Below are 220,540 nucleotides of genomic sequence, written 5' to 3'. Positions count from 1 at the left end.
CATGCCGCGATTCTCGGCGCGCAGCCGCTGGACGACTGGCGCAAGGTCGCCAGCGCCGCCGAAAGCAACCCGGCGGTGATGGCCGCGGCGCCGATCACCGAGATGGAGGGCATGCTCTCGTACAAGGGGGCGATGCAGCCGATCCAGGTCGCCGGCATCGACCCGGCCGAGGAGGGCAAGGTCTCCATCGTCACCCAGCATATTGTCCAGGGCAGCCTGCAGGACCTGGTGCCGGGCGAGTACGGCGTGGTCATCGGTGAATTGACCGCCCGGCGCTTTCGCCTGAATACCGGCGACAAGCTGACCCTGATCGTTCCGGAAATCAGCAAGGAGCCGGGCGGCATCACCCCGCGCATGCAGCGCCTGACCGTGGTCGGCATCTTCAAGGTCGGCGCCGAACTGGATGGCTCCCAGGCCTACATCCATATCGCCGATGCCGGCGAGATGCAGCGCTGGGCGCCGGGCCAGGTGCAGGGCGTGCGGCTGAAGCTGCATGACCTGTACGCTGCGCCGCAGGTGTCCAAGGCCATCGCTGCGGGGCTGGGCGACGGCTACCGTGCCGATGACTGGTCGCACACCCAGGGCAGCCTGTTCAGCGCCATGAAAATGGAAAAGACCATGATCGGCCTGCTGCTGATGATGATCATCGCCGTGGCTGCCTTCAATATCATCGCCACCCTGGTGATGGTGGTGAACGACAAGGGCGCGGATATCGCCATCCTGCGCACCATCGGCGCGACGCCGGCGCAGATCATGGGCACGTTCATGGTCCAGGGCAGCCTGATCGGCATCGTCGGCACCCTGATCGGTGGCGTGCTCGGGGTGATCCTGGCACTGAACGTCAGCGCCGTGGTCGGCTGGATCGAGCGGGTCAGTGGGCAGCACATCTTCACCTCCGACATCTACTTCATCAGCAGCCTGCCCTCGGAGCTGCAGTGGGGCGATGTGGCGATCATCTGCGTGGCTGGGCTGGTGATGAGCTTCCTGGCGACCCTCTATCCTGCGTACCGCGCTTCGCAGATCGAACCGGCGATGGCGTTGCGTTACGAGTAAGGCAGGGGCGCTTTGCGCCCCTTTCGCCGGCTTGCCGGCGATGGGCTGCGCAGCAGCCCTCTAGGCAGGCAACTCGATCACGAAGCGCGTCCACCCACCTTCGCACTGGGCCCGAATATTCCCACCGTGCGCCTGCACGATCGAGCGGGTGATGGCCAGCCCCAGGCCCGCATGCTCGCTGCTGCCCTCCTGGCGCGCCGGGTCTGCCCGATAGAAACGGTCGAACAGCCGCTCCAGCAGTTGCGGGGCGATTGCCGGGCCACTGTTGGCCACCTCGATGCGCAACCCCGGCGCAAGGCTCACACGAATCTCGCCCCCCGCCGGGGTGAAGCGCAGGGCATTGTCCAGCAGGTTCGACAAGGCCCGGCGCAGCATGTGTCGGTCGCCCTCGGCATGCGCCTGGCCCTCGCGAGACAGCCTGACCTCGGCTTCCTCAGCCAGCGGCGCGTAATACTCCAGCAGCGCATCGACCTCGATCGCCAGGTCCAGCGCCTGACTATTGGGCATCAGCAGACCGTGGTCGGCCTTGGCCAGATAGAGCATGTCGTTGACCAGCTGGGCCATCCACTGCAGTTCCTCGAGATTGCCATGCAGGGCCTCGCGGTACTCCTCGAGGCTGCGTGGGCGGGTGAGGGTGACCTGGGTGTGGGTCAGCAGGTTGGACAGCGGTGTGCGCAACTCGTGGGCGATGTCGGCGGAGAACGCCGACAGGCGTTGGAAAGCATCGTCCAGGCGCTGCAGCATGGCATTGACCGCGCCGGCCAGCTCGGCCAGTTCCTCGGGCATCTCGGCGGCCGGCAGGCGAGTGGTTAGCGAGCGGGCGTTGACGCTGGCGGCGACCTTGCCCATCCGCCGCAGCGGCTTCAGGCCACGGCGCACGGCCCAGGCACCCAGCAGCGCGGTGGCCAGCGCGCTGAGGCCGACCGTGAGCCAGATCAGGCGCTGCATGCCTTGCAGGAAGTGCTGGTGATGGGTGATGTCGAGGAACAAGGTCAACTGCGGCGAGTCGGGCCGGGTTTCGTCCAGCGGCAGGCTCAGTCCGCGGTAGTCGTTGCCCTGGGTATGCAGCGTGGCCAGGCCGGGCTGGGCCGGGGCGTCCGGCAGGTCGCCGCGGCTGGCGAACCAGGTGGTGCCGTCGACCGCGCGCACGCGCAAGGCCAGGTCGGACTGGTGGCTGAGCTCGTTGAGCAGCCCCGGCAGGCGCGTGGCCAGTTGCTCGGGGGTGGTGACGCCGTCGAGCAGGCTGCGCATCAGCGACAGGCGGCCGCTGAGCAGTTGCTGGTCGAGCTCGACGAAGTGCTGCTCGCTGGCGCGGCTGAACAGCAGGCCGGCGCCCAGCGAAACACTGGCGGTGCAGGCGGCGAACAGCAGCGCCAGGCGACGGCCGAGGGACAGGCGGCGCATCAGTCCTGGCGCTCCTCGAGCACGTAGCCCATGCCGCGCACGGTATGGATCAGCTTGGTGGCGTGATGGTCGTCGATCTTCAGGCGCAGGCGGCGGATGGCCACCTCGATGACGTTGGTGTCGCTGTCGAAGTTCATGTCCCACACCTGCGAGGCGATCAGCGACTTGGGCAGCACCTCGCCCTGGCGGCGCAGCAGCAGTTCGAGCAGGGCGAATTCCTTGGCGGTCAGGTCGACGCGCTGGCCGGCGCGTTCGGCGCGGCGGCGGATCAGGTCCAGGCGCAGGTCGGCCAGGTTCAGGCAGGTGTCCTGGCTGGCGCTGGCGCCTCGGCGCAGCAGGCTGCGCACCCGGGCCAGCAGTTCGGAGAAGGCGAATGGCTTGACCAGGTAGTCGTCAGCGCCCAGCTCCAGGCCGTGGACGCGGTCCTCGACGGCATCTCGGGCGGTGAGGAACAGCACCGGCGTTTCCAGCCCGGCCTGGCGCACGGCCTGGAGAATCTGCCAACCGTTGCGCCCCGGCAGCATCACATCGAGGATCAGCAGGTCGTGGTCACCGGTCAGGGCCAGGTGCTGGCCGGTGTCGCCATCGTTGGCAAGCTCAGTGACGAAGCCGGCTTCGCTCAGGCCCTGGCTCAGGTACTGGCCGGTCTTGGCCTGGTCTTCGACGATCAGCAGTTTCATGTGTTTACCAATGTTCGGATCAGCGTGATGCCGAAATCATACGTGACGATCTGGCGGCCTGCCCAAGCTGACAACGTTGTAATCTTCCCGTCAGCCAGCTGCCAGCCAGCCTTTTCGAGAATGGTCTCATTCTCCCAGAACGACCCGGAGTCACCCATGAAACACCTGTTCATCGCTGCCGCCCTCGCACTGGTCAGCCTGCCGAGCTTTGCCGACAACGGCAAACCCTTCGCCTTCGGCGAGCCGGCCGAGGCGGCCAAGGCCACCCGCACCATCGAGGTGGTACTCAAGGACATCGCCTTCGAACCGAAGAGCATCAAGGTCAAGGCTGGCGAGACCGTGCGCTTCGTGCTGGTCAACGAAGGCAAGCTGCCCCACGAGTTCAACCTGGGCGACAAGGCCATGCACGCCGAGCACCAGAAGGAAATGATCGCCATGCAGGGCAAGATGTTCACCGCCGGCATGAACCACGAAGGCATGGACCATGGCCAGATGGATCACGGCCAGATGGGCGCTGGCCACGGTCATGCGGGTGGCAACACCGTGCTGGTACAGCCCGGCCAGCGCGCCGAGCTGACCTGGACCTTCCGCAAGTCGGCGCCCATCGAGTTCGCCTGCAACGTGCCTGGCCACTACCAGGCGGGCATGGTCGGGCCGCTGACCATCGAGTGACATCGGCTCCAAGGCGGGGTGCAAAACCGGTAGACTAGGGCAATTTCGAACCTTCAGGTCAGTTTCCATGCATCCCGCCGCCGAACACTCCCCGCTGGGCAAGTCCAGCGAATACATCGCCACCTACACCCCTTCGCTGCTGTTCCCGATTCCCCGCTTGGCCAAATGGGCCGAGCTGGGCGTGAGTGGCGACGCGCTGCCGTGGCAGGGCGTGGACTTCTGGAACTGCTTCGAACTGTCCTGGCTGCTGCCCTCGGGCAAGCCGGTGGTGGCCATCGGTGAGTTCGCCATCCCGTGCGATTCGCCGAACATCATCGAGTCCAAGTCCTTCAAGCTGTACCTCAACTCGTTGAACCAGACGGTGTTCGAGTCGGTAGCGGCGTTGCAGGCGTGCCTGGTGCAGGACCTGTCCGCCGCAGCCGGCAAGCCGGTCGGGGTCAAGGTCAGCACCCTGGCCGAGGTAGAGGGGCAGGGCGTGACCACGCTACCGGGCCAGTGCATCGACGCGCTGGATGTGAACATCAGCAACTACGAGCAGCCGCAACCGGAGCTGCTGCGTTGCGCGTCGGAGCGCGTGGTGGAAGAGACCGTGCACAGCCACCTGCTCAAATCCAACTGCCCGGTCACCGGCCAACCGGACTGGGGTAGCGTGGTGGTGGAGTACAAGGGGCAGGCGCTGGATCATGCCAGCCTGCTGACCTACCTGATCAGCTTCCGCCAGCATGCCGACTTTCACGAACAATGCGTGGAGCGGATCTACCTGGACCTGAAGAACCTGCTCAAGCCTGAGCACCTGACGGTGTATGCACGCTACGTGCGCCGCGGTGGGCTGGATATCAACCCGTACCGCAGCACTGGGGCGATCAGCCCGCAGAACCTGCGATTGGTGCGTCAGTAATGTAATGGGGCCGCGTTTGCGGCCCCATTCGGTTCAGATCCCCATGCTGTGCAGGTGATTGGCGATATTGCGCAGGATGGCGGTAAGGTCTGGGTGATCGGCCTCGAAACGTTCAACGGCGGTATTGACCCCATCGACCAGGTTGTTGTCGTTGGTCGCTTCCTCGAGCTTGATCTGGGCTTCGATCTGCTGCATCAGTTCATGCAGGTGTTCGCGCTCTTCCAGCGAGAGCGGTGGATTGCGGTCCAGTTGCTCGCGCAGGCTATCGAGTTGCTCTTGCAGTTCGCGGGCAGGCATTGTTCGTTCTCCATCAATGACTTGGCAAGCCATGGACCTCGGCGACACGGTAAAGGTTCTGGCCTGCCTTGTAGCGTAATCCACCTGCCACTGCTTTGCATGACTAGCATCAACGGGGATGTATCAGGGTTTCTCGCCCCTGTGCCGGCGCTGGGCAATGTCCGCAAGGCAGGTGTCGAGGGATTCCAGGTGATCGATCACCGAGTGCACGCCCAGGCCGAATAGCGCCAGGGTCGCCTTGCCACGGGTGCGCTCCTGTTCCTGCCGGGTCATGGCCTGCCATTGACTGGGGCCGAGGTCGCAGGCCGCCAGGCCCACCGTCCACAGGCCGGCGTTGAGCCCGGCCTGCAGCAACCGTGGCTCACCGCTGACCAGTACGCAGCCTTCCAGGCGCTGGCTGTCGAGGCTCATCAGCGCCTGCCAGCAGGCGTTGGGCGCCGGCCATTTGCAGCCGTTGACCAGATGGCCCGGTAGCCAGCCGGGCAGCACGCTGCTCAGGCGCTTGCCCTGGGCGGCGCTGAGCTCGTCGAGCCAGATGCACGGCACCGCCTGCGCGCGCAGGCGGTGAAGGGAGTCGAGGGCGCCGGGGGCGGGCAGGGGGCTGCCGTCGTTTGCCTGGACCAGGCAGCCGCGCAGTCCGAACAGCACGGCGGTGAAGGCGGGTGCGTCTTGCATGGCAACGTCCCTAAATACACCGCAAGCTACCCGGCGATTGTGACCAAGGGATGACGACTACAGTTGTTCACGAAATCTTGACAGAGATATGTAAAACTACCGTTCAGCCAGCAAGCCAGTATACTTGCGCCCTATCGAGCAGCGCGCCATAGGCCGTTGCCGCCGTGAAATCCGATGGAGAAACATCTATGCGTAGGATCGGTGCCGGAGTGATCGAGCGAGTCACCCAGGCCTGTGTCTGCGCCAGCTTGCTGCTGGCGCCCGTGGCAGCCACCCAGGCGGCAACCGAGGAGGATCCGTGGGAGTCGGTCAACCGACCGATCTTCAGGTTCAACGATGTCCTCGACACCTATGCCCTCAAGCCGCTGGCCCAGGGTTACCAGTACGTCACCCCGCAGTTCCTCGAGGATGGCATCCACAACATCTTCCGCAACCTGGGCGACGTCACCAACCTGGCCAACAACGTGCTGCAGCTCAAGCCTCGAGCGGCGGGCATCGACACGGCGCGGCTGATCGTCAACACCACCTTCGGCCTGGGCGGTTTCTTCGACGTCGGCACCAAGATGGGCCTGCAGCGCAGCGACGAGGACTTCGGCCAGACCCTCGGCTACTGGGGCGTGCCCAGCGGGCCGTACGTGGTCATTCCGTTCCTTGGCCCGAGCACCGTGCGTGACGGCCTGGCCAAGTACCCGGACACCTACACCGAACCCTACCGCTACATCGACCATGTGCCGACCCGCAACTCGATCTTCGCGATGGACGTGATCGACACCCGCGCCAGCCTGCTGTCGGCGGAGAAGCTGATCCAGGGCGACAAGTACATCTTCCTGCGCAATGCCTACCTGCAGAACCGCGAGTTCAAGGTCAAGGACGGCCAGGTCGAAGACGACTTCTGATCGACCGGCTTACGAAAAAGGCGACCTTCGGGTCGCCTTTTTCGTAACAGTTCAATGCATGGCCAGGATGCGCAGGCCGAACTTCTGCGCGCCGCCGGGCTGGTCGGCGATCCACACCACTTCGGTGCTGGCATGCAGGCCGGCGAGGGCGGCGTGGTCGGAGTCGATGCGCACCTCGAGCTGGTCGCCCACTTTGAATCGCTGCGGTGCCTGGACCTGCATGCCGCTGCTGGAGAGGTCGATGCACACGGCACTGATCACCTGGCCGGCGTGCAGCAGGCTGACCTCGGCTTCAATGCGCATGCGTATGAAATCGCGTTTTTCGCTGTAATCCACGGGGGGCTGGGACATGCTTGCATCCTTTCGTCAGGTTGCGCCGATGTGCTTTCTTATAACGCCGGGTGATTTGCCCTGTAAAGTGCGGGGGAGTCTTCCTTGCCATGCTTGAAACGCCAGGCGGATGGGAGTACCGTCAGCGCCTTACAGGGCACCTCGCTATTTGCCGGACCAGTCTTCTTGTCCTACAACTCAAATAGAGAGTGGCTAAAGAGCATTCCAGTAGCCGTCTGTCGGTCTTCCACAGTCGCTACGCCAACCCAAATCTGGCGCCGTTCGCCCACATGCAGAAACCCAGTGCAACGCTGCTGATCATCGATGACGACGAGGTGGTCCGTGCCAGTCTCGCCGCCTATCTGGAAGACAGCGGCTTCAGCGTCCTTCAGGCCGGCAACGGCCAGCAGGGCCTCCAGGTCTTCGAAGCACACCAGCCCGACCTCGTGATCTGCGATCTGCGCATGCCGCAGATGGGCGGCCTTGAACTGATCCGCCGGATCAGCGAGCGCGCGCCGCAGTTGCCGGTGATCGTGGTGTCCGGTGCCGGCGTCATGAGCGACGCGGTCGAAGCCTTGCGCCTGGGCGCGGCGGACTACCTGATCAAGCCCTTGGAAGACCTGGCCGTACTCGAGCACTCGGTGCGCCGCGCCCTCGATCGCTCGCGCCTGGTGCTGGAAAACCAGCGCTACCGGGAGAAGCTCGAAGCGGCCAACCGCGAGCTGGAGGCCAGTCTGCACCTGCTGCAGGAGGACCAGACCGCCGGTCGCCAGGTGCAGATGAACATGCTCCCGGAAAACCCCTGGGTGGCTGGCGAGTTCGCCTTCGAGCACCAGATCATTCCGTCGCTGTACCTGTCGGGCGATTTCGCCGACTACTTCCGTGTGGATGACCGGCGCATCGCCTTCTACCTGGCGGACGTCTCCGGTCACGGCGCCTCGTCGGCGTTCGTCACGGTGCTGCTCAAGTTCATGACCACGCGCCTGCTGTTCGAATTCAAGCGTGGCGGTAAAATGCGCGAGTTCAAGCCTTCGCAGGTGCTCAGCCACATCAACCGTGGGCTGATCAACTGCAAGCTGGGCAAGCATGTGACCATGGTCGGTGGCGTCATCGACGAGGACACCGGCCTGCTCACCTACAGCGTCGGCGGCCACTTGCCGCTGCCGGTGCTGTACACCCCGGGCCAGGCCCGCTACCTCGAAGGCCGCGGCCTGCCGGTGGGGTTGTTCGACGAGGCCAGCTACCAGGACCAGGTGCTGGAACTGCCGCCGCAGTTCAGCCTCACCCTGATGTCCGATGGCATTCTGGACCTTTTGCCCGGGGACACACTCAAAGATAAGGAAGCGGCCTTGCCGGAAATCGTCAAGGCGGCAGGTGGTAGCCTGGAGGGGCTGCGCCAACGATTCGAATTGGCTACGCTTGGGGAGATGCCGGATGATATCGCCCTATTGGTGTTGAGCAGGAACCTTGAATGAGTACTGGTAGAATCCAGTTCGCCGAGCAGAGCGGGACCTTCGTTCTGAAATTTGTCGGTGAAGTGCGCCTGACCCTGTGTTCGGCGCTGGATGCGACGATCGAGAAGATCTTCACCGCGCTGAACTTCTCGGCCATCGTCATCGACCTGACCGAAACCGAGAGCATCGACAGTACCACCCTCGGCCTGTTGGCCAAGCTGTCGATCCTGTCCCGGCAGAAGGTTGGCCTGCTGCCCACCCTGGTCACCACCAACCCGGACATTTCCCGCCTGCTGCAGTCCATGGGCTTCGACCAGGTGTTCAACATCGTCGACCGGCCGGTGCCGTGCCCGGAATGCCTGACCGACCTGCCATCGCAGGACCAGGACGAGAGCGTGGTGCGTTCCAAGGTGCTGGAGGCGCACAAGATCCTCATGGGCTTGAATGACTCCAACCGAGAAGCGTTCCACGACCTGGTGAGCGCGCTCGAGCGGTCCTGAACCTGCGCTGAACCTGCCGACACCATCGCGGGAGCTTTCGATGGTGTCAGTCCTGGATGAACGCCGTAGCCGGCGAGCCATCCGCATTCAGCTGAAACACCCGCTCCGGCCGCCCCTGGCCATCGAAGAACACCTGCCCCAGCCCCGCGCTGTTCCACAACCGCTCCCCGGCCTTGCTGCGGCTAGGCGTGCGCGGCACCACTTGCATTTCCCGGCGCTTGGTGAACCAGTTGAGCGGCGAGCGCGGTGAGTACAGCCAGCGGTTGAGCCGGTCGAGCACATCCAGCAGGCGCCGGGGAAACTCGTTCTTGATCCCGCTGCTGGTCACCTGCCACAGGTGCGGGCTGCGCTGGCGGTGGCGGATCAGCACTTCGTAGACGAACGAGTAATGCACGTCGCCCGACAGCACCACGTAGTGCCCCGGCGTGCGCGAATGGCGGAAGATGTTGAGGATCACCTGCGCCGCGCCGCGATGGGCCATCCAGTTCTCCGCATCCACCAGCAACGGGTAGCCCAGGGCGCTGAACACCCGCTGCACGGTCTCGATCAGCTTGACCCCGAAGATCGGCGCCGGCGACACGATGATCGCCGAAGGGTGGTCGAGCAGCGCCTGCTGCAGTTCGCTCAGCGCCTCCCAGTCCAGCAGGCCGGAGGGCTTGCCCAGGCTGCTTTCGCTGCGCCAGCGGCGGGTGCGGGTGTCCAGCACCAGCAGCGGCGGGTCGCTGGGCAGCGCGTACTGCCAGCCCTGGAAGCGCAGCAGCTCGCCGATCAGCTCATCCCTTGCCTCGTTCAGTTGCCGGCATTGCCCGACCAGCACCGCGCAACCGTCCGGATCGTTGCCCCAGCCCTGGCACAGCAGATAGCCGAGCAAAGCGTTGCCGATGATGCGCCGCGAGAACGGATGGCCGTAGGCGGTTTGTTCCCATTGCGCCGACAGGTTCCAGTCGTCGGTGATGTCGTGGTCGTCGAAGATCATCAGGCAGGGCAGGTGGGCCATCACCCGCGCCACCTGGCCGAGGCCGTCACGGAACGCCTCGATCAGTGGCAGTTCGCGCTGATAACGAGCCTGGCGCTGCGCGGTCAGGCCCTCCGGCATCTCCAACCCCGCCAGCGTCCACGGTAGCGGCGACCAGACCAGCAGGTACATGGCCATGACCTCGGCGAAGGTCACCAGGTGGTTGTCGGCGTTGCTGGACGAGAAGATCGGCTTGCGCTTGCCGCCGAAGAAGCGTTCGCGCAGGGTTTCGTTGCCTTCCTGGGCCGGCAGCAGGTCGGCGCGGTGGTAGTAGCAGGCCGGATGGCGATAGAGCGCGGCGCCGCTGTCGACCAGGGCGCCATCGAGGGCTTCGTCGAACAGGCCCAGACGCTCGATCAGCGTGTGGATGGCACGCAGCATGGGGCCGGCGACATCGTCGGCATAGACTTGGTCACCGCTCATCAGCAGCACGGCGGGGCGTTTTTCAGGGCGCGGATCGGCGGCAAGTAGGCGGTCGGCACACAGCAGGCCGTCGGCGGCCGGATGGTGGGGCTTGCGGCAGGAGCCGTGGAGCAACTGGTCGAGACGATCGCGCAGTACGAAGCTGGGGCGGCTGGCTCCGGAGTAGAGCAGGTGCGGGGCCCAGTCGGCGATGCCCTGGCCGTTGGCCAGGCGCAGGTCGTATTCGAGCGCCACATTGCAGGGCAGCGGGTGGTCGAAGCGGATGTCCAGCAGGTGGATGAAGGCGTGCTGTCCGACCGGGATCACCTCAGCGTGCATCGTGGCGTTGATGCCGGTTTGCTCGAGCAGGAATTCGGGTTGTAGTGGTTGCGAGCCGACCAGCCAGATGGCCAGGCGTTGCGGTTCCAGGCGGCGCAGGATGGGGCCGGCGAGGACGAGGGGGAGCGAAGCGGTGGCGGGCATGGATGGCTCAGGTTCGTGTGATGCTGATGGCCCTATCGCGGGGAATGGCCACCCCAACGAAAAACGGGCGGGAAATGCTCTGCATTAACCGCCCGTCGATCAAGCCGAAGATGTATCAGGCTTTGTCAGCCAGCCATCAGTGCTTCCAGCTTTTCCTGGTCGCGGGCGAACTGGCGGATGCCTTCGGCCAGCTTTTCGGTGGCCATGGCGTCTTCGTTCATCGCCCAGCGGAACTGGCTTTCGTTCAACTGTTGCTTGGCCTCGCCGGCATTGCCCGGCTTGAGCAGGCGTGGCAGTTCGCCCTGGTCGTCCGACAGTTGCTGCAGCAGCTCGGGGCTGATGGTCAGGCGGTCGCAGCCGGCCAGTTGCTCGATCTGGCCGATGTTGCGGAAGCTCGCGCCCATGACCACGGTGTTGTAGCCGTTGGTCTTGTAGTAGTCGTAGATGCGGGTGACCGACTGCACGCCCGGATCCTCGGCGCCGACGTATTCCTTGCCGGTGCTTTTCTTGTACCAGTCGTAGATGCGCCCCACGAACGGCGAGATCAGGAACACCCCGGCATCGGCACAGGCCTGGGCCTGGGCGAAGGAGAACAGCAGGGTGAGGTTGGTCTGGATGCCTTCCTTCTCCAGCTTCTCGGCGGCGCGGATGCCTTCCCAGGTGGAGGCCAGCTTGATCAGCACGCGGTCTTTCGGCACGCCGGCCGCTTCATACAGCTCGATCAGCTGACGGGCCTTTTTCAGCAGCGCCGGCTCGTCGAACGACAGTCGCGCGTCCACCTCGGTGGAAATGCGCCCCGGAATGACCTTGAGAATGCCCGAGCCCACCGACACGGCGAACTTGTCGCAGGCCAGGTCGACATTGCCCTTGGCATCGGCCTTGACCTGCTTGAGCAGGTCGGCGTAACCCGGGATGGCCGCGGCCTTGAGCAGCAGCGATGGGTTGGTGGTGGCGTCGACCGGCTTGAGGCGGGTGATGGCGTCCAGGTCGCCGGTGTCGGCGACGACGGTGGTGAACTGCTTGAGTTGTTCCAGCTTGGAGGTCATGGGCGTGCTCTGTCCTGTGCAATGACTCGACATTACCCGAGCCCCGACAGCCACTCAAGGCCCGTCGCAGGCGTATCGGGAAACCCTTGGAAGCAGCGCGCTCCCCTGTGTAGGAGCGGGCTTGCCCCGCGAAGGGCTGCAAAGCGGCCCCGGCCAACGCCAGGGCCGCAGTATAAGGCTAACCCTTCGAGTGCCAACCCCGCCCCAGGTTCCCTCAACGCCCCTGCAACAGCTCGGCAGCCTGGTCCAGCACCTTCAGCGGCTCGCTGGTCTTGTGAATGTCCGCCGACAGCAACTGCCGGAAGCGCCGCGCCCCCGGGAAGCCTTGGCCCAGCCCGAGGATATGCCGGGTGATGTGATGCATCGCGCCGCCGCTTTGCATGTGCGCGACGATGTACGGACGCAGCTTTTCCATCGCCTCGGCCCGGCTGACCACCGGCGCCGCGCTGCCGAACAGCTGCTGGTCGACCTCGGCCAGCAGGTACGGGTTGTGGTACGCCTCGCGCCCGAGCATCACGCCGTCGAAGGTCTGCAGGTGGGTGCGGCACTCGTCGAGGGTCTTGATGCCGCCGTTGAGCACCAGTTCCAGGTCCGGGAAGTCGGCCTTCAGCTGCGCCGCCACGTCATAGCGCAGTGGCGGGATCTCGCGGTTCTCCTTGGGCGACAGGCCTTCGAGGATGGCGATGCGCGCATGCACGGTGAAGCTGCGGCACCCGGCGTCGCGCACCTGGCCGACGAAATCGCACAGCTCGGCGTAGCTGTCGCGGCCGTTGATGCCGATGCGGTGCTTGACCGTGACCGGGATGCCGACCGCGTCCTGCATGGCCTTGACGCAATCGGCCACCAGACCCGGATGGCCCATCAGGCAGGCGCCGATCATGTTGTTCTGCACCCGGTCGCTGGGGCAGCCGACGTTGAGGTTGACCTCGTCGTAACCGGTATCCTCAGCCAGGCGCGCGCAGGCAGCCAGGTCCGCCGGCACGCTGCCGCCCAGTTGCAGGGCCAGCGGGTGCTCGGATTGGTCATGGCGCAGGAAACGCTGGGCGTCGTTGTGCAGCAGGGCGCCGGTGGTGACCATTTCGGTGTAGAGCAGGGCGTGCTGGGAGAGCAGGCGCAGGAAGAACCTACAGTGTCTGTCTGTCCAGTCCATCATCGGCGCCACAGAGAAGCGGCGGGATAGCTCGAGGCGCGTGGTTTGTGGCTTTGAAGCTGTTTCTAGGGGCATTCTGGTCTACACGGTTTTGTACCATTTTCCAGGGTTTTCAGACGTTTTTGGTGTGACGGTGGTACGATGTACCACCGCCAGTCACGCTTGTACCACCGGAAAATATGGCAACGATTAGAGCAAGGAAAAAGGCCGATGGAACGGTCAGCTATACCGTCCAGATCCGCCTCAAGAAAAAAGGTGTCCTAGTCTACCAAGAGTGTCAGACCTTCGCCCGCAAGCAGGCAGCTCAAGCCTGGGCGAAGCGACGAGAGACCGAGTTGGCGGAACCTGGAGCGATCGAGCGGGCTAATCGTGGCGGGCACGCCGTCAAGGACATGATCGACCGATACCTGGTGGAGGCAGAGAAAGCCCGGCCGCTTGGCAAGACGAAGCGGCAGACCCTCCTGGCCATCAAGAGTAGCTACCTGGGCGACGTGGTCGATTCCGACATCTCTCAGCAGGTGCTGGTGGAATATGCTTTATGGCGCATGAGCCCCGAGGGTGGCGACATCAAACCGCAGACAGCTGGCAATGATCTTGCTCACTTGGGCTCAGTGCTGTCGCTGGCCAGGGCGGCGTGGGGGTATGAGATCAACCCTCAAGCCATGCCGGATGCGCGCCTCGTGCTTAAACGGCTCGGTTACAACATGAGGAGCCGTGAGCGGGATCGAAGGCCCAATCTCGACGAACTCGATAAGCTGCTCGAGCATTTCTTCGAGATGCTTTCACGGCGCCCGACTGTCATTCACATGCCCAAGGTGGCAGCGTTTGCTATCTTCTCTACTCGTCGCATGGACGAGATCGCTCGCATCTTGTGGGAGGATCTGGATGAGCACCGTCAGGCGGTGAAGGTGCGGGACATGAAAAATCCAGGGCAGAAGATTGGTAACGATGTTTGGTGCCACCTGCCTGATGAGGCATGGAAGATTGTGCAAAGTATGCCGCGGCAGTGTGCTGAGATCTTTCCTTACAACAGTGACTCAATCGGCAAGGCTTGGTCCCAGGCATGCAAGATGGTTGGAGTGGCGGATCTGCACTTCCACGATCTGCGCCACGAGGGTGTGAGCAGGCTGTTCGAAATGGATTGGGATATACCCAGAGTGTCGAGTGTTTCCGGTCATCGTGATTGGAACTCGCTGCGGCGTTATACCCATCTGAGGGGGCGCGGCGACCGCTATAAGGAGTGGAGTTGGTTGAAGCGTATTATCCTAGCGCCAGTTACTCTGGGCGCCCGGGTCGAATAGTCGGTTGAGGTTCCTAATTTTTGTTCGCTTTGTCGGGACGTTTGCGTTAGCCGTGGCCAGCAAATTATACGGCTTAACTCGCAAAATACCGCCATGATTGTCACGGAACACCGACTGGGTTTGTAAGCGGAAGAAATGAATGTGAGAAAACGAATAAAAAACGTAATAAAACAAAAGTTAAAGATTGTTCGGTTCGCGTGTAGGAAAAGTATTCGATCTAGTTCTGATAAACTTCGTATGTGAAGGAGGTGCTTTGTGGCCCCGCTGTTCCTAACTGGCAACAGAACTCCGCTGTATCCGCAAACAGCAAGAAAGATAGAGCTTCTGGATAACTCTATCTTCGAAAAGATTCAGAAATGGCGAATGTTTTCTGCGTTATGGGAGTTGGAAGTAGAAGATTTTTACGGTAAAAAAATATCCTATAGGGGTATAAAATATTCCGGCTCTCCTGAGAGAGTATTTTGGTGCTACTTTCAACCATTCTTCAATCATGAGATCCCGGAGGTTCTTTCTGAGGTTGAGAGCGTATGTGCTAACAAAGGACTTCCTCCGGAGGAATATTTGACGGAAGCCGCCGATCTTCTAAAAGTCATGGTTAGCCGTTTGTGGGCCGAAATTGCAATAACGCATCAGATGTTAAAGGGGAATGGTTTCCCCAAGGCTGAAGATTTGCCCGATGTGTCAGGAATAATTAGTGCGGCTAAAGAAAAAATTGACTCTGAGGTCGATGCTCTGCTCTTCAGAGGTGTCCCGGTGCTTCAAGAAATTCAATCGTCTCCAGACGATATTCTGGAAGTGAAGCCAAACTTCATGGGTATCGGCATCAATTTTAATGCATTTGCTCGCTGGGTAAAGCGCAAGTGGAAGCGCGTCTAACAATTGTTTCGAGTCGCTCGGTTGGGATTAATGGAGTCGGAGTCTCAGCCAAATGTTAGAGCGTATCATGAGTGCACCGAGATAATCGATCGGTTTGACCGATGCTGGTCTTTAAGCCAGCTAGGCCCTGTGTGAAAAGTCTGGACACGAAAGTCAGGCAAGGTGAAAGTAGCCGAGGGGGCGGAGCTCACGGGTTGTAAATGAACATTCCGAAGCTCTTTTCGATGCAGCATAGCCAAGTATCAAGGCTTTTCAGGCAGAGCTTAGGTTTCACAAGGTTTAACTTCCTACAAAGCAGTGCCCGTAATGAGGGCTTGCTGACTTATTCGACGGTATTGGCACTTCTCCAAACGGCCGGCGAAGACGTCCAGTACTCAGTTGTTAGCCGGTTAGCTGTCAGCGTCCGGTAACACTCTCAATCTGCCGAATACGTTCTTTGAAACATAGTGAAAGTTCAGAGGCCTCAATCAGCGGCCTAATCGAACCGCCTGCGTATCTATCAGCGCTGAAATTACACCAATCACCAACCCAGCGTTTCCAGTTAAAGTGAAGCTTTCTGAATGTTGGCATCTCTTCTGCGTCTCTCTGTTGCCGCTTGGTGCGGATCGCTGCGGCAAGTTCGTTTCGAGTGAGTCTATATTCCTCCCAAGCGGCGACATTTATTTCAGACTGGGTTAGCGGTTCATCTTTAAAAACGGTAGACCACAGAACGGAGTCGGTTGTTTCAATTATCAAGCTAACGCTGTCTACCGCAACTTTAGCTCTCGAATAATCGTAGGTAAACTGAGATGCCGACTCATGTGCAAGTATGTGTCTATCTCGAAAGGTCTGGTGCAGTTCAGCCCATAACGAGGATATGTCGCTAACTAGAGGGCTGCGTCCAGGCACATTGTCCCTACTAAAATACGGATCCTCAGCGGTCTTTGAGAGCTGCTTGAATTTTTGACCCAAAAGAGCATCATATACATCTTCAAGATGACTGAGTGAGCTGAATGGCAGGCTGTATGCTACGACCTCGCCAATACTAACTGTTTTTTTATGAATGCTAAGTATCACCTCTGACGCCTTAACTCTGTCCCCCAAAAGTGCAAGCCCATTGGCTGTGTACTGTCCGCCCGTATCAATAATCATTGCCACTACTGTTCTAAAATGCGCCTCTAATGTAGCTATAGCAGCAACAGGAAAATACCTAAAGAGTTCTGTATTTGCAGTTTCTCTCAGTTCTTCTAATGAACTCTTGAGATCAGTCAATCTTGATGTTGCCTCAAATACGGCGCTCTCAGCTGTTCCTAATAGTAGTCTTGATCTGATTTCTTCGACTCGATCAGCGATTAATGGTTTCGACTGCCTTGCCATGTGTCCTTCCTTAATGATTGAGTTGAACTGATGTGATTTGTGCTATCCGGATTTCTAATCCTGTAGGAGGTGCTTCAAATACTCTATCTTCCGCTCGAGGAGTTTCCTTTGAACCATGGCGTCCAGATTTCGGTATTGATTTCCAGTGCCAATCACCACGCGTGCATAATGCACGGCAGTTTCTTTCTCTAGATAATTTTGAAATGCATCTTCAGAAGCTTTAATAGCTAAGCGAAGTCTCTCCGCATCGCTCTCCTCGTACGTTCTCTCTTTAGTCCATTTTGCCATCAACTCTTTCATAAGATTATCGATGACAGAGTACAGCTTACCTGAGTCTATTAAGGCTTGGATTGAGCTGCCGAATGCACAGCGCGGAGCTCCAGGTCGTAGCTTTTGCTCGATGATTTCATAAGTAGCGTTAGCAAAAAGCATTGAGCTTTCGAACCAGCGGTTCAGCTGGTCTAGCGTGACAAGTCGAAAATTTGCCTCGTGAGCGGCAATGTGGCGTGCAGTAAATAAATCTTGGATATCTTTTACCAGTTGATCGGCATCATCAATTATTAATTCACCATATTGGATTCTATATTCACCCGGTGGCCCGAGGATCTCGTCCTCCGTCGGGTCTATGAATTCTTTCACCGAGCCCAAACTTATTTTAAAATTCTTGTAGCCAGCGTCTCCTGTAAATAAAGTGTCAAAGTGCTTTATGATGTGCTCTGCACTACTAACGCTTATGCTATGGCTAACCAAGTCGCCGAATGTTATCTCTTTTCGACTTAGTGCTTTCGTTAGATCAAAGTCAAATGTTAAATCTCTGAATAGTTTCGCTCGCTCTAAGTACGGAGTCTCATCTTCATCGATCAAAATCTTGATGCATGACCTAGAGAAAGCCTCTATGCATGAGACGATGCCGACAACATGGAGTGATATTTGATAGGGATCGGGATCACTTAGCGACATGAACCCGCTGTGCAGGGTCGCAATTTCTCCCAGAGCCGCGTATTGCCAGCGATCTGTCCGAGATTTCTTCTCGGCGATGATGCTTAATGCGTTTTTTTTTGACATTGGCTTATGCCCCCAGTGACAGACAGGCCTATATTCCCACAGCGTTGACCGTAATGACTAGAAGCGCGAACGAAAGGCGGGTCTTCGGTGAAGATGTAGGCATATTCCTAGTATCCTAAACTTTGTGTGAAAAACCTTCGTACTCCGTGATGCTGCGTTGAAAACGGCCTCGGAACGCTCATTTCCAGCCCGTAACCTTCCTCGGCTACTTTCGCCTTGTCTGACTTTCGTCTAAGACTTTTTACACAGAGCCTAATGATAGCTTTGGTAATTATATGTCTTCCACGAGGGACGCGATGCGTCGATTGCCGCCGTTTGTTGGCGGTGATTGACGAGCGATCAGGGAAAATTCAGTAGGCTGGACGGGCAGATAGGGGCAGTTGATCAGTGACGGATACTGACCAGCTCAGGTCAGATTTTCGAGTCAACCTGCCATTAACCGCTTGTTTAATTGTGCGCACTCTTTGCGCGCAGCATCCCGTTGCTGATCCAGGTAGAGAGCAAGGTCGGTAATGTGGATGCCTCGGGCGCTCTTCTGGCTCGGTTCAAGTCGGGTGATGGGCAGCTTGATCTCTCCAGCCAGCACCTTGCGTTGGAACACCAGCGGCGTTAGGTGAGTGAAGTAGTCGGCGCACACCTGCTCAAGCGAGATGATCGCCATGCCGTTGTATTGCGCCATCAATACGAAAGCCGTGTTCATGCGCTTTTCTCCGTGGCTCGTTGAGCCTGGGCGGGCTTAAAGTTGAGGTCGGGCTTACAGCCCTTCGCTTTATCTGGAACGTGTCCGACCGCTGCACCTGTGTTGCCAATAAAACTCGCCGCTTGGCGAATGTTGGCGCAGCGCTGGTTGTTGCCGCATATGCAGGGAATGCCGCAGACATCGCAGGTGACCGCCATGGCGGGGCGCATGAAAGTATGAACGCCCTTGGCTTCTCGGGCGTTAGGCGTATAGGTGGTGATCACAGCCAGTACCTTTCTATATCGTGACGGGTTGTTGAGGTCAGCGGCAGGACGGCACTGCTCGCCTGTGATGATGTAACCGGGGCGATGCAGGTTGCGGGTTGGGCCAAATTGGTCAGCCTCTGGGCAAAGCTCACGCCGGCAGCGATGACTGCTGCCAGCGCGACGGTGAGCCCCAGGCTGATCCCGCGCCAGATGTTCAGTTCGGCGTTCGTTGACATGGTTGAGTCCACCTGAGATCGGCTGCAGAGGTGATGTTGATGTGATGAGCTACTTGGAGGCCGAGCTGCTGGGCGATGTGAAGCTCGAGGCGGGCGCCCTTGGAGTTGAGCCAGCCGGGCAGCAGAAGCAGGCCCTCGCAGCGGGAGATCTGTACCAAGGCGAGGCGCATGTAACCGGTCCACGATCCGCATTCGGGTTCCGGGTTCTCGGCGGGGTTCTCGACTTCGAAGCCTTCAGCGCGCAACAGCTCGGCCGCCGCGTTGAAAGCTGGATAGTTAAGACCTGGAAGGCCAGTCATGGGGCCGGAGATGTAGATGCGTTTCATGCTAGGGCATCCGTAAGGGCGCGCCCGGATGGTGTGGCGCGTAGATGAGCATGAGCACGCTTGGCGAGTTCATCGACGGCTGTAGCGAGCTCGGCAGTTCGATCCGCCTGATCCCGCGCCTTCAGAGCGATTTGGACTTGCTGCGCCAGGCGCAGGGCTTCAACAGTGCTGAGCAGCCGTTCGTAATCGCTCCTGGTTACCGCCAACCCGGTGTAAGACATGATTCGCGTTTCCAGCTCGGAGACGGTGCGTTTGAGATCTGCGATTGTTGTGAGGTGTTTGCGTTGCTCGGATTCGCGTTGGACGGCGATTTCATTCAGTTCGTAGGCGAGATCCCGGACTTTTGTTAGGTGGGCGGCGTCGCGCTCTGCCAAGCCGATTTCCTTGCCCAGGTCGAAAGCGCGTCGGCGGGCTTTGCCGAAAAAGTAGGGCAGGGTGGCCAGAAGAATCAGGAGGGCGATACTGGCGCTAAGTGCGTACTGATACGGTTGCATATGCTGTGCTCCATGTGCACCCGCCGCCGTGATTTTAAGAGACGGTGGCGGGCTATGAGCCCCTGTTAGCCGGGGCGGCCTAGTTCACGCGATTTGCTAGGATTGTTCCGCCTGGCGGTCGAGATACTGAGCGAGGTCGTGCAGATAGATCACGTGGGGCGCCTTCGCTGAGTTGTGCAACTTCGTCAGCTTCATTGGGATCGCTCCCTTGTTGATCAAATCCCTGAAGCGCCGGTCAGAGCCGATGTGCGGGAAGTAACGCTCTCGCACGGCGCTCAACGTAGGGCAGGGCGTCGTCCACTCGCTTCGCAGCTGTTCCAGGGTGCTCATAAGAGCTCCCCAAGACCCTCATGGCCCGGCTGGAGCTTGGCGCGCAGGGAGGCGGCGAGTTGCTGTTTGTTTGGGGCGGTAACCGCTGCGCACACCTCACCCAGATCGTTGGTTACAACGGCCCCAAAGGGCAGCGCATGGTTAACGGTGCTGATCACATACGCTATCTGGCCGGTGAGCAGGACCTCATCCACGCTGTCTTGCGCCTCCACCAGGGCGAGGGCCTCTTCTGACATCGCGCCAGAGTCAGCCCGGCCATTGGCCAGGTCTTGCAGGAAATCGCGCAATGACTGGCACTTGGTGGCCAGCCTGCGCGGGAGAGACAGAGAACTAACAAGCGGTCCCATCGTCACTTTGATGTGGTGAGTGGTGCTGTCGTTTTCGACATAGACGAGGGCATCCAACGACGTCTCGGGGCGTTGCAGTTTGCAGGTTGCGGTACCGCCATGCTCCAAGGTGTGCTCGAGCACCATGATCCGACGCAGAGGGATAGTGAACTCGCTCATTCAGCACCCCCCGGTTGCGGGAACGGCTTGAGCGTTGCCACGGGGAGTGGTAATGATTTGAAGCCCTGTGCGGAGCTGGAATGCCGCCACTTGGGAGGGGCGGTTGCAGGTCATTGGGTGCAAGTAAACCTTGCACGACGGCGTGTGCTGTACGTATGGCATGTCTGAACCTCAGTGAGAGAGAGGGTGTGGCTCAGACAATACTCAAACGAATTTTGATGGTCAATACATAAGCGTATTGATTTGATAGGTGGCGTTTAGAAAATCTCGACTTTTGAGACCACGACGCCACAGATCATCGCGTCGTCAGGTAGCTCGATAATTGGGTCCGGCCAAGCGGGGTTGAGAGGTTTGAGGAATTGTCGCTGCCCTTCGATCACGAGCTGTTTGAAGGTGGCTTCCTTGCTATCCGGAAGCTTGGCAATGACTAAGGAGCCGTTGTCGTACTCCTTTGCGGGGTCTACGAAAATGATATCTCCGTCCCTAAAAGATCGGCGCTCATGGGGGTTGAACATAGACAACCCGCGTACGCGGAGTGCGAAAGTGGAGCTGCTGTGGGAGACAGCGCAAGGAAGCCAGATCTCTACGCTCTGCAGTTCCAGATCGTCCTGCATTTCGCACCAGGCACCAGCCTGTACCCAGGAAATCAATGGAACGAAGCCGCGAACCCTTGGGCCCAGCTCTACATTTGAATTTCGGCCAGGTGCCAGCGTTGGGTCATCCCCTCCTTTCCAGAGCCATTCGGTCGTGACTCCGAGGGCTTTTGCTAACTTTTCCACGTTAGCTTGACGCGGGCTGGCGGAAACGCCCGTCAGGATCCGGTGGATCGTGGGTTGGGGCACCCCCGATCTCCTGCCTAGCTCCCCTTCAGACCATCTCAGTTCCTGCATGCGCTGTGCGACGCGGTTTCCTATCACGGCTTAAAGCTCTGATTCGTTAACGTATTGGAATTGTATTGCCTGTATCAATTCGCTTGGGTATTATCATTTCAATTCGTTAACGCATCGGCGGGTGCCATGACTATTCAACAGATGCTTCAACAGCTGATCGACCTGGGGTTCTCCCAGCGCGCGATTGCTGAGCGGGTGGGGACAACCCAGCCAACCATTTACAGAGCGACAAGAGGGGCGGCGGTCCGCTACGAGGTAGGTAAGGCAATTGAACTGTTCTGTGAGGAACAGATGCAGATGGACAGAGATAAGCAGAAGTAAGAACGCTGAGCCAGGACTCTCACCTCCCGGCCCAGCTATGACAGCGCAACGCACTATCACTCTCGTCGTCCGGCACCCTCTCTCACAAGTGCAGCCGGACGACTATTACCGCATGCCATGCCCGCACAGCACGCAAGGCACAGCACACAGGTCGTGGTCGTAGGATAGGTCTTACCTAACCCTGTGACTAGGCCGTAAACCGAGGATTTACGGTTATGAGTCGAGTTGATCTATTGCCGGGCGCAGGTCCGGTCCTCACATTGCGGCAGGCGCTCTACCGCGCAGGTCGTGACTATCACGGTGGTATCACCAAGTTGGCCTTCGACATGGGCCTTGAGGTGGACACGCTGCAGAAGAAGCTCCACCACAACGAGGAGCGCCGCTGGCCGACCCCTGATGAGCTGGAAGAAATCGTCCAGTGGACCTCAGACCCGCGGCTGCTCGATGCCCTGGTTCGTCCGGCGGGGGCGGTCTGGTACCGGCCAGAGCCGGTGCCAGCCACCAACGAAGCGCTGCAAGCTGTAGCCAAACTCTTGGATGAGTCCAGTCAGTTCGTGGGCAGTCTGCATGACGGTGCAGCCGATAACGTATGGACGCTTGCCGAGGTGGTGGATCTCGAGAAGCGTGGGATGGATGTGATCCGCCAAGTGCTCGCGATCATGGCGGGCGCTCGCCAGGCCATGGAGGACGAAGCTCATGGCTGACGCCGTTGATTTCGCCAACGATCATGCGGAGTACTTCCTGCAGCTGTCGTTGCAGCGCCTTGCGCGCCTTCCTGAAAAGCCGAGCGCGCAGTTCTGTGAGGATTGCGACGAGCCGATTCCGTTGGCCCGTCAGCAGTCGGTCGCGGGTTGCGAAACCTGCGTCGACTGCCAGGGGTTGCGGGAGCGCCGGAGATGATCAGGCGCCCAACTCCTACCACAGCTGATTGGGCGCGGCGTTACATTGAAACCTTCAACCTGGCCCTGGTTCCGATCGAGCCAGGCGAGAAGGGGCCGAAGGGTAAAGCTTGGAACCAGCCCGGTCGCTACTTCACTGTTGCCGCTGATGCCGAGGCGTTTTGGACGAAGCGCCCGAGTCACAATCTAGGGGTGGTGCTCGGGCCTAGTCGTGTCTGCTCATTGGACGTTGATGACGTCGAACTGACGCGGCAGGTCATGCAGCAGACGCTTGGGCTCGACGTTGACGCCCTTGCAGACGCATACCCGACCTCCGTGGGTAACCCTGAACGCTTCCGTGTGATGTTCCGTGTCCCCGAGGGTGTGGAGTTGAGTCGCCACGCCCTGGTTTGGCCCAACAAGAACGACCCCGATGGCACCATCTACAAAGGGCTAATGGCGCAGGTCCAAGCAGCGGTAGACGCGGAAGATGCCGACCGCGAAGCGGCTTTCCGACTGGCTGCTGAGCCCTTCAAGAAAGTGACCGTCTTCGAGTTGCGGGGCGGCCTGGTACAAGACGTGCTTCCGCCCTCCATCCACCCTGGCACGGGTAAGCCCTACACATGGCGCACTGCGCCAGACGCTGGCGGCTTGCCGGAGCTCCCGCCCGAGCTGCTGGCGATCTGGCAGGGCTGGGACGAGTTCAAGCCCAAAGGGGAGGCCGTTTGCCCGTGGAGGCCGAAGCCGGCTATGCCCGCGGCTCGCCCAACGCCAAGGCCCTCACCAGCTGTTGCTCGCTCTGGTGACAAGCTCCCCGAGGTCATCCCGGAATTCAACCGCATCCATGACATCGCCACGATGATCGAGGCGCATGGCTACAAGCGCATCGACGGGAAGTGGTTGAGCCCGCACAGCAGCTCGGGGATGCCCGGGGTGACAATCAACGAGGACAAGCTCTACTCGCACCACACCTCCGACCCGCTGGCGAACGGTCACAAGAACGATGCTTTCGACGTGTACTGCATCCTCGAACATGGGGGTGACGTTCGTGCTGCTACCAAGGAAGCGGCACGGCAGCTCGGCCTGGGTGGTCAGTCCCGGGCACCTTTGCCGCCACCGTTGGGAGAGGTGAGGATGGTGCCCAGCGGCCCTCCCCGCGCCCCTTCCGGTGAGCAGGTGGCACCTGAAAGTGGATCCGTGCCTGTGTCTGTCGCTGCAGATTCTGAATCTCTTCCCCACGCCCCTTCTCGAGAGTGGCCGGATGATGATTTTCAGGCTGGCTCAAACACACCTGGGGGCTCGGGGGGCTTTCGAATCAGCGAGCAGGAGTTGCTGCGCGACTTCGTGGTGATCTATGGCTCAGACGTCGCCTGGGATTGCGCCCGGGGGCGGATGATCAAGCTGTCTGCCATTCGAGAAGCGGTAGGGCGGACCACGTACAAGTGGTGGCAAGAGAGTGAGCATCGCCGGATGGCGCAGGACGTGGTCTTTGACCCGACTGAGACCTGCAACTCGATGATGTTGAACCTGTTCGATGGGTTTCATGCAGAGCGGGATGAGCGCGGCCAAGAGGGATGCCAACGCATTCTCAAGCACTTGGGGCTGCTGTGTAACAACCGCGCGGATGAGTACCGTTTTTTGTTGAAGTGGATTGCCTATCCGCTTCAGAACCCTGGCGCGAAGATGGCGACAGCCGTGGTGATGTTCGGGGCCGAGGGGCCTGGTAAAAGCCTGCTGTGGGAAAAGGTGGTGCGGGAGATCTATGGCGCGTACGGCACCACCATCGGGCAGGCGCAGTTGGAAAGCCAGTTCACGGGCTGGCAGAGCCGCAAGCTGTTCGCGCTGGCTGAAGAGGTGGTAAGCCGTGAAGAAATGCGGCACTACAAGGGGGTGCTGAAGCACCTGGTCACCGGGGAGACACTACAGATCAACGAGAAGAACATGCCGGTGAGGGAAGAGAAGAATCACCTCAATTTCGTGTTCCTTTCAAACTCCACGGTACCATTGGCATTGGATGATGGGGATCGTCGGTACCTGGTGCTGTATGTGGACCGGGTGCCACCTAAGGAGTACTTCGAGGCATTGGTGAGCGAGATCGAGACAGGCGGTATCTCGGCGTTCTATGAATACCTGATGAGCATAGATTTGACGGACTTCAACCCTCATACCAAGCCTCCACTCAATGAGGAAAAGCAGGGACTGATTGATGGCAGCCTTCCCGCGCCACGGTATTTCGTGCGCCGATGGCTGGCCGGGGAGACAGAGTTCCCAGTGACGAATGCTGTTACTCAAGATGACTTGTGGCGCGCATTCTGTAAGTGGTGTGATGGCGCGAACGAGTTCAAGCGCCGACAGCGCGACTTCACGCAGGAGGCTGTGAGGGATTTGAAACAGGCACGCACCGACATTCGCTACCCCACGAAGGGGGATCAGTTCATAACCAAGCGGATTTATGTCACGCCATCATTCTTGGCGGAGAAGGGCGAGCTAGGGCGCGATTGGGCTGGCAAGGCCGGGCTGGAATGCCGTAAATTTACGACGGCTTTCGACCGCCCCGTATTGCCCCCGCCGGGACCTTTTTGATTCCGACAATCCGACACTATTCCGACAACGTTCCGACAGTGCTTCGCCCAATGAAATCGGGCATTCCGACAATCAGACAGACTTTTTGAAAATCCTCATGTGCGCGTGCGCGCGCTCCCATACGTAAGGCTTTCTCAAAATACCTGTCTGATTGTCTGAATTATGTATTAACGCATTGAATTTAAAGGGATTAATAGTTCCGACAGAATTCAGACAATTATTCCGACATTAACCCAAAGCGTAGGAAGGCGAAAAAATGGCTGTTTACACCGTAGAAAATGGACAACTGAAACGTGCTGGTGAGCAGATGGAGGATTACTCGGGGCAGCAGTGGGAAGATGGCTGGGATGGCGACGTTTACTTGAAGTCCATGGGGTTCCATCTTTGGGACGACGCGAAAGATGTGTACCGCCATTATCAGCGTTCGACCGAGACCTCGTTCACGCAACTGCCAGGAGTGCTCCACGTCTTCGACGTTCAAGCGCATGACGGCGTGATGGATTACATCCTGGTTAGCGATCACCTGCCTGACTACTTGGCCGTCATAGCGATGCTGGAGCCGATGTGTAATCGCAACGCCGCGCTGAAAAACGAAGTTGAGGCGGAGAGGCGTTCCGGTCGTCGGAGCTGAGGGGCACTTATGCTTGCTGACGTCGAAATCTTGATGCGCCACTGGGCGGAGCAGCGTGCCCGTGTTGGACTTGGGGCAGGCTTGGGCAGTCAGATGGGCAGCATCATGGAGTGGAAGGGGGCCGCGCCTCGCGGTGGAGCTTCAGGCTCCTGCATCCTGGTAGCGGGAGCTGGGCTTGATCATGCGGCAGCTGAGGTCGATGCCGCATTGGCTGAACTGGAGCGGCGCGATGAGCGCGGTAAGGTATTGGCACGACTGGCCGTGTTTCGCTACTTGCATGAGGTGCCTGTGCGTGAGCAGATGCGCCAGGTTGGGCTAGCAGAGGACGCTGACCGCACCTATCGGAACTGGGTCAAGGCAATGCACCTGCAGGTGCAAGGGATCCTGATAGCACGTTCTGGGCCCAATCGAAGCCATACCGTTCGTCGGGTGCCAATGCAACATGCGTGCAACATTGCTGCCACATAGCGCCCACATTGCGACGTACCGAAAACTGCCCCTTTTCGGTTTTTCCGGTGGGGGGTAAAAAGGCGCCACGATATGAAAAGTGCGCATAGGCACTGAGCAACGATAGCCAATCGCTCCAGCTTCCGACCCCACTCATAAGTGGGGTTTTTAATTTGGCTTTACGGGGCGCTGATTTCGTCGAGCTTCTTCCAGTATCTCCATATCCATATTCCCAACGCGATGTAGAAGAGCGCACCCATCAAGTATCCATTGACTTTGAGAATGTTGATGAGTGTGTCCGGTTGTCCGGTTGAGATCATGAGGTAGAGATCTCTCCCGAAGCCGATAGACAAGACCCCGATCATCGATAGGACCCAGACCCGAAAGCTGGTTTTACGCAGCCACTGAACGCGGGTGGGGCCAAGAATTGGTAGCACTGTGATCATGGTAAGCAAAGTCTGTACCGCGCTGAGTGCAAGACTTGCAATCGCACTCTGATCAACTGTCATATTTTGAGATCCCTTTGAGAAAGACGGTTCAGGTTACGGCCAGGCGTGGCTGTTCTCAACTCAACTACCCTCGAAACCCACCCATCAGGACTGATAGCTAATGACTAATGAGCAGCAAACGTTAATCGAGATGCCCATATGGATGGTCATCGTTCTCTCTTTGGTCGGCGGCGTGTCGGGGGAAATGTGGCGAGCCGATAAGGCGGGAGCCCGCGGCTGGGGGTTAGTCCGTCGTCTGGCCCTACGATCTGGTGCCTGCGTTACCTGTGGGTTGTCGACCAACATGCTGCTGTACGCCCTTGGGGTTTCGGTGTGGGCGTCGGCGGCGGTCGGTTGCTTGACCGCGATGGCCGGCGCCGATGTGGCGATCAATCTCTACGAGCGCTGGGCCGCCAAGCGGCTGGGGCTGGCGCAGGTGCCGCCAGCTGGCACCGAGGCGGGCCAGTGACCCGCCCGGAATCCTGGGTGGGGCCGGGGACCCTGGCGATATGGACGGGGTACGGGACCGGGAACCCGCGATTCTTTGTTAGCGGTCGGTTCACCCGCTTAGTGAACTGCGGTGAACTGGTTAACCCCCTGAATTCATTGGGTGAACTGGACTTTTCGACATGACCCATCTGACGAAATCGGAGTTCGCCGCCCGCAATGGATGGTCGAAATCCTACGTTTCCAAACTGGCCAAGCAGGAGCGCCTGGTGCTGACTGCCGACGGCAAGGTCGACGTCGAAGCCACCGAGGTGCTGCTGGCCGAATCGGCGGATCCGGCCAAGGCGCCGGTCGCGGCCCGGCATGAAGAAGCCCGGATAGAGCGCGACGTGCGCAGCCAGCTCCAGCCAGGCCGCGACACACCTGCGGTGCAGCAGCCGGATCTGGCGCCGGGCAGTGGCCACAACTTCCAGCGGTCGAAAGCCCATCGTGAGTTCTACCTGGCCCAGCTGGCCGAGGCCGAGTTCCACAAGGTCCAGGGCGACTTGGTCGAGCGCAAAGCGGTGGAAGACGCGGCCTACGCCGCAGGCCGGATGCTTCGCGACCAGTTCTTCGGCCTTGCCCCCCAGCTCGCTGCCGAGCTGGTTGGGATGGACGATCCATGGGACATCGAGAAGCACCTTGCCACCGCGTTCCGCCGCGTATTCACCGAGGTCGACAAGATGAGCAGTGCCGACCTCGACCGAGCCATCACACAGAGCTGAGCCTATGCCCACCGGATACGCAGACGGTGCCAAGGTGTACCGCGAAGCGTATTGCCGAGGGCTGACGCCCGACCCCGAGCTGTGGGTAGACGAGTGGTCGGACGAGTACATGCGGATCCCGCGTGATACCGGCGCCGCCGAGCCCGGCAAGTACCGCACCGCGCGTACCCCGTATGCCCGCGAACCCATGCGCTGCCTGTCGCCTGCCCACCCCTGCAAACGTGTGGTGACCAAGGTTGCATCGCAGCTGATGAAAACCCAGATCGCCCTGAACTGGATCGGCGCACTGATCCACATGGCGCCTTCCAACATCCTGACCCTGCTGCCCAGCCTGGCCCTGGCCAAGCGGGTGTCCTCGCGGATTGGCAAGACGATCGACGCAACGCCAGAGCTCAAGGCGCGCGTGGCGGCTAACCGTTCCAGGGATGCCCGCAACACGATGGACACCAAAGAGTTCGAGGGCGGCACGCTGTACGCCACCACCGCTGGCTCGGCTGCCAACCTGTCGGAGCTGTCCGCTCGCTATGTGTATGGCGATGAGGTCGACCGCTGGGACGTCGATGTCGATCAAGAGGGCGACCCGATCAAGCTGGCCGAGGCGCGGGGTAGTACCTTCGGCCGCAACGCCAAGTTCTATTTCTCCAGCTCGCCGCTCATCAAAGGCGCTTCGCGGATTGACGACCTGTTCCTGATGGGGGATCAGCGGCACTACTACGTGCCTTGCCCAACGTGCGGGACGATGCAGGTCTTGAAGTGGGATCGCCTGCTGTACTCGCCTGACTTCAGCCGCGTGCACTACCAGTGCGAAAGCGCCGACTGCGACGTGCTGATCGAAGAGCATCACAAGGCCGATATGCTGGCGAAGGGCGAGTGGCGTGCCCACGCCCAGGGCGACGGCGAAACGGTGAGCTTCCACCTCAATGCACTGTACGCCCCGCTCGGCTGGCACTCTTGGGCCATGCTGGCCCGCGAGTTCGAGGAGGCCAAGCGCGCCCAGGACCGCGGCGACCTTGAACCCATGCAGGTGTTCTACAACACCCGTCTGGCCGAGGTCTGGGATAGCGCGATCGAGCAGACCAAGGCCGAGGTGCTACAGGCCCGTGCGCTTCAGGAAGACTACGTGTTGGGCACCTTGCCCGTGGGGGCGCTTGCGCTGACGGCCTCCGTCGACGTCCAGGCCAACCGCCTTGAGCTGATGGTCATGGCTTGGGGCACCGGCATGGAGCGCTGGGTGGTCGATCACCAGGTGATCCCTGGCGACCCGGCCGACGAGCGTACCTGGGCTCTACTGGATGACCGCCTCAAGATCCGCTACCGGCACCCTTGCGGCGTCAGCCTGGGGATCCTGGCTACCGGCATCGACTCCGGCGGCCACCACACGCATGAGGTCTACCAGTTCACCCGCGTGCGCCGCTGGCGCAACGTCTTTGCCCTCAAGGGAGCAAGCAAGCCGGGCCGGCCAGTGATCGCCCAGCGCCCGTCGCAGGTGGACGTCACTTGGAAGGGCCAGACCGAGCGCAACGGCGCTGAGCTTTGGATCGTTGGTACCGACACGGCCAAGGACTGGATCTACAACCGCTACAGCTTCGAGACGGGGCCGGGCGCGCTGCACTTCGCTAAGGATCTGCCGGACGAGTTCTTCCAGCAGTGCGTGGCCGAACGCAAGATCGCCCGCTACGTGAAGGGCTACAAGCGGATCGAGTGGGTCAAGAGCAAAGCCGAGCGTAACGAGGCGCTGGACCTCATGGTGTACAACCTAGCCATGGCCAACTTCCTCGGCCTGCACCGTTATGGCGAACAGGACTGGGACAAGCTGCGGCAGGCGCTTGCGCAGGCCAGCCTGTTCGACCAGGGCGAGCAGCAGCCAGCCCGGCCCCAGGCCGGCGAGCCAGACGGCGACGCCCAGGACGAAGAGGTCGAGCAGCCGGCATCGGCACCGATCAGGCGCCCCAATCCGCCAACACCGCCGGCTCCTCGAGCCGCGCCTCAACCTATGCAACGCCGCAGCTCCAGCAGCGGCTACCTGAAGAGACGCTGACATGGCCTACACAAAAGCACACCTCGACGCTGTCGAGCGGGCGATTGCGCGCGGAGAAAAAGTCGTTCGCTACTCGGACCGCACCGTCGAGTATCGAACGGTCGATGAGCTGATCAAGGCACGCGACCTGATACGCGCCGAGCTGGTGAGCGCCGCAGGGCCGCGCTCGCGCGTGACCCGTGTTTACCATGGGGGCAAGGGACTGTGAGTGGACGTTATCTGTCCCTCGGTCGTTCGGGCATCCTGGTGCCCGAGCGGATCAAGGCCAGCTACGAAGGCGCCGCCGAGGGACGGCGCTCATCAGGGTGGGATGCGCCGGACACCGGCGTGAACAGCCTGATCATGCCGGCCTTGCGCAACCTGCGGTCCCGTTCACGCAGTGCGGTCCGCAATGACCCTTATGCTGCCAACGTCATCGACAAGCGCGTCAGCAATTTGATCGGCACCGGTATCACGCCGCATCCGCGGTTGCTCGACAAGTCAGTCCGCAAGGCGATGCAGGAGCTGTGGGAGGACTGGGTCGACGAGGCAGACGCCGATCAGCTCACCGACTTCTACGGTCAGCAAGCCCTGGTCGCGCGCACCGTCGAGCAGTCGGGCGAATGCTTTATCCGCCTGCGTCCGCGCCGTCCGGAGGATGGCTACGCGGTGCCGCTGCAGTTGCAATGCCTGTCACCGGAGTTCGTCCCCCATGACAAGTTCGAGGTGACCCGCTTCGGCAATGTCATCCGGGCCGGGATCGAGTTCAACGGCATGGGCCGGCGCGTGGCGTACTGGTGCTATCGCAATCACCCCAGCGACAAGTCCACGCTGAATGCTGGCTACAACCAGTTGGTGCGGATCCCGGCCGAGCAGATGTTGCACGTGTTCGAGCCGCTGGAGCCTGGCCAGTTGCGTGGGGTACCGCGTTTGGCGCCGGTGCTGAAGCGCCTGCGCAGCCTGGACAACTTCGACGACGCGGTGCTGTTCCGCCAGGAAGTGGCGAACCTGTTCGCAGGCTTTGTTCGCAAGCCTTCTCCAGACGGCCCCCCACAGATCGACCCGCTGACCGGTGCGCCGGTCAAGTTCGACCGCGATGGCTTCACGCCGATGGTGGGGCTTGAGCCCGGCACGATGCAGGAGCTGCTCCCTGGTGAGCAGGTCGAGTTCTCGGACCCGCCAGACGCGGGCAACAACTACCCCGACTTCATGCGGCAGCAGCTGATGGCAGCAGCAGCAGGATCGGGGCTGCCCTACGAGCTGATGACCGGCGACATGCAGGGCGTGAACGATCGGGCGATCCGTGTGGTGCTGACGGAGTTTCGGCGTCGGCTGGAGCAGCTCCAGTTCCAGGTGTACGTCCACCAGCTGTGCCGGCCAGTGCGCAAAGCCTGGTTGGACATGGCGGTCCTCGCCGGGGCGCTCGATTTGCCGGATTACTCACTGCGGCGTCGGGAGTACCAGCGTACCCGTTGGGTGCCGCAGGGCTGGGCCTACATTCATCCGGTTCAAGACGTTCAATCGCGCACGATGGAAATCGCAGCGGGCTTCGCGTCACGCAGCGAGGTTTGCCTGCGAGGCGGTACCGATGCAGAGGTGGTGGACGAAGAGAACGCCGCCGATCTCGCCCGGGCGAAGACCTTGGGCCTCACCTACAGCACGTTGTCGGCGATCGATGACGATCCCGACGAGAAGGAGAAACCATGAAACCGTTGAAGCCGTTGATGCCGTTCCGCATCTTCAACAAGGTGCCCTCGGCGCCGAAGGTCGAAGACCAGCACTGGTACAAGATCAGCGCAGCGGCCGAAGGCGAGGGCGCAGCCAACACCGAGCCTGTCCCCATCGAGATCTACATCTACGGTGAGATCGGTGGCTGGGGCATCACTGCGAACGAGTTCATCAAGGATTTGAAGGCGATCGACGACGGCGTGTCGCCGGTCGTGGTGGCGTTCAACACCATTGGTGGTGACCTGTTCGACGGCCTGGCCATTCACAACGCGCTGAATCGCCTTGGCGAGCGCTGCACCGCGCGTATCGATGCGCTGGCCGCCAGTGCCGGCAGTGTCGCGGCCTGTGGCGCCCACCGCCTGGTCATGGCTTCCAACGCCATGCTGATGGTGCACAACCCGTGGACCTGGACCAGCGGCGATGCCGAGGACCTGCGCCGCGTCGCTGACGTCCTCGACCAGACCTTCGAAGCAATCATTGCGGCGTACCGGGCCAAGGCCCCGGACATCGACGACGCCGAGCTGCGACGTATGGTCAACGATGAGACCTGGCTGACGGCTCAGGAAGCCTTGGCGCTCGGCCTTGCTGACGAGGTGGGCAACGGGGTCGAGGTCAAAGCCTGCCTGGCGCAGGGCGCAGCGATGAAGCGGTACCGCCAGACGCCGCAGGCGCTGCTGGATCAGCTGGCCGATCAGATGCCGGACGATGACCCAGCAACTCCATCTGAAGCAACCCCGCCAGATCCAGCAGCCTCCACGGCGCTGGCGCTGATGATCACCCAGGGCTGCGCCAAGGCCGGTATCAGCAACCTGGCCGAGACCCTAATCGCCTCCACCAAACTTACCGACCAGGCCACCGTGCAGGCCGCGCTGACACGGGCCAAGGGTGTTCACGACCTCTGCGTCGCGGCGCGCTTGCCCGAGCTTACGGCGGAATACGTCAACGCCGGCCTGGAGCCTGACGCGGTGCGGGCGCGCCTGTTCGAGAAACTGGTCAGCTCCGGCAAAGGCTTTGAGATCGACAACAGCCTGCCACCTGCCGACGACGAGCCGGAGAAGGTCAAGGCGCAACTCCCCAACCCATCCAATATCTGGGCTGCCCGCCGGCAGGCCGCCAACAAAGGAGCACGACCATGAGCAACATCCAGCTGGAGCCGGTTCACGCCGGTGAGTTCCTGCTTTCCGAGGGGGCGGGCAAGATCTCCCGCGAAGCCATCGACATCGCAGCTGGCCCGGCCCTGGTCGCTGGGCAGGTGCTGGGGCGACTCACCGCGAGCGGCGAGTTCACCGCCTACAGCCCCGCGGCGGAGGATGGTAGCGAAAACGCCGTCTGCATCCTGTTCGCCCCACTCGGCGAGTCGGACACTACCCGCCGCGGTCGCGCCGTGGTGCGGCTGGCCGAGGTCACCGAGGCGCTGCTGACAGGCGTCGATGTCGATGCTGAAAAAGCCCTGGCTGCGCACTACATCATTCTGCGCTGACCTGACCCTCCGTTTTCCCCCAACCCCGCCCCGAGCGGGGTTCTTACTTTCTGGAGTACCCCATGGCCGAGATCGCCATTTTTCAAGACGATGCCTTCAGCGTTGCGGCCCTGACCGCAGCCATCAACGAACAGGAATACGTTCCCGGCCGCTTGGCCGCGCTCGGTCTGTTCCGGGAGGAGGGCGTCACTACCCTCACTGTGCAGATCGAGAAGGACGGCGATACGCTCGCCCTGGTGCCGGCCGGTGAGCGCGGTACCTCTGGCCTGGTCGTGATCGGCGGCAAGCGCAACTTGATCCCGTTCAACACTGTGCACCTGCCGCAACGCTTCGCGATCAAGGCGGACGAGATCCAAGGGATCCGCGCTTTCGGCACCCTGACCGAGCTGCAAGCTGTGCAGGCGGTGGTGAACAAGCGCCTGGCCAAGGCCCGTAGCCAGCTGGATGCGACCCACGAGTTCCATCGTATGGGGGCAATCAACGGCAAGGTATTCGACGCCGACGGGACCTCGGTGTTGCTGGACATTTACAAGGTCTTCGGTGTGCAGCAGCAGAAGCTGTCGATGGGGCTCAATGACCCGGAGGCGAATGTCCAGGTGCAGTGTGTAGATGCCCTCGACATGCAGGAGGACGCGCTCGGCAATGTCACCACCACTGGTGCTCGCGCCTTCTGCGGTAAGACGTTCTGGAAGAAGCTGATCGCGCACAAGTCGGTAGTCGATACCTACAAGGGCAGCCAACAGGCCGCAGCCTTGCGTGGTGACGGGCGTGAGTCGTTCGAGTTTGGTGGCATCAGCTGGGAGCGTTATCGCGGCAAGGTAGGCGGTGTCGCGTTCGTTGCCGACGACGAAGCCCGCCTGGTGCCCGAGGGTGTATCGGAATTATTCCTCTCGGTTTACGCGCCTGCTGATTACATCGAAACCGTCAACACCGAGGGGCTGCCGTATTACAGCAAGCTCGAGGAGATGCCGTTCGGGAAGGGGGTCGCTGGTGAGGCCCAGTCCAACCCGCTGCATCTCTGCACCCGGCCCCGTGCCGTCATCCGCCTGACGCTCTGATCATGGCCTTCCGGGACCTGATCGACGAAGTGGACGACACGGTGTTCGAAGTCCTGGGCGACACCGCGCTCATCGAGGGCCGCGAGGTGCTGGGGATGTTCTCGGCGCCCTGGTTGCAGCCCAAGATGGGCCGCATCACCACGGCCCTGCGCGAGCCGCACCTGGTCATTCGTGTCGCGGACAATGCGGGCGTTCAGATTCGGCAGAAGGTCGAGATCGATCTGCCGGAGGAGGATGGCGGTGGTAGCTACACCATCACTAGCATCGAGCCTGGCGGTGATGGTCTGGTCAGCTTGGTGCTGAGGAAGTCGGCATGAGTGTTGGTAGCTATCACAAGGTGTCTTCCAGCACCGGCATGATCACCCTGCAGGCAGTGCCTCAGCAGGTCGCCCAGTTCGATGAGTTCGCGGCGCTGGCCCCCAAGGTCATCGCCAATGCTCAGCGGCGGGCGATCAACAAGGCACTGCGCTGGTTGCGTACCCACGTGGGCAGGGCGGTCGCCGTGCAGGAGCGAATCGCCGTGGCCTCGGTGCTGCAGCGTCTGCGTGCCTACCCAGTCGGTGGCGACGGTCGCGGCAAGCTGTGGTTCGGCCTTGATCCGATCGCGGCGAGTCGCGCCGGCCGGCCACGGCAAACCCGCAACGGGGTCTCGGTGGCAGGGCGGCGCTACCAGGGGGCGTTCTTCAAGGCCGTCTATGGGAGCAACCCCGACATCTGGATTCGTACGGCCAGCAAGCACTTCAAGGCGAGCGACTACCCGGCCAGCGAGGTGTCGGGGAAAGGCGGTGCCAGCTCGGGCTGGATCGCTGAGCACGGCAGCCGCTTCCCGCTGGCCAAGGCCATGATCTCGTTAGAGGACGTCAAGCCGCACTTCGAGTCGTGGACCGCAAGGGCTCACCAGCGCCTGCTGGAGGTGATGAGGCAGGAGCTCAACTACGAGCTGCAGAAACTATTGGGGAGGGTTGGCAATGGCTGAGGATCCGGTTCCTCTCGATCGCTTGTACGCGGCGGTCGAGGAGCACATCGCGCGGACGCTGCCAGCGCTGGAGTACGTGGGCACCATGCCTGACCGGCTCGAGCGTATCGCAATGCCCGCCGTGGTGATTGAAGTGGTGGAGTGGGAGCCCGGCCCGGACCCAGGCACTGGGGAGGTGGGAGTGGAGGCCCGCTTCGAGGCCCGTGTGATTATCGCAGGTGAGGGCGAGTCTGCGTTGAAGGTCGCCGCCTTTGCGGCCGCTCAATTGACCGTGCTGCTGCGTATGCAGACCTGGGGCATTGAAGTCGAGCCGGCCAAGTTTGTCCGGGCGGCCCAGGACTGGACACGACCAGAGCTGGATGGTTACGCCGTCTGGGTGGTCGAGTGGACCCAAATCATCTACCTCGGCGAGGAAGAATGGCCCTGGCCAAATCAGCCGCCTGGGTCAGTCGTCTGGGGCTTCGTCCCCGACACCGGGCCAGGCAGCGAAGGCAACTACCAGCCGCCGGAGGCCATGGAATGAGCTACGCCGCTGCAATGCATGATCGCATGCTCGCCAGCCTGGTGATCCCGTGCCGGGTGGTCGCCGTCGATCTTGCCGCCGCCATGGTGCGGGTTTCGGACGGTAACGGTTGGACCAGCGCCTGGGTGCGCTGGCACAGCCAGGCAGCGGGCAAGGCACGGCACTGGCGCGCGCCGAGCCTGGACGAGCAGGGCGCGCTGATAAGTCCCAGCGGGGAGCCCGCCCAGGGCACGTTCGTGCCGGGCCTTTACGGCAATGCCGGTGCTCAGCCGGACAACCGCGACCATGTCGAGGTCTGGCGTTTTGACGACGGTGGTTCCCTGGTCTACGACTGGCAAGCCAACACCTACACCATCCAGTTGCCGAGCGGCACGGTGACAGTGCAGGTCGGAGCGACCCAGGCGGTGCTGACAGACGATGCCATCACAGCCCAGTCCGGCAGCATTACAGCCGAGGCCAGCACGATCACGCTGACCGGCGTAGTCAAGATCAACGGGACTCTGACGGTCACCGGAGACATCAACGGCGGTGGCCGGATCATCGACACCGCCGGCAACACGGCAAACCACAAACATTGACCAGAGCCCGCCAAGCGCGGGCTTTTTCATGCCTGGAGGAAACCATGGCCAGAACACAGCAAGCGCCTGATGAGGGCAATGAAGCAGCGCCGGTACCGCGCGGGCCGGTGACCTTCATCGATCAGGAGTACACCCGCCGCAAGTTGATCCTGCCCGATTGGGTGGAGCTTGAGGTGGTGCAGGGCAAGGTGACGATCAGCGGCGATGACGCGGTGGGCTTGGCTTACATGCGCAACCGGTCCGACTTCAAAGAGGCCTGACCATGATCGGCATGGATCGTCGAACGGGCCAGCCGGTTGCCGGCGTTGCGCACCTGCGGCAGTCCATCGAGGACATCCTCGGCACCACGGTCGGCAGCCGCCGCATGCGGCCCGAGTATGGCTGCCAGCTGCGGCGCTACGTCGACCTGCCGGTCAACGATGGCTGGAAGAGCGCCGTGCAGGCCGAGGTGGCACGCGCCCTGGGTCGTTGGGAGCCGCGGCTGCGGCTTGAGCGCGTGAGGGTGCTGGCAGTGGTTGGCGGCAAGATCGATCTGCAGTTGACCGGTGAGTACCTGGGCGACATCGCGGTGTTGGAGGTGAGTGTATGAGCGCAGTGGATTTGTCGCAGTTGCCGGCGCCCCAGGTGCTGGAGAGCCTCGATTATGAGGGGATCTAAGGTGAAGAACTGCAGCGCTTCCGGGCTTACATGGGCGACAAGTGGGATGCGTTGCTCGAGAGTGACCCGATCACGAAGTTGCTGGAGCTGGGCGCGTACCGCCGTATGCAGAACAGGGCGCGGGTCAATGACGCAGCCAAGGCGCTGATGCTGGCCTATGCCACGGGGGCCGACCTGGATCAGCTGGCGACGAACGTGAACTTGAAGCGTCTGGTTGTGCAGCCCCAAGACCTGAATGCGGTCCCTCCGGTGGAGCAGGTCATGGAGGCAGACGATGCGTTACGTGAACGGGTGCAGCTGGTCTATGAAGGGCTGACCACAGCAGGGCCGCGAAACAGCTACATCCTGCATGCCCGCAACGCCTCCGGGCGCGTCGCTGACGCCACGGCGGAAAGCCCGGCCCCGGCCGAGGTCGTTGTCACGGTGCTGGACCTGGAAGGGAATGGGCAGCCAACTGCCGAGCTGCTGGAAACGGTGCGGCTACACCTGAACGACGATGATGTGCGGCCGGTCGCGGATCGGCTCACAGTCCAAGGCGCGGAGATCCTCCGGTACCAGGTCACCGCGATCGTCTACATGTCAGGCACAGGGCCTGAGAACGAAGCCGTCTTGGCCGAGTGCAGGGCTCGCTTGGCTGCCTGGGTGAACCCCCGGCGTCGGCTGGGCCTGGAGGTGGCGCGTTCAGGGGTAGACGCCCAGTTGCACATTGCCGGCGTCAGCCGGGTGGAGCTGGTGGGCTGGTCTGATGTTCGGCCCACCAAAGCCCAGGCGGCCTGGTGTGAAGATTTCAGCGTTACCCGTGGAGAGTCGCCATGAAAAGCCTGCTTCCGTTGAACAGTACCCAGCTGGAGCGTGCCGTCGAGATGGCCACGGACGAGGTGATCGAGGTACCACTGCGCACGCTCTACAACCCCGACACTTGTCCGGCCCACTTGCTGTACCAACTGGCCTGGGCCTGGTCTGTGGATCGCTGGGACGACAGCTGGTCCGAGGCGGTCAAGCGCTCGGTTATCCGCTCATCGTTCTTCGTGCATGCCCACAAGGGCACGCTGGGGGCATTGCGGCGGGTAGTTGAGCCGTTTGGCTATCTCATCGAGATCGTAGAGTGGTTTCGCATGGCGCCGCCGGGCGTGCGCGGGACGTTCTCGCTAAAGGTTGGGGTCTCGAACGGAGGCATCAGCGATGAGACGTACCGCGAATTGTCTGCGTTGCTCGATGACGCTAGGCCGGTTAGCCGGCACATGATCGGGCTTGAGATCAGCATGGAGACGCGGGGGGCCATCTACATCGGTTATGGCCTGAACGAAGGGGACCAGCTCGACGTGTACCCGCCAGCGCTACTGGATATCGATGTTACCGGCGCGGTCGGGCGCGGAGGCCGCGACCACACTATTGACTCCCTGGACATTTCTTATGGTTGATCAGAACTCACAGTTTTACGCCATCCTAACTAACGTGGGGGCGGCCAAGCAGGCCAACGCGGATGCCCTCGGGATCCCGTGGAAGATCACGCAGATGGGCGTGGGGGATGCGAACAACACCGACCCTACGCCCAATGCCTCCCAGACCCGCCTGATCAACGAGTGGCGTCGCGCGCCACTGAACCAGTTGAAGGTGGACGACAACAACGCGGCAATCATCGTGGCCGAGCAGATCATCCCGGCCGATGTCGGTGGTCGCTGGATTCGGGAAATCGCGCTGTATGACGCTGACGGCGACATGATCGCGGTGGCCAACTGCCCACCAACTTACAAACCACTGCTGAATCAGGGCTCCGGGCGCACGCAGGTGGTGCGCATGAATCTGATCGTGAGCAGTGCCAGCAACGTGCAGCTGAAGATCGATCCGGCGGTTGTTCTGGCCACGCGTGAGTACGTCGACAGCCGGATTAGTGAGGAGATCAGCAAGCTGGACAACAAGCAGTCAGTGCGCGTCGCAGCCACAGGCAACGTCGCTTTGGCTGGCCTTCAAGTCGTTGACGGCGTGCAGCTGGTTGCGGGTGATCGGTTGCTTCTGCCAAAGCAGGCGGCGGCAAAAGACAACGGACTGTGGGTTGCGGCGGCGGGGGCATGGTCCCGCGCAGCTGATGCCGACACAAGTTCAGAGGTCACCCCCGGCCTGGTAGTCGCGGTCGAGCAGGGGGCGACATTCGCCGACACAATCTGGCAGTTGATCACCGACGCCCCAATTATTCTTGGCTCAACTGCGCTGACGTTCCGCGATATTACCGATGGCTTTGCCCGTCTGCTGTCGCCAGCCTTCGCGGGCACGCCTTCCACGACAAACCCAGCTCAGTTCGATAACAGCGGTCGAATTCAAACGACTGCTTTTGCAAAGCGTATGGGCGTGGAGTATTCGGGCTTTTCCCCGCTCACTGCCAGCACCGCGCTTGGGGTTTCAAGCGTGGGCGGGATTGTGGCCGCAGCGTCCGCTGCACCGATCAACATTACGTTGCCGCCTACATCTGCGGTGCCTGAAGGTGCTGTGGTGGAACTGGTGAACTCCGGGAGTGGTGCATTAACAGTCCTGGCTGCCGGGGCGGATGTGTTGGCATCTCAAATCGCCGCTGTAATACCTGTCGTCCTGGGGATGGGGGATAGTGCTGAGTTCGTGAAGGTATCGACTACTTGGCGCTTGCGGGGCGGGTCCGCGTTTCTCAAGTATGCAGCTGTCATGTCCAGTCCAGGCTGGCCAACGCGGCCGCAGTTCGACAATGCCCAGTACCTTGCGACGACGGAGTTTGTGCAGCGCTCGCTCGGGAATCAAGCTGGGGTAGTGAGTTTCACAGCCTCGGCAAACTTGATCTTGGCCAATGCTGGAGCGCTGGTCATGGCAAACATGGCGTCGAATGGTTTTATCACGCTGCCAGCGGGAGCCGTACCGGGGGTTGCATTCCATATCGTGAATTGGGGAATTTATGACGTCACGTTGGTTGCAAACTCAGGATCGTCCATCAATGCAGGTGGTGGCATAAGAGCAAACATCACCATTAAGCCTGGCTGCAGTGCACGAGTGATTTCCGAAAACATCAACTCATGGGTGCTGGCTGGAGGCTCTGCCGAGGATATGTATTCTCCGTTGTTCCACTCGAGCCTGGGTCAATCCGGTTGGGCGAAGCGCCCGGATGGGCTCATTGAACAATGGGGGCAGGGTCAGACGGATGCAAACGGTCTGATTTACATCACGTTCCCAATAGCGTTCCCGAACGCGGTGTTCAACATCACACCGATGCACTTGGGTTCACTGTCGCTTATGCACAACGTCATGGGGGCCTCGCTCACCAAGACAAGTTGTCAGGTTCGAATTCAGAACTCGGCAAATGCCGCACAGGCGGGCTGGACCGCTATGTGGCGAGCCATTGGCAATTGAGGTCGGAACTATGAACGAAGCAGTGTATTTCAGCCCGTCCACATGCGGTGCTTATTACCTCAGCGTGCACGGTGTAGATATGCCGTCGGATGTGGTGAAGATCAGTGAGACTGAATGGCAGGCTGTGCTGTCGGGCCTATCCTCCGGTGCCAAGGTCGTTAGTTCGGATGAGGCTGGGTATCCGGTGCTGATCGATCCGCCGCCGCTAGCCATGGAACAACTGAAGGCCTTCGAGCGATCCTGGCGTGATGCTCAGCTTGCGGCAACTGATCCCCTGGTCTCGAGGCACCGCGATGAGCTGGAGGATGGCGGGACCACCACGTTGGCCGAAGAGCAGTATGCCGAGCTGCAAGCGTACCGCCGCGCGCTCCGCACATGGCCCGAGGGCGGAGACTTCCCACTGATCGAGCATCGGCCGCCGGTTCCGACCTGGTTGCCCGACCTCAACCCCTGACGCCCCGCACTGACGGGGCGTTTTCTTTCCTGCTGAACCAACGGCCTCGCTCTGCGGGGCCTTTTCGCATCTGGAGACTTGCATGAGTGGATTCTTTCACGGCGTCACCGTGACCAACGTCGACACCGGCGCCCGCAGCATCGCGCTGCCGTCGTCCTCGATCATCGGCCTGGTCGACACCTTCACCGAAGGCCCGGGCGCCACGGCCAAGGCGAATGACCTGGTGCTGATCACCAGCGAGCGCGAGGCGGTCGCCGCGTTCGGCGAAGGTGCGGCAATCACCAAGGCCTGCCGCGCAATCTATACCCGCGCCAAGGCCGTCATCGTCGCATGCGGCGTGGCCAAGCTCGAGGACGCTGCTGAACAGACCTCGGCGATCATCGGGGGGACCAAGGCAGGCGGCCAGCGCACCGGCCTGCAGGCGCTGCTCGACGGCAAGAGCCGGTTCAACGCTCAACCGAGGCTGCTGGTCGCGCCCAAGCACAGCGCCACCCAGGCCGTCGGTACCGCGCTGGTGGCCCTGGCCGACAAACTGCGTGGGATCGCCATCATCGACGGGCCGAACACCACCGACGAAGCGGCCACTGCTTATGCCGGCGAGTTCGGTGCCAAGCGCGCGTTCCTGGTCGACCCCGGTGTGCGGTTCTGGGATACCGATGCGAGCACCACGGTGGATGCCCCCAGCTCGGCCTGGGTCGCCGGTCTGTTCGCGTGGACGGACAGCGAGTACGGCTTCTGGGCCTCGCCGTCGAACAAGGAGTTCGTCGGCATCACCGGCACCTCACGGCCGATCGAGTTCCTCGACGGCGACGAGACCTGCCGGGCCAACCTGCTGAACAACGCCAACATCGCCACCATCATCCGCGACGACGGTTACCGCCTGTGGGGTAACCGCACCCTGTCGAGCGATCCGAAGTGGGCCTTCGTCACCCGCGTGCGGACCATGGACATCGTCATGGACGCGATCCTCTACGGCCACAAGTGGGCCGTTGACCGTTCGATCACCGCGACCTACGTCAAGGACGTCACCGAAGGCCTGCAGGCCTTCATGCGCGACCTGAAGAACCAGGGCGCGATCATCAACTTCGAGGTGTTCGCCGACCCCGAGCTGAACACCGCCAGCCAGCTGGAGCAGGGCAAGGTGTACTGGAACATCCGCTTCACCGATGTCCCGCCGGCTGAAAACCCCAACTTCCGCGTCGAGGTCACCAACCAGTGGCTGACCGAAGTCCTCGATTCCGCCGCTTAAGGAGCGCATCCACATGGCAATGATTCCCGAAACACTGGCCAACCTGAACCTGTTCGTCGATGGCGTCAGCTTCCAGGGCGACGTGCCCAGCCTGACCCTGCCCAAGCTCACCCTGAAGATGGAAGAGCACCGTCCCGGCGGCATGGACATGCCGGTCGAGATGGACCAGGGCATGGAGAAGCAGGAAGCCGCCTTCACCACCACCGGCGTGCGCCGCGAGTCGCTGAAGTTCTTTGGCCTGGCCGACGGTACCGCCTTCAACGGCACCTTCCGCGGCGCCTTCAAGGGCCTCAAGGGCAAGGTCACCCCGGTGATCGTTACCCTGCGCGGCGCGCTGAAGGAGGTCGACATGGGCGACTGGAAGGCGGGCGACAAGGCCGAGATCAAGCACAACGTCGCGGTGACCTATTACAAGCTCGAGGTAGACGGGCGCCTGATCTACGAGATCGATGCCCTGGGCATGAAGCGCGTGATCGACGGCGTCGACCAGCTCGCCCAGCAACGCCAGGCCCTGGGCCTTTAACGTACTCACAGACAAGGACAACACCTCATGAGCAAGAAGATCCCCACTTACCTGCAGCTTGAAACCGACCGCGTCATCGTCACCTTGAGCAAGCCAGCCGAGTGCAATGGCGTGCAGGTCGACAGGTTGAACCTGCGTGCGCCGACGGTGCGCGACATCCGTGCCGCTCAGCAGCTCACCAACGGTGACGATGAACAACGCGAACTGAACCTGTTCGCCTCGCTGGCCGAGGTCGGCCTGAAGGACCTCGAAGGCTTGACCCTGAAGGACTACAGCCGCTTGCAGGCCGGCTATTTTCGCCTGGTGCAAGACGACGAGCTTTGACCCGCGAGCTCAGAAGCAGCTGGCCAAGCGGCTGGCAAAAGAGTTGGGTTTCTCGGCGGCGGAGATCTCTGCGATGCCCTGGATGGACATCGTCTGGTGGCTCACGGATTGAGCCTGCAGGAGGGTAGCGCATGGCAAAGCTGGCGATCGCGCTGGAAATTGGCGGGGCCGTTGCCGCATCGCTTGGTTCGGCATTCGGTACCGCCAAGGGGCATATCAAGAAGCTCGAGGAGAGCGGCAGCCGCGCGAAGGTGTTGAAGAACACCATCGGCGAAACGATCAAGCTCCGGGAGGAATGGAAGAAGGCGCACGACAGCGGCGCGGCTGCGGCCTCCGGGTTGCTGCGGCGCCTGGAGGGCAATCTCGATGCGCTGAAGAAACAGGGCGTCGAGGTTGGCCGGCTGTCCAAGGAGTACCAGCGACTCGGGCGTGAAGCGAAGGCTGCAGATCTGCAGCAGAAAGGCCGGCAGCAGATCGATGCGGGCAAGTCGTCGCTCAAGTCCAACATCGGTGCCACCGTGGTCGGCGCAGGTCTGGCGGCGATCCCGACGAAGATCAGTGCGGACTATCAAGCGATCATCCGTGATATCGCGATCAAGTCGGACATCGTCAACAAGCCGCAAGAGGCCCAGCTCAGCAGGGCGGTAATCGATACCGCGCGTGATACCGGAATGTCGCGGAACGACGTGGCGGACCTGATCAACCAGCTGGTCGGCGCCGGTATGGAGGTGGACAAGGCTATGGCCTATGCACCGACGGCGGCGAAATTCGCTGTCGGCCAAGGCTCCTCGGGCGTCGACACAGCGGCGATGATCCAGGCGCTGCAGCAGAACGCCAAGATCACCGATCCCAAGGTCATGCAGCAGGCGTTGGAGGCCATCGCGTATCAGGGGCAGGCGGGCAGCTTCGAGGCGTCCGACATGGCCAAGTGGTTCCCGCAACTGTTGGCCGGGATGGAGAAGAACGGCGTCACCGGGCTGGATGCGGTCACTTCGCTGGGCTCGATGCTGCAGGTGCAGATGAAGACCGCTGGCAGCGCCGATGAGGCGGCGAACAACTTCAAGAACTGGATTGAGAAGATCGGTGCCGGTGATATCCAGAAGAACTATGCAAAGGCCGGGATTGACTACCAGAAGTCGCTGAACACCGGGCTGCAAAAGGGCATGAACGTCATTGAGGCGTCCATGGGCCTGGCCATGCAGTACGTCGAGAAGACCGACCCGAAGAAGGCCCAGGCGATGAAGGACGCCCAGGCCAACATCGACAAGGAGGCTAACCCGGAGAAGGTCAAGGCGTCGCTCGAGGCGCTGGAAAGAAGCCTGCGTACCGGTGATGTGTTCGCCGACATGCAGGTCAAGGCAGCGCTCACGGCCTACGCGCAGAACCGGGGGCTGTACAACACCCTCAAGGCCGATTCGGCTGATGCGAAAAAGGTAGGGGGCATCCTCGACAAGAACCTGGCCGAGCGTCGAGAAACGTCCAAGCAGCAGTGGAGCGAGTTGGGCCAGGCCGTGGATGACTCGATGCGCAGCATTGGCGATGCGATCCGCCCGGCCACTGATCTTCTCGCCACAGGGCTGACCAAGGTCGCTCATGGCATCACCTATCTGTCGGACAAGCTGCCTGGGCTGGTGTTGGGCGTCTCGGGCATCGCTGCGGCGGTGATGGCGTTCCTCACGGCACGCAGTGCGATCAAGGTTGGGCGTGGGGTGATCAACCTCGCACGGGGCCGCAGGATGGGGCGTGGCGCCGGTGGTGAGGGAGAGCTGTCGGAGACGGGCAACCCGATGGTCGATGCAGGCCTCGGCGCCTTAGGCAAGGTGTTCGGTGCGGGTGCTGCGAACGATGATCGTGGTGGCCTCGGGAGCGAGCTGCAGCGTGTATTTGTCGTCAACGCCAAGGACCTTGGCGGGTTTGGCTCATCGGTCGACGCGGGTGAACCAGGTGGTCGACGGCGTCGCCGGCAGCGCAGGGGCCGGGGCGGGGCTGCACCGCGTCGGTCTGCTCCCACGGGGGCTGTCGGCCGAGTCGCTCAAGCCGGGGCTGCGACAGGTGCGGCGGCCGCAGGCGCTGCGACGGCTGCAGCCGAGGTCGGTCGGATAGGCCGGGTGATGGGCGCAGTCGGCAAGGTGTCGAAGGTGGTCGGCAAACTCCCAGGCGGGAAGGTGCTCGATGCGGGCATGACCGTGGTCGAGACGGCCATGAACGCGAAAACCCAGGACGAGAAAGCCGAGGGCTACGGCAGCGCGGCGGGCGGGTTGGCCGGCGCGCTGGCGGGCGGTGCTGCAGGTGCGGCGCTCGGTTCTGTTGTGCCCGTGTTGGGCACGGCGATTGGTGGTGCTATCGGGGCCGCGATCGGCGGCCTTGGCGGTGAGGGCCTGGGCGGCTGGCTGGGCAAGAAACTGTTCGGCGAGGACGAGCAGGTGGCGAAGGCGGACAAGGATAAGTCGGTCCCTGGTGATGTGGCTCGGTCGATCGCCGCCGCAGCACCCGCTCCCACGGCGCCCGTCGTGGCCCAGGCGCTCGAGCAGGCCAAGCCGAAAGCGGACCCGCCCAAGGTCGACCAGCAGTTCTCCTACATGCCCAACATGCCGATCACCGTTCAAGGCGACGTCAAGGATCCGCAGCAGGTGTTTCGCTCGCTCGAGGGGATGATCCGCAACAGCTGGGAGACCTGGTCACGGGAAAGCCTTGCGCGACAGGCTTCTGGTCAGCTCTTCGATCAACCACATGTCTAAGGAGGTGCCATGGCCTATATGGCGTCCATGCAGTCGACGCTGTCGTCGTTGATTGCGGCGGGGGAGGCTGGCCGCACCAGCCTCGACGGTATGCTGGGACCGCTGACCGGTGCCGTCGGCGATATGACCGGAGCCGCCTCGGAGCTGGAGAGCCTGCCAGTCCTTGGCCCGGCCCTCGGCCAGAAGCTGCAGCGCACGATGCGAGCCATCAGTGCGGCCCAGTCCACGGTGGGGCAGGTGGCATCAACCTACAGCCAGGTGGTCAGCGGAGCGGCAGCGGTGCAAGACCGCATCGGCTCGCTGAAGGAACAGGCCGGCAGGGCATCAGCGGCGATCAGCCGCATTGCTGGGCAGGCAAGCCCTACGCTGGCCAACATTCTGCCGACCAGTGCGCTTGCGCCGCTGGCCACGCCGGCAGCCGAGGCAATCAAACCATTCCCACACCTGCTGATCCTGCAGCCGCTCGACGCCAAGCTGCAGCCGTATTACTTCAACCTGGATACCGCAGCCTTTGACGAGCTCCGCCGGCAGACGTCGGCGCGTTGGGCCGGCCAAGAGCGCCTCACGCGGGATATTGCGCAGCAGGCGGTCGGGCAGGGCGAGGACAAGATCACGCTCAAGGGAGTGATCTTCACCAGCAGGGGCGGGATCAAGCAGCTGGATGCGCTGCGCACAATCGTCCGCCGGCTACAGCCGGTCAGCCTGGTGACCGGTTACGGCGACGTGCTGGGCACCTGGTGCTTGACCAACTTGGACGAAGAGCAGGGCGCGCTGCTGGCCGGCGGCATCCCGCGCAAGCAGGGTTTCTCACTGGAGTTTGTGAAGTATGGCAACGACATGCAGAACGTCTGACGGGGATCTGCTGGACACGCTGTGCTACCAGCATTACGGGCACCTCAACGGCACGGTCGAGCTGGTGCTGCAGGAGAACCCTGGGTTGGCGGATGAGCCACAGCCCTACCGCGCCGGGGTGATCATCGTGCTGCCCGAACTGGCAGCACCGTCGATCGAGACAATCGAGCTGTGGAGATGACCCACCGCCACACACCGAGCCCCGCCCAGTGCGGGGCTCTTTCATTCTGGAGGGCCTATGCAACCCACTTTCCGCATCGTCGCTGATGGCAGGGACATCACGATGCTGATCAACGACCGGCTGATCCTGCTGAGAACTACCGACAAGCCCGGCATGGACTCCGACGAGTTCGAGCTGCGGATCGATGACCGCGACGCTGCGGTGGCTTTGCCTGCCAGGGGCGCCCGGATCGAAGTCCACCTGGGCTACGTTGGCCAGGCGCTGGCTCGCCTGGGGCGATACACCGTCGACGAGATCGAGGTCTCGGCGCCACCCCGCACCATGGTGATCAGGGGCAAGGCCAGCGACATGCGCGGCACCGGCAAGACCACGCGCAGTGGCAGTTGGGAAGGCGTGCCCCTGTCGCAGATTGTCCGCGACATCGCCGCCCGCAACGGCTGGACACCGGTCTGTCCGGTGCAAACCAAGGTCGATCGCGTCGACCAGCGCAACGAGTCCGACTTCAACTTCATCACCCGCCTGGCCAAGCAGTACGACTGCACGGCGAAGGTGGCCGACGGCAAGCTGCTGGTCATGCCTCGCGAAGCCAGACTGAGTGCCAGCGGCAAGGCCTTTGGCACGGTCACCATCGCCCCGGCAGATGTGAGCCGGTGGCAGTTCCGACTCGGCGATCGCAACGCGCAGGCGGCCGTGAAAACCACGCACCAGGACAAGAAGACTGGAGAACTGGCCGTCATCGAGCTGAGCAACGACGACGCCCCCTCCGGCCTGCCGGGCGTGCATACCGATCGCCACATCTACCCGAACAAGTCGGCAGCCCAGCAGGCGGCTAAAGCCAAGCTCGCGGCGTTCAACCGCAGTACGGCGAGCGTGCGCCTGCAGATGGCCGGTCGAACCGATCTGTTCGCTGAGCGGGTAATCAACGCCCAGGGCTTCAAGGATGGGCTGGACGGACAGTACCTGGTCGACAGCGTCGAGCAGACGTTCGATGCCTCTGGCTGGTCGACCGCGGTGGAGTGCAACGGCGGGAAGAAGGGTAAGGCCAAGGCCAAAGGCAAGGGCAAGAAAAAGAAATCCGACCAGTCACTGAGGGTGGTCGCGGTGAACCCGGCCTGAGCGGCCACAACAGGAGATTCAAGATGACCGTCACACTCAAGCAGTTGCAGCAGATCCTCCCCAACGCCGGCACCCAAGCCGGCGTTTTTCTTCCTGTCTTGAACGCGTCGATGGTGAAGTGGGGGATAGTCACCCCCTTCCGCAAGCGTGCTTGGCTTGCCCAGGTTGGCCATGAATCTGGCCAGCTGCGCTACGTCCGCGAGCTGGGCAGCGATCAGTACCTGTCGAGGTATGACACCGGCAAGCTCGCCGGGCGCCTGGGCAATACGCCCGAGGCAGACGGCGACGGCCAGAAGTACCGCGGCCGGGGCCTGATTCAGGTCACCGGGCACGACAACTACAAGCGCTGTGGCGAAGCGCTGGGCCTGGACCTGCTGGCCCACCCCGAACTCCTCGAGCGCCCTGAGCATGCCGCTGACTCGGCCGGGTGGTTCTGGCATCAGGCGGGCCTTAACTCGCTGGCTGACAAGGGGCCGGCGGCGTTCGAAGCCATCACGCGCCGCATTAACGGCGGCCTGAATGGTTTGGAGGATCGCTTGGCGATCTACAGGCGTGCCGAGCAGGTGCTGATCTGATGGGCCTCGAATCGCGGCTCGCCCTGCTGGCCCTGGTGTTCGGGGCGGTGGTCGGTGCGCGGCTTGCCTGGTTGTGGCAGGCCAATGAGCTGGCCACGCAGGCGGCGGGCTATGAGCAGCAGCTTGCGACAAAGGATCTGGAGCATGGCCGGGAGCGGGAGGCTGCTGCAGTGGCGGCGCTCGACCAGCTCGAACAGCAGCAGGCAGCAAGGCGCGCTTTGGAAGATCGCCTGCAGGCCCAAGGCAAAACCCACTGGAAGGAGATGAACGATGCTCAACAAGCTCAGGCTCGCCTGCGCGACCGGCTTGCTACTGCTGATCTGCGGTTGTCAGTCCTGGTCGACGCCGGATCCCTTGCCGCCCAGGGTTGTGACGGTAGGGAGCGAGCGTCCGCCGGCACCGGAGGCGTGGTGGATGGAACCCTACGCGCCCAACTTGACCCAGCGCATGCTCGACGAATTGTCGCCATCACCAACGAAGGGGACCGAGCAATCATTGCCTTGAGGGCCTGTCAGCAATATGTTCGAGAGCTGTCAAAATAGGCGAGCGTTAGATTTGGAAATTAGCGTAGTTCTTTGCCAAGTCTTATAGGGTTTGGCTCTGCAGGTCTATTTATTCCCTTATTTGCCCAGTCCTTAATTAGCGCCCCAAGGCAGTTGACTGTCGTCAGAAATGCCACGTTGACATATGTGTTTGCAATCTGCTTTGGAGTGCCAGATATGATGTCGGAGAAGTGCAGTAGAATAAGTAGTCCAATAATTGCGCCTAATGCTGTTCTCGTAATGGTTAGGAAACCGAGGCCGACTTCGTCAAAAACTAAATGGACGTAGTTTAATTTTTCTCTGGTGGAGTCGAAGCTTAGCCGGATGGTGTGCTTGATAATCAGTACTAGAGCGTAAGGGGCTAGTAAAAAGGCTGAGTAATATACCAGCGGGCCTATTGCCAATAGTCCTCCTAGTATCTCGTCTACGTCCCGCTCGATGTAGGAAAATAATAGCAGGGGAAAAGTTCCCAGCAGTAAAGCCACTGGAATTTCTATTTTTAATTTTCCGAAAAGTTCTGCTGTTTCTTGCTTTAGCTTCCTTAGATTTATTCTTACCTGATCGTCCATGGGAGGCTCCTTGATTTAGTCGAAAAGAGGCGAGCCGGGAGGATGCGTCAACATCCAGCCCGGCCCGCCGAACCCGCAGACCATTCCTGCAAGTCCAGCCGCAGCCTCTGCCTTGTGCACAAAGCGCGGCGAGCCTAACACCTGTTTATCTATACAGTAAAGACTTGCATGCTTATGACCTCTCCAATCATCCCCTGGATGGGTGGCAAACGCCGCCTGGCCGACCGCTTGATCCCCCTCTTTCCCCCTCATGAATGCTATGTCGAAGTCTTCGCTGGCGGTGCCGCGTTGTACTTCATGCGTCCCCAGGCCGCTCCCGTGGAGGTGCTCAACGACCTCAACGGCGACCTGGTGACGCTGTACCGGGTGGTGCAGAACCACCTCGAGGAGTTCGTCCGCCAGTTCAAGTGGGCACTCAGTTCGCGCCAGATCTTCGAGTGGCAGAAGATGACCCGCCCCGAGACGTTGACCGATATCCAGCGCGCCGCCCGGTTCTTCTACCTGCAGCAGCATGCCTTCGGTGGCAAGGTCACCGGGCAGACGTTCGGTACCGCTACCACGGGGCCGGCCATCAACCTGCTGCGCATCGAGGAGAATCTCTCTGCCGCATGGCAGCGCCTGGCCGGCACCTACGTCGAGAACCTCTCCTGGCTCGACTGCGCCGAGCGCTACGATCGAGCGCACACGTTCTTCTACATGGACCCGCCTTATTGGCAGACCGCCGGCTACGGCGTCGACTTCCCGTTCGAGGAGTACGAGCGTATGGCCGACTTCATGCGGCGCTGCAAGGGTAGGGTGATGGTCAGCATCAACGATCACCCGGACATCCGGCGCGCCTTCGACGGCTTCCACTTCGAGTGTCTGGATATCCGCTACAGCAACACCAACCAGCGGCAAGGCAAGGCTGATGTGACCGGCGAGCTGGTGATCATGAACTGGGTTCCCGAAGCCCTGGGAGGCCTGTTCTAGATGGTTGTCGCTAAGGATCTGATCTGCTTGTTATTCGATTTGCGTGGAGCGTTACTGTGTCCACGATCACAAAGGAAGCCCCTTCATGGAAACCGCCGAGATGTACCTTCAAACCTTCCCCAGCCATATCCTGCTGGCGGCTCTGCGCGGTGAGATTGACCTAAACGAGCTGGCTAAACAGCAACTGGTGAACCGCGGCCTGGACGCCACCGGCAAGTGGGTTGGCTTTGCCGAGTCAGCCCGGATCATGGCGGAGTCGGCGGGTAAGTAATCTCGACGCCTTAGCGCTTTCCCGGGCGAAGCTAGTCCGGGAGGGGCTATGAGGCTGGCAAGAGCACAGGCTCGATCAAGCTCGGCCCCTGGTTGCGCACGTTGCCTACAGCGGTGCCGACCCGGTGCCACTCAAAGATGTCGGCCGGCTCGCCAAGGTTGAGCACGATCTGTTCGGCATGCTCGCTTGGCATGCCGGCCGCAATCCATTCAACTGCCAGATCGGGCGACAGTACGACTGGCCGCCTATCGTGCACGTCGACCATCCCGCCCTGGGCGTCGGCGGTGATGATCACGAACCCGTCATGCTCGCTACCGGTGAACTGACCGATCGCGGCGCAAAGCGCGGGGCGCCCATCTCGCCGGCGGATGTAGTAGGGCTGCTTCCTTGTCCCACCTTCATCAACCCATTCGTACCAACCGTCCACCGGTGTGATCGCACGGTGCGGCCATATCGCGCGGAAGAACGGGCCGTGCGCCACCTTTTCGACCCTGGCGTTGATCGGCGCCGCCCGGTCGGCCGCCCAGTGCGGCCGCCACCCCCACCTCAACAGGTCCGCACGCGGGCCTGCGTCATCTACTCGAAGCACCGCCACGTTCGTCGTTGGCGCGACGTTGTACCGGCCAAGGGGCTGGGTCGCTGACGTTGTTTCGCCAGACCTCCGGCATGCTCAGGGTGTCAACGAAGTCATGTATGCCGCTGTACTGACTTAGCCTCCCGCACATAAACCACCTCGCTCGTTTGTCGGCTGCCTCGCGTCCGCGCATTGACGTATGAGCGGTCTGACAGTTTACTGTACGAATATACAGCTATTCATTTGAGTTGATCTGCCATGACCATCACCTTCCTCGGCGCGCCGACGGGCGGCCCTGCGCTGCTGCCGGTGTATTCGTTCCGTGTGCCGGCCGGATTCCCTTCGCCGGCAGCGGATCATCTGGAGCGTCATATCTCCCTCGACGAGCTGTTCGACCTGCGTGCTCCTCACGTGTACCTGGTGCAGGTGGAGGGCGACAGCATGCAGGGCGCCGGCATCTTCTCGGGCGATCTTCTCATCGTAGACCGCAGCAAGGAGGCTGAGCACGGCGACATCGTGATCGCCGCGATCAACACCGAGCCCGTCTGCAAGCGCCTGTATCGGCGCGACGGCGTGCTGATCCTGCAATCGGAGAATCCCGCCTACCCAGCGCGGCACGTCATGGAAGGCGACGACCTGGTCATCTGGGGCGTGGTTCGCTACAGCGTGCGCGATCATGCCCAGTGACCAGGTGTTCGCGCTGATCGACTGCAACTCGTTCTACGCGAGCTGCGAGCGCGTGTTCCGGCCCGATCTGGCCAAGACGCCCATAGTGGTGCTGAGCAACAATGACGGCTGTGTGATCGCCAGGTCATATGACGCCAAGCCCTACGTGAAGATGGGCGAGCCCTATTTCCAGGCCAAGGAGAAGCTGCGGCGGCATGGCATCGTGGCGTTCTCGTCCAACTATGCGCTGTATGGCGACATGAGCGAGCGGGTCATGTCGCTGATTGAGTCGATGGTGCCTGCGGCCGAAGTCTATTCGATCGATGAATGCTTCGCTGACCTGACTGGCGTGCAGGTGAGCCTTACCCAGTTCGGCCGGGATGTGCGCGCCAAGGTGCTGCGCTGTACCGGCATTCCAGTGGGGGTGGGGATCGCCCGCACCAAGACCTTGGCAAAGCTCGCCAACCACACGGCCAAGCGCCTGCAGGCGCATACGGGTGGGGTGGTTGATATCACTGATGACTTCAAGCGCGATTGGGTACTGCGCAACACCGAGGTGAAAGAGGTTTGGGGCATCGGCCGGCGAATGACGGCGCACCTGGAGGCGATGGGCATCCGCATGGCCATGGACTTGGCGAAGGCAGATCCGCGGATGTTGCGCGACAAATTCAGCGTGGTGGTGGAGAAGACCGCGCGCGAGCTCGCCGGCACACCGTGCCTCGAGTTGGATGAAGCTGACCCGCCGAAGCAGGAGATCTGCTGTAGCCGGATGTTCGGCAAACGGCTGACGGAGCTGGCACCGATCAAGCAGGCGGTGGCGACCTACACGGCGCGAGCGGCAGAGAAGCTGCGCGCCCAGGGATCGGTATGCAAGCGCATGCGGGTCAGCATCCGTACTGGGATGTTCAACCCGGACGAAGCCAAGTATGCCAAGGGCGCCTTGGTCGAGCTGCCATATCCAACCAACGACACGCTGCTGCTTACCAGGGCTGCCACCGAAGCGGCGGGGCAGGTCTACCGCTCGGGCTTCCGCTACAGCAAGGCTGAGGTTCTGCTGATGGATCTGCGGCAGCCGGGGGAGTTCAGCGATGATCTGTTCGCAGTGACTCAGCCGACGGCTTGCGATCGACTGATGTCGGTGCTGGACGAAATCAATGGTAAGTACGGCCGAGGCACGATGCGTTCTGCAAGCGTTCCTGACACCCCTGACTGGGGGATGCGGCGGGAGATGATGAGTCGTTCGTATACGACGCGAATCGATCAGCTATGGCAAGTCCGGTAGAAAGGCATAGGCAAACCGAGCGCCCTCCTATTTCCCCCCCATGCCCTTTTGACTCTTCGCCGCCAGGTACTAAAAGCGCCCAAGCCCTTAGTGTGTGGGGCTTGGGCGCCTTTTCCCGTCAATACTCCAGCACAATTTTGATATTACTACGGGGTTATGTGGGAGGGTCTATTTTTAAAGATGTGACTTATAAGGCTCATGAGCAGGGGAGTGGCCTTTTTTGTGATTAGCTCTGAGTCGTGAATCGTTAATATGTATTCACCAATCGACGCGTGAGCGATAGCGCAGCGGAAGCGGTAAATTATGTACGCTATCATGCGCTGGCAATAATCTAGAGAGTATCCAAGTTTGGCGTTGGTAAGGCACTCTTTACTAAAGGAGTTCTTTACGTGGGAGATGAACTGGGCTCGTTTGTCAGGTTTGTCTTTAAATGTCCAAGGGAAACCGTCTTTTTCATATTCGAAAAGCAGGTCGTCAATGCTTGAGTCAAATTTCGAATGGCTGAAAAAAGTTTTTAGGTGGTTTATGATTGAGGCTTCGTCTGTCCAGTATTTTTTTATCAGTCTTAACAGCTTGTTGTATTCAGAGTTGTTGTAGGTGGCGATGATTTTGCCAAAGCCTTTTAGATTGTTGCCCAGGGATTGAAGGTCTTGTAGTAAGTCATGATCGAAGCTTAGTTCGATTAAGTGATACAGGGATAGGTAGTGCCCCAAAGGGGTGGAGTCGTTGATCACTCTCATTGTTGTTGTTTTGTGGTCGAGAGTGGGGATGGATAAGTCACATAGTGCGTTGATTGTATGCGGGTGAGAGAGTTTGTCGTGTGGAGAAAAATTCTCTTGGTGAGTGAAACCGCCCCAAATCGCACTGGTTTCCCTGTAGTGGCTAAAGTAAATAGCGTAAGCTAAATCACGTACTACAACATAATCGTGCTTGAATGTGTAATCGCTGTATTTGTTTGCTGGGATGTCAGCAGCGCTTGCGTCACGTAAAAAAGCTGCGGTTGAGACTGCTGATGCTTCACCATAAGTGAAAGGTTCTCCCTTGCACGAAAGGAGCCAACATCCTAAGTTTGGATGTTGGTCCAGTTTGATAGTAAATGTCTCATTGGTTTGATATTGAGGTGATAGGTGGAAGACGGGTATCGCAATATACCCGTCGATCGCACATTGGCCATACGCCTCCGATAGCGAGAGACTAGAGTCGATCCGTAAGTCGTCTATGTCAAATAGTTCGGAAACTTCCCTGTAATTCATTTATTCGGCCTCGCGCTCCCATATCTCTCGAAGAGGAGTCTCTCCCTCGTCTCGGAAAAATTCTTTGAGGGTGACGAAGATAAGCTTTCGGGTTGCGTAGCCAATGTTTGTCTTTCTGCTTGGGAATCCAGCAATGATGGCTTGGAATAAATCCAGTCCCATAGACTCTTCAGATGCGGAGCTGCTGATTGTGGTGGTAAGGTTCCGCAGCGCAGCTTTGATTCGATCTTTACGTGCTGGAGTTGAACCGAAGTCCGCTACTGCGGCAAAGAAGGCATTAAGAGTGTTTTCATTGCCAAGCCAATTGGTGGCGGAGGGGCCTTCGCCAGAAGCTTGAGTGGATTCAACTGCGTCATCAAGCTCGCAGTAGAGTCTGAAGAACTCGACAAACTCCCCAAATTGAACGCCGAACTGCTCTACATCTTGCTGAAGTACAGCTTGCTCGCTCAAACGTTGCGCAACCACATTCTGTTTGTCAACTTCAGGTGACTTTAATAAGTACGCATGGTATCCGCTCGATACTTTGTCGAGGGAGTAACGGCGCGCTCGAGTTCTTCGGCCACCATCTGCTTCAGGTACGAGTTCGAGTCTTTCGATCTCATTTATCAGGGTCTTGCGTAGACTGAGTGATAGAATCTCAATCTGGTGTCGCATGGACATTGGCTTCTGTCCTGCGTTGAGAACAATAATTCTGTAAATTAAATGATCGAGGTCAGGTTCTGCTCGAATCTCAAGATGTATTAGCTGGTCTTGGGGGAACGAGTGCCCGCTTTCAAGGATTTCTTTTAATATGAAAGTGCGTTGAAGACCGTCTAAAATGTTGAGAGGGGCAGATTTTTGAACAATTTCCTTTACCTCCTCCAGGTCGCCGGAGTCAACTACCTCTCTAACCAGATTAGAGGATTCGATAGGTAGGGCAAGAGTGATTGTCGGAAGAAGCGTTCCGTTTACAATGTCGGCTTTGAGCCTGGTGTAAGCTGTAAACTTCTCTCGCTTGCGTTGAATCGAGAACGAGGCAAATTCTTCGCCTACAAGGGAGAGATAGCTTGGGATGTCGCACTGAGCGTAAATGACCGGCGTTTGAGTCCGAAGGTCTTTAGCTGTGCCGAGGATCTTGACTTCCATTTCTAATGGCCTGAGTGGTCAACGAAAGTCGACACTCTACTCGGGCTTGCCTGTCTTGAAAACATGGGGAGTGGTCTTGGGGTCTGCACCTGGCGCGCTGCTGCGGTGCGGATGCGCCGCTGTTTAGCGGTTCGAGAGGAAAGAGGGAAAGAAGCCTTGAACTTAAGATGGTACGAAATTGGTACGCGTAGATATTTGTATCGTGCGGAGCCCTTTAAATTCGGTGGTTTTGATGAGAGTGCGCCCAATCCATCATCGGCGCTACCGAGAAGTGGCGGGATGGCTCGGGGCACAGGGTTGCGGGTGTGGTGGCTTGAGAATGCATAAGTCTGGGACACAAATTCAGCGAAACTAGACGGCGGGGGCGCTGGCAGGCGCTGAAAAGAGTGAATGGCTGCCAGTTTTCCACGCGTGGCGGGATTCGTCCGGTTTGATCGGCAATCAGGTGCTGGCCGGTTCGAAGGTGAACAGCGTTGCAAGCATCACCCTCCTGGACGGAACTGGCCCGCGAATGCGCCAGACCAGACACCCCATGGCAGAAGCATTGGCGCATCGTGCCGATCGGATTACCCCATGCGCGCGATTGGTGTTCCCGGGATCTCGTACGGTAGCAATGGCTGGACGGTAGTTCGAATAAAGCGATCAACTGCTATCGCATAAATTTCTATCGTGAAAGCCAAATGGTCGAATATTTCAACGATCGCTGAAACCTAATGGATTTCAGCCTGTTGTAGAAAGTGCTATTTCAGTGCTTACTTTGGTATGAGTAGTACTTAGGTTTTAATTGAAGAGTAAATGGCGTTTAGCCACTACTCACTAATTGCCAATGATTCTAAGCACTCCATAGCATATTTTTATGTGATGGCTAAGCTCGTAGTCGCGCAACGGATGTTAGGGACGTACGCGCGTCTATCATGCTGCATCTACTAAAGGACTATCCCATGGAAAGCTTCGCTATCGCAGCCTCACAAATAAACTGGAACGGTGGCCAACGGATTACTTTGACTCCGGGTGATACGGCTACCTGCACGACGTTGCGCCCTGGCCAGATTTACGGGATTTTCATCTATAACTCTGCAGGTAGTGATAACAACGCCACTGTCAATGTGGTATGGAGCAATAGCCAACCCCCTGCACGCATCACTGTTCCAGGCACCACTGCCAATGCCGGCTTGGCCTCGATGGGCTTTGTTTCGGGTACCGATACCCAGACCATCTCGGTTTCGCTGCCCAGCAACAGCGGCATCGCACAGGTCGAGCTGTGGCTGGGCAGTACCAGCATGCCGACCAATACAAGCGGGCTGAACAATAACCAGCTGCAGGCTAATGGTGAGCAGTATCCGTTCAATAAATATAACCGCTATTATGCAGTGCCTCCGTCAAAGTGGATGAATCTGACCATCGTTAGCAAAATTACTCAGTTTATTTCGTGCCAGTTCCGGGAGGCGGCTGCTACTGTGTTTGTTGTTAATGAAACCTCCAATGGCCTGCTGTCTGGTCAAGTTACCAATATTGGGCCTACGGCTTCGGAGCAAGGAGCCGTCACCATCGTTGCTACTCAGATTCAAAGTGTCAGCAATAACTTGCAAGGCGACGGCACGCAGTGGGTCTGGATGGACGCTGATAGTCAGCAGGACTCTACGAGCGCCAGTATTTCTCTGCAATCACTTTAAGAGGGTGGCAAGCTGAAATAAAAGAGCCACGCAGTGCGTGGCTCTTTTATTTTGAGAGGGCTTACCTGTTGCAAGATAAGCCCAAGTCTTCTCCCGCTTCAGTGGCTCATGCCCAGTTCCGCATCATCCATCAGCGCCTTGGCCAGTGCGCTCAGGTAGTACGCCGCCCAGAGCATCTGCGGTTTCTCCTCCATGATCCCGGTGATGGTCAGGTCGCGTACGCAGCCCATCAGTTCCGAGGCCTGGTCGCGGGCGTGCTGGCAAGGGATACCGGGTTCGATGCAGAACAGCGGGTCGGTCTGGCCTTCGCCCTGGTAGAACTTTGTCTTGCCGACGGTGGTGGGGGGGCGTCTGTAATCATGATTCTCTCCCTGAGATGGTCGGTGCCTGTGCGGGCCTCTTCGCGGGTAAACCCGCTCCCACAGGTACAGCGCTGGCTCCAAGGCACAGGTGATCCTGTGGGAGCGGGTTTACCCGCGAAAGGGCCCGACCAGGCAACACATGCCTTGCTGTCTAGTGCAATGTCGGCGCCTGTGCTGGCATCTGCACCTGGATCAATGCCGCTTCGAGCAACACACGCAGCGACTCCATCTCATGCATTGACGCCATCATCAGGATCGCGGCGGGCGATCTGGGTTTTAGCTGTACGGCATGATGGGCCACGGTCAATGCACACAGAGCGTACTCGGTGGCCTGGATGAGGGTGTCTTCGAGGGAGTGGTGGTTGTGGGGTGGATCGGGGACGATCTTGAGCATGTACTTATTCCTTTCGAAGGGCTGCCACCTGCCTGCTGTCAAACATTAGGGTGGCAGCTGTACGTGGGTTGACAGACCGGCGGAATAAGCAAAGTTCCGGCGCACGCAAGCGTGCCCGCACGTACAGCCACCATCGAAGGCTAGCCGTATGCTTAATACCGTTGCGGCCTGTCAAAGCCGGTCGCTGAACACCAGCGACTCGCCCGAGACTAGAGCCCGATCAGAGCAGTCGCAACGGAAAAAAGGCGGCAGCAGTATGTTTGGGAAATGGACTACAAGGAAGGGGCTTAATCTGATTCTCGCTCCATTTCTGAGCGTCCTGTAGGTAGTGACTGGAAAAGGGCTTGGGCAATGGGTGTACATCGCATGCAAGGTGGTGTTCCATGCCGAACACCCGTGTTCCTGCTGATTCACCTCAACCTCAAAGGCCAGCGAGATGCCTAATTTTGTCGACCTGATTTGCCAGTGGTATGGCGCAGACGAACTTAAGTCTGTCGACGCGATAGCGCGTTTGATTCCGGCGCTGGAGTTCGTTGCCATGCCCGCAACACAGCAGGAGCAAGCGCTGCCGGGTTGCTTGGCCTGCGAGGTGTGGAACGCCAGGATGCGTCATGTACAGGACGCGCTTCAGGTCGTCGGTAATGCCTTGCCTGATTCGATTGCGGCGCCATTGAACCGCGTATGGGCGCTCTATGCGTCGATGGGCGACGGCGACCTGCCTTGCCATGATCGGTCGATCTTTCAGCGTGGCCACTGGCAACCGATGCGCGAGGCAGCCACGCAGGTTTTGAGTGCCATGGGGCCTGGGACGGTCAAGACGTTACTGGCAGACTTCTCCCGTTGAGGCAGTTGCAGGGCTGGCGTCATTCAGCAGCTTCGCCATGGTGAAGTGGCTTCCTGCGCAGCGCATTGAATACCGCCTCGGTGTGCCAGGCTTCCGGCCCGATCAGGATGGCGTCCAGAGGCTCGGCATGTAGCTCGATCTGTGTGGTGATACCTTCGGTGGCGAGCAGCTGCCGGGTATCTTCAAGTTGCCGGCGGATACCCTTGAACCACAGCCGGCCTGCCCCCTTCAGAAGGAACAGGGTGTCGGGATAGGAGTAGGCGAGCTTCTGTCGCAGGTTGATCACCGCTGTTCTGCTCTCACGGGTAAACGAAGGCGCCAGCACATAGGTTTTGCCCGCTGCGGCATGGAGATCGTCCTTGTCCTGTAGGTACTCCTCGATAGTGAAGCAGTTGGCGACCGTTTCGAGCGCGCCGCTTTCCACATCGACAAGATGGGCGTTGACGCCGACATAGCAATACTCGGTCTTGCCATGCACCACGCAGTCCTCGCTGTTGCAACGAACTACCCAGTAGTCACCCTTCGTAGTGAGTTCACAGGACTGAATGACGAACCGTTCCGGGCGGCCGTCTCGGATGACGTCTTTAAGAAAGTCGAGGACGATGGCGCTGGCTTGCTGTGCGGATAGCATCTGCTGGTACTTGAGTAATCGTCGCGTCAGGATAGTCATTTCCGAATGAACGGCATCGATGGATGTTCACCGGCTCATAGAGCCCCGTTCACAAGTGAATCGCGAGTAATGAAACCATGTTTCACCACTACCTGAAACGATGGGCGCTTACCCTCGACGGGGACGCGTTCGTTTCGTTGAACGGCCATCTTCTCCCGGTTCGCCAGCGCGATACACCCGCCATGCTGAAAATCGCGCATTCACCCGAAGAGCAGGCCGGCAACCAGCTCATGGCCTGGTGGGGCGGTGATGGTGCGGCCTCGGTACTGGCTCACGATGGCGAGGCATTGTTGATGAAGCGGGCGCAAGGCTCGGCATCCCTGGCGCAGATGGTTGCCGATGGCCGGGATGATGAAGCCACGCGCATCCTCTGCGCGGTGGTAGCCCGCCTACACGCCCCACGCGCTGAGCCAATGCCTGCGCTGGTTCCGCTGGCGCAATGGTTCGAAGCATTGTGGAGTGCGGCGGCAACTCACGGTGGGGTGCTGGAACACAGTGCCAGGGCGGCGAGGGCGCTTTTGGCCGAACCGCAGGATGTGGTAGTGCTGCACGGCGATATCCATCACGGCAACGTGCTGGATTTCGGGCCGGCGGGATGGCTCGCCATCGATCCCAAGGGGCTGTACGGCGAGCGAGGCTTCGATTACGCCAACATCCTCTGCAACCCCGACGATGCAAGCGCGTTGGCACCGGGGGCCTTTGCGCGTCGGATAGCGATTATCTCGACGGCTGCCGGTATTGATCGGCGCAGGATTTTGCAATGGGTGTTGGCATGGGCAGGGTTGTCGGCGACCTGGATGATCGAGGACGGTGTCGAGCCGGACAGTAGACTTGAGATGGCGAAGCTGGCAGCTTCGGCGCTCGACTGCGACGTTCAGGTTTCTGACTGAACCGGGTGCCTCACAGATTCGACAGGGTTGACACTACCCCAGAGGTTCGTTGCAATGGCCCGGCATGTCACGGACGATGCAAGGGACTTGTCATGGCCAGGACGCTATCGCTCACCCAGAGCAATCTGCTCTGTTTCTCCGCTGGCTGGTCAAAGACCGGCTGCGCTTTCCTGTCCGGACTTTCCAGCATTGCCCCCATAGAAGCGTGTGGCGCAAGCCTGCTGGTGCCTCAGCCAGTCATCGCGCCCATCCCAGGGAGCGGCCATCAGCGGGTCGCATGGACTTGCCGCCGCCACCCGGCGCGGCCCCATACAAGGAGATTCTGATGCGACTGCAATTCCCATTGACCCTCAGTACCAGCGACTGGGAGTACGAGACTGCCAGCAGTGGCGGATTGACGGTGATGTTCGCAGCGGCCAGTGGTGGCATGCTGACCTTGAAAGATCCCACCGGTGCACTGCATCAGTATCGCTACGGCTCGGCCGGCGTCGGCGCTGGTGCCGGTGCCCGCCTGCCACGGTACGGCAAGGTCAACTTGCAGGTGCGGGGCAAGAGCGTCGGGGCGGCAGGCGCGACTGAAGACTTCTATGCCAGGGGCAAAGTGCTGGTAGCAGACTCGATCGCGGCGCGCGGCCTGAACCGCGAGGACTTCAAGGGTGCTTGCGTGTTCATCGAAGGGGGGCTGGGGCTGATAGGCGGCGCCAGCTTCTCGGGCATGCTGTTCGGTCTGGACACCAAGCTGCTGGCCATGACTGCGGCCACGGTGATTCCGGTGGGCCAACTGCTCCTTCCGCAAGACACCACCGAGCGCCTGCTGCGCTCGGCCAAGGGTGTGATCCTCACAGGCGGCGTGAACGCGGGGTTGCAGGCTGGGGTAGGTGGGACATTTACCTTGGGCGGGCTGTTCTGAGCGGCGATCCTGCGTGAGCCGATTGAAAGCAACTGGCTTATGGGAATGGCGTCATATGCCGGGATGGCAATAACGCTCGACCACGGGCGTTGATCCAGCAGCAGATTGCGTTGCAGATCACCGAGTTTCTGGCGCAGTCATTTCACAACTGACGACGATCCATCATGGGCGGATCAATTGTTGCGCAGCTGATGCAGGCAATCGATCCGTTCATGAACGGCTTTCCAGCAATGTGAGCGTACCTGCCACCATTCCCAATCCTGCCCTCACTGAGTACACTTGCGACAAATTCTTATTTGCACCTGGTAATCTTTTTGGGGGAGGGCGTGATGTCCACCGTTGTTCCCGCCGGCACTGTCCACTGCGGCCTGGAAACGCTCTACCGCGAGCACAGCACCTGGCTGCACGGCTGGCTGCGCCAACGCCTGAACAGCTCCGCCGATGCCGCCGACCTGGCCCAGGACACCTTCATCCGCGTGCTGCTGGCGCGCACCGCCGGCACCCTCAACCAGCCACGTCATTACCTGGCCACCATCGCCCGTGGCCTGGTCATCGACCTCTATCGCCGCCGCAGCCTGGAAACCGCCTATCTCGAAGCGCTGGCGCTGCAGCCGGAGAGCTACGCACCTTCCGCCGAGACCCACGCCGCCATCCTCGATACCCTGATGGCCATCGACCGGATGCTCGACGGCCTCGGCCAGCGCACCCGGGCGATCTTCCTCTCCGTGCAACTGGACGGTTTGAGCTACGAAAAGACTGCCGAACGCCTCGGTGTTTCGGTGAGCACCGTGCGCAAGCACCTGGCGCGCGGGCTGATGCACTGCCTGCTGGTCGAGGGTGCATGAAGGCCATTCTTGCCGAGGCCGTGGACTGGTACGTGCGCTTGCACGACAGCAACGTCGACGCCGCCACCCACGCCTCCTGGCAAGCCTGGCGCGCCGCCGACCCTCGCCATGCCGCCGCCTGGGCGCGGCTGGAGGCGCTGCAAGGCCGCCTGGGCAACGCCCCCAGCGGCGCCGCGCAGACCCTGGAAATCGCCCGTCGGGATCGGCGCCATGCCATGAAGGTACTGGCGCTGTTGCTAGGTGCCGGCGTGGTGGGATGGCAGGGCTACCGGATCTCGCCATGGAGCGCCGACTACTCGACCCGGACCGGCGAGCGGCGCCGAGTGACCCTGGCCGATGGCACGCGCCTGGACCTCAATACCAACAGCCGCGTCGATATCCGTTTCGACGCTGGCCAGCGGCTGATCCACCTGCGCCAGGGCGAGATCCTGGTGGAAACCGCCAAGGACCCGCGTCCGCTCAGCGTACGCACCGCTGAAGGTGTGATCCTTGCCCTCGGCACCCGATTCAGCGTGCGCCAGGACGCCGGGATGAGCCATGTGGCGGTGGCCGCCCATGCCGTGGAGGTGCGGCCAGGGCAAACGTCGCGAGTGGTGCGTATCGATGCCGGGTATGGGCTGAGCTTCGCCGCTGACAGCCTCGGGCCGCTGCGTCCCCTGGCTACCGGCGCCCAAGCCTGGGCACAGGGCATGCTGGTCAGCGTCGATTGGTGTTTGAGCGACGTGGTGCGTGAGCTGGCGCGCTATCGGCCTGGTTATCTGGGGTGTGCGCAGGAGGTTGCCGGGTTGCGGCTGTCGGGGGCGTTCAATCTTGATGATACCGATGTCGCATTGGCCAGTCTGGAAGACGCGTTGCCGGTTCGAGCGCGGCGCGTGACGCGCTATTGGGTGCGCCTGGAGCCACTTGGGATGGGGTAGGTAGAACATACCCTTCTGAAATTTTTTCGTGGGTGATTGCTCATCCTTTCTCAACATTCGAGAATTTTTCGCATTTGGGGTAGCAGATTTTTCGCGCTGCTTCGGCTCTTCAGGGCGCGCGCTTCAAGCGTGCCCAAGCCAACCAGCACAGGAACCCCTTTTCATGTCCGCACGCCGTACCTCGCTAGCCTGCAGCATTCGCCAGGCGACCCTTGCGCTTGGCCTTTGCGGTGCCGCATTGGCCACCTCGACCGCCTGGGCGGCCGCGCAGCGCTACGATATCCCGGCCGGCAGCCTGGCTGCTGCGATCAGCCAGTTCGCCGCCGCCAGCGGCGTGACCATCAGCTTCAGCAACGACGAAACAACCGGGCTGCATTCATCGGGGCTGCAGGGCAGCTTCGAACTGGAGCAAGGTTTTGCCACATTGCTGCAGGGCTCCGGATTGCGGGTACAGCAGGTGGGCGAAAAGCGCTATGTGCTGAGCAAGGTACAGAACGACGGCGCCGTCGAGCTGGGCGCCACCAGCATCGATGCGTTGGGCCTGGGCAGCACCACCGAAGGTACCGGCAGCTACACCACGGGCTCCGCTAACACCGCGACCGGCCTGCGCCTGTCGGCGCGGGAGACGCCGCAGTCCGTCAGCGTGGTAACCCGCCAGCAGATCGAGGACCAGAACCTCACGGATGTGACCCAGGTGCTCGAGCAGACGCCGGGCGTGGTCGTCGACAGCATGGGGCCAGCCGGTAGCGACGCCAACCATATCTACGTGCGGGGCTTCCAGGTCGGCAGCATCCAGGTCGACGGCGTCAACCGCCCCGATACCTTCGGCTTTCGCGACGACCTGGCCGACATGGTGTCCTACGACCGCGTGGAGGTGGTGCGCGGGGCCACCGGGCTGATGTCGGGCACCGGCGATCCCGGCGCCACCGTCAATCTGGTTCGCAAGAAGCCGACCGTCGAGATCCAGCGCAAGCTGACCCTCAAGGCTGGCTCGTGGGACAGCTACCGTACCGAGCTGGACCTGTCTGGCAAGCTGTCTGAAAGCGGCCATGTGCGTGGCCGTTTCGTGGCCTCGACCACCGACAGCCAGAGCAACGTCGACCGCCAGTCGCTGGAGCGGCAGGTGGCCTACGGCGTGGTGGAATGGGACGTCACCGACAGCACGATGCTGACCGTGGGCGCGGAATACCAGGAGATGGACAACGATGGCGCGGGCAACCACGGTTTCCCGATGTACAACGCCGATGGCAGCCATTTCAACCCGTCGCGTTCGTTCAACTCGGCCTCGGACTGGAGCTACCACAAGCGCCGCACGAAAACCCTGTTCACCACCCTGGAGCATCAGCTGGACAACGGCTGGCAACTGAAGCTGAACGCCGAGCACAGCCGTCGCCGCTACGACGACACCTTCGCCACCGCCGCCAGCGGCACCGTCAATCCCGATGGCAGCGGCATCAGCACCTGGACCGGCCGTTGGGCGGGCGAGCCGCGGCAGACGTCGTTCGACCTCTCGGCCACCGGCCCGTTCGAGCTGCTGTCCCGTGAGCACCAGGCGTACCTTGGTGCCAGCCACTACCGGGCCTACTACCGTAACCCCGGCTACCAGCTGTGGACGATCCAGCCGATCGACAACATCCATACCTGGGACGGTTCGCTGGCGATCCCGGATGCCATCCACACCAAGTATTCGCAAGACGCGCTGGACGAAACCCAGGACGGCCTGGTGGCGTCGGTGCGCTGGAGCCTGAACGATGACCTGTCGCTGATTACCGGTGCGCGGGTGATCGACTGGAAGCGCAATGAAACCGGGACGACCCTATCGACCGGCGCGACCACACGCACCTCGCGCAGCGAGACCGGAGTGGTCACGCCCTACGTGGGGCTGGTCTACGACTTCGCCGAGAACTGGTCGGCCTACGCCAGCTACACCGCCATCTTCAAGCCGCAGAGCAGGCAGGATGCCAGTGGTGGCTATATCGAACCGTTGGAGGGGGTGAACTACGAACTGGGTATCAAGAGCGAGTTCTGGGACAAGCGCCTGACCACTGCCTTCAGTGTCTTCGAAGTGCAGCAGGACAACCTGGCCGTGGCCGACGGCGACAAGCTGGCGCCGAACGGCGACCAGGCCTACCGCGCCGAGTCCGGCACCAAGACCCGTGGTTTCGAGATGGAGGCGGCCGGGCAGATCCTGCCCGACTGGCAAGTCTCTGCCAGCTACACCTATGCCCAGGCCGAGGACGCCGATGGCAAGCGCCTGCTCACCGAAGTACCCCGCGACACCTTCAAGCTGTTCACCAGCTATCAACTGCAGTCCCTGCCGCAGCTGAAAGTCGGCGGCGGCGTGCGCTGGCAGGGCATGGAGTACAAGAAGAAAGCGGGGCCCCATGGCGAGACGTTCACCCAGGACGCCTACAGCGTGGTCGACCTGATGGCGCAGTACGCGATCACGCCGCAGACCAGCGTTTCGCTGAACCTCAACAACGTGCTGGACGAGAAGTACTACTCGGCGATCGGCGCACGTGGCTGGTATGGCACACCGCGCAGTGCCACGGCGACGTTGGTCTACGCGTTCTAGCGTTGTGGCGTCCGATGGTTCCCATGCGTGGGAACCATCTCCTTCCTGAAAGTACCTGTTACACCCTCAACCGACACGCCTTTCCCTGGCAAGCCATAGTGCTTACCCAGGCGTTTTCCGCATCCCGGAGCAACAGCAGCGCCGCCGGTCGGCTGAATCAACTGCAAGAGTGGATTCTGTCGAGGTTTTGTACGATGATTTTCGTAATGACGGGGAAGGATCATGCCAAAAGGTTTCATGGCAGTCAGGAGCGCGGTAGTCGCCGCACTCGAATCCGGCAATTATCTGCATGTTTCAAGGGGCGATATCGAGATCAAGAACCTGCTGGCCATTGGCGAGGTCGGCGCAGGTGAAGTCATCGACATCATCCATTCCTGCGACGGTAGCCACTACAGCAGCAGTCCGCATCATGCCGTGCCGGCCATCGAGGTCCATGTGCTCAAGCGCCTTGGCTGGTACATCAAGTTCTATTTCATCGAACCCCAGACGTGGTTCATCAGCGTTCACCAGTGAGTATTCCGACCATGAAGATCCTGTTCGAAGGCGATACCGGCCAGGCCCTGTGCGAGCACTGCCAGGCGCTCGTCGGCATGCATTACATCCGGCGTGATGTGCCCTTCAGCGATGGCCAGGGCATTGCGCGGGACATCCTGGTGGGCGTGTGCGATGGCTGCGACACGGTGGTGGCCATCCCGCCGCAGTCCACCCCGGCAATTCGCGAGGCACGCAAGCAGCAGCTCAAGTCCATCGAGGCGCGGCTGCCGGCGGTCTATCTCGATGTGCTGGATGCGGCGATGCAGGCCGTGTGCAGCGAGGCGGGCGCGCACCTGCGCAAGCTGTTCCTGGCCCATTACTTCCAGTGGCTGGTGCAGGCGCGCCAGGGCATGGGATTGCAGCCCGGCCACGAGGCCTTCGTGACGGCCCTGGAGGCGCAGCGGCGTCAGCGTGGGTTGCAGGCATCGGGGGCCACCCGGCGCTTGTCGATGAAGGTCAATCCGCACATGGCCGAGGATTTTCTGGCGTTGCTGCAGCAGACCCGGATGAGCCAGACCGAGCTGCTCAAGGCGGTGATTGCGCGGATCCAGATGGATGTGCTCGAAGTGCGCGATCCCCAGGTGATCGAGGTGTTGCAGCGGTTGGTGCGAGTGGCGGGGTAGCGGTCGCATTGTGCCTCACATGTGAGACTTGCGAACGTCACAATCCAGGCGTAACGTACCTCACATGTGAGACAAGGACACCCCCTCGATGGCAGGCAAGAAAAGCTCCACCGACTACATGCGCGACATGCGTGCCCGGCTCAAGGCCGCCGGCCTGGTCAAGCGTGAGTTGTGGATCCTGCCAGAGCATGCCGCCGCCTTGCGCGGTATCGAGAAGGCTTTACGTCAGCCCCTCGCGGGCAAACAGGTCAGAACGGAGGATTTCATGACCGAGCACAACCATTGGACGATCGAATCGCTGCACGGCGCCCTCCAGGGCCTGGAGGATGTGCGTGGCGGGGCGATCGGCCTGTCCCTGCAACAGGGCGCCGAACCCAGCCTGAAGCTGGTGATGCACGAGCTGGACGGCCTGCCGCTGTACATCGCCGTGGCCGGCGAGCAGATCCTGGTCGACACGCTGCTGGTCGAAGCCAGCCAGGTGAAGGACGCGGCCGCCTTCAACGATGCGGTGCTGCGCACCCGCGACGTGTTCCCGCTGTCGTCCATCGGCCTGCACAGGCTGCCCTCGGGCGAGTCGGTGTACACCATGTTCGGCGCCCTGAGCGCGGCCTCGTCGCTGGACAACATCGTCCAGGAGATCCACACCCTGGCCGACAACGTCATCACCGCCGCCGAAGACTTCGAAGACTACTTCACCCACTGATTCCGGAGATTGCCCCATGAGCCTGTTGAAAAAGATCGTCACCGCCCTGCGTGGCGGCGCTTCGGAAGTCGGTGAGGCGATCGTCGACTCCCAGGCCCTGCGCATCCTCGATCAGGAGATCCGCGACGCGGACAACAACCTGATCGATGCGCGCAACCAGCTGGTCAAGATCATGGCCAAGCACAAGACCGCGCAGCAGCGCATCACCGAGTTCGACAAGACCATCGGTGACTGGGAGCAGAAGGCCATCGCCGCCCTGGACAAGGGCGAGGAAGGGCTTGCCCACGAGTGCGCGGCGCGCATCGCCGACTTGACCAACCAGCGCGATTCCGAGCAGGCGCTGGCCGACCAGTTCGGTGCGTCGGTGGCGACCCTGACCGCCACCGTGAGCAAGACCGAGGCGCAGATCAAGGGCCTCAAGCAGCAGGTGGACCTGGTCAAGGCCCGCGAGAGCGTGCAGCGCGCCCAGGTGAGCGCGGCGTCGGCCACCGGCGGCGCGAATGGCAGCCTGGAGACGGCGGTCGGCTCGCTGGACCGCATCAAGAAGCGCCAGAGCGAACGCGCGGCCGAGCTGGAAGCGGCGGCGGAGCTGGCCGGCAAGGCCGATGGCAGCGACCTGGAGGCACGCCTGAAGGCGGCCGGGATCGGCGCCAGCAACAGCGGCGCCGATGATGTGCTGGCGCGCTTGAAGGCCAAGGCGGCGAAGCCGGCGGAGTGATCCGTTGAGTGGGCCGGCCCTATCACGGGGCCGGCGCAACACCCGATGCCAGACCCGTTGGCGGCGCGCACGAAAAGCAGTATCGTGTCGCCCCCGCCAAAGGACTGCCGCGACCCAAGGGATCTTCAATGTCGCCTTCTCCCCACAGGCCCTGCCTGTTCGCTTCAGCACCTGCATTGGCTCCGGTTCCGTCACCCTCTCACCCAGGAGATGCCCCGTGGGTTGGTTGAAACGCTTCATGGGCTTCGAAGCCCCCAAACCTGCCGCCGGCAGCCAGGCCCAAGGCAACCTGCCGTTTGGCCTGGGCAGCGGGCGCATGCTCAAGCTCGACCCCTCGCTCAAGCTGCTGCTCGACGGTCACTCTGAACTGGAAGTCCCCGAGCAGGAAGTGGTCTGGGCCGTCGGCGAGGTCGACCTCGGCCAGTCGGTGCGCCTGGCGCGCTTCTACATGGAAGACGAAGACTACTGGCTGCAGGTGGTGATGAACGGCACGTCTGCCGAGGACGTGCGCGATATCATCCTGTTCGGCTACTACAGCGTGCTGCCGATCAACAGTGACGCCGAACTCAAGCGCCTGGTGGGCCCCGAGTCGACCATCGGCCTGCCGTACTACGAGCACGAAGGCTATGAGTTCGTCCGCCAGTGGGGCAGCGAAGAGGGGCAGACCGAGCTGACGCCGATCAGCGAACGGGTCACCAGCCCCGAGACCAGCTACCGCATCCAGCACCTGTCCATGCTGTATGCCCGCGAGACCGGCCTGACCGATCGCCGCGAGTTCCTCCTGCTGTCGGTGGAGGAGGACGAACAAGGCAATGTCAGCCTGACCACTTCGGTGGGTGTCACCCTGCAATCAACGGACTTCAACGTCATCTGACAAGGATTCACCATGCTCGACGCTCTTCGCATGTCGCTCAACGCCCAGGCAGTGATCGGCTTCATCCTCTACATCAGCGTGGCGCTGGTGCTGTTCTGGGTGTTCCAGTTCATCTACACGCACCTCACCCCGCACCGCGAGTTCGCCCTGATCCGCGACAACAACAGCGCCGCGGCCATCGCCCTGGGCGGCGCGCTGATCGGCTTCTCGCTGCCGGCCAGCAACATCATCGCCTACAGTGTCAGCCTGCTCGATTTCGTGGTCTGGGTGGTGATCGCCGCGGTGGTGCAACTGCTGGCCTTCGGCATCACCAGCCTGGTGCTCAAGGGCCTGGCCAGCCGTATCGCCAAGGGCGAAATGGCCGCCGCGATCTACGCCGCCGCCGTGGCGATCAGCGTGGGCTTCCTCAACTCGGCCTGCATGACCCCGTCGGTCTGAGCCGTTTGCGCGCAAGGAGCCCTACATGAGACGAAGTTCCGTCAAGCTGGTGCTGGCCAGCTCCCTGCCGCTGGCGCTTACCGCGTGCAGCGCGCCCGAGGAGACCTACACGGTCAGCAAGCGCAGCAACTACACCACCGTCCAGGCTTGCGTCGATGACAAGATGCCGGTGGACGTGTGTTCCGACGCCTACATGCAGGCGTTGGCCGACCACCGCCGCATCGCCCCGACCTATGGCGACAAGGCCGCCTGCGAGGCCGACTTCGTGCCGGACTACTGCCAGGTCACCAGTGACAACCGCTACATGCCGCGCCTCGGCGGCTTCGAGCTGGCGGTGTCGGGCGAGGTCAGCCAGTCCCAGGTCGACGCGGCCCGCGCCCAGGTCGAGAACAGCGGCCAGGCCAGTAGCGGCGGCAGCAACTTCAACGGCCTGCTTACCGGCCTGTTGCTCGGCCAAGTGCTCAGCGGCGGCAATCGCCAGTACTACTCGCAGCCGGTCTACCAGTACCGTGACAGCAGCGGCGGATACCGCAGCACCACGCTCGGCCAGCAGATCGACCAGGGCAAGCGCTTCGAGCGCTCCGACCAGGCCCAGCAGAGCGGCGGCAGCTATTCCAGCTACTACTCCGGCAGCTCGAGCGGGCGCAGCTACAAATCCAGCACCTCGACCCGCTCCAGTGTGTCCTCGTCGATCTCCCGCGGCGGCTTCGGCAGCCAGGCCACTGCGCGCAGCGGCTGGGGCGGCAAGAGCAGCGGCGGCTTCAGCTTCGGCGGTTGAGCATGCGCAAGATCAGCATCGACGAACGCCCGGACTGGCGCGCCACCGCCGAACGTGAAGGTTTCGCCTTCCACACCATCGACGGCGAGCGCTACTGGGACGAGCGCGGCTACTACCAGTTCAGCGAGGCCCAGGTCAGCCGTGACCTGGAGGCGCCCACGCAAGAGCTGCATGCCATGTGCCTGGAGGCGGTCGAGCGCATCGTCGACAGCGAGGCGTTGATGACCCGCCTGGCGATCCCGCCGGCGTTCTTCGACCTGGTGCGCCTTTCGTGGAAAGAGGGGCATCCGCACCTCTACGGTCGCTTCGACTTCAGCTACGACGGCCACGGCCCGGCCAAGTTGATCGAGGCCAACTACGACACGCCGACCTCGCTGTACGAGGCGGCGGCGTTCCAGCTGATCTGGCTGGAGCAGCAGATCGAGCGCGGCGTGCTGCCGGCCCATGCCAGCCAGTTCAACACCCTGGCCGAGGACCTGGTGCGGGCTTTCGGCGCCTTCGAGCGCGAAAGCCCGTTCTACTTCTCGGCCATCGCCGGTTCCGTCGAAGACCGTGGCACCACGGATTTTCTGCGCAAGATGGCCGGGCACGTGGGTATCAGCACCCGGCATATCGACTTGGAGGACATCGGCCTGAACGGCGAAGGGCGCTTCGTCGACCTCGAAGGCCGGCCGATCCCGCGCCTGTTCAAGCTGCACGCCTGGGAGCATATCTTCCACGAGGACTTCGGCCAGGCCATCGCCGGCTGCGATACCCAGTTCGTGGAACCGGCGTGGAAGGCGCTGATCTCCAACAAGGGCATCCTGCCGCTGCTGTGGGAATGGCACGAAGGGCACCCGAACCTGCTGCCGGCGTTTCTCGACCAAGACCCGCGACGCCCGGTGCCCAAGGGCTGGGTACGCAAGCCGTACTTCTCCCGCGAGGGTGCCAACGTGGATATCCGCACCGCCGACGACCAGCGGGTGTTCGAGGACGGGCCCTACGACGATGCGCCGTACATCCTGCAGGGCTTTGCGCCGTTGCCCAAGTTCGGCGACAGCTACACCCTGATCGGCTCCTGGGTGATCGGTGACCTGGCCTCGGGGATCGGCATTCGTGAAGACGACACGCTGATCACCAAGGACAGCTCGCGTTTCCTGCCCCATGTAGTGGTGGACTGATCGGCTGCGCTCCCACGCAGTTCCAGCCTGATCACAAAGTTACGTTTTGTACCTTCGATGATGGCACTTCCCGGTGGTCGGTTTCAGGACGCGCCGGGTCGCCCGCGCACAACCCCCTCGTGCAATAACTGCCATGCTCTGAGGATGCCCGTGGACCGAGCGCAGCTAGACGCCCGGCCATGGACAAGGAAGGTGCCCGGCCTGCCGCCACCGTGAGCTGGCCCGCGCACCACAGCTGAACACCGCCGGACCGCCGCCCGCCAACGGGCTGCCCCGGGATGCCGAGGTCTGCTGTATGCCTGATGACTTGAACCACCTGCCCCTGATCCAACGCGTCCTGGCCCGTGAGCAGGATACCGCCGGCGCCCTGTTGCCGATCCTCCACGCCATCCAGGCCGGCGCCGGCTACATCCCCGACAGCGCCGTCGCCGAGATAGCCCACGCGCTCAACCTCAGCCAGGCCGAGGTGCGCGGGGTAATAAGCTTCTACCACGATTTTCGCACCACGCCGGCGGCCCGCCATACCCTGCGCCTGTGTCGCGCCGAATCCTGCCAGAGCCGTGGCGCCGAGGCTTTGGCCGCGCAGTTGCGCGAGCAGCTCGGGCTGGATGATCTCGGTCGCACCGAGGATGGCGCGCTCGACCTGCGCCCGGTGTATTGCCTGGGTGCCTGCGCCTGCTCGCCGGCCCTGGAGCTTGATGGCCGGCTGTACGCCCGCGTCACCCCCGAACGCCTGCGAGCGCTGGTGGACGCTTGCCGTGAGGAGGTGAAGGCATGCTGAACCTGTGCATCTCCTGCGATTCGCTGGCCCGCGCCGTCGGTGCCGACGAGGTGGCCGAGGCGTTTACCCGCGAAGCCACGCAGCGGCGCCTGCCGCTGCATATCAAGCGCACCAGCTCCCGTGGCCTGTACTGGCTGGAGCCGCTGGTGGAGCTGGACACCGCCCAAGGCCGCGTGGGCTTCGGGCCGGTCACCCCTGAGGATGTGCCCGGGCTGCTCGACGCCCTGGCAGGCGATCCCGGCAGCCATGCCTTGGCGTTGGGGCCGGTCGAAGCGATTCCCTACCTGAAGTCCCAGCAGCGCCTGCTGTTCGCCCGCGCCGGCATCACCCGGCCGCTGTCGCTGGACGACTATCACGCCAACGGCGGCTTCGAAGGCCTGCGCCAGGCCACGCTGCTGGACGGCGATGAAGTGGTCGCCGCGGTGCTCGACTCCGGGCTGCGCGGCAGGGGTGGCGCGGCGTTTCCGGCGGGCATCAAGTGGCGCACCGTGCGCCAGGCGCCGGCCGGGCAGAAATACGTGGTGTGCAATGCCGACGAAGGCGACTCCGGCACCTTCGCCGACCGCATGCTGATGGAGGGCGATCCGCTCCTGCTGATCGAGGGCATGATCATCGCCGGCCTCGCCGTGGGGGCGAGCAAGGGCTACATCTATGTACGCTCGGAATACCCGGATGCCGTGCGGACCTTGAACGAAGCCATCCTGCTGGCCCGCGAGGCCGGGTATCTGGATGTCGCCGGCAACGGCGTGGCCTTCGACCTGCAGGTGCGGGTGGGGGCGGGCGCGTACATCTGCGGTGAGGAAACCGCGCTGCTCGAATCCCTTGAGGGCAAGCGTGGCATCGTCCGGGCCAAGCCGCCGCTGCCGGCGCTCGAAGGCCTGTTCGGCCAGCCGACGCTGGTGCACAACGTGCTCACCCTGGCCTCGGTGCCGATCATCCTGGCCAGGGGCGCGGCGTTTTACCGCGATTTCGGCATGGGCCGCTCGACGGGCACCTTGCCGTTCCAGCTGGCCGGCAACGTCCGCCATGGCGGCTTGGTGGAACGCGCCTTCGGCCTGACCCTGCGCGAGCTGGTGGAAGGCTACGGCGGCGGCACCGCCAGTGGTCGGCCGATCAAGGCGGCGCAGGTCGGCGGCCCGCTGGGCGCCTGGGTACCGCCCGCGCAGTTCGACACCCCGCTGGACTACGAGGCCTTCGCCGCCCTGGGCGCGATGCTCGGCCACGGTGGCGTGGTGCTGGCCGACGACACCCTGAACATGGCGGGCATGGCCCGTTTCGCCCTGCAGTTCTGCGCCGAGGAATCCTGCGGCAAGTGCACGCCGTGCCGGATCGGTTCGACCCGCGGCGTGGAGGTGGTCGACCGCCTGATCGCCAGTACCGATCCGGCCTACCGCGCCAGCCAGGCCGGCCTGCTGCGCGACCTGTGCGACACGATGCAGTACGGCTCGCTGTGCGCCATGGGCGGGATGACCCCGTACCCCGTGGTCAGCGCCCTCAAGCACTTCCCCGCCGATTTCGGCCTGGAGGCCGCGCAATGATCAACTACTTCGATCCCCGCAACGACATAGACCTGGGCACCCCGGAACGGGTCAGCGAGGTGCAGGTCAGCCTGGTCATCGATGGCCGTTCGATCAGCGTGCCCGCCGGCACCTCGGTGATGCGCGCCGCCGCCATGCTCGGCACCAGCATTCCCAAACTGTGCGCCACCGACAGCCTCGAGGCCTTCGGCTCGTGCCGTATGTGCATGGTCGAGATCGACGGCATGCGCGGCTACCCGGCCTCGTGCACCACGCCGGTCAGCGAGGGCATGGTGGTGCGCACTCAGACGCCGCACCTGGCCGACCTGCGGCGCAACGTGATGGAGCTGTACATCTCCGATCACCCGCTGGACTGCCTGACCTGCTCGGCCAACGGCAACTGCGAGCTGCAGACCGTCGCCGGCCAGGTCGGCCTGCGCGAGGTGCGCTACGGCTATGACGGCGCCAATCACCTGGCCGAACAGAAGGATGTGTCCAACCCGTACTTCGACTACGAGCCGAGCAAGTGCATTGTCTGCAACCGCTGCGTGCGCGCCTGCGAGGAGATCCAGGGCACCTTCGCCCTTACCATCACCGGGCGTGGCTTTGATTCGCGGGTAGCGGCGGCCGGCGGCGACGATTTCCTCAGTTCCGAATGCGTGTCCTGCGGCGCCTGCGTGCAGGCCTGCCCGACAGCCACCCTGAGCGAGAAGAGCCTGGTCCGGCTCGGCCAGCCCGAGCGGGCAGTGATCACCACCTGCGCCTATTGCGGCGTGGGTTGCTCGTTCCGCGCCGAGATGAAGGGCGACCAGTTGGTGCGCATGGTCCCGGACAAGAATGGCGGCGCCAACCATGGCCATGCCTGCGTCAAGGGGCGTTTCGCCTGGGGCTACGCGACCCACCCGGACCGCATCACCAAGCCGATGATTCGCAAGCGCCTGGAAGACCCGTGGCAGGAGGTCAGCTGGGACGAAGCGGTCACCTATGCCGCCAGCGAGTTCCGGCGGATCCAGCTCAAGTACGGGCGCGATTCCATTGGTGGCATCACCTCCAGCCGCTGCACCAACGAAGAGGCGTACCTGGTGCAGAAGCTGGTGCGCACGGCCTTCGGCAACAACAACGTCGACACCTGCGCGCGGGTCTGCCATTCGCCGACCGGCTATGGCCTGAAGCAGACCCTGGGCGAGTCCGCCGGTACCCAGAGCTTCGACTCGGTGATGCAGGCCGACGTGGTGCTGGTGATCGGCGCCAATCCCACCGACGCGCACCCGGTGTTCGGCTCGCAGCTCAAGCGTCGCCTGCGCCAGGGTGCCCGGTTGATCGTCATCGACCCGCGCCGCATCGACCTGGTCGATTCGCCCCACGCCCGCGCCGAGCTGCACCTGCAGCTGCGACCGGGCACCAACGTGGCCATGCTCAACGCCCTGGCCCATGTGATCGTCACCGAAGGGCTGCTGGCCCAGCGTTTCGTCGATGCCCGCTGCGAGCCCGAGGACTTCGCCCGCTGGCGCGATTTCGTCGCCCAGCCCGACAACGCCCCTGAAGTGCTCGGCCCGGTGTGCGGCGTGCCCCCCGAGCAGATCCGCGCCGCCGCCCGGCTTTACGCCACCGGCGGCAACGCGGCGATCTACTACGGCCTGGGTGTGACCGAGCACAGCCAGGGCAGCACCGCGGTGATGGGCATCGCCAACCTGGCCATGGCCACCGGTAACATTGGCCGCGAAGGGGTGGGGGTCAACCCGCTGCGCGGGCAGAACAACGTGCAGGGTTCGTGCGACATGGGCTCGTTCCCCCACGAGCTGCCCGGCTACCGGCATATCTCCAACGAAAGCGTGCGTGCCGAGTTCGAGCAGGCCTGGGGCGTGACCTTGCAGCCCGATCCGGGGCTGCGCATTCCCAACATGTTCGAGGCCGCGCTGGACGGCAGCTTCAAGGCGCTGTACTGCCAGGGCGAGGACATCGCCCAGAGCGATCCCAACACCCAGCACGTCACCGCCGCGTTGCTGGCGATGGAGTGCGTGGTGGTGCAGGACATCTTCCTCAACGAGACCGCCAAGTTCGCCCATGTGTTCCTACCGGGCAGCTCGTTCCTGGAGAAGGACGGCACCTTCACCAATGCCGAGCGGCGCATCTCGCGGGTGCGCAAGGTGATGGAGCCGCTGGCCGGCAAGGCCGACTGGGAGGCCACCGTGGCCCTGGCCGGTGCCTTGGGTTACTCCATGCAATACCGTCATCCCTCCGAGATCATGGACGAGATCGCCCGCCTGACCCCAACCTTCCGCCGGGTCAGCTATGCCGAGCTCGACCGTCACGGCAGCCTGCAATGGCCGTGCAACGACGCCGCGCCCGACGGCACGCCGACCATGCACATCAACCAGTTCGTACGCGGCAAGGGGCGCTTCATGCTCACCGGCTACGTGCCCACCGACGAGAAGGTCAACAGCCGCTACCCGCTGCTGCTGACCACCGGGCGCATCCTCAGCCAGTACAACGTCGGCGCGCAGACCCGGCGCACCGAAAACGTCGCCTGGCATGACGAGGATCGTCTGGAGATCCACCCCAGCGATGCCGAGAGTCGAGGTATTTGCGACGGTGACTGGGTAGGTATCGGCAGCCGCTCCGGGCAGAGCGTGCTGCGTGCCCGGGTCAGCGGACGGGTGGCGCCGGGGGTGGTGTACACCACCTTCCACTTCCCTGAGTCCGGCGCCAACGTGATCACTACCGACAACTCCGACTGGGCTACCAATTGCCCGGAATACAAGGTCACTGCGGTGGAGGTGGCCAAGATGTTCGAGCCGTCGGAGTGGCAGAAGCGCTACCAGCGCTTCAGTGACGAGCAGCGGCGCTTGCTCAAGGAGCGCCGGCAAGCGGAAACGGCGGAGGTGCGTCGATGAGCAGCGACAACCTGGTGAAGATGGCCAACCAGATCGCCCATTACTTCGACAGCGAACCGGATCACACCAAGGCGGTGCAGGGGGTGAGGCAGCACCTGCAGAGCTTCTGGACGCCGGCGATGCGCCGGCAGTTGCAGGCGTGGAGCGAGGCCCATGCAGGGGAGGGGTTGGACCCGAAGGTAAGGGAAGCATTGGGCTAGGCGTTCCGAGTGCTGCCTGTACCGCCCCTTCGCCGGCTTGCCAGCGAAGGGGCGGTATAGATTCAAGATGAAATGTCCTTCATTCTTACAAGGTTAATCCTGGGCCGGTGCTACGCTCGCGAAAACACCGTCACGGAATCTCACCATGGACATGAACTGGCACCAGGCCCTGCAAGAGAGCCTGAGTTGGCTGGCAATCGCCTCGTTGGTCACCCTTGTCTGCTTCACGATTACCGCCTTGCTGGCTGTGCGCTACACCCGCTGGGGGGCTCAGTTCTGGCAACTGGCCGGACCTTATTTCAGCTTGCGCCGCAGTTGGCGGCCCTTGTTTGCTTTTGCGCTGCTGCTGGTCCTGACGCTGTTCGCGGTGCGCCTGAACGTGCTGTTCTCGTTCTGGTACAACGGCTTCTACAGCGCCTTGCAGGCACTGGACCAGACCGCGTTCTGGTACCTGCTCGGGGTGTTCGCGGTACTGGCGACCATTCATGTGCTGCGCTCGCTGTTCGCCTTCTACGTCACCCAGGCGTTCAACATCCGCTGGCGGGTGTGGCTCACCGAGCGCCTGACCGCCGACTGGATGCACGGCGATGCCTACTACCGTGGGCAGTTCCTCGCCGAGCCGGTGGACAACCCCGACCAGCGTATCGAACTGGATGTGAACGCCTTCGTCACCGGCTCCGTCTCGCTGGCGCTGGGGGCGGTGAGCGCGCTGGTGTCGCTGGTGGCCTTCACCGGCATTCTCTGGAGCCTGTCGGCGCCGCTGGCGGTGGCCGGCATCGAAGTCCCCCGGGCGATGGTGTTCGCCGTGTATGTCTATGTGCTGATCGCCACCTGGATTGCTTTTCGCCTTGGCCAGCCGCTGATCCGCCTGAACTTCCTTAACGAGAAACTCACCGCCAACTTCCGTTACGCCTTGATGCGCCTGCGTGAGAACGCCGAGAACATTGCCTTCTACCAGGGCGCGCAGGTGGAGCGGGGCACCTTGCTCGGGCGCTTCTTCGCGTTGATCGGCAACGCTTGGGCGCTGGTGTTCCGGAACCTCAAGTTCAGCGGCTTCAACCTGGGCGTCAGCCAGGTGGCGGTGGTGTTTCCGTTCATCCTCCAGGCGCCGCGCTTCTTCAGCGGCGCGATCAAGCTCGGTGATGTGATGCAGACCGCCCAGGCGTTTGGCCAGGTGCAGGATTCGCTGTCGTTCTTCCGTGAGTCCTACGACACCTTCGCCCAGTACCGCGCCACCCTCGACCGTCTGACCGGTTTCCTCGATGCCAACCAGCAGGCCAGCGAGTTGCCGCGCGTAGTTAGCGTGGATCAGGAACACGCATTGGGGATTCAGGGCTTGCAGGTGCGTCGCCCCGACGGCCGCGCGCTGATCGCCGATCTCGACCTGAATTTGCACAGCGGCCAGGCGCTGCTGATCAAAGGACCATCGGGCAGCGGCAAGACCACCTTGCTGCGTGCCCTGGCGGGCCTGTGGCCTTATGCCGAGGGTGAGGTCAGGCGGCCGTTGGGGACGCAGGCACTGTTCCTCTCGCAGCGCCCGTACCTGCCGCTGGGCGACTTGCGCACCGCCATCGCCTACCCGGCACAGGGTGCGCCCGGGGACGATGCGCGCATGCAGCAGGCCCTGCGCCAGGTCAACCTCGCTCATCTGGCCGAACGGCTGGACGAGCAGCGCGACTGGTCGCGGATCTTGTCGCTGGGCGAACAGCAGCGCCTGGCGTTCTCCCGGGTGCTGTTCAACCGGCCACAGGTGGTGTTCCTCGACGAGTCCACCTCGGCGATGGACGAAGGGCTGGAACATGCGCTGTATTCGCTGCTGCGCGCGGAGCTGCCGGCGACGCTGCTGGTCAGTGTCGGGCACCGCAGCACCCTGGCGGGGTTCCATTCCCATCGGCTGGAGGTGGACGGGCAGGGGGGATGGTCGTTGCTGGAGCAGCAGCCTGCGACGGAGGTGCCTGCCTAGCGTCTATACGTAGCACGATGCTTCTTTCGATCCGCTATAATCGCGATGTGTTCACCCATCAAGGTGTGTAAAGGTGAAAGGGATCAGCCTGGAAACCAAGAAGGCTTACTGTGCCAAGACACGTCGCTCTAACTATGTGGCCAGCCTGCGGCTAGAGGGGTTCACCGTGTCGCCGGACGCGGCTGAGCGAGAGCTTCCCACCCGGGAGGAACTGCTGCGTAAATACCGTAAGCAGAGCTGACGTTGGATAAATACGGGGTCGGGCAGGATGCATATTGCTATGCCGGCACCTCGGTTTTGCGCAATCGGCTCGGTATTCATGATGACGAGGAGCTGTGCAGGGCCGAGCGGGACTTCTCCGAGTTGGCCGCGAGCGAGATCGAATTCAGTCTGCCACCCTATGATCTTCGGCGCTGGAGCGTATTTTTCACCAATCCCTGGGTTTGTCGGCAATCAAGTGAAGTCCGATTTCCGCGAGCTGTTTACATTCGGTTCCTGGAGCGTAGGGATCTAGCTGTCAGGCAGGGTAGGTCGAAATTAGAGTAGGGAAAATAAATCTGTACACGTTTCGGTGCACTTTTCGCTTAACGGTTAAGATTGAAAGTTAGGGAACAGTGAACGCCCTGCGTTGATGCGTAGAGGGCGCCTGAATACAAACCGTATTCATTGGTTGGGCATGGTGCTCTCGAGGATGGCGTCAAGTTCACTGTAGTCGAGCCATGCGCAAGTTCTGTGGAGCGGCCTTGCCGAGGCGTCGGACCGGTCGGAAAGGGCCGCAAAGCGGCCCCGGCAATCTTTGCATCAACGCTGAAATCCTGGGGCTGCTGCGCAGCCCTTTCGCGACACAAGGCCGCTCCTACAGGGCCCGCGTACAGGCTCAAGCCAAAAGTCACGACTTGAAGCGCCCCACCAGCCCATTCAACTCATCCGACAACTGCGCCAACCTGCCGGAGTCGGCCTGGGCGGAACTGGCCAGCCCCTCCACCAGCCGTGCCTCGTCGTAGATCTGCTGGATATGCCGGTTGATTTCCTCGGCCACGCTGTGCTGCTCCTCGGCTGCGGCGGAGATCTGCAGGTTCTGGTCGCGGATCTCGTTCACCGAGAGCTGGATGCCCTCGAAACTGTCCCGCGCGCTCTCGATCGACGACACGCTGGCGCGCGACAGGTCCAGGCAGCTTTCCATCTTTTGCGAGACCTCCTGGGTCTTGCCGCCGAGGGTGTTGAGCAACTGGTCGATCTCGCCGGTGGAGTCGGCGGTGCGCTTGGCCAGCGCCCGCACCTCGTCCGCCACCACGGCAAAACCACGGCCCTGGTCGCCGGCCCGGGCCGCCTCGATGGCGGCGTTGAGCGCCAGCAGGTTGGTCTGCTCGGCGATGGCGCGGATGGTGCCGAGGATCTGGTTGATGCTGCGGCTGCCTTCTTCCAGCTCGACCATGGCCTGGGACGATTCGCTCAGGCGCCGGCCCAGGCGATTGACGTTGTCGGTGGTCGCCTCTATCTGCTGCTTGCCCTCGGCCACCCGGCGATGGCCATGCTCGGCGGCGTCGGCGGCGCTGCTGCATGAGCGCGCCACTTCGTTGGCGGTGGCGACCATCTCGTTGAACGCGGTGGACACCAGCTCCACCGCCTCGCGCTGGCGCCCGGCGGCCTCGTTCATGTTGCCGGCCATCTCGCTGTTGCTGCGCGAGGCTTCATGCAGGTTGGTCGAGGCTGCGCCGATGCGCTGGATCAGCTGGCGAATGGCGGCGAGAAACTTGTTGAACCAGCCGGCCAGTTCGGCGGTTTCGTCCTTGCCCAGGACCTGCAGGTCGCGGCGCAGGTCGCCTTCACCCTCGGCGATCGACTGCAGGCCGATGCTGACCTGGCCGATCGGCTTGACGATCACCCGCGAGAACGCTGCGGCGACCAGGGCGAAGACCAGAGCCAGCACTATCACGATCAGCGCAGTGACATAGGTCATGCGCGTCGCCGCGGCCATTACCTCGTCGTATTCGATCAGGCCGACGAAGCGCCAGCCCAGGCCCGGTGAGGTCCATACGTTGGCCATGTAGCGCACGCCGTCGATCACCACCTCGGTGGAACCCTGGGTGGTGGCGGCCAGTTGCGCGTAGGGCGCGCCGAGCTCCTTGAGCTGCTTGAAACCGTGGCTGGCGTTGCGCGGGTCGACCAGCACGGTGCCGTCCTCGATCAGCATCACGTAGCCGCTGTCGCCCAGCTTGATGCTCTTGACCAGCTCGGTGAGGTTCTTCAGCGACACGCTGACCACGAACACGCCCTTGGCCTTGCCGGCCTCATCGAGCAGCGCCCGGGCGGTGCCGACCAGGGCTACATCGTCCTTGTCGTAGTAGTAAGCGGTGGTGCGCACGGTCTTGTCCGGGCTGGCCATGGCGGCCTTGTACCAGGGGCGGGTGCGTGGGTCGTACTTGGCCAGTTGCGGGTCGTCCGGCCATTTGGCGTAGCTGCCGTCCTCGAGGCCGATGGACAGGATCGCCGCCGCCGGGTGGGTGGTGCCGTAGCGGGCGAAGGCGTCGATCACCCGCTGCGCGGCCTCGGGCATCGGCTGGTTGGCGGCGTCGGCGCCGGTGTAGTCCTTGAGCGAGGTGACCGAGGTGTATACAGGATCCTTGGCCATTTGATCGACGTTCTGCAGCGTGCCATCGAAGAACTGGCGCATGTTGCCGTCGATCTGGCGGATTTCCCGGGTGCTGCCGTCGAGGAACTGGTCCACCGCCTCGCTGCGGATGTTCAACACCGAGATCCCGCCAACCAACGCCACCGGGATGAAGGCCACCAGTACGAAGGCCAGGATCAGTTTGTTTTTTATTTTCATGGTGACGCCCATCCGTGAGAGTGAAGGGTGTACATGGCCACTTCGATGAAGTGGTGGCCACTTGCTACCTTTTCTGTTTCGGCGGGCGGAATATAAACCTTTAGTAGATGTTTCGTGTACAGGAAAATTAGAAATTGTCCTGACTTTCAGGGCAAGTAGCAGGGCAAATAGGATGAGACGCGTGGGAGCGGGCTTGCCCCGCGATGAGGCCAGGACAGTTGTTTCAAGCGGATTACTAAGACTTTCCCTATTTCACGTAGGACGTTTCCCAAGCATGCTTTTACGGCCTTTCAGCTGTTGTTCTGGCCAGTCGCATTCCTTAGTCTCGCCCTGTCGTTGCTGATTCAACGACCGGGTGTGCAAGCCCGTACAGGTACAACGCGAAAGCGCTTTTGGGCCTTGCCGGCAGTCTGCGGTTCTGGCCCTCTAATGGCGGCTATGCGTGGGAGGCCCTTGGGCCTGCCGAGTTCCTGTACCCTCGGTCTTGCACACCTGCGTATAGCTGCCACCTATTCGAGTGCAAGCGGATTCAGGCAGTTTTCCCATGACGGTACAGGAGTGCTGAACCATGCTGAAAATCGTGCCCGATCCACCCCGCGCCTTGCCCCGGGAGGTTCGCCCATGACCCTCGATACGACCCCTCGAACCTCCCGCCCCACCACGGCCCATGCCCATTTCGGCACATGCCACGACGCCCATCCACCGATGTTCTCGGTGCATGCCGGCATTGATGGTGAGGATGCGCTGGTGTGCGCGGTGGCGGCCTTGCAGGCGGCCTACGAAACCAATGCCATGGCCCTGGAAAAAGCCAGCGAACCTCTGCGCAGCCTGCTGGTGGCGACGGAGAACTCCCTGGAGAAAGGGCTGGCCTTGGCGTCGGCTGTGCTGGATGGGATAGAGCGGGGATAGTCGATGGCAGCGAGGGCCGCCTGTGCGGCCCGACCCTGCACCTGCCCGTCAGTGATCGAGCATCTTGTGATAGGTCACGAAGTCCTGCTCGGCCACATACCCCAGCGATTCATACAGCGCCTGGGCGGCGAGGTTGGTTCGGGCGGTGTCCAGGCTCAACCGCTGCGCGCCCTCGGCCTGGAATATATCGGTCAGTTGCTGCATCAGGAAGCGGGCATGACCGCCCCTGCGGGCGTGCGGGGCAACGAACAGGTCATACAGCCAGTAGAAGCGCTTCATCGCCAGCGAACAGGTGGCCGGGTACAGCTGGGCAAAGGCGATGGCCTGGCCGTCGGCGTCCAGCAGCAGGTAGATACGCGAGTTGCCGGTTTCGAGGTTGGCCTTGAGGAACGTGCGGGAAGCGGGAAGGTCATCCGCCTCCTGGTAGAACATCCGGTACTGGTTGAAGAGGTCCGCGGCGGCGTCCAGGTGGTGCAGATCACAGGCAATGACGTTCATGTCGGGGCTCGCTATCAGGCTGTCCAGCGCCCTTGCTATGTGGGGCGATCCTGCAGGATTTCATGAAACACATCCGGCCGTACAGATGCGATATGCAGTAGCGTATGTGCAGCTCCCGAAGGCGTGCGCCGGCGTGGTTCCCCACTCTTGCAATGTACGTACGCAGACGCCGAGCAGCTCGGCGAACTTCAGCTGGGACAAACCGGTCTTGCTCCGGGACTCTGCGGCTTCGGTCACGAGGGGTTGCCAGCCAATGCTGCGGCTTGCTGGCGTCCATTCAGGCCATTAGCATCCGCTTTCCTCACTCACGGCCCTGCGGCCGGCTCCAGGATCAAGGACGAATGTTGCCGTTGCTTTCCCGTTTCCTGCTGCACGCATTGGCCTGTGTGGCGTTTCCCTTCCTCTTGAGCCAGGGCTTCGATTTCTATCGGCAGCATGTTGGCCCGCCCATGGCGCGAGGCGTCAGCGCCGGCTTGGCGACGATGATGGTGTTCTACGCCTTCGTGCTCTTCAACCTGCTGATGGTGGCCATTCCAAGAGCGTCAATTCGCTACGCGCTGGCGTTGTTGCTGGTGCTTTTGGTGTTGGCGTTCTTCAATACCTTGCACCCGTTGCGGGCGCTGGGCTTCGCGCTGCTATGCGCTGGTTTGTGCGGGGCGGCGATCAGCATGACGCCCACGGTGACATCGCTGTTGAACAGGTGCCGCAGGTGAGTGGCCAAGCGCAGAGGATCAGCAGACCAGCACGCGTCGCTCTTCGAGCCATCGTTCGAAGCAGGTGAAGGTCTCGACCGCTGCCTTTACCGTCCGGGCCTGAGCGGCAGGCTCCGGATCGGCGCCAGCCAGTCGATCGAGGAAGCTGCGCCAGCGTACGCCGGTCTGCGGGCCGTAGACATCGAGAAACGCACCGCCGTTGTCGGCGTCGATCCCCAGGCGTTCAGCCATGGCACGCTTGAGTACCTGGCCGCCCAGGGTGGAGCCTTCCAGTACATACATCACGCCGAGTGCGCTGGCTTCGTCGTCGATACGAGGCAGGGTGTGGCACAAGGGCAGCGATTCGACATCGATGGCCAGGGCGCCCAGGTCGCGTGACAAGGCGGGTGTCTTGTTGCGTTCGGTGCCCTGGTACTCGGCCAGCAAGGTATCCAGCGGCGCGTGGAAGCCATGGTAGGCCCCGAGCAGGCGCGCATAGGCCGCCCGGTCGAAACCTTCGCTGAAGAACGGCAGGCGCGCCTCCAGCCCTTCGTGGCAGGCGCGGGTACCCTCGCGCAAGGCAAGCAACAGCGGGCTGACGGTAGCGGACATGGCGCAGGCTCTGAACAGGACGCCACCGATACTGCCAGATCCCATGGCGCAATCACCACTGCCGATTTTCCGCACCTGGCATTTGATCTGTGGAATCATTGCGCCGCCTCTGGAGTGGGGCTTTCACGGCTAAGACAGGAATGCAGCACGATGCGCGCTACAACAAGGAACTGGCTGGCCCTGGGGCTGGCGTTGCTACCGGGCCTGGTCGGCGCGGCGGAGCCAGAGCCGGTACCGGTGTACCGGGAGATCAAGGACTGGGTGGTGGGCTGCGACAACACGCGTTTCTGCACGGCGGTGCTGGCCGATCATCCGGAGAAGATGCGGGTGGGCATGCTGGTGCAGCGCGAGGCGGGCGCCTGGGGCAACCTGCACCTGACCCTGGTGGGCAGCACCGATTGGTCGGGCGAACCCCTGCTCGACGGCCAACTGCTGGTCGCCCCCTGGCGCATGACCCGTGGCGTCGAGACCACCCTGGAACTGGAGGGCGCCGATGCCTACGCCGTGTTGCGGCAATTGCGTAACGGCCAGCGCCTGGTGGACGACACCCGGCCAGGGGAGCGCGTGAGTTCGCTGCAGGGCCTGAGCGCCGTCTTGCTGCTGATGGATGCGGTGCAGGGCCGGGTCGGTCACTACAGCGCGCTGATGCGACCCGGTGACAGCGTCGCCGACACCCAGTTGCCCATCCCGGCCAAGCCCAAGGGGCCGGCCTTTGTGGCAGCAACGCCGCTTAGCGAGCAGGAACTGGCGGGCATCAACCCGGTAGTGATGGCCAAGGCGGCCGCCGAAGACCAGTTGAAGAACGAATACGATGTCGCTCCCAAGCTTGAGCTGCACGCCCTGGACGGCCAGCACGCCCTGGCGTTGCTCAGCTACAACTGCAACGACTTCCATTGCCTCTACGCGTTGTACAAGGTGTCGCGTAAGGCGCCTTACACCCTTGGGCCGCTTGAGTTCGAGGCACCGTCCAGCCCGGTGCTGATCAGCCGGATGCGCGATGCCATCGAGTTCTACCCCAAAAAAGGCGAGCTCCACAGCTATGCCAAGGACGACTATCCCGGCAGTTGCGGGGTCGAGGAAAGCTGGCGCTACGACGGCATGCGCATGCGCCTGGTCAGGTTGGCGCGGATGGACCGGTGCGCCGAAGTGGGCACTGACAGTTGGCCGGTACTATGGCGCAGCGAAGGCTGAAAGCGTGAAAGGGACGTCCGGGGCAACACCATGCAATGGATGAAACACTACCGTGCGGCACTGCTGCTGGCGCTCATGGCGCCACTGGCCGCGCAGGCTGAAAGCGCCCCCAGATCTGCGCATCAAGCTGATATTTCCGGGGCCGCTCTGCGGCCCTTTCCGACCGGTCCGACGCCTCGGCAAGGCCGCTCAGAAGGGCGCGAGGTGTGGTTCAGAACGCCAGCTTGTAGCCGATCAGCAGCAGCATGGTCGCCAGGCAAGGCCGCAGCACGCGGTCAGAGATGCGCCCGGTCAGGTGGCTGCCCAGGTAGATCCCCGGCAGCGAACCCAGCAGCAGGTAGCCCAGCAGTGACCAGTCCATGTTGCCCATGCCGGCATGACCGAGGCCAGCCACCAGGGTCAATGGCACGGCGTGGGCGATCTCGGTGCCGACCAGACGGCGGGTGACCAGGAACGGGTACAGCAGGAACAGCGCCACGGTCCCCAGCGCGCCGGCACCGATGGAGGTCAGGGTGACCATCACGCCCAGCACCACACCGGTGATCACGGTGAGGATGTTCAGGGTGCGGTCGCTGAGGTGGTAGTGATCGCCGGCATGCTTGCTGGCGAACGCCTGCAGGCGCGATTTGAACAGGATCGCCAGGGCGGTGAGGATCAGCACCACCGCCAGGCCTTGCTTGATGATGGCGTTCAGCGCCGAGGTATCGGTGTGCAGGGTGCTGAGGAACCACAGGGTGAGGGCGGCGGCGGGCACGCTGCCCAGGCTCAGCCAGCCGGTGATCTTCCAGTCGATGTTCTTGTTGCGGCCATGCACCCAGACGCCACTGGCCTTGGTGATGGCGGCATAGAGCAGGTCGGTGCCCACGGCGGTGGCCGGGTTGATGCCGAACCACAGCAGGATCGGGGTCATCAGCGAACCGCCGCCGACGCCGGTCATGCCGACGATGAAGCCCACAACCAGGCCCGCAATGGTGAAACCGAAAGAACCTACATCCATACGCTACTCGACTGCCCAGCTTGCCCGTGATCGGATGCTTGCCAGCATATAGGTTTTTTTATAGCCAAATAGACTTGTTCGTTATTAGGTTATAACCGCTGGCCTGTTCAAGATGTGCGACGGGCGTGCTGCAATCTCGATGAGTTCGCGCGCTGTCCGGCGGCACGTTCCAACCAACCCTGAAAGGAGTGTTCCATGAGCAATGACATCCAGCGTTTTCCCAGCAGCCTGCCGTTTCCATTTTCACGTGCGGTGAAGGCTGGAGGGTTCCTGTTCCTCTCCGGGCAGATTCCGATGAGTGCGGCCGGCGAGGTGGTCAAGGGCGATATTCAGGAACAGACCCGCGCGGCCTGCGAGCGGATCGGCGAGAGCCTGGCGGCCTGCGGGGCGCGCTTCGACCAGGTGGTGAAGTGCACCGTATGGCTGTCGGACATGAGTCATTTCGCGGGTTTCAACGAGGTGTACAAGACGTTCTTCGGCGCGGCGTTGCCGGTTCGCTCCACGGTGGCCTCGGCGTTGGCCCTGGGCGTGGATGTGGAGATCGAGGTGCAGGCCTTCGTCGGGCAGGAATGACAGCGGCACCGTCCTAGGCGGTCAGGACGATGGGCTGATGCGGCGGGGCAGGGGAGATTGAGGTGGCCTGAGCGGCCGGCTCGCCGACAAGCCGGCTCCTGCAGTAGGAGCCGGCTTGTCGGCGAAGAGCACGCCTTAGATACGGAAGCTGCCGACCAGTTGCTTCAGGCGCCCGGCCTGCTGGCTCAGGGCGTCGCAGTGGCGCAGGGTTTCGTTGAGATTCTCCACCCCTTGCTGGTTCAGCGCGTTGATCTGGGTGATGTCCAGGTTCAGGCTCTCGACCACGGCGGTCTGCTCTTCGGTGGCGGTGGCCACCGACTGGTTCATGCCGTCGATCTCGCCGATGCGCTGGGTGACGCTGGCCAGGCGCTCACCGGCCTCGTTGGCCACCTGCACGGTCTCTTCGCTGGAGACCTGACTGGTGTTCATGGTGTGCACCGCCTCGCGCGAGCCGACCTGCAGGCTGGTGATCATGCGGTGGATCTCTTCGGCCGACTCCTGGGTGCGGTGGGCCAGGTTGCGCACTTCGTCGGCGACCACGGCGAAGCCACGGCCGGCCTCACCGGCACGGGCGGCCTCGATGGCGGCGTTGAGCGCCAGCAGATTGGTCTGCTGGGAGATGCCCTTGATCACGTCGAGGATCTTGCCGATCTCGTCGGTGCTGGCGTTGAGGGTCTCGATCTGCTCGCAGGACTCGCTGATGCGCTCGGACAGGGCGGTCATGGCGCTGATGGCCTCTTCGACCACCTGGCGGCCACCGTTGGCCTGTTCGCTGGCGCCACTGGCGTGTTGCGAGGCATCGGCGGCGTTGCGGGCGATTTCCTGGGTGGCGGCGCCCAGTTCGTTGATGGCGGCAGCGACGCTGTTGGTGCGCATGCTCTGCTCTTCGGAGCCGGTGAGCGAGGCGTTGGAGGCGACCACGACCTTTTCCGACAGGTCATGCACCAGGCGGGTGGCCGAGGACACTTCGCTGATTGAGGCGTGGATACGCTCGACGAAACGGTTGAACGAGATGGCCAGCTCGCCGAACTCGTCCTTCTGCTCGACAGTCAGGCGGCGGGTCAGATCACCTTCGCCTTCGGCGATGTCCTGCATGGCGCGGCCCATGGTGGTCAGCGGGCGCATCAGCACCGGGATCAGCAGGCCGAGCAGGCCGGCGATGACCGCCACGGCGATGAGCATGGCGATGATGGCCGAGGTGCGGAACTGGCTCAGCGGGGCGTAGGCTTTTTCCTTGTCGATCGACAGGCCGATGTACCACTGCGCCGACGGCAGGCCGTCGACCGGGGCGAAGGAGATGATGCGCTCCTTGCCGTCGAGGCTCACTTCCTGAATGCCGGTTTCCACGCGCAGCGGCGAGCCCGGGTAGATGTCCTTGAGGTTCTTCATCACCCGGTCCTTGTCCGGGCTGACGATCACCTGGCCATTGCGGTCGACCAGGAAGGCGTGGCCGATGCCGCCGAAGTCGACGGCGTTGATGATGTCGACCAGGGTGTTCAGGCTCAGGTCACCGCCGACCACACCGATCAGCTCGCCGCTACCCTTGGCCTTGACCGGCATGGCGATGGTCACCACCAGACCACCTACCGCCGCCATGTAGGGCGGGGTCAGCATGGTCTGGTTGGCGGCCACGGCCTGGGTGTACCAGGGGCGCTGACGCGGGTCATAGCCATCGGGCATCTTGGCGTCGGGGCGCTGGGTGAACAGGCCGGTGTTCTGGCCGAAATAGGTGAACTGGAAGTTGCTGGTGTACGACGGTTGGTCGACCAGGCCCGGCACGTTGCTGCCGGCACCCTGCTGGGCGATGTCCTGGGCCAGGTTCTCCAGTACCAGAATGCGGCCGCTCATCCAGTTCTGCACGCTGCTGGCGGTCTGCGCGCCGGCCTGGCGCACCGAGGACTCGATGTTCTGGCGGATGGTGTTGCGTTGCAGGTAGTCGTTGTAGAGGGTGAACAGCGCGAAGGCCAGTACGACGACGGCGCAGGCACTGAGCAGGATCTTGTGGCGGAATTTCAGGTTCATGTTTCGAGACCTTGAGCCAGTGAAAGGAGGGCGCCGCGTGCTTGTGGCACGGATGGCGGAGCCTGTTGCAACGCTATCGGCCGAGTCTGAAAAATGTTGAAAGACTAAATGTCGCAATGCTTGGCGCAATTGCCCTAACAGGGTGACAAATCATTTCGAAGCCAACAGGCTCACCAACATCCTGGCCGCCTGGCCGAGGGGTTGCTGCTTGAGCCAGAAGGCATTCACCGGCAGTTGCAGTTCGTTGCGGGTGTTGTGGAATTCCAGGCGCACCAGGCGCCCGGCGTCGATCAGCGGTGCGACCCGTGACAGGGGCAAATCACCCCAGCCCAGCCCCGCCTCGACCATCTGCACGGCAAGGTCCAGGCTGTCGGTGCGCCAGTGCGAGGTGCCGATCAGCGAGCGCGGGTCGGACAGTGGCAGGTCGCGGCTGCGTACCAGGATCTGTCGCAGGTTTACCAGGTCTTCAAGGTGACGGATGCGCCCTTCACGCAGGGCGGGGTGCTGCGGCGACAGCGTGGCCACCAGCGATTCGATGGCGATGTGCTGGAAGCTGCGCCGCGGATCCACCTGCAATCCGGCGAAGGCCAGGCACAGGCCGGCGCGGCCACTGTCGAGCAACTGCAGGGCCTCTTCCTGGGGCGCGGCGAGCAGTTCGATGTCCAGCAGCGGATAGCGTTCGCCAAGGCGAGTAATGGCTTCGAGCAACGGGCGCTGGTCGATGTCCGGGACCACGGCGATGGCCAGGCTGCTTTCGAGCCCACGCGACAGCTCCAGCGCGTGCACCTCCAGCAGCCCGAGCTGTTCGGCAATCAGTCGGGCATGGGGTTCCAGGGCCTGGGCCTGCGCGGTCGGGCGCGCCTCGCGCGAGCCGCGTTCGAACAACGGGTAACCAAGCTCCGCCTCGAGGTTGCCGATAGCCATGCTCACCGCCGAAGGCACGCGGCCGAGGGCCCGCGCGGCGGCGGAAAACGAGCCGCGGTCGAGCACGGCAAGGAACAGCAGGATGGTATCGCTGGAAAAGTTCATGGCAGTCTCCTTTCAGCAAATCTGAAGGCTACTTACTTTTCCTGTCAAATTTATTGATTCATCCTGCGCGCCTTCGTCATACCCGCAGCAAGGTAACTTCGTGCAAGGACTCAAACGCAAACTGGTCTACGTGACCTTCTATGAACTGATCGGCCTGTGCATGTCGACCCTGGGCCTGGCCTACCTGTCCGACACCCAGGCTTCGCACACCGGGCCCCTGGCGGTGATGATCACCACCATCGCCATGCTCTGGAACCTCATCTACAACACCTTGTTCGAGCGCTGGGAGAGCCGCCAGGCCAAGCGCGGCCGCAGCCTGGGCCGACGAGTGGCGCATGCCATCGGCTTCCAACTGACCCTGGTGGTGTACTTGATCCCGCTGATCGCCTGGTGGCTGGACATGACGCTGCTTGAGGCGTTGCTGGTGGACCTGGCGTTCATCATCCTGGTGCCGTGCTACACGTTCCTCTACAACTGGGCGTTCGACCGGATTTTTGGCTTGCCGACCTCGGCAATGGCGACGGCCTGAGCCTTTTGCAGGCGCGCGTCGACTTCGCTTCAGGGGGATCGGTAGCCGAGCAAACTGTCCTCCACCTGCCCCGACAGGTAGTACACCCCGGCCATGGCCCCGCTCTGGCGGTTCTCCATCAGCTCCTGCCATTCCTGGTTCAGCGCCACATTGAGGATCACCCGCAGTTGCTCGACCATCTGCGGCTGTTCGCGGTCATGGGTGATGATGCCGTAGCCGGTTGCCGCCACCGAGATCAACGCCCCCGCCGCCTTGCCCACCGCCGCCGCGATCGCGCTGGCGGCGCCGCGCGGGGCCAGGGTGGCGCCGAGTTTTTCGCTGGCCTGGGTGGCCACCGACGACAGCCCTGCCTCGGTCTGCCCGGGGGCCTTGGCGGCCTGCTGGTGCAGGTGCTGGCGCAGGGATTGCCAGGCCGGTTGCTGGTCCAGCGACTTGGCCCGCAGCAGTTGATAGAGCGACGCGTTGCGTGCGTCCGGCGGCCCCAGGGCGATGATCGGGATGCGGTTCAGGCGTTGGCTGAACTGCTCGGGCGGCGCGTTGTAGCGCTGGATGATCGCCGCCAGCTGCTGGCCGAGCAGTTGCAGATACAGCTCGCTGGCGCGGTCGCGGATGCCCTCGGGGTTGATCTGCTCGGCCACCGGGTCGATCACCCGTTCGCGGTATTGCGCTTGTAGGTACAGGCCCAGGCGCTTCTCTGGCGGCTCGTTGCCGTTGCCGCTGTTCATCGTGTACCAGGCCACCTTGAGCGTGAGCCATTGCTGGGTCCAGTAGCCGGTGAACCAGGGTATGAAATCGTTCTCGGTACGCTGCTGTACCTGCTCCTTCCACACACGCATGGAGCGCCGGGCGTAGTCGTTGGCCGAGTCCGCTGCGGCGACCGAAGCTTCGATGATGTCCTGGTCGATGCGTTGCCAGGCGGCGGGGGGCAGATTCTGCGGGGGTGGCGGGGCCGGGGGACGTTTGCCGGCGCAGCCGGCGAGGGCCAGCAGGAGGCAGAGCGCAAACATCACGAGGATTGATTTCACGCGGATTGCCCCCTTGGCGAGAGGCTGGGTGATTACCCGAAGTATAGGTTTGTCTTGGCCAAGCCCGCTTCCACAGGGACCGCCACGCAGTACCTGTGGGAGCGGGCTTGCACCGCGATGGGCCGCAGAGCGGCCCCCTTTGCAGGCGTGAATGACATGCTCACCCCTCCAGCTTCAAGTGCAGCAATGGGTACGGATCGCCCTGACCATCCACCTGGGAGCGGCCGACCTGAACGAACCCCTGTTTCAGGTAGAACCCCACCGCCTGCGGGTTCTGTTCATTGACGTCCACCTCACGCACGCCCAGCTCCTCGACCACGCTGGCCAGCAGCGCCTTGCCGATGCCCTGGCCGCGGCAGGCGGGGTCGACGAAGAGCATTTCCAGCTTGCCGTCATGCACCCCGGCAAACCCCCGGATATGGCCTTCCTGGTCACGCCAGGCACGCAGCTCGACAAAGCCCAGGTACTGCTCGCGCACCAGCGGACGCAGGCGCTCGATGTAGCCGTCGGGAAGAAAATCATGGGTCGCCCGTACCGCGGCTTCCCACAGATCGGCCAGCCGATCGAAGTGTTCCGCGCCCGCTGTCGCGATAGTGTGCTGCATGTTGGCCTCCGGGGCACTGTGATGATTCGACGGGTATGGTACGGCGTGCCCTGGTGCTGCGCTATGCTCGACGTTTCATCCCGCGTCCTGGAACATCGCATGTCCGCTGAACCGATCCCCCGGGCCGAGGCCCTGTTGCTGGTGGACGTGCAATGCGCGTTCATGGAAGGGGCCGACGCCGTCCCCGGTCACCTCGCCCTGCAGGCGAGCATCGCCCGCCTGCTGGCGCGGGCGCGGCAGGCCGGCGTGCCGGTGATCTTCCTGCAGAACGACGGCGCGCCCGACACCCCGGACGCCCCGCACACATCCGGCTGGCAGTTGTATTTTCCGGCGGGTCGTGGCGAGTACGTGCTGTTCAAGACCGAGGACGATGGTTTCGTCGAGACTGGCCTGCAGGCCTTGCTGCACGAATTGGGTGTCCAGTGCCTGGCCCTGTGCGGCCTGCTCTCGGAAATGTGCCTGGCCGCCACCGCCCGCGCCGCGCTGCAACGGGGCTTCGAAGTGTTGCTGGCGCACGATGCCCACGCCACGTACGACGTGCCGCCCGGCCCGGGCGGTTCACCCGGCGTGTCCGCCGCCTTGGCGGCGCGGGCGGCGGAATGGTCGTTGGGTGATGAAGTGGTGGTCCTGCCGGATGTCGAGGCGGTGGCGTTCGCCCGATTCAGCCAGTCGGATCCAGATCGAGTTTGGCCTCAAGGCGGTCCAGATGATCATGCATCAGCGCCAGCGCAGCCTCGCCGTCGCCGCTTTCCACCGCATCGATGATCGCCGCATGCTCCTGCCACGCGCAGTGCTCGCAGCATGGTGACTCATAGCGGGCGATGATCAGCGAGGTCATCGGCACCAGGCCGTTGAGGAAGCGCGCCAGTGGTGCGTTGGCGGCCATCTGCGCCAGTTTCATGTGGAACTCGCCGCCGAGGCGGATCGCCGTGCAGCGTTCGCCGCGCTCATGGTGCTGGCGCTCGCGCTCGACCAGCTGGCGCAGTTGGCGGATCTGCGCCGGTCGGGCGCGCTGGGTGGCCAGGCCGATCAAGGTGGTCTCGGCCAGGCGCCGGGCGCTGAGTACCTGGCGCGCCTGCTCGGGGTCGGGCGCGGCCAGGTGCGCGGTATGGCTGGGGCGCTGCACCACCACCTGCTGGTCGGACAGGCGCCCGAGCACCCGGCGGATCACCGTGCGGCTGACACCGAAGGCATTGCCCAGCGCCTGCTCGGGCAGGGCGCTGCCGGGCGGCAGGCGCTGTTCTAGGATGGCGTCGAACAGCCGTGGATAGATCTGCTCCGCCGACAGGCGGGTCTCGCCGGCACCGAGCAGGGCAGGCAGGCGGGGGGCGGCTGGGGCGCAGGCGGTCATGGTCGCTCTCCTTCTTTGTTCAGGTGCCTGGTTGGTCGTCCGGGATGTTCAGGGCAATGCCCATGCGCTGCCCCTCGGCGAGGATGTGCTGGCGCATTTGCTGGCTGGCCTTGGCGCTGTTGCGTTCGCGGATGGCGCGCACCACCGCTTCGTTCTCGCTCAGGCGCGCGGCCAGGTGCTCGGGCGAGTTGCGCAGCATGGCGGCGCTCTGCTTGAGGGCATTGCCGGTCTGCTGCACCACGCTCTGGAAGATCGGGTTGGTGGTCAGGGCGAACAGCGCCTCGTGGAAGGTGATGTAGGCGTTGATCCCCGCCTCGCTGTCACCGGCCTCGAGGGCTTCGCGCATGTCCATCAGGGTCAGGCGCAGCTGGCCGATGTCCTGGCTGCCGGCCGATTGCGCCACCAGCCCGGCGATGAAGGGTTCAAGGGTGTAGCGCAGCTCGAGCACGTCGGCCAGGCTGGCCTCGGCGACGGTGTCCGCCTCCTGCGCCTGGGTGACGTCGGCATCCAGCACCAGCACGCCCTTGCCGGGCATCGAGCGCACCAGGCCCAGGGTTTCCAGGACAATCACCGCCTCGCGCAGGCTTGGCCGGCTGATCCCCAGTTGTTCGGCCAGCTCGCGCTGGCCGGGCAGCATGTCGCCGCTGCGCCACTGGCCACGGGCCAGGGCCTGGCGGAGTTTCTCCACCACTGAATTGACTACGGTCGAAGAGCTGATCACGGTTCGCTCCTTGGTTGACGCGGCATCTTTGCGCTTGGCCGGCCGGCGCTGGGCGCCGGCGGCCTTGGGCTTAGAATTCCTGTTGATGGGGTTGGCCCTGCTTGCGGGTGATCGGGGCGAAGCCAGGCTTGTTGGCCAGCACGTTGTGGGCGCGTTCCAGGTCGATGTCTTTCTCCCAGCGGGCGATGGCCACGGTGGCGACGCAGTTGCCGATCAGGTTGGTCAGCGCCCGGCCGATGCCCATGAACCAGTCCACGGCCAGTACCAGCACCAGGCCCACCACCGGAATCGCCGGTACCGCGGTCAGGGTGGCGGCAAGGATCACCAGGGCCGAGCCTGGGATGCCGTGGGCACCTTTGGAAGTCACCAGGGACACCAGAAGAATGGTCAGCAGGTCGGTCATCGCCAGCGGCGTGCCGGTGGCATTGGCGATGAACACGATGGCCAGGGTCAGGTAGATGGAGAAGCCATCGAGGTTGAACGAGTAGCCGGTGGGGATCACCAGGCCGACGGTGGAGCTGCCGATGCCGAGGTGTTCGAGCTTGCGCATCACTTGGGGCAGCACGGCGTCGGAGGAGGCGGTGCCGAGGACAATGGACAGCTCCTCGCGCAGGTACTTGATGAACGGCAGCAGTTTCAGGCCCGACAGGCGCATCACCGTGCCGAGGACAATCAGCACGAAACCGGCGCAGGTCAGGTAGAACAGCGCCACCAGACCGCCCAGGTGCTGCAGCGAGCTCAGGCCGTACTTGCTGGTGGTGAAGGCGATGGCGCCGAACACGCCGATCGGCGCCAGGCGCACGATCATGCCCATGATGCGGAAGATCACGTGGCTGAGCTCGTTGATCAGCCGCGAAATGCCTGAGGCCGACTCGCCCACCAGGTTCAGCGCGCTGCCAAACAGCACCGAGAACAGCAGCACCTGGAGGATGTTGTTGTCGGCGAAGGCGCCCACCACCGAGGTGGGGATCAGGTCCATGAGGAAGGAGGTGGTGTTGTGGATGTGCGCGCCGCGCTCGGCCAGGGCGCCAGCGTCGGCGCTGGACAGCTGGTCGAGGTGGATGTTGGCGCCGCTGCCGATGCCGGTGGAGAAGGCGAACACCAGGCCGATCACCAGGGCCAGGGTGGTCAGCACTTCGAAGTAGATCACCGATTTCAGGCCGATGCGCCCGACCTTCTTCAGGTCGCCGGCGCCGGAAATGCCGCTGACCACCACGCAGAACACGATCAGGCCGATGAGCATCTTGATCAGCTTGATGAAGCCGTCGCCCAGGGGTTTGAGTTGCAGGGACAGGTCGGGGAAGCTCAGACCGCAGACAATGCCGAGGGCAAGGCCGAGCACAACCTGGAGGAAGATCGAACGCGAACACCATTTGAGCATGGGAGGAGTCTCTGGTCGGTGTCCTTGCCCCCCAAGCCACACGGAGCGAAAGAGCGCAGGACTTAATTATTGTGGTCTTACCGGTTTGTTCACTGCCGAGCCATAAAACTCCGAAATTTCCTACAATGCAAGCGATTTTGGCCTTACCGGTCTTACCAGTTGAGGTGCACTGACGCGGCTTCTGCTCTAGCGTGGTGCCGGGGGAGATTTCATGGCTTTGCCAACACCTGATCGACGGCGGCGATCAGCTTGCCGAGGTCCTTGGGGGGGGCGTTATGGATCACGCCGAAGAGGTAGGCGCGTTGTTCTTCTTCGTCTTCGGGGTCGCTGAAGAACACTTTTGGCTTGACCCCCAGGGCATCAGCGAAGCCCACCAACGACTCGACGCTGGGGGTATAGGTGCCGGTCTCGAAGCGGCTGATGGTCTTGGGGTCGAAGCCGGTTCGCTCGCCCAGTTGCGCCTGAGTGAGGCCCGCCAGTTTGCGGTAGCGGCGCAGGGCTGGACCTAGACCTGTTCTCGTCATCGCTCAATTCCCATTTAGAATCAAGCACTTAACGATATATGTCGATATGGCGCAACGCCATGATTCGTCACCTTTATTTGCAAAATGTGATGGAATTCGTAGAATTCGCCGCTTTGATTGATCAGTCATTCAAGTCGTCGTCCAAGGCGATCCGGCCATTTGCCGGCCCGTGTGCAAGCGTTGTCGGACATTGGAACTGATCCAGGATGACCGGTTCCGGCGCACCTGGCCTCCTGTCAGGCCATGCGTCGGCCCGTATATGAATGGAGTCTCATCGTGCGTCAGAACCTTCCGGTCAATCCGGTCGAGCAAAGCTTCCCCGAGCACCAGCGGCTGATTTCGGCAACCGATACGGCCAGCCTGATCACCTACTGCAACGCCGAGTTCGCCGCCATCAGCGGCTACAGTCAGGAGGAGCTGATCGGCAGCCCGCACAACCTGGTGCGTCACCCGGACATGCCCGAGGCGGTGTTCGAGCTGATGTGGCAGTACCTCAAGGCCGGTCGCAGCTGGATGGGTATCGTCAAGAACCGCTGCAGCAACGGCAACTTCTATTGGGTCAACGCCTACGTTACGCCGATGCTCGACAACGGCCAGGTGGTCGGCTACGAGTCGGTGCGCGTGCGTCCGACCCGCGAGCAGGTGGCCCGTGCCGAAGCCCTGTACGCCCGGCTGCGTGAGGGCCAGGCGGCGCTATCGCCGACCCGGCGCCTGGCCCTGCTGGGGCGGGCCATGGCGTTGCCGCTGCTGGCGGGGGCCGTCGCCATTGGCGCCGGCCAGGTATTGCCGGACCTGCCCGCCCAAGGTCTGACCCTGGCGCTGTTCGCCGGCGTCGGCCTGTGGGCGCAAAGCCGCATGGGGCGCCACTTGCGGCGCATCGTCCAGGTTGCGGACAACACCTTCAGCGACCCGGTTGCGGCCTTGACCTATAGCGACCTGCCTGGTGCCGCCGGGCAGCTGGAGCTGATCCTGGTCAGCGAGGAGGCGCGCTTGAAGACCGCGCTCACCCGCCTGAGCGACCTCGCGGTGCAGATGGCCGGCGCCGCTCAGGATGCCGGACGGTTGTCGCGCAGTACCGAGTCGGCGCTGCTCGAACAGCGTGCCGAGACTGACCTCACCGCCACCGCCATGACCGAGATGGCCGCTTCCATTGGCGAGGTCGCCGGCCACGTGCAACTGACCGCCGAGCAGGCGCATACCGCGCACCTGCTGGCCGGTCAGGGCAGTCAGGTGGCTGACGCCACCGGCGCGGCGATCCAGAGCCTGGCCGGCACGGTCGGGCAGATCAACCAGGCGGTCAACGACCTGGCCGGTCAGACCGGTGCAATTGCCGAGGCAGCCGGAATGATCCGCGCCATCGCCGAGCAGACCAACCTGCTGGCGCTCAACGCCGCCATCGAGGCGGCGCGCGCCGGCGAGCAGGGGCGTGGCTTCGCGGTGGTCGCTGACGAGGTCCGCGCCCTGGCCGACAAGACCCGTCAGTCGACCCTGCATATCCAGTCGATCATCGACAGCCTGCGCGGCGGTGCCGAGCAGGCGGTAAGCATCGCCAGCCAGGGCCTGGAGGGCGCGCAGCAGGGTGTGGCCCAGGTTGCCTTGACCCAGGAGGCGCTGCAGGGCATCCAGCACGCGGTGCAGCGTATCAGCGACATGAGCCAGCAGATGGCCGCGGCCTCGCAGGAGCAATCCAGCGTGGCCGAGGATGTCTCGCGGCAGATCAACGGTGTGGCCGGCACGGTGCAGCAGAGCGCCCGCCGCGCCAATGCCGCAGCCGTGCGCGGCGCAGAACTGGAGCAAGTGTGCGCCGGGCTGCGCGCCCTGGTGGAGCGCTTCAACCGCTAGGTTGCGAGGGTTATGGACGACAACTACCGCGCGGCCGTCGATGCGGCCGCGATCTTTTCCGAGACCGACCTGCGCGGTTGCATCACCTACGTCAACCAGCAGTTCTGCAGCATCTCCGGCTACAGTCGCGAGGAACTGCTGGGAGCCAACCACCGCATCCTCAATTCCGGGCTGCACGAGCCGACTTTCTTCCTCGAAATGTGGCGCGCCCTGGCCGCCGGCCGGGTGTGGAAAGGCGAGATCTGCAACCGAGCCAAGGACGGTTCGCTGTACTGGGTGGACAGCACCATGGTGCCGCTGATCGACCCGCACACCGGCCGGGTGCGCAAATACGTGTCGATCCGCTTCGACGTCACCGAGAAGCGCCAGTTGCTGCACACCCTGCAGTGGCGGGTGGGGCATGACGTGCTGACCGGCCTGCCGAACCGCGCCTACCTGTCCGACCTGCTCAACCAGGCCTTGGCGTTCTCCCGGCGGGAAAGTATTCCGTTGGCGGTATGCATGCTCGACCTCGATGGCTTCAAGGCGGTCAACGACGGCTACGGCCATGCCACCGGCGACCTGCTGTTGGTGGAGGTCGCCCAACGCCTGCAGGACATCCTGCGTGGCGGTGATGCGGTGGCGCGGCTGTCGGGTGACGAGTTCGTGCTGATCTTGCGCCATATCGAAGGTCCGCAGCAGTTGCATGCCGCGTTGCAGCGTATCCTCCAGGCGCTAGCTGCGCCCTATGTGGTGCGCGAGCAGTCGCTGAGCCTGAGCGCGAGCATCGGCGTGACCCTGTTCCCGCAGGATGACGAGGATGCCGACACCCTGGTGCGCCACGCCGACCAGGCCATGTACGTGGCCAAGCAGCGCGGACGCAACCGCTACCACCTGTTCGACGTGTCCCAGGAGCTCGAGCTCAAGGCCACCCACCAGACCGTGGCGCGGGTGCGCCAGGCCCTGCGCCATGGCGAACTGTGCCTGCACTACCAGCCCAAGGTGAACATGCGCAGCGGTCAGGTGATCGGCTTCGAGGCCTTGCTGCGCTGGATGCATCCATCCAAGGGGCCGGTGCCGCCGGGGGAGTTCCTGCCCTTCGTGGAGCAGACCGACCTGATCGTCGAGCTGGGCGAGTGGGTCATCGACCAGGCCTTGACCCAGTTGCAGCAGTGGCAACTGTCCGGGCGCGATTGGTCACTGAGCGTCAACATCGCCGCCCGCCAGCTGCAGCGCGGCGACTTTGCCCAGCGCCTTGAGCGCCTGCTGGCGCGTCATCCCGGGGTGTCGCCCGGGCGCCTGGACCTGGAGATCGTCGAATCGGTGGCGATCGACAACCTGCCGCGGGTCGGACGTTGCCTCGATGCCTGTCGAGCCCTGGGCGTGCGTTTTTCGCTGGACGACTTCGGTACTGGCTATTCCTCGCTGAGCTACCTCAAGCGCCTGCCGGCGCAGACCATCAAGATCGACAAGTCCTTTGTGCGCGACATCCTTCATGACCATGACGACCTGACTCTTACTGGCGCGGTGATCGGCCTGGCGCGGGCGTTCGGGCGCGAAGTGATCGCCGAGGGCGTGGAGACTGTCGAGCACGGAAGGGTGCTGATGGGGCTGGGCTGCGAACTGGCCCAGGGTTACGGCATTGCCCGGCCGATGCCGGTGGAGGCGGTGGCGCAGTGGGTGGCGGGCTACCGGCAGCCACAGGCGTGGCGCTGAGCTTGCTCCCTGCAGGAACGGACAAACCCATTCCTGCAGGGGCCGTGCCTGTTCACGCCTGCGGCGCCGTACTCTTCACCGCCGCCAGCTCCGGATGCGCCACGAGCTTGTCGATATGCAGCTCGTCGTTGTTCATCCAGGTCTCGGTCAGCACCCGGTAGTGCTCCATGTCGCGGCAGCGCATACGCAGGCTGTAGTCGAAGTGCCCGCTGATCAGCTGGCACTCGTAGACCTGCGGGCAGGCGCGCACGGTGGCTTCGAAGGCACGTTGCGCCGAGCGCCCGCTCTGGTTGGACAAGGCCACCAGCACCAGCAACGACAACCCGGGGGAGACCTGCTGCAGGTCGATGATTGCCCCGTAACCGCGGATCACCCCGCGCCGCTCCAGCTTGCGCACCCGTTCCAGGCAGGGCCTGGGGGTCAGGTGCACGAGGGTGGAGAGCTTCTCGTAGGTGATCCTTCCTTGGTGTCGCAGCACGTCGATGATCGCTTCGTCGATGCGATCCAGCGGTGTAGCTGCGGGGGTGATGGCCTTGTTATCCATAGGCGGCGTGACTTCACTTCAGACGATTGGAGAGGAACTGCCGCAGGCGCTCGCTCTGTGGCCGGTCGAGGATCTCGGCGCTGCCGCTTTCCTCGACCAGGCCCTGGTGCAGGAACAGCACCTGGCTCGACACCTGGCGGGCGAACCCCATTTCATGGGTGACCATGAGCATGGTACGTCCTTCCTCGGCGAGCGTCTGTATCACCTTTAGCACTTCGCCGACCAGCTCGGGGTCCAGCGCCGAGGTGGGCTCGTCGAACAGGATGATCTCCGGCTCCATGGCCAGCGCCCGGGCGATGGCCACGCGCTGTTGCTGGCCGCCGGAGAGAAACGCCGGGTACTGGTCGGCGGCGCGGGCCGGCAGGCCGACCTTGTCCAGGTACTTGCGCGCCCGCGCCTCGGCTTCGCCGGCGCTGATGCCCAGCACCTTGCGCGGCGCCAGGCAGATGTTCTCCAGCACCGTCAGGTGGCTCCACAGGTTGAAATGCTGGAACACCATGGCCAGGCGCGTGCGCAGGTTCTGCAGTTGGGCCGCTGGCGGAGTGCCCTTGCTCAGGTCGAGGGTCTGGCCGTCGAGGGTGATGCTGCCGGCGTTGGGCTTTTCGAGGAAATTGATGCAGCGCAGGAAGGTGCTCTTGCCCGAGCCGCTGGCGCCGATCAGGCTGATCACGTCGCCCTTGCGCGCCTGCAGCGAGACGCCCTTGAGCACCTGGTGCTCGCCGTAGTGCTTGTGCAGGCCGTCGACGCTGAGCTTGAGGGTGCCGGCATGGGCACGTGCCTGGGGGGCCTGTTCGAAGGTGGTGAGTGGCAGTGCGGTAGCGGTCATGGGTTCAGCCTCGTGCAGGGTCAAGGAAGCGCATCCAGCGACGTTCGGCTACGCGGAACAGGCCGACCAGGGCGAAGGACAGCAGCATGTACAGCAGGGCGGCGACGCCGAAGGCCTGGAAGGTCAGGAAGGTCGCGGCGTTGGCGTCGCGGGCCACCTTGAGGATGTCGGCGACGGTGGCGGTGAAGGCCAGCGAGGTGGCGTGCAGCATCAGGATCAACTCGTTGCTGTAGGCCGGCAGCGAACGGCGCAGGGCCGCCGGCAGGACCAGGAACAGGTTGAGCCTCCAGCCGCGCAGACCGTAGGCCTGGGCCGCTTCCAATTCGCCGGCGGGCAGGTTGCGGATGGCCCCGGCGAAGATCTCCACGGTGTAGGCGCAGGTGTTGAGCACGAACGCCAGCAGGGTGCAGTTGAGCGCATTGCGGAAAAACTGGTCGAGCAGGGCATGCTCGCGCACCACTTGCAGGCCGTAGAGCCCGGTGTAGCAGATCAGCAGCTGGATATAGAGCGGCGTGCCGCGGAACACGAAGGTGTACAGCTGCACCGGCAGGCGCAGGTAGGCGTGGCGTGAGGTGCGTGCCAGGGCCAGCGGCAGCGACAGGGCGAAGCCCAGCACCATGCTGGCCAGGAACAGCCAGAGAGTCATGGCCAGGCCCGACAGGCCGCTGCCATCGTGGTACAGGTAAGCAAGGCCGTATTCCTGAAGGAGTTCGATCATCGCGCCAGCTCCTTGATGCCGATGTTGTAGCGCCGCTCCAGGTGCTTGAGCAGGCGGTTGGACAAGGTGGTGATGACCAGGTACACCAGGCCCGCCAGGCACAGGAAGAACAACACGTCGTTGGTGCTCTTGCCGGCGTTCTGCGCGGCCTTGACCAGGTCGGCCAGGCCGATGATCGACACCAGCGCGGTGGACTTGAGCAGCACCAGCCAGTTGTTGCCCAGCCCCGGCAGGGCGAAGCGCATCAGTTGCGGGAACAGCACCAGCCGAAACCGCTGCGCCCGGCTCAGGCCGTAGGCCGTGGCGGCCTCCAGCTGGCCGGCGGGCACGCTGAGGATGGCGCCGCGAAAGTTCTCGGTGAAGTACGCGCCGTAGATGAAGCCCAGGGTGATGACCCCGGCGCCGAACGGATCGATCTCGACATAGTCCCAGCCCAGCGCCTCGGTCAGGTCGTTGAGCCAGATCTGCATGCTGTAGAAGATCAGCAGGATCAGCACCAGGTCAGGGACGCTGCGGATCAGCGTGGTGTAGAGGGTGGCCGGCAAGCGCAGCAGCCGGGACCGTGACAGCTTGGCGCTGGCGCCGATCAGGCCGAGCGCGAGGCTCAACGCCAGTGACAGCAAGGCCAGCTTGACGGTCATCCAGGTGCCTTGGGCCAGCAGCGGGCCGAAGCCTTGCAGGCCGCTTGTGAGGTAGTCGTGCATGAGAGGGGTCTCGCGGGGAGGCTATCGCGGGGCCGCCCCACTCCCACAGGGAGGGGCGGCCTGCCGGGTCACTCGTTGTAGATGTCCAGGTCGCCGACGTATTTCTTCTGGATCTCGGCGTAGGTTCCGTCGGCGTGGATCATGGCGATGCCCTTGTCGAGCAGGGCCTTGAGCTCGGGGTCGGTCTTGCGCAGGCCCATGGCGATATCCAGCGGCAAGGTCGGGTCCTTGATCGCCGGACCGCTCCTGAAGTCGGCGCCCTCGGGCTTGGAGAGGAAGTTCAACTGGGCTTCGAGCTTGTCGGTGACGGTGGCGTCGAGCCGGCCGTTGAGCAGGTCGGCGTAGTTCTGGTCCTGGCTCTGGTAGGCCTTGACCTGCGCGCCCAGCGGCGCCAGCACGGCGCGGGCGTAGGCCTCCTGCAGCGAGCCCTGGAGCACGCCGACCTGTTTGCCCTTGAGCGATTCGGCGCTGTCGCCGAAGTCGGCCGACTTGCGCACGATCACCGAGGTGGGGCTGAGGAACAGGCGGTTGCTGAAATCGATCTGTTTCAGCCGCGCCGGGGTCACGGCCATGGACGACATGATGGCGTCGAACTTGCGCGCGCGCAGGGCGGGGATCATGCCGTCGAATTCGTTGTGCACCCAGGTGCACTTGACCTGCAGCTTGGCGCAGATGGCATTGCCCAGGTCGATGTCGAAGCCTTGCAGGCTGCCATCGGCGGCGACGGATTCGAACGGTGGGTATTCGGGGAAGACACCGAAGCGGATCTCGGTCCACTCCTTGGCCTGGGTGAGGGTGGTGGCGCACAACGAGAACAGCAGCACGCCGAGGCGTTTTCGCATGGAGGGCATGGTCTTGGGTCCCTGGGTGTTGTTATTGGTAGTAGGGCGATTAGCGCGTGTAGGTCTGTCGGTGACTCATGGGTCGGGCTCAGAATGCGTGAGATAGACAGGTTTTTTGTGTCGTTTGCCTGCGCATGGGCTGCCGGATTCGGCTGTAAAGTTTCTTTCTGCAGCCGAATCGGCTGCTGCGACAAAGTTTTATGGAAGTGCGACAGCGGTTTCTGTCAGGCCGAGAGGCTGCCATGCTTGTCGGTCGCTGTTTACGCGGGCCCTGGAGCGGCCTTGCCGAGGCGTCGGACCGGTCGGAAAGGGCCGCAGAGCGGCCCCGGCAATATCGGCTGCGTAGTTCAAACCCTGGGGCCGCTGCGCAGCCCTTTCCGACCGGTCCGACGCCTCGGCAAGGCCGCTCCCACAGGGTTGCGTATAGCCGGTCAGGCGGCGCTGGCTTTGCGTTGCGCCACTTTCGGCTGCAGCAGGGCAAACAGGTCCTTCGGGTTCTCCAACTGCGGCACCAGCGCGATGTCGCGCCCGATGTCCAGCGCCCTGGCCACATCCAGCACATAGCGCAGCGCCGAGTAGTCCTCCAGGGCGAAGCCGACCGAGTCGAACAGCGTTACCTGCGCGGCGTTCTCGCGCCCGGCGGCGATCCCCTCGACCACCTGCCAGAACTCGGTGGTCGGCGAGTCCGCTGGCATCTGCTGGATCTCGCCCTCGATCCGGCTCTGCGGTTCGTACTCGACGATCACCCGCGCCCGCTCGACGATGTCGCGGTGCAGCTCGGTCTTGCCCGGGCAGTCGCCGCCCACGGCATTGAGGTGCATGCCCGGCTCGATTATCTGCGGGGTGAGGATGGTGGCGTAGGCCTTGTCGGCGGTGACCGTGGTGACGATGTCGGCGCCGCGCACCGCCTCGGCCACGCTGTCGGCGATGATCAGTTTCAGTTGCGGGAAACCGGCCAGGTTGGCCGCGAGTTTCGCCGAGGCCTTGTGGTCGATGTCGAACAGGCGGATTTCCTCGATGCCGAGCAAGGCATGGAAGGCGATGGCCTGGAACTCGCTCTGCGAGCCGTTGCCGATCAGCGCCATGCGCTTGCTGTCCGGACGCGCCAGGTAGCGGGCGGCCAGGGCCGAGGTGGCGGCGGTGCGGATGGCGGTGGTCAGGGTCATCTCGCTGAGCAGCACCGGCGCGCCGGTGTCGACATCGCCCAGGGCGCCGAAGGCCATGACCGTCAGCAGGCCGTCATGGGTGTTCTTCGGGTGGCCGTTGACGTACTTGAAGGCGTACAGGTTGGCGTCGGATACCGGCATCAGCTCGATCACCCCGTCCGCCGAGTGGTTGGCCAGGCGCGGGCATTTCTCGAAGTCATGCCAGCGCAGGTAGTCCTGGCGGATGTACTCGGCCATCTCGGCCAGGCAGGTGGGCAATCCCTTGCGGTTGACCAGGTGGGCGAGGTCGTGCACGTCGATGTAGCGGGTCATGATGATTTTCCTTGTCGAGTCAGTGGCGCGAGGGCAGGTGGACTTCGGCGAGCATGCAGCGCGCGCTGCCGCCGCCGATGCGTTCGATATGGTCGATGTTCACCACCAGTGGATGGCTGTGCCGCTCGACCTGGCGGCGCTGGGCGGCGTCGAGCGCATTCCAGGCGCTGCGAGACATCACCAGCAGGGAGCGGCCGTCACGGTCGTGGACTTCGAGCATGTTGCCGGCGAAGTTCTCCAGCTGGTCGAAGTTCAGCGCCAGCACCTGCTTGCCGGTATCGCGCAGCGAATGCTCCAGGGCACGGCGTTCATCGTGGTGGGGCAGGGCGTCGAGGCAGGCCACGGCGAGCTGGCGGCCGACGTTCATCATTACGTTGCTGTGGTAGATCGGCGCCTGGTGGCGGTCCACGGCGTGGAACAGGCACAGGCGATAGTCCAGGCGCTCGGCGAACTGGCGCAGGGCGTGTTCGTGGGTGCGCCCGGAGTGACAGGCGTAGCTGATGCGGTGTTCGCGGTCCAGGACCATGCTGCCGGTACCCTCGAGGAACAGATTCTGCTGTTCCAGCGGGCTCAGGTCGATGGTGCGCTGGATGGCGAAGCGCTCCCGCAGCACGCCCAGCACGCCCTTGCTGCGCTCCAGGCGGCGGTTCTCGCCCTCCATCGGGTACAGCACCAGGCTACCGTCGGCGTGGCTGCTCCACCAGTTGTTGGGGAAGATCGAGTCGGGGGTGTGAGGTTCAGGGGTGTCCTGCACCACCAGCACATCGACGCCATGCTGGCGCAGGGTGTCGACGTAGCCGTCGAATTCTTCCAGGGCCTTTTCGCTGGCGGCCTGAGGGTCCGACGGCGCCTGCTGGAAGCGGTTGTTGGCGGCGGTGTCGGGGTTGAAGGCGAACCGCGCCGGGCGAATCATGAGGACGGTATTTGTTGTTTGCATTGGGCACGCATCCACGGGTGGGCTGTGTGACCATTGTCAGGGGGATCGCGAGGCAATCCCGGCTGAAGCGTGAGAGGTGGGCAGCCGGTCCAGCTGAAATGGATGGGTTGCCAGCCGAATCGGCTGCGGTTCCGTGGAGACGGGCATTCAAACGAAAACGGCGCCTCGAGAGGCGCCGTTGCGTCATTGCCGGAACAACCTACTTGTGCAGCTCTTCAGCCGCATACAGGGTGTTCTCCAGCAGGCAGGCGCGGGTCATCGGGCCTACGCCGCCCGGCACCGGGGTGATCCAGCCGGCGCGGGGCAGGGCGGTCTCGTAGACCACGTCGCCGACCAGCTTGCCGTCGTCCTGGCGGTTGATGCCGACGTCGATGACGATGGCGCCTTCCTTGACCCATTCACCCTTGACCAGGCCCGGCTTGCCGGCGGCGACCACCACCAGGTCGGCGCGGCCGACGTGGCCGGCCAGGTCCTTGGTGAAGCGGTGGCAGACGGTGACGGTGCAGCCGGCCAGCAGCAGCTCCATGGCCATTGGCCGGCCGACGATGTTGGATGCGCCGACGATCACCGCGTTCATGCCGTACAGGTCCTGGCCGGTGCTCTCCAGCAAGGTCATGATGCCCTTCGGCGTGCACGGGCGCAGCAGCGGGATGCGCTGGGCCAGACGGCCGATGTTGTAGGGGTGGAAACCGTCCACGTCCTTGTCCGGGCGGATGCGCTCGAGCAGCAGGGAGGCGTCCAGGTGCTCGGGCAGCGGCAGCTGCAGCAGGATACCGTCGACGGCCGGGTCATCGTTGAGGCGATCGATCAGGTCGGTCAGGGCTTGCTGCGTGGTCTCGCTGGGCAGGTCGAATGCCTGGGAGATGAAACCGACCTCTTCACAGTCCTTGCGCTTGTGCGAGACATAGACTTGGGAGGCCGGGTCGGTACCGACCAGGATCACCGCCAGGCCAGGCGTGCGCAGGCCCTGCTGGCGGCGCTCGGCGACACGTTGGGCGATCTGCTGGCGCAGGTTGGCGGCGATCGCCTTGCCATCGATTAGGTGTGCAGTCATAGACGCGTGATTAACCATCGAGAAGGGAACATATATAAGAAGCGCGTATTCTCGCACGACACGGCCCAAGGGCAAAGGCGAGTGGTCGGGCAAATCCCCTAACCCCTTCAATAATTTAAATTTTTTTGCGAAAGGTGTTGACGACCTCCAGGGTCGCCTATAAGATTCGCCGCACTTGTCGGGCACTGCCTGGCACGGGTTGGCAAAGTCGGGCAGAATAAGCGGTTAGTTTGTTCGGCTGGACTGTAAGCTTAAGCGCCCGTAGCTCAGCTGGATAGAGCATCCGCCTTCTAAGCGGATGGTCGCAGGTTCGAGTCCTGCCGGGTGCGCCATTAAGGCCTGGGCAAGTAAGTAGTACCGCAATATGGTGGGCGTAGCTCAGTTGGTAGAGCGCCGGATTGTGATTCCGGTTGTCGTGGGTTCGATTCCCATCGTCCACCCCAGATTCTGCAGGGGCGCCTCGATTGAATGATCCGGCGCCTTTGTTTTTGAGTTTCATGCGGACGTGGTGAAATTGGTAGACACACTGGATTTAGGTTCCAGCGGCGCAAGCTGTAAGAGTTCGAGTCTCTTCGTCCGCACCATGTTTCTGTAAGGCTGTACCGCAACACTGCATTATGGTGGGCGTAGCTCAGTTGGTAGAGCGCCGGATTGTGATTCCGGTTGTCGTGGGTTCGATTCCCATCGTCCACCCCATATTTGAAGAAGGCGCCCGCATCGGATGATCGGGCGCCTTTTTCGTTTCTGCCGTACGGGCCTCGTGGCTACTGGTGGCGGAGCAATAAAAGCTGATAGATTTCAGCCGGTTGAAGGGCTGGCCGAGATGCCGGCAGAGGAATAGCGCAGATGATTGCAAAAGAAGCGCGCCAGGCCCTGGCGCTGCAACGTTTCGCCGAGGCCAATCCGCAACTGCTCGAGGAGATCCGCGAGCTGGATGCCCGCGAGCAGGCCCAGCAGATCGAGTGGGCGTTCGAGGATGCGGCGCAGGAGCAGGGCGTCGAGCCCTGGGAGTATGCCTTGCAACTGATCGCCGAGTCGCCGGAACAACTGCAGGCCATGCGCCTGGAGACTCATCGCGAGGTGGCCGAGGCGCTGGGCATGGCCTGGGAAGAATACTGCCAGTTCAACGACCTCGATCCGCAGTAAGCCGGACGATCTTTCTGGCTGTTGTTTGTTTGACAAGGTTTTACAACCGCGCGGGCCACAAGGGCCTGCGCGGCCGTGAATGAAACAGGCTCGACGCCAAGGCGGGCGGGCCTTTCAAGGAAATCGACCGGCGCGGCTCGCCGACAATCCGGGTGGGGTGACTTCTGCTTGATGAGTCACTAGAATGTTTGCCCTTGATTCTGGAGTCGGGCTATCGCCGGCTAACGTCTGTGCAACGAGGAATATCCATGCAAGTTTCTGTTGAAAACACTTCCGCTCTCGAGCGCCGCATGACCATCGCCGTTCCGGCCGAGCGCGTCGAGAACGAAGTCAACAAGCGTCTGCAGCAGACTGCCAAGCGCGCCAAGGTTGCCGGCTTCCGTCCGGGCAAGGTGCCGATGAGCGTGATCCGCCAGCGTTTCGAAGCCGATGCCCGTCAAGAGGCTTTCGGTGACCTGGTCCAGGCTTCCTTCTACGAAGCCATTGTCGAGCAGAAGCTGAACCCGGCTGGCGCCCCTGCCGTAGAGCCGAAATCGTTCGAGAAAGGCAAGGACCTCGAGTTCGTCGCCATCTTCGAAGTCTTCCCTGAATTCACCGTTGCCGGTTTCGAGTCGATCGCCGTCGAGCGCCTGAGCGCCGAAGTGGCTGACGCCGACCTGGACAACATGCTGGAAGTCCTGCGCAAGCAGAACACCCGTTTCGAGGCCGTCGAGCGCGCTGCTGCCAACGATGACCAGGTCAACATCGATTTCGTTGGCAAGATCGACGGCGAAGCCTTCGCCGGCGGTTCGGCCAAGGGCACCCAGCTGGTGCTGGGTTCCGGCCGCATGATCCCGGGCTTCGAAGAAGGCCTGGTTGGCGCCAAGGCCGGTGAAGAGCGCGTGGTCAGCGTGACCTTCCCAGAGGACTACCAGAACCTGGATCTGGCCGGCAAGGCCGCCGAGTTCACCATCACTGTCAACAGCGTTTCCGCCCCTGTGCTGCCTGAGCTGAACGAAGCCTTCTTCGCCCAGTTCGGCATCAAGGAATCGACCCTGGAAGGTTTCCGCGCCGAAGTTCGCAAGAACATGGAGCGTGAACTGCGCCAGGCCATCAAGGCCAAGGTCAAGAACCAGGTCATGGACGGTCTGCTGGCCGCCAACCCGGTCGACGTGCCTAAGGCCCTGCTGGAAAACGAAGTCAATCGTCTGCGCGTGCAGGCCGTCCAGCAGTTCGGTGGCAACATCAAGCCTGACCAACTGCCAGCCGAACTGTTCGAAGAGCAAGCCAAGCGCCGTGTCGTGCTGGGCCTGATCGTCGCCGAAGTGGTCAAGCAGTTCGACCTGAAGCCGGACGAAGCCAAGGTTCGCGAAGTCATCGAAGAGATGGCCTCGGCCTACCAGGAGCCTGAGCAGGTCATCGCCTGGTACTACAAGAACGACCAGCAACTGAACGAAGTCCGTTCGGTTGTGCTGGAAGAGCAAGTTGTAGATACTGTCCTGCAGAAAGCGACTGTGACTGACAAATCGGTCTCGTACGAAGAAGCCGTCAAGCCAGCACAGGCTGCTGCCGACGCTGAGTAACAGGCTACTCTCGTAGGAAACCCCCACAAGCCAGCCTTCGCGCTGGCTTGTGCGTATTCAAGCCATGACTATTTGGGAGTGAGTGCAGGACATGTCCCGCAATTCTTATATTCAGCAGAGCTCTGACATCCAGGCCGCAGGCGGCCTGGTCCCGATGGTTATCGAGCAGTCCGCCCGTGGCGAACGCGCCTACGACATCTATTCGCGCCTCCTGAAGGAGCGCGTGATCTTCCTGGTTGGCCCCGTAGAAGACTACATGGCCAACCTGGTGGTGGCGCAGCTGCTGTTCCTTGAGGCGGAAAACCCGGACAAGGATATCCATCTCTATATCAACTCCCCGGGCGGCTCGGTAACTGCCGGCATGTCGATCTACGACACCATGCAGTTCATCAAGCCGGATGTCTCGACCATCTGCATCGGCCAGGCCTGCAGCATGGGTGCTTTCCTGCTCGCGGCCGGTGCCGCCGGCAAGCGCCACTGCCTGCCCAACTCGCGCGTAATGATTCACCAGCCGTTGGGCGGCTTCCAGGGCCAGGCGACCGACATCGAGATCCACGCCCAGGAAATCCTCAACATCAAGGCGCGCCTGAACGAGTTGCTGGCCCATCACACCGGTCAGGACCTCGAGACCATCAAGCGCGACACCGAGCGCGATAACTTCATGAGCGCCGCGCGCGCGGCCGAGTACGGCCTGATCGACTCGGTCTACGACAAGCGGCAACTGGCATCCTGAAGCAATGCGCCAGAGCGTTCGGGCGCGGATTGCGCCCGAGCGCGGACTTGAAAAAGCCAGCGATTGCCTTCATCTTGTGTTTCAAGCCTACCGGATTGGATCGATCGAATGACTGACACCCGTAACGGCGAGGACAACGGCAAATTGCTCTACTGCTCCTTCTGCGGCAAAAGCCAGCATGAAGTGCGTAAATTGATTGCCGGCCCCTCGGTATTTATCTGCGACGAGTGCGTCGACCTGTGCAATGACATCATCCGTGAGGAGGTGCAGGAAGCCCAGGCCGAGAGCAACGCGCACAAGTTACCCTCGCCGAAAGAAATCAGCGGCATCCTGGACCAGTACGTGATTGGTCAGGAGCGCGCGAAAAAGGTCCTGGCAGTAGCGGTGTATAACCACTACAAGCGCCTGAACCAGCGTGACAAGAAAGGCGACGAAGTCGAACTGGGCAAAAGCAACATTCTGCTGATCGGGCCGACCGGCTCGGGCAAGACGCTGCTCGCCGAGACGCTCGCGCGCCTGTTGAACGTGCCGTTCACCATTGCCGACGCCACCACCCTGACTGAAGCTGGTTATGTCGGTGAGGACGTCGAGAACATCATTCAGAAGCTGCTGCAGAAGTGCGACTACGATGTGGAAAAGGCCCAGATGGGCATTGTCTACATCGACGAGATCGACAAGATCTCGCGCAAGTCGGACAACCCGTCCATCACCCGTGACGTTTCGGGCGAGGGCGTGCAGCAGGCGCTGCTGAAGCTGATCGAAGGCACCGTGGCCTCCGTGCCGCCGCAAGGGGGCCGCAAGCACCCGCAACAGGAGTTCCTGCAGGTCGATACCCGCAATATCCTGTTCATCTGCGGAGGCGCCTTCTCGGGCCTGGAAAAGGTCATCCAGAACCGCTCGACCAAAGGCGGCATCGGCTTCAGTGCCGAAGTACGCAGCAAGGAAGAGGGCAAGAAGGTCGGTGAGTCGCTGCGTGAGGTCGAGCCGGACGATCTGGTCAAGTTCGGCCTGATTCCGGAGTTCGTCGGCCGCCTGCCGGTGCTCGCGACCCTGGACGAGCTGGACGAGGCTGCGCTGATGCAGATCCTCACCGAGCCGAAGAACGCGCTGACCAAACAGTACGCCAAGTTGTTCGAGATGGAAGACGTCGACCTCGAGTTCCGCAGCGATGCACTCAAGGCCGTCGCGCGCAAGGCACTGGAGCGCAAAACCGGCGCCCGTGGCCTGCGTTCGATCCTCGAAGGCGTGCTGCTCGACACCATGTACGAGATCCCTTCGCAGAAGGATGTCAGCAAGGTGGTGATCGACGAAAGCGTCATCGAAGGCTCGTCGCAGCCGCTGCTCATCTACGAGAACAGCGAGCCGCAGGCCAAGGCCGCCCCCGACGCCTGATCGGGCAAGGGGCAGCACGCACGAAGGGGCCTTTTTGGCCCCTTTTTGCATTTCATGGCCTGGGCGCTTGTAATTTGCCAGGCCTGCCCCCACATTAGCCCCAAGCACCATTTCCAACGGTTTCCGGCCACCAAGGCCGCTGTAGAGGCGAAATCATGAAGACCACCCTCGACTTGCCTCTTTTGCCATTGCGCGACGTCGTCGTCTATCCGCACATGGTCATCCCACTGTTCGTGGGGCGTGAGAAGTCCATCGAAGCCCTCGAGGCGGCGATGACGGGCGAGAAGCAGATCCTCCTGCTGGCCCAGAAGAATCCGGCTGACGATGATCCGGGCGAAGACGCCCTGTATCGCGTCGGCACCGTCGCCACCGTGCTGCAACTGCTCAAACTGCCCGATGGCACCGTCAAGGTGCTGGTCGAGGGTGAACAGCGCGGCGCCGTGGAACGTTTCAACGAAGTCGACGGCCATATCCGCGCCGAAGTCAGCCTGATCGACGAAACCGAGACCGCCGAGCGCGAGTCCGAAGTGTTCGTGCGGACCTTGCTGTCGCAGTTCGAGCAGTACGTGCAGTTGGGCAAGAAGGTCCCGGCCGAAGTGCTGTCCTCGCTCAACAGCATCGAGGAGCCAGGCCGCCTGGTCGACACCATGGCTGCGCACATGGCGCTGAAGATCGAGCAGAAGCAGGAGATCCTCGAGATCGTCGACCTGCAGGCCCGCGTGGAACACGTGCTGGCGCTGCTGGACGCCGAGATCGACCTGCTGCAGGTCGAGAAGCGTATCCGTGGCCGGGTGAAGAAGCAGATGGAGCGCAGCCAGCGCGAGTACTACCTGAATGAGCAGATGAAGGCCATTCAGAAAGAGCTCGGCGATGGCGACGAAGGCCACAACGAAGTCGAGGAACTGAAAAAGCGCATCGACGCCGCCGGCCTGCCGAAAGACGCCCTGGCCAAGGCCCAGGCCGAGCTGAACAAGCTCAAGCAGATGTCGCCGATGTCGGCCGAGGCCACCGTGGTGCGTTCGTACCTCGACTGGCTGGTACAGGTGCCGTGGAAGGCCCAGAGCAAGGTACGCCTGGATTTGGCCAAGGCCGAAGAGATCCTCGATGCCGACCATTATGGCCTGGAAGAGGTCAAGGAGCGCATTCTCGAGTACCTCGCCGTACAGAAACGCGTCAAGAAAATCCGCGGTCCGGTGCTGTGCCTGGTCGGTCCGCCCGGCGTGGGCAAGACCTCGCTGGCCGAATCGATCGCCGCCGCCACCAACCGCAAGTTCGTGCGCATGGCCCTGGGCGGCGTGCGTGACGAGGCCGAGATCCGTGGCCACCGCCGCACCTACATCGGCTCGATGCCCGGTCGTCTGATTCAGAAAATGACCAAGGTCGGTGTACGTAATCCGCTGTTCCTGCTCGACGAAATCGACAAGATGGGTAGCGACATGCGCGGCGATCCGGCCTCGGCGTTGCTGGAAGTGCTTGACCCCGAGCAGAACCACAACTTCAACGATCACTACCTGGAAGTCGACTACGACCTCTCGGATGTGATGTTCCTGTGCACCTCGAACTCGATGAACATCCCGCCGGCGCTGCTCGACCGCATGGAAGTCATCCGCTTGCCGGGTTACACCGAGGACGAGAAGATCAACATCGCGGTCAAGTACCTGGTGCCCAAGCAGGTCAAGGCCAACGGCCTGAAGAAGGACGAGCTGGAGGTCGAGGTATCGGCCATCCGCGACATCATTCGTTACTACACCCGCGAAGCTGGCGTGCGTGGCCTGGAGCGCCAGATCGCCAAGGTTTGCCGCAAGGTGGTCAAGGAGCACACCGGGGCCAAACAGGTGAAGGTGAAGGTCAGCGGCGAGCAGCTCGAGCAACTGCTGGGCGTGCGCAAGTTCCGTTATGGCCTGGCCGAGCAGCAGGACCAGATCGGCCAGGTCACCGGTCTTGCCTGGACCCAGGTGGGCGGTGAACTGCTGACCATCGAGGCCGTGGTGATCCCGGGCAAGGGCCAACTGATCAAGACCGGCTCGCTCGGCGACGTCATGGTCGAGTCGATCACCGCCGCGCAGACGGTGGTGCGCAGCCGCGCCAAGAGTCTGGGAATCGCTGCAGATTTCCACGAGAAGCGCGACGTTCACATCCATATGCCCGAAGGCGCCACGCCCAAGGACGGCCCGAGTGCCGGTATCGGCATGTGTACCGCGCTGGTGTCGGCCCTGACCCAGATCCCGGTGCGCGCCGATGTGGCGATGACCGGTGAGATCACTCTGCGCGGCCAAGTCCTGGCCATCGGTGGCCTCAAGGAAAAACTGCTGGCGGCACACCGCGGTGGGATCAAGACGGTGATCATTCCCGAGGAGAATGTTCGCGACTTGAAGGAGATTCCGGAAAATATCAAACAGGATCTTCAGATCAAACCGGTCAAATGGATTGACGAAGTCCTCCAAATTGCGCTGCAATACGCCCCGGAGCCCTTGCCAGATGTGGCTCCGGAGATTGTCGCGAAAGATGAGAAGCGCGACGGCGATGCTAAGGAAAGAATCAGCACGCACTAGTACGTATTTCGCTGGGGGGCGTTGGTTGACAGTATTTTCCGGCCCTTGCTATAAAACGGCACGCCAGTGTCAACAGGCCACCCAGCGCTCGTTTCATAAGCTTTTCATTACATACTTAGAAACAAACTCAATAGAGAAATAAGGGGACTTAGAGTGAACAAGTCGGAACTGATTGACGCTATCGCCGCATCTGCTGACATCCCGAAAGCTGTAGCCGGCCGTGCGCTGGACGCAGTCATCGAATCCGTCACCGGCGCCCTGAAGCAAGGTGACGATGTGGTACTGGTAGGTTTCGGTACCTTCTCGGTCAAGGAGCGCGCCGAGCGCACCGGCCGTAACCCGCAAACCGGCAAGGCGATCAAGATCGCTGCCGCCAAGGTTCCAGGCTTCAAGGCTGGCAAGGGCCTGAAAGACGCCGTCAACTAAGTCGTCTTTCAGCCGGCCCGGGCATCGTCAGGGCCGACCGCGTGCCGGCGGGTCGCAAACGTTCCCGCTGGCACGCTCGCTTCGAAAAGGCGCATCCACTGGATGCGCCTTTCTTCTATCAGGATTCTACCCACGCTCCGCGGTTGTCGACGCAGTGGTACAGCCGTTTCTGGGGGACGCATGCTGCAGAATATCAGGGACAATTCACAAGGTTGGATTGCCAAGACCATCATCGGCCTTATCGTCGTGTTGATGGCGTTGACCGGCTTCGAGGCCATTTTCCAGGCCGCCAGCCATAGCCAGGACGCCGCCAAGGTGAACGGCCAGACCATCAGCCAGAACGAGCTGAGTCAGGCCGTGGACATGCAGCGCCGCCAGCTGATGCAACAGCTGGGCAAGGATTTCGACCCTGCGCTGCTGGACGAGAAGATGCTGCGCGAAGCCGCGCTCAAGGGGCTGATCGATCGCAAGCTGCTGTTGCAGGGTGCCGAAGACGCCAAGTTCGCTTTTTCCGAGGCCGCGCTGGATCAGCTGATCCTGCAGACGCCTGAGTTCCAGGTCGATGGCAAGTTCAGCGCCGAGCGCTTTGACTCGGTCATCCGCCAGATGGGTTACGGCCGCATGCAGTTCCGCGAGATGCTCGCCCAGGAAATGCTGATCGGCCAGCTGCGCACCGGCCTTGCCGGTAGCAGCTTCGTCACCGACAAGCAGGTCGAGGCCTTCGCCCGCCTCGAGAAGCAGACCCGTGATTTCGCTTCGCAGACCTTCAAGGCCGACCCGGCCGCAGTCAAGGTGAGCGATGAGGAGGTCAAGGCGCACTACGACCAGCACGCCAAGGAATTCATGACCCCGGACCAGGTGGTCATCGACTACCTTGAGCTGAAGAAGTCGGCTTTCTTTGACCAGGTCAAGGTCGATGACGGCGAGCTCAAGGCCCTGTATGAGAAGGAGATCGCCAACCTTGGCGAGCAGCGCCATGCCGCGCACATCCTGATCGAGGTCAACGACAAGACCGACGATGCCAAGGCCAAGGCCCGTATCGAAGAGATACAGCAGCGCCTGGACAAGGGTGAGGACTTCGCCAAGCTGGCCAAGGAATTCTCCCAGGACCCGGGTTCGGCCAATACCGGTGGCGACCTCGGCTTCGCCGGCCCCGGCGTGTACGACCCGGCCTTCGAGGACGCGCTGTACAAGCTGAACAAGGACCAGGTGTCCGCACCCGTGCGCACCGAGTTCGGCTACCACCTGATCAAGCTGTTGGGTGTGCAGGCGCCGGACGTGCCGAGCTTCGCCAGCCTGAAGGACAAGCTGACCCACGAGCTGAAGACCCAGCAGGTGGAGCAGCGCTTCGTCGAGGCCACCAAGCAGCTCGAGGATACCGCCTTCGAAGCCTCCGACCTGGCCCAGCCGGCCCAGGACCTGGGCCTGAAGGTACACACCTCGGCAGCCTTCGGTCGCGAGGGTGGTGAAGGCATCACCGCCAACCGTGCGGTGATCCAGGCCGCGTTCAGCGAGCAGGTGCTGGAAGAGGGCGCCAACAGCAACGCCATCGAGCTGGATCCGGAGACCGTGGTGGTACTGCGCGTCAAGGAGCATCGCAAGCCTGAGCAACTGCCGCTGGAGGCCGTGGCCAAGAACATCAGCCAGCACCTGGCCAAGGAGAAGGCGATTGCCGAGCTCAAGACCAAGGCTGACAAGCTGATCGCCGGCCTGCGCGAGGGTTCGACCAAGGCCGAAGGTCAGGGTTGGAAGGTCCACGAAGCGGTCACCCGTGGCCAGGACGGTATCGACCCGGCCGAGCTGCAGGCGGTGTTCCGTCTCGGCAAGCCTGCGTCCAAGGACAAGCCGGTCTACGGCAGCGTGGTCCTGGGCGACGGCAGCCTGGTGGTCCTGCAGCTCAAGGGCGTCAACGAGGGCGCCGCCGCCACCGACGAAGAGAAGGCGCAGATCCGTCGCTACCTCGCGTCGCGTGCCGGTTCGCAGGACTTCGCGGCCTATCGCAAGCTGCTTGAGGGCAGTGCCGACATCACGCGCTACTGAGTGGCGCGCTGATCACGAAACAGGCCGCGTATGCGGCCTGTTTCGTTTCCGATGATCAAGACCTTCGCATATCTCCCTCAGGGACTGCACGCGGCCTGAAGAGAGACCTATCGCTGAACCCCCTCATGATTGTCCAGCGTATCCCGGGCAATCTCCCGCCCCAGGGCGATCAGCTCCGGTGCCTTGTAGAACTCGAAGAACCGGCACACGCGCTTGGGCACGTTGATCAGCACATCCGGCGGATAGCCGGCGATCTTGTATTGCGCCAGTGACGTCTGCATCACCTCGAAACTCTGGTTGATCAGGTCGAGCAGGGAGGCAGGGCCGACGTTGTCGACGATGAACGACCCGGTGGCCGACTTCGGCGCTCCCTCGCTCTGCGGCGCAGCCGCCGGCTGCTGGCCCTCGGGGGCGGCGCTGTCCGCGAGCCACGGATTGGGACTGGCCAGTCCCTCGGCAGTGATTTCCTGCTCCAGGCGAATCAGTTGTTCGGCCGGCTTGCGGCGAAACGGCAGGCGCGAGCCGAGCGAACTGATCAAGGCATCGAAGCGCATCTTGAACGCCGCCGGGCGCTCGATCACCGGCAGCTGGTACTGCTTCTGGTTGGTGGCGTTGAGGTTGACGGCGATGATCAGGTCGCAGTGGCTGGACACCACCGGCACGATCGGCAGCGGGTTGAGGATGCCGCCATCGACCAGCATGCGGTTGCCTTGCACCACGGGGGTGAACAGGCTGGGAATGGCCGCCGAGGCGCGCATGGCCTGGTGCAGGCAGCCCTCCTGGAACCAGATCTCCTGCTGGTTGGTGAGGTCGGTGGCGACCGCCGTGTAGGGGATGCGCAACTGCTCGATGTTGATCTCGCCGACGATCTTGCGGATCTGACCGAACACCTTGTCGCCGCGGATCGCTCCCAGGCGGAAGCTGACGTCCACCAGGCGCAGCACGTCGAGGTAGTCCAGGCTCTCGATCCAACTGCGGTATTCGTCGAGCTTGCCGGCGGCGTAGATGCCACCGATTACAGCGCCCATCGAGCAGCCGGCGATGCACCCGATTTCGTAGCCGCGCCGTTCGATTTCCTCGATCACGCCGATGTGCGCGTACCCTCGGGCGCCACCGGAGCCCAGCACCAATGCCACGCGTTTGCCCATGACTTTTCCCCCTGTGGCTGTGCCACCATGGTCCAACAATGCACCCATTGCCACCTGTGCTTCAATGTAGCCCGTGCTGGGCTACGCTGAGCAGGGCACTTTTCGTTTGCTTTGCCGTCGAACGGCCACCTTAGTTTTTCACCCTCGAGGTATTACCGATGAAAGCCTGGATCACCCTTCCTCTGATTGCCCTGGCCTTGGTCGGCTGCGCGGGCAAGACGGCCTATCGTGACAGTTGCGCGACCCAGCTCGATGCCGCCTGGAAGGAACTGGACCTGGCCAAGGCCGAAGGCTTTGCCGGTACCGTGAGTTATTCCAAGGCGCTGTCGCTGTTGACCGGCGCCAAGACCCAGCAGCAGTTCGAAGGCTTCGAAGGCTGTACCCACAAGGCCGAGAAGGCCCGTTTCTACATTCGTGAATCCCGCGCCGGGCGTTGACCGAGGAGCTGCCCATGTCCGCCATGCTCGATCATGTGGTCGGCCAGGTTCTGGCGCTGCAGGTCCGCCTGCTGGCCTGCCGCGAACGCCTGGCCGCCGACACCGACCGCGAGGCGTTGCACGACCTGCGCATCACCTTGCGGCGTCTGCGCAGCCTGCTGCGGCCGTTGCGTGGCTTGCCGGGCGTCGAACAGCTCGAGCAGGCGGCCGGGGCGCTGGGCACGCTGACCACGCCGCTGCGTGACCGCGAGGTGCTGGCGGCGCAACTGATCGGCCGTGGGCACGCGCAGGCAGGCCAGCGTCGCCAGGAGGGCAGGGCGCGCACCTATGCCAGTGTCGCGGCCAGTGCCCAGCTCAATCGCGTGCTGGCGATTCTCGATGCGTTCCCGATGTTCCTGCGTGCCGCCGGCCGTGAGGGGTTGGCGCAGAAGTTGGGGCAGCGCATCGACAAGCGCCTGCACAAGCAATGGCACAAGCTGCAGGTGGCCCTGTCGGACCCTGGCCACGACCGCCACCGCCTGCGCCTGCTGATCAAGCGGGTGCGCTATGGCGACCAGGCCTACCCGCAACTCGAACACGCCGGCAGCAAGCTGCAGCGCCTGCTCAAGTCGGCCCAGGGTGACCTGGGTGACTGGCACGACCGCGTACAGTGGTTGCTGCAGGTGCGCGAGCACAGCGACCTGCTCGGCTGCAAGGTGGCCTGGGAGCATGAGCTGCATGCTGCCGAGGCGCGTTCCGACCTCACCCTCGAAGCGCTGCAAAAGGCTCTGGCGCACCGTTAGTCCCGGCAAATGACCGATATGCGGGCTGTGGCTGGCGTGATCGCTGGTTACTATCGGTTCTTTTTTGCGCAGGAGCCCTGGCATATGAACTTCACAGAATTGCTGACTGCCGCCCGCACACACCCCGAGGCGATCAGCGTACCCGCCGGCTGGGCCCAGGGACGCGCGGTGTTCGGCGGCCTGATGGCGGCAATGGTGCACGAAGCGATGCGCCAGAAGCTGGGCGACGACCGCCCGGTGCGTTCGCTGGCCATCACCTTCGTCGGCCCGGCGGCGCCGGATATGCCAATCAGCCTGGAGGTGGAGGTGCTGCGCGAGGGCAAGGCGGTCAGCACCTTGCTGGGGCGCGCCGTGCAGGATGGCCAGGTAGTGACCCTGGTGCAGGGCAGCTTCGGTGCTGGTCGCCCTTCGGTGGTGGCGGTCGACGCGCCTGCCGCGATGCCGATGAAGCCGCTGCAGGAGGCGGCGCCGGAGTTGCCCTTTATCAAGGGCATTACACCGGCGTTCATGCAGCATGTGGCGTTTCGCTGGGCGGTCGGCGGCCTGCCGTTCAGTGGCAACGACTCGCGCCATATGGGGGGCTGGGTACGCCTGCGCGATGTCGCCGAGGAGCCGGTCGGGGTGGCGCACCTGCTGGCATTGGTCGATGCCTGGCCGCCCAGTCTGCTTCCCTATCTCAAGCAGCCTGCCGCCGGTAGCACGCTGACCTGGACCATCGAGTTCGTGCAGCCCACGCCGCAGCTGTCAACCCTCGACTGGTGCCGCTATGTGGTCGAGACCGAGTATGCCCGTGATGGCTATGGCCATGCGGCCGCGGCATTGTGGACGTCTGAAGGGGAGTTGCTGGCGTTGAGCCGGCAGACGGTGACTGTGTTCGCCTGAGCCAGCTTCATCAAGCCAATCGCCGGGCAAGCCCGCTCCCACGCCGGGTGATGTTTTCAGTCAGTGGCGGTGCTTGTGGCGCTCGCGCCAGGCCCGCCACCAGGCACCACTCAGCACGAAGCGCGGGAAGGTGATGAACTGCTCGGTGAGCAGGCGTTGTACGGCATCCTTGCGGTCGGTGAACGGCTCGGGTTGCTCGGCTTCCAGGCGGTGCCCCTGGCGTTGCAGGCCCAGCCCGGCCACCAGGGCGATGATACCCACGGCGATCTGCGACAGGTCCAGTCCAAACAGCCCCGACAACACCAGCAGCGCGCCCAGGATGAACAGCGGCACGGCGATCAGGTGCAGCACCAGATTGGCGGGGTGGCGATGGTTGTGGTGGTAGCCGCGCCATTGCCAGGCGGGCAGATTGGGCAGTCGTTTGCTCATGGACAGATCCTCTGGGGCTTGTCCAAAGCTTAGTGCGGCCCCCGGGCGGGGGCCAATCGAGGCTGGCTATGGTGGCCATAGCCGGCGCGGGTCACAGCTTGAGCTGGCCGATCGCCTTGTTCAGCTCGCCGGCGAGGGTCGCCAGCTCACTGCTGGTGGTGGCCGAGCCGACGGTCTGCTGCACGGTCTCCTCGGTCACGTCGCGGATACTGACCACGGCGCGGTTCATCTCCTCGGCCACCTGGCTCTGCTGCTCGGCGGCCACGGCGATCTGGGTGTTGCTTTCGCGCATCTGTGCCACGGCGCTGGTGATCTCGGCCAGGGCCTCGCCGGCCTCGCGGGCCTGCTTGACGCAATCGTCGGCCTTGAATGAGCTTTCCTGCATGAAATCCACCGCGTCGCGGGTGCCGGCCTGCAGGTCGGCGACCATGGTGGTGATCTCGTCGGTGGAGGTCTGCACGCGCTTGGCCAGGTTGCGCACCTCGTCGGCGACCACGGCAAAGCCCCGGCCCAGGTCACCGGCCCGGGCCGCCTCGATGGCGGCGTTGAGGGCGAGCAGGTTGGTCTGTTCGGCGATGCTGTGGATGACGCCGACCACGCCATTGATCTTCTGGCTGTCGTCGGCCAGTTGGCGGATCATCTCGGCGGTCTGCTGCACACCGCTGGAGAGCCCGGCAATCGAGTCCTGCACGCGGCTGACCACGGCCTGGCCGCTGCCGGCCAGGGTGTCGGCGGTCTGCGACAGGTCGCGGGTGGCGCCGGCATGCTGGGCGATATGGTGGACGGTGGCGGTCATTTCGTTGATGGCGGTGGCGGCCTGGTCGGTCTCGCTCTGCTGGCCGATCATGCCGTGGCGCACTTCATCCATGCTGCCGGCCAGGCGCGCGGCGCCGGAGTCCAGCTGCGCGGCGGTGCGCGCCACGGTGCTGACCACGCGGTGGTAGGTGGTCTGCATGGCGTTGAACGCGCCGGCCATCTGCCCGACTTCGTCGCCGCAGGCCAGGGGCACCCGGGCCGAGAGGTCGCCGGTCTTCTCCACATGCAGCATCACATCCTTGAGGGTGTTGAGCTGGCTGAGCAGGAAACGGATCAACAACTGTGAAGCGCAGAGCATCGCCAGCATCAGGATCAGCACGCACACGGCGTAGTTGCTGAAGCGATCGAAATAGACCTGGCGCAGGCTCGGCGACTGGGCGATTACCGCGAGCTGCTGGTCGCCCCGGCGCAGCACCTGGGCGCCACGCAGCGGATAGTCGCCGAGGATCCAGGCACCGGACAGTTCGACCCAGCCCTGGCCATCGCGCAGGGCCTCGAGGGGTTCGCCGGCGAACTGCGGCGTTTGCCCATTGCGCCAGGTGATCAGGTTGGCCTGGGTGGGCAGGGCCTGCCCGGCGGGCCATGCCGCCAGCAGTTCGGCCTGGGCCTGGGCTTGCGCCTGGGCGCCGGTGGCGCGGGCCTGTTGCTCCAGGTACACCGCGTAGAGCACCAGCAGCAGGGTGGTGACGAAGGCCACGGCATTGACGGCCCAAAACTTGTATTTGAGGGAAACGTTGCTAAGCCAGGCACCCATGGTAGGTCTTCTCTGAGTTGGCGGAAACATTATTGGCAAGGTGCCATCATTGTGCCCGCCAACGCCAGGGGCCTTGTTGATATGCGTCAAGAAACCTCAGGCAGACCAAAGAACGCGCGGGCGCAGGCGCTGGTGTGGGCGGCGGTGTGCGCTGCGGTTTCATGGCGATGCAGGGCCACCTCGCGCAGCACCTCGGGCAGGAAGGCCGGCTCGTTGCGGCCGTTCTTCGGCTTGGGCCGCAGGCTGCGGGGCAGCAGGTAGGGCGCATCGCTTTCGAGCATCAGGCGACCCTCGGGGATGTTGCCGACCAGGGGATGCAGGTGGGTGCCGCGGCGCTCGTCGCAGATCCAGCCGGTGATGCCGATGTGCAGGTCCTGGTCGAGGTAGGCGAACAGCGCCTGGCGCTCGCCGGTGAAGCAGTGCACCACGGCGGCGGGCAACTGGTCGCGGTAGTCCTTGAGGATTGCCAGCAGGCGCTCGCTGGCCTCACGCTCGTGGAGGAACACCGGCAGGCGCAGCTCGACCGCCAGCGCCAACTGCGCTTCCAGGGCCTTTTCCTGGGCCGGGCGTGGGGAGAAGTCGCGATTGAAGTCCAGGCCGCATTCGCCCACGGCCACCACCCGTGGCTGGGCGAGCAGTTCGCGCAGCTGGCGTTCGCTGCCGCTGTTCCAGTGGCTGGCGTCGTGAGGGTGCACGCCGGCGGTGCTGAACAGGCGCTGGCCGGCTTCGTCCAGGCGCAGGCACAGTTCCAGGGCCTCGGCGCTGACCTCCAGGCTGGTGCCGGTAAGGACCATCTGTGCCACGCCGGCCTCCACGGCGCGCTCGACGATGGCGGCCTGCTGGTCGTGGAAACTGCTGTTGGTCAGGTTGACGCCGATATCGATCAGTTGCATGGTGCTACCTCGTGCCGCGGGGGCGGCCAGCATAGCAAAAACCGGGATATCGAGAAAAAACCAAGAACTTCAAACGTTTGCCGTGGTCTGTTGCGGTCATTTGTCACGGATCGATCACAGCACCATGGTGCCCGCCAACCGCTCTCGGACCCTTTTCCCCATGTTGCGAACCTTTTTGACGTGCCTGTTGCTGTCCGGGCTGCTGGCCGCCGGGCAGGTCGCTGCCGGCGAAGCCGGGCCGCAGCAGCATGTGCCGGCCAGCCAGGTGCGCGACCTGGCGCAGATCCGCTCGAGCAAGGTGCTGCGGGTGCTGGTCAACCAGAGCCGCAACAGCTCCGGCGAGGTCAAGGGCGAGCCGGTAGGCGTCGAGTACTATCGCCTGCGCGCCCTGGAACACGCCCTCAATGCCCGGGTCGCCGACGGCCAGGAAATCACCCTGAAGATCATCCCCCGCGCCAAGGAGCAGCTGCTTGCGGCTTTGCAACGCGGCGAGGGTGATCTCGCCGCCCCCGGCGAGCTGCTCGACCCGAGCGTGGTGCGCGGAGTCGGCGTCAGCGCCCCGGTGGTCGACCAGGTGCCGCTGCAACTGGTCGGGCGCAAGGGCGAGCGCGGCTACAGCCGCCCCGAGCAGCTGTCCGGGCGTACCGTCGCCCTGACCACCGCCAGTGCCGCGGGCGCGGCGATCCAGGCGATCAACCAGCGGCTGGCCTTGCGCAAGCGGGCACCGATCAAGGTGGAGTGGGTCGACCCGACGCTGGCGGTGGAGGATGTGCTGGAAATGGTCCAGGCCGGTATCTACCCGCTGACAGTAGTTGAGCGGCCGATCGCCCAGCGCTGGGCGCGGGTGATGCCGCGTCTGCGGGTGGACAGCAAGCTGCAGTTGGCCCAGCCCCAGGCCATGCGCTGGTATGTGCGCCAGGATGCGCCGATGCTGCAGGCGGCGGTGGATCGTTTCCTCGCCACCTATCGCGCGCCGGACAACCAGGACGCGGCCTTCGAGCGCATCTACCGGCGCCAGTACAGGGTGCACAACCCGCTGGCCCGCGGGGACCGCCAGCGTCTGGAGTCGGTGCGCTCGGTGCTGCAGAAGCACGGTGGCGACCAACAGTTCGACTGGCTCAACCTAGCCGCCCTGGCGTTCAAGGAGTCGACCCTCGATCCCAAGGCGCGCGGCACCGGTGGCGCCCACGGGCTGATGCAGATCACCCCGTCGGCGGCCCAGCGGGTGGGAGTGAGCAACACCGCCACGGTGGACGGCAATGTCCAGGCCAGCGCCCGTTACCTGGCGCTGATCCGCCGCAAGTTCTTCGCCAGCCCCCAGCTCAACGAGCGTGAGCGCATGGCGTTTATCCTGGCCGCCTACAACCTCGGGCCGGAGCGGGTCCAGGCCATGCGTGCCGAGGCCCGGCGGCGTGGGCTCAATGGCAACCAGTGGTTTTTCCAGACCGAACGCATCGCCATGGAGCAGGTGGGCATGGGGCCGGTGAACTTCGTCAATAGCGTCAACAAGTACTTCCTCGCGTTCAACCGCGAGCGGGCTTCCCTGGAGCGTGTGGCGAAGCGCTAGATAAATCTAATAATTCGATAGAATTTACGTGATTATTGCGATTTTCTTATTCGATGATTTGATTAAGATGGCGCTCATCCAACACACACCTGCTCAAACAAGGAAGCAAACATGAACAACTCCCTCAAAGCCCTGTTCACTACCCGCGCCGGTTATGGCCTAAGCGTCGTGCGTATCCTGGTCGGCGTCATCTTCATGGCCCACGGCGCGCAGAAACTGTTCGGCCTGTTCGGCGGCTACGGCCTGGAAGGCACCGGCCAGTGGATGGAAAGCATCGGCCTGACCCCGGGCTACCTGATGGCCTTGCTGTCCGGCAGCGCCGAGTTCTTCGGCGGCCTGGCCCTGGTGGTCGGCCTGCTGGCCCGCCCGGCGGCGCTGGCGCTGAGCGTGACCCTGGTGGTGGCGATCTTCTCGGTGCATATCGGCAACGGGCTGTTCATGTCCAACAACGGTTATGAGTTCGCCCTGGCGCTGATGGCCGGTACCGTGGCGGTGCTGATCGAGGGCGCGGGCCGGCTGTCGCTGGACCGTCTGATCGCACGCTGATCGGCAATCGCGGGGCCAGGCCAATCCCACGAAGCGTGTGGGAGTGGGCTGGCCCCGCGATTGCTTTTGCACAAGCGCTTGTAACTTCAAGCGTCAGCCTCTAGCATACCGATTGCGCCGATTTAAACAGCTACTTGCGGGGCGCAGGAGAGGCCCCGACGGGTCATCCGAAATACCGCTAAAGCGCTGGTTCGGTGACGCCTCCCACCGCTGCCCAGCGGGAACAGCGAGGCGGAGAGAGACTCCATGAGTTGCCCACGTACCAGTGTCTGCTTGACCCCCCTGGCCAAGAACCAGGCTTCCCGTACCCCGCGCATCCTGCTCGGCGGCCAGCATCAACCCACGCTTTTGCGCAATCTCGATGGCTTTTCCCGACGCAAGGGCCAGGCCTGTGCCTTCCTTATCCAGTTCTCCGACAGCTGTGAACAGCTCGACCAGTACGGCAACGACCGCTTCGACCTGGCCGTGATCCAGGCGCCTGAGGCCGAAGTGGCCGCCGAGGTTATCGGCCAGCTCACCCGCATTGCCCGCCAGGGCCTGATTACCCGCCGTTGAGCGGCGTGTCGCGTCCAGCCGTTTTTCGCTAAGCTCGGTCTCCCGGTGGGCGCCTGTCGTCCGCCGCGGATGCACTGAGGAGACAGTCGTTGAGCACCAACATCATCACCATCGAAGGCCATGCAGCGCTGAAGCAGGAGCTTGATCACCTGTGGCGGGTCTATCGCCCGGAGATCACCCAGAAGGTCACCTGGGCGGCCTCGCTGGGCGATCGCAGCGAGAACGCCGACTACCAGTACAACAAGAAACTACTGCGCGAGATCGACCGCCGCGTGCGCTACCTGCGCAAGCGCCTGGAAGACGTCAAGGTCGTCGAGTACTCGCCCCAGCAGGAAGGCAAGGTGTTCTTCGGTGCCTGGGTGGAAATCGAGAACGATGACGGCGAGCAGCTGCGTTTTCGCATCGTCGGCTATGACGAGATCCACGGGCGCAACGACTACATCTCCATCGACTCGCCCATGGCCCGGGCCTTGCTCAAGAAGGAGGAGGGCGACGAGGTGGTGGTGCACACGCCCACCGGTGAGGCGACCTGGTATGTGAACAGCATCCGCTACAACCTCTAGCTGGCGCAGAACTCAAGGCCATACTCGATCCCTGTAGGAGCGGCCTTGTGTCGCGAAAGGGCCGCATAGCGGCCCCGGGATATCAGCATCAAGGCAACGATTGCTGGGGCCGCTGCGCGGCCCTTTCGCGACACAAGGCCGCTCCTACAGGGAAAAGCGCAAACCCTCGATCATTCGCAATGCTTCATTTCTTCACCCCTCGCGCAACACCGCCAACGGACTGGCATTGAGCGCGCGACGTGTACCGATCACCCCGGCTCCGCCCACCAGCACCGCCCCGGCCAGCGGCAGCGCCAGCAGCCACGGATGGGGTGCCCAGTGCAGGTCGAAGGCATAGCGGTACAGCGCCCAGGTGATCAGCTCGCAACCCAGTGCCGCGAGCACGCCGCTTGCCGCGCCGAGCAGGCCGAACTCGATGCGCCTAGCCTTGACCAGCAGCTGGCGCGCCGCCCCCAGCGCCCGCAGCAGGGCGCCCTGGCGGATGCGCTCGTCGAGGGTTGCCTGCAGGCCGGCGAACAGCACCGCCAGCCCAGCCGCCAGCACGAACAGCAGCACGTACTCCACCGCCAGGGTGACCTGGGCGAGGATGCTGCGCAGTTGCGCCAGCAACGCGTCGACCTGCAGCACGGTCACCGCCGGGAACGCGCGGGACAGCGCGACGATCTCCTGGTCGTGGCCCGGCGCCAGGTAGAAGCTGGTGAGGTAGGTGGTAGGCAGGCCTTGCAGGGTGCCCGGCTGGAAGATCATGTAGAAGTTGGGCTGGAAGCTGTCCCAGTGCACGCTGCGCAGGCTGCTGACCCGGGCCTGGCGTTGCTGGCCGCCGATGTCGAAGGTCAGCAGGTCGCCCAGTTGCAGGTGCAGGCTCTGCGCCAGCTCCGCCTCCACCGAAACCCCGGGGGCTTCATCGTTGGCGGGTGCCTGCTGCCACCATTGGCCGGCGCTCAGGGCATTGCCCTGGGGCAGCTCGGCGGCCCAGGTCAGGCTGAGGTCGCGCTGGACGGCGCGTTCGCCGGTGGACTCCTTGCTGACCAGCTGGCGCACCGGCTGCTCGTTGATATGGGTCAGGCGCCCGGGAATAACCGGGTACAGCGGCGCGGCGGTGGCGTTGATCTGGGCCAGGCGCTCGGCGAACGGCTGGCGCTCGTCGGGCAGGATGTTCAGGGCGAAATGATTGGGTGCGTCCTTGGGCAACTGCGCCTGCCAGGTGTCGAGCAGTTCCGCCCGCAGCAGGGCGACCAGGCCCATTGCCAGGAGGATCAGGCCGAAGGCCAGGGCCTGGCCGGCGGCGGCCAGCGGGTGACGCAGCAACTGGCCAAGCCCCAGCCGCCAGGCCAGCGGCGCGCCGGCCAGCAACCGGCGCAGGCTGCGCAGGCCGAGCAACAGCAATCCACCCAGCAGCAAGGCGGCGATCAGCCCCCCGCCGAGCAGGGCGAAGGTCAGCAGCAGGTCCAGGCTCAGGCGCCACATGATCAGGCCCAGGGCGAACAGGGCGGCGCCGTACACCAACCAGCTGCTCGGTGGCAGCGGCAGCAGGTCGCGGCGCAGCACTCGCAGCGGCGGCACGCGACCCAGGGCTGCCAGTGGCGGCAACGCAAAGCCGGCCAGGGCTACCAATCCGGTGCCGATGCCGGCCAGCGCCGGGGTGAGGCCACCGGGCGGCACCTGGCTGGGCAACAGGCCCTCGAGCAGACGGAACAGCCCAAGCTGCGCCAGCCAGCCGAGCAGGGCGCCGGCCAGCGCGGCGACAACGCCGAGCATGGCCAGTTGCAGGCTGTAGAGGCCGAGGGCCTGGTGGCGGGACAACCCCAGGCAACGCAGCAGGGCGCTGGCGTCCAGGCGCCGCGCGGCGTAGCGGCTGGCCGACAGGGCCACGGCGACGCCGGCCAGCAGCACCGCAACCAGGCTCGCCATGTTCAGGTAGCGCTCGGCTTTGCCTAGGGCGCCGCCGATCTGCCGGTTGCCGTCGCGGGTATCGAGCAGGCGTTGGTTGGCGGCAAGGCTTTTTTCCGCCGTCTGCCGGTACTGCTGCAGGGCATCAATATCGCCGCGCCACAGGTCGCGGTAGCTGACCCGGCTACCGGGCTGGATCACCCCCGTGGCGTCGAGGTCGGCGAGGTTCATCAGCACCCGTGGCGTCAGGCTGTAGAAATTGTTGGCGCGGTCGGGCTCGTAGGTCAGTACGCGGCTCATGCGCAGCGTCTTCATGCCCACGTCGATGCTGTCGCCGATGGCCAGGCCCAGCGCCGCGAGCAGGCGCGGCTCGACCCAGGCCTCGCCCGGCGCGGGGCCGCCGCCAAGCGTTTCCTCGGCGTAGGGCGCTGCCGCGCTGCGCAGTTGGCCGCGCAGGGGATAGGCGGGGTCGGCGGCCTTGATGCTGGACAGCTGGATGCCGCTGTCGCCGCCGACCACGCTGGTGAATTCCACTACCCGCGCATGGCCCAGGCCCAGCGCCGTGCCTTCGGCGATCTGCTGCGCGCTGGGCGGGGCGCTGCCCTGCAGGACCAGGTCGGCGCCGAGGAACTCGCTGGCGCGCAGTTGCATGGCACCGTTGAGGCGGGCGCCGAAGTAGCCGATGGCGGTACTCGCCGCCACCGCCACCAGCAAGGCGAAGAACAGCACGCGCACTTCGCTGGCGCGGGCATCGCGCAGCAACTGGCGCAGGGCCAGGACACACAGTCGCGGGAACGATAGGCGAGTCATCAAGGCTCCAGGGGCGCGACCAGGCGACCGGCATCCAGGCGGATCAGGCGGCGGCAGCGCTTGGCCAGGCGTTCGTCGTGGGTCACCAGCACCAGGGTGGTGCCGCGCTCCTGGTTCAGTTCGAACAACAGGTCGCTGATGCGCTCGCCGGTGTGGCTGTCGAGGTTGCCGGTGGGCTCGTCGGCGAACAGCACGGCCGGTTGCGCGGCGAAGGCGCGGGCGATCGCCACCCGCTGCTGCTCGCCGCCGGAGAGCTGGCGCGGGGTGTGGCTCAGGCGTTTGCCCAGGCCGACCCGTTCGAGCAGACCGCGGGCGTGCTCGCGGGCATCGCGGCGACCGTCGAGCTCCAGCGGCAGCATGACGTTCTCCAGGGCATTGAGGCTGTCGAGCAACTGGAACGACTGGAACACGAAACCCACGTGCTCGGCGCGCACCCGGGCGCGCTGGTCCTCGTCGAGGGGGCCGAGATCGTGGCCGGCGAGGATCACCTTGCCGGCGCTGGGGCGGTCGAGCCCGGCGAGCAGGCCCAACAGCGTGGACTTGCCGGAGCCGGAGGCACCGACGATGGCCAGGCTGTCGCCCTGGGCGAGATCGAGGGAGAGGGCGTGGAGGATGGTCAGGTCGCCTTCCGCGCTGGGGACCACTTTGCTAAGGTTCTGCGCAACGAGAATGCTGGGGCCCATGGAGAATCCGATGCGAATGTGGTGGTTGAGTGCCGGCCTGGCCCTGTGTTGCCTGGCCCAGGGCGCGGCGGCGGGAACGCTGCTTGTCGTCGGCGATAGTATCAGCGCCGGTTTTGGCCTGGATACCCGCCAGGGGTGGGTCAGCCTGCTGCAACAGCAGCTGAAGAAGGAGGGTTTCGACGATCAGGTGGTCAATGCCTCGATCAGCGGCGACACCAGCGCAGGTGGCCAGGCGCGGCTGCCGGCGCTGCTTGCGGCGCACAAGCCGGACCTGGTGGTGCTGGAGCTTGGAGGCAACGACGGCCTGCGCGGGCAATCGCCGCAACAATTGCAACAGAATCTTGCCGCGATGATCGACCAGTCCCGCCAGGCCGGTGCCAAGGTGGTGCTGTTGGGCATGCGCCTGCCGCCGAACTACGGCGTGCGCTACACCACGGCGTTCGCCCAGGTCTATGAGCAGCTGGCCGCCGATAAAAAGGTACCGCTGGTGCCGTTCTTCCTCGATGGCGTGGGCGGGGTGCCGGAGTTGATGCAGGCCGATGGCATCCACCCGGCGGCGGCCGCCCAGCAGCGCCTGCTGGAAAATGCCTGGCCGACGATAAAACCCTTGCTGTGACGCTTTTATCGGGGGCCGCTTTCGGCTAATGTTGCGCCCCCCGTTTCGAGTGCCCCCGATGCCGCGCCCCGCCTGGTCCCTGTACGCCTACCAACTGATCGAGCCTGATGAGCAGCTCGACCTGTTTGCCTGCCAGGAAGTGCGCATCCACCTGGCCGCCCGCCAGCTCGAACTGGGCGTGCCGGTCGACCGTACCTTGTGCGGTGGCCTGCTGCCAGCGCAGCCGCGCTGGTCGGGGGTGGAGCGCACGATCTACCGCGACGAGCGCCTGTGCCCGCTGTGCCGGGCGATCCTCGATGCCCAGCGGCGCGGCATGCGCCCGGTATGGCCGGAACTCTGAGCGCCTTTCATCATCTGAAACGCATGCGCCTCCCGCTCGTTTCGGCGCGGGTGTACAATCGTTTTCTTGACTGATCTTTCGAAGGATTTCCCGGATGTTGCCGCGCTTTCCCGCCGTCACCCGTAGCCTGACCCTGGCCGCCATGCTGGCGACAGGCCCCGCTGTTGCGCTGGAACTGCCGTTGCCACCTCCCGGTGAAGACGTCGTCGGCCAGGTTCATACCATCAAGGCCAAGTACGAGGACACCTTCGCCGACATCGGCACCGCCAATGACCTCGGCTACCTCGAGATGATCGCCGCCAACCCGGGCGTCGACCCTTGGCTGCCAGGCGCCGGCACCGAGATCGTCCTGCCGACCCGCTACATCTTGCCGCCAGGCCCGCGTGAGGGCATTGTCATCAACCTGGCCGAGTACCGCCTGTACTACTACCCGAAAGGGCAGAACGTGGTGCACACCTTCCCGCTGGGCATCGGTCGCGAGGGCTGGGGTTCGCCGATCGCCAATACCAAGATCACCGCCAAGACGCCGAACCCGACCTGGACGCCGCCGGCCTCGATCCGCGCCGAGCATGCCGCCGATGGCGACATCTTGCCGGCCGTGGTACCGGCCGGGCCGGACAACCCCCTGGGCCCATTCAAGTTCACCCTGGGGGTACCGGGTTACCTGATCCATGGCTCGAACAAGAAGTTCGGCATCGGCATGCGTACCAGTCACGGCTGCTTCCGCATGCTCAACAACAACGTGCTGACCTTGTCGAAGATGGTCCCTGTGGGCACGCCGGTGCGCATCATCAACGAGCCCTACAAGTTTGGCATCAGCGCCGGCAAGGTCTACCTCGAGGCGCACACGCCGCTGGACGACCACGGCAACCCGTCGGTGGTCGACAAGCATACTGCGGTCATCAACGCCTTGCTCAAGCGTGAAGACCTGGCCAACAACTTGCGCATGAACTGGGACATGGTTCGCGATGTGGTGGCGGCCGAAGACGGCATGCCAGTCGAAATTGCCGTGCCGGTCAATGGCTCGAGTGCGCCGATGGTGTCGAGCATTCCGCCAGAACTGCAGTAAGCGATTGCCCGCTGGCAACTAGCGGTGCACTTTGGGGTCGCCCGGCGGCCCATCGCGGGACACGCCCGCTCCTGCAGGTACGGCGAACGCCATGCCTTTGGGTGCAGGGTTGTTCCGCGATGGGTCGCAAGGCGGCCCCAGTTGTTTGGTCGGCATCGCCTGCTTTTCTCCCAGGCAATAAAAAAGCCGACCCACAAGTGGGTCGGCTCCATAACAATCCGTGAGGATTATTACTTGCGGCTGGCTTTGTCCAGCATACGCAGAGCGCGCTCGTTGGCTTCGTCAGCGGTCTGCTGAGCCTTCTGAGCAGCTGCCAGAGCGTCGTCAGCTTTGCGGTAGGCTTCGTCTGCACGAGCCTGGGCGCGAGCTGCTGCGTCTTCGGTAGCAGTCAGGCGAGCTTCGGTTTCTTTGGATACGCTGCTGCAACCGGTAGCCAGAACTGCGGCCAGAGCCAGAGCAGAGAATTTCAGAACGTTGTTCATCGTGTTCCCCTTCAAGGACTTTCTATTAAATAGCCATCTCTCGGAAAAGAGAAACTGGCCGGCGTACATAGTACCCATTACTTGTAGTAAGTAAACTGACTGAGCGCAAGAACTGCAAAAAAAATGCTCTGGGCGGCCCCGGCGACGGGGTTTGTAAACAAAGTGTGAAAATCCTGAGCAGCGTTCGCAAGCGATTGTAGTACAGGAACTTTTTGTTGAACTAAGGGTGACTTTAACTGTCGACGAGCGTCATAGCCCAAGAACATCCGGTTGCTGTTGCCGGGCCTCGGGCGGGTGGCTGTCAGTATTTTCATTCTGCGCAGCTTGAGCATTCTCGCTGGCGCCGCCTACTATTTGAGGGTGCCTCGACGCAGAACGATCCCGGTCGGGCTGCTGTCCAAGGGGCAACAGGTGGCGTAGAGGTTCCTCCGCCGGATAAACCACATCGGTAAGGTAAGGGTCTGCCGACAAGACCTGCGAGGAGTAGTGATGAGCGAAACGCTGACCATCCACCATGACCAGGCCGGTCATCAGTTCGAGACCACCGTGGACGGTCACCGGGCCTATCTGACGTACATGGACCTGGGCAAGCAGACGCTGGACATCTATCGCACCTTCGTCCCCAATGCCCTGCGCGGTCGCGGGATCGCCGCGGCGCTCACCGAGCAGGCCTTGGCCTATGCCGAGCAGATGGGCTATACCGTGATTCCCTCTTGCTCTTACGTCGAGCGCTATATGGAGCGCCAGCAGCGCCACTCGAGCAAGGTCTGAACGGCCGTACACATGAAAAACGCCGGGCATTGCCCGGCGTTTTCGTTTGCGCAGGATTTCAGCCGCGCTGGCGCTTGGGCAGCACGTCCTTGAGCTTGGCGTGCATGCTGCGCAGGGTCTTCTCGGTGGCCGCCCAGTCGATGCAGGCATCGGTGACCGACACGCCGTATTGCAGCTCGTCGAGGTTCTTCGGAATAGCCTGGCAGCCCCAGTTCAGGTGACTCTCGACCATCAGGCCGATGATCGACTGGTTGCCTTCGAGGATCTGGTTGGCGACGTTCTCCATGACCAGGGGCTGCAGGGCCGGGTCCTTATTGGAGTTGGCGTGGCTGCAGTCGACCATGATGTTGGGCTTGATCTTGGCCTTGACCAGGTCCTGCTCGCACAGGGCAACGCTAACCGAGTCGTAGTTGGGCTTGCCGTTGCCGCCGCGCAGTACCACGTGGCCGTAGGCGTTGCCCTTGGTAGTGACGATGGACACGCCGCCTTCCTGGTTGATGCCCAGGAAACGGTGCGGCTTGGACACCGACTGCAGGGCGTTGATGGCCACGGTCAGGCCGCCATCGGTGCCGTTCTTGAAGCCGACCGCCGAGGACAGGCCCGAGGCCATCTCGCGGTGGGTCTGGGATTCGGTGGTGCGGGCGCCGATGGCCGACCAACTGATCAGGTCCTGCAGGTACTGCGGGGAGATCGGGTCAAGCGCTTCGGTGGCGGTGGGGAGGCCCTTCTCGGCCAGGTCCAGCAGCAGTTGGCGACCAATGTGCAGGCCGTCCTGGATCTTGAACGAGTCGTCCAGGTACGGGTCGTTGATCAGGCCTTTCCAGCCGACGGTGGTCCGCGGCTTCTCGAAGTACACGCGCATGACCAGGTACAGGGTGTCGGAGACTTCCTCGGCCAGCACCTTCAGGCGCTCGGCATACTCGTGGGCGGCCTTGATGTCGTGGATCGAGCAGGGGCCGACCACCACGAACAGGCGATGGTCCTTGCCGTCGAGGATGTTGCGCACCACTTCGCGGCCGGCAGTCACGGTCTGCAGGGCCTTGGCGCTGAGGGGGATTTCCTTCTTGAGCTGATCGGGGGTGATCAAGGTCTCGTTGGAGGCAACGTTAAGGTCATCGATCGGTAAATCAGCCATCGTGTTACTCGTCAGGTCACGGGTGCCGGCCGCCAGCGTTCCCCGTGCGGCCCAGCAGCAGAATATTCGCAGCGGGGAGGCCGAACCTTAGCGCGTTAGCAGGGGCGCGACAATGGGCTGGGGCCCGTCGATACGGGGTTTTTACCCATCTGACGGCATTTGCGGGCAAGCGCCGCGCCTATGGGGAGGATTTGGCCGCGATGGCTGGCACGCGGGTATAGTGGCTGACTCACAATAATGACTCTCGACCAGGAGCACGGCATGGCGTCCCTTGACCCTCGCATTGGCAATCCCCGCATCGGCATCATCGGCAGCGGCGCAATCGGTGGTTTCTACGGCCTGATGCTGGCCCGTGCCGGCTACGACGTGCACTTCCTGCTGCGCAGCGAATACCAGGCCGTGCGTGAGCAGGGGCTGCGCCTGGACAGCGCGGTGCATGGTCAGGTGCACATGTCGGTGCAGGCATACGCCCGTGCCGCCGACATGCCGCCCTGCGACTGGCTGCTGGTGGGGGCCAAGGCCACCAGCAACGCGGAGCTGGCGCCCTTGATCGTCCAGGCAGCGGCGCCCGAGGCCCGGGTGGTGTTGCTGCAGAACGGCCTTGGGGTCGAGGAGCAGTTGCGCCCGGCCTTGCGCCCGGACCTGCACCTGCTCGGCGGCCTGTGCTTCATCTGCGTCAATCGCGAGGGGCCCGGCGAAATCCGCCACCAGTCGCTGGGCGCGGTGAACCTGGGCTATCACAGTGGCCCGGCGCAGGACGGCGGGGCCGCCGTGGTGGAGGAGGGCGCCGGGCTGTTCCGGGCTGCGGGCATCGACTCCCAGGCCATGGCCGACCTCGACCAGGCGCGCTGGCAGAAACTGGTGTGGAACGTGCCCTACAACGGCCTTTCGGTGTTGCTGCAGGCCAGCACCACGCCCTTGATGGGCGATGCCGACAGCCGCGCGCTGATCCAGGCGCTGATGGCCGAAGTGGTGGCGGGCGCCAAGGCCTGTGGCCGCGAGCTACCGTCGGGTTATGCCGAGCACCTGTTTCGCATCACCGAGAAGATGCCGGACTACTGGCCGAGCATGTACCACGACCATGTGCAGCAGCGGCCGCTGGAGCTGCAAGCGATCTATGCCGAACCCCTGGCCCGCGCCCGCGCGGCCGGTTGCGCGCTGCCGCGCATGGAGGCGTTGTACCAGGCCCTGGCGTTCATCGACCGGCGTAGCCGGCAGGCCTGAAGCCCGCGGCGGCTGTGCGCCGGACGGCCAGGCGACCGGCTATGGCGCTGCTAAGCTCAAGCTTGCTCTGCCGTCGCGGCAGTCGAGGAGGTCGAATGATCCGTTCCATGCTGTTTGCCACTGACCTCGGTGTCTATGCGCCCTTTGTCATGCAGCACGCCCTGGCCCTGGCGCGGACCTTTAACGCAGAGCTGTATGTGATCCACGCCGTGGAGCCCATGGGGCAGTTCGCCGAATCGCTGCTGCAGAGCTACCTCGACGAGCAGACCCTCGATGCGCTGCACAGCGAGGGCGTCAACACGGTCATGGCCAATATCGAGCAGCGGGTGCTGGAGAACTTTCGCGACGAGATGACCGAACCGGCCGACCTGGCATTGATCCGCGCGGTGCGGGTGCGCCAGGGCGACCCGGCCCAGGTGATCCTCGAGCAGGCCCAGCGGTTGTCGGTTGACCTGTTGATCTTCGGTAGCCACAGCGCCGGCGCGGGGGTGGATGTGCCGATCGGCCGCACGGCGGTGCGGCTGCTGCAGCTGTCACCGGTGCCGGTGTACATGGTGCCATTGGCTCACCATCTTGGGCGTAGGAAATCGTGAGCCTCACGGTAGGACTTTTTACAGCGAACGTAACAAAATAGTTCTAGATTTATTTCTCAAGCCACTAATATAGTTATAACTCGTCGCTGCCGGCGCGCCGGTGACCTACCGCCTTTGAGGGAAATCTATGAAGCTTCAGCAACTGCGCTACATCTGGGAAGTGGCGCACCATGACCTCAACGTTTCCGCGACGGCGCAGAGTCTGTACACCTCCCAACCAGGTATCAGCAAGCAGATCCGCCTGCTCGAGGATGAGCTGGGCGTCGAGGTCTTCGCCCGCAGTGGCAAGCACCTGACCCGCGTCACCCCGGCCGGCGAGCGCATCATCAACACCGCCGGCGAGATCCTGCGCAAGGTCGAGAGCATCAAGCAGATCGCCCAGGAATTCTCCAACGAGAAGAAGGGCACCCTGTCGATCGCCACCACCCACACCCAGGCGCGCTACGCGCTGCCGCCGGTGATCAGCAACTTCATCAAGCAGTACCCGGAAGTCGCCCTGCACATGCACCAGGGCTCGCCGATGCAGATCGCCGAGATGGCGGCCGACGGCACCGTCGACTTCGCCATCGCCACCGAGGCGCTGGAGCTGTTCGGCGACTTGATCATGATGCCTTGCTACAAGTGGAACCGCTGCGTGGTGGTGCCCCAGGGCCATCCGCTGACCAAGCTGCCGAAGCTGACCCTGGAAGCGGTGGCCGAGTACCCGATCGTCACCTACGTGTTCGGCTTCACCGGTCGCTCCAAGCTTGACGAGGCGTTCAATCACCGTGGCCTGACGCCGAAGGTGGTGTTCACCGCCGCCGACGCCGACGTGATCAAGACCTATGTGCGTCTGGGTCTGGGCGTGGGCATCGTGGCCAAGATGGCGGTCGACCCGAAGCTCGACAGCGATCTGGTGTGCCTGGACGCCAGCGAGCTGTTCGAGGCCAGCATCACCAAGATCGGCTTCCGTCGTGGCACCTTCCTGCGCGGTTTCATGTGCGACTTCATCGAGAAGTTCGCGCCGCACCTGACCCGTGAGGTGATGGCCAAGGCGATCCAGTGCCATAACAAGCAGGAGCTCGAAGAGCTGTTCGAGGGTGTCGAGCTGCCGGTGCACTGATTTGAAATAGCGGGGCCGCTTTGCGGCCCATCGTGACACAAGGCCGCTCCTACAGGCCCCGGCTATTTCAAGCCTTGGTAATTAGGTTGCCGGCATGCAACCCGCACTCCTTCTGCGTCGACTCTTCCCACCACCAACGCCCTTCGCGCTCGTGCTGGTTCGGCAGCACCGGGCGGGTGCACGGCTCGCAACCGATGCTGATGAAGCCGCGCTCATGCAGGCTGTTGTAGGGCAGCTCGAGCATGCGGATGTAGCCCCAGACTTCCTCGCTGGTCATCTGCGCCAGCGGGTTGAACTTGTACAGGGTGCGCTCCGGGGTGGAGAAGGCGCTGTCGATCTCCAGGGCAGCCACCTGACTGCGGGTACCGGGGCTCTGGTCGCGGCGCTGGCCGGTGGCCCAGGCGCTGACGGTGGCCAGCTTGCGGCGCAGCGGCTCGATCTTGCGGATGCCGCAGCACTCGCCGTGGCCGTCCTTGTAGAAGCTGAACAGGCCTTTTTCCTTGACGAACGGGTCGAGCTTGTCGCGGTCCGGGCTGAGGATCTCGATGGGCAGGTTGTACTGCTCGCGTACCTGGTCGATGAACCGGTAGGTTTCCGGGTGCAGGCGGCCGGTGTCGAGGCTGAACACCTTGACCTGCTTGTTCAGTTTCCAGGCCATGTCCACCAGCACCACATCCTCGGCGCCGCTGAAGGAGATCCACAGGTCGTCGCCAAAATGCTCGAAGGCGAGCTTGAGGATCTCCTGCGGGGACTTGCTGGCATAGGTCGCGGCCAGGGCGGCGACGTCGAAGGGTTGGCTCATCAGGCGGTTTCCATCGGTTGAGTGGCGCTGTGCGCTCGTAGTGGTCAGATGGTAACAAAAAATGGCGGGGCAGACGCCTGGCGATCGCGGGGCAAGCCCGCTCCCACCGAGTCTTACAAGGCCTGCAACGTTTCCATCAGCACCCGCACCTTGGCGATCGACTCCTCGTACTCGGCCTGCCAGTGCGAGTCGGCCACCACCGCGCCGCCACCCCAGCAACTGACCTGGCCATCCTTGACCAGCAGGCTGCGGATGGCGATGGAGCTGTCCATCTCGCCGCGCACGTCGACATACAGCAGCGAGCCGCAGTACAGCGCCCGGCGCGCCGGCTCCAGCTCGTCGATGATCTGCATGGCGCGGATCTTCGGCGCACCGGTGATCGAACCGCCGGGGAAGCTGCCGGCGATCAGGTCCAGGGCGTCCTTGCCGGCGGCCAGGCGGCCGACCACGCTGCTGACCAAGTGATGAACGTTGGGGTAGCTCTCCAGGCTGAACAGCTCCGGCACCTTCACCGAGCCGGTCTGGCAGGTGCGGCCGATGTCGTTGCGCAGCAGGTCGACGATCATCAGGTTTTCCGAGCGGTCCTTGGGGCTGGCCAGCAGCTCGGCGGCGTTGCGTGCGTCCTCCACCGGATCGGCGGCACGCGGGCGGGTGCCCTTGATCGGGCGCGTCTCGACCTCGCCCTGGCTGACACGGATGAAGCGCTCGGGGGAGAAGCTCAGTAGCGCAGTGCCTTCATCCAACTGCTGGTAGCCGGAGAACGGCGTCGGGCAGGCAGCGCGCAGGGCCAGGTAGGCGCGCCACGGGTCGCCCTGGCAGGGGGCGCGAAAGCGCTGGGTAAGGTTGATCTGGTAGCAGTCGCCGGCCTGGATGTAGCGCTGCACCTGGTCGAACGCCGCCCGGTAATGCTCGGGGCGAAGATCGCCGGTCATGGGCGCGAGCAGGCGGAAGTCGCCGGTGTCGCCCGGGGCGCTGGCGTCGAACAGCGCGATGAGCCGTTGCCGCTCGGTCTGGGGCAGGCTCGGGTGAAAGACCAGTTGGCTGCTGCTTAGCCGATGGTCGGACACCAGTGCCCAGGCATACAGCCCCAGCCGGGCATCGGGCAGGCCGAGATCGTCGACCGCGTGTGTCGGCAACTGCTCCAGGCGCCGGCCGAAGTCGTAGCTCAGGTAGCCGATCAGGCCACCGGCGAACGGTAGTTCGATGCCCTCGGGCAGTTGTGCCGTCCCCAGCTCGGCCAAGGCCTGGCGTAGGCGCTGCAGGTAGTCGCGACCGTCCTCCTCGGGATTTGCCTGCAACTGCTGCAAAGGCCAGGCGCTGAGCAGGTCGTAGCGACCGCGTTCGGCACCTGGGCGGGCGCTGTCTAGCAGGATCGCACCGGGCGCGCGGCGCAGGCGTTCGAAGTAGAAGGCGGGGTCGGGCTGGTAAGGCAGGGGGTGGAGCGTACAGGTCGGCATCAGGATGGACGGCGATGAACAAGCGAGGTGGGCGATTGTAGACCCGTGCGGGAAATGCGCCTAGCACTGGCAACGACATTCATCGTCCGGTTCTGCGCAGTTCCCCTGTAGGAGCGGCCTTGTGTCGCGAAAGGGCCGCAAAGCGGCCCCGGCAATCTCTGCATAAACGCTGAAATTCTGGGGCTGCTTTGCAGCCCTTTCGCGACACAAGGCCGCTCCTGCAGGGATTGCGCAGGGCCTGGGCTATAGCGGATTGACGTGGCCGAACAATCCCTGCGAGACCTTCACGCGCTGCTCGGCATCCTCGCTGCGACCTTCCTTGGCCAGCATCTCCAGGTGCGCCTCGATGGCGTGGGTGCGCTGGGTCAGGCCGCAGTCGTTGGCGATCTGGATGTTCAGGCCGGGGCGGGCGTTGAGCTCGAGGATCAGCGGGCCCTTGTCCTGGTCCAGAACCATGTCCACGCCGATGTAGCCCAGGCCGCACAGCTCGTAGCAGCTGGCGGCAAGCTTCATGAAGCCGTCCCAGTTCGGCAACTGCACACCGTCCACCGCGTTGGTGGTGTCCGGGTGCTTGCTGATGATCTTGTTCAGCCAGGTGCCGCGCAGGGTGAGGCCGGTGGCCAGGTCAACGCCCACGCCGATGGCGCCCTGGTGCAGGTTGGCCTTGCCGCCAGACTGGCGGGTCGGCAGGCGCAGCATGGCCATCACCGGGTAGCCCATCAGCACGATGATGCGGATGTCCGGCACGCCTTCGTAGCTGATGCTCTTGAAGATCTGGTCCGGGGTGACCCGGTACTCGATCAGCGCGCGGTCGCGGTGCCCGCCCAGCGAGTACAGGCCGGTAAGGATGCTGGAGATCTGGTGCTCGATCTCCTCGTGGCTGATGATCTTGCCGGAGACCGTGCGGTAGCGGTCCTCGAAGCGGTCGGCGATCACCAGGATGCCGTCACCGCCGGCGCCCTGGGCCGGCTTGATGACGAAGTCGCTGCGCCCGCCGATGATCTCGTCGAGTTTCTCGATCTGCTTCTCGGTCTCGATGATGCCGTACATCTCCGGCACATGGATGCCGGCTGCCAGGGCACGCTCCTTGGTGATGATCTTGTCGTCGACGATCGGGTACAGGTGGCGCTTGTTGTACTTCAGCACGTAGTCCGCGTTGCGCCGGTTGATACCCATGATGCCCCGGGCCTCCAGGGCTTTCCACGTCTTGATCAGGCCGAACATCAGGCGTCAGCCTTCTTCAGGAATGCCTTGAAGCGCACGAGCTCGGTCAGGCGGTAGCCGCGATAGCGACCCATCGCCAGCATGAAGCCCACCAGGATCAGCAGTACCGCCGGGAAGGTGAAGACGAAGTACACCGCTTCCGGCACGGTCATCAGCAGGTGCGCGATGGAGGCGGCGAACAGGGTGCCAACGGCCACTTTCATGGCATGGCCACCGCCACGCTCTTCCCAGGTGATCGACAGGCGTTCGATGGTCATGGTCAGGATCACCATCGGGAACAGTGCCACCGACAGGCCGCGCTCCAGGCCCAGCTTGTGGCTGAACAGGCTGATGGCGGCGATCAGCACCACGACGAAGGTCAGCACCACCGACAGGCGCGGCAGCATCTGCAGCTTGAGGTGCTCAAGGTACGAGCGCAGCGATAGGCCCAGGGCGGTGATCACCGTGAACAGGATGATGCCGAAGCCCAGCTGGGTCTCGCGGAAGGCCAGGGCGATCAGCACCGGGGTGAAGGTACCCAGGGTCTGGATGCCGATGAGGTTGCGCAGCACCAGGATCACCAGCACGCCGATCGGGATCATCACCATGATCATGAAGGTCTGCTGGGTCTGCAGCGGCAGGCCGTACAGCGAGTATTCGAGGAAGTCGGCGTCGGTGTTCTCATCGGTCAGCTTGGCCAGGCGGATGGCGTTCATCTCGCTGTTGTTCATGCTGAAGGTGACGGTGGCCTTCTTGCCGCCATCGACGGTGATCAGGTTGTCGTCACCGGTCCACCACAGCAGGCGGTCGCTGGGCAGGCCCTGCTCGCCGGTCTCCGGGTTGAAGTACAGCCAGTCGTTGCCGTTGAAGCTGCGCAGCCACAGTTCGGGGCTCTGCGGGGTGTCGGCCACCAGGCGGATGGTGTGAACCTTCTCCAGCGGCACGTGGGCGATGGACAGCAGCAGGTCGATGACCTGGGCCTTCTTCAGCGGTGAGTTGTCGCCGGCCAGCAGCAGCTTGGCGTTGTCGTCGTTGACATTGTTGACGCGCTTGATGGTCTCGCTGACGAAGGTCTCGACGTCGGCCGAGTGCTGGCGGATCGGTGCCATCAGCGCTTCGGCGGCGATCTTCTCCGGGCCCTCGACGGCCAGGCTGTCGCGGAAGGTCGGGCCCTTGATCTTGGTCTTTTCGTTGCTGTAGCGCTTGGTCAGCACCAGGCGGTAGTAGAGGGTCTGGTTGCCGCTGGCGCGACGGGCCGACCAGGTCACCTTGCGGTTGCCGTCGGCGCGGTTGACGCTGACCCCGTAGTTGTTGGAGATGAAGCTCTCGTTGAGGCTCACGTAGTCACGGTTCAGCGGGGGCACGAACATCTGCACCTTGACCGGGTCCTTGGCGCTGGCGACGAACTCGACCTTGGCGTCGATGTTCCACAGGTCGTCGGTCTCGTCCTCGGTCACCGGGATGCCGAGGGCGAAGATCTGGTAGGCCGTGATCGCGATGCCCAGCAGCACCAGGACGGTGATCAGGACTTTCAGGTGAAGGGTAAGAGAGCGCATCGGAATTACTCTGCTTTGGGAGCTTCGGTGGCGCAGGCAGGTTTGCCGGCCGCGTATTTAAGGCTTGGGTCGACCAGCGCACCGAAGTGCTTGAGGGCCTCGGAACCGATCAGCAGCGGGAACTGGAAGGCGCTGCGGTCGGTGAGGTTGACCTCGATGGTGCGTTGCGTCTGGCCCATGCAGATCTCGAGTTCGATGACCGGGCGGGCAGTGTAGGCCTTGCCCGAGTCGGCATCATAGTCCCCGGCGCGGCGCTTGATCTTGCTGACGCGGGCCAGGGGGCGTTCGATGGGGTGCTTGTGCGCGGCGTCGATGGCCAGGTAGAAGCGCACCCAGCTCTCGCCGTTGCGCTTGAAACGCTTGATGTCGCGGGCGCTGAGCGAGGCGGTCTTGGCGCCGGTGTCGAGCTTGGCCGCCACTTCCAGGTCAAGGTCGCCCAGGCGGGCATATTCGTTCAGGCCGTACACGGTTTTCTCGGCCGCGGGCGCGAGCGCCGGCAGCAGGGTCAGGCAGAGCAGCAATAAAGCGGGTTTGAGTCTCATAATCCTGGCGCGGTGCTGTGCAGGTTTCAGGGCAAGGCGACTGGCCAAGCGTCCTCATTGATCTGTCAACAACATGAAATGATGACAGACACACTATCCATGCTCCCGAAGGAGCGCGGCATTCTATCACGCCGATGTCTTGACGCCAGCGCGCCCGCGATCAGACCCCATGAAGGCGGGGTAAGTTCGTTATTAGACGATTGTCGACAATATTCTTTTTGTCTTTGACTCCATTCCTCTATTTGGCTAGTTTTGGCGTCACTGATTTTGAAGGTGTCGACAATCATGCTGGACACAGCCCCGGTCACCACGCTGCCTCAGGACGAGACCGAGACCCTCTCGGAGCACGTCTTCCGGCGCATCCAGGCCGCCATCGTCAAGGGCGAGATCGCCCCCGGCAGCAAGATCTCCGAGCCGGAGCTGGCGCGCACCTACGGCATCAGCCGCGGCCCGCTGCGCGAGGCGATCCACCGCCTGGAGGGCCAGCGCCTGCTGGTGCGCGTGCCCCATGTCGGCGCCCGGGTGGTGTCGCTCAGCCATGCCGAGTTGATCGAGCTGTACGAAATCCGCGAATCCCTCGAAGGCATGGCCTGCCGCCTGGCCGCCGAACGCATGAGCCAGGCGGCCATCGACGAGCTGCGCCATGTGCTCGACACCCACGAGCGTGACGCCGCGTTCCAGGCCGGCCAGGGCTACTACCAGCAGGAAGGCGACTACGACTTCCACTACCGGATCATCCAGGGCAGCGGCAACCAGACCCTGTACAAGATGCTCTGCGGCGAGCTGTACCAACTGGTGCGCATGTACCGCATCCAGTTCTCCAGCACGCCCAACCGCCCGCGCCAGGCCTTCGCCGAGCACCACCGCATCCTCGATGCGATCGAAGCCCGCGACGGCGAACTGGCAGAACTCCTGATGCGCCGCCACATCGGCGCGTCCAAACGCAATATCGAGCGCCACTACCAAGGTGCCGACAACAATAGCCCACGAGGTGAGTCATGACAGTGAAGAGCACGCCCGGCCAGCGTTTCCGTGACGCGGTCGCCGCCGAACATCCGCTGCAGGTGGTCGGGACCATCAACGCCAACCACGCCCTGCTGGCCAAGCGTGCCGGCTTCAAGGCCATCTACCTGTCCGGCGGCGGTGTCGCCGCCGGCTCCCTGGGCCTGCCGGACCTGGGCATCAGCGGCCTGGACGACGTGCTCACCGACGTACGGCGCATCACCGATGTATGCGACCTGCCGCTGCTGGTGGATGTCGACACCGGCTTCGGCGCCTCGGCCTTCAACGTCGCCCGCACCGTCAAGTCGATGAGCAAGTTCGGCGCCGCGGCCATTCATATCGAGGACCAGGTCGGCGCCAAGCGCTGTGGCCACCGCCCGAACAAGGAGATCGTCTCGCAGCAGGAGATGGTCGACCGCATCAAGGCCGCCGTGGATGCCCGCAGCGACGACAGTTTCGTGATCATGGCGCGCACCGACGCGCTGGCGGTGGAAGGCCTGAACGCCGCCCTGGACCGCGCTGCCGCCTGCATCGAGGCCGGCGCCGACATGATCTTCCCGGAAGCCATTACCGAGCTGTCGATGTACAAGACCTTCGCCGACCGGGTGAAGGCGCCGATCCTGGCCAACATCACCGAGTTCGGCGCCACGCCGCTGTACACCACCGAGGAGCTGGCCTCGGTCGACGTGTCTCTGGTGCTCTACCCGCTGTCGGCTTTCCGCGCCATGAACAAGGCGGCCGAGAACGTCTACACCGCGCTGCGTCGTGACGGCACGCAGAAGAACGTGATCGACACCATGCAGACCCGCATGGAGCTCTACGATGCCATCGGCTACCACGCCTTCGAGCAGAGCCTCGATGCGCTGTTCGCGCAGAAGAAGGGATGATTCAAGCGCACGTCGCCCTGTAGGAGCCGGCTTGCCGGCGAACAGGCCCGATACCCGATTAGCCAGAAAAGACTTCGATAACAAATTCAAGAAAGGAGAAACACCATGGCCGAAGCAAAAGTACTCAGTGGCGCTGGCCTGCGTGGCCAGGTGGCCGGCCAGACCGCGCTGTCGACCGTCGGCCAGGCCGGGGCCGGCCTGACCTACCGCGGCTATGATGTGCGCGACCTGGCCGCCGGCGCCGAGTTCGAGGAAGTCGCTTACCTGCTGCTGTACGGCGAGCTGCCGAGCAAGGCGGAGCTTGCCGACTACAAGCGCAAGCTCAAGGGCCTGCGCGACCTGCCGCAAGCGCTGAAGGAAGTGCTCGAGCGCATCCCGCGCGATGCCCACCCGATGGACGTGATGCGCACCGGCTGCTCGGTGCTCGGCACCCTGGAGCCGGAACTGACCTTCGACGCCCAGCGTGAGAAGACCGATCGCCTGCTGGCGCTGTTCCCGGCGGTGATGTGCTACTGGTACCGCTTCACCCACCACGGCGTGCGCATCGACTGCACCAGCGACGAGGACACCCTCGGCGGCCACTTCCTGCACCTGCTGCATGGCAAGAAGCCGAGCGCGCTGCACGTCAAGGTGATGAACGTCTCGCTGATCCTCTACGCCGAGCACGAGTTCAACGCCTCGACCTTCACCGCCCGGGTCTGCGCCTCGACCCTGTCCGACCTGTACTCCTGCGTGACCGCGGCCATCGGCTCGTTGCGCGGCCCGCTGCACGGCGGCGCCAACGAAGCGGCGATGGAGCTGATCGAACGCTTCCAGACTCCGCAGGAAGCCACTGCCGAGCTGCTGCGCATGCTCGAGCGCAAGGACAAGATCATGGGCTTCGGCCACGCCATCTATAAAGAGTCCGATCCGCGCAACGAGGTGATCAAGGGCTGGGCCAAGCAACTCGCCGATGAAGTCGGCGACAAGGTCCTGTACCCGGTTTCCGAGGCCATCGACAAGACCATGTGGGAGCAGAAGCGCCTGTTCCCCAACGCCGACTTCTACCATGCCTCGGCGTACCACTTCATGGGCATCCCGACCAAGCTGTTCACCCCGATCTTCGTCTGCTCGCGCCTGACTGGTTGGGCCGCGCACGTGTTCGAACAGCGCGCCAACAACCGCATCATCCGCCCGAGCGCCGAGTACGTCGGCGTCGAGCAACGCCAGTTCGTGCCGATCGAGCAGCGTTGACTGATAGAGCGCTGGGGCTGCTGTGCAGCCCTATCGCGACACAAGGCCGCTCCCACAGGTGCGGCGCAGTCCCTGTAGGAGCGGCCTTGTGTCGCGAAAGGGGCGCGCAGCGCCCCCCAAGGCCAGACCTGCCTACTGAACACCGTGACCGAGCCCGATAACGATATGAACACCGCATTCCGCAAGAACCTGCCAGGCACCGCCCTGGACTACTTCGACGCCCGTGCCGCGGTCGAGGCGATCAAGCCCGGCGCCTACGACGGCCTGCCGTACACCTCCCGCGTGCTGGCCGAGAACCTGGTGCGCCGCTGTGATCCGGCCACGCTCAACGCCTCGCTGGAACAGCTGATCGAGCGCAAGCGCGACCTCGACTTCCCCTGGTTCCCCGCCCGCGTGGTCTGCCACGACATCCTCGGCCAGACCGCCCTGGTCGACCTGGCCGGCCTGCGCGATGCCATTGCAGATAAAGGCGGCGACCCGGCCCAGGTCAACCCGGTGGTGCCGGTGCAGCTGATCGTCGACCACTCGCTGGCCGTGGAGTGCGGCGGCTTCGACCCGCAGGCGTTCGAGAAGAACCGTGCCATCGAGGATCGCCGCAACGAAGACCGTTTCCACTTCATCAACTGGACCAAGCAGGCTTTCAAGAACGTCGACGTGATCCAGCCGGGCAACGGCATCATGCACCAGATCAACCTGGAGAAGATGTCGCCGGTGGTCCACAACGATCGCGGCGTGGCCTACCCGGACACCTGTGTCGGCACCGACAGCCACACCCCGCACGTGGATGCCCTGGGTGTGATCGCCATTGGCGTCGGCGGCCTGGAGGCCGAGAACGTGATGCTCGGCCGCGCCTCGTGGATGCGCCTGCCGGAGATCGTCGGCGTCGAGCTGACCGGTCGCCTGGCGCCGAACATCACCGCCACCGACCTGGTGCTGGCGCTCACCGAGTTCCTGCGCAAGCAGAAGGTGGTCGGCGCCTACCTGGAGTTCCACGGCGCCGGCGCCAGCGCGCTGACCCTGGGCGACCGCGCCACCATCTCCAACATGGCCCCGGAATACGGCGCCACCGCGGCGATGTTCGCCATCGACCAGCAGACCATCGACTACCTCAAGCTCACCGGCCGCGATGACCAGCAAGTGCAGCTGGTGGAAACCTATGCCAAGGCCACCGGCCTGTGGGCCGACAGCCTGGCCAAGGCCGAGTACGAGCGCGCCCTGAGCTTCGACCTGTCGAGCGTGGTGCGCAACATGGCCGGCCCGTCCAACCCGCACGCCCGCGTGGCCACCAGCGACCTGGCGGCCAAGGGCATCGCCGGCCAATGGGAAGAAGTGCCTGGGCAGATGCCCGATGGCGCGGTGATCATCGCCGCCATCACCAGTTGCACCAATACCAGCAACCCGCGCAACGTGATCGCCGCCGGCCTGCTGGCGCGCAACGCCAACAAGCTCGGCCTGGTCCGCAAACCATGGGTCAAGTCGTCGCTGGCGCCGGGCTCCAAGGCCGTGCAGTTGTACCTCAAGGAAGCAGGGCTGGAGCAGGAATTGGAGCAGCTGGGCTTCGGCATCGTCGCCTTCGCCTGCACCACCTGTAACGGCATGTCCGGCGCGCTGGACCCGGTGATCCAGCAGGAAATCATCGACCGCGACCTGTACGCCACCGCCGTGCTATCGGGCAACCGTAACTTCGACGGGCGCATCCACCCGTACGCCAAGCAGGCGTTCCTGGCTTCGCCGCCGCTGGTGGTGGCCTACGCCATCGCCGGCACCATCCGCTTCGATATCGAGAAGGATGTGCTGGGCGTGGTCGACGGCAAGGAGATTCGCCTGAAGGACATCTGGCCGAGCGATGAAGAGATCGACGCCGTGGTGCGCGCCTCGGTCAAGCCTGAGCAGTTCCGCCAGGTGTACATCCCGATGTTCACCATCGAGGAAGACAAGGGGCCGAAAGTCGCGCCGCTGTATGAATGGCGCCCGATGAGCACCTACATCCGCCGTCCGCCGTATTGGGAAGGCGCCCTGGCCGGTGAGCGTACCCTGCGTGGCATGCGCCCGCTGGCGGTGCTGCCGGACAACATCACCACCGACCACCTGTCACCGTCCAATGCCATCATGCTCGACAGCGCCGCCGGCGAGTACCTGGCGAAGATGGGCCTGCCGGAGGAGGACTTCAACTCCTACGCCACCCACCGCGGTGACCACCTGACCGCCCAGCGCGCCACCTTCGCCAACCCCAAGCTGTTCAACGAGATGGTGCGCAAGGACGACGGCAGCGTGAAGCAGGGTTCGCTGGCGCGCCTCGAGCCGGAAGGCAAGGTGACCCGCATGTGGGAGGCCATCGAGACCTACATGGAGCGCAAGCAGCCGCTGATTATCATCGCCGGTGCCGACTACGGCCAGGGCTCGTCCCGTGACTGGGCGGCCAAGGGCGTGCGTCTGGCAGGTGTCGAGGCCATCGTCGCCGAAGGCTTCGAGCGTATCCACCGCACCAACCTGGTGGGCATGGGCGTGCTGCCGCTGGAGTTCAAGCCGGGCACCGACCGCAAGACCCTGGGCCTGGACGGCAGCGAGACCTACGATGTGCTCGGCGAGCGCACGCCACGGGCGACGCTGACCCTGGTGGTGACGCGGCGCAATGGCGAGCGTGTCGAGGTGCCGGTGACCTGTCGCCTGGATACCGCCGAAGAGGTATCGATCTACGAGGCGGGTGGGGTGTTGCAGCGCTTTGCCCAGGACTTCCTGGAGGGGGCGGCCTGAGCATGAAACGGGGGTCGCTTTGCGGCCCTTTCGCGACACATGGCCGCTCCCACAACGAGCGGCGCAGTACCTGTGGGAGCGGCCATGTGTCGCGAAAGGGCAGCAGGGCAGCCCCAGGGTACTTCACCGGACTATCAGGATGCCCAAGACAATGGCTCACGTACCCCAGATCAAAATTCCCGCCACCTATATTCGCGGCGGCACCAGCAAAGGCGTGTTCTTCCGCCTCCAGGACCTGCCCGAGCAGACGCAGATTCCTGGTCCTGCCCGCGACGCCCTGCTGCTGCGGGTGATCGGCAGCCCCGACCCGTACGGCAAGCAGATCGACGGCATGGGCGGCGCCACCTCCAGCACCAGCAAGACGGTGATCCTGTCCAAGAGCATCAAGCCCGACCACGACGTCGACTACCTGTTCGGCCAGGTGTCGATCGACAAGGCCTTCGTCGACTGGAGCGGCAACTGCGGCAACCTGTCCGCCGCGGTCGGCTCGTTCGCCATCAGCAGCGGGCTGGTCGATGCCAGTCGGATTCCGCGCAATGGTATCGCCACCGTGCGGATCTGGCAGGCCAATATCGGCAAGACCATCATCGCCCATGTGCCGATCACCGAAGGCGAGGTGCAGGAAACCGGCGATTTCGAGCTCGATGGCGTGACCTTCCCGGCCGCCGAGGTGCAGCTGGAATTCCTCGATCCGGCCGCCGACGAGGGCGGTGACGGCGGGGCGATGTTCCCTACCGGCAACCTGGTCGACGACCTCGAGGTGCCGGGTGTCGGCACCTTCAAGGCGACCCTGATCAACGCCGGCATACCGACCATCTTCGTCAATGCCGCCGATATCGGCTATACCGGAACCGAGCTGCAGGACGCGATCAACGGCGATGCCGCGGCATTGCAGCGTTTCGAGATCATCCGTGCCCATGGCGCGGTGCGCATGGGGCTGATCGAGCACATCGACCAGGCCGCCGGGCGCCAGCACACGCCGAAGGTCGCGTTCGTCGCGGCGCCGACCGGCTATACCTCCTCCAGTGGCAAGGTTGTCGCAGCCGAGGACGTCGACCTGCTGGTGCGTGCGTTGTCGATGGGCAAGCTGCACCACGCGATGATGGGCACCGCGGCGGTCGCCATCGGCACCGCCGCAGCGATCCCGGGGACGCTGGTCAACCTTGCCGCCGGTGGCGGTGAACGCAGTGCCGTGCGTTTCGGTCATCCGTCCGGGACGTTGCGGGTCGGGGCCGAGGCGCGTCAGGTGGATGGGCAGTGGACCGTGACCAAGGCAATCATGAGCCGAAGCGCTCGGGTGCTGATGGAGGGCTGGGTGCGCGTGCCCGGTGATAGTTTCTAAGGCATCTAGCGTTCGGCTTTCGTTGGTTGGGGCCGCAAAGCGGCCCCGGCAATCCAGAAGGGAGCTGTATATGAGCGCAAACGTAGACCTCAACACCCGCCCCGACTACGACCAGGTCCTGCAGACCCTCGCCGACTACGTGCTTGGCTACCGCGTCGATTGCGCCGAAGCCCTGAACACCGCCCGCTATTGCCTGATGGACACCCTGGGCTGCGGCCTGCTGGCCCTGCGCTTTCCTGAATGCACCAAGCACCTAGGCCCGCTGGTCGAGGGCACCCTTGTCCCCCATGGCGCCCGCGTGCCTGGTACCAGCTATCGCCTCGATCCGGTCAAGGCCGCCTGGGACATTGGCTGCATCGTCCGCTGGCTGGACTACAACGACACCTGGCTGGCGGCGGAGTGGGGGCACCCCTCGGACAACCTCGGCGGCATCCTGGCGGTCACCGACCACCTCTCGCAAAAGCGTGTGGCCAATGGCGAGGCGCCCCTGGTCATGCGCGAGGTACTCGATGCCATGGTCATGGCCCACGAGATCCAGGGCGTGCTGGCGCTGGAGAATTCGTTCAACCGGGTCGGCCTGGATCATGTGCTGCTGGTCAAGGTCGCCTCCGCGGCGGTCTGCGCCAGGCTCATGGGCGCCAATCGCGAGCAGTTGCTGTCGGCGCTGTCCCACGCCTTCGTCGATGGCCAGGCCCTGCGCACCTACCGTCACGCGCCCAACGCCGGGTCGCGCAAGTCGTGGGCGGCGGGGGATGCCTCCAGTCGCGGCGTGCGCCTGGCCGATATTGCCCTGCGTGGCGAGATGGGCGTGCCCGGTGCGCTGACCGCCAAACAGTGGGGCTTCTACGATGTGTCGTTCAGCCACACCAACAAGGACTTGGCGCTCAAGCCCGAGCCGCTGCGTGAACTGCGCCTGCCGCAGCCGTTGGGCAGCTACGTGATGGAAAACGTGCTGTTCAAGATCAGTTTCCCCGCCGAGTTCCACGCCCAGACCGCCTGCGAGGCTGCAGTGACCCTGCACCCGCAGGTGCGCAACCGCCTGCACGAGATCGACCGGATCGTCATCACCACCCATGAGTCGGCGATCCGCATCATTTCCAAGGAGGGGCCGCTGGCCAACGCCGCCGACCGCGACCACTGCCTGCAGTACATGACCGCCGTGCCGCTGATCTTCGGTGACCTGGTGGCGGAGCACTACGAGGATGCCTTCCACGCCGCGCACCCGAGCATCGACCGCATGCGCGAGAAGATGGTGATCGTCGAGGAGCCGCGCTTCACTCGCGAGTACCTGGAGCCCGACAAGCGCTCCATCGCCAATGGCGTGCAAGTGTTCTTCAGGGATGGCTCGCACACGCCGCAGGTGGTGGTGGAGTACCCGATCGGGCATCGGCGGCGGCGGGAGGAGGGGATGCCGTTGCTCGAGGCCAAGTTCCGCGAGAACCTGGCGACGCGGTTCGCGCGGCAGCGCTGTGAGGCGATCCTGGACGTGTGCAAGGATCAGCAGGCGCTGGAGGTGATGCCGGTGCACAGGTTCGTTGATCTGTTCGTGATCTGACGACAATCGCGGGGCAAGCCCGCTCCCGCGTGGGGAAATTCATGTTGACGTGGGAGCGGGCTTGCCCCGCGACAGGATCGTAAATCCAACAAAAAAGCCCCGGTATCGCTACCGGGGCTTTCTTCTACAACGTCCTGCTCAGCTTACGCCTGAACCACCGGGATCTTGGCGTTGGCCGCCGCTTCGCGGAACTCGGCGATCTGGTCGAAGCTCAGGTAGCGGTAGACGTCGGCAGCCATGCTGTCGATGTCTTTCGCGTACTGCATGTACTCCTCGACGGTCGGCAGCTTGCCGATGATCGAAGCGACAGCAGCCAGCTCGGCCGAGGCCAGGTACACGTTGGTGGCGTCGCCCAGACGGTTCGGGAAGTTACGGGTCGAGGTGGAGACCACGGTCGAACCGGTCTGCACACGTGCCTGGTTACCCATGCAAAGCGAGCAGCCTGGCATTTCCATGCGCGCGCCAGCCTTGCCGTAGATGCCGTAGTAGCCTTCTTCGGTCAGCTGGTGGGCGTCCATCTTGGTTGGCGGAGCCAGCCACAGACGGGTCGGAATACCGCCCTTGACCTTGTCCAGCAGCTTGCCGGCAGCGCGGAAGTGACCGATGTTGGTCATGCACGAGCCGATGAACACTTCGTCGATCTTCTCGCCTTGTACCGAGGACAGCAGGCGGGCATCGTCCGGGTCGTTCGGCGCGCAGAGCACAGGCTCCTTGACGTCGGCCAGGTCGATCTCGATGATTTCGGCGTACTCGGCGTCGGCGTCGGCCGACAGCAGCTCAGGCTTGGCCAGCCAGGCTTCCATGGCCTGGGCGCGGCGCTCCAGGGTGCGGGCATCGCCGTAGCCTTCGCCGATCATCCAGCGCAGCAGGGTGATGTTGGACTGCAGGTACTCGGCGATGGCCTTCTCTGGCAGCTTGATGGTGCAACCGGCGGCGGAACGTTCGGCCGAGGCGTCGGACAGCTCGAAGGCTTGCTCGACGGTCAGCTCGTTCAGGCCTTCGATCTCGAGGATGCGGCCGGAGAAGATGTTCTTCTTGCCTTTCTTCTCGACGGTCAGCAGGCCCTTCTGGATGGCGTAGTAAGGGATCGCGTGGACCAGGTCACGCAGGGTGATGCCTGGCTGCAGTTTGCCCTTGAAGCGCACCAGCACGGATTCTGGCATGTCCAGCGGCATGACGCCGGTGGCGGCGGCGAAGGCCACCAGGCCGGAACCGGCCGGGAACGAGATGCCGATCGGGAAGCGGGTGTGCGAGTCGCCACCGGTACCCACGGTGTCAGGCATCAGCATGCGGTTCAGCCAGCTGTGGATGATGCCGTCGCCCGGGCGCAGCGACACGCCGCCACGGGTGCGGATGAAGTCTGGCAGGGTGTGGTGGGTGGTGACGTCGATCGGCTTCGGATAGGCCGCGGTGTGGCAGAACGACTGCATCACCAGGTCGGCGGAGAAGCCCAGGCACGCCAGGTCTTTCAGCTCGTCGCGGGTCATCGGGCCCGTGGTGTCCTGGGAACCGACGGTGGTCATCTTCGGCTCGCAGTAGGCACCTGGACGCACGCCCTGGCCTTCCGGCAGGCCGCAGGCGCGACCGACCATCTTCTGCGCCAGGGTGAAGCCCTTGGTCGAAGCGGCTGGCTGCTCGGGTTTCTTGAACAGGTCCGATGGGGCCTGGCCCAGTTCGGCGCGGGCCTTCTCGGTCAGGCCACGGCCGACGATCAGCGGGATACGGCCGCCGGCGCGGACTTCGTCGAGCAGTACTTCGGTCTTCAGCTCGAAGTGGGTGACCAGTTCGTCGCTGCCGTGGCGGCGCACTTCACCTTTGAACGGGTAGACGTCGATGACGTCGCCCATGGCCAGGTTGGTGCAGTCGAACTCGATCGGCAGGGCGCCGGCGTCTTCCATGGTGTTGTAGAAGATCGGGGCGATCTTGGTGCCGAAGCAGAAACCACCGGCGCGCTTGTTCGGCACGTACGGAATGTCGTCGCCGAAGAACCACAGCACCGAGTTGGTGGCGGATTTGCGCGAGGAGCCGGTGCCGACCACGTCACCGACGTAGGCAACCGGGAAGCCTTTGGCTTTCATGGCTTCGATCTGGGCCAGCGGGCCGACCGAACCTGGCTGCGAAGGCTCGATGCCGTCGCGGGCCATCTTCAGCATGGCCAGGGCGTGCAGCGGGATGTCAGGGCGCGACCAGGCGTCCGGAGCAGGGGACAGGTCGTCGGTGTTGGTTTCGCCAGGCACCTTGAACACGGTCAGGGTGTACTTGTCGGCGATCGCCGGACGGCTGGTGAACCACTCGCCGGCAGCCCAGGATTCCAGCACGGCCTTGGCGTGGGCGTTGCCCGCCTTGGCTTTTTCGGCCACATCGTGGAAGGCGTCGAACATCAGCAGGGTGTGCTTGAGCTGTTCGGCCGCGACGGCGCCCAGTTCGGCGTCGTCCAGCAGCGCGACCAGCGTCTCGATGTTGTAGCCGCCCTGCATGGTGCCCAGCAGCTCGGTGGCGTGCTTGCGGTCGATCAGCGGGGATTTGGCTTCACCCTTGGCGACGGCGGAGAGGAACGCGGCCTTGACGTAGGCGGCTTCGTCCACTCCTGGCGGAACGCGGTTGGTGATCAGGTCTACGAGGAAGGCTTCTTCGCCGGCCGGCGGGTTTTTCAGCAGCTCGACCAGGCCTGCAGTTTGTTCGGCGTTCAGCGGCTGGGGCACGATACCCAGAGCGGCACGCTCTTCGATGTGTTTGCGGTAGGCTTCAAGCACAGTTATTACCCTCATCAGTGGTCCCTAAAGGGAGTCCGGGACGCTCATCCAGCATTCCCATGCACCCATGCGCTCAAGACGGCTTTTTGGGCCGGCAAGCCAGGGTCGCAGAGAATCCTTACAGAAGCTGCTTTCAAAGTTTTACGCCTGTAGAACGGAAGGCTGATGAGGGGTTGGCCATGGCCATGCACGCTTGCATGGACAGGGCCAACGCCGTTCTACCGGATTAACTGTGCTCGTGACGCTTTGAAAACAGCTTCCAACGGACATTGTTGCCTTGAAAAGGCGGGATGATTCTACGGCAAAAATAAGCCGAAAGTAAGGCGGCGTAGATGACTTTAACGGGTGACCCTGGTTAGACAAAGGGCTAACATGAACCGGTGTTCCACCGCCAAGCTGTTGTTTCTACATGTCCAACCAATCCATCAAGACCCCTTGCGTCGGCCTGTGCTCCACGGTCTACGGCGACCTGGTGTGCCGCGGCTGCAAGCGCTTTCACCACGAAGTGATCCACTGGAACGGCTACGACGACGAGCAGAAGCGCGCGGTGTGGCTGCGCCTGGAGCAACTGCTGGTGCAGGTGATGATGGCCAAGCTGGAAGTGTTCGACAAAGCGCTGCTGCGCCAGCAGCTGGAGCAGCGCTCGGTCCGCTTCGTCGCGCACCAGTCCGAGTATTGCTGGGCGTATCAGCTGATCGCCCGTGGGGCGCGGATGATCCGTGACCTGGAGGCGTACGGGATGGCGCTGCTGCCGGAGTTTCGCGACTGGGAACTGCCGCAGTTGCGCGATGCCATCGACCGGGAGTTTTTCCTGTTGTCGGAGGCGCATTACCAGCGCTATATCGCGCCGAGCTTTTTGCGAGACGCCCTGGACCGCGGGCAGGGCTGAAGCTCTGGGGTAACGGTGCTGGCCTCTTCGCGGGATTACCCGCGAAAAGGCCGGTGCAGATCAGTCGCCGGTGTACTCGCACCCGCTGGTGCAGGTCTCATGGATCCGCACCTTCGACAGCTCCGGCAGCAGCGGCTTGACCTGGTCCCAGATCCACTTGGCGATCACTTCGCTGGTGGGGTTTTCCAGGCCTGGAATATCGTTCAGGTAGTTGTGGTCCAACTGCTCGTAGATCGGCTTGAAGATCGCCTTGATCTCGGAGAAATCGCGGATCCAGCCGGTGTGCGGATCGAGCGGGCCGGTCAGGTGCAGGGCAACCTTGAACGAGTGGCCATGCAGGCGACCGCACTTGTGGCCGGCAGGGACGTTGGGCAGGCGGTGAGCCGATTCGAAGGTAAATTCCTTAAAGATTTCCACGCTGGCATAACTCTGTGTGAATCAACGATGCGCGCAGTCTACCAGCATGCCCGCTACAAGGCTTGCAACCGATCCTGCAACCGCCCGGTGGCGATCAGTTCCAGCAGTTCGTCGCCCAGGCGCCGGCTTTCGGCCATGGCCTGGTACCAGTAGCGCCTGCGGCCCGACGCATCGCCCATGAAACGCTTGAAGTCGTTGCGGTCTGGCAGCTTGCCGTAGGGGAGGGCGGCCAGGTACTGCGGTGACGGGGTCATCAGCAGCACGTTCTGCAGGCGCGTGGCGTCGCCTTTGCGCCAGGGCAGGGCCTTGTCGAACCAGCCGGGCACCACCTTGTCGGTGAAGTGCGGGTAGAGCACCAGGTCGTCGCCCTGGTAGGGCAGGTCCAGGTGATAGTCGAGCAGGCCGCCGTCGCGGTAGGTGCCGGCCCCGGCGCCGGGGATGTCGCGCACGCCTTCCATGACCATGGGGATCGAGCCCGAGGCGAGCAGGGCGTGGCGCAGGTTGGCCAGGTCCAGCGGCAGGCTGCGCGACGGGAAGTCGGTCAGTGGCTCCAGCGGCGGCGCGGCGCGTTGGTCGTGGAGGATGACCCGCTCGAAATGCCGGCCCAGGCGCGCGCGTCCCAGCAGGTTGCTGGCGATCACCGAGGACAGGCCCATGCCCAGACGGCCGCGGTGGTCGTGGGCGAGCTGGCCATGGCTCTTCACCACCAGGATGTTCAGGCGGTAGTGCGGGTTGGCCAGGACCTGCCCGTCGTGGCCTTGCAGCAGGTCGTCGAGCATGCGCTGGCAGCTCTGGCTGATCTCTTTGGGTGTCACGCCCTTGGCGAAGTCCTGCTCGGTGTACAGCTCGCCCAGGCGGCGGATGCCGGCGACCGGATCGTCGAGGCAGGCGCTGGCGAAGCGCCAGGCACCGATCGAGGCGCCGATCAGCGCACGCTGGCGCGGCGCGCTGGTCAGCCATTCACCGAACAACGCCAGGTCCAGGCCCTGGATCCCCAGCGGCTTGGGGCCACCGGCGGCGCCCGGCAACACACCGACATCTTCGGCCCGCAGGCCGCGTTCGCGGATCTGCCGCAGGGCACGCTGGCCGGCCTTGAAGGTCAGGGCGGGGTACTTGATGTGAATCGCGCTCATGGCGGGGTCTCGGGTGGGGCAGGCGGGCAGTATAGGGGATTTGCCGGCCTTGCCGAGGTGCTCCTGCAAGGGGCTGCGCATGGGCACCAAGAGCTGCGCTATCATGCGGCCAGCTGTTTTCAGGTTGAGTTAAGGGCCGGTGGTTAATCTTAATTCCGTAGACAAATTACACATCTCGCTGGAGAGAACCTCATGAAAACTTTGACTGCCCTGTTCACCGCCGCTGCCCTCGCTTTCGGTGCCAACGCCGCCTTTGCCAAGGACGTGCAGCCCGATGAAGTGGTCAAACTGGTGAACGCCAAGACCATCAAATCGCTGGACGAACTCAAGGCCGCCGCCATCGCCAAGCACCCCGGCGCCACTGTGACCGACTCGGAGCTCGAGAACGAGTATGGTCGCTACATCTACAAGGTCGACCTGCGCGATGCCCAGAACGTCGAATGGGATGTGGATCTGGACGCCAAGACCGGTGAAGTCCTGAAGGACGAGCGAGACAACTGATGCCCGCACTACCGCGAACGGCACGCTACCTGGCCTTGGCCCTGATGGTCGTGTGTTCGCTGGCCGCCGCGCGCGACCTGGATCAGGATGAAGCCCTGGCGCTTCGGCAACAGGGCATCATCCTGCCGCTCGAGCAACTGCTCGAGTCCGCCCTGGGGCGTTACCCCGGGGCGCGGCTGCTGGAGGCGGAGCTGGAAGAAAAGCACGAGCGCTACGAGTACGAGGTCGAACTGCTGACCCCGGCCGGCGTGGTACGCGAGATCAAGCTCGATGCCCGCACCGGCGAGTTGCTCAAAGACGAGGAAGACGACTGAGATGCGCCTGTTGCTTGTCGAGGACAATGTCCCCCTGGCCGATGAACTGACCGCCGCCCTGCAACGCCAGGGCTACGCCGTGGACTGGCTGGCCGATGGCCGCGACGCGGTGTATCAGGGCCAGAGCGAACCCTATGACCTGATCATCCTCGACCTCGGCCTGCCCGGTCTGCCGGGGCTCGAGGTGCTGGCGCAGTGGCGGGCGGGCGGCTTGGCCACTCCGGTGCTGATCCTCACCGCCCGCGGTTCCTGGGCCGAGCGGATCGAGGGGCTCAAGGCTGGCGCCGACGATTACCTGAGCAAGCCCTTCCACCCCGAGGAGCTGCAACTGCGCATCCAGGCCCTGCTGCGCCGGGCCAAGGGGGTGGCCAACCAGCCGAAGCTGGAAGCGGCCGGCCTGCACCTGGACGAATCGCGCCAGTGCGTGAGCCGCGAAGGCGTCGATGTCCAGCTCACCGCCGCCGAGTTCCGCCTGCTGCGCTACTTCATGCTGCACCCGGGGCAGGTGCTGTCCAAGAGCCACCTGGCCGAGCACCTGTATGACGGTGAAACCGAGCGCGATTCCAATGTGCTGGAAGTTCACGTCAACCATCTGCGGCGCAAGCTTGGGCGCAGCGTGATCGAGACCCGTCGCGGTCAGGGCTACGTGTACGCCGGGAGCACCGCGTGAAGTCGATCCAGGCGCGCCTGAGCCTGGGCCTGGTGGCGGTGCTGGTGGTGGTCGGGCTGGCCCTGGCGCAGTTGACCCTGTGGCTGTTCGAAGCCGGCCTGCAGCGCTACCTGGAAGCCGGCCTGCGCAAGGAAAGCGAGAACCTGCTGGTGGCGCTGGTGCGCGGCCCGTCCGGTTTGCAACTGGACGAGCGACGGCTGTCGGCGGCCTACCAGCAGCCATTCTCGGGCTACTACTTTCGCATCGATTTCGACCAGGGCACCTGGCGCTCGCGTTCGTTGTGGGACATGGACATGCCCAAGCCCGGCAAGCCGGGGCTGGACGATGGTCACGAGCTGGGGCCCGAGGGCCAGCAGCTGCTGGCCTATCGCGGCGATTACCGGCGTCTGGGGCAGGACATCTCGATCAGCGTGGCCCAGGACTATTCGCCGGTGCGCGAGGGCTTTCGGCGCATGCAGCAGATCGGCCTGGGCCTGGGCCTGGTGGCGCTGCTGCTGGTGCTGGTGCTGCAGCGCATCACCGTGACCCGTTCGCTGCGTCCACTGGAACGGGCGCGTCAGCAGATCGCCCAGTTGCAGCAGGGCCAGCGCTCGCAACTGGACGCCGAGGTGCCCAGCGAGCTGCAACCGCTGGTGGACCAGATCAACCACCTGCTGGCCCACACCGAGGACAGTTTGCGCCGCTCGCGCAATGCCCTGGGCAACCTCGGCCATGCCTTGAAGACACCGTTGGCGGTCCTGCTCAGCCTGGCCGCCAGCGAGCGCCTCCAAGGATTGCCTGAGGTACGTGCGCAGATGCGCGAGCAACTCGAGCAGATCCAGCAGCGCCTGGCCCGCGAGCTCAACCGCGCGCGCCTGGCCGGCGATGCGCTGCCGGGGGCGCAGTTCGACTGCGACGCTGAGTTGCCCGGGCTGCTGGCGACGCTGGGCATGATCCATGGCGAGGGCCTGCTGCTCGAGCGCGATGTACCGCCCGGGTTGTTGTTGCCTTGGGACCGCGAAGACCTGCTGGAACTGCTCGGCAACCTGCTGGACAACGCCTGCAAATGGGCCGACAGCGAGGTGCGCCTGGGTATCGCGCCGACCGCCGAGGGTTACCGGCTGTGGGTGGACGACGATGGCCCGGGCATCCCCGAGACGCAGCGCCTGCAGGTGCTTGAACGCGGTTCGCGGCTGGACGAGCAGGTCGATGGCCATGGCCTGGGGCTGGGCATCGTGCGCGATATCGTCGAGGCCTGGGGCGGGCGGATTGCGCTGCTGGAAAGCCCCCAGGGCGGGTTGCGGGTCAGCATTGACCTGCCGCGCAAGGGGCGTTGATCGGCGAGGCCGTTCCCACAGGGATGGCGTATGCCTTGAAGAAAGGCGGATCAACCCTGCAAAAAAATTGCAGTACAGCCGCAGTTTTTTGAATTGGCCCATGGTCACCCGCGCCCGGCACAATCATTCCCCACGAAACCCTGCGGTTTCCATCTCTCCATGGACGGAGCCCCTTGCGCGATTGCACTGCGCAACACAGGGCCCAGGCCGGTCGCGCTGGGCTTTCTTTTTCGCACAAGAACACGATCCGAATACCTCGATGCCTGCCTCGCGTCCCCAATCCCGCTTGCAGCGCCTGCTCCCGGCGCCCCTGAACATTCCTCGCAAAGAGTGGTTGCGCGCTGGCTTCGGCGCGCTGCTGGGCCTGTTTCTCGCCGGCTACTTGTGCAGCCTGGCCTACGGCCCGTCCATCGCCCTGCACCTGCTCGGGCCGCTGGCGGCCTCGGCGGTGCTGGTGTTCGCCGTGCACTCCGGGCCCCTGGCCCAGCCCTGGCCGGTGCTGGGCAGTTATGCCCTGGCTGGCGTGGTGGGCCTGGCCATGCGCCACGGTTTCGGTGATGGCCTGTGGGTGGCGGCGGCGGCGCTGGGTGTCGCGATCCTGGCGATGTGCCTGCTGCGCTGCCTGCACCCGCCTGGTGGCGGCGTGGCGGTGAGCGCGGTGCTGGCCGATCCGGGCCTTGTGGCCATGGGGGACCATCTGCTCGAACCGGTGCTGCTCAACGCGCTGGTGCTGGTGGCGGTGGCGGTGCTGTACAACCGCCTGACCGGCGTGCGCTATCCCAAGAATGCGGCGCCGCGCAAGGACCCGCACCATACCCACGATCCCCTGCCGGGCGAACGGGTCGGTATCCGGGGCGAAGACCTGGACCAGGCCCTGGCAGAGATTGGCGAGTTCGTCGATGTCACCCGCGATGAGCTGGAACGCATCATCCTGGCCACCGAGCAGCATGCCCTGCAGCGCAGCCTGGGCGGCATCACCGCGTGCTTGGTGATGTCCCGCGACGTTCAGGCCGCCACTCCGGCCACCACCTTGGAGCAGGCTTGGCGGATGCTGGCCGATCACCACCTGAAGACCTTGCCGGTGCTGGAAGATGGCCACCTGGTCGGCATGGTCAGCCTCAGCGACCTGGTCGGCGCGGCCATGGCCCGTGGGCGATTCAGCTGGCGTGGCCTGTTCCGTCGCCAGCCCGTGCGTCTGGAACAGGTGATGAGTCGCCGGGTGGTCAGTGTCGACTGCGGGCAGCCCCTGGAGCGCTTGTTGCCGTTGCTCGGCGAGCAAGGCTTGCACTGCCTGCCGGTGCTCGACGGCGAGCGTCTGGTGGGGGTGATCACCCAGACCGACCTGATCGCCGGCCTCAAGCGACACCTGCTTAGCGGCGCCGCGTCGGGCTCAGATCAGCGGATCCCAGCGTTGTGACCAGTCGCTTTCGCCAGCGGCCACCAGCCGGCGCAGCACGTTGAAGGCCTGCTGCAAAGCCTCGCTGTCGCGCTCGCGGGCATGCACCAGGAAGGTCGGGTAGGTGAACTCCGGCGCCTGGGGCATGCGCTCGAACACGCCGTTCTGCAGGTAGGCCTGCACCACGCGCGTACGGAAATAGCCACTGCCGCCACGGTCGAGGATGAACTGCAGAGCGAGCGGCCCAAGGTTGAAGCTCAGGGCCGGGCGTGACAGCTCGGGCAGGGCCGCATCGTGCTGGCGACGGAAGGCCTCGCCCCAGTCGATGTAGACATAGGGATCGGGCGCATCGGCCCGACGCACGCGGATCAGCTTCTCTTCCATCAACTGCTCGACCTGCAGGCCCGGACCATAGGTCGGCTGGTAGACCAGCGCGGCGTCGAGCAGGCCCATCTGCACCTTGCGCAGCAGCGATTCGCCGTCGCTGACCTCGCTGCGGATGGCGTGGCTGGGCAGCTCGTGATGCAGGGCGCTGACCCAGTCGAGCAGCATCGGATTGCCCAGGCTCACTTCGGCGCCCACGTGCAGCACCTGTTGGCAGCCCTGGGGCAGCGGCAGGTCACGGCGTGCTGCTTCCCAGGTCTGCACCAGCTGGTTGGCATAGGGGACGAACGCCTCGCCGTCGCTGGTGAGGCTGGCGCCATTGCGGCTGCGCACGAACAGCTGGCAGCCCAGTTGCTGCTCCAGGCGCTGGACCCGGGCGGTGATCGCGGTCTGCGACACGAACAGGCGTTCGGCGGCGGCGACCAGGCTGCCGCAGCGGACAATTTCCAGGAAGGTACGGGCCTGATCGATGTCCATGGGAAGGTTCTGTGGCTGGAGAGACCGCCCATTCTAGTGACTTTGCACCGAGATGGGGCGACCGATGCCTGGATGACTGCGCATGCCAGGCATTTCGCCACTACCCTGGAGGCTTCTGCCCGAAGCGGGTCTAGCCCCGCGCCAGCTCGGCCAGGTGCGACTTGGCCTCCTCGCTCTTGAGCACCAGTACATCGCTTTCCAGCGAGTCCAGCACGACCTCCGCGGTGTTACCGATCAAGGCCCCCGAGATACCTGTTCGTGCCACGGTGCCGATAATGGTCACCACGGCATCGAGCTTCTTCTCGGTATGGGGAATCAACACATCCGCCGGCCCCTCGGCGATATGCAGTCGGTCATCGGTAATATCGAACTCCGCCTGGAACGCCAGGCATGCCTCACGATAGCGTTTCTCGATGGTCTCCGTCAGCTGGTAGACCGGGTCGGACGCCGACAGCATGGGCGAGGGGTGGGCACTGATCACGTGCAGTTCGCCCTTGGCCAGGCTGGCAATGTCATAGCCATGGTCGATGATGCTGGCATGCAGCAGGCGATGGGCTTCATCCTGGTTGCCGACATCCACGGCCGCCAGGATCTTGCCCCCCGTCCATGGCCGCTCGCTTTTGACCATCAGCACCGCGCACGGGCACTCGCGCAGCAGTTTCCAGTCGCTGGGGGTGAGCAAGGCCTTGCGCAGCGGATTGTCCGGCCGGTGCTCCTTGATCACCAGTTCGCAGCCTTCGGCTTGCTGCACATGGATGATCGACTTGTGCAGGTTGTCCTTCCAGTGCTGCTCGTGGGTGACACTGTCGTAACCGTCGTCATGCAATTGGCTGCTGAGCAGGCTGAGCAGCGCGTCATGATCCTGTTTCTTGTCGCACATCAGCAGGTGCAGGCGCGCGCCGGTCACCCCCGCGATCAGCTTGGCCCGTGTCAGGGCACGGCTGTGGGCGTGCTCGGGGTCGAGGACGACAAGAATGCTGCGTACGGCTTGCATGGGCGTGAACTCCGTTCAGAATGGCGGCCAATGCCTGACTATAGACGGCGCCGCTGCCGCCGCCGCTTGATATGTATCAAGCATAGTCACTGGTGCTCGACGCGGTCGCCGGTATAATCGCCGGTCCTGCCGATGTCCTGTGTGATTGTGAGTGCCATGTCCCTGATTCCCGAAATCGACGCCTTCCTCGGTTGCCGTACCCCTGATGCCTGGATCGAGGCGGCGCTGGCCGACCAGGAGACGCTGCTGATCGATCACAAGAACTGTGAATTCAAGGCCGCCAGCACTGCGCTAAGCCTGATCGCCAAGTACAACACCCACCTGGACCTGATCAACATGATGTCGCGCCTGGCCCGCGAGGAGCTGGTGCACCACGAGCAGGTGCTGCGCCTGATGAAGCGCCGTGGCGTGCCGCTGCGTCCGGTCTCGGCCGGGCGCTATGCCTCGGGCCTGCGGCGGCTGGTGCGTGCCCATGAGCCGGTCAAGCTGGTCGATACCTTGGTGGTGGGCGCCTTCATCGAGGCGCGCAGCTGCGAGCGCTTCGCCGCCCTGGTGCCGCACCTGGATGAAGAGCTCGGCACGTTCTACCACGGCTTGCTCAAGAGCGAGGCACGGCACTATCAGGGCTATCTGAAACTGGCTCACCAGTACGGTGACGAGGCGGATATCGCCAAAGTAGTGGAGCAGGTGCGCGAGGCCGAGGCCGGGCTGATTACCTCACCCGACCAGGAACTGCGCTTCCACAGTGGGATCCCGATGGCGCAAGCCGCCTGAGCTATTGCCGGCGTCCGAGCAAGAGGCCGACCACCAGGCCGAAGCCCGCGGAGATCGCCACCGTCTGCCAGGGATGGCCGCCAATGTATTCCTGGGTCGCCTCGACCACCGGCTGCGCCTTCTCCCCCAGCCGGCCAGTGGCTTCGCGTGCCTGGCGCAGTTTCAGCCCCAGTTGCGCCCTCAGGCCCTCTGCTTCTTCCCCGACCAGCGACGCGCTGTCGCTGAGCAGTTTCTCCGACTCCTCGATCAATGCCTGCAGTTCGCTGAATACCTGATCCTTGATCTGGTCGTTGTCGGCTTGCGCGGCGGTTTTCCTGGCCATGTACACATCCTCATGAAGGGTTGGGCGTTGAACAGTGGATGCCACGGCGCCGGGAAAGTTGCAGCGGCGTACCGATGGCCCGTCGCTAAGTGTAAGATAGCGTCCATTTTCCAGCGGCAGGTAATACCCCCATGAGTTTCAATCTGGCCAACATGAGCTTCCAGGAACGGGCGCAGATCGAGGCAGAGAAGGCGCGTTTGTTCGAGTACTGGCAGAACAACCTGGCCAAGGCCAAGGGCGAGGCCGCGCGGCTGATCGCGGAGAAACCGCGGCGCAAGGGCAAGTGGGCCGAATGGGTGCGCGCCGAGCTCGACGGCATGTCGCCAGTGGAGTTCAACCAGCTGGTACGCAGTGAAGTGAACAAGATGATGGCCGCCGCCAGCGCCAACCGCTGAGTCAGGCGAACACTTGCGCTGAGGCGGCGCGCACCTTTCGGCTTTCTTCTGACAGGAGTCTCCAAGATGCCAAGATCCATCGTTGCCGCCTTGCAGATCGGTTCGCTGCCGGCGGGCAAGGCCGCTACCCTGGCGCAGATCCTCGACTACGAGCAGGCCATCCGCGAGGCCGGCGCCAGCCTGGTGGTGATGCCCGAGGCGTTGCTCGGCGGTTATCCGAAAGGCGAGGGGTTTGGCACCCAGCTCGGTTATCGCCTGCCTGAAGGGCGCGAAGCCTTCGCCCGCTATTTCGCCAACGCCATCGATGTACCGGGCGTCGAGACCGAAGCGCTGGCCGGGTTGGCGGCACGGACCGGCGCGAGCCTGGTGCTCGGGGTGATCGAGCGCAGCGGCAACACCCTGTACTGCACCGTGCTGTTCTTCGAGCCCGTGGGCGGTCTTGTGGCCAAGCACCGCAAGCTGATGCCCACCGGCACCGAGCGGCTGATCTGGGGCAAGGGTGACGGCTCCACGCTACCGGTGGTGGAGGGCCGCGCCGGGCGCATCGGCGCGGCGGTGTGCTGGGAGAACTACATGCCGCTGCTGCGCACCGCGATGTACGCCAAGGGCGTGCAACTGTGGTGCGCGCCGACGGTGGATGAGCGCGAACTGTGGCAGATCAGCATGCGCCACATCGCCGCCGAAGGGCGTTGTTTCGTCATCAGCGCCTGCCAGGTGCAGGATTCTCCGGCGGCGCTGGGTCTTGAGGTGGCCAACTGGCCGGCCGAGCGGCCGTTGATCAACGGTGGCAGCGTGATCGTCGGCCCCCTCGGCGAGGTGCTGGCCGGGCCGCTGGTGGGCGAGCGCGGCCTGCTCTGCGCCGAAATCGATACCGACGAGCTGGTGCGTGCGCGCTACGACTTCGATGTGGTCGGCCACTATGCGCGGCCGGACGTGTTCGAGCTCAGCGTGGACGAGTGTCCGCGTCCCGGCGTGCGCTTTGTCGGTCAAGCCACTGCTGGCAAGTGATCGTTCGTTTGCTCGACAACAGGTTCACCATCCGGCGCTTGTGGCTGCGGGCAGGTCCAGTTTGCCTTTGTCGGTGAAGCGTACGGTGCCCAGCGGGCCGCTTGCCAGTTTGCCGCGCAATACATAGGGCAGGCCCTGCAGGGACTCCACCCGGCTCAGGCCATAGGCCTGGCGCAGAAAGGCAAAGGCGGTGATGCTCACCGGCACCACGATCACCGCTTCGTCGTAGCGGCCAATATGCCCGCGCTGGTCGCTCACCCCGGCGGCCAGGGGCTGGTCGTTGACTTCCAGGTTGAGGGCGATGCCATTGAAGTCCACGGGGGTTTCGTTGGGGTTCTGCACGCGGATCTTCACCGCCATGCGCAGCTCCAGATCCTGGCCGGGCAGAGGATCGATACCGATCACGCTGATGTTCAGCGGATCACGCGCCTGGAACAGGGCGCAGGCACTCAGGCCAAGGGTCAGCAGCAGGATCAGACAGACGCGGGCATGCATGGTGATCGGGACCTCGGGGCACGGGCGAGTCCGCAGTGTGGCAAATGCGCGGCGGCGAGGAAAGCGGGGCTCAGTGCGTTCCCTGTTCGACAAAGACACGGTGCAGATCCTCCATGAACGCCTGCTGCGCCTCACCGGGCTCCTGCCCACGGTGCCGCGCCAAGGTAAACGGCACCACGAAATCCAGTGTCGGGTCCAGTGCCCGCAACAGTCCCTGGGCTTCCCAGGGCGCGGCGCAGTGGCAGGGCAGGTAGCCGATATGCTGGCCTGACAGGATCAGGGTCAGCGCGCTGTCGATCTGCTCCGCCACCGCCAGGCTGTGGCGGCTCTGGAAGGGTTCACCTTGCTTGAGAAAACGATAGGGATGACAGACCTGGTCGGCCTCCAGCAAGTGCTCGCGACTGACCAGGGACCGGTCGAACAGTTCATGCCCCAGGCCACAGTAGAGTCGCTGGCGTTCCTCGAACAACGGCAGGTAATCGAACGCCGCCTGGTTGCCGGAAAAGTAGCTGATGGCGCAATCCAGGCGCTGCTCCAGCAACAGCCGCTCAAGCTCGGCGGGTGGCGCACTGGTCAATTCAAGGCGCACCTGCTCGTCGCGTTGACGGAACCGGGCGATGGCCCGGGCCAGGCGCAAGGTGACCTCGCGGTCCTGGTTCTCGGCCAGGCCGATGCGCAGCGTGCCGAGCAAACGCCCGGCCACGCCGTTGGCCTGTTGGCGAAACTGTTCGATCTGCAGCAGCAGGCCGCGGGTCGCCTGGAGCAGCAGCTCGCCTTTCTCGGTCAGCCGGAAGCCGCCCTTGCCACGGCTGCACAGGCGATAACCCAGGCGGGTCTCGAGCCTGGCCATTTGCTGGCTGATGCTGGGCTGGCTGAGCCCCAGCACGCCCTGAGCGGCGCTGAAGCCGCCGGCCTCGACTACAGTGACGAACAGCCGCAGCAGGTGCAGGTCGGGGTCGTGCAATTGTCCGAGCATTACATTGATCCTGGTGAATGTCAGCTTTGAATAGTTGTCATTTTTACAATGTAACCCGGCAGGCATGCTGGCGGCATCCACCCCCAAGCCGAGGTGCCCGCCATGCGTCGAACGTTGTGCCTGCTTTCATTGCTGATCGCCCTGCCACTGCAGGCCGAGGAGAAGGTCGTCAACCTGTACAGCTGGGCCGATTATGTCGCCCCGCAAACCCTGGCGCGGTTCGAGCAGGAGACCGGCTACAAGGTCCGCTACGACACCTTCGATACCACCGAGGTGCTGGAAACCAAGCTGCTCACCGGCGGCAGTGGCTACGACGTGGTGGTGCCGTCGGCCACGGTGCTGGCCCGGGCACTCAAGGCCGGTGCCCTGCAGCCGCTCGATGCCCAGGCGCTGCCCGGCTATGCCAACCTTGACCCGGACCTGCTGACCAAGCTGGCCGAGGCAGATCCCGGCAACCGCCATGCCGTGCCGTACACCTGGGGCACGCTGGGTCTGGGGGTGAATGTCGAGGCCGTGCGCCAGCGCCTCGGTGACGTGCCGCTGGACAGCCTCGACTTGCTGTTCAAGCCCGAATACGCCAGTCGCCTGAAGGACTGCGGGATCGCCATGCCGGACTCGCCCCAGGAGGTGATCGGGGTGACCCTCAACTACCTGGGCAAGGACCCGTACAGCCAGAGCAAGGCCGACCTGGACGCCGCCCAGGCGTTGTTGCAGCAGTTGCAGCCATCGATCAGCTACGTGGCCAACGGTCGCCAGATCAACGACCTGGCCAACGGCAGCGTGTGCCTGGCGCTGACCTACAACGGCGATGCGGCCATGGCCGCCGACCAGGCCCGACGCGCCGGCAAGCCGTTCGAGCTGATCTACCGCATTCCCCGCGAGGGCACGCTGGTCTGGCAGGACAACCTGGTGATCCCCAAGGACGCGCCGCACCCCGAGGCGGCCCGCGCCTTCATCGCCTTCATGCTGCGCCCCGAGTCGGTGGCGGCACTGACCAACACGCTGTTCTTCGCCAACGCCAACCAGGCCGCCACGCCGCTGGTGGACGCGGCAATCCGCAATGACCCGGACATCTACCCATCGGCCGAGGTGCGCCAGCGCCTGTTTGCCGACCGCAGCATGGCGTTGTCCGACCTGCGCCAGCGCAACCGCCTGTGGACCACCTTCCGCAGCCGCCAGTGAACAACAACGACAGGAGACAGACCGTGGACCTCGCCCAGGACAACGACCAGGCCATGACCCGTGACAGCCTCTACGGCACCGCCGCCGAGAGCACCTACGCCGGTATTACCAGTTTTTCCCGGCGCCGCTACAGCCGCGACCTGCGCGGTGTCGACGTGGTGGTCAACGGGGTGCCGTTCGACACCGCCACCAGCAACCGCCCCGGCGCGCGCTTCGGCCCGCGGGCGATCCGCGCCGCCTCGGTGCAGCAGGCGTGGGCCCGCCACTGGCCCTGGACGTTCGACCCGTTCGATCACCTGGCGGTGATCGACTACGGTGACTGCGCGTTCGACAGCGGCACGCCAGCCTCGGTGCCGGACAGCATCGAGGCACACGCCGAGCACATCCTCGGGGCCGGCTGCGCCATGCTCACCCTCGGTGGCGACCACTTCATCAGCTACCCGCTGCTCAAGGCTCATGCCCGCCAGCACGGTCCGCTGGCGCTGATCCACTTCGACGCCCACAGCGACACCTGGCCGGACGAGGAGGGCAAGCGCATCGATCACGGCACCATGTTCTGGCACGCGGCGCGCGAAGGCCTGGTGGACCCGGCGCATTCGGTGCAGATCGGCCTGCGCACCACCAATGACGACAGCCAGGGCTTCGCCATCCTCGATGCCCGTCAGGTGCATCGCCAGGGCACCGAGGCGATCATCGCCGCGATCCGTCAGCGGGTGGGGGACAGGCCGGTCTACCTGACCTTCGATATCGACTGCCTGGATCCGGCCTTCGCGCCTGGCACCGGCACGCCGGTATGCGGCGGGCTGAGCACGGTGCAGGCACTGGAAATTCTCGGCGGCTTGCGCGGGATCAACCTGGTGGGGATGGACCTGGTGGAGGTGGCGCCGGCCTATGACCATGCCGATATCACCGCGCTGGCCGGGGCAACGCTGGCGATGGAGATGCTGTGCCTGTATGCGGCGCGGCACAAGGTGGACCAGGCCTGATCGACAACGCGACGCACGGCCTCATCGCAAACCGGCGATGAGGCCGAACCCGTCTACCAGCGCATTCTCACGCCAAGGCTGCCGATCAAGCCGTTGAGGTCGTTGTCATCCACGTCGGAGCTGTAGTCGGCGCTGACGAACAGCGCCACGTTCGGCGTCACCCGGGCCACCAGGCCCAAGCCCAGTTCCACCGTGGTGGCGCTGCGCGAACTGGAGATCTTGTCGACCTGGTCGAGTTTCACCGAATCGGCATTGCTGAAGTCGTACCAGACGTTGGTGCGCACATAGGGTTCGATGGGCATGCCGCGCACTTCGTAGCGCGCCGACAGCTTGGCACCGACCCGGCCACTCCAGCTGGGCTGGCTGTCGAAGGCCTGCAGGGTTTCCTCCTGTACCTGGCTACCCGGGAAGAACTGCTGGTTGATCAACTGCGCCTGGGGCTCGATCACCCAGCCGGCGCCCAGGCCGATGGGATAGCCGCCTTGCACCGAGAGCGTCATGGCATGACCACTGTCGTCGACGCGCTGCCCCGCCTGTGAGCGGCCGTTGACATCGATGCGTGTGCCCATGGCCAGTGCATCCACGTGCCAGCCCTGTTCATGGGTCATGCTCCAGTACACCCCGAGGCTCTCGCCACTGAGGTTTACCGCGTCACGCTGCTTGTCGCCCAGCAGCGGGCGCATGCCGTTGAAGCTGCTCTGCAGGTTGTTGTGACCGACGAAGATCCCCGCGCGGTGCACGTTGCCGCCGCTGGTTTCACGCACGAACAGGTCCGGGCCGATCAGCATCTGCTGGCTGGGTGCCTCCACCTGCGCTGGCGGCTGGGCGCCCGGGCGCGGCGTGCCGGGGAAGAACTGCGCCCACTGGCTGGCGATAGGGTTGGTGTCGGGCTGGCCATGACGTTCATCCATGCGCTCGGAGAAGGCGCTGAGCAGGCCCTGGTTGAGGCCGCTGACGCTGACCGGATCGAGCGACAATCGCGGCACCTCGGGCTGCGCCAGGACGGGGGCGAAGGGTTCGCCCTCCTGGGTTTCGAAGGCGAAGGTTTCCACCGGGGTTGCCAAGAGCAGCGACGTGGAAACCGCACAGAAAAAAGCGTCGAAGCGCGAAGGATTCGAGGTGCTTTTCATGGCGGATCTCCTGTTGGTGTGTGAAGTGAACAGCCCAAGACCTGGCCTGATGTCACGTGCTGTACGACAAGAACAGGGGCGACACGAACCAGCGCACCAACCTTCTGGAGAGCGCACGAAGGCGCGCGCTAGAGGCCCGGCACGAGTTTTTACGTCTGGTGATTACTGTTCAGCTAAGGAGAGGACAGCGCTTGCGTCAAGAAAGCGTGAATGGATTGCAAAATTACTGTTTGACAGCTCAACCTATTGAATTTATGTGATTTTTAAGCGTGCATATCGAAAATGGTGATTTGCCGTGCGGCGGCTATGCCGAATCGTTGCTACAACCGCACTTCCACTGCCAGCGGCAGATGGTCGGAGAGGTGGGTCCAGGGTTTGTTGCCAAGGATTCTCGGTGCGTGGCTTTCGGCGTTGCGCAGGTAGATACGGTCCAGGCGCAGCAGCGGCAGGCGCGCGGGGTAGGTGCGGGCCAGCAGGCCATGGTGGCGCTCGAAGGCCTCGTGCAGACCATGCTGCAGCCCCAGGGTGTGGTTGCCGCGCAGCCGCCAGTCGTTGAAATCGCCGGCGATGATCACCGGGGCGTCGGCGGGCAGGGCGTCGAGCAGCCGGCGCAGCAGGTGCAGCTGTTGCTGGCGGTGGCGCTCGAGCAACGACAGGTGCACGCAGATGGCATGCACCTGGCGCCGCCCGGGTACGTCCAGCACGCAATGCAGCAGGCCGCGGCGCTCGGGGCCGGTGATCGACACGTCGAGGTTGCGGTGCTCGATGATCGGGTACTTCGACAGCAGCGCATTGCCGTGGTGGCCGTCGGGGTAGACCGCGTTGCGGCCATAGGCGAAGTCGCTCCACATGCTGTCGGCGAGGAATTCGTACTGCGAGGTCCGCGGCCAGCCGGGGTAGCGCGCGGCGTGGCGGTCATGGCTGCCGAGCACCTCCTGTAGGAACACGATGTCGGCCCCGGTGCTGCGCACCGCCTCGCGCAGCTCTGGCAGGATGAAGCGTCGGTTGAAGGCGGTGAAGCCCTTGTGGGTGTTGACCGTCAGTACCTTGACCCGGTGCACGGCCGGCGCCTGGTTGACGTTGGCGAAACCTGGACTGCCGGCTTCGAGGTTCACGGGTGCTCCTGGCTGACGGGGCCGCTTTGCGGCCCATCGCGACACAAGGCCGCTCCCAAAGGAGATCGCGGCCTCTGTGGGAGCGGCCTTGTGTCGCGATGGGCTGCGCAGCAACCCCAGGTTTTTACTGACACAACACAGTCTAGGACAGGCCTTCCCCTTTGGGGTTCAGTCCTCCTCGCGCTGCAGCACCAGCAACAGCAATGACCGTCCAGTGACCTCGAACACCGTGTCGAACGCCAGGTGCTGCGGCTTGCGCAACTCGGGCCGGTCGGTGTCCACCAGGCAGCTCCAGTAGTCGCCCTCCGGCACCGCCGGCAGGGTGAACGGCACCACGTCGTGGTAGGCATTGACGATCAGCAGCATGGTCGCCTCGGCGCCCGGCCGGGCAATGCCGCTGACCTGGGCGCGACCGTCCATCAGCATGCCCAGGCAGCGCCCGTGCGGGTCTTCCCACTGCTCGACGGTCATCTCGCTGGCGTCCGGGGCCAGCCAGGTGACGTCCTTGACGCCAATCGCCTCGTTGTAGTCGCCGACCAGGAAGCGCGAGCGCCTCAGGATCGGATAGGCCAGGCGCAGCCGGGTCAGGCGCTTGACGAAGGCCATCAGCGCCTGGCCGTCCTCGTCCAGGTCCCAGTTCACCCAGCCGATCTCGCTGTCCTGGCAGTAGGCGTTATTGTTGCCGTGCTGGGTGCGGCTGAATTCGTCGCCGGCGACGATCATCGGCGTGCCCTGGGCCAGCAGCAGGGTGGCGAAGAAGTTGCGCATCTGGCGCATGCGCAGGGCGTTGATCGCCGGGTCGTCGGTGGGGCCTTCGACGCCGCAGTTCCACGATAGGTTGTTGTCGGTGCCGTCCTGGTTGTTCTCGTCGTTGTCCTCATTGTGCTTGTCGTTGTACGACACCAGGTCGCGCAACGTGAAACCGTCGTGGGCGGTGATGAAGTTGACCGAGGCGTAGGGCCGCCGGCCGCGGTTGTTGAACAGGTCGCCCGAGGCGGTGATGCGCGCGGCGAAGTCGGCGAGCATGCCTTCGTCGCCTTTCCAGAAGCTGCGCACGGTGTCGCGGAAGCGGTCGTTCCATTCCGCCCAGCCCGGGGCGAAGTTGCCCACCTGGTAGCCGCCCGGGCCGCAGTCCCAGGGTTCGGCGATCAGCTTGGTCTGGCTGAGCATAGGATCCTGGCGACAGGCGACGAGGAAGCCGTGGCGCTCGCTGTAGCCGTCGTGATAGCGGCCGAGGATGGTCGCCAGGTCGAAGCGAAAGCCATCCACGTGCATCTCGCCGGCCCAGTAGCGCAGCGAGTCGGTGACCAGTTGCAGCACCCGTGGATGGCTCATGTCGAGGGTATTGCCGGTGCCCGAATCGTTAATGTAGAAGCGCCGGTCGTCGGGCATCAAACGATAGTACGAGGCGTTGTCGATGCCGCGCATTGACAGGGTCGGTCCGCGCTCGTTGCCTTCGGCGGTGTGGTTGTAGACCACGTCGAGAATCACCTCGAGCCCGGCGTCGTGCAGGTGCGCAACCATCTCCTTGAACTCGGCGATCTTGCCGCTGGCCAGGTAGCGCGGATGGGGGGCAAAGAAGGCGATGCTGTTGTAGCCCCAGTAGTTGTTCAGGCCCTTGTCCAGCAGGTGCTGGTCGTTGACGAAGGCGTGGATCGGCAGCAGCTCGATGCTCGATACGCCAAGTTCCTTGATATGCGCCAGCAGCTCGTCGTTGGCCAGCCCGGCGAAGGTGCCGCGCAGGTGCTCGGGCACCGCCGGGTGGCGCATGCTGATGCCGCGGGTGTGGGCTTCATAGATGATGGTGCGCTCCCACGGGATCGACACGCGCTGGTCGCGACCCCAGGTGAAGGCCGGGTCGATGACCTTGCACTTGGGCACGAATGCCGCGCTGTCCCGCTCATCGAACGACAGGTCGGCATCGGGGTGGCCGATGGTGTAGCCGAACAGCGCCTCGGACCACTTCAGCGAGCCGACCAGCTGCTTGGCGTAGGGGTCGATCAGCAGTTTGTTGGGGTTGAAACGGTGGCCGTTCTCGGGGTCGTACGGGCCGTGCACACGGTAGCCGTAGACCAGGCCAGGGTGGGCGTCCGGCAAGTAGCCGTGATAGATCTCGTCGGTGTACTCGGGCAGTTCTATGCGCTCTATTTCCTGCTCGCCGCTGGCGTCGAACAGGCACAGCTCGACCTTGGTGGCGTTGGCCGAGAAAAGCGCGAAGTTGACCCCCAGGCCGTCCCAGGTGGCGCCGAGCGGAAAGGGCAGGCCTTCGCGAATGCGCGACGGGGCGACGGAGCGGGTCTTCTTCGGGGTGCGGGGGCTCATGGCGGTCCTCATGGTCCTTGGGGCGGAAGCGGGGCCGCTGTGCGGCCCATTGCTGCGGATCGTCGCTACGACAAGCCAGCTCCCACAGGTACAGCGGTACTCGAGAAGCCTGCACGGACCCTGTGGGAGCTGGCTTGCCAGCGATGAGGCCGGTACAGGCGCTACAAGGCAATCAGCTTGCCGGCTTCTTCACTGCCCTGGGCTTCTTCACCGCCAGCGGTTTTTCCACGGCAGTGGTGGGCTTGGGTTTTGCCGCCGCCTTCTTGCGCGGTGACGTCTTGGGCGCCAGCGCCTCGGCTTCGGCCAGCTTGCGGGCCTTGTCCCAATGTTCCTCTTCGCGCCCCTCGGGCTTACCCTCCGACTCCCAGATCTGATAGGCGAACTCGCGAATTCGTTTTTCTTCGACGCTCATCTCGACACTCCTGAATGCAGTTAGGCATGTTCAATCAACACATTGACTGGAAACTCCATCAGCACGGCGCTCAACATCAGTTCCCTTGAAGGGGTGACAGCACCGCCGCCGAAAAGTCCCGAGCAGTTGGCAGGCGACAAGGCAAACGGCAGGACAAGCCGGGTGTCGTCCCAGTTCTGTGCCGGGATCAACGGGGTGGTGGCCGGGCCCAGCAGGGCGCTGGCCAACCGCGGTACGACGATGATGGCGCGGGCGTCCTCGCCCAGGCGGGCGAAGGCCAGCACCTTGTCGGCATGGCGCCCGCGCACGGCAAGCGGCAGGTAGGCGCCACGCTGGAACAGTTCGGGGTGGGCCTGGCGGGCGTCCAGCACCCGGGCCACCAGGGCCTGCTTGAGGCGGCCGTCGCGCCAGTGGGCGAGCAGGTCGGCCAGGGGCGTTGCGTCGTCCAGGCTGGCCCGTCTTGCAGGGTAGTCCACCGGGCGGCGGTTGTCCGGGTCGACCAGCGACAGGTCCCAGTACTCGTTGCCCTGGTAAAGATCCGGCACGCCGGGCGTGGTCATGCGCAACAGGCACTGCACCAGGCCGTTCAAGGCGCCGGGGCAGGCCAGGAGGCGCGCCGCTTCGTGCAGGGACTGGCGCAACTGCTGGTTTTCGTCGTTCAGCAGCAGGCCGTCGACATAGGCCGCGCAGGCCTGCTCGTAGCGCTCGTTCGGCGCGGCCCAGCTGCTGCGCAGCTTGGCTTCGCGCAGGGCCTTGCGCTGCCATTGGCGGATGCGTTCGGCATAGGCGCGCAGGGCCGTTGGGTCATGCAGGTCGAGGGTCAGCGGCCAGCTGCCGACCAACGTCTGCAACAGCAGCAGTTCGTCGGCGGGGCTGGGGGCCTCGCCATCGTCCAGTGCTTCGCGCAGCGGCGCGGCCAGCTCGCGCCAGTGCTCGACGCGGCTGGCCAGCCAGGGGCCGTGCTCGCTGAGCACGGCCAGGCGCGCCCGGCAATCCTCGCCGCGCTTGTGATCGTGGGTGGCGGTGGCCAACAGGTTGTCGGGGAAGTCGCGCAGGCGGCGCTGGGCCTCGTTGTGGAACCAGGCCGGCGCGGCGCTGAAGCGCTCGGCGTCGAAGCCCACGTCGTTGCGCGACAGCAGGCGGGCCGAGCGATAGAACGCGGTGTCCTCGACGGCCTTTGCGGCGCTGGGCGCGGTCAGTTGCTGGAAGCGCACGCAGGCATGGCGCAGGTGCTTGCGCGGCCGGCCCGGCGGCAAGCGGCGCCACGGCTGGCCACCGAGCCAGCGCTCTAGCTGCTCGAGCAGCGGCCAGTCGGCTTCGCCCAGTGACTGCCGCGCCCCAGCCAACGCCTGCTGGAAAAACGCCTCGTCCTCGGCGGGGCGGCCACAGGCGTTGATGTAGGTGCGGTACACCGGGTAATGCTCGACCAGCGCCTGCAGCGCCCGGCGAATGGCGCCGAGGGTGAGGTCGCGGGTCATCAGGTCGTCGCGAGCCACTTGCAGCAGGGCCTGGGCCACCGACTCGCAGTCGCCGGCCAGGCTGGCGTTGAGTACCAGGTGGCGGGCAGTGCGCACCTCCTCGGCGAACTCGGGGCGCTCGCTGACGCTGTTCCACAACTCGCCCAGCGGCCCCTCGCCGGCGGGATCGTGCTGCAGCAGCGACACCTGGTTCATGAACTCGTAGCCGGTGGTACCGTCGGTGAGCCAGTCGCGGTGCAGGTGTTCGTCGGTGCCGAGGATTTTCTCCACATAGATCGGGAAGTGCGCCAGTGCGGCATCCAGTGGCCGTCGCGCCAGCAAGCGGTCGACCCGGCGGCGCAGGTTGCGGCAGTAGCGTCGCGGATCGGCCAGGCCATCGATATGGTCGATGCGCAGGCCGTCCACCAGGCCGCGTTCGATCAGCTCGAACAGCTTGGCATGGGTGGCCTCGAACACCACCGCGCGCTCGACGCGCAGGCCACCGAGTTCGTTGATGTCGAAGAAGCGCCGCCAGTTGATGTCGTCGGCGGCGGTGCGCCAGCTGGCCAGGCGGTAGGTCTGGCGTTCCAGCAGCAGGTGCAGGCGCTTGAAACCGGCCTCGGTGCGGCTGTCGAAGGCGCCGAGGGCCGCTTGCAGGTCCGCGCCGGCGGCGGCCAGGCGCGCCAGCTCGTGCTGCAGGGACAGGGCCGCGGCCAGTGGGTCGTCGGCCTCGCCGAGGGCGCTGAAGTGCGCGGCCAGTGCCTGCAGGCGCGGATCCTCGGCCTGATCGAGGATGCGCCCGTAGTCCAGCGGACAGATCGGGAAGCGATGTTCATGGTGGGCCACCTCGAAACGCCCCTGTGGCGCCTCGAAGGTCAGCGGGATCTCGCCGTTTTGCAGGGCCGCGCCGTAATCGCTGCCCAGGAACGGCAGCAACAGTTGCCCGGCCAGCAACGGGTCGCTGGAATGCCACTGGATATCGAAGAATTCCGCATAGGGGCTGCGCCGGCCCCAGGCCAGCAGACTCTGCCACCAGGGATTGTCGGCGCCGCCGACGGCCATGTGGTTGGACACGGTGTCGAGGATCAGCCCCATGCCGTGCTGGCGCAACGCGGCCACCAGGCGTTCGAGCGCCGCCTCGCCGCCAAGCTCCGGGTTGACCCGGGTCGGGTCGACCACGTCGTAGCCATGCCGGGAACCGGCGCGGGCGGTGAGGATCGGCGAAGCGTACAGGTGGCTGATGCCAAGGCGGGCGAAGTAGGGCACCAGCGGCACCGCGTCATCCAGGGTGAAGTCGCTGTGCAGTTGCAGTCGCAGGGTCGCGGTCAACGGTTTCATCGGTCACGCTCCCAGGCCTGTTCGCGAGCCTGGGCCAGCAGCTCCAGGCGGCGGGCGGCGTCCTCGTCGTCGAGCAGGTCGCATGCTGGCGCCTTGAAGCGCCGGCGCCAGTTGGGGTGGCCTTCGGTGGTGCCGGGCAGGTTGGCCTGCTCGTCACTGCCCAGCAGGTCTTCCAGCGGCACCAGTACCAGGGGGGCGCGGGTGTGGCCAACATAGCGGATCGCCGCGTCGATCAGCGCGTCGTCGCCGCGCAGTGGCCCGTAGTTCTGCTCCAGGGTGCGGCGCAGGCCGTCGCGTTCCAGGGCCCGGGTGTGGCGCCAGTGCAGCTCGGTGGCGGCGTCGATCAGTTGCAGGCGATGGCTCCAGTCGATGTCGCGGCCCGCCAGCCAACCGGCCAGGGGCGCCAGGTCGTGGGTGCCGGTGGTGGCCAGGGCATTGTCCGGCCAGTCGAGGATCGGCTTGAGCTGTCCGGGCGCGGCCTGCTCGAACGGTAGCACGCGCATGCCCAGCACGGCCTTGTCGGCCAGGCGTTCGCGCAGACCCTCGGGCACGGTGCCCAGGTCCTCGCCGAGGATGATCGCCTGGTGTCGCGCCGATTCCAGCGCCAGCAGGCGCAGCAGGTCGTCCAGCGGATAGTCCAGATAGGCGCCTTCGCTCGGCTTGGCGCCGCGGGGGATCAGCCACAGTCGGCGCAGGCCCATCACATGGTCGATGCGCAGGCCACCGGCATGGGCCAGGTTGGCCCGCAGCATCTCGATGAACGCGCGGTAGCCGTTGCGCCTGAGGCCTTCGGGGGAGAAGGCGCAGATGCCCCAATCCTGGCCGGAGCGGTTGAGGATGTCCGGTGGCGCGCCGACCTTGAGCTCGGCCAGCAGTTCGTCCTGGCGGCTCCAGGCCTGGCTGCCGGCGCCGTCGGCCCCCACCGCCAGGTCAGCGATCAGGCCTACCGCCATGCCGTTGCCGCGCGCCGCGTCCTGGGCCCGCTGCAGGCTGCGCTCGGTCAGCCACTGGCAGAACGCGTGGAACTCGACCCGCGCCGGATAGGCGTTGGCGAAGGCTTCGACCTCGGGGTGGTAGGGGTCGTGCCAGGCCTTGGGCCAGCGGCGCCAGTCGGCGCCCAGGCCCGTACTGACAGCTTCCGCCTGCAGCACTTCGAAGCGGCAATGGTGCTCCAGTCGCTCGCCGGCGCTGGCGCGGAAACTCTCGAAGTCCTCGCGCAATGGATGCTCGCCCTGGCTGAACTGCCGGTAGAGCGCCTCGAGCAGGCGCAGGCGGGCATCGGCGGCCCGTGGCCAGTCCACCAGCGCCTGCTGCTCCAGCGTGTCGAGGGTCGCCTGCAGGTCGCAGGCCTCGATGGCCATGCGCACCTCGCGCTCGCCAAAGACCACACCGGGGCTGGCGTACAGCACGTTGCGCAGCAGCCGGCTGGAGGGCGAGTAGGGGCTGAAGTGGTGCTGATCGAACGCCGACAGGGTGTGGATCGGGCTGATCGCCAAGGCATCGGCGCCGCGCTCTGCGGCGTTGCGCGCCAGTTGCTCCAGGGCCAGGCAGTCGCCGTAGCCGCCATCGCCGGGGCGGCGCAGGCTGTACAGCTGCGCCGCGATGCCCCAGCAGCGCGGCGGTTGCTGCTCGACGCGGTCCTCCAGGGCATGGCAGCGCGGCGGCGCCACGGCCACGCTGAAGCTGCGGCCATCGATGTCAACCCGGTGGTAGCCCAGCGGCAGCTCGCCCGGCAACCGCGCCTGGGTGTCCAGGGCCAGGTGGCGGAGGCTGCCGTCCTCCAGTGTGCAGTGCGCCTGGCGGTCGGCGGTGAAATAGCGCCGCAGGTCCAGGGGCTGGCCGATATCGACGGTCAGCAGTGGCGGCAGGTGCTCGCTGTCCTCGGCTTGCTCGACGGCGCGCAGGCTGGCAGCGATGGCGGCGGCATCGCCGGCCGGGTGGCCGAGGCCTGCGAGCACTCGGCGCAATACCTCGTCGCTGACCTGCTGCGGGCGGTTGTTGGCATCGATCCAGTCGCGGGCCAGGCCGACCCGCGCGGCCAGGCGGTGGAGGGGCTGTTCGCTCATGGCGTCTCCTGGTCGGGGGGCAGTAGGCTGACCACGCAGCTGTGCGCGGCGAGGGCCGAGTCGGGGTGGGCGTTGTCGCTGCTGTCGTACAGGCGCCGCTGAAGGGCGGGCAGCGCGACCGGCTGGGGTTGGGCGGCGAGGTTGAGGTCGATGCGCAGCTCGTCGCCATTGCCCAGGCGCCAGCGGGCGGTCAGCGCCTGGTCGCCGAGCACCTCGCTGCCGAGGGCGCGTGCGCCGGGCAGGTGCGGTACGACATGGCGCCGGCGCAGGTCGAGCAATTGCTGGTACAGACCGTGCCAGCCGGCCAGTACATTCCGTTGCCGGGGCCTGGATGAGGCGAAGGTCGCCTCGGCATTCGGGTCGGGTATCTGCTCGCGCTTGTGCGGATCGGCGAAGGCGTCGAAATGGGCGAACTCGCCGCGGCGGCCCTCACGCACGGCGTCGGCCAGCTCATCGTGAAAATCGGTGAAGAACAGGAACGGCTCACGGCTGCCGTCGTCGTCGCCCATGAACAGCAGCGGGATCATCGGCGCCAGCAGCAGCAGCGCGGTGGCGGCGCGCAGGGCCGGCGGTGGGCAGAGGCGGGTGAGGCGTTCACCCAGGGCGCGGTTGCCGATCTGGTCGTGGTTCTGCAAAAACAGCACGAAGGCGCTCGGTGGCAGGTGGCCGCTGGGCTCGCCGCGGGGCGTGCCGTGGCGGTCGGGTTGGCCCTGGAACACGAAGCCTTCGGCCAGGCAGCGGGCCAGTTGGTTGATCGGTCGGTCCTTGTAGTCGGCGTAGTAGCCTTCGGTCTCGCCGGTCAGCAACACATGCAGGGCGTTGTGGCCATCGTCGTTCCACTGCGCGTCGAAGCCTTGCTGCAGCAGTGCGGCCTGGTTGTGCTCGTTTTCCAGCACCAGCCATACGTGACGGCCCGGCTCCACGGCCGCGCGTACCCGTTGCGCCAACTCGACCAGGAAGTCGGGCTGATCGATGGCGTGCACGGCATCCAGGCGCAGGCCATCAATGCGGTAGTCGCACAACCACATCAGGGCGTTCTGGATGAAGTACTCGCGCACCTGCGGGCGACGGAAGTCGATGGCTGCACCCCAGGGAGTCTGCCGGTCCTCGCGAAAGAACGGGCTGGCGTACTGCTGCAGGTAATTGCCGTCGGGGCCAAAATGGTTGTACACCACATCGACCAGCACCATCAGCCCCTGGCCATGTGCCTGGTCGACCAGCTCACACAATTGCTCGGGACTGCCATAGGTGTTTTGCGGCGCATAGGGCAGCACGCCGTCGTAACCCCAGTTCCGCTCGCCAGGGAACTGTCCCAGCGGCATCAGTTCGACGGCGCTGATGCCCAGTTCGGCCAGACGCGGCAGGTGCCGGGCCACCCCGACGTAGCCGTCTAGCAAGCCGACATGCAGCTCCTGGATGACCGCTTCGTGCCAGGGGAGGCCCTGCCAGGGGTGTCGCCAGGCGTAGCTGGCCACATCCACCACCTGGCTCGGCCCCTGTACGCCATCGGGCTGATAGCGCGAGGCCGGGTCGGCCACCTTCAGTGCATTGTCGATACGGTAGTGGTAACGGTCACCGGCCCGGCACGGGGCCACGCCGGTGTACCAGCCGTCACCGTCGGGCAACAGCTCGATCGCCGGCTGCTGCTCCAGTTCCACGCTCACGCTGCGCGCATCCGGCGCCCAGAGGGCGAAGCGCGCCGACGTGGCGTCCAGCAGGTGTGCGCCATGCCTGTGCATCTTCAATTCCCCGCTCAGTAGTGGCTGTGCTGCGCCTGCTTGACCAAGTCCTCGTACAGGCGTGCATAGGGCTCCACCGCCTGGCACCAGTTGAACGGCTGGGTCATCGACAGGCAGCGCATGGCGTTCAACAGGCTCTTCTTGCCGTACACGTAGAAGGCGCGGGCCAGGGCCTCGCGGTAGCTGTCGACGGTCGAATCGTCGAACAAAAAGCCGGTGACACCGTTCTCGATGGTGTCGGCCAGCCCACCGGTGTTGCGCGCCACTGGCAGCGAGCCGAAGCGCTGGGCGTACATCTGGCTCAGGCCGCAAGGCTCGTAGCGCGACGGCATCAGCAGGAAGTCACTGCCTGCGAACATGCGCCGGGCGTCGGTCTCGTTGAAGCCGATGCGCACGCCGATACGGCCCGGATGACGCAGGGCCAGCTCGCGCATGGCCTGTTCCTCCTCGGGTTCGCCGCGGCCGATGATGGCGATCTGGCCGCCCTGCTGGACGATGTAGTCGGCCACCCCCAGGGTCAGGTCCAGGCCTTTCTGGTAGACCAGCCGCGACACAACGGCGAACAGCGGACCGTCCGACGGCTCCAGTTCGAACAGCTCACGTACCTGCTGGGCGTTGCGCGCCTTGCCGGCCCAGTCGTTGAGGCTGAAATTGTGGTGCAGGTGCTGGTCGGTGGCCGAGTCCCAGCTTTCATCGATGCCGTTGGGGATGCCGCCGAGCAGCCCTTGTTGCGCTTTGCTGGCCAGGAAACCGTCCAGGCCGCAGCCGAACTCGGGGGTGGTGATCTCCCGGGCATAGGTGGCGCTGACCGTGGTGATGTGGCTGGAGTACGCCAGGCCGGCCTTGAGGAACGACAGCTTGCCGTAGAACTCCATGCCTTCCTGTTGCATGGCGTGGTCGGGGATCGCCAGCTCCGGGCTGCAGCCGCGGCTGTACACGCCCTGATAGGCCAGGTTGTGGATGGTGAACAGGGTCGGGGTGCTCAAGCCGCGCCAGTGCATGTAGGCCGGGGCCAGCCCGGCCGGCCAGTCGTGGGCGTGCACCAGGTCGGGGCGCCAGTGGGCCATGCCTTCGCCAGCCGCGATTTCCGCTGCCGCCAAGCCCAGGCGGGCGAAGCGGATATGGTTGTCGGGCCAGTCGCGGCCGTTGTTGGCACCGTAGGGCGTGCCGTCGCGCTGGTACAGCTCGGGGCAGATCAGCACGTAGATCACCAGGCCGTCGGCCAGGTCCATGCGGCCGATCCTGCACGGTGGCAGGGCTGCGTGGCCACCCAGTTCGCCGACGATATGGATGGGGTTGTCGCTTTCCATTACCTGCCGGTAACCGGGGATCAGCACCCGCACATCGTGCAAATGCGCCAGGGCGCGGGGCAGGGCGGAGGACACGTCGCCCAGGCCGCCGGTCTTGACCAGGTCGGCGATCTCCGAGGTGACGAACAGGATCTTGCGCTTGTTCGGATTGTGCTGGCGCTGGGCGCCGGGTGCCTTGACTGTCGGAGCGAGCGCCGCTGGCAGCGGCTCGCGGCTATCCGGGTTGAATGATTCTACGTGAGGTTCGACAGCGGCACTGATCATACTTCTCTCCGTCCCTTGTTCTGGTGTGTGCTTAACGTTGGCTCGTGGGTGTGCTCTCTGATCGTTGTTGCATCTTCGTAGTGCGGTCCTTGCCCCAGATTCGTGCGCGCAGGCACGGCACGTTCGGCATTCCGGCCGAAAGACGTATTGACTGGTTGGGGTGGGCGGGCCTGGCGTGAGGAAGTCCTTTTGCACCGGCCCACTTAAGTCCTGACCTGCCCGTGCTTTGCAAAGTTCGACTTTTTTACGTCACTTTTTTTATGAGCAAAACGCGGGCCGAAACTGCAGTGTAGGAGACCAAATGCAAGAAAAGTGACCCGTTGGTCATGTTTCTCGCGGACGTTTGCCCGCGCAAACGTTGGCGAGTTGTTGCAAAATATGAGGGTCGCAGCGCTACGTTACGGGTTCGACCCGCGACGGGCGCGATACGGCAACAAGGAAGGGCGTCAGTGAGCGGGTGGGAGCCAAGGTGCTCCCACACAGGAAGGGTGAATCAGAGACCGGCGGCCTTGCCGTGCACGCGGGCCTGCTCGAGCAGCAGGTTCAGCTGGGCGACCTGCTGACGCAACTGGTCACGTTCGTCCTTCAACTGGCGCAGCTCGTCGCGGCGCACGGTGACATAGAGGGTCTGGGTGGGAGTGGCTGGCATCAGGGTACCCATGGCACACCTCGCATGGCTGGTGACAATTTGAAGCGTAGTCGCTTCGCGCGGCGCGCATTCTGAATTCTTCGCAGGCCCTTGGGAACTTTTTTGTTTATCGTTGTCGCCCCGTTCGTCGGTGAACCCTCCGCCAGAACGCTGGACTAATCTGAAATCGTCAATTGTTGTAAAGCAAAACCAACGGGAGCGTCGTCACATGCAACTGGGAATCATCGGGCTTGGCCGCATGGGCGGCAATATCGCAAGGCGCCTGATGCGCGCAGGTCACAGCACTGTGGTCCACGATCGCAACCGCGAAGCCATCACCACCCTGGAAGGCGAAGGTGCCGTGGGCGCCCACGACCTCGGTGCGCTGGTGCAGAAACTCAAGGCGCCGCGGGCAGTGTGGGTCATGCTGCCGGCGGGCGAAATCACCGAGCAGACCATCGCCCAGCTGGCCGACCTGCTCGAGCCGGGCGACGCCATCATCGATGGCGGCAACACCTTCTACAAGGACGATGTGCGCCGCGCCGCCGAGCTGGGCAAGCGTGGCCTGCACTACCTCGACGTCGGCACCTCCGGCGGCGTGTGGGGCCTGGACCGTGGCTACTGCATGATGATCGGCGGCGAGAAGGCGGTGTTCGAGCGCCTGGAACCGCTGTTCGAGGCCCTCGCCCCGGGCGTCGGCGACATTCCGCGCACCCAGGGCCGCAGCGGCGAGCACGAGCGCGCCGAGCACGGCTACATCCACGCCGGCCCGCCCGGTGCCGGCCACTACGTGAAGATGGTGCACAACGGCATCGAGTACGGCCTGATGCAGGCCTACGCCGAAGGCTTCGACCTGCTGCGCAGCAAGGGCGGCCCGGAACTGCCGGAGGACCAGCGCTTCGACCTGAATGTGGCCGAGATCGCCGAAGTGTGGCGCCGCGGCAGCGTGGTCACCTCCTGGCTGCTGGACCTGACCGCCGACGCGCTGGTCGCCGACCCACAACTGACCGAGTTCAGTGGCTCGGTGTCCGACAGCGGCGAAGGCCGCTGGACCATCGACGCCGCCGTCGAGCAGGCCGTGCCGGTGCCGGTGCTGTCCAGCGCGCTGTTCGCCCGCTTCCGCTCGCGCCAGCAGCAGGGCACCTACGGTGACAAGATCCTTTCCGCCATGCGCCTGGGCTTTGGCGGCCACGTCGAGAAGAAGAAGGACTGAATGAGCAAATCGACCATCCCCGCTGCGCCGCCCTGCACCCTATTCCTGTTCGGCGCCAGCGGCGACCTGGTCAAGCGCCTGCTGATGCCGGCGCTGTACAACCTCAGCCGTGACGGCCTGCTCGATCGCAACATGCGCATCGTCGGAGTCGACCACAATGCCGCCACGGCCGAGGCTTTCGCCGAGCGCCTGCATGCCTTCATGGCCGAGCGCGATGCCGGCAAGTGCCTGGACGAGAAGCTCTGGGCACGCCTGGCCAAGCGCCTGGACTACCAGACCGGCGATTTCCTCGATCCGCAGACTTACCAGGCCCTGGCCCGGCGCATCGACAAGACGCGCCACGGCAACGCCATCTTCTACCTGGCCACCTCGCCACGCTTTTTCCCCGAGGTGGCCCAGCGCCTGGGCGATGCCGGCCTGCTCGACGAGTCGGGCGGTGGCTTTCGCCGGGTGGTGGTGGAAAAGCCCTTCGGCACTGACCTGGCCAGCGCCGAGGCGCTCAACGCCCGCCTGCTCAAGGTGATGAACGAGCGGCAGATCTACCGTATCGACCATTATCTGGGCAAGGAGACCGTCCAGAACATCCTGGTCAGCCGTTTCTCCAACGGCCTGTTCGAATCGTTCTGGAACAATCATTACATCGACCACGTGCAGATCACCGCCGCCGAAACTGTCGGCGTCGAGACGCGCGGGGCGTTCTACGACAACACTGGCGCCCTGCGCGACATGGTGCCCAACCACCTGTTCCAGTTGCTGGCCATGGTCGCCATGGAGCCACCGGCGGCCTTCGGCGCCGACGCCGTGCGCGGTGAAAAGGCCAAGGTGATCGGCGCCATCCGCCCCTGGTCGCACAAGATGGCCCTGCGCAATTCCGTGCGTGGCCAGTACAGCGCCGGCAAGCAGGGCCGCAAGCAACTGCCCGGTTATCGCGAGGAGGCCAACGTCGCCCCGCACAGCCAGACCGAGACCTACGTGGCCCTCAAGGTGATGATCGACAACTGGCGCTGGGCCGGGGTGCCGTTCTACCTGCGTACCGGCAAGCGCATGAGCGTGCGCGACACCGAGATCGCCATCTGCTTCAAGCCGGCGCCCTACGCGCAGTTTCGCGAAAGCGAGCTGGAGCGGCCCAAGCCGAACTACCTGAAGATCCAGATCCAGCCCAACGAAGGCATGTGGTTCGACCTGCAGGCCAAGCGCCCAGGGCCGGAGCTGGTGATGGAAAATGTCGAGATGGGCTTCGCCTACAAGGACTTCTTCAAGATGACCCCGGCGACCGGTTACGAGACGCTGATCTACGACTGCCTCACCGGCGACCAGACCCTGTTCCAGCGAGCCGACAACATCGAGAACGGCTGGCGCGCGGTGCAACCGTTCCTCGATGCCTGGGCGGCCGAGGGCGGTGAAGTGCACGGGTATGCGGCGGGGGAGGATGGCCCCGAGGCTGGCGACGAGCTGCTGGCGCGGGACAAGCGCGAGTGGCACACGCTGGGGTGACGCCAGCGGGGATAGCAACCTGCCGCCGTTGCAGCACGGCGGCAGGTCTTCAGAGCAGCCCTACAAGGTAAACGACAGCGCCGAGAACACCATCCCGCCACTGCCCGCCCAGCCCATGCAGAACTGGCCTGGCTCGGCTTCGCCGCGGCTCATGGCATCAAAGATGCCGAAGGGGATCGACGCGGTAATGATGTTGCCGGTCTTGTGCCCGACGTGATGCAACTTGTGATCGACGCCAATCATCTGGCCAATGTGTTCCCACATCTTTGGCGAGCCGGTATGGATGAACACTTTGTGCACGTCGTCCGCGGTGAGGTTCTGCATGTTGAAGACTTTCATCGCTTCGTTGCGCCCGTCTTCATGCAAGGCGGCGGCATAGGAGTTGAACTGGTACTGGCCACCGGTCGGTTCTATCTTGGCGATATCGGCCTCGTTGCAGAACAGCTTCCAGTCCGGCAAGGAGATCGTCGACAAGTCACTCAGATCAGGTCGGTTGATATAGGAGAACTTGAAGTTCCCCGGTGCCTCGTTACTCAGGATGGTGACGACGGCGGCCTCGCCAATGGTAAAGCTCGGGAACTTGTAGGCCAGTTCGGCCGGCGACTGCAACGAGAAGTTCTTGGGCATCACCGGCCCGCCTTCCGACATGCCGAACTCCATGTTGACGATGGCGGCGTAGCGGATTTCACCGGCTTGCATCTTGCTGTTGATGACGTCCATGGCCGTCACCCAGCCGTTGCAGGCATCGACCACATCGAAGTTGCGGCAGTTCAGGCCCAGCGCCTTGGCGATGAAGGTACTGTTGGCCGGTTCGATGAAACCACGGGTGACGTTGGGATAGATCAGCAGGTCCAGGTCGGCCTTGCTGATATTGGCCTGGGCCAGCGCCGCGTCGAACGCCGCTTCCATCAGGGCCATCGGCGTCTCGTCAGCCGCCAGCCAATGGCGGGTGTCGCTGCCGCTTTTCTCCAGCAACTTGCCGATGGTCTTCAAGGTTTTCGGCAAGTCCTCCTGGAAGGTGTCCCTGGAGTGTTGTTCGACCAGGTTGATGACGTCCTGGTTGGTGACTTGGCGTGACGGCAGTATTGCGGAAAGTCCGACGATCTTCATATAACGTCCTTGTTGAGGGGATTGATCCTGCGTAATGGCTACGCATTGGCAGAGGCATGCTCATTCCTGTAAGCAGCCTCTGGCCCGCTATTTCTAGCACAGGAAAAGAGTGGCTCAATGTCGTGGATCAATGTTCCTGGGCATCGATATCGACAACTTCTACTCCACCCCGAGAGCACTTCAGCGGAACCCTGAATCCCTCTCCGGCATCCAACCTCAACCTCCCTCCCGAGGCTCCGAGATGCCCGCCCACATCGAAGACTACGCTCTCATCGGCAACTGCCGTAGCGCCGCCCTGATCAACCGCGACGGCGCCCTCGACTGGCTGTGCCTGCCACGCTTTGATGCTCCCGCGGTGTTCGCCGCGCTGCTGGGCAACGAGGAAAACGGCCGTTGGCGCATCGCCCCCAGCGACCCGGTCGAGCACAGTGCGCGCCGCTACCTCGACGACACCCTGGTACTGGATACCACCTGGACCACCGCCAGTGGCCGCGCCCGGGTGCTCGACTGCATGCCCCTAGGCGAGCGCAACGCCGTGCTGCGCATCGTCGAGGGCCTGGCCGGCGAAACGGCCTTCGAGATGGACTTGGTGCTGCGCTTCGACTACGGCCGCAGTGTGCCCTGGGTGGAAAAGATCGACCCGCTGACCCTGAGCGCCGTCGCCGGTCCCGATCGGCTGATCCTGCGCAGCAGCACCGAAATCCATGGCCGCGACCACCACAGCGTCGCCCGTTTTCGCGTGGGCGCGGGGCAGCGCCAGGTATTCAGCCTCTGCCACCAGGCCTCGCACCTGCCCGTGCAGCCCGATTGCGACATTGACCACGACTTCGAACAGACCCTGGAGCAGTGGCGTGCCTTCGCCGCCCGCTGCCCTGATGTCGGGCCTTACACCGACCGGGTACGTCGTTCGCTACTGACCCTCAAGGCCATGACCTACGCGCCCACCGGCGGCATGGTCGCCGCCGTCACCACCTCGCTGCCCGAGCGCGTCGGCGGCGAGCGCAACTGGGACTACCGCTACTGCTGGCTGCGCGACGCCACCATGACCCTGCTGGCGTTGATGAACCTGGGCTACTTCGACGAGGCCCAGGCCTGGCGCGAATGGCTGCTGCGCTCGGTGGCCGGCAACCCCGAGCAGATGCAGATCATGTACGGCCTGGCGGGGGAGCGGGATCTTCCCGAGTTCACCTTGCCCTGGCTGCCGGGTTACGAGGGCTCGCAACCGGTTCGGGTCGGCAATGCCGCCGCCGGGCAGTTGCAGCTGGACATCTACGGCGAACTGGCCGACGCCATGACCCAGGCCATCAAGGGCGGGCTGCCGCGCCACTCGCGCGGCGCAGCCATCGCCCGTGCGATCCTGCCGTACCTGGAAGGCATCTGGCGAGAGCCGGACGAGGGGCTGTGGGAGGTGCGGGGCGGCCGCCAGCACTTCGTGCACTCCAAGGTCATGGCCTGGGTTGCCTTCGACCGGGCGGCGGGCCTGGCCGATACCACCGAGGAGGGGCGAGAGCGCAGTCGGCATTACCGCCAGGTGGCGGACGAGATCCGTGACGAGGTCTGCCGGCGCGGGCTGGACGCCGGCGGCCGGCACTTCGTCCAGGCCTACGGCTCGACGGAGCTGGACGCGAGTCTGCTGCAGATCGCCCTGACCGGCTTTCTGCCGGCCGACGATCCACGCTTTCTGCGCACCCTGGAACAGATCGAAAGGCGCCTGCTGCGCAACGGCCTGCTGCTGCGCTACGACAGCGACAGTTGCAGCGACGGCCTGACGCCGGGGGAGGGGACGTTCCTGGTGTGTTCGTTCTGGCTGGCGGATGTGTATGTGCTGCTGGGGCGGCAGGACGAGGCGCAGGTGCTGTATGAGCGACTGACGGGCTTGTGCAACGACGTGGGGCTGCTGGCCGAGCAGTACGACCCGGCGGGCAAGCGGATGCTGGGGAATTTTCCGCAGGCGTTCAGCCATATCGGGATCATCAATACGGCGTTGAACCTGCACCGGGCGCAGTGTCCGGTGCGGGATCGGGCGAAAGGCGGTGACTGAGCCTGCGACTTCTGATGCTGGGCAATCAGTTTTTCCTCATTGCTTGTAGTCCATTTCCGAATCATCCTTTTGCCGCCTTTCAGCCATTGCTACGGCTCTCCCTGCAACCTAGGCTCCCCCGGTCGCTGCCAATTCAGCGACCAGGTCTGCAAGCCTGCGTGTGATAGGAAGCCTAGCGCTAACCGCTAAGCCGCCGGCGTATGTCTGTGGCTGATTTATGGCGGTTGTGTGTGGGTGGCCCTCGGGCCAGCCGGGTTTTCTCCTATTGCCCCGGTCTTGCAGCCCTGCACACGACCGCCACCATTACTTGCAAGGTAGTGAATGGCGGCATCTTCCAAGCAAAGGGAGCACTGCCATGTTGAAGATCGTCCCCGATCCACCGCCATCCAATCCTTCCCCTCATCACCTTGAAGACATCCTGATCCAGGCAGCGGAATACGTGCGCTGCGCCCTGGTCGTGGCCCATCAGTCGGTGTTGGTATCCCATCCGCATTCGCTCGGTTCAACGCTGGGGCTGACGGCGGTGCACGAGATGGAAACCGTTCGCGCGTTGCTGGACTCCGCGTTGGCGCAGGTGCAGGTGCCAGTTCAGGCGCAGACACACCATTGAGTTTGCGCATCTCGCGTGGAAAGCAATGCTTGAAGTGGGCATGTCTGGCGATGATTGACGTTGGCTGCGTGGGTGGCCGCGCTGGCGCTATCGCGGGGCAAGCCCGCTCTCATGGAACAAACAGTAACTTATTGATTTATCTAGGCCCTGTGGGAGCGGCCTTGCGTCGCGAAAGGGCCGCAGAGCGGCCCCGGCGATCTTTGCATCAACACTGAGAACCTGGGGCTGCTACGCAGCCCTTTCGCGACGCAAGGCCGCTCCCACAGGGGACAGTTCCCTGCGCGACAGCGCAGCCCGACGGGCTGGGGTCTCGTACAGGTGCTGTGCAGTGTATGAGACAGGATTTCCAGCCAAGGATAGACCCTGTAGGAGCTGGCTTGCCCCGCGATACCGGCGCAGCCGGTGCCATCCTTATGGAGCGTGCCCGCTCAGGCCCCACCGAGGCGAATCGACGCGGCAGCTATGGCATGATGCCCGGCCCCGCACGCGATAGACGCCTGCCATGAAAGGAATACTCAGATGCCTTCGACCCCACCTAACGGCCTGCCGGTCTATCGCCTGATCACCGGCAAGGACGACGCCAGTTTCTGCCAGCGTATTTCCGAGAGCCTGGCTTTGGGCTATCAGCTTTATGGGTCGCCCAGTGTGACCTTCGATAGCAGCAAGGGACATGTAGTGGCTGCTCAAGCGGTGCTGTGGCCGGTAGTCAGGGACTGAGACGGATGGATGCCGCAATCCGCCTGCGCCGATGCTTGATGACTATCGGCAAGTGAGGGGCAGGCCCTTTAAGGTCTTTGGGCGCGATAGCTATCGACCGAGTGAGGGCCACCAGGTGTCCGCCGCAAGCCTTGCAGCGCCTATGAGATCGAGCGCCGCCCGCGCGGCGCATCGCGACGCAAGGCCGCTCCCACATTTGTTGCAACGTGCCGAACCTGTGAGGCCATGGTTGCCAGCCTTGGTGCATGTCTTGTGACCGGTGGCGGCAGTGGCGCCCATGCTGAAACTGCGTCGGGCCAACAAGGCGGACCAGGTAATGGTACAGGATTGATTGGCCCGAAACAGATGTGGGAGCGGCCTTGTGCCGCGATGCGCCGCGCGGGCGGCGCTCGATCTCATAGGCGCTGCAAGGCTTGCGGCGGGCACTTGGTGGCCCTCACTCGATCACTAGCCCTACCACCCAAAGACTTCGAAAGGATAGCTCCTGCGGCTGATGCACCACCATGTGTGAAGCATTGCGTCACAGTTAGCTGCTGGTGCGCACCTGATGTACCGGGTAACACTCTCCCGCTCTGAATTGCGAGGGCTGGAATATGGCTATGCACAACCCGCCTCACCCCGGCGAAACCCTGCGTGAAGATGTCCTGCCCACCCTGGGCCTGACGGTGAAGGCATTCGCCGAGCACCTGGGCTTTTCCCGGGAGGCGCTGTCGCGGGTCCTTCATGGCCGGGCGGCGGTTTCTCCGGATCTGGCGGTACGCCTGGAAATGGCCGGCATCAGCACGGCGCGGCTGTGGCTGACGATTCAGGTTGACTACGACATCTGGCAGGTCCGCCAGCGCCAGCAACCGGTGATCAAGCGGCTTCACCAGGTAGCCTGAAGCCGCCGCAGTGTTGCGCCAGGTGATGTTGTGTCGACTTGAGCGACTACGTGACGCATGACAACGTCAAGCGTGCTGAACAACATCGCCTGGGATGGCGTCGATATCGACGCTGTGTGACTTAAGGCCATCATTCGGGTGAATGGCAGGCTCCCGGTCATGGTGCCGTGAACACGTAGTCCGAGGGTTCGAAGCATTCCTGCGTGTTCATGTGCACATTGCGCAAATACTCGGTTTGCTGAAGTGCCACCTGGAGCGGTTCGGCGGCATAGCCGATGAGCAGGGCGCGGCGCGGTGCGCCGCTGGCATTCAGGCTGGCGGCATGCACCAGGTCTACATCGAACACCAGGGCATCCCCCGCGCGCCCCGACAGGTGAAGGCTCCGGGATTCGTCGCTGTAGTCGAAGGGCGTCTCGCCCGGTTCAGGCCGGTGGCTGCCAGGGACAATGCGGGTGGCGCCGTTGTGCGGGCCGTAGTCGTCCAGATAGACCATGACACCCACCAGGTCGCCCGGCCGCTGCATCGACAGGTCGCGATGCAGCGCCTGGTGGCCGCCACCCGCCACGGGGGCACGGCCCTCCACCTGGTAGAGAAAGAACCGTTCGCCGATCAGCGCGCCCACCGCTGCCAGCAACTGCGGCAGGCGGCAGACCGCCTGGACCCGCTTGGCGCAGTCCAGTTGCGAGTGACGCCAGTCGCCGGCGCGCGGCACTGGCCACTGCCGCGCAGGTTTCACCCCGGCCTCGAACACATGGCGCAGTTCTTCCAGCCATCCCTGGGGGACGGCCTGGCGAAGCAGGACGTAACCGGCCTGCTGAAGTGTCGCGTGATGGGGCATTGTCGTCTCGCTCTCCCTGTCGATGACCCAGCGTAGTAAGCACGGCTGGCTTTTGCGAGGGGCAGCAATCCCCAGCTCGTCGCAGGCCAACACTTTCCGGCAAAAATCCCGGATAATGCCCGCCATTTATCCGTTCCCGCCCGCTTTTGGTACCCCTGCGCATGGAAATCAAGGTCAATTTTCTCGACAACCTTCGTCTCGAAGCCAAGTTCGACGACTTCACGGTGATCGCCGACCAGCCGATCCGCTACAAGGGCGACGGCTCGGCCCCGGGGCCGTTCGACTACTTCCTGGCGTCGTCGGCGCTGTGCGCGGCGTACTTCGTCAAGCTGTACTGCCAGACCCGCGATATTCCGACCGAGAACATCCGCCTGTCGCAGAACAACATCGTCGACCCCGAGAATCGCTACAACCAGATCTTCAAGATCCAGGTCGAGCTGCCCGAGGACATCTCCGAGAAGGACCGCCAGGGCATCCTGCGCTCCATCGACCGCTGCACCGTGAAGAAGGTGGTGCAGACCGGCCCCGAGTTCATCATCGAGCAGGTCGACAACCTCGACGCCGACGCCCAGGCGCTGCTGATGCCGGTGTCGGATACCAGCACCTACATTCCGGGCAAGGACCTGCCGCTGGAGCAGACCATCGCCAACATGTCGGCGATCCTCGCGGGCCTGGGGATGAAGATCGAGATCGCCTCCTGGCGCAACATCGTGCCCAATGTCTGGTCGCTGCACGTGCGCGACGCGCAGTCGCCGATGTGCTTCACCAATGGCAAGGGCGCGACCAAGGAAGCGGCGCTGGCCTCGGCGCTGGGCGAGTTCATCGAGCGGCTGAACTGCAACTTCTTCTACAACGACCAGTTCTGGGGCGAGGACATCGCCAATGCGGCGTTCGTGCACTACCCCAACGAGCAGTGGTTCAAGCCAGGACCCAAGGACGCGCTGCCGGCCGAGATCCTCGACGAGCACTGCCTGCAGATCTTCAACCCCGACGGCGAGCTGCGCGGCTCGCACCTGTACGACACCAACTCGGGCAACAAGGAGCGTGGCATCTGCTCGCTGCCGTTCGTGCGCCAGTCGGACGGCGAGACGGTGTACTTCCCGTCCAACCTGATCGAGAACCTGTACCTGAGCAACGGCATGAGCGCCGGCAACACCCTGGCCGAGGCACAGGTCCAGTGCCTTTCGGAAATTTTCGAGCGAGCGGTCAAACGCGAGATCCTCGAAGGCGAGCTGTGCCTGCCGGACGTGCCGCAGGAGGTGCTGGCCAAGTACCCGGGCATCGTCGCCGGCATCCAGGGGCTGGAGGAGCAGGGCTTCCCTGTGCTGGTCAAGGACGCGTCGCTGGGCGGTGAGTTCCCGGTGATGTGCGTGACCCTGATGAACCCGCGCACCGGCGGCGTGTTCGCCTCGTTCGGCGCCCACCCGAGCTTCGAGGTGGCGCTGGAGCGCAGCCTCACCGAACTGCTCCAGGGCCGCAGCTTCGAGGGCCTGAACGACCTGCCGCAGCCGACCTTCGACAGCCTCGCGCTGACCGAGCCGAACAACTTCGTCGAGCACTTCATCGACTCCAGCGGCGTGGTGTCGTGGCGCTTCTTCGGCGCCAAGGCCGACTTCGAGTTCGTCGAGTGGGACTTCTCGGGCCACGGCGAGGACTCCAACCAGCAGGAGGCGCAGACCCTGTTCGGCATCCTCGAGGACCTGGGCAAGGAGGTGTACATGGCCGTGTACGATGACCTTGGCGCCACTGCCTGCCGTATCCTGGTGCCGGGTTATTCCGAGATCTACCCGGTCGAGGACCTGATCTGGGACAACACCAACCGCGCGCTGGGGTTCCGTGCCGATATCCTCAACCTGCACAAGCTGGACAATCGTTCGCTGAAGCTGCTGCTCAAGCGCCTGGACAACGCCGAGGTGGATGACTACACCACCATCACCACGCTGATCGGCGTCGAGTTCGACGACAACACGGTGTGGGGCCAGCTGACCATCCTCGAGCTGAAGCTGTTGATCCACCTGGTGCTGCAGCGTTTCGAGGAGGCCAAGGAGTTGGTCGAGATGTTCCTGCAGTTCAACGACAACACTGTCGAGCGCGGGCTGTTCTACCAGGCGTTGAACGTGGTGCTGGAGGTGGTGCTGGACGATGAGCTGGAGATGGCCGACTACGAGCACAACTTCCGTCGCATGTTCGGCAATGAGCGGATGGACGCGGTGCTGGGCTCGGTGGACGGCAGCGTCCGGTTCCATGGGTTGACGCCGACCAACCTGCAGCTCGAGGGACTGGATCGCCACCTGCGCCTGGTGGAGAGCTACAAGAAGCTGCACGCGGCGCGGGCGCGGGCGGCAGGGCTCTGAGCCGAGTCGCTCGAATGAATGAAAAGGGTCGCTTGGCGACCCTTTTTTCTTAACGCAAGCGCAATACCCGGTCCAGGGACAGTGCACCGCCGCCCCGGGCGATCAGCAGCAGGAGCAGGCCGGCCCAGGAAAGGTGGGTGGGCCAGGCGTCCGGATAGACGAAGATCTCGATCACCAGGGTCATGCCCAGCAGGGCCAGGGCTGACAGCCGGGTGAACAGGCCGAGCACCAGCAACAATGGGAACAGGTGCTCGGCGTAGGTCGCCAGGTGCGCCGCCAGCCAGGGTGACACCAGCGGCAAGGCGTACTCGCTCTGGAACAGCTCGTAGGTGCCGGGGGTGATGCTCAGCAGGCCTTCGACCTTGGTCCGACCGGACAGAAAGAAGATCGAGGCGATGCCCAGGCGGGCGACCAGGCACAGGACGCTGTCGCCAAGCAGGCGTTGCAGCTGTTCGGCGAGGCGGTTCCAGTAGAAACGCAGGCCGTGGGGCGATGAACTGGCGTGGCTGATGTCCATGGCGTTTTCCTCAGGTGAAGGCGAGCGGGCGCAAGGCCCGGGCATTCAGCAGCCTGCCCAGCAGGTCACTGAAGTCCAGGTTGGGTTGGGCGTGCAGGGCCAACTGCGAGGCCTTGTCCAATGGGTAGCCGGCGGCACAGGCATCGAGGAAGATGCATCCCCCCAGGCTCAACGGCTGGTGGACGACGCCTTCGCGGTCGCCGCTGAGCAGGGCGCCTTCGGCCACCCAGGGCTGGTCCTCGGGCCAGGGCCTGCCATCGCGGCCGTGCTGCCAGAGGCTGTAGGCAGGATGCTGGTCGAACCAGTGCCAGCGCACGCCGGAGCGCGGGCTCAACTGGCTGTGTTCGAGGTCCGAGGCGGTCATGCCGGCCAGGTCGGCCAATCTCAGCCAGGGATCGTCGTCGGCGCTGAATGCTTCGCACCAGGCGAAGTCCAGCCGTGCGACATCCGCCAGGTAGCACAGTCCATGGACGGGCTGCAACGCCTCGAGAAATGCCGGAAACGCCGCGCCATAGCGGATCATCCGCACATCACAGGGCGGCGATTGCCGGGCATATTCCGCGGCGGCGTCGTGCATCCATTGCTGCCCGACCAGGGTCTCGACGCTGGGAAAGTTGGCGCGCAGGGCCTCGACGCAACCGGCCAGCACCGTGTTGCGATACACCGCGAACGCGGGCTGCGCCGTCAGTGTCGCCAGCTCAGGCGCGGGGCGCTGATAGAGGGCGTCGATGAAGGCGTTCTGGAACTGTCCGAGGCTGAGGTTCATGGCAAGGCTCCTGCCAGGTCCAGGGTGGCCTGGGCGAAGGCGCGTTCGGCGAGCAGTTCGTCGAACGCCGGGATGTTGCCGTCGCGTTCTATCAAGGTCGGGCGCGGACCGATGCGGGCGATCAACTGCTGGTACAGCGACCACACCGGCGCAGCGATGGCGGCATCGTGGGAATCGACCAGCAGTGCGCCCTGGTCGTCGTGACTGTGCCCGGCCAGGTGAATCTCGGTGATGGCCTGGGCAGGGAAGCGGGCGAGGTAGTCGGCGGCATCGAAGCCGAGATTGTGGGCGCTGACGTACACATTGTTGACGTCCAGCAACAGGCCGCAGCCGGTGCGTCGCACCAGCTCGGCGAGGAAGTCGATCTCATCCAGGTCATGACCCTGCAGATGCAGGTAGTGGCTGGGGTTCTCGATGGAGATGCGGCAGCCCAAAGCGTCCTGGGTGCGCTGGATGTTGTCGGCAATACGGGCCAGGGCCTCGTCGCTGCGTGGAAAGGGCAGCAGGTCAGGATGGTACTGGCCGCGCCAGGTCGACCAGGCCAGATGTTCCGACACCAGGGCCGGGTGTACCTGGTCGATCAGGGTACGCAGGCGCCGCAGGTGCGTGGCGTCAGGTTCGGCATCCGCCGCCAGTGACAGTGCCACGCCGTGCAGCGACAGCGGATGGCGCTCGGCCATCCGCTCCAGCCAGGCCAGGCGAGGGCCACCGACCATGTAGTTCTCCGGATGGACTTCGAACCACAACCCTTCGGCGTGGCAGGCCCAGGCCTGGTCATAGTGCTCGGCCTTCAAGCCGAGCCCTGCGCCCATCGGCTGATTCCCGTTCATGGTCGATGGCCTCTGCTCAGGATTTGACCGGGGTCAGCGAACCCATGCCGTTGGGGGTCTTGATCGAGGTGCAGGTACCGGTCGGCACGTTTTTCCAGTGCATGCCGTCGTAGTCCTTTTTCGCGCTGCCGGCGCAGGTGGTGCCGGCGCCGGCCTTGCAGTCGTTCTTGCCGGCCATGGCCACGCCGTAGCATTTCTCCATGGTGGCTGCCTTGGTGGTGTCGTCGGCCACGGCTGCCCCTGCCAGGGAGGCGAGGGCGAGGGCGGCGGTGGCGAGGGCGAGGGTTTTCATGGGGTCGTCTCCAGAAGGTGGGGCCGTGGTGATGTACCGGCGGCTCATGGAGTAGTTCGCGGTGATGGGCGAGGCGGTTACAGCGCCTGCGAAAATATTTTTCGCCACCTGCGCCGGCCTCCTAAGGTAAGGAGGTGGCGTCGGTGCTTGCGTAGGGCGTTGCGGCGATGGTTGGATAAAAAAGAAACCCACAGACGGTGTAACCCTGGCGGCCGATGCAACGAACTAACCCACAGGATGTGCTCAGTGCACGCGAGTCACACTTGCAGGCCCTGCTGTTGCTTGGGCTGGCCGGTGACGCCGGGGCCTATCGCGAATTTCTCGCGGCGCTGGCGGTGCACCTGCGTGGTTTCTTGCGTCGGCGCCTGGCGCAGCGACCGGCCGAGGTCGAGGACCTGCTGCAGGAGGTGCTGCTGGCGGTACACAATGCCCGTCACACCTACCAGGCGCAGCAACCGCTGACCGCCTGGGTGCAGGCAATCGCCCGCTACAAGCTGGCCGACCACTGGCGCGGCCAGGCCCGGCGCGAGTCGCGTCACGAGCTGCTGGAGGATGACAGCGAGTTGTTCGCTTGTGGCGACGAAGAGCCGGCCGAGGCCCGCCGGGACTTGAACAAGCTGCTCGGACAGTTGCCCGACCGCCAGCGACTGCCCATCGTCCACGTCAAGCTGGAAGGGCTGTCGGTGGAGGAAACCGCGCGTCTTACCGGGCTGTCCAGTTCGGCGGTGAAGGTGGGCATACACCGGGGGCTCAAGGCCCTGGGAAGGTTGATTCGAGGTAAAGACGACCATGAAGACCGATGAGCTGATCAGCCTTTTGGCGACCGCCGCAGAGCCGGTGGATCGTCACGTGCTGGCGCGACGGCTGCTGCTGGCGCTGCTGGCCGGCATGCTGGGCGCATTGCTGATGACCGCTGCCATCTACGGCGTGCGCAGCGATCTGGCCGAGGTGGCGCGCACGCCGCTGTTCTGGGCCAAGCTGGCCTTGCCCACCAGCCTGGGCCTGCTGGCCCTGTGGCTGACCCAGCGCCTGGCCAGGCCGGGTGTGCGCGGTGGCGCGCTGTGGGGATTGCTCGGCCTGCCGCTGCTGCTGGTGTGGCTGGGGGCAGCCGTCAGCCTGGCCGGCGCGCCGGTGGAGGCCCGCGCCGACCTTATCTTCGGCCGCACCTGGCGCACCTGCGCGTTGAACATAGCCCTGCTCTCGGCACCCGTATTCGCCGCCGTGTTCTGGGCCCTGCGCGGCCTGGCACCGACCCGGCTGCGCCAGGCCGGCGCAGCTGGCGGGCTGCTCGCTGGATCCACCGCGACCCTCGTGTACTGCCTGCACTGCCCGGAAATGGGTGTACCGTTCTGGGGGCTGTGGTACCTGTTGGGGATGTTGTTGCCGACCGTCGTCGGGGCGGTGGCAGGGCCTCGACTGCTGCGTTGGTGATCGGGTGCGTTTTTGCGGTGCTGCGCAGCTCTTTCGCGGTGCAAGGCTGCTTCTACACGACAACGTGTCAAGCCTTCAGGCTGTCGTGACCAGAGGTAATGTCACCTGCAGTGCCAGCCCGCCCTCGCTCCGGCGATGTGCGGTGATGCGGCCACCATGGGCCTCGCAGATCGCCTGGGCGATCGACAGGCCCAGGCCGCCGCCGCCGCTGACCCGCGCCCGCGACTGTTCGGCGCGCCAGAAGCGCACGAACATGTTGCCCAGGTCCTTCTGCTCGACCGCTTGCCCACGATCGAGGAATTCCAGCTGCACGCAGTCTTTGGCCTGGCGCACGGCGACACTGAGCTCGCGGCCGTCGGAGGCGTACTTGAGGGCATTCTCGATCAGGATGTTGATCAACTGGCCGATCCGCGCCGGGTCGGCCTCGATCACCACGTCATCGGCAAGCGCCGTGTGCAACTGCATCCTGGCGGCCTCGAATTGCGGCGCGAACCAGGCCAGACGCTCCTCGACCAGCCTGGCCGGGGAGAACAGGCTGATGTGCAGGGGCAGCTGCCCGGCATGGGCCAGGGACAGCAGGTGCAGGTCGCCCACCAGGGTGTTGAGGTTGTACAGCTGGTTCTGCACCAGGCGCAATTGCTCAGGGCACAGCGGGAACACCTCGTCGAGCATGCCCTGCACCCGACCCAGCGCGGCATTGAGCGGGGTGCGCAGTTCATGGGCCAGGTTGGAGCTCGACTCGGCCACTTCGCTTTCATACAGCGCCAGGCGTTCGACCAGCTTGTTGAAGTCGGTGCACAGGCGCTGCATTTCCTTGGGCTGGCGCGGGTGCTGGCTGACCCGCACGCTGAGGTCGCCCTCGGCCACCCGCCTTGCCCCTACGGCGATCTGGCGGAACTGCCGGGACAGCGGCCTGGACAGGTACAGGCCGACCATCAAGGTGAACGGAATGGTCACGATGACGAAGCCGTAGAGCACCAGCCAGTCGATGCTGTTACCGGGGCCGGGAAGAAAGTCGTGGATGTCGTAGTAGGTCTGCAGCAACTGCCACAGCCTGGACTCGTTGCGCGGCACATCGGCAAGGCCGGCCACCAGCGCGGCGCGGTCCTCGGGTCGCATCGATTGCAGCACCAGGTAGTCGCTGATCCAGAAGTACAGGTACATGCACACGGTAATGGTGATCACCGCGCCGACGGCGAGCAGGGTCATTCTCAGGCCGACCCACAGCCACAGCGGACGTTTGCGCATAAGCGGTCAGCGGAACCGGTAGCCAACGGAGCGCACGGTCACCAGCACGCCGCTGATGCCCAGGGCTTCGAGCTTGCGCCGCAGGTTGTGCACGTGGGTGTCGATGATGCGCACCAGCGCATCGCTCTCGGGCATGCACAGCTCAAGCAGTTCCTCGCGGCTGAAGGCCTTGGTCGGTGTGCGCAGCAGCGCGGCGAGCAGAAGCAGTTCCGAACGGGTCAGGTCGAGCACCTGCTCCTCGCCATCGCGGGTCCGTACTCCGGCCACGAAGCGCTCGGCGTCGACCCAGACGCCCTGACACTCGAGGCGCTGGCGATTGTCTGCCGGCGTGCCGTAGCGGCGCAGCACCGCGTGTACCCGGGCCACCACCTCCTTGGGGTTGCAAGGCTTGACCACGTAGTCGTCGGCGCCGTAGCGCAGGGCGCCGATCTTGTCCGGCTCGTCGCCGATGGCGGTGACCATGATCACCGGGGTGTCGGCGCTGCGGCGGATCTCGGTCAGCAGCTCCGGGCCGGACATTTTTGGCAGCATCATGTCCAGCAGCACGATCGCCGGCGTGCGCTGACGGAACAGGGCAAGCCCGCGGGCGCCGTCCTCGGCGATGTCCACCTCGAAACCGTCGCGCTTCAGGTAGGCCTCCAGGATGCTTGCACCATCGGCGTCGTCCTCGACGATCAATACGCGCTTGGGGGTCATGGGTTGTCTCGCGGGGCGCGCAGCCCTGCCAGCACTTCGGCGGCGGTGGTGACGTGGCCGAAGTGGTGTTTCCACAGGTCGATGCCCAGCTGACCGGAACGGTCCAGCGAGGAGCCCATGGTCAGGTCGGTGACCAGTGTCGGCGTCAGGCCTGCATCGAACAGGGCGAAGCCGGCAGCCAGCACGCAGGTTTCGGTCTGCAGCCCGCACACGAGCACGCGTTCGACGCCCAGCTGCTTGATGTAGTCCAGTGTCTCGGCGGTCTGGCCATAGCCATGCTTGATGAACACCTTGTCCGCCTCGACCAGGGCCACATCCTCAGCGGCCGGGTGCCAGCCGAGCTGGCGCTGGAACGGGGTGGCCTGCTCGTCGTGCAGCTCGATCGAGGCGATGGTGGGAATGTGCGCCGACAGCACGCGGATGCCATCCACCAGTTTCTCGGAGGGGCTGAAGGTGGATTGCACATCGACGATGAGCAGGACTTGCTGCATGGCGGATTCCCGGGCGCGGTTCGAAAGCTGGCGAGTATACCGCCGCACGCGGGAATTTTGCGGCCAGTGGCCTGCTCCGGGCTCAGCCAAGGTTCTTGGAAGGTGCATGTGTAACACGCGCTTGCCCCGCCAACACCGGTACTGCCGCTGCCATGCACCTCGTTGCCTGCGTCGCGGGCCAAGCCCGCGCGGTCCTTTTATCGCCTGCTAGGCCGCCAATCGCCCGCCGGCAATCGCCTCCGACGCCGCCAGCATCGCCCGCAACAGCACCGCGCAACCGGCCGCGAGATCCCCAGGGGCGGCGTTCTCGATTTCGTTGTGGCTGATGCCGCCTTCGCAGGGCACGAAGATCATCCCGGCCGGGCCCAGCTCGGCGAGGAAGATCGCGTCGTGGCCTGCGCCGCTGACGATGTCCATGTGCGCCAGGCCCAGGTTGCGCGCCGAGTCGCGCACCGCCTCGACACAGCCCTTGTCGAAGTACAGGGCCGGGAAGTCGGCGGTGGGTACCAGCTCGTAGCTCAGCCCGTGTTTCGCAGTTGTGGCCTCGATCACCTGGCGCACTTCGGCGATCATCGCGTCCAGTTGCTCGCCTTCGAGATGACGGAAGTCCAGGGTCATGCGCACTTCGCCGGGGATCACATTGCGTGAGCCTGGATAGGCCTGCAGGCAGCCGACCGTGCCGCAGGCATGGGGCTGGTGGGCGAGGGCGGTGCGGTTGACCGCCTCGACCACGGCGGCGGCGCCGACCAGGGCGTCCTTGCGCAGGTGCATCGGCGTGGGACCGGCGTGGGCCTCGACGCCGCGCAGGGTCAGGTCGAACCATTTCTGGCCAAGGGCGCCGAGCACCACGCCGATGGTCTTGTGCTGGTCCTCGAGGATCGGGCCCTGTTCGATGTGCGCCTCGAAATAGGCGCCCACCGGGTGGCCGGTCACGACGCGGCTGCCGGCGTAGCCGATGGCGTTCAGTGCCTCGCCGACGCTCACGCCCTGGGCGTCGCGCTTGGCCAAGGTCTCTTCGAGGGTGAACTTGTTGGCGAACACCCCCGAACCCATCATGCACGGGGCGAAGCGCGAGCCTTCCTCGTTGGTCCACACCACCACCTCCAGCGGCGCCTCGGTCTCCACGCCCAGGTCGTTGAGGGTGCGGATCACCTCCAGCCCGGCCATCACGCCAAAGCAGCCGTCGAACTTGCCGCCGGTGGGCTGGGTATCGATATGGCTGCCGGTCATCACCGGCGGCAGCTTGGCGTTGCGCCCGGGGCGGCGGGCGAAGATGTTGCCGACCGCATCGATGCTCACCGTGCAGCCGGCCGCCTCGCACCACTGCACGAACAGGTCGCGGGCCTGGCGGTCGAGGTCGGTCAGCGCCAGGCGGCAGACGCCGCCCTTGGCCGTGGCGCCGAGGTGGGCGAGGTCCATCAGTGACTGCCACAGGCGGGCGCTGTCGATGTGCTGCTTGCTCGATTGCAGGACTTCCTTGGCGAGGGTGGTCATGGGTATCTCCTCAGGCTGTTGTTTTTGGCATCACGTGGGAGCTGCAGTGCATCAAGGCAACGGCTTGGCCAGCCGCGCCGGTCCGCGCACCGCGAGGCCACCGAGGGCGTAGTAGAGCCCGCCGCCGAGCAGCGAGCCGGTGAACCAGCCATAGTCGTAGAACCAGCTGAAACTGCTGTTGCCGATGGCCATCACGGTCAGCGCCACCGGCACGCCGAAGGCGACGAACCCGGCCCAGTTCCAGGCCGGGTACACGTCGTCGCGGTACAGCCCGGCCAGGTCCAGGTGCTGGCGGCGGACCAGGAAATAGTCCACCACCATGATCCCGGCAATTGGCCCGAGCAGGCTGGAGTAGCCCAGCAGCCAGTTGGAGTACACGCTCTCCAGGCTCAGGTCGGAGACGATCCAGCCGAGCTTCTTGAGCAGCTCGTGACCCATCAGCGCCAGGCCGATGAAGCCGGTCAGCCAGACCGCGCGGCTGCGCCCGATCAGCCGCGGGGCAATGTTCTGGAAGTCGTTGGTGGGCGAGACGATGTTGGCCGCGGTGTTGGTCGACAGCGTGGCGATGATGATCAGCGCCATGGCCAGGGCCACCCAGCCGGGGCTCTGGATATGGCCGATCAGGCTCACCGGGTCGGACACTGTCTGGCCCACCAGCGAGGCGGAAGCGGCGGTCATGATCACGCCCAGCGAAGCGAACAGGAACATGGTCAGCGGCAGGCCGAAGATCTGCCCGAGGATCTGGTCCTTCTGGCTCTTCGCGTAACGGCTGAAATCGGGGATGTTCAGCGATAGCGTGGCCCAGAAGCCGACCATCGCGGTAAGCCCGGCGCAGAAGTAGCCGACCACGCTGGCGCCCTCGGGGCGCTTGGGCGGCTGCGCCAGCAGTTCGCTCATCGACATGTGCGGCAGCGCCCAGAACAGCAGGCCGACACCCACCGCCACCAGCAGCGGCGCCGATAGCGTCTCCAGCCACTTGATCGACTCGGCGCCGCGCAGCACCACCCACAGGTTCAGCGACCAGAACAGCATGAAGCCGATCACCTCGCCGGTGCCGCCCAGTGCCTTCCACTCGGGGAACAGCGAGCCGAGGAACAGGTGGATGGCCAGCCCGCCGAACATCGTCTGGATGCCGAACCAACCACAGGCCACCACGGCGCGGATCAGGCACGGCACGTTGGAGCCGAAGATGCCGAACGAGGCGCGCAGCAGCACCGGGAAGGGGATGCCGTACTTGGTGCCGGGGAAGGCGTTGAGGGTCAGCGGAATCAGCACGATGAGGTTGGCCAGCAGGATCGCCAGCAGCGCCTCGCTCACGCTCAGGCCGAAGTAGGCGGTGAGCACGCCGCCGAGGGTATAGGTGGGCACGCAGATGGACATGCCCACCCACAGCGCGGTGATGTGCCACTTGTTCCAGGTGCGCTGGTGCACCTTGGTCGGGGCGATGTCGTGGTTGTAGCGGGGGCTGTCGAGGACGTCGCTGCCGGCGTCGAGCTCGAACAGGCCATGCTGCTCGACCACTTGCGATCTGCTCTGTTGCATGGGGTTCTCCAGGTCTTTTTTCTTGTAGTTGTCGCTCATCGGGCTGCCGCGATGGCCGGAGTACACACACCAGCAGTACTGCTCCTCCGGTCCGGCCAGGCGGTTGTGGCCTGCGTTTTCAACAAACGTGCCGGGAAAGCCCGCGCCTTCCCGGCGGCCGCCGCCAAACGGAGGTAACTCACTGTCTTGCAAGGGCATTCTTCAGCGCGACGACGAGGGTGGGGTGGGCACCCTGGTGCGCCGTCTGTCTGGCCGGTCCGCCACCCGCGTGGTTCAAACGGGTGCAACCTGGAAAACCACTGGCGCGGCCTGCGCCTTCCAGCCAGGAAACAAACTGCTGATTTTGCGTAGAAAATCTTGACCAATTTGGCTTCCTGTCAAGTGCGTCAAAATGGTGAAGGGGTGTCACATTTTGGTTAATTGTTAAATTTTTTATTAAAAATCAAACAGTTACAAAATATAATATTTGCATATATTTTTTCTTGATGAATATCCGATCAGATACTAGCCTCGATTCTTGTCAGGCCTGACAGGATTGAGCGCGTCACCTCCAGCGCCCGGCCCGAAACTATTCCAAGAACCGGCCAGAAGACCGGTCAGCCTGCGAGGAAAACGGCATGTCCCTGTTGATCCGTGGCGCCACCGTGGTTACCCATGAAGAGAGCTACCGTGCAGATGTCCTGTGTGTCGATGGTCTGATCCGCGCCATCGGCAGCCACCTCGAAACCCCCACCGATTGCGAAGTCCTCGACGGCTCAGGCCAGTACCTGATGCCCGGCGGCATCGACCCGCACACCCACATGCAACTGCCGTTCATGGGCACGGTGGCCAGCGAGGACTTTTTCAGTGGCACCGCCGCAGGCCTGGCCGGGGGCACTACCTCGATCATCGACTTCGTTATCCCCAATCCGCAGCAATCGCTGCTCGAGGCCTTCCATACCTGGCGTGGCTGGGCGCAGAAGAGCGCGAGCGACTACGGCTTCCATGTCGCCATCACCTGGTGGAGCGAGCAGGTCGCCGAGGAGATGGGCGAGCTGGTGGCCAAGCACGGGGTGAACAGCTTCAAGCACTTCATGGCCTACAAGAACGCGATCATGGCCGCCGACGACACCCTGGTGGCCAGCTTCGAACGCTGCCTGCAACTGGGCGCGGTGCCGACAGTGCACGCCGAGAACGGCGAGTTGGTCTATCACCTGCAGAAGAAGCTGCTGGCCCAGGGCCTGACCGGGCCCGAGGCGCATCCGCTGTCGCGCCCGTCGCAGGTCGAGGGCGAGGCCGCCAGCCGCGCCATCCGCATCGCCGAGACCCTTGGCACGCCGCTGTACCTGGTGCATGTCTCCAGCCGCGAGGCGCTGGATGAGATCACCTATGCCCGGGCCAAGGGCCAGCCGGTGTACGGCGAGGTGCTGCCGGGCCACCTGTTGCTGGACGACAGCGTCTACCGCGACCCGGACTGGGCCACCGCCGCCGGCTACGTGATGAGCCCGCCGTTCCGGCCGCGCGAGCATCAGGAGGCGCTGTGGCGCGGCCTGCAGTCGGGCAACCTGCACACCACCGCCACCGACCACTGCTGCTTCTGCGCCGAGCAGAAGGCCATGGGCCGCAACGACTTCAGCCGCATCCCCAACGGCACCGCCGGCATCGAGGACCGCATGGCGGTGCTGTGGGATGCCGGGGTGAACAGCGGGCGCCTGTCGATCCACGAGTTCGTCGCGCTCACCTCCACCAACACCGCGAAGATCTTCAACCTGTTCCCGCGCAAAGGCGCCATCCGCGTCGGCGCCGACGCCGACCTGGTGCTGTGGGATCCGCAGGGCACGCGCACGATCAGCGCCCAGACCCATCACCAGCGGGTCGACTTCAACATCTTCGAAGGCCGCACCGTGCGCGGTATCCCCAGCCATACCATCAGCCAGGGCAAGGTGCTCTGGGCCGATGGCGACCTGCGCGCCGAGCCGGGCGCGGGGCGCTATGTGGAGCGGCCGGCGTACCCGTCGGTGTACGAGGTGCTGGAGCGGCGTGCCGAGCATCAGCGGCCGACACCGGTTCAGCGCTGAGGCCATTGGGGCCGCTTCGTAGCCCATCGCGACGCAAGGCCGCTCCCACAGGGATCGGTGCTTTGGCTGTGGGAGCGGCCTTGTGTCGCGAAAGGGGCGCAAGCGCCCCCTGATAACAACACCCATGCTCCTGTTGACTGCCATCCCCCAGAACGGACAGGCGAGTGACCGCCGCCTGAGCCCATAAAAAAGCGAGAGGCTACAACCGTGATCGACGCCCTGAACCACTTGCCGCGCCCCCGGGCCGGCGCCGACCAGCTAGCCGAGGCCTTCAGCGACCTCGCGCCCCCACTCACCGCCCGCCAGGCCGCCGTCGAGAGCGCGCGCTGCCTGTACTGCTACGACGCGCCCTGCGTCAATGCGTGCCCCAGCGAGATCGACATCCCCTCGTTCATCCACCGCATCAGCGACGAGAACCTGCAGGGCGCCGCCGAACGCATTCTTTCGGCCAACATCCTCGGCGGCAGCTGCGCCCGGGTGTGCCCCACCGAGATCCTCTGCCAGCAGGCCTGCGTGCGCAACAACGCCCAGGAATGCGCGCCGGTGCTGATCGGCCAGCTGCAGCGCTACGCCCTGGACCACGCCGGCTTCACCGAACATCCGTTCCAGCGCTCGCCGGCCAGCGGCAAGCGCATCGCCGTGGTCGGCGCCGGCCCCGCCGGGCTGTCCTGCGCGCACCGCCTGGCCATGCACGGCCACGACGTGGTGATCTTCGAGGCGCGGGAGAAAGCCGGTGGCCTCAATGAGTACGGCATCGCCCGCTACAAGCTGGTGGACGACTACGCCCAGCGCGAGGTGGAGTTCCTGCTGGGCATCGGCGGTATCGAGATCCGCCATGGCCAGCGCCTGGGCGCCAACCTGTCGCTGGGAGAGCTGCATGCCCAGCACGACGCGGTGTTCCTCGGCCTGGGCCTGGATGCCGCGCGCCAGCTGGGCCTGGCGGACGAGGACGCCCCGGGCCTGCTCGCCGCCACCACGTACATCCGCGAGCTGCGCCAGGCCGACGACCTCACCCAGCTGCCGCTGGCCGACCGCTGCCTGGTGCTAGGCGCCGGCAACACCGCCATCGACATGGCCGTGCAGATGAGTTGCCTGGGGGCCCGCGACGTCAACCTGGTTTACCGCCGTGGCGTGTCCGACATGGGCGCCACCGCTCATGAACAGGAAATCGCCAAGCACAACCAGGTGCGTCTGCACACCTGGGCCAGGCCCGAGGCCGTGCTGCTGGATGATGCCGGGCGCGTGCGCGGCATGCGCTTCGCGCGCACGCAACTGGTCGATGGGCGCCTGGGCGATACCGGCGATACCTTCGAGCTGGCCGCCGACGCGATCTTCAAGGCCATCGGCCAAGGCTTCGATGACGCAAGCCTGGCCGACCCGCTGGCGGCGCAACTGGCCCGCGACGGTGAGCGCATCCAGGTGGACGCGCACATGCAGACCTCCATCCCCGGTATCTATGCCGGCGGCGACTGCACCGCGCTGGGCCAGGACCTCACCGTCCAGGCCGTGCAACATGGCAAGCTGGCCGCCGAAGCCATCCATGCCCAACTCATGCTCAACGTGGAGGCTGCGTAAATGGCCGACCTGTCCATCGAATTCGCCGGCATCAAGGCGCCCAATCCGTTCTGGCTGGCCTCCGCGCCACCCACCGACAAGGCCTACAACGTGGTCCGCGCCTTCGAGGCCGGGTGGGGCGGGGTGGTGTGGAAGACCCTGGGCGAGGACCCGGCGGCGGTCAATGTGTCGTCGCGCTACTCGGCGCACTTCGGCCCCAACCGGCAGGTGCAGGGCATCAACAACATCGAGCTGATCACCGACCGCTCGCTGGAGATCAACCTGCGCGAGATCACCCAGGTGAAGAAGGACTGGCCCGACCGCGCGCTGATCGTGTCGCTGATGGTGCCGTGCGTGGAAGAGTCCTGGAAGTTCATCCTGCCCTTGGTGGAAGCCACCGGTGCCGATGGCATCGAGCTCAACTTCGGCTGCCCCCACGGCATGCCCGAGCGCGGCATGGGCGCGGCCGTCGGCCAGGTGCCGGAGTACGTGGAAATGGTCACCCGCTGGTGCAAGACCCACTGCGCGCTGCCGGTGATCGTCAAGCTCACCCCCAACATCACTGATATTCGTCAGTCGGCACGCGCCGCGCACCGGGGCGGGGCGGACGCGGTGTCGCTGATCAACACGATCAACTCGATCACCAGCGTCGACCTCGACCGCATGGTCGCCCACCCCATCGTCGGCGACCAGAGCACCCATGGCGGCTATTGCGGTTCGGCGGTCAAGCCGATCGCCCTGAACATGGTCGCCGAAATTGCCCGCGACCCCGAGACCCACGGCCTGCCGATCTGCGGTATCGGCGGTATCGGCACCTGGCGCGATGCCGCCGAGTTCATCGCCCTGGGCAGTGGCGCGGTGCAGGTGTGCACGGCGGCAATGCTGCACGGTTTTCGCATCGTCGACGACATGAAGGACGGCCTGGCGCGCTGGATGGACCAGCACGGCCACCGCAGCCTCGAGGCGTTTCGCGGCCAGGCCGTGGGGCACACCACCGACTGGAAGTACCTGGACATCAACTACAAGTCGGTGGCTCGTATCGACCAGGACGCCTGCATCGGCTGTGGGCGCTGCCACATCGCCTGCGAGGACACCTCGCACCAGGCCATCGCCAGCACCCCGAAGGCCGACGGCACCCACGCCTACAGCGTGATCGAGGCCGAGTGCGTCGGCTGCAACCTGTGCCAGATCACATGCCCGGTGGAGGGCTGCATCGACATGCAGGCGCAGGAGACCGGCAAGCCGTACATGAACTGGACCCAGGATCCGCGCAATCCCTACCGTGAAGCGGGTTGAGAGCATGCCGTGTGGAAACGAAAAAGCCCGCTCAGGGGAGCGGGCTTTCCGGATGGCGCTGGATCAGAAGCCCAGGCGGTCGCGCAGGCTGTAGTACCAGGCGCCGATGGCGCTGAACGGCACACGCAGCATCTGGCCACCCGGGAACGGGTAGTGCGGCAGGCCGGCGAAGGCGTCGAAGCGCTCGGCCTGGCCGCGCAGGGCCTCGGCCAGCACCTTGCCCGCCAGGTGGGTGTAGGTCACGCCGTGGCCCGAGCAGCCCTGGGAGTAGTAGATGTTGTCGCCGATACGGCCTACCTGCGGCAGGCGCGACAGGGTTAGCAGGAAGTTGCCGGTCCAGGCGTAGTCGATCTTGACGTTTTTGAGCTGCGGGAAGGCCTTGAGCATCTTCGGACGGATGATCGCCTCGATGTTCGCCGGGTCGCGCGCGCCGTACACCACGCCGCCACCGAAGATCAGGCGCTTGTCGCTGGTCAAACGGTAGTAGTCGAGCAGGTAGTTGCAGTCCTCGACGCAGTAGTCCTGCGGCAGCAGGGTGCGCGCCAGTTCGTCGCCCAGCGGCTCGGTGGTGATGACCTGGGTGCCGCACGGCATCGACTTGGCCGCCAGTTCCGGCACCAGGTTGCCCAGGTAGGCGTTGCCGGCGACGATGATGAACTTGGCGCGGACCTTGCCCTGCGGGGTGTGCACGACGGGGTTGGCGCCACGCTCGATGCGCACGGCCGGGGTCTGCTCGTAGATGATGCCGCCCAGGGACTCGACCGCGGCAGCTTCGCCCAGGGCCAGGTTCAGCGGATGGATATGGCCGCCGCTCATGTCGAGCATGCCGCCCACATAGTTGTCGCAGGCCACCACTTCACGGATGCGCTTCTGGTCCATCAGCTCCAGCTGGGTGTGGCCGAAGCGTTCCCACAGGCGCTTCTGCGATTCCAGGTGGCCCATCTGCTTGCTGGTCAGCGCGGCGAATACGCCGCCGTCCTTCAGGTCGCACTGGATGTTGTACTTGGCCACGCGTTCACGGATGATGCGCCCGCCCTCGAAGGCCATCTGGCCCAGCAGTTGTGCCTGCTTGGGGCCGACGGTACGTTCGATGACGTCAATGTCGCGGCTGTAGCTGTTGACGATCTGGCCGCCGTTGCGGCCCGAAGCGCCGAAGCCGACCTTGGCGGCCTCGACGATGCTCACCTTGAAGCCGTTCTCCAGCAGGAACAGGGCGCTGGACAGGCCGGTGTAGCCGGCACCGATGATGCACACATCGGTTTCCACCTCACCCTGCAGCGCCGGACGTGGCGGCACCGGGTTGGCCGAGGCGGCGTAGTAGGACTGGGGGTAGGGGGTGTTGGCCATGCTCGAGGAACCTCGTGTTTTATATTTTTAACGAATGTACCGATGCTATCAATAATAATAAACACCCGCTAGTCGTCCGGTGAAAATCCTTTACCTGACGCTGAACCCTGGCCTTCTATAAATATTTTAAGATTCAGTAGCTTAGCGTGAAAAAAATGGTTGACAGTGCATTTGGATCGCGTAGAATGCGCCCCACACGACAGGCACATAGCTCAGTTGGTTAGAGCACCACCTTGACATGGTGGGGGTCGTTGGTTCGAGTCCAATTGTGCCTACCAAATCAAAAAAGGGGCGATCCGCAAGGATCGCCCCTTTTTTCGTTAGGCTCCACCGCGAAGTTTCAGGCTTCCCCGCGATTCTTCTTCACGATGGCATCGGCAATGCTCGCCGGCGCCTCGGCATAGCGGGTGAACTCCATCGAGAAACTGGCCCGCCCCTGGGTCATCGAGCGCATCGAGGTGGCGTAGCCGAACATCTCGCCCAGCGGTACCTCGGCACGGATCACCTTGCCGGCCGGGGTCTCGTCGCCATCCTGGATCATCCCCCGGCGCCGGCTCAGGTCGCCGAGGATGTCGCCCTGGTACTCCTCGGGGGTCACCACCTCGACCTTCATCACCGGCTCCAGCAGCACCGCGCCGCCTTTCTGCGACAACTGCTTGGTGGCCATGGACGCGGCGATCTTGTAGGCCATCTCGTTGGAGTCGACGTCGTGGTACGAGCCGTCATACACCGCCGCCTTGAGGTTGATCAGCGGATAGCCGGCAAGTACGCCGTTCTTCATCTGCTCCTCGATGCCTTTCTGGATCGCCGGGATGTACTCGCGTGGCACCACGCCGCCGACGACTTCGTTGATGAACTCCAGGCCTTCCTTGCCTTCGTCGCCCGGGGCGAAGCGGATCCAGCAATGCCCATACTGGCCACGCCCGCCGGACTGGCGGACGAAGCGGCCTTCGATCTCGCAGGTGTTGCGGATCTTCTCGCGGTAGGCCACCTGCGGCTTGCCGATGTTGGCCTCGACGTTGAACTCGCGGTGCATGCGATCGACGATGATGTCCAGGTGCAGCTCGCCCATGCCGGAGATGATGGTCTGGCCGGTCTCCTCGTCGGTCTTGACCCGGAACGACGGGTCCTCCTGGGCCAGCTTGCCCAGGGCGATGCCCATCTTCTCCTGGTCGCCCTTGGTCTTGGGCTCCACCGCCACAGAGATCACCGGGTCGGGGAAGTCCATGCGTTCGAGGATGATCGGCTTGTCCATGTCGCAGAGGGTGTCGCCGGTGGTGACGTCCTTCATGCCGATCAGCGCGGCGATGTCGCCGGCGCACACGTCCTTGATCTCGGCGCGCTGGTTGGCGTGCATCTGCACCATGCGGCCGATGCGTTCCTTCTTGCCCTTGACCGAGTTGAGCACGGCGTTGCCGGAGCTGAGCACGCCGGAATACACCCGGGCGAAGGTCAGGGTGCCGACGAACGGGTCGGTGGCGATCTTGAAGGCCAGGGCCGAGAACGGCTCGTTGTCGTCGGCGTGGCGCTCCAGGTGTTTTTCCTCGTCGTCCGGGTCGGTGCCCTTGATCGCCGGGATCTCGCTGGGGGCGGGCAGGTAGTCGATCACGGCGTCGAGCATCAGCGGCACGCCCTTGTTCTTGAACGATGAGCCGAGGATGGTCGGCACGATCTCGTTGGCGATGGTGCGCTGGCGCAGGGCGGCCTTGATTTCCTCGGTGGTGAATTCTTCGCCTTCGAGGAATTTCAGGGTCAGCTCTTCGTTGGCATCGGCCGCAGCCTCGATCATATGGGCACGCCATTCGTCGGCCAGATCCTGCAGTTCGGCGGGAATGGCTTCTTCGCGGTAGCTGGTGCCCTGGTCGGCGTCGTTCCAGTAGATGGCCTTCATCTTCACCAGGTCGATCTGGCCGATGAAGTTTTCCTCGCTGCCGATGGCCAGCTGGATCGGCACCGGATGGTGGCCCAGGCGCTGGTCAATCTGCTTCACCACCCGCAGAAAATCCGCGCCCTGGCGGTCCATCTTGTTGATGTAGGCCAGGCGCGGCACATGGTACTTGTTGGCCTGGCGCCATACGGTCTCGGATTGCGGCTCGACGCCGTCGGCGCCGCTGAACACCACCACCGCGCCATCGAGCACGCGCAGCGAGCGCTCGACCTCGATGGTGAAGTCGACGTGGCCGGGGGTGTCGATGATGTTGAAGCGGTACTTGTGCTCGAACTGCTTGGTCGAGCCTTGCCAGAAGGCCGTGGTGGCCGCCGAGGTGATGGTGATGCCGCGCTCCTGCTCCTGGGCCATCCAGTCCATGGTCGCGGCGCCGTCGTGCACCTCGCCCATCTTGTGGTTGACCCCGGTGTAGAACAGGATCCGCTCGGTGGTGGTGGTCTTGCCGGCATCCACGTGGGCAACGATACCGATGTTGCGGTACAGCTCGATGGGGGTCGTGCGGGCCATGGTCGGTCACCTGTGGGTGAGGATTCTCCCAAGGTAGCAGAGCGGGAGAATCCTGCCGGGGCGACCGTCAGTCGGCGAGCACCTGCAACTGCCACTGGCCTTCGCTTTCGCGGGCCAGGCCGCTGGCCGGCAGCAGGGCCAGCAGGCGTTCGTGCAGGGCGGCTTCGGTGAATGACTTGAGGGTGGTCATGTCTAGCACGCCGACGGTGATCAGCTCGGCCTTGGTGTACGACAACCAGGCTTTTTTCAGCACCATCAGCACGTCGCTGCCGGCGGTGCTGGCGAAGCGCCTGTGCAGGGTGCGGCCTTCCAGCTCGAAGCTGTGACGGTGTTCGTAGCCGCTTTCGTCGCCACTGCCCTCGACGCAGCGGTGGCAGCGGCAGGGGCCGTCGCCGAAAGCGTTGCGCAGGTAGGCGTTGAAGTCCACGACGGGCTTGAGGGTCAGGCGTTTGTCGACCTCGAACAGGTCGGCGATCAGGGGTTGTTCGGCGCTCACTCGGTATCCTCGCGTGGTATGGCGTGCATCGGCGGGCACCCTAACAGATCGGGGCAGGGGAGGCCATGCTCGATGGCCAGCGTGGGAGCGGGCTTGCCCCGCGATGAGGTCGGTAGAGACAACCGGGAACGCCTGCCGTACTCTACGCGCCCATACGCCTAATACACCTGTTGAGGTAACCCCGCTTGAGTACCAAGTACCCGTACACCGCCACCGTGACCATCAGCGCCGAAGACCGTGGGGGCGATACCGAGGCCTCGGAGAACACCAACATGCGCGTGGGCCTTGAGGCGGTGACCGAGGTGCTGAAGAAAGTGCATTTCGTCGGTACCCTCGGGGCACCGGAAAAAGGCGCCACGCACATCTGCGTCACCTTGGAGAACGGCCTGAGTTACTACGGCCCGATCGTCAACGGCCACGCCGAGCTCGAAGGCGGCTGGATCGCCTTCGAATGCGACATGCCCACCCCTGAAGAGCTGGGCCTGTAACCCTCAGCCCAGCTCCATGAGGCACTGCTCGAGGATATTCAGCCCTTCCTCGAGCACCTCGGGCTCGATGGTCAGCGGTGCCAGCAGGCGGATGATATGCCGCGCCTTGCCGCTGGGCATCAGCAGCAGGCCTTTGCCACGCGCCGCCTCGAGCACCTTGGCCAGTTGCGTCGGCGCCGGGCTGCCGTCCGGGTTGACCATCTCCAGCCCGCGCATGGCCCCTGTACCGGTCAGGCGACCGAGCGCGGCGCACCTTCCCGACGCTTTCCAGCGCGCGTGACGCGCCACGATGGCCTGTTCCTGCCGTTCGCCCCAGGTGGCGATATTCGCGTCGGTCATCTGCGCCAGGCTCGCCAGCGCCGCCGCGCAGGCGATCGGGTTGCCCGAGTAGGTGCCGCCCAGCCCGCCCTTGGGCAGCGCGCCCATGATCGCCTGTCGCCCGACCACTGCGCCCAGCGGCATGCCGCCGGCGATGCTCTTGGCCAGCAGCAGAAGGTCCGGTTCGATACCCAGCCGTGGGAAGGCGAAGCGCTGGCCGGTGCGACCGAAGCCGGACTGAATCTCATCGATAATGATCAGGATCCCATGCTCGTCGCAGAAGCGGCGCAGGGCCTGGGCGAAGGCGGGGTCGAGGGCGAGGAAACCGCCTTCGCCCTGCACCGGCTCGAAGATGAACGCGGCCACGTCCTCCACCGCCAGCTCCACGCTGAACAGGCGCTCCATAGCCTGGAGCGCCTGCTCGCAGCTCACCCCGGTGTCCGGACTGGGGTAGGGCAGGTGATAGACCGGGCCGGGCAGTTCGCCCACGCGCTGCTTGTACGGGGCGACCTTGCCGTTGAGGTTGAGGGTGGCCAGGGTACGGCCGTGGAAACCGCCGTCGAAGGCGACGATGGCCCGTTTGCCGGTGGCGCCGCGGGCGACCTTGAGGGCGTTTTCCGCCGCTTCCGCGCCGCTGTTGGTCAGCATGCCCGTCAGCGGATAGCTGACCGGGACGAACTGGCACAGGCGCTCCATCAGTTCCAGGTACGGACCGTGGGGCGCGGCGTTGAAGGCATAGTGGGTCAGGCGCGCGGCCTGCTGCTGGATCGCCTCGACCACCGCCGGGTTACAGTGGCCCAGGTTGAGCACGCCGATGCCGCCGACGAAGTCGATGTAGCGTTTGCCGGCGGTGTCCCAGACTTCGGCGTTGCGTCCATGGGAAAGGGTGATCGGGTGAACGATGGCGATGGACTGGCTGATATTTTCCTGATTCATCTGCACGCGGCCTGTTGTTCGAGTCAGGTCGTATCCAAGCGCGTCGGGAATCGGTGGCGCAAACGAATTATTCGATTGCTCTCATTCGTTTAATTCCTGATGTCTGAAGGCTCTCTCTGCAAGCTTCATGAAAGAAGATTCTGAGCAGGATGTGAAGCGTATTGATTCCTATTTGGAATGATGTTTTGCGAAAAGGTCGTTTGTTGTGACCTGCCTGGAGATGAATACTGGCCTGGCTGGACCCTGGCAACCGACAGGTCCATCAATACAAAAATACGCCGGTAGCCAATTCCCGCAACAAGTCCGAGACGTGTGGGAGACGCGTGCCGATGCCCTTGCCGGCATGCCCGCCCCCACAGGAACGCTGCCGCCACTTTCAGCCGCCTTCGTTGCGGCCGACCCACTCGAGGGTTCTCCATGGCATCGCCAGACAACAAAAAACAGCGGTCCTTGCAGCATGGCCTGACTTCACGTCAGGTATCGATGATCTCTATTGCCGGCATCATCGGCGCCGGCCTTTTCATTGGCTCGTCCAACGCCATCGCCACCGCCGGCCCGGCTATTCTCATCTCCTACGCCATGACCGGCCTGCTGGTGCTGCTGGTGATGCGCATGCTCGGTGAAATGGCCATCGCCAACCCCAACAGCGGCTCGTTCTCCACCTACGCCAGCGAAGCCATCGGCCCCTGGGCCGGCTTCACCATCGGCTGGCTGTACTGGTGGTTCTGGGTGCTGATCATCCCGGTCGAGGCCATCGCTGGCGCGGATATCCTCCATGCCTACTTCCCGCAGGTGCCGTCCTGGCTGTTCGCCTTCCTGATCATGATCGTGCTGTCGGGCACCAACCTGGTCAGCGTGAAGAACTTCGGCGCGTTCGAGTACTGGTTCGCCCTGGTCAAGGTACTGGCCATCATTGCCTTCATCGTGGTCTGCAGCCTGGCGGTGTTCGGCGTCTGGCCACTGGCCGACGTCTCCGGCGTCAGTCGCCTGTGGGACGCCGGCGGCTTCATGCCCAATGGCTTCGGCACCGTGCTCGGCGGCGTGCTGATCACCATCTTCTCGTTCTTCGGCGCCGAGATCGTCACCATCGCCGCCGACGAGACAGCCAACCCCAAGGACAAGATCCGCCGCGCCACCAACCTGGTGGTGTACCGCATCGCCATTTTCTACCTGGCGTCGATCTTCCTGGTGGTGTCGCTGGTGGCCTGGAACGATCCGGGGCTCAAGGCGGTGGGCTCGTTCCAGCGGGTGCTGGAAGTGCTCAACGTGCCCGGCGCCAAGCTGCTGGTCGACATCGTCGTGCTGGTGGCGGTCACCAGTTGCATGAACTCAGGGCTGTACACCGCCTCGCGCATGCTCTACTCGCTGGGGGCCCGTGGCCAGGCACTGCTTATGACCAGGCGGATCTCCGGCGCGGGCGTGCCCACCGTGGCGGTCGTTCTCTCGACCCTGGCGGGCTTTGCCGGCTGCCTGGTCAACTACGTGTTTCCCGGCAAGGTGTTCGGGTTCCTGCTATCTACCACCGGCGCCATCGCCTTGCTGGTGTACCTGGTGATCGCCGTGTCGCAACTGCGCATGCGGGCCCGTGCCGAGCGCGAGGGGCGCACGCCGGAGCTGAAGATGTGGCTGTTCCCGTGGCTGACCTGGCTGGTGATCGGCACCATCGTCATGGTGCTGGGCTACATGCTGTTCAGCGATGCCTACCGCTATGAAACACTGATGACCGCGGGGGTGACCCTGTTCATCCTGCTGGTTTCGCTGACCCAGCGGCGCAAGCGGGGCTCGGCGTGGCAGGCGGCCTGATACGCTCAGGGGGCATATGGCGGCCCCCTCCATTTGGCGGCCGGGAAGCATGGGGCTACCATCGGCAGTCAGCCTCCTTCCCAATACCAACAAGCCAAGGACGCGTATGACCGAACAAGCCCCCTCCCTGCAACAACTCGCCGCCCCTGATGGCACATGCTACGGTTGCGGGTGCTCCCACCCCAGCGGCCTGCATGTGCAGAGTCACTGGGATGACGACGGCGTCCACCTGCTGTGCCGTCATTCCCCCGACCCGACCTTCATCGGCTGGCCCGGCCTGGTCTACGGCGGCCTGCTGGCCATGCTGGTCGATTGCCATTCCAACTGGACCGCCATGGCCCACCACTACCGCGCCGATGGCCGCGAGCCCGGCAGCCTGCCGCGTATCGACTGCGTTACCGGCCAACTGAGCCTGACCTACCTCAAACCCACCCCGATGGGCGTCGAGCTGCTGCTCAAGGCACGGGTCGAGGGTGAGGTGGGGCGCAAGAGCCGAGTGATCTGCGAGGTCTGGGCTGGGGATGTGCTGACCGTTACCGCCGATTCAGTGTTCGTACGGGTCGATACCGAGAAGCTCAAGCGGCAGGCCCACGGCGACGCCTGAACCTTGCGCCGGTTGGGAGGGGCTGGCATTGTCGAGGGTGATCCGGATGCCCGACAGGATGTTGCCATGCCCTACCAGATCCGCCAGGCCCGCAGCAATGACTGTACAGCCCTGAGCCACATCGGCCAGGCCACCTTCGCCCTGGCCAGCCCGCCCGACAGCGCTCCGGCGGCGCAGCAGCACTACATCGCCCACAACCTGCAGCCCGAGCATTTCCAGGCGCACCTGCGCCACCCGCACAAGCGCCTGCTGGTGGTCGAGGAGGGCGGCCAGGTGCTGGGCTACAGCATGCTCGACCTGGCGCCCGGTGAGCTGGGGATCGCCGCGGCCGATCATCTGGTGGAGATTTCCCGTTGCTATGTGCTGCCCGCCGCCCACGGCACGGGTGCCGCGCAGTCACTGCTCGAGGCTACCCTGACCCACACCCGTGGCCCGGTCCGCCTGACCGTCAATGAACTCAACGCCAGGGCCATCCGGTTCTACGGGCGCAATGGCTTTCGCAAGGTGGGCGAGGCGATCTTTCCCTGCGGTGACGAGCGACACCGAGACTGGGTGATGGTCAGGACGCCCGACAGTCTTTAAATTGAGTCCCTCAACCTTCAGGGCGCGAACATGACCGATCTTTCCGTATTCCCCATCACCCGCAAATGGCCGGCCCGGCATCCCGAGCGCCTGCAGCTGTATTCGCTGGCCACGCCCAACGGCGTCAAGGTCTCGATCATGCTCGAAGAGATCGGCCTGCCTTACGAGGTGCACAAGATCAGTTTCGACAACGACGACCAGCTGAGCCCCGAGTTCATCTCCCTGAGCGCCAACAACAAGATTCCGGCAATCCTCGACCCCGATGGCCCTGGTGGCCAGCCGCTGCCGTTGTTCGAGTCCGGGGCGATCCTGCAGTACCTGGCCGAGAAGAGCGGGCAGTTGCTCAGCCAGGACCCTGCCCAGCGCTACCAGACCTTGCAGTGGCTGATGTTCCAGATGGGCGGCATCGGGCCGATGTTCGGCCAGGTGGGATTCTTTCACTTCTTCGCCGGCAAGGCGTACGAGGACAAGCGGCCCCGGGATCGCTACGTCAATGAGTCCAAGCGCCTGCTGGGCGTGCTCGACCGGCACCTGCAGGGGCGGGAGTGGATGGTCGATGCGTACAGCATCGCCGATATCGCCATCTTCCCCTGGGTGCGCAACCTGGTGGAGCGCTACAACGCGCGCGAGCTGGTGGGGTTCGATGATTTCACGGAAGTACAGCGGGTGTTGGCGAAGTTCCTTGAACGCCCGGCTGTACAGCGTGGCCTGAAGATCCCGGAATAACCTTGCTGGGGGCGCAAGGCGCCCCCGTCGCGAGTCCTCAGAGGATCTGGTTCAGCAACCAGTACAAGCAACCCGCCAGCAACATTGCAGCCGGCAACGTCAATACCCAGGCCATCAGCAGGTTGACCAGCGTCTTGCGTTGAATCCCCGAGCCATTGGCCACCATGCTCCCGGCCACGCCTGAACTCAGCACGTGAGTGGTCGACACCGGCAGGCCGAACAGGTCCGCGGCGCCGATGGTACACATCGCCACCACCTCGGCCGAAGCGCCCTGGGCATAGCTCAGGTGGGTCTTGCCGATCTTCTCGCCCACCGTCACCACGATGCGCCGCCAGCCGACCATGGTGCCCAGGCCCAGGGCGATGGCCACCGCCACCTTGACCCACAGCGGGATATAGCGGGTTGCGTCGTCCAATTGGCGCTTGAACAGTTGCACATGGCGGCGGGTATCGGCGTCGTAGCGGGCCAGTTGGTGCTTGTCGATCAGGCGGATGGCCTCGCTGGTCAGGTACATGTCGTTGCGCACGTTGGCCATGGCCTCGGCCGGCACGCGCTTGAGCGAGCCGTAGCCTTTGACTTCCTCGCCAATCATGCCGGTCAGCGCGGCCAGCGCCGGGATCAGCTCGGCACTGGCCTTGGGCTCGCCGATGAACGTGGTCAGGACCTGGCGTGGATCGGCCGGGGCAGGGGACGGTACTGCGCGCACCAAGGCCTGGCGGGTGACCTCGGCGACCGCCGAGAACTGCAGGGCCTGCTCGTTGGGCATGGTCTTGTTCAGCGCATAGGCCATCGGCAGGGTGCCGACCAGGATCAGCATGATCAGGCCCATGCCTTTCTGGCCATCGTTGGAGCCGTGGGCGAACGACACGCCAGTGCAGGTGAGGATCAGCACGCCGCGGATCCACCAGGGCGGCGGCGTCTGGCCTTCTGGCGCCTGGTACAGTTCGCGGCGCTTGACCAGCGCGCGCAGGGCGAGCAGCAGCAGGGCGGCGCAGGCGAAGCCGATCAGCGGCGAGAACAGCAGGGCGTAGCCGACCTTGCTGGCCTGGGTCCAGTCCACGCCGCTGGTGCCGTCGCGCCCGTGCATCAGCGCGTTGGCCACGCCCACGCCGATGATCGAGCCGATCAGGGTGTGCGAGGACGACGCTGGCAGGCCCAGCCACCAGGTGCCGAGGTTCCAGATGATCGCCGCCAGCAGCAGGGCGAAGACCATGGCGAAGCCGGTCGACGAGCCGACCTGCAGGATCAGCTCCACCGGCAGCAGGGCGATGATGCCGAAGGCCACCGCGCCGCTGGAGAGCAGCACGCCGAGGAAATTGCACAACCCCGACCAGACCACCGCCACCGGCGCCGGCAGCGAATGGGTGTAGATCACCGTGGCCACGGCATTGGCGGTGTCGTGGAAGCCGTTGACGAACTCGAAGCCCAGGGCGATCAGCAGGGCCAGGCCCAGCAGCAGGAAGGGGGTGACGGTGGTGACCACGGTGCCGCTGGCGCTGACATCCTGCTTCAGGCTCCAGAAGGTGTAGGCCAGGCCGGCCAGCAGCAGGCCGAAGAACAGGGTGAGGGTGGCGCGTCCGGGTTTGTGGGCAAGGTGAGGGCGCGGGCTGGGCAGGGTCAGGTCGGACTGGCTGGCCAGGGACGGGGTTGCCATGAGGGCTCCGGTTGGCGTCGGGCGGTGGTGCCGAAGGTCTTCAGCATAGAAACAATTCGTTACCAGGGCGTGACCTCGATCAATGAAGGCCCTAGGCTGTCTGGGGAACGATGTCGCAGGAGTGCTGCATGATTCGCTGTAAACGCGTCTACGAGGCGCTCGAGGGCGGGGATGGCCAACGCGTGCTGGTCGATCGTCTTTGGCCGCGCAACAAACGCAAGGAGGACCTGCACGGGCAGTGGCTGCGTGAAGTGGCGCCGTCCGACGCACTGCGCAAGGCGTTTCACGCCGGCGAGTTCGACTTTGCCGGTTTCACCCAGCGCTACCAGCAGGAGTTGGCCGCCCACCCCGAGCACTGGTATCCGCTGCTGGACCTGGCCGGCAAAGGCGACCTGACCTTGCTGTACGCCGGCAAGGACTCCGAGCACAACAACGCCCAGGTGCTGGCCCGGTGGCTTGAGGACGAACTGGAGCGCCGTGGGCCGGCCAGTTCGCCGGTGTGTTATGCCCCTTGAACTGATCCCTGCGACCGACGAACACCTCACGTTTGCCCGTGACCTCACGCGCCGCGCCATGCTGCCGTATTACCGCGAATTCGACCTGTTGTGGATCGAGCAAGCCTTCGATGAAGCCTGGGGCTGGCGCGAACAGTGGCTGGTGGTCGAGGACGATCGGGTGCTGGGCTTTTGCAGCCTCAGCCAGGACCGCCAGGCGCTGTATATCCGCGAGCTGCATCTGCTGCCCGAGCATCGTGGCCGGGGCGTGGGCGGCTGGGTGCTGGAGCAGTTGGCTGGCTGGACTCTACAGCGCCGGTTGCCGTGGCTGCGGCTGATGGTGTTCAGCAGCAACCCGGCGCGGCGCCTGTATCAGCGCCGAGGGTTCGTCGAGGTCGGGATGGACGAGTGTTTCGTGCGGATGCAGCGTCCGGTGCCCTGACACGATCCTGTGAGCGGCCTTGCGTCGCGAAAGGGCCGCAACGCGGCCCCCGGCGATCTTTGCTTTTACGCTGAAATCCTGGGGTCGCTCCGCGCCCCTTTCGCGACACAAGGCCGCTCAGGGGCCGTGTATTTTTCAGTCCTGGCGCACCCTGACCATCTGTTCCTGTACCAGCATTGCCTCCAGCACCGGCCCCTGCAACGCCAGCAGGTCGCCGGCCAGCAGGTTCTGCAGCAGTGCCTTGCCATCGAAGCGATTGCCCCCCAACTCGACCTCGCGCACCCCCTCGACCCGCACCACGGCCTTGCCCACCTGCCCCAGGCGATTGCCGCTGATCACCAGCGGCCCGGGCTGCGGCGTGGCGTTGCGCAAGCTGATGGCGTACTCCGGCGTATTGCCGATCCGGTTAC

At 63.9% G+C, this 220,540-nt stretch carries 220 protein-coding genes, 5 tRNA genes and 6 pseudogenes (2 of these 231 running past the window's edge); 137 read left to right on the top strand and 94 right to left on the bottom strand.

What is annotated here, in order from left to right; translation table 11 throughout:
• Positions 1-1,053: the 3' portion of a lipoprotein-releasing ABC transporter permease subunit gene (locus tag AC25MA_RS01695; RefSeq protein WP_028692725.1), read on the top strand. Its footprint begins 192 nt before the window's first position; the window shows 1,053 of its 1,245 coding nt (coding positions 193-1,245); its start codon lies off the left edge, out of view; its stop codon occupies positions 1,051-1,053.
• Positions 1,054-1,113: 60 nt separating this feature from the next.
• Here AC25MA_RS01695 and AC25MA_RS01690 read toward each other — a convergent pair whose 3' ends face one another.
• Positions 1,114-2,457: a heavy metal sensor histidine kinase gene (locus AC25MA_RS01690; RefSeq protein WP_186597076.1), complete on the bottom strand. Its 1,344-nt coding sequence runs from the start codon at positions 2,455-2,457 to the stop codon at positions 1,114-1,116.
• Entirely contained in the window at positions 2,457-3,137 is a 681-nt protein-coding gene (locus tag AC25MA_RS01685; protein WP_028692723.1) for a heavy metal response regulator transcription factor, read from the bottom strand. Before AC25MA_RS01685 ends, AC25MA_RS01690 begins: the two co-directional genes overlap by 1 nt.
• Positions 3,138-3,293: 156 nt before the next feature.
• Here AC25MA_RS01685 and AC25MA_RS01680 point away from each other — a divergent pair, with 156 nt between their 5' ends.
• Together AC25MA_RS01680 and queF are read left to right on the top strand one after the other, a co-directional pair.
• Complete coding sequence (locus AC25MA_RS01680) at positions 3,294-3,809, top strand: cupredoxin domain-containing protein (protein WP_062574603.1); 516 nt, start codon at positions 3,294-3,296, stop codon at positions 3,807-3,809.
• A gap of 67 nt (positions 3,810-3,876) precedes the next feature.
• A complete protein-coding gene (queF, locus tag AC25MA_RS01675) occupies positions 3,877-4,707 on the top strand; it encodes an NADPH-dependent 7-cyano-7-deazaguanine reductase QueF (RefSeq protein WP_186597074.1) in 831 nt (276 codons plus the stop codon).
• A 33-nt stretch (positions 4,708-4,740) separates the two neighbouring features.
• Here the strand turns inward: queF and AC25MA_RS01670 are convergent, their stop codons facing one another.
• Together AC25MA_RS01670 and pcrP are read right to left on the bottom strand one after the other, a co-directional pair.
• Positions 4,741-5,004 (bottom strand): DUF4404 family protein, encoded by a 264-nt coding sequence (locus AC25MA_RS01670; RefSeq protein WP_186597072.1) that lies wholly within the window; start codon positions 5,002-5,004, stop codon positions 4,741-4,743.
• A gap of 123 nt (positions 5,005-5,127) precedes the next feature.
• Entirely contained in the window at positions 5,128-5,679 is a 552-nt protein-coding gene (gene pcrP / locus AC25MA_RS01665) for an HAD superfamily inactivated hydrolase PcrP (RefSeq protein WP_028692719.1), read from the bottom strand.
• A gap of 188 nt (positions 5,680-5,867) precedes the next feature.
• On the opposite strand from pcrP, the gene AC25MA_RS01660 reads away from it, so the two are divergent.
• The gene (locus AC25MA_RS01660; protein ID WP_028692718.1) at positions 5,868-6,575 is read left to right on the top strand and encodes an MlaA family lipoprotein; all 708 of its coding nucleotides are present in this window, start codon (positions 5,868-5,870) and stop codon (positions 6,573-6,575) included.
• Positions 6,576-6,626: 51 nt separating this feature from the next.
• On the opposite strand, the gene AC25MA_RS01655 is transcribed toward AC25MA_RS01660, so the two are convergent.
• Positions 6,627-6,926, bottom strand: coding sequence for a PilZ domain-containing protein (locus tag AC25MA_RS01655; protein WP_028692717.1), 300 nt, complete (start codon positions 6,924-6,926; stop codon positions 6,627-6,629).
• Between the two features lie 269 nt (positions 6,927-7,195).
• On the opposite strand from AC25MA_RS01655, the gene rssB reads away from it, so the two are divergent.
• Together rssB and rssC are read left to right on the top strand one after the other, a co-directional pair.
• On the top strand, positions 7,196-8,380 hold the full coding sequence (rssB, locus tag AC25MA_RS01650) for a two-component system response regulator RssB (protein ID WP_028692716.1): 1,185 nt from the start codon (positions 7,196-7,198) through the stop codon (positions 8,378-8,380).
• Positions 8,377-8,859 (top strand): anti-sigma factor antagonist RssC, encoded by a 483-nt coding sequence (gene rssC / locus AC25MA_RS01645; RefSeq protein WP_028692715.1) that lies wholly within the window; start codon positions 8,377-8,379, stop codon positions 8,857-8,859. The genes rssB and rssC overlap by 4 nt, the downstream gene beginning before the upstream one ends.
• A gap of 46 nt (positions 8,860-8,905) precedes the next feature.
• Here rssC and AC25MA_RS01640 read toward each other — a convergent pair whose 3' ends face one another.
• The 3 genes from AC25MA_RS01640 to dusA all read right to left on the bottom strand — a co-directional run bounded on the left by AC25MA_RS01640 (position 8,906) and on the right by dusA (position 13,030).
• Positions 8,906-10,759, bottom strand: coding sequence for an alkaline phosphatase D family protein (locus AC25MA_RS01640; RefSeq protein ID WP_486971747.1), 1,854 nt, complete (start codon positions 10,757-10,759; stop codon positions 8,906-8,908).
• Between the two features lie 125 nt (positions 10,760-10,884).
• Complete coding sequence (gene tal / locus AC25MA_RS01635) at positions 10,885-11,805, bottom strand: transaldolase (protein WP_028692713.1); 921 nt, start codon at positions 11,803-11,805, stop codon at positions 10,885-10,887.
• 214 nt (positions 11,806-12,019) lie between these two features.
• Positions 12,020-13,030 (bottom strand): tRNA dihydrouridine(20/20a) synthase DusA, encoded by a 1,011-nt coding sequence (gene dusA / locus AC25MA_RS01630; protein ID WP_486971746.1) that lies wholly within the window; start codon positions 13,028-13,030, stop codon positions 12,020-12,022.
• Positions 13,031-13,134: 104 nt separating this feature from the next.
• On the opposite strand from dusA, the gene AC25MA_RS01625 reads away from it, so the two are divergent.
• Together AC25MA_RS01625 and AC25MA_RS01620 are read left to right on the top strand one after the other, a co-directional pair.
• Positions 13,135-14,256, top strand: coding sequence for a site-specific integrase (locus tag AC25MA_RS01625; RefSeq protein WP_486971745.1), 1,122 nt, complete (start codon positions 13,135-13,137; stop codon positions 14,254-14,256).
• A 255-nt stretch (positions 14,257-14,511) separates the two neighbouring features.
• The gene (locus AC25MA_RS01620) at positions 14,512-15,132 is read left to right on the top strand and encodes a hypothetical protein (RefSeq protein ID WP_486971744.1); all 621 of its coding nucleotides are present in this window, start codon (positions 14,512-14,514) and stop codon (positions 15,130-15,132) included.
• A 396-nt stretch (positions 15,133-15,528) separates the two neighbouring features.
• On the opposite strand, the gene AC25MA_RS01615 is transcribed toward AC25MA_RS01620, so the two are convergent.
• The 10 genes from AC25MA_RS01615 to AC25MA_RS01570 form a co-directional block, all read right to left on the bottom strand.
• A complete protein-coding gene (locus AC25MA_RS01615) occupies positions 15,529-16,488 on the bottom strand; it encodes a lysozyme inhibitor LprI family protein (protein ID WP_486971743.1) in 960 nt (319 codons plus the stop codon).
• Positions 16,489-16,542: 54 nt separating this feature from the next.
• Positions 16,543-17,553 carry a hypothetical protein gene (locus AC25MA_RS01610; protein ID WP_486971742.1) on the bottom strand — a complete coding sequence of 337 codons (1,011 nt, stop codon included), beginning with the start codon at positions 17,551-17,553 and terminating at the stop codon, positions 16,543-16,545.
• Positions 17,554-17,977: 424 nt separating this feature from the next.
• The gene (locus AC25MA_RS01605) at positions 17,978-18,253 is read right to left on the bottom strand and encodes a pyocin activator PrtN family protein (RefSeq protein WP_486971741.1); all 276 of its coding nucleotides are present in this window, start codon (positions 18,251-18,253) and stop codon (positions 17,978-17,980) included.
• A complete protein-coding gene (locus AC25MA_RS01600) occupies positions 18,250-18,516 on the bottom strand; it encodes a hypothetical protein (protein ID WP_486971740.1) in 267 nt (88 codons plus the stop codon). The genes AC25MA_RS01605 and AC25MA_RS01600 overlap by 4 nt, the downstream gene beginning before the upstream one ends.
• Positions 18,513-18,734, bottom strand: a complete 222-nt coding sequence (locus AC25MA_RS01595) for a hypothetical protein (protein ID WP_486971739.1) — start codon at positions 18,732-18,734, stop codon at positions 18,513-18,515. The genes AC25MA_RS01600 and AC25MA_RS01595 overlap by 4 nt, the downstream gene beginning before the upstream one ends.
• On the bottom strand, positions 18,713-19,060 hold the full coding sequence (locus tag AC25MA_RS01590) for a DUF4406 domain-containing protein (protein WP_486971738.1): 348 nt from the start codon (positions 19,058-19,060) through the stop codon (positions 18,713-18,715). The genes AC25MA_RS01595 and AC25MA_RS01590 overlap by 22 nt, the downstream gene beginning before the upstream one ends.
• A complete protein-coding gene (locus tag AC25MA_RS01585) occupies positions 19,057-19,554 on the bottom strand; it encodes a hypothetical protein (protein ID WP_486971737.1) in 498 nt (165 codons plus the stop codon). Before AC25MA_RS01585 ends, AC25MA_RS01590 begins: the two co-directional genes overlap by 4 nt.
• 96 nt (positions 19,555-19,650) lie before the next feature.
• The gene (locus AC25MA_RS01580) at positions 19,651-19,884 is read right to left on the bottom strand and encodes a pyocin activator PrtN family protein (RefSeq protein WP_486971736.1); all 234 of its coding nucleotides are present in this window, start codon (positions 19,882-19,884) and stop codon (positions 19,651-19,653) included.
• Entirely contained in the window at positions 19,881-20,390 is a 510-nt protein-coding gene (locus tag AC25MA_RS01575) for a hypothetical protein (protein ID WP_486971735.1), read from the bottom strand. The genes AC25MA_RS01580 and AC25MA_RS01575 overlap by 4 nt, the downstream gene beginning before the upstream one ends.
• Before the next feature lie 257 nt (positions 20,391-20,647).
• Positions 20,648-21,307 (bottom strand): LexA family protein, encoded by a 660-nt coding sequence (locus AC25MA_RS01570; protein WP_486971734.1) that lies wholly within the window; start codon positions 21,305-21,307, stop codon positions 20,648-20,650.
• Positions 21,308-21,406: 99 nt separating this feature from the next.
• On the opposite strand from AC25MA_RS01570, the gene AC25MA_RS01565 reads away from it, so the two are divergent.
• The 5 genes from AC25MA_RS01565 to AC25MA_RS01545 all read left to right on the top strand — a co-directional run bounded on the left by AC25MA_RS01565 (position 21,407) and on the right by AC25MA_RS01545 (position 25,693).
• On the top strand, positions 21,407-21,601 hold the full coding sequence (locus tag AC25MA_RS01565) for a hypothetical protein (protein ID WP_486971733.1): 195 nt from the start codon (positions 21,407-21,409) through the stop codon (positions 21,599-21,601).
• Positions 21,602-21,816: 215 nt separating this feature from the next.
• A complete protein-coding gene (locus AC25MA_RS01560) occupies positions 21,817-22,305 on the top strand; it encodes a phage regulatory CII family protein (protein WP_046856369.1) in 489 nt (162 codons plus the stop codon).
• Positions 22,298-22,501, top strand: coding sequence for a TraR/DksA C4-type zinc finger protein (locus AC25MA_RS01555; RefSeq protein WP_046856368.1), 204 nt, complete (start codon positions 22,298-22,300; stop codon positions 22,499-22,501). Before AC25MA_RS01560 ends, AC25MA_RS01555 begins: the two co-directional genes overlap by 8 nt.
• Entirely contained in the window at positions 22,498-25,062 is a 2,565-nt protein-coding gene (locus tag AC25MA_RS01550; RefSeq protein ID WP_486971732.1) for a bifunctional DNA primase/polymerase, read from the top strand. The genes AC25MA_RS01555 and AC25MA_RS01550 overlap by 4 nt, the downstream gene beginning before the upstream one ends.
• A 256-nt stretch (positions 25,063-25,318) precedes the next feature.
• Positions 25,319-25,693 carry a hypothetical protein gene (locus AC25MA_RS01545; protein ID WP_486971731.1) on the top strand — a complete coding sequence of 125 codons (375 nt, stop codon included), beginning with the start codon at positions 25,319-25,321 and terminating at the stop codon, positions 25,691-25,693.
• Positions 25,694-26,319: 626 nt separating this feature from the next.
• Here AC25MA_RS01545 and AC25MA_RS01540 read toward each other — a convergent pair.
• On the bottom strand, positions 26,320-26,649 hold the full coding sequence (locus AC25MA_RS01540) for a hypothetical protein (RefSeq protein ID WP_486971730.1): 330 nt from the start codon (positions 26,647-26,649) through the stop codon (positions 26,320-26,322).
• Positions 26,650-26,749: 100 nt separating this feature from the next.
• On the opposite strand from AC25MA_RS01540, the gene AC25MA_RS01535 reads away from it, so the two are divergent.
• The 27 genes and pseudogenes from AC25MA_RS01535 (at position 26,750) to AC25MA_RS01405 (ending at position 48,779) form a co-directional block, all read left to right on the top strand.
• On the top strand, positions 26,750-27,097 hold the full coding sequence (locus AC25MA_RS01535) for a phage holin family protein (RefSeq protein WP_486971729.1): 348 nt from the start codon (positions 26,750-26,752) through the stop codon (positions 27,095-27,097).
• A gap of 160 nt (positions 27,098-27,257) precedes the next feature.
• The gene (locus tag AC25MA_RS01530; protein WP_486971728.1) at positions 27,258-27,839 is read left to right on the top strand and encodes a terminase small subunit; all 582 of its coding nucleotides are present in this window, start codon (positions 27,258-27,260) and stop codon (positions 27,837-27,839) included.
• A 4-nt stretch (positions 27,840-27,843) separates the two neighbouring features.
• The gene (locus AC25MA_RS01525) at positions 27,844-29,877 is read left to right on the top strand and encodes a phage terminase large subunit family protein (protein WP_486971727.1); all 2,034 of its coding nucleotides are present in this window, start codon (positions 27,844-27,846) and stop codon (positions 29,875-29,877) included.
• Position 29,878: 1 nt separating this feature from the next.
• Complete coding sequence (locus AC25MA_RS01520; RefSeq protein WP_096049749.1) at positions 29,879-30,085, top strand: phage head-tail joining protein; 207 nt, start codon at positions 29,879-29,881, stop codon at positions 30,083-30,085.
• Complete coding sequence (locus tag AC25MA_RS01515; protein WP_207851563.1) at positions 30,082-31,563, top strand: phage portal protein; 1,482 nt, start codon at positions 30,082-30,084, stop codon at positions 31,561-31,563. Before AC25MA_RS01520 ends, AC25MA_RS01515 begins: the two co-directional genes overlap by 4 nt.
• A 5-nt stretch (positions 31,564-31,568) precedes the next feature.
• Entirely contained in the window at positions 31,569-32,720 is a 1,152-nt protein-coding gene (locus AC25MA_RS01510; RefSeq protein WP_486971769.1) for a head maturation protease, ClpP-related, read from the top strand.
• Positions 32,717-33,064, top strand: coding sequence for a head decoration protein (locus AC25MA_RS01505; protein WP_486971726.1), 348 nt, complete (start codon positions 32,717-32,719; stop codon positions 33,062-33,064). Before AC25MA_RS01510 ends, AC25MA_RS01505 begins: the two co-directional genes overlap by 4 nt.
• A 62-nt stretch (positions 33,065-33,126) precedes the next feature.
• On the top strand, positions 33,127-34,122 hold the full coding sequence (locus tag AC25MA_RS01500) for a major capsid protein (protein WP_486971725.1): 996 nt from the start codon (positions 33,127-33,129) through the stop codon (positions 34,120-34,122).
• 2 nt (positions 34,123-34,124) lie between these two features.
• Positions 34,125-34,439, top strand: coding sequence for a head-tail joining protein (locus AC25MA_RS01495; protein ID WP_486971724.1), 315 nt, complete (start codon positions 34,125-34,127; stop codon positions 34,437-34,439).
• Positions 34,436-35,098, top strand: a complete 663-nt coding sequence (locus AC25MA_RS01490; protein WP_486971723.1) for a hypothetical protein — start codon at positions 34,436-34,438, stop codon at positions 35,096-35,098. The genes AC25MA_RS01495 and AC25MA_RS01490 overlap by 4 nt, the downstream gene beginning before the upstream one ends.
• Positions 35,091-35,621, top strand: coding sequence for a hypothetical protein (locus AC25MA_RS01485; RefSeq protein WP_486971722.1), 531 nt, complete (start codon positions 35,091-35,093; stop codon positions 35,619-35,621). Before AC25MA_RS01490 ends, AC25MA_RS01485 begins: the two co-directional genes overlap by 8 nt.
• Positions 35,618-36,199 (top strand): phage baseplate assembly protein V, encoded by a 582-nt coding sequence (locus AC25MA_RS01480; protein ID WP_486971721.1) that lies wholly within the window; start codon positions 35,618-35,620, stop codon positions 36,197-36,199. Before AC25MA_RS01485 ends, AC25MA_RS01480 begins: the two co-directional genes overlap by 4 nt.
• Before the next feature lie 44 nt (positions 36,200-36,243).
• A complete protein-coding gene (locus tag AC25MA_RS01475) occupies positions 36,244-36,459 on the top strand; it encodes a hypothetical protein (RefSeq protein ID WP_486971720.1) in 216 nt (71 codons plus the stop codon).
• Positions 36,460-36,461: 2 nt separating this feature from the next.
• Positions 36,462-36,788: a GPW/gp25 family protein gene (locus AC25MA_RS01470; protein ID WP_486971719.1), complete on the top strand. Its 327-nt coding sequence runs from the start codon at positions 36,462-36,464 to the stop codon at positions 36,786-36,788.
• Positions 36,785-37,672: pseudogene (locus AC25MA_RS01465) on the top strand (baseplate assembly protein). Before AC25MA_RS01470 ends, AC25MA_RS01465 begins: the two are co-directional and overlap by 4 nt.
• Entirely contained in the window at positions 37,669-38,277 is a 609-nt protein-coding gene (locus AC25MA_RS01460) for a phage tail protein I (protein WP_460415461.1), read from the top strand. The pseudogene AC25MA_RS01465 and the gene AC25MA_RS01460 overlap by 4 nt, the downstream one beginning before the upstream one ends.
• On the top strand, positions 38,270-40,225 hold the full coding sequence (locus AC25MA_RS01455) for a phage tail protein (protein WP_486971718.1): 1,956 nt from the start codon (positions 38,270-38,272) through the stop codon (positions 40,223-40,225). Before AC25MA_RS01460 ends, AC25MA_RS01455 begins: the two co-directional genes overlap by 8 nt.
• Before the next feature lie 10 nt (positions 40,226-40,235).
• Entirely contained in the window at positions 40,236-40,679 is a 444-nt protein-coding gene (locus AC25MA_RS01450) for a tail fiber assembly protein (protein ID WP_486971717.1), read from the top strand.
• Between the two features lie 82 nt (positions 40,680-40,761).
• Positions 40,762-41,928, top strand: coding sequence for a phage tail sheath subtilisin-like domain-containing protein (locus tag AC25MA_RS01445; RefSeq protein ID WP_486971716.1), 1,167 nt, complete (start codon positions 40,762-40,764; stop codon positions 41,926-41,928).
• A gap of 13 nt (positions 41,929-41,941) precedes the next feature.
• Positions 41,942-42,451, top strand: coding sequence for a phage major tail tube protein (locus AC25MA_RS01440; RefSeq protein ID WP_486971715.1), 510 nt, complete (start codon positions 41,942-41,944; stop codon positions 42,449-42,451).
• 27 nt (positions 42,452-42,478) lie between these two features.
• A complete protein-coding gene (locus tag AC25MA_RS01435; RefSeq protein ID WP_062361307.1) occupies positions 42,479-42,775 on the top strand; it encodes a phage tail assembly protein in 297 nt (98 codons plus the stop codon).
• Positions 42,776-42,906: 131 nt separating this feature from the next.
• Positions 42,907-45,513 carry a phage tail tape measure protein gene (locus tag AC25MA_RS01430; protein WP_486971714.1) on the top strand — a complete coding sequence of 869 codons (2,607 nt, stop codon included), beginning with the start codon at positions 42,907-42,909 and terminating at the stop codon, positions 45,511-45,513.
• A 9-nt stretch (positions 45,514-45,522) separates the two neighbouring features.
• Positions 45,523-46,365: a phage tail protein gene (locus AC25MA_RS01425; protein ID WP_486971713.1), complete on the top strand. Its 843-nt coding sequence runs from the start codon at positions 45,523-45,525 to the stop codon at positions 46,363-46,365.
• Complete coding sequence (locus AC25MA_RS01420) at positions 46,340-46,546, top strand: tail protein X (RefSeq protein WP_486971712.1); 207 nt, start codon at positions 46,340-46,342, stop codon at positions 46,544-46,546. Before AC25MA_RS01425 ends, AC25MA_RS01420 begins: the two co-directional genes overlap by 26 nt.
• 57 nt (positions 46,547-46,603) lie before the next feature.
• On the top strand, positions 46,604-47,662 hold the full coding sequence (locus AC25MA_RS01415) for a phage late control D family protein (RefSeq protein WP_486971711.1): 1,059 nt from the start codon (positions 46,604-46,606) through the stop codon (positions 47,660-47,662).
• 23 nt (positions 47,663-47,685) lie between these two features.
• Positions 47,686-48,237 carry a glycoside hydrolase family 19 protein gene (locus AC25MA_RS01410; RefSeq protein WP_486971710.1) on the top strand — a complete coding sequence of 184 codons (552 nt, stop codon included), beginning with the start codon at positions 47,686-47,688 and terminating at the stop codon, positions 48,235-48,237.
• Entirely contained in the window at positions 48,237-48,779 is a 543-nt protein-coding gene (locus AC25MA_RS01405) for a lysis protein (RefSeq protein WP_486971709.1), read from the top strand. Before AC25MA_RS01410 ends, AC25MA_RS01405 begins: the two co-directional genes overlap by 1 nt.
• 20 nt (positions 48,780-48,799) lie before the next feature.
• Here the strand turns inward: AC25MA_RS01405 and AC25MA_RS01400 are convergent, their stop codons facing one another.
• Positions 48,800-49,348: a hypothetical protein gene (locus AC25MA_RS01400; RefSeq protein ID WP_486971708.1), complete on the bottom strand. Its 549-nt coding sequence runs from the start codon at positions 49,346-49,348 to the stop codon at positions 48,800-48,802.
• 174 nt (positions 49,349-49,522) lie between these two features.
• Here AC25MA_RS01400 and AC25MA_RS01395 point away from each other — a divergent pair, with 174 nt between their 5' ends.
• Positions 49,523-50,317: a DNA adenine methylase gene (locus AC25MA_RS01395; RefSeq protein ID WP_096049758.1), complete on the top strand. Its 795-nt coding sequence runs from the start codon at positions 49,523-49,525 to the stop codon at positions 50,315-50,317.
• 85 nt (positions 50,318-50,402) lie between these two features.
• Positions 50,403-50,588: a hypothetical protein gene (locus tag AC25MA_RS01390; RefSeq protein ID WP_280093045.1), complete on the top strand. Its 186-nt coding sequence runs from the start codon at positions 50,403-50,405 to the stop codon at positions 50,586-50,588.
• 46 nt (positions 50,589-50,634) lie between these two features.
• Here the strand turns inward: AC25MA_RS01390 and AC25MA_RS01385 are convergent.
• Positions 50,635-51,313: pseudogene (locus AC25MA_RS01385) on the bottom strand (SOS response-associated peptidase).
• Between the two features lie 107 nt (positions 51,314-51,420).
• Here AC25MA_RS01385 and AC25MA_RS01380 point away from each other — a divergent pair.
• A complete protein-coding gene (locus AC25MA_RS01380) occupies positions 51,421-51,849 on the top strand; it encodes a LexA family protein (protein WP_486971707.1) in 429 nt (142 codons plus the stop codon).
• Positions 51,839-53,110 (top strand): translesion error-prone DNA polymerase V subunit UmuC, encoded by a 1,272-nt coding sequence (gene umuC / locus AC25MA_RS01375; protein WP_486971706.1) that lies wholly within the window; start codon positions 51,839-51,841, stop codon positions 53,108-53,110. The genes AC25MA_RS01380 and umuC overlap by 11 nt, the downstream gene beginning before the upstream one ends.
• A 146-nt stretch (positions 53,111-53,256) precedes the next feature.
• On the opposite strand, the gene AC25MA_RS01370 is transcribed toward umuC, so the two are convergent.
• Positions 53,257-54,363, bottom strand: a complete 1,107-nt coding sequence (locus tag AC25MA_RS01370) for a hypothetical protein (protein WP_486971705.1) — start codon at positions 54,361-54,363, stop codon at positions 53,257-53,259.
• The gene (locus AC25MA_RS01365) at positions 54,364-55,488 is read right to left on the bottom strand and encodes a hypothetical protein (protein ID WP_486971704.1); all 1,125 of its coding nucleotides are present in this window, start codon (positions 55,486-55,488) and stop codon (positions 54,364-54,366) included.
• A 941-nt stretch (positions 55,489-56,429) separates the two neighbouring features.
• On the opposite strand from AC25MA_RS01365, the gene AC25MA_RS01360 reads away from it, so the two are divergent.
• Complete coding sequence (locus tag AC25MA_RS01360) at positions 56,430-57,161, top strand: hypothetical protein (protein WP_486971703.1); 732 nt, start codon at positions 56,430-56,432, stop codon at positions 57,159-57,161.
• A 98-nt stretch (positions 57,162-57,259) separates the two neighbouring features.
• On the opposite strand, the pseudogene AC25MA_RS01355 reads toward AC25MA_RS01360, so the two are convergent.
• Both AC25MA_RS01355 and AC25MA_RS01350 read right to left on the bottom strand, forming a co-directional pair.
• Positions 57,260-57,508 (bottom strand): annotated as a pseudogene (locus tag AC25MA_RS01355) (DUF3077 domain-containing protein); the annotation flags it as partial.
• Between the two features lie 166 nt (positions 57,509-57,674).
• A complete protein-coding gene (locus AC25MA_RS01350; RefSeq protein ID WP_050704872.1) occupies positions 57,675-57,917 on the bottom strand; it encodes a hypothetical protein in 243 nt (80 codons plus the stop codon).
• Positions 57,918-58,353: 436 nt separating this feature from the next.
• Here AC25MA_RS01350 and AC25MA_RS01345 point away from each other — a divergent pair, with 436 nt between their 5' ends.
• Positions 58,354-58,761, top strand: coding sequence for a hypothetical protein (locus AC25MA_RS01345; RefSeq protein ID WP_207851538.1), 408 nt, complete (start codon positions 58,354-58,356; stop codon positions 58,759-58,761).
• Between the two features lie 19 nt (positions 58,762-58,780).
• Here the strand turns inward: AC25MA_RS01345 and AC25MA_RS01340 are convergent, their stop codons facing one another.
• The gene (locus tag AC25MA_RS01340; protein WP_486971702.1) at positions 58,781-59,431 is read right to left on the bottom strand and encodes a hypothetical protein; all 651 of its coding nucleotides are present in this window, start codon (positions 59,429-59,431) and stop codon (positions 58,781-58,783) included.
• Positions 59,432-59,508: 77 nt separating this feature from the next.
• Here AC25MA_RS01340 and AC25MA_RS01335 point away from each other — a divergent pair, with 77 nt between their 5' ends.
• The 20 genes and pseudogenes from AC25MA_RS01335 to AC25MA_RS01240 all read left to right on the top strand — a co-directional run.
• On the top strand, positions 59,509-60,321 hold the full coding sequence (locus AC25MA_RS01335) for an aminoglycoside phosphotransferase family protein (RefSeq protein ID WP_486971701.1): 813 nt from the start codon (positions 59,509-59,511) through the stop codon (positions 60,319-60,321).
• Between the two features lie 325 nt (positions 60,322-60,646).
• Positions 60,647-61,231 carry a hypothetical protein gene (locus AC25MA_RS01330; RefSeq protein WP_036986699.1) on the top strand — a complete coding sequence of 195 codons (585 nt, stop codon included), beginning with the start codon at positions 60,647-60,649 and terminating at the stop codon, positions 61,229-61,231.
• 329 nt (positions 61,232-61,560) lie between these two features.
• The gene (locus AC25MA_RS01325; RefSeq protein WP_486971700.1) at positions 61,561-62,076 is read left to right on the top strand and encodes a sigma-70 family RNA polymerase sigma factor; all 516 of its coding nucleotides are present in this window, start codon (positions 61,561-61,563) and stop codon (positions 62,074-62,076) included.
• Positions 62,073-62,993, top strand: coding sequence for a FecR domain-containing protein (locus tag AC25MA_RS01320; protein WP_486971699.1), 921 nt, complete (start codon positions 62,073-62,075; stop codon positions 62,991-62,993). Before AC25MA_RS01325 ends, AC25MA_RS01320 begins: the two co-directional genes overlap by 4 nt.
• Before the next feature lie 163 nt (positions 62,994-63,156).
• A complete protein-coding gene (locus tag AC25MA_RS01315) occupies positions 63,157-65,568 on the top strand; it encodes a TonB-dependent siderophore receptor (RefSeq protein WP_486971698.1) in 2,412 nt (803 codons plus the stop codon).
• A 237-nt stretch (positions 65,569-65,805) separates the two neighbouring features.
• Positions 65,806-66,081, top strand: coding sequence for a hypothetical protein (locus tag AC25MA_RS01310; protein WP_486971697.1), 276 nt, complete (start codon positions 65,806-65,808; stop codon positions 66,079-66,081).
• An 11-nt stretch (positions 66,082-66,092) separates the two neighbouring features.
• Positions 66,093-66,725, top strand: coding sequence for a hypothetical protein (locus AC25MA_RS01305; RefSeq protein ID WP_186597387.1), 633 nt, complete (start codon positions 66,093-66,095; stop codon positions 66,723-66,725).
• Positions 66,726-66,813: 88 nt separating this feature from the next.
• Positions 66,814-67,428, top strand: a complete 615-nt coding sequence (locus AC25MA_RS01300) for a YjfI family protein (RefSeq protein ID WP_051555763.1) — start codon at positions 66,814-66,816, stop codon at positions 67,426-67,428.
• A 16-nt stretch (positions 67,429-67,444) separates the two neighbouring features.
• Entirely contained in the window at positions 67,445-68,146 is a 702-nt protein-coding gene (locus AC25MA_RS01295) for a PspA/IM30 family protein (RefSeq protein ID WP_028692700.1), read from the top strand.
• A gap of 217 nt (positions 68,147-68,363) precedes the next feature.
• Positions 68,364-69,020 (top strand): DUF2491 family protein, encoded by a 657-nt coding sequence (locus AC25MA_RS01290; protein WP_028692699.1) that lies wholly within the window; start codon positions 68,364-68,366, stop codon positions 69,018-69,020.
• Between the two features lie 12 nt (positions 69,021-69,032).
• Positions 69,033-69,458: a DUF350 domain-containing protein gene (locus tag AC25MA_RS01285; RefSeq protein ID WP_028692698.1), complete on the top strand. Its 426-nt coding sequence runs from the start codon at positions 69,033-69,035 to the stop codon at positions 69,456-69,458.
• 25 nt (positions 69,459-69,483) lie between these two features.
• A complete protein-coding gene (locus tag AC25MA_RS01280) occupies positions 69,484-70,236 on the top strand; it encodes a DUF1190 domain-containing protein (RefSeq protein ID WP_062359546.1) in 753 nt (250 codons plus the stop codon).
• 2 nt (positions 70,237-70,238) lie between these two features.
• On the top strand, positions 70,239-71,396 hold the full coding sequence (locus AC25MA_RS01275; RefSeq protein WP_486971696.1) for a glutathionylspermidine synthase family protein: 1,158 nt from the start codon (positions 70,239-70,241) through the stop codon (positions 71,394-71,396).
• A gap of 295 nt (positions 71,397-71,691) precedes the next feature.
• Positions 71,692-72,177 carry a formate dehydrogenase subunit gamma gene (locus tag AC25MA_RS01270; RefSeq protein WP_062574581.1) on the top strand — a complete coding sequence of 162 codons (486 nt, stop codon included), beginning with the start codon at positions 71,692-71,694 and terminating at the stop codon, positions 72,175-72,177.
• Positions 72,171-73,715: a formate dehydrogenase beta subunit gene (locus tag AC25MA_RS01265; RefSeq protein ID WP_486971695.1), complete on the top strand. Its 1,545-nt coding sequence runs from the start codon at positions 72,171-72,173 to the stop codon at positions 73,713-73,715. The genes AC25MA_RS01270 and AC25MA_RS01265 overlap by 7 nt, the downstream gene beginning before the upstream one ends.
• A complete protein-coding gene (fdhF, locus tag AC25MA_RS01260) occupies positions 73,712-76,588 on the top strand; it encodes a formate dehydrogenase subunit alpha (RefSeq protein ID WP_486971694.1) in 2,877 nt (958 codons plus the stop codon). Before AC25MA_RS01265 ends, fdhF begins: the two co-directional genes overlap by 4 nt.
• The gene (locus tag AC25MA_RS01255) at positions 76,585-76,788 is read left to right on the top strand and encodes a formate dehydrogenase subunit delta (protein ID WP_062574578.1); all 204 of its coding nucleotides are present in this window, start codon (positions 76,585-76,587) and stop codon (positions 76,786-76,788) included. Before fdhF ends, AC25MA_RS01255 begins: the two co-directional genes overlap by 4 nt.
• Positions 76,789-76,933: 145 nt before the next feature.
• Complete coding sequence (locus tag AC25MA_RS01250) at positions 76,934-78,751, top strand: ABC transporter ATP-binding protein/permease (protein WP_486971693.1); 1,818 nt, start codon at positions 76,934-76,936, stop codon at positions 78,749-78,751.
• Between the two features lie 73 nt (positions 78,752-78,824).
• Entirely contained in the window at positions 78,825-78,992 is a 168-nt protein-coding gene (locus tag AC25MA_RS01245) for a YhfG family protein (protein ID WP_156329610.1), read from the top strand.
• A 2-nt stretch (positions 78,993-78,994) separates the two neighbouring features.
• Positions 78,995-79,159 (top strand): annotated as a pseudogene (locus AC25MA_RS01240) (cell filamentation protein Fic); the annotation flags it as partial.
• Between the two features lie 481 nt (positions 79,160-79,640).
• On the opposite strand, the gene AC25MA_RS01235 reads toward AC25MA_RS01240, so the two are convergent.
• Positions 79,641-81,581, bottom strand: coding sequence for a methyl-accepting chemotaxis protein (locus tag AC25MA_RS01235; RefSeq protein ID WP_062359646.1), 1,941 nt, complete (start codon positions 81,579-81,581; stop codon positions 79,641-79,643).
• A gap of 621 nt (positions 81,582-82,202) precedes the next feature.
• Between AC25MA_RS01235 and AC25MA_RS01230 the strand changes: the two genes are divergently transcribed.
• On the top strand, positions 82,203-82,490 hold the full coding sequence (locus tag AC25MA_RS01230; RefSeq protein WP_036986696.1) for a hypothetical protein: 288 nt from the start codon (positions 82,203-82,205) through the stop codon (positions 82,488-82,490).
• 48 nt (positions 82,491-82,538) lie between these two features.
• Here the strand turns inward: AC25MA_RS01230 and AC25MA_RS01225 are convergent, their stop codons facing one another.
• Both AC25MA_RS01225 and AC25MA_RS01220 read right to left on the bottom strand, forming a co-directional pair.
• A complete protein-coding gene (locus tag AC25MA_RS01225; RefSeq protein WP_069016198.1) occupies positions 82,539-82,988 on the bottom strand; it encodes a GNAT family N-acetyltransferase in 450 nt (149 codons plus the stop codon).
• Between the two features lie 35 nt (positions 82,989-83,023).
• Positions 83,024-83,225, bottom strand: a pseudogene (locus tag AC25MA_RS01220) (helix-turn-helix domain-containing protein); the annotation flags it as partial.
• Between the two features lie 104 nt (positions 83,226-83,329).
• Here AC25MA_RS01220 and AC25MA_RS01215 point away from each other — a divergent pair.
• Complete coding sequence (locus tag AC25MA_RS01215) at positions 83,330-83,701, top strand: hypothetical protein (RefSeq protein ID WP_028692688.1); 372 nt, start codon at positions 83,330-83,332, stop codon at positions 83,699-83,701.
• A gap of 18 nt (positions 83,702-83,719) precedes the next feature.
• On the opposite strand, the gene AC25MA_RS01210 is transcribed toward AC25MA_RS01215, so the two are convergent.
• On the bottom strand, positions 83,720-84,292 hold the full coding sequence (locus tag AC25MA_RS01210; protein ID WP_028692687.1) for a biliverdin-producing heme oxygenase: 573 nt from the start codon (positions 84,290-84,292) through the stop codon (positions 83,720-83,722).
• A gap of 150 nt (positions 84,293-84,442) precedes the next feature.
• Between AC25MA_RS01210 and AC25MA_RS01205 the strand changes: the two genes are divergently transcribed.
• The gene (locus AC25MA_RS01205) at positions 84,443-85,483 is read left to right on the top strand and encodes a DUF1176 domain-containing protein (protein WP_486971692.1); all 1,041 of its coding nucleotides are present in this window, start codon (positions 84,443-84,445) and stop codon (positions 85,481-85,483) included.
• A 211-nt stretch (positions 85,484-85,694) separates the two neighbouring features.
• Here AC25MA_RS01205 and AC25MA_RS01200 read toward each other — a convergent pair whose 3' ends face one another.
• Positions 85,695-86,480, bottom strand: a complete 786-nt coding sequence (locus AC25MA_RS01200) for a sulfite exporter TauE/SafE family protein (RefSeq protein ID WP_023630744.1) — start codon at positions 86,478-86,480, stop codon at positions 85,695-85,697.
• 195 nt (positions 86,481-86,675) lie between these two features.
• Between AC25MA_RS01200 and AC25MA_RS01195 the strand changes: the two genes are divergently transcribed.
• On the top strand, positions 86,676-87,053 hold the full coding sequence (locus tag AC25MA_RS01195) for a RidA family protein (RefSeq protein ID WP_247283309.1): 378 nt from the start codon (positions 86,676-86,678) through the stop codon (positions 87,051-87,053).
• A gap of 135 nt (positions 87,054-87,188) precedes the next feature.
• Here the strand turns inward: AC25MA_RS01195 and mcpA are convergent, their stop codons facing one another.
• Together mcpA and AC25MA_RS01185 are read right to left on the bottom strand one after the other, a co-directional pair.
• A complete protein-coding gene (mcpA, locus tag AC25MA_RS01190; RefSeq protein WP_028692685.1) occupies positions 87,189-89,075 on the bottom strand; it encodes a methyl-accepting chemotaxis protein McpA in 1,887 nt (628 codons plus the stop codon).
• A 150-nt stretch (positions 89,076-89,225) separates the two neighbouring features.
• Positions 89,226-90,104: a LysR family transcriptional regulator gene (locus tag AC25MA_RS01185; RefSeq protein ID WP_028692684.1), complete on the bottom strand. Its 879-nt coding sequence runs from the start codon at positions 90,102-90,104 to the stop codon at positions 89,226-89,228.
• 100 nt (positions 90,105-90,204) lie between these two features.
• On the opposite strand from AC25MA_RS01185, the gene AC25MA_RS01180 reads away from it, so the two are divergent.
• Positions 90,205-90,633, top strand: coding sequence for a PACE efflux transporter (locus tag AC25MA_RS01180; RefSeq protein WP_069016195.1), 429 nt, complete (start codon positions 90,205-90,207; stop codon positions 90,631-90,633).
• Positions 90,634-90,662: 29 nt separating this feature from the next.
• Here AC25MA_RS01180 and AC25MA_RS01175 read toward each other — a convergent pair whose 3' ends face one another.
• Positions 90,663-91,640: a hypothetical protein gene (locus tag AC25MA_RS01175; protein ID WP_182323783.1), complete on the bottom strand. Its 978-nt coding sequence runs from the start codon at positions 91,638-91,640 to the stop codon at positions 90,663-90,665.
• 178 nt (positions 91,641-91,818) lie between these two features.
• Positions 91,819-92,262: a GNAT family N-acetyltransferase gene (locus AC25MA_RS01170; protein ID WP_463401777.1), complete on the bottom strand. Its 444-nt coding sequence runs from the start codon at positions 92,260-92,262 to the stop codon at positions 91,819-91,821.
• Between the two features lie 99 nt (positions 92,263-92,361).
• Here AC25MA_RS01170 and AC25MA_RS01165 point away from each other — a divergent pair, with 99 nt between their 5' ends.
• Positions 92,362-93,027 (top strand): isochorismatase family protein, encoded by a 666-nt coding sequence (locus tag AC25MA_RS01165; RefSeq protein ID WP_083242007.1) that lies wholly within the window; start codon positions 92,362-92,364, stop codon positions 93,025-93,027.
• On the opposite strand, the gene AC25MA_RS01160 is transcribed toward AC25MA_RS01165, so the two are convergent.
• The 4 genes from AC25MA_RS01160 to AC25MA_RS01145 form a co-directional block, all read right to left on the bottom strand.
• On the bottom strand, positions 92,924-93,613 hold the full coding sequence (locus AC25MA_RS01160; RefSeq protein WP_062359518.1) for a GntR family transcriptional regulator: 690 nt from the start codon (positions 93,611-93,613) through the stop codon (positions 92,924-92,926). The genes AC25MA_RS01165 and AC25MA_RS01160 overlap by 104 nt on opposite strands.
• Positions 93,614-93,632: 19 nt before the next feature.
• Positions 93,633-94,334 (bottom strand): FadR/GntR family transcriptional regulator, encoded by a 702-nt coding sequence (locus AC25MA_RS01155; protein ID WP_028692678.1) that lies wholly within the window; start codon positions 94,332-94,334, stop codon positions 93,633-93,635.
• Between the two features lie 70 nt (positions 94,335-94,404).
• On the bottom strand, positions 94,405-95,715 hold the full coding sequence (locus tag AC25MA_RS01150; protein ID WP_028692677.1) for a C4-dicarboxylate transporter DctA: 1,311 nt from the start codon (positions 95,713-95,715) through the stop codon (positions 94,405-94,407).
• Positions 95,716-95,924: 209 nt separating this feature from the next.
• Complete coding sequence (locus AC25MA_RS01145; RefSeq protein WP_028692676.1) at positions 95,925-96,239, bottom strand: helix-turn-helix domain-containing protein; 315 nt, start codon at positions 96,237-96,239, stop codon at positions 95,925-95,927.
• Between the two features lie 243 nt (positions 96,240-96,482).
• Here AC25MA_RS01145 and AC25MA_RS01140 point away from each other — a divergent pair.
• The 3 genes and pseudogenes from AC25MA_RS01140 to AC25MA_RS01130 all read left to right on the top strand — a co-directional run.
• Positions 96,483-96,797 (top strand): annotated as a pseudogene (locus AC25MA_RS01140) (PAS domain-containing protein); the annotation flags it as partial.
• 174 nt (positions 96,798-96,971) lie between these two features.
• Positions 96,972-98,081, top strand: a complete 1,110-nt coding sequence (locus AC25MA_RS01135) for a methyl-accepting chemotaxis protein (protein WP_371349884.1) — start codon at positions 96,972-96,974, stop codon at positions 98,079-98,081.
• 12 nt (positions 98,082-98,093) lie between these two features.
• A complete protein-coding gene (locus tag AC25MA_RS01130) occupies positions 98,094-99,776 on the top strand; it encodes a putative bifunctional diguanylate cyclase/phosphodiesterase (protein WP_486971691.1) in 1,683 nt (560 codons plus the stop codon).
• Between the two features lie 52 nt (positions 99,777-99,828).
• Here the strand turns inward: AC25MA_RS01130 and AC25MA_RS01125 are convergent, their stop codons facing one another.
• From AC25MA_RS01125 to folD, 8 genes are all read right to left on the bottom strand, one after another.
• Positions 99,829-100,320: an Lrp/AsnC family transcriptional regulator gene (locus tag AC25MA_RS01125; protein WP_028692673.1), complete on the bottom strand. Its 492-nt coding sequence runs from the start codon at positions 100,318-100,320 to the stop codon at positions 99,829-99,831.
• Positions 100,321-100,333: 13 nt separating this feature from the next.
• Positions 100,334-101,146, bottom strand: coding sequence for an ABC transporter ATP-binding protein (locus tag AC25MA_RS01120; RefSeq protein WP_280093063.1), 813 nt, complete (start codon positions 101,144-101,146; stop codon positions 100,334-100,336).
• 4 nt (positions 101,147-101,150) lie between these two features.
• Positions 101,151-101,864, bottom strand: coding sequence for an ABC transporter permease (locus AC25MA_RS01115; protein WP_028692671.1), 714 nt, complete (start codon positions 101,862-101,864; stop codon positions 101,151-101,153).
• A complete protein-coding gene (locus AC25MA_RS01110) occupies positions 101,861-102,568 on the bottom strand; it encodes an ABC transporter permease (RefSeq protein WP_182323711.1) in 708 nt (235 codons plus the stop codon). Before AC25MA_RS01110 ends, AC25MA_RS01115 begins: the two co-directional genes overlap by 4 nt.
• Positions 102,569-102,636: 68 nt before the next feature.
• Positions 102,637-103,419, bottom strand: coding sequence for an ABC transporter substrate-binding protein (locus AC25MA_RS01105; protein ID WP_028692669.1), 783 nt, complete (start codon positions 103,417-103,419; stop codon positions 102,637-102,639).
• 422 nt (positions 103,420-103,841) lie between these two features.
• Positions 103,842-104,888 carry an ornithine cyclodeaminase gene (locus tag AC25MA_RS01100; RefSeq protein ID WP_486971690.1) on the bottom strand — a complete coding sequence of 349 codons (1,047 nt, stop codon included), beginning with the start codon at positions 104,886-104,888 and terminating at the stop codon, positions 103,842-103,844.
• Between the two features lie 19 nt (positions 104,889-104,907).
• Positions 104,908-105,825, bottom strand: a complete 918-nt coding sequence (ctlX, locus tag AC25MA_RS01095; RefSeq protein WP_028692667.1) for a citrulline utilization hydrolase CtlX — start codon at positions 105,823-105,825, stop codon at positions 104,908-104,910.
• 199 nt (positions 105,826-106,024) lie between these two features.
• Entirely contained in the window at positions 106,025-106,879 is an 855-nt protein-coding gene (gene folD / locus AC25MA_RS01090; RefSeq protein ID WP_028692666.1) for a bifunctional methylenetetrahydrofolate dehydrogenase/methenyltetrahydrofolate cyclohydrolase FolD, read from the bottom strand.
• A 255-nt stretch (positions 106,880-107,134) separates the two neighbouring features.
• On the opposite strand from folD, the gene AC25MA_RS01085 reads away from it, so the two are divergent.
• From AC25MA_RS01085 to AC25MA_RS01035, 11 genes are all read left to right on the top strand, one after another.
• Positions 107,135-107,211: transfer RNA gene (locus AC25MA_RS01085), tRNA-Arg, on the top strand.
• Positions 107,212-107,246: 35 nt separating this feature from the next.
• Positions 107,247-107,322 (top strand) — tRNA-His (locus AC25MA_RS01080).
• A gap of 56 nt (positions 107,323-107,378) precedes the next feature.
• Positions 107,379-107,463 (top strand) — tRNA-Leu (locus tag AC25MA_RS01075).
• 36 nt (positions 107,464-107,499) lie between these two features.
• Positions 107,500-107,575: transfer RNA gene (locus tag AC25MA_RS01070), tRNA-His, on the top strand.
• A gap of 150 nt (positions 107,576-107,725) precedes the next feature.
• On the top strand, positions 107,726-108,025 hold the full coding sequence (locus tag AC25MA_RS01065; RefSeq protein WP_028692638.1) for a DUF6388 family protein: 300 nt from the start codon (positions 107,726-107,728) through the stop codon (positions 108,023-108,025).
• Positions 108,026-108,273: 248 nt separating this feature from the next.
• Positions 108,274-109,587, top strand: coding sequence for a trigger factor (gene tig, locus AC25MA_RS01060; RefSeq protein WP_028692637.1), 1,314 nt, complete (start codon positions 108,274-108,276; stop codon positions 109,585-109,587).
• Between the two features lie 91 nt (positions 109,588-109,678).
• Positions 109,679-110,320, top strand: a complete 642-nt coding sequence (clpP, locus tag AC25MA_RS01055) for an ATP-dependent Clp endopeptidase proteolytic subunit ClpP (RefSeq protein ID WP_043213484.1) — start codon at positions 109,679-109,681, stop codon at positions 110,318-110,320.
• 108 nt (positions 110,321-110,428) lie between these two features.
• Positions 110,429-111,712: an ATP-dependent Clp protease ATP-binding subunit ClpX gene (gene clpX, locus AC25MA_RS01050; protein ID WP_028692635.1), complete on the top strand. Its 1,284-nt coding sequence runs from the start codon at positions 110,429-110,431 to the stop codon at positions 111,710-111,712.
• 155 nt (positions 111,713-111,867) lie between these two features.
• Positions 111,868-114,264: an endopeptidase La gene (gene lon, locus AC25MA_RS01045; RefSeq protein ID WP_028692634.1), complete on the top strand. Its 2,397-nt coding sequence runs from the start codon at positions 111,868-111,870 to the stop codon at positions 114,262-114,264.
• A 153-nt stretch (positions 114,265-114,417) separates the two neighbouring features.
• A complete protein-coding gene (gene hupB / locus AC25MA_RS01040) occupies positions 114,418-114,690 on the top strand; it encodes a nucleoid-associated protein HU-beta (RefSeq protein ID WP_011533117.1) in 273 nt (90 codons plus the stop codon).
• 180 nt (positions 114,691-114,870) lie between these two features.
• Positions 114,871-116,730 carry a SurA N-terminal domain-containing protein gene (locus tag AC25MA_RS01035; protein ID WP_062359508.1) on the top strand — a complete coding sequence of 620 codons (1,860 nt, stop codon included), beginning with the start codon at positions 114,871-114,873 and terminating at the stop codon, positions 116,728-116,730.
• A gap of 107 nt (positions 116,731-116,837) precedes the next feature.
• Here the strand turns inward: AC25MA_RS01035 and AC25MA_RS01030 are convergent, their stop codons facing one another.
• Complete coding sequence (locus AC25MA_RS01030) at positions 116,838-117,878, bottom strand: patatin-like phospholipase family protein (RefSeq protein WP_028692632.1); 1,041 nt, start codon at positions 117,876-117,878, stop codon at positions 116,838-116,840.
• A gap of 158 nt (positions 117,879-118,036) precedes the next feature.
• On the opposite strand from AC25MA_RS01030, the gene AC25MA_RS01025 reads away from it, so the two are divergent.
• From AC25MA_RS01025 to AC25MA_RS01015, 3 genes are all read left to right on the top strand, one after another.
• Positions 118,037-118,315, top strand: a complete 279-nt coding sequence (locus AC25MA_RS01025) for a hypothetical protein (RefSeq protein WP_028692631.1) — start codon at positions 118,037-118,039, stop codon at positions 118,313-118,315.
• A gap of 14 nt (positions 118,316-118,329) precedes the next feature.
• Positions 118,330-119,097 carry a CHAD domain-containing protein gene (locus tag AC25MA_RS01020; RefSeq protein ID WP_207851492.1) on the top strand — a complete coding sequence of 256 codons (768 nt, stop codon included), beginning with the start codon at positions 118,330-118,332 and terminating at the stop codon, positions 119,095-119,097.
• 84 nt (positions 119,098-119,181) lie between these two features.
• Positions 119,182-119,979, top strand: coding sequence for an acyl-CoA thioesterase (locus AC25MA_RS01015; protein ID WP_028692629.1), 798 nt, complete (start codon positions 119,182-119,184; stop codon positions 119,977-119,979).
• A 60-nt stretch (positions 119,980-120,039) separates the two neighbouring features.
• Here the strand turns inward: AC25MA_RS01015 and AC25MA_RS01010 are convergent, their stop codons facing one another.
• The 3 genes from AC25MA_RS01010 to AC25MA_RS01000 all read right to left on the bottom strand — a co-directional run bounded on the left by AC25MA_RS01010 (position 120,040) and on the right by AC25MA_RS01000 (position 122,871).
• Complete coding sequence (locus AC25MA_RS01010) at positions 120,040-120,408, bottom strand: Mpo1-like protein (RefSeq protein WP_028692628.1); 369 nt, start codon at positions 120,406-120,408, stop codon at positions 120,040-120,042.
• Positions 120,409-120,499: 91 nt separating this feature from the next.
• Positions 120,500-121,978: a methyl-accepting chemotaxis protein gene (locus tag AC25MA_RS01005; protein WP_280092336.1), complete on the bottom strand. Its 1,479-nt coding sequence runs from the start codon at positions 121,976-121,978 to the stop codon at positions 120,500-120,502.
• An 86-nt stretch (positions 121,979-122,064) separates the two neighbouring features.
• On the bottom strand, positions 122,065-122,871 hold the full coding sequence (locus AC25MA_RS01000) for a TatD family hydrolase (protein WP_307942068.1): 807 nt from the start codon (positions 122,869-122,871) through the stop codon (positions 122,065-122,067).
• Positions 122,872-123,031: 160 nt separating this feature from the next.
• Here AC25MA_RS01000 and AC25MA_RS00995 point away from each other — a divergent pair, with 160 nt between their 5' ends.
• The 4 genes from AC25MA_RS00995 to greB all read left to right on the top strand — a co-directional run bounded on the left by AC25MA_RS00995 (position 123,032) and on the right by greB (position 126,102).
• Positions 123,032-124,438: an MltF family protein gene (locus AC25MA_RS00995; protein WP_232853606.1), complete on the top strand. Its 1,407-nt coding sequence runs from the start codon at positions 123,032-123,034 to the stop codon at positions 124,436-124,438.
• Between the two features lie 111 nt (positions 124,439-124,549).
• Positions 124,550-124,984 (top strand): DoxX family protein, encoded by a 435-nt coding sequence (locus AC25MA_RS00990; RefSeq protein ID WP_062359501.1) that lies wholly within the window; start codon positions 124,550-124,552, stop codon positions 124,982-124,984.
• 246 nt (positions 124,985-125,230) lie between these two features.
• Positions 125,231-125,539 carry a hypothetical protein gene (locus tag AC25MA_RS00985; protein ID WP_028692623.1) on the top strand — a complete coding sequence of 103 codons (309 nt, stop codon included), beginning with the start codon at positions 125,231-125,233 and terminating at the stop codon, positions 125,537-125,539.
• Positions 125,540-125,628: 89 nt separating this feature from the next.
• Positions 125,629-126,102, top strand: a complete 474-nt coding sequence (gene greB, locus AC25MA_RS00980) for a transcription elongation factor GreB (protein WP_028692622.1) — start codon at positions 125,629-125,631, stop codon at positions 126,100-126,102.
• 192 nt (positions 126,103-126,294) lie between these two features.
• Here the strand turns inward: greB and AC25MA_RS00975 are convergent, their stop codons facing one another.
• Together AC25MA_RS00975 and AC25MA_RS00970 are read right to left on the bottom strand one after the other, a co-directional pair.
• On the bottom strand, positions 126,295-128,802 hold the full coding sequence (locus tag AC25MA_RS00975) for an ABC transporter permease (protein ID WP_236248170.1): 2,508 nt from the start codon (positions 128,800-128,802) through the stop codon (positions 126,295-126,297).
• Entirely contained in the window at positions 128,802-129,485 is a 684-nt protein-coding gene (locus AC25MA_RS00970; protein ID WP_028692620.1) for an ABC transporter ATP-binding protein, read from the bottom strand. Before AC25MA_RS00970 ends, AC25MA_RS00975 begins: the two co-directional genes overlap by 1 nt.
• 10 nt (positions 129,486-129,495) lie before the next feature.
• On the opposite strand from AC25MA_RS00970, the gene AC25MA_RS00965 reads away from it, so the two are divergent.
• From AC25MA_RS00965 to AC25MA_RS00955, 3 genes are all read left to right on the top strand, one after another.
• The gene (locus AC25MA_RS00965; RefSeq protein ID WP_028692619.1) at positions 129,496-130,101 is read left to right on the top strand and encodes an arylesterase; all 606 of its coding nucleotides are present in this window, start codon (positions 129,496-129,498) and stop codon (positions 130,099-130,101) included.
• Positions 130,102-130,159: 58 nt separating this feature from the next.
• On the top strand, positions 130,160-130,441 hold the full coding sequence (locus AC25MA_RS00960) for a hypothetical protein (RefSeq protein WP_213883875.1): 282 nt from the start codon (positions 130,160-130,162) through the stop codon (positions 130,439-130,441).
• A 94-nt stretch (positions 130,442-130,535) separates the two neighbouring features.
• Positions 130,536-131,510, top strand: coding sequence for a L,D-transpeptidase family protein (locus tag AC25MA_RS00955; RefSeq protein ID WP_028692617.1), 975 nt, complete (start codon positions 130,536-130,538; stop codon positions 131,508-131,510).
• Positions 131,511-131,740: 230 nt separating this feature from the next.
• Here the strand turns inward: AC25MA_RS00955 and oprI are convergent, their stop codons facing one another.
• Positions 131,741-131,992, bottom strand: coding sequence for an outer membrane lipoprotei OprI (gene oprI / locus AC25MA_RS00950; RefSeq protein ID WP_003259780.1), 252 nt, complete (start codon positions 131,990-131,992; stop codon positions 131,741-131,743).
• Positions 131,993-132,481: 489 nt separating this feature from the next.
• On the opposite strand from oprI, the gene AC25MA_RS00945 reads away from it, so the two are divergent.
• Positions 132,482-132,763: a GNAT family N-acetyltransferase gene (locus AC25MA_RS00945; protein ID WP_028692616.1), complete on the top strand. Its 282-nt coding sequence runs from the start codon at positions 132,482-132,484 to the stop codon at positions 132,761-132,763.
• Between the two features lie 58 nt (positions 132,764-132,821).
• Here the strand turns inward: AC25MA_RS00945 and AC25MA_RS00940 are convergent, their stop codons facing one another.
• A complete protein-coding gene (locus AC25MA_RS00940) occupies positions 132,822-133,898 on the bottom strand; it encodes a 3-deoxy-7-phosphoheptulonate synthase (RefSeq protein WP_028692615.1) in 1,077 nt (358 codons plus the stop codon).
• 261 nt (positions 133,899-134,159) lie between these two features.
• Between AC25MA_RS00940 and AC25MA_RS00935 the strand changes: the two genes are divergently transcribed.
• The 3 genes from AC25MA_RS00935 to cysB all read left to right on the top strand — a co-directional run bounded on the left by AC25MA_RS00935 (position 134,160) and on the right by cysB (position 136,817).
• Positions 134,160-135,122: a putative 2-dehydropantoate 2-reductase gene (locus AC25MA_RS00935; RefSeq protein ID WP_088852466.1), complete on the top strand. Its 963-nt coding sequence runs from the start codon at positions 134,160-134,162 to the stop codon at positions 135,120-135,122.
• A 95-nt stretch (positions 135,123-135,217) separates the two neighbouring features.
• The gene (locus AC25MA_RS00930) at positions 135,218-135,715 is read left to right on the top strand and encodes a universal stress protein (RefSeq protein ID WP_028692613.1); all 498 of its coding nucleotides are present in this window, start codon (positions 135,218-135,220) and stop codon (positions 135,713-135,715) included.
• Between the two features lie 127 nt (positions 135,716-135,842).
• Positions 135,843-136,817 carry an HTH-type transcriptional regulator CysB gene (cysB, locus tag AC25MA_RS00925; protein WP_011533140.1) on the top strand — a complete coding sequence of 325 codons (975 nt, stop codon included), beginning with the start codon at positions 135,843-135,845 and terminating at the stop codon, positions 136,815-136,817.
• 67 nt (positions 136,818-136,884) lie between these two features.
• Here cysB and AC25MA_RS00920 read toward each other — a convergent pair whose 3' ends face one another.
• From AC25MA_RS00920 to rloA, 5 genes are all read right to left on the bottom strand, one after another.
• Positions 136,885-137,619, bottom strand: a complete 735-nt coding sequence (locus AC25MA_RS00920) for a phosphoadenylyl-sulfate reductase (RefSeq protein ID WP_062359495.1) — start codon at positions 137,617-137,619, stop codon at positions 136,885-136,887.
• A gap of 113 nt (positions 137,620-137,732) precedes the next feature.
• Positions 137,733-139,076 (bottom strand): aminodeoxychorismate synthase component I, encoded by a 1,344-nt coding sequence (pabB, locus tag AC25MA_RS00915; RefSeq protein ID WP_028692611.1) that lies wholly within the window; start codon positions 139,074-139,076, stop codon positions 137,733-137,735.
• 243 nt (positions 139,077-139,319) lie between these two features.
• Positions 139,320-140,300, bottom strand: coding sequence for an alpha-L-glutamate ligase-like protein (locus AC25MA_RS00910; RefSeq protein WP_028692610.1), 981 nt, complete (start codon positions 140,298-140,300; stop codon positions 139,320-139,322).
• Positions 140,300-141,835 carry an osmotic stress tolerance membrane protein RloB gene (rloB, locus tag AC25MA_RS00905; protein WP_062359491.1) on the bottom strand — a complete coding sequence of 512 codons (1,536 nt, stop codon included), beginning with the start codon at positions 141,833-141,835 and terminating at the stop codon, positions 140,300-140,302. Before rloB ends, AC25MA_RS00910 begins: the two co-directional genes overlap by 1 nt.
• 5 nt (positions 141,836-141,840) lie before the next feature.
• Positions 141,841-142,377, bottom strand: a complete 537-nt coding sequence (gene rloA / locus AC25MA_RS00900) for a retropepsin-like aspartic peptidase RloA (protein ID WP_028692608.1) — start codon at positions 142,375-142,377, stop codon at positions 141,841-141,843.
• 285 nt (positions 142,378-142,662) lie between these two features.
• On the opposite strand from rloA, the gene AC25MA_RS00895 reads away from it, so the two are divergent.
• From AC25MA_RS00895 to prpD, 6 genes are all read left to right on the top strand, one after another.
• Positions 142,663-143,379, top strand: a complete 717-nt coding sequence (locus AC25MA_RS00895) for a GntR family transcriptional regulator (RefSeq protein WP_213882989.1) — start codon at positions 142,663-142,665, stop codon at positions 143,377-143,379.
• Positions 143,376-144,266: a methylisocitrate lyase gene (prpB, locus tag AC25MA_RS00890; RefSeq protein WP_028692606.1), complete on the top strand. Its 891-nt coding sequence runs from the start codon at positions 143,376-143,378 to the stop codon at positions 144,264-144,266. Before AC25MA_RS00895 ends, prpB begins: the two co-directional genes overlap by 4 nt.
• Positions 144,267-144,371: 105 nt before the next feature.
• Positions 144,372-145,499, top strand: coding sequence for a bifunctional 2-methylcitrate synthase/citrate synthase (gene prpC / locus AC25MA_RS00885; protein WP_028692605.1), 1,128 nt, complete (start codon positions 144,372-144,374; stop codon positions 145,497-145,499).
• A gap of 165 nt (positions 145,500-145,664) precedes the next feature.
• Positions 145,665-148,253, top strand: coding sequence for a Fe/S-dependent 2-methylisocitrate dehydratase AcnD (gene acnD, locus AC25MA_RS00880; protein ID WP_028692604.1), 2,589 nt, complete (start codon positions 145,665-145,667; stop codon positions 148,251-148,253).
• A gap of 151 nt (positions 148,254-148,404) precedes the next feature.
• On the top strand, positions 148,405-149,595 hold the full coding sequence (gene prpF, locus AC25MA_RS00875) for a 2-methylaconitate cis-trans isomerase PrpF (RefSeq protein WP_088852465.1): 1,191 nt from the start codon (positions 148,405-148,407) through the stop codon (positions 149,593-149,595).
• 70 nt (positions 149,596-149,665) lie between these two features.
• Complete coding sequence (prpD, locus tag AC25MA_RS00870) at positions 149,666-151,150, top strand: 2-methylcitrate dehydratase (protein WP_088852464.1); 1,485 nt, start codon at positions 149,666-149,668, stop codon at positions 151,148-151,150.
• Between the two features lie 143 nt (positions 151,151-151,293).
• Here the strand turns inward: prpD and acnB are convergent, their stop codons facing one another.
• Entirely contained in the window at positions 151,294-153,903 is a 2,610-nt protein-coding gene (gene acnB / locus AC25MA_RS00865) for a bifunctional aconitate hydratase 2/2-methylisocitrate dehydratase (protein WP_062359486.1), read from the bottom strand.
• Positions 153,904-154,312: 409 nt separating this feature from the next.
• Between acnB and AC25MA_RS00860 the strand changes: the two genes are divergently transcribed.
• Positions 154,313-154,792, top strand: a complete 480-nt coding sequence (locus AC25MA_RS00860; protein ID WP_028692600.1) for a DUF1289 domain-containing protein — start codon at positions 154,313-154,315, stop codon at positions 154,790-154,792.
• Between the two features lie 60 nt (positions 154,793-154,852).
• Here AC25MA_RS00860 and queD read toward each other — a convergent pair whose 3' ends face one another.
• On the bottom strand, positions 154,853-155,209 hold the full coding sequence (gene queD, locus AC25MA_RS00855; protein WP_023630589.1) for a 6-carboxytetrahydropterin synthase QueD: 357 nt from the start codon (positions 155,207-155,209) through the stop codon (positions 154,853-154,855).
• A gap of 53 nt (positions 155,210-155,262) precedes the next feature.
• The gene (locus AC25MA_RS00850) at positions 155,263-156,342 is read right to left on the bottom strand and encodes a patatin-like phospholipase domain-containing protein (protein WP_280092340.1); all 1,080 of its coding nucleotides are present in this window, start codon (positions 156,340-156,342) and stop codon (positions 155,263-155,265) included.
• Positions 156,343-156,534: 192 nt separating this feature from the next.
• Between AC25MA_RS00850 and AC25MA_RS00845 the strand changes: the two genes are divergently transcribed.
• From AC25MA_RS00845 to AC25MA_RS00825, 5 genes are all read left to right on the top strand, one after another.
• Positions 156,535-156,843: a PepSY domain-containing protein gene (locus AC25MA_RS00845; protein ID WP_182323696.1), complete on the top strand. Its 309-nt coding sequence runs from the start codon at positions 156,535-156,537 to the stop codon at positions 156,841-156,843.
• On the top strand, positions 156,843-157,157 hold the full coding sequence (locus tag AC25MA_RS00840) for a PepSY domain-containing protein (protein ID WP_182323694.1): 315 nt from the start codon (positions 156,843-156,845) through the stop codon (positions 157,155-157,157). Before AC25MA_RS00845 ends, AC25MA_RS00840 begins: the two co-directional genes overlap by 1 nt.
• Position 157,158: 1 nt before the next feature.
• Positions 157,159-157,827, top strand: coding sequence for a response regulator transcription factor (locus tag AC25MA_RS00835; protein WP_028692596.1), 669 nt, complete (start codon positions 157,159-157,161; stop codon positions 157,825-157,827).
• Positions 157,824-159,143, top strand: coding sequence for a sensor histidine kinase (locus tag AC25MA_RS00830; RefSeq protein ID WP_247283296.1), 1,320 nt, complete (start codon positions 157,824-157,826; stop codon positions 159,141-159,143). The genes AC25MA_RS00835 and AC25MA_RS00830 overlap by 4 nt, the downstream gene beginning before the upstream one ends.
• A 259-nt stretch (positions 159,144-159,402) precedes the next feature.
• Positions 159,403-160,560, top strand: a complete 1,158-nt coding sequence (locus AC25MA_RS00825; protein WP_062359478.1) for an HPP family protein — start codon at positions 159,403-159,405, stop codon at positions 160,558-160,560.
• Here the strand turns inward: AC25MA_RS00825 and AC25MA_RS00820 are convergent.
• Both AC25MA_RS00820 and AC25MA_RS00815 read right to left on the bottom strand, forming a co-directional pair.
• Complete coding sequence (locus AC25MA_RS00820; RefSeq protein ID WP_486971689.1) at positions 160,534-161,400, bottom strand: LysR family transcriptional regulator; 867 nt, start codon at positions 161,398-161,400, stop codon at positions 160,534-160,536. The genes AC25MA_RS00825 and AC25MA_RS00820 overlap by 27 nt on opposite strands.
• Positions 161,401-161,530: 130 nt before the next feature.
• Entirely contained in the window at positions 161,531-162,394 is an 864-nt protein-coding gene (locus AC25MA_RS00815; RefSeq protein WP_028692592.1) for a universal stress protein, read from the bottom strand.
• 156 nt (positions 162,395-162,550) lie between these two features.
• Between AC25MA_RS00815 and AC25MA_RS00810 the strand changes: the two genes are divergently transcribed.
• The gene (locus tag AC25MA_RS00810) at positions 162,551-163,168 is read left to right on the top strand and encodes a MiaE family protein (protein WP_028692591.1); all 618 of its coding nucleotides are present in this window, start codon (positions 162,551-162,553) and stop codon (positions 163,166-163,168) included.
• A 1-nt stretch (position 163,169) separates the two neighbouring features.
• On the opposite strand, the gene AC25MA_RS00805 is transcribed toward AC25MA_RS00810, so the two are convergent.
• Complete coding sequence (locus AC25MA_RS00805; protein ID WP_028692590.1) at positions 163,170-163,490, bottom strand: ElaB/YgaM/YqjD family protein; 321 nt, start codon at positions 163,488-163,490, stop codon at positions 163,170-163,172.
• A gap of 131 nt (positions 163,491-163,621) precedes the next feature.
• On the opposite strand from AC25MA_RS00805, the gene AC25MA_RS00800 reads away from it, so the two are divergent.
• Together AC25MA_RS00800 and AC25MA_RS00795 are read left to right on the top strand one after the other, a co-directional pair.
• A complete protein-coding gene (locus AC25MA_RS00800) occupies positions 163,622-163,885 on the top strand; it encodes a hypothetical protein (RefSeq protein WP_028692589.1) in 264 nt (87 codons plus the stop codon).
• Positions 163,886-163,951: 66 nt separating this feature from the next.
• Entirely contained in the window at positions 163,952-164,893 is a 942-nt protein-coding gene (locus AC25MA_RS00795) for a carbon-nitrogen hydrolase family protein (protein WP_069016352.1), read from the top strand.
• Between the two features lie 24 nt (positions 164,894-164,917).
• Here AC25MA_RS00795 and AC25MA_RS00790 read toward each other — a convergent pair whose 3' ends face one another.
• Positions 164,918-165,388 (bottom strand): LEA/WHy family protein, encoded by a 471-nt coding sequence (locus tag AC25MA_RS00790; protein WP_028692587.1) that lies wholly within the window; start codon positions 165,386-165,388, stop codon positions 164,918-164,920.
• A gap of 70 nt (positions 165,389-165,458) precedes the next feature.
• Positions 165,459-166,364, bottom strand: coding sequence for a LysR family transcriptional regulator (locus tag AC25MA_RS00785; protein ID WP_028692586.1), 906 nt, complete (start codon positions 166,362-166,364; stop codon positions 165,459-165,461).
• A gap of 102 nt (positions 166,365-166,466) precedes the next feature.
• On the opposite strand from AC25MA_RS00785, the gene AC25MA_RS00780 reads away from it, so the two are divergent.
• Both AC25MA_RS00780 and speB read left to right on the top strand, forming a co-directional pair.
• Complete coding sequence (locus tag AC25MA_RS00780; protein WP_028692585.1) at positions 166,467-167,546, top strand: extracellular solute-binding protein; 1,080 nt, start codon at positions 166,467-166,469, stop codon at positions 167,544-167,546.
• Between the two features lie 23 nt (positions 167,547-167,569).
• Complete coding sequence (gene speB, locus AC25MA_RS00775) at positions 167,570-168,532, top strand: agmatinase (protein WP_028692584.1); 963 nt, start codon at positions 167,570-167,572, stop codon at positions 168,530-168,532.
• Between the two features lie 53 nt (positions 168,533-168,585).
• On the opposite strand, the gene AC25MA_RS00770 is transcribed toward speB, so the two are convergent.
• The 9 genes from AC25MA_RS00770 to AC25MA_RS00730 form a co-directional block, all read right to left on the bottom strand.
• The gene (locus AC25MA_RS00770) at positions 168,586-169,662 is read right to left on the bottom strand and encodes an autotransporter domain-containing protein (RefSeq protein ID WP_062359470.1); all 1,077 of its coding nucleotides are present in this window, start codon (positions 169,660-169,662) and stop codon (positions 168,586-168,588) included.
• A 320-nt stretch (positions 169,663-169,982) separates the two neighbouring features.
• Positions 169,983-170,777, bottom strand: coding sequence for an endonuclease/exonuclease/phosphatase family protein (locus tag AC25MA_RS00765; protein ID WP_028692582.1), 795 nt, complete (start codon positions 170,775-170,777; stop codon positions 169,983-169,985).
• 168 nt (positions 170,778-170,945) lie between these two features.
• Entirely contained in the window at positions 170,946-173,099 is a 2,154-nt protein-coding gene (gene glgX / locus AC25MA_RS00760) for a glycogen debranching protein GlgX (protein WP_486971688.1), read from the bottom strand.
• Positions 173,100-173,271: 172 nt separating this feature from the next.
• Positions 173,272-173,511 (bottom strand): DUF2934 domain-containing protein, encoded by a 240-nt coding sequence (locus tag AC25MA_RS00755; RefSeq protein WP_280093073.1) that lies wholly within the window; start codon positions 173,509-173,511, stop codon positions 173,272-173,274.
• A gap of 20 nt (positions 173,512-173,531) precedes the next feature.
• Complete coding sequence (locus tag AC25MA_RS00750) at positions 173,532-176,306, bottom strand: malto-oligosyltrehalose synthase (RefSeq protein ID WP_062359465.1); 2,775 nt, start codon at positions 176,304-176,306, stop codon at positions 173,532-173,534.
• Positions 176,303-178,372 (bottom strand): 4-alpha-glucanotransferase, encoded by a 2,070-nt coding sequence (malQ, locus tag AC25MA_RS00745; protein ID WP_486971687.1) that lies wholly within the window; start codon positions 178,370-178,372, stop codon positions 176,303-176,305. Before malQ ends, AC25MA_RS00750 begins: the two co-directional genes overlap by 4 nt.
• Positions 178,369-180,111 carry a malto-oligosyltrehalose trehalohydrolase gene (gene treZ, locus AC25MA_RS00740; protein WP_028692577.1) on the bottom strand — a complete coding sequence of 581 codons (1,743 nt, stop codon included), beginning with the start codon at positions 180,109-180,111 and terminating at the stop codon, positions 178,369-178,371. Before treZ ends, malQ begins: the two co-directional genes overlap by 4 nt.
• Positions 180,112-180,125: 14 nt before the next feature.
• Complete coding sequence (gene glgA / locus AC25MA_RS00735) at positions 180,126-181,685, bottom strand: glycogen synthase GlgA (protein WP_028692576.1); 1,560 nt, start codon at positions 181,683-181,685, stop codon at positions 180,126-180,128.
• A gap of 493 nt (positions 181,686-182,178) precedes the next feature.
• Positions 182,179-182,346, bottom strand: coding sequence for a DUF6026 family protein (locus tag AC25MA_RS00730; protein ID WP_172402379.1), 168 nt, complete (start codon positions 182,344-182,346; stop codon positions 182,179-182,181).
• A 160-nt stretch (positions 182,347-182,506) separates the two neighbouring features.
• On the opposite strand from AC25MA_RS00730, the gene gnd reads away from it, so the two are divergent.
• Positions 182,507-183,526 carry a phosphogluconate dehydrogenase (NAD(+)-dependent, decarboxylating) gene (gene gnd / locus AC25MA_RS00725; protein WP_277815863.1) on the top strand — a complete coding sequence of 340 codons (1,020 nt, stop codon included), beginning with the start codon at positions 182,507-182,509 and terminating at the stop codon, positions 183,524-183,526.
• Positions 183,527-185,020, top strand: coding sequence for a glucose-6-phosphate dehydrogenase (zwf, locus tag AC25MA_RS00720; RefSeq protein ID WP_062359462.1), 1,494 nt, complete (start codon positions 183,527-183,529; stop codon positions 185,018-185,020).
• Between the two features lie 60 nt (positions 185,021-185,080).
• On the opposite strand, the gene AC25MA_RS00715 is transcribed toward zwf, so the two are convergent.
• Positions 185,081-186,130: a 3-oxoacyl-[acyl-carrier-protein] synthase III C-terminal domain-containing protein gene (locus AC25MA_RS00715; RefSeq protein ID WP_186595447.1), complete on the bottom strand. Its 1,050-nt coding sequence runs from the start codon at positions 186,128-186,130 to the stop codon at positions 185,081-185,083.
• Between the two features lie 241 nt (positions 186,131-186,371).
• Between AC25MA_RS00715 and AC25MA_RS00710 the strand changes: the two genes are divergently transcribed.
• From AC25MA_RS00710 to AC25MA_RS00695, 4 genes are all read left to right on the top strand, one after another.
• Positions 186,372-188,171, top strand: coding sequence for a glycoside hydrolase family 15 protein (locus tag AC25MA_RS00710; RefSeq protein WP_486971686.1), 1,800 nt, complete (start codon positions 186,372-186,374; stop codon positions 188,169-188,171).
• A 355-nt stretch (positions 188,172-188,526) separates the two neighbouring features.
• The gene (locus tag AC25MA_RS00705; RefSeq protein ID WP_486971685.1) at positions 188,527-188,781 is read left to right on the top strand and encodes a hypothetical protein; all 255 of its coding nucleotides are present in this window, start codon (positions 188,527-188,529) and stop codon (positions 188,779-188,781) included.
• 519 nt (positions 188,782-189,300) lie between these two features.
• Positions 189,301-189,498 carry a DUF1737 domain-containing protein gene (locus AC25MA_RS00700; RefSeq protein ID WP_486971684.1) on the top strand — a complete coding sequence of 66 codons (198 nt, stop codon included), beginning with the start codon at positions 189,301-189,303 and terminating at the stop codon, positions 189,496-189,498.
• Between the two features lie 593 nt (positions 189,499-190,091).
• Positions 190,092-190,379 (top strand): HigA family addiction module antitoxin, encoded by a 288-nt coding sequence (locus tag AC25MA_RS00695; protein ID WP_028692566.1) that lies wholly within the window; start codon positions 190,092-190,094, stop codon positions 190,377-190,379.
• Between the two features lie 157 nt (positions 190,380-190,536).
• On the opposite strand, the gene AC25MA_RS00690 is transcribed toward AC25MA_RS00695, so the two are convergent.
• Positions 190,537-191,217, bottom strand: coding sequence for a phytanoyl-CoA dioxygenase family protein (locus AC25MA_RS00690; protein WP_486971683.1), 681 nt, complete (start codon positions 191,215-191,217; stop codon positions 190,537-190,539).
• 161 nt (positions 191,218-191,378) lie between these two features.
• On the opposite strand from AC25MA_RS00690, the gene AC25MA_RS00685 reads away from it, so the two are divergent.
• Positions 191,379-193,571, top strand: coding sequence for an OsmC domain/YcaO domain-containing protein (locus tag AC25MA_RS00685; RefSeq protein WP_028692564.1), 2,193 nt, complete (start codon positions 191,379-191,381; stop codon positions 193,569-193,571).
• A gap of 49 nt (positions 193,572-193,620) precedes the next feature.
• Here AC25MA_RS00685 and AC25MA_RS00680 read toward each other — a convergent pair whose 3' ends face one another.
• The 4 genes from AC25MA_RS00680 to AC25MA_RS00665 are packed head-to-tail and all read right to left on the bottom strand — an operon-like array spanning position 193,621 to position 195,976.
• Entirely contained in the window at positions 193,621-194,088 is a 468-nt protein-coding gene (locus AC25MA_RS00680; RefSeq protein ID WP_096049848.1) for a DoxX family protein, read from the bottom strand.
• Positions 194,089-194,098: 10 nt separating this feature from the next.
• Entirely contained in the window at positions 194,099-194,854 is a 756-nt protein-coding gene (locus AC25MA_RS00675; RefSeq protein ID WP_069016345.1) for an HvfC/BufC N-terminal domain-containing protein, read from the bottom strand.
• Entirely contained in the window at positions 194,851-195,684 is an 834-nt protein-coding gene (gene bufB / locus AC25MA_RS00670; RefSeq protein WP_069016344.1) for an MNIO family bufferin maturase, read from the bottom strand. The genes AC25MA_RS00675 and bufB overlap by 4 nt, the downstream gene beginning before the upstream one ends.
• Positions 195,685-195,700: 16 nt before the next feature.
• Positions 195,701-195,976, bottom strand: a complete 276-nt coding sequence (locus AC25MA_RS00665; RefSeq protein WP_028692560.1) for a BufA1 family periplasmic bufferin-type metallophore — start codon at positions 195,974-195,976, stop codon at positions 195,701-195,703.
• A gap of 215 nt (positions 195,977-196,191) precedes the next feature.
• Between AC25MA_RS00665 and AC25MA_RS00660 the strand changes: the two genes are divergently transcribed.
• A complete protein-coding gene (locus tag AC25MA_RS00660; RefSeq protein ID WP_062359452.1) occupies positions 196,192-196,779 on the top strand; it encodes a sigma-70 family RNA polymerase sigma factor in 588 nt (195 codons plus the stop codon).
• A complete protein-coding gene (locus tag AC25MA_RS00655; RefSeq protein ID WP_069016343.1) occupies positions 196,766-197,407 on the top strand; it encodes a DUF1109 domain-containing protein in 642 nt (213 codons plus the stop codon). Before AC25MA_RS00660 ends, AC25MA_RS00655 begins: the two co-directional genes overlap by 14 nt.
• A gap of 75 nt (positions 197,408-197,482) precedes the next feature.
• Here the strand turns inward: AC25MA_RS00655 and AC25MA_RS00650 are convergent, their stop codons facing one another.
• From AC25MA_RS00650 to AC25MA_RS00630, 5 genes are all read right to left on the bottom strand, one after another.
• The gene (locus tag AC25MA_RS00650) at positions 197,483-198,655 is read right to left on the bottom strand and encodes an ATP-binding protein (RefSeq protein ID WP_238348090.1); all 1,173 of its coding nucleotides are present in this window, start codon (positions 198,653-198,655) and stop codon (positions 197,483-197,485) included.
• Positions 198,656-198,661: 6 nt separating this feature from the next.
• Positions 198,662-199,351 carry a response regulator transcription factor gene (locus AC25MA_RS00645; RefSeq protein ID WP_186595443.1) on the bottom strand — a complete coding sequence of 230 codons (690 nt, stop codon included), beginning with the start codon at positions 199,349-199,351 and terminating at the stop codon, positions 198,662-198,664.
• The gene (locus tag AC25MA_RS00640; RefSeq protein ID WP_062359445.1) at positions 199,348-199,842 is read right to left on the bottom strand and encodes a cysteine hydrolase family protein; all 495 of its coding nucleotides are present in this window, start codon (positions 199,840-199,842) and stop codon (positions 199,348-199,350) included. The genes AC25MA_RS00645 and AC25MA_RS00640 overlap by 4 nt, the downstream gene beginning before the upstream one ends.
• A 207-nt stretch (positions 199,843-200,049) precedes the next feature.
• Positions 200,050-201,336 (bottom strand): Zn-dependent hydrolase, encoded by a 1,287-nt coding sequence (locus AC25MA_RS00635; RefSeq protein ID WP_069016340.1) that lies wholly within the window; start codon positions 201,334-201,336, stop codon positions 200,050-200,052.
• A gap of 51 nt (positions 201,337-201,387) precedes the next feature.
• Positions 201,388-202,878 carry an NCS1 family nucleobase:cation symporter-1 gene (locus tag AC25MA_RS00630; RefSeq protein ID WP_062359641.1) on the bottom strand — a complete coding sequence of 497 codons (1,491 nt, stop codon included), beginning with the start codon at positions 202,876-202,878 and terminating at the stop codon, positions 201,388-201,390.
• Between the two features lie 617 nt (positions 202,879-203,495).
• Here AC25MA_RS00630 and hydA point away from each other — a divergent pair.
• From hydA to preA, 3 genes are all read left to right on the top strand, one after another.
• On the top strand, positions 203,496-204,935 hold the full coding sequence (gene hydA / locus AC25MA_RS00625; protein WP_062574509.1) for a dihydropyrimidinase: 1,440 nt from the start codon (positions 203,496-203,498) through the stop codon (positions 204,933-204,935).
• A gap of 207 nt (positions 204,936-205,142) precedes the next feature.
• Entirely contained in the window at positions 205,143-206,510 is a 1,368-nt protein-coding gene (locus AC25MA_RS00620; RefSeq protein ID WP_213882994.1) for an NAD(P)-dependent oxidoreductase, read from the top strand.
• Positions 206,511-207,785, top strand: a complete 1,275-nt coding sequence (gene preA, locus AC25MA_RS00615; protein ID WP_028692550.1) for an NAD-dependent dihydropyrimidine dehydrogenase subunit PreA — start codon at positions 206,511-206,513, stop codon at positions 207,783-207,785. It begins immediately after the preceding gene.
• Positions 207,786-207,848: 63 nt separating this feature from the next.
• On the opposite strand, the gene AC25MA_RS00610 is transcribed toward preA, so the two are convergent.
• Positions 207,849-209,132: an NAD(P)/FAD-dependent oxidoreductase gene (locus AC25MA_RS00610; protein ID WP_028692549.1), complete on the bottom strand. Its 1,284-nt coding sequence runs from the start codon at positions 209,130-209,132 to the stop codon at positions 207,849-207,851.
• A 201-nt stretch (positions 209,133-209,333) separates the two neighbouring features.
• Here AC25MA_RS00610 and AC25MA_RS00605 point away from each other — a divergent pair.
• Positions 209,334-209,410, top strand: a tRNA-Val gene (locus AC25MA_RS00605).
• Between the two features lie 62 nt (positions 209,411-209,472).
• Here AC25MA_RS00605 and fusA read toward each other — a convergent pair.
• Positions 209,473-211,587: an elongation factor G gene (gene fusA / locus AC25MA_RS00600; RefSeq protein WP_486971682.1), complete on the bottom strand. Its 2,115-nt coding sequence runs from the start codon at positions 211,585-211,587 to the stop codon at positions 209,473-209,475.
• A gap of 67 nt (positions 211,588-211,654) precedes the next feature.
• Complete coding sequence (locus tag AC25MA_RS00595; RefSeq protein ID WP_028692547.1) at positions 211,655-212,083, bottom strand: hypothetical protein; 429 nt, start codon at positions 212,081-212,083, stop codon at positions 211,655-211,657.
• Between the two features lie 185 nt (positions 212,084-212,268).
• On the opposite strand from AC25MA_RS00595, the gene AC25MA_RS00590 reads away from it, so the two are divergent.
• The gene (locus AC25MA_RS00590; protein WP_062359438.1) at positions 212,269-212,571 is read left to right on the top strand and encodes a hypothetical protein; all 303 of its coding nucleotides are present in this window, start codon (positions 212,269-212,271) and stop codon (positions 212,569-212,571) included.
• Positions 212,572-212,574: 3 nt separating this feature from the next.
• Here AC25MA_RS00590 and AC25MA_RS00585 read toward each other — a convergent pair whose 3' ends face one another.
• A complete protein-coding gene (locus tag AC25MA_RS00585; RefSeq protein ID WP_088852444.1) occupies positions 212,575-213,825 on the bottom strand; it encodes a 2-aminoadipate transaminase in 1,251 nt (416 codons plus the stop codon).
• 417 nt (positions 213,826-214,242) lie between these two features.
• Between AC25MA_RS00585 and AC25MA_RS00580 the strand changes: the two genes are divergently transcribed.
• From AC25MA_RS00580 to AC25MA_RS00565, 4 genes are all read left to right on the top strand, one after another.
• Complete coding sequence (locus AC25MA_RS00580) at positions 214,243-215,628, top strand: amino acid permease (protein ID WP_028692544.1); 1,386 nt, start codon at positions 214,243-214,245, stop codon at positions 215,626-215,628.
• A gap of 106 nt (positions 215,629-215,734) precedes the next feature.
• Entirely contained in the window at positions 215,735-216,232 is a 498-nt protein-coding gene (locus AC25MA_RS00575) for a PaaI family thioesterase (protein ID WP_280092352.1), read from the top strand.
• Positions 216,233-216,298: 66 nt separating this feature from the next.
• On the top strand, positions 216,299-216,814 hold the full coding sequence (locus tag AC25MA_RS00570; protein ID WP_486971681.1) for a GNAT family N-acetyltransferase: 516 nt from the start codon (positions 216,299-216,301) through the stop codon (positions 216,812-216,814).
• A 30-nt stretch (positions 216,815-216,844) separates the two neighbouring features.
• Positions 216,845-217,540 carry a glutathione S-transferase N-terminal domain-containing protein gene (locus tag AC25MA_RS00565; RefSeq protein ID WP_028692541.1) on the top strand — a complete coding sequence of 232 codons (696 nt, stop codon included), beginning with the start codon at positions 216,845-216,847 and terminating at the stop codon, positions 217,538-217,540.
• A 37-nt stretch (positions 217,541-217,577) separates the two neighbouring features.
• Here AC25MA_RS00565 and AC25MA_RS00560 read toward each other — a convergent pair whose 3' ends face one another.
• Positions 217,578-219,194, bottom strand: coding sequence for an inorganic phosphate transporter (locus AC25MA_RS00560; protein ID WP_028692540.1), 1,617 nt, complete (start codon positions 219,192-219,194; stop codon positions 217,578-217,580).
• Positions 219,195-219,322: 128 nt separating this feature from the next.
• Between AC25MA_RS00560 and AC25MA_RS00555 the strand changes: the two genes are divergently transcribed.
• Together AC25MA_RS00555 and AC25MA_RS00550 are read left to right on the top strand one after the other, a co-directional pair.
• A complete protein-coding gene (locus tag AC25MA_RS00555; RefSeq protein WP_182324478.1) occupies positions 219,323-219,709 on the top strand; it encodes a DUF488 domain-containing protein in 387 nt (128 codons plus the stop codon).
• Positions 219,699-220,130 (top strand): GNAT family N-acetyltransferase, encoded by a 432-nt coding sequence (locus AC25MA_RS00550; RefSeq protein ID WP_280060427.1) that lies wholly within the window; start codon positions 219,699-219,701, stop codon positions 220,128-220,130. The genes AC25MA_RS00555 and AC25MA_RS00550 overlap by 11 nt, the downstream gene beginning before the upstream one ends.
• Before the next feature lie 135 nt (positions 220,131-220,265).
• On the opposite strand, the gene AC25MA_RS00545 is transcribed toward AC25MA_RS00550, so the two are convergent.
• Positions 220,266-220,540, bottom strand: partial view of a right-handed parallel beta-helix repeat-containing protein gene (locus AC25MA_RS00545; RefSeq protein WP_486971680.1) — the 3' end only. The gene runs 1,159 nt beyond the window's last position; only the last 275 of its 1,434 coding nucleotides appear in the window; its start codon lies beyond the right edge, outside the window — the gene reads right to left on this strand; its stop codon occupies positions 220,266-220,268.

The organism is Pseudomonas sp. P65(2024) (genome assembly GCF_057480955.1).
Note: the sequence above shows the minus strand (reverse complement) of the source record. Positions and strands in the feature narration are given on the sequence as shown.

Coding starts and splice junctions, on each gene's coding strand:
- AC25MA_RS01690 (WP_186597076.1), bottom strand. CDS start 2,457: ATGCGCCGCCTGTCCCTCGGCCGTCGCCTGGCGCTGCTGTTCGCCGCC.
- AC25MA_RS01685 (WP_028692723.1), bottom strand. CDS start 3,137: ATGAAACTGCTGATCGTCGAAGACCAGGCCAAGACCGGCCAGTACCTG.
- AC25MA_RS01680 (WP_062574603.1), top strand. CDS start 3,294: ATGAAACACCTGTTCATCGCTGCCGCCCTCGCACTGGTCAGCCTGCCG.
- queF (WP_186597074.1), top strand. CDS start 3,877: ATGCATCCCGCCGCCGAACACTCCCCGCTGGGCAAGTCCAGCGAATAC.
- AC25MA_RS01670 (WP_186597072.1), bottom strand. CDS start 5,004: ATGCCTGCCCGCGAACTGCAAGAGCAACTCGATAGCCTGCGCGAGCAA.
- pcrP (WP_028692719.1), bottom strand. CDS start 5,679: ATGCAAGACGCACCCGCCTTCACCGCCGTGCTGTTCGGACTGCGCGGC.
- AC25MA_RS01660 (WP_028692718.1), top strand. CDS start 5,868: ATGCGTAGGATCGGTGCCGGAGTGATCGAGCGAGTCACCCAGGCCTGT.
- AC25MA_RS01655 (WP_028692717.1), bottom strand. CDS start 6,926: ATGTCCCAGCCCCCCGTGGATTACAGCGAAAAACGCGATTTCATACGC.
- rssB (WP_028692716.1), top strand. CDS start 7,196: ATGCAGAAACCCAGTGCAACGCTGCTGATCATCGATGACGACGAGGTG.
- rssC (WP_028692715.1), top strand. CDS start 8,377: ATGAGTACTGGTAGAATCCAGTTCGCCGAGCAGAGCGGGACCTTCGTT.
- AC25MA_RS01640 (WP_486971747.1), bottom strand. CDS start 10,759: ATGCCCGCCACCGCTTCGCTCCCCCTCGTCCTCGCCGGCCCCATCCTG.
- tal (WP_028692713.1), bottom strand. CDS start 11,805: ATGACCTCCAAGCTGGAACAACTCAAGCAGTTCACCACCGTCGTCGCC.
- dusA (WP_486971746.1), bottom strand. CDS start 13,030: ATGCCCCTAGAAACAGCTTCAAAGCCACAAACCACGCGCCTCGAGCTA.
- AC25MA_RS01625 (WP_486971745.1), top strand. CDS start 13,135: ATGGCAACGATTAGAGCAAGGAAAAAGGCCGATGGAACGGTCAGCTAT.
- AC25MA_RS01615 (WP_486971743.1), bottom strand. CDS start 16,488: ATGGCAAGGCAGTCGAAACCATTAATCGCTGATCGAGTCGAAGAAATC.
- AC25MA_RS01610 (WP_486971742.1), bottom strand. CDS start 17,553: ATGTCAAAAAAAAACGCATTAAGCATCATCGCCGAGAAGAAATCTCGG.
- AC25MA_RS01605 (WP_486971741.1), bottom strand. CDS start 18,253: ATGAACACGGCTTTCGTATTGATGGCGCAATACAACGGCATGGCGATC.
- AC25MA_RS01595 (WP_486971739.1), bottom strand. CDS start 18,734: ATGTCAACGAACGCCGAACTGAACATCTGGCGCGGGATCAGCCTGGGG.
- AC25MA_RS01590 (WP_486971738.1), bottom strand. CDS start 19,060: ATGAAACGCATCTACATCTCCGGCCCCATGACTGGCCTTCCAGGTCTT.
- AC25MA_RS01585 (WP_486971737.1), bottom strand. CDS start 19,554: ATGCAACCGTATCAGTACGCACTTAGCGCCAGTATCGCCCTCCTGATT.
- AC25MA_RS01580 (WP_486971736.1), bottom strand. CDS start 19,884: ATGAGCACCCTGGAACAGCTGCGAAGCGAGTGGACGACGCCCTGCCCT.
- AC25MA_RS01575 (WP_486971735.1), bottom strand. CDS start 20,390: ATGAGCGAGTTCACTATCCCTCTGCGTCGGATCATGGTGCTCGAGCAC.
- AC25MA_RS01565 (WP_486971733.1), top strand. CDS start 21,407: ATGACTATTCAACAGATGCTTCAACAGCTGATCGACCTGGGGTTCTCC.
- AC25MA_RS01560 (WP_046856369.1), top strand. CDS start 21,817: ATGAGTCGAGTTGATCTATTGCCGGGCGCAGGTCCGGTCCTCACATTG.
- AC25MA_RS01555 (WP_046856368.1), top strand. CDS start 22,298: ATGGCTGACGCCGTTGATTTCGCCAACGATCATGCGGAGTACTTCCTG.
- AC25MA_RS01550 (WP_486971732.1), top strand. CDS start 22,498: ATGATCAGGCGCCCAACTCCTACCACAGCTGATTGGGCGCGGCGTTAC.
- AC25MA_RS01545 (WP_486971731.1), top strand. CDS start 25,319: ATGGCTGTTTACACCGTAGAAAATGGACAACTGAAACGTGCTGGTGAG.
- AC25MA_RS01540 (WP_486971730.1), bottom strand. CDS start 26,649: ATGACAGTTGATCAGAGTGCGATTGCAAGTCTTGCACTCAGCGCGGTA.
- AC25MA_RS01535 (WP_486971729.1), top strand. CDS start 26,750: ATGACTAATGAGCAGCAAACGTTAATCGAGATGCCCATATGGATGGTC.
- AC25MA_RS01530 (WP_486971728.1), top strand. CDS start 27,258: ATGACCCATCTGACGAAATCGGAGTTCGCCGCCCGCAATGGATGGTCG.
- AC25MA_RS01525 (WP_486971727.1), top strand. CDS start 27,844: ATGCCCACCGGATACGCAGACGGTGCCAAGGTGTACCGCGAAGCGTAT.
- AC25MA_RS01520 (WP_096049749.1), top strand. CDS start 29,879: ATGGCCTACACAAAAGCACACCTCGACGCTGTCGAGCGGGCGATTGCG.
- AC25MA_RS01505 (WP_486971726.1), top strand. CDS start 32,717: ATGAGCAACATCCAGCTGGAGCCGGTTCACGCCGGTGAGTTCCTGCTT.
- AC25MA_RS01500 (WP_486971725.1), top strand. CDS start 33,127: ATGGCCGAGATCGCCATTTTTCAAGACGATGCCTTCAGCGTTGCGGCC.
- AC25MA_RS01495 (WP_486971724.1), top strand. CDS start 34,125: ATGGCCTTCCGGGACCTGATCGACGAAGTGGACGACACGGTGTTCGAA.
- AC25MA_RS01490 (WP_486971723.1), top strand. CDS start 34,436: ATGAGTGTTGGTAGCTATCACAAGGTGTCTTCCAGCACCGGCATGATC.
- AC25MA_RS01485 (WP_486971722.1), top strand. CDS start 35,091: ATGGCTGAGGATCCGGTTCCTCTCGATCGCTTGTACGCGGCGGTCGAG.
- AC25MA_RS01480 (WP_486971721.1), top strand. CDS start 35,618: ATGAGCTACGCCGCTGCAATGCATGATCGCATGCTCGCCAGCCTGGTG.
- AC25MA_RS01475 (WP_486971720.1), top strand. CDS start 36,244: ATGGCCAGAACACAGCAAGCGCCTGATGAGGGCAATGAAGCAGCGCCG.
- AC25MA_RS01470 (WP_486971719.1), top strand. CDS start 36,462: ATGATCGGCATGGATCGTCGAACGGGCCAGCCGGTTGCCGGCGTTGCG.
- AC25MA_RS01460 (WP_460415461.1), top strand. CDS start 37,669: ATGAAAAGCCTGCTTCCGTTGAACAGTACCCAGCTGGAGCGTGCCGTC.
- AC25MA_RS01455 (WP_486971718.1), top strand. CDS start 38,270: ATGGTTGATCAGAACTCACAGTTTTACGCCATCCTAACTAACGTGGGG.
- AC25MA_RS01450 (WP_486971717.1), top strand. CDS start 40,236: ATGAACGAAGCAGTGTATTTCAGCCCGTCCACATGCGGTGCTTATTAC.
- AC25MA_RS01445 (WP_486971716.1), top strand. CDS start 40,762: ATGAGTGGATTCTTTCACGGCGTCACCGTGACCAACGTCGACACCGGC.
- AC25MA_RS01440 (WP_486971715.1), top strand. CDS start 41,942: ATGGCAATGATTCCCGAAACACTGGCCAACCTGAACCTGTTCGTCGAT.
- AC25MA_RS01435 (WP_062361307.1), top strand. CDS start 42,479: ATGAGCAAGAAGATCCCCACTTACCTGCAGCTTGAAACCGACCGCGTC.
- AC25MA_RS01430 (WP_486971714.1), top strand. CDS start 42,907: ATGGCAAAGCTGGCGATCGCGCTGGAAATTGGCGGGGCCGTTGCCGCA.
- AC25MA_RS01425 (WP_486971713.1), top strand. CDS start 45,523: ATGGCCTATATGGCGTCCATGCAGTCGACGCTGTCGTCGTTGATTGCG.
- AC25MA_RS01420 (WP_486971712.1), top strand. CDS start 46,340: ATGGCAACGACATGCAGAACGTCTGACGGGGATCTGCTGGACACGCTG.
- AC25MA_RS01415 (WP_486971711.1), top strand. CDS start 46,604: ATGCAACCCACTTTCCGCATCGTCGCTGATGGCAGGGACATCACGATG.
- AC25MA_RS01410 (WP_486971710.1), top strand. CDS start 47,686: ATGACCGTCACACTCAAGCAGTTGCAGCAGATCCTCCCCAACGCCGGC.
- AC25MA_RS01405 (WP_486971709.1), top strand. CDS start 48,237: ATGGGCCTCGAATCGCGGCTCGCCCTGCTGGCCCTGGTGTTCGGGGCG.
- AC25MA_RS01400 (WP_486971708.1), bottom strand. CDS start 49,348: ATGGACGATCAGGTAAGAATAAATCTAAGGAAGCTAAAGCAAGAAACA.
- AC25MA_RS01395 (WP_096049758.1), top strand. CDS start 49,523: ATGACCTCTCCAATCATCCCCTGGATGGGTGGCAAACGCCGCCTGGCC.
- AC25MA_RS01390 (WP_280093045.1), top strand. CDS start 50,403: ATGGAAACCGCCGAGATGTACCTTCAAACCTTCCCCAGCCATATCCTG.
- AC25MA_RS01380 (WP_486971707.1), top strand. CDS start 51,421: ATGACCATCACCTTCCTCGGCGCGCCGACGGGCGGCCCTGCGCTGCTG.
- umuC (WP_486971706.1), top strand. CDS start 51,839: ATGCCCAGTGACCAGGTGTTCGCGCTGATCGACTGCAACTCGTTCTAC.
- AC25MA_RS01370 (WP_486971705.1), bottom strand. CDS start 54,363: ATGAATTACAGGGAAGTTTCCGAACTATTTGACATAGACGACTTACGG.
- AC25MA_RS01365 (WP_486971704.1), bottom strand. CDS start 55,488: ATGGAAGTCAAGATCCTCGGCACAGCTAAAGACCTTCGGACTCAAACG.
- AC25MA_RS01360 (WP_486971703.1), top strand. CDS start 56,430: ATGGAAAGCTTCGCTATCGCAGCCTCACAAATAAACTGGAACGGTGGC.
- AC25MA_RS01350 (WP_050704872.1), bottom strand. CDS start 57,917: ATGCTCAAGATCGTCCCCGATCCACCCCACAACCACCACTCCCTCGAA.
- AC25MA_RS01345 (WP_207851538.1), top strand. CDS start 58,354: ATGCCTAATTTTGTCGACCTGATTTGCCAGTGGTATGGCGCAGACGAA.
- AC25MA_RS01340 (WP_486971702.1), bottom strand. CDS start 59,431: ATGACTATCCTGACGCGACGATTACTCAAGTACCAGCAGATGCTATCC.
- AC25MA_RS01335 (WP_486971701.1), top strand. CDS start 59,509: ATGTTTCACCACTACCTGAAACGATGGGCGCTTACCCTCGACGGGGAC.
- AC25MA_RS01330 (WP_036986699.1), top strand. CDS start 60,647: ATGCGACTGCAATTCCCATTGACCCTCAGTACCAGCGACTGGGAGTAC.
- AC25MA_RS01325 (WP_486971700.1), top strand. CDS start 61,561: ATGTCCACCGTTGTTCCCGCCGGCACTGTCCACTGCGGCCTGGAAACG.
- AC25MA_RS01320 (WP_486971699.1), top strand. CDS start 62,073: ATGAAGGCCATTCTTGCCGAGGCCGTGGACTGGTACGTGCGCTTGCAC.
- AC25MA_RS01315 (WP_486971698.1), top strand. CDS start 63,157: ATGTCCGCACGCCGTACCTCGCTAGCCTGCAGCATTCGCCAGGCGACC.
- AC25MA_RS01310 (WP_486971697.1), top strand. CDS start 65,806: ATGGCAGTCAGGAGCGCGGTAGTCGCCGCACTCGAATCCGGCAATTAT.
- AC25MA_RS01305 (WP_186597387.1), top strand. CDS start 66,093: ATGAAGATCCTGTTCGAAGGCGATACCGGCCAGGCCCTGTGCGAGCAC.
- AC25MA_RS01300 (WP_051555763.1), top strand. CDS start 66,814: ATGGCAGGCAAGAAAAGCTCCACCGACTACATGCGCGACATGCGTGCC.
- AC25MA_RS01295 (WP_028692700.1), top strand. CDS start 67,445: ATGAGCCTGTTGAAAAAGATCGTCACCGCCCTGCGTGGCGGCGCTTCG.
- AC25MA_RS01285 (WP_028692698.1), top strand. CDS start 69,033: ATGCTCGACGCTCTTCGCATGTCGCTCAACGCCCAGGCAGTGATCGGC.
- AC25MA_RS01280 (WP_062359546.1), top strand. CDS start 69,484: ATGAGACGAAGTTCCGTCAAGCTGGTGCTGGCCAGCTCCCTGCCGCTG.
- AC25MA_RS01275 (WP_486971696.1), top strand. CDS start 70,239: ATGCGCAAGATCAGCATCGACGAACGCCCGGACTGGCGCGCCACCGCC.
- AC25MA_RS01270 (WP_062574581.1), top strand. CDS start 71,692: ATGCCTGATGACTTGAACCACCTGCCCCTGATCCAACGCGTCCTGGCC.
- AC25MA_RS01265 (WP_486971695.1), top strand. CDS start 72,171: ATGCTGAACCTGTGCATCTCCTGCGATTCGCTGGCCCGCGCCGTCGGT.
- fdhF (WP_486971694.1), top strand. CDS start 73,712: ATGATCAACTACTTCGATCCCCGCAACGACATAGACCTGGGCACCCCG.
- AC25MA_RS01255 (WP_062574578.1), top strand. CDS start 76,585: ATGAGCAGCGACAACCTGGTGAAGATGGCCAACCAGATCGCCCATTAC.
- AC25MA_RS01250 (WP_486971693.1), top strand. CDS start 76,934: ATGGACATGAACTGGCACCAGGCCCTGCAAGAGAGCCTGAGTTGGCTG.
- AC25MA_RS01235 (WP_062359646.1), bottom strand. CDS start 81,581: ATGAAAATAAAAAACAAACTGATCCTGGCCTTCGTACTGGTGGCCTTC.
- AC25MA_RS01230 (WP_036986696.1), top strand. CDS start 82,203: ATGACCCTCGATACGACCCCTCGAACCTCCCGCCCCACCACGGCCCAT.
- AC25MA_RS01225 (WP_069016198.1), bottom strand. CDS start 82,988: ATGAACGTCATTGCCTGTGATCTGCACCACCTGGACGCCGCCGCGGAC.
- AC25MA_RS01215 (WP_028692688.1), top strand. CDS start 83,330: ATGTTGCCGTTGCTTTCCCGTTTCCTGCTGCACGCATTGGCCTGTGTG.
- AC25MA_RS01210 (WP_028692687.1), bottom strand. CDS start 84,292: ATGTCCGCTACCGTCAGCCCGCTGTTGCTTGCCTTGCGCGAGGGTACC.
- AC25MA_RS01205 (WP_486971692.1), top strand. CDS start 84,443: ATGCGCGCTACAACAAGGAACTGGCTGGCCCTGGGGCTGGCGTTGCTA.
- AC25MA_RS01200 (WP_023630744.1), bottom strand. CDS start 86,480: ATGGATGTAGGTTCTTTCGGTTTCACCATTGCGGGCCTGGTTGTGGGC.
- AC25MA_RS01195 (WP_247283309.1), top strand. CDS start 86,676: ATGAGCAATGACATCCAGCGTTTTCCCAGCAGCCTGCCGTTTCCATTT.
- mcpA (WP_028692685.1), bottom strand. CDS start 89,075: ATGAACCTGAAATTCCGCCACAAGATCCTGCTCAGTGCCTGCGCCGTC.
- AC25MA_RS01185 (WP_028692684.1), bottom strand. CDS start 90,104: ATGAACTTTTCCAGCGATACCATCCTGCTGTTCCTTGCCGTGCTCGAC.
- AC25MA_RS01175 (WP_182323783.1), bottom strand. CDS start 91,640: ATGTTTGCGCTCTGCCTCCTGCTGGCCCTCGCCGGCTGCGCCGGCAAA.
- AC25MA_RS01170 (WP_463401777.1), bottom strand. CDS start 92,262: ATGCAGCACACTATCGCGACAGCGGGCGCGGAACACTTCGATCGGCTG.
- AC25MA_RS01165 (WP_083242007.1), top strand. CDS start 92,362: ATGTCCGCTGAACCGATCCCCCGGGCCGAGGCCCTGTTGCTGGTGGAC.
- AC25MA_RS01160 (WP_062359518.1), bottom strand. CDS start 93,613: ATGACCGCCTGCGCCCCAGCCGCCCCCCGCCTGCCTGCCCTGCTCGGT.
- AC25MA_RS01150 (WP_028692677.1), bottom strand. CDS start 95,715: ATGCTCAAATGGTGTTCGCGTTCGATCTTCCTCCAGGTTGTGCTCGGC.
- AC25MA_RS01145 (WP_028692676.1), bottom strand. CDS start 96,239: ATGACGAGAACAGGTCTAGGTCCAGCCCTGCGCCGCTACCGCAAACTG.
- AC25MA_RS01135 (WP_371349884.1), top strand. CDS start 96,972: ATGGCGTTGCCGCTGCTGGCGGGGGCCGTCGCCATTGGCGCCGGCCAG.
- AC25MA_RS01130 (WP_486971691.1), top strand. CDS start 98,094: ATGGACGACAACTACCGCGCGGCCGTCGATGCGGCCGCGATCTTTTCC.
- AC25MA_RS01125 (WP_028692673.1), bottom strand. CDS start 100,320: ATGGATAACAAGGCCATCACCCCCGCAGCTACACCGCTGGATCGCATC.
- AC25MA_RS01120 (WP_280093063.1), bottom strand. CDS start 101,146: ATGACCGCTACCGCACTGCCACTCACCACCTTCGAACAGGCCCCCCAG.
- AC25MA_RS01115 (WP_028692671.1), bottom strand. CDS start 101,864: ATGATCGAACTCCTTCAGGAATACGGCCTTGCTTACCTGTACCACGAT.
- AC25MA_RS01110 (WP_182323711.1), bottom strand. CDS start 102,568: ATGCACGACTACCTCACAAGCGGCCTGCAAGGCTTCGGCCCGCTGCTG.
- AC25MA_RS01105 (WP_028692669.1), bottom strand. CDS start 103,419: ATGCCCTCCATGCGAAAACGCCTCGGCGTGCTGCTGTTCTCGTTGTGC.
- AC25MA_RS01100 (WP_486971690.1), bottom strand. CDS start 104,888: ATGACCCGCTACATCGACGTGCACGACCTCGCCCACCTGGTCAACCGC.
- ctlX (WP_028692667.1), bottom strand. CDS start 105,825: ATGCAAACAACAAATACCGTCCTCATGATTCGCCCGGCGCGGTTCGCC.
- folD (WP_028692666.1), bottom strand. CDS start 106,879: ATGACTGCACACCTAATCGATGGCAAGGCGATCGCCGCCAACCTGCGC.
- AC25MA_RS01065 (WP_028692638.1), top strand. CDS start 107,726: ATGATTGCAAAAGAAGCGCGCCAGGCCCTGGCGCTGCAACGTTTCGCC.
- tig (WP_028692637.1), top strand. CDS start 108,274: ATGCAAGTTTCTGTTGAAAACACTTCCGCTCTCGAGCGCCGCATGACC.
- clpP (WP_043213484.1), top strand. CDS start 109,679: ATGTCCCGCAATTCTTATATTCAGCAGAGCTCTGACATCCAGGCCGCA.
- clpX (WP_028692635.1), top strand. CDS start 110,429: ATGACTGACACCCGTAACGGCGAGGACAACGGCAAATTGCTCTACTGC.
- lon (WP_028692634.1), top strand. CDS start 111,868: ATGAAGACCACCCTCGACTTGCCTCTTTTGCCATTGCGCGACGTCGTC.
- AC25MA_RS01035 (WP_062359508.1), top strand. CDS start 114,871: ATGCTGCAGAATATCAGGGACAATTCACAAGGTTGGATTGCCAAGACC.
- AC25MA_RS01030 (WP_028692632.1), bottom strand. CDS start 117,878: ATGGGCAAACGCGTGGCATTGGTGCTGGGCTCCGGTGGCGCCCGAGGG.
- AC25MA_RS01025 (WP_028692631.1), top strand. CDS start 118,037: ATGAAAGCCTGGATCACCCTTCCTCTGATTGCCCTGGCCTTGGTCGGC.
- AC25MA_RS01020 (WP_207851492.1), top strand. CDS start 118,330: ATGTCCGCCATGCTCGATCATGTGGTCGGCCAGGTTCTGGCGCTGCAG.
- AC25MA_RS01015 (WP_028692629.1), top strand. CDS start 119,182: ATGAACTTCACAGAATTGCTGACTGCCGCCCGCACACACCCCGAGGCG.
- AC25MA_RS01010 (WP_028692628.1), bottom strand. CDS start 120,408: ATGAGCAAACGACTGCCCAATCTGCCCGCCTGGCAATGGCGCGGCTAC.
- AC25MA_RS01005 (WP_280092336.1), bottom strand. CDS start 121,978: ATGGGTGCCTGGCTTAGCAACGTTTCCCTCAAATACAAGTTTTGGGCC.
- AC25MA_RS01000 (WP_307942068.1), bottom strand. CDS start 122,871: ATGCAACTGATCGATATCGGCGTCAACCTGACCAACAGCAGTTTCCAC.
- AC25MA_RS00995 (WP_232853606.1), top strand. CDS start 123,032: ATGTTGCGAACCTTTTTGACGTGCCTGTTGCTGTCCGGGCTGCTGGCC.
- AC25MA_RS00990 (WP_062359501.1), top strand. CDS start 124,550: ATGAACAACTCCCTCAAAGCCCTGTTCACTACCCGCGCCGGTTATGGC.
- AC25MA_RS00985 (WP_028692623.1), top strand. CDS start 125,231: ATGAGTTGCCCACGTACCAGTGTCTGCTTGACCCCCCTGGCCAAGAAC.
- AC25MA_RS00975 (WP_236248170.1), bottom strand. CDS start 128,802: ATGACTCGCCTATCGTTCCCGCGACTGTGTGTCCTGGCCCTGCGCCAG.
- AC25MA_RS00970 (WP_028692620.1), bottom strand. CDS start 129,485: ATGGGCCCCAGCATTCTCGTTGCGCAGAACCTTAGCAAAGTGGTCCCC.
- AC25MA_RS00965 (WP_028692619.1), top strand. CDS start 129,496: ATGCGAATGTGGTGGTTGAGTGCCGGCCTGGCCCTGTGTTGCCTGGCC.
- AC25MA_RS00960 (WP_213883875.1), top strand. CDS start 130,160: ATGCCGCGCCCCGCCTGGTCCCTGTACGCCTACCAACTGATCGAGCCT.
- AC25MA_RS00955 (WP_028692617.1), top strand. CDS start 130,536: ATGTTGCCGCGCTTTCCCGCCGTCACCCGTAGCCTGACCCTGGCCGCC.
- oprI (WP_003259780.1), bottom strand. CDS start 131,992: ATGAACAACGTTCTGAAATTCTCTGCTCTGGCTCTGGCCGCAGTTCTG.
- AC25MA_RS00945 (WP_028692616.1), top strand. CDS start 132,482: ATGAGCGAAACGCTGACCATCCACCATGACCAGGCCGGTCATCAGTTC.
- AC25MA_RS00940 (WP_028692615.1), bottom strand. CDS start 133,898: ATGGCTGATTTACCGATCGATGACCTTAACGTTGCCTCCAACGAGACC.
- AC25MA_RS00935 (WP_088852466.1), top strand. CDS start 134,160: ATGGCGTCCCTTGACCCTCGCATTGGCAATCCCCGCATCGGCATCATC.
- AC25MA_RS00930 (WP_028692613.1), top strand. CDS start 135,218: ATGATCCGTTCCATGCTGTTTGCCACTGACCTCGGTGTCTATGCGCCC.
- cysB (WP_011533140.1), top strand. CDS start 135,843: ATGAAGCTTCAGCAACTGCGCTACATCTGGGAAGTGGCGCACCATGAC.
- AC25MA_RS00920 (WP_062359495.1), bottom strand. CDS start 137,619: ATGAGCCAACCCTTCGACGTCGCCGCCCTGGCCGCGACCTATGCCAGC.
- pabB (WP_028692611.1), bottom strand. CDS start 139,076: ATGCCGACCTGTACGCTCCACCCCCTGCCTTACCAGCCCGACCCCGCC.
- AC25MA_RS00910 (WP_028692610.1), bottom strand. CDS start 140,300: ATGTTCGGCCTGATCAAGACGTGGAAAGCCCTGGAGGCCCGGGGCATC.
- rloB (WP_062359491.1), bottom strand. CDS start 141,835: ATGCGCTCTCTTACCCTTCACCTGAAAGTCCTGATCACCGTCCTGGTG.
- rloA (WP_028692608.1), bottom strand. CDS start 142,377: ATGAGACTCAAACCCGCTTTATTGCTGCTCTGCCTGACCCTGCTGCCG.
- AC25MA_RS00895 (WP_213882989.1), top strand. CDS start 142,663: ATGCTGGACACAGCCCCGGTCACCACGCTGCCTCAGGACGAGACCGAG.
- prpB (WP_028692606.1), top strand. CDS start 143,376: ATGACAGTGAAGAGCACGCCCGGCCAGCGTTTCCGTGACGCGGTCGCC.
- prpC (WP_028692605.1), top strand. CDS start 144,372: ATGGCCGAAGCAAAAGTACTCAGTGGCGCTGGCCTGCGTGGCCAGGTG.
- acnD (WP_028692604.1), top strand. CDS start 145,665: ATGAACACCGCATTCCGCAAGAACCTGCCAGGCACCGCCCTGGACTAC.
- prpF (WP_088852465.1), top strand. CDS start 148,405: ATGGCTCACGTACCCCAGATCAAAATTCCCGCCACCTATATTCGCGGC.
- prpD (WP_088852464.1), top strand. CDS start 149,666: ATGAGCGCAAACGTAGACCTCAACACCCGCCCCGACTACGACCAGGTC.
- AC25MA_RS00860 (WP_028692600.1), top strand. CDS start 154,313: ATGTCCAACCAATCCATCAAGACCCCTTGCGTCGGCCTGTGCTCCACG.
- AC25MA_RS00850 (WP_280092340.1), bottom strand. CDS start 156,342: ATGAGCGCGATTCACATCAAGTACCCCGCCCTGACCTTCAAGGCCGGC.
- AC25MA_RS00845 (WP_182323696.1), top strand. CDS start 156,535: ATGAAAACTTTGACTGCCCTGTTCACCGCCGCTGCCCTCGCTTTCGGT.
- AC25MA_RS00840 (WP_182323694.1), top strand. CDS start 156,843: ATGCCCGCACTACCGCGAACGGCACGCTACCTGGCCTTGGCCCTGATG.
- AC25MA_RS00835 (WP_028692596.1), top strand. CDS start 157,159: ATGCGCCTGTTGCTTGTCGAGGACAATGTCCCCCTGGCCGATGAACTG.
- AC25MA_RS00825 (WP_062359478.1), top strand. CDS start 159,403: ATGCCTGCCTCGCGTCCCCAATCCCGCTTGCAGCGCCTGCTCCCGGCG.
- AC25MA_RS00820 (WP_486971689.1), bottom strand. CDS start 161,400: ATGGACATCGATCAGGCCCGTACCTTCCTGGAAATTGTCCGCTGCGGC.
- AC25MA_RS00815 (WP_028692592.1), bottom strand. CDS start 162,394: ATGCAAGCCGTACGCAGCATTCTTGTCGTCCTCGACCCCGAGCACGCC.
- AC25MA_RS00810 (WP_028692591.1), top strand. CDS start 162,551: ATGTCCCTGATTCCCGAAATCGACGCCTTCCTCGGTTGCCGTACCCCT.
- AC25MA_RS00805 (WP_028692590.1), bottom strand. CDS start 163,490: ATGGCCAGGAAAACCGCCGCGCAAGCCGACAACGACCAGATCAAGGAT.
- AC25MA_RS00800 (WP_028692589.1), top strand. CDS start 163,622: ATGAGTTTCAATCTGGCCAACATGAGCTTCCAGGAACGGGCGCAGATC.
- AC25MA_RS00795 (WP_069016352.1), top strand. CDS start 163,952: ATGCCAAGATCCATCGTTGCCGCCTTGCAGATCGGTTCGCTGCCGGCG.
- AC25MA_RS00790 (WP_028692587.1), bottom strand. CDS start 165,388: ATGCATGCCCGCGTCTGTCTGATCCTGCTGCTGACCCTTGGCCTGAGT.
- AC25MA_RS00785 (WP_028692586.1), bottom strand. CDS start 166,364: ATGCTCGGACAATTGCACGACCCCGACCTGCACCTGCTGCGGCTGTTC.
- AC25MA_RS00780 (WP_028692585.1), top strand. CDS start 166,467: ATGCGTCGAACGTTGTGCCTGCTTTCATTGCTGATCGCCCTGCCACTG.
- AC25MA_RS00770 (WP_062359470.1), bottom strand. CDS start 169,662: ATGAAAAGCACCTCGAATCCTTCGCGCTTCGACGCTTTTTTCTGTGCG.
- glgX (WP_486971688.1), bottom strand. CDS start 173,099: ATGAGCCCCCGCACCCCGAAGAAGACCCGCTCCGTCGCCCCGTCGCGC.
- AC25MA_RS00755 (WP_280093073.1), bottom strand. CDS start 173,511: ATGAGCGTCGAAGAAAAACGAATTCGCGAGTTCGCCTATCAGATCTGG.
- AC25MA_RS00750 (WP_062359465.1), bottom strand. CDS start 176,306: ATGAAACCGTTGACCGCGACCCTGCGACTGCAACTGCACAGCGACTTC.
- malQ (WP_486971687.1), bottom strand. CDS start 178,372: ATGAGCGAACAGCCCCTCCACCGCCTGGCCGCGCGGGTCGGCCTGGCC.
- treZ (WP_028692577.1), bottom strand. CDS start 180,111: ATGCACAGGCATGGCGCACACCTGCTGGACGCCACGTCGGCGCGCTTC.
- glgA (WP_028692576.1), bottom strand. CDS start 181,685: ATGATCAGTGCCGCTGTCGAACCTCACGTAGAATCATTCAACCCGGAT.
- AC25MA_RS00730 (WP_172402379.1), bottom strand. CDS start 182,346: ATGGGTACCCTGATGCCAGCCACTCCCACCCAGACCCTCTATGTCACC.
- zwf (WP_062359462.1), top strand. CDS start 183,527: ATGAGCAAATCGACCATCCCCGCTGCGCCGCCCTGCACCCTATTCCTG.
- AC25MA_RS00715 (WP_186595447.1), bottom strand. CDS start 186,130: ATGAAGATCGTCGGACTTTCCGCAATACTGCCGTCACGCCAAGTCACC.
- AC25MA_RS00710 (WP_486971686.1), top strand. CDS start 186,372: ATGCCCGCCCACATCGAAGACTACGCTCTCATCGGCAACTGCCGTAGC.
- AC25MA_RS00705 (WP_486971685.1), top strand. CDS start 188,527: ATGTTGAAGATCGTCCCCGATCCACCGCCATCCAATCCTTCCCCTCAT.
- AC25MA_RS00700 (WP_486971684.1), top strand. CDS start 189,301: ATGCCTTCGACCCCACCTAACGGCCTGCCGGTCTATCGCCTGATCACC.
- AC25MA_RS00695 (WP_028692566.1), top strand. CDS start 190,092: ATGGCTATGCACAACCCGCCTCACCCCGGCGAAACCCTGCGTGAAGAT.
- AC25MA_RS00690 (WP_486971683.1), bottom strand. CDS start 191,217: ATGCCCCATCACGCGACACTTCAGCAGGCCGGTTACGTCCTGCTTCGC.
- AC25MA_RS00685 (WP_028692564.1), top strand. CDS start 191,379: ATGGAAATCAAGGTCAATTTTCTCGACAACCTTCGTCTCGAAGCCAAG.
- AC25MA_RS00680 (WP_096049848.1), bottom strand. CDS start 194,088: ATGGACATCAGCCACGCCAGTTCATCGCCCCACGGCCTGCGTTTCTAC.
- AC25MA_RS00675 (WP_069016345.1), bottom strand. CDS start 194,854: ATGAACCTCAGCCTCGGACAGTTCCAGAACGCCTTCATCGACGCCCTC.
- bufB (WP_069016344.1), bottom strand. CDS start 195,684: ATGAACGGGAATCAGCCGATGGGCGCAGGGCTCGGCTTGAAGGCCGAG.
- AC25MA_RS00665 (WP_028692560.1), bottom strand. CDS start 195,976: ATGAAAACCCTCGCCCTCGCCACCGCCGCCCTCGCCCTCGCCTCCCTG.
- AC25MA_RS00660 (WP_062359452.1), top strand. CDS start 196,192: ATGCAACGAACTAACCCACAGGATGTGCTCAGTGCACGCGAGTCACAC.
- AC25MA_RS00655 (WP_069016343.1), top strand. CDS start 196,766: ATGAAGACCGATGAGCTGATCAGCCTTTTGGCGACCGCCGCAGAGCCG.
- AC25MA_RS00650 (WP_238348090.1), bottom strand. CDS start 198,655: ATGCGCAAACGTCCGCTGTGGCTGTGGGTCGGCCTGAGAATGACCCTG.
- AC25MA_RS00645 (WP_186595443.1), bottom strand. CDS start 199,351: ATGACCCCCAAGCGCGTATTGATCGTCGAGGACGACGCCGATGGTGCA.
- AC25MA_RS00640 (WP_062359445.1), bottom strand. CDS start 199,842: ATGCAGCAAGTCCTGCTCATCGTCGATGTGCAATCCACCTTCAGCCCC.
- AC25MA_RS00635 (WP_069016340.1), bottom strand. CDS start 201,336: ATGACCACCCTCGCCAAGGAAGTCCTGCAATCGAGCAAGCAGCACATC.
- AC25MA_RS00630 (WP_062359641.1), bottom strand. CDS start 202,878: ATGCAACAGAGCAGATCGCAAGTGGTCGAGCAGCATGGCCTGTTCGAG.
- hydA (WP_062574509.1), top strand. CDS start 203,496: ATGTCCCTGTTGATCCGTGGCGCCACCGTGGTTACCCATGAAGAGAGC.
- preA (WP_028692550.1), top strand. CDS start 206,511: ATGGCCGACCTGTCCATCGAATTCGCCGGCATCAAGGCGCCCAATCCG.
- AC25MA_RS00610 (WP_028692549.1), bottom strand. CDS start 209,132: ATGGCCAACACCCCCTACCCCCAGTCCTACTACGCCGCCTCGGCCAAC.
- fusA (WP_486971682.1), bottom strand. CDS start 211,587: ATGGCCCGCACGACCCCCATCGAGCTGTACCGCAACATCGGTATCGTT.
- AC25MA_RS00585 (WP_088852444.1), bottom strand. CDS start 213,825: ATGAATCAGGAAAATATCAGCCAGTCCATCGCCATCGTTCACCCGATC.
- AC25MA_RS00580 (WP_028692544.1), top strand. CDS start 214,243: ATGGCATCGCCAGACAACAAAAAACAGCGGTCCTTGCAGCATGGCCTG.
- AC25MA_RS00575 (WP_280092352.1), top strand. CDS start 215,735: ATGACCGAACAAGCCCCCTCCCTGCAACAACTCGCCGCCCCTGATGGC.
- AC25MA_RS00570 (WP_486971681.1), top strand. CDS start 216,299: ATGCCCTACCAGATCCGCCAGGCCCGCAGCAATGACTGTACAGCCCTG.
- AC25MA_RS00565 (WP_028692541.1), top strand. CDS start 216,845: ATGACCGATCTTTCCGTATTCCCCATCACCCGCAAATGGCCGGCCCGG.
- AC25MA_RS00560 (WP_028692540.1), bottom strand. CDS start 219,194: ATGGCAACCCCGTCCCTGGCCAGCCAGTCCGACCTGACCCTGCCCAGC.
- AC25MA_RS00555 (WP_182324478.1), top strand. CDS start 219,323: ATGATTCGCTGTAAACGCGTCTACGAGGCGCTCGAGGGCGGGGATGGC.
- AC25MA_RS00550 (WP_280060427.1), top strand. CDS start 219,699: ATGCCCCTTGAACTGATCCCTGCGACCGACGAACACCTCACGTTTGCC.